A 230686-nucleotide genomic window follows, 5' to 3' on the forward strand; every position below is an offset into this window, starting at 1 on the left:
AAATCCTTTCTGTTCGTTGTGCTTATCTGAATGGTTTACTTGCTATTTGAGTGTTTCTGCCAAAAGTGGATGCTCCCGTGATATTTGATTTGAGGTTGCTAACCATGATATCGGCCACTGCCTTTTAGTTGGTTTATTAACTTCTGAATAGAATAGTTCTAATAGTTCAGGAGAGTAATAATTTTCAAATGCTTTTATAAATTCAGACCCACGCAATTTGCCGCTAGGAGAAGTTAATCCTTGACTTCCTAAAAGGAAGCGATATCGCTCATATAATAGTTGAAGATTCGCAACCAGACATTTTTGATTTAATAACCAAGCAGCATCTTCAGCTATCTTCAGTAAAATTTGATCGTGTAAGTTTGATATATTCAAGGGACGTGGGGATGTTTTCTCTATTGCTTGTTCAGCAGAGATAAATGTTTGTGGTCTTTTTCTATCTCGTGTCCTTACACTGCTTGTTTCTAGAAAAACAAGATGAGTAGGGCAAACTTCTACACCAGGTAACTGGTGAACACGATGCCAATAAAGTTCTCCAAACTTCTTGCTATCTTGATCTCCGCATAAAGGACAGAATCGCAGCCACTGTGCTGGCTTAATCTCAGCACTTAAAATACCTAAACGTCCGTGAATTGATGAGTTGTCTGAACCTGCCATATCATTGCGAATAGAATTGATCCGCTCATGTGGATAAAATGGAGTGTAAAAAGGTATCAGAGTATGGTTATCGATGAGTTGGTCAACTGTATAGCAATATTGGGGTGGTAAGTTTGCAACAAGATACCCAAGATGAGTAGGAAAATCTATAGGTGCGGTAACAATCACTCCAAAGAGTTCTCTTCCCACAGAAATTTGATTTGGATACTTTACTCGATCTTGGAAACGGGCACAGATACTATAGAGCAGTTCATCTGGATAGGGATCTGGAAATAAACCAATCATTTTTCTACTTCCTCTGGCAAGTATTCAGTAGCGGAACAAATGTAATTTTCTAGCTTGAGAGCTTCATAGGCAGCAATTCCTTGTTTCGCGCTCAAATTCACAAGCTCTACCAAGCCTTTTTTTTCTGTAGTAGTTTTATGACGTTTTATCTGCCTCTTATTAATTTCACTTTGCGAAGGAGATTGAGTCACAACATCTGTTACCTTGCTTGCTAACTCTGTCGCAGGGGAATCAAAAGTAGGATTATTAGGGCTAATTTTGGCTTCTTGTTCAACCTCTACCAAGCTTTTCTGAATTATGGGTGAAGAGCTAATCTTGCCAACAACTTTTATACTATTTTGAGCTTCTTGTATGAAAGATGTAATATCGATTGGATGAACATCCTCAAAATTTTGAAGAAATTGGATATCACCATTTTTTAAAGCTAACATAATTGGTTGTGCTAGGCGCAGGCTATCCTTAGCAACTGACCGAATGATGCTCTCAGTAACGGTTTCTTTTCCAGTTGCAATTGCCCGCACTTGCGTCAGCATATAAATTTTGACTGCAAAGTCGGTAATCCCCTGAGTTACTTCATAGAGAGCGTGGCATAGTTCTGGTTTGAGTGGGCAAAGTTTTTTGAGGTATTGATAGCGCCAAAGCGATTCGACAAAGAATTCCCAAACATCATCGTCTGCCATCCTGTCCCAAACAAGATCCCCTTGACCACTACCCCGACGGATTTGACGGAACTCACCACTTAAAATAGACATGGCTTTATAGGTTCCTACAAGAACAACAGGAATGCCAATGGTATTAATAAGCTGGACAAAAAAGTTGAGCATTTTTTTTGAGCCACCGCTTTTAGCTTCGTTCAGATGTTGAATTTCATCGATTACCAACACCCCGATGCAATGTAGCGAAGCTACACGAGCCATGTACGGAATTAACTCATCTACAGTGCGTCTACCTCCTCCTGTATAATTTTTGGAATAGTCTGTTCTCAAAAGGTCATCAACGGCTTGAAAGAAATTTATACAAAGACCTTTAATTGAACCATCATTAGGACACTCTAGTTTTAGCCACACAATTTGCATGAGTATAAAATCACGATCACAATAGTGACCGTGAACTATTACTTGAGGATAAAGATCCAATATTGCTTCTACAGATGTGGTCTTACCCACACCGCTAATGCCAATAATTGTGAAGCCTGTTGCCGTTGATCTGAATCGATGATTTTGAGTGACTGCGGTCACTTCAGAACCCAGAACATCTAATTGCTTTTGAAAATTTCTCCAAAAATCAGCTTTTACTGGATTGCGTGCTTGATACCCTGCCCGAATCATGCGTGAAAATCGCTGTTCTAAATCAATATGAATTGGAAGAGGTTCAAAAAATTGCAGTGCATTCTGCACCAAATGTAAACGCAGATGGGATGGCAGTTGGCGTTCTCCCTCATCATAATTGGGATAATTTGCCAGAAACTGCATAACTTCCTCTTCTGATAGAATTGGGGGTAAGGCCTCGATCAGTGGATTACCACGGTAGCTTGAAATTAGTGGATCGCGGTATGAGGCTGGTACAACTGCTCCCTTCCCTACTAAGAGTGATGGCGTCAAATTGGTACTAGTCATTTTTCCAGTTCCTCTCTCTTAGCTTGCGTAATTTATCAATTGACTTGGGTGGAGCTACATAACCTTCGTTCTCTTCTTCGGGTTGAGTATTTAAAGGTATTGGAATTACTTGCCCTAGCTCCTGGGAATTTTCTTTGGCTCCCAATTCCCATGCTCCTGTTTCTCGCTCACTTTCACGCTCTGATTTGCGATTTTCTCTAATATTTTTGGTACGCGATCGCTTACTTTGGCCAGTGAGCGCTTTTTCAGTCTGTTCTTTGGCTTCACCCAGAATCTGGTCTACTTGAGCTTGGAAAGTAGCTTTGGAAGACTGTTGGCGAGTCATAGCAATTTCTTTGCCTTGTTTTTGTAGCTCAAAGTAGTCAACGGTTTCATACCAATTTCGCCCTCTGAATGTTGTCTCAGTCTCAATAAGCTCGCAAGGTTCCAAGTGTCTACTGTCATCAAGGCGCAGATATATGGTATTCAATGAGCGGATATCATAGGCTATTGGAACTTTCCATCTTCCCTTGATTCTTGCCTTTACAAACCATTGCTCACGTAGAGCTAGTTGGCAGGTATATAACAATCCTTTATAATAGATACCTTGTGCAGTGACTGAAGCCTCTGCTGTTGGCAGCAGATTTAGTTTGACAATTTCAGATGCCATTTGGCGAAGATGACCAACTCGGTTTCTGATGCCCCAATTCCAAACGTCTAGTGGGTAAGGGTCAACATAATCTTGGATCATGAACTCGTCCATTCGATACCATTGCATCCTGTGGTCTTTGTTATGGTCAAGGACGCAGTAAATCATCAGCTTGCGGAATTGGTTAAGGTCTAGAACTGCATCAAGCCTATAGTCCTTGTCACCTCTTTCTCGTTTTTGGTAAACAGCTCCAGGCATCCAGTGAATCATTTTGTCATTGCTTAAGCGAAAGTTTCGCTCAACAATTGCTTTCCAATCAGCTCGGTAGGGAGGCGTGTTGGATATCCCAATGTCAAGAGCATTAACCAAATTGTCAGCGTTGTATCCTTCTAATTCACCTCGGTCTGCTAAAATTTTTTCAGGAAGGTGATGACTTGGCCAATCTGCTTCATCAATTTGAATTCCATACTCTTGGCAAAAAGCTACTTTATCCTTCGTAGCATTTTCAAGAGCTAACATTGCACCTAACCAACTTGGACCTTCTAAACTGACACTAAATCCTGTAATGAGTCGGCTAAAGGTATCGATGATAAAGTAAATTACAGGGCGACCAATAATACGATTTCGGTCTAGAGAACTAACTAGATAAATATCGCCGATAGTGGCATCAATTTGGTAGACTGACCCTGGACCATAAGCCATTTGGGTTGAATTTCCAAGTATAGCCCGATAAGATAAATTAAATCGACGCTGACCTTCACGAGAAATTTTTTCCCTACTAATATCACGCTCTTTGTCATACCAATAGCGGAACTGAGCAAATGTAGGTAGTTCGCTAGCAGGTGGTAATACAGGCACTAATACTTTATCTCGAATTTCATAACCCTTATGAAAAAACTTTTTTAAGGTCTCGTCAAAGGCATTATTCAAAGTTATTCCCTGTTGCTTTTCATAAAATAATTTGATCCCACGCTGAAAGCTGTGTCTTATTTCATCATCTACATTGATCCCTAGTGGTATATTTGTTACTTTTGAGAGCTTACTTGGGCGACCACGCTTACAATTAGAAGGTTTTTTTTCTTTCCCTTTTGCCCCACATCTATCAAACAAGGGAAGAAGGGTATTTTTTGCTTGTCCTCCCTGCCAGTAACGCCGCAAGTAATGATAAATAGTCTTTTTTATGCAACCTGTCCGTTTGACTGTATCCCTTATCAGTTGACCACGAGTACGGGCATCAAAGATTAACTCTATTTCACCCTCAACTAATGGGGCAATGACATTCCATGCATGGTCTCTACGCTGACGGTGATTCTCTGAAATAGCACTTTCGGGACGAAGTAACCCTGAATATGGATCAACTTCAAGGATACACATCTTCTTGGATATAATTGCTGTCTCCACCTCTTTGAATTTTTGCCATTTTGGGAGCGCTTTTGAGTTGTTAATCTCTATGGTCACCATGTCTTGACCAGACGGGTCAATCCACAGTACACGCTCAATTTTGTTTTCAGCCTCAGCGTTTTGCCATTCCAGCAGCATATTGACGAGAAGACTCATCCTACACCCTCTAATCCTTGATGTGATTGCTCTAACAGATTGGCCAGAAGAACTAAAGGCTCACTGGGTTGAATTGGTTTATTCATGTCAATCAACCACTTGCGGTTGGCAAGAAGATGACGAGCTACAGTAAGACAGATACCTGGTGATAGACCGAGTTTGTCATCACAATCAGCAGCTATTCTTGCTAATGATTGATTTTGTTTGACTATTCTCAGAGTTAGAGCTGTTTCAATTCGACGAATTTCAGATGCTGAAAGAGGTGATAGATTCTCAACTACCAGATAAGGGTGTAGCCACTCAACATTTTTGACTAATGCTTCAGAAATTTCATTTTCTGTGACGATTTTCCAATCGATACCTCTGGACTGCCAATATTGACGTTCAATGTCTAATTTTTGTAATGTCCTTTCTGACTGCAAATCTTGAGCATATTTGACTGTACGAATTTGCTCTACAACTCCAATTTTCTGGCGAACAGTAACACAAAAGTCAGTTGTCATTACAATTGGCTCTTGAGTTTTTGGGTGTTTCGGATGAGGAATTCCAGACTGTTCAGCGATCGCTAATGTTTCTTCTAAGGGTAGCAGGGGATACTGTTCCCGAATATCACAAACAATAGATGACCATTCCAGCACATAGAAATAGTTAAGTTCTAGGTTGCTGTGTAAATGATGAACTCTTTTGGTTTTCCAACCCTTGATTCTGGTAGCAAGACCTAGTGATGGTACATCTTGAATCAATAACCAGGGTTTGTATTCAGAAGCTATGCCTTGTCCACGACCTTCTTTGATATACCTGTTGATAACTTCTGGATTTATAACTCTCTTTCGTTTAGCCATTCAATTGCCCCCAATTAAATAAGTTGTGCTTTTCTCCAGCCTGTACGTTACATCCATTGCCTTGTCGCAGTAACGATCGCTGTACCAAAAGCATTTTGCTTACGTGCAAGTTCTGTCTGAAAAGGAAGGTTACTGAATGGCTTCTTCAAAGAGATGCTAAAAAATCTTTAATTTTTTTGAGTTGCTTTTCATCCAGAACTTGTTTGAATTTTTCCGCCACTATCTCCTTTTCTTCTGGCAAGGCAGACATAAGCAATGCTACCAGTTCGATGAAATCCTCCTCTTGAAAGGTTTTTTCAAGCTTCGTCGCTGCCCGAAGAGGATTTACAAAAACTGTTACTTGCTTGATTCTTAATCCAGCTTGAACCATAGCAGCATTAACAGTTAACTCACCAGCCAGAACTTTAGCGTGTAATTCGGGATTTTTTTTACGAAGCTGGCGAAGTCCAGCTTGTTTGCTGGTGCCAGTAGGTCTCTTTATCTTATCGTAATTGTGTATATTATCAACAATTATCTGCTCACTATCAATCCTTTGATTTTTTTCAGGTGCTCCTGCTTGTCTCAGTACAATACGGTCTAGCAAATCTAGAAGTAATGAGTCATGGGAGCACAGTCGCCAGAGTGTTTGAAGAGTTGTCCCTAGTCCTACTGGTGGGGAAGTGTGTACAAAATCAAAAAAGGAATCAAATGTTGCAACCTCCTCTGTTTCTGGAATAATTCTTTTCCGCCATAATTCTTCTTCAAGGACTTGCTCAAGCAGTTCTTGCACTTTATTAAGCTCTAAAACTTCTTCAGAAAGTGCTGAATGAAGTAATGTAATGATTTGATTCTTGTCTAAATCCTTTCTTTTGGACATTTGGAATTTTGCTATTTTTATTTTTTGAGGACGCTCTTTTTATCTTCGCAATAGCAAGAAATATATGATCGCTTTACTAGCTTCTCAATTGCTACCGAAACTACCGTTGACGGCTGAGACCAAAAATGTTTAGTGTTACATAACAAACAACAAGGATTGGAGGGATGAGCAAGTTTGGAGAAACAATCAGGCAACTTCGGGAGGCTCAAAATTTAAGTCGGGTGGTGGTTTGTCGCCAAGAACCGAAGGTCGGCAGAAATGCAGTTAGGATTCGAGATTACGACCAAGCGGCGAAGGATTTAGAAGAACTAGAAACCATCATGGAGCATATTGACTCCTGTAAGTATGGTTTGTGGACGAATGGTTTAGAGTTCTTTTACTTAGAGAAGCAAAAAACGCGGTTTGAAGACCGATTTGAGCCGATAGGAGATTGGCCCCCTGCTGATGAATCTTTGGACACACAGGAAGTAGTTTCTAGTGCGCGTACCCGCAAGGCTGATCCAGAAATGCTGCGTGTGGCTTTCCGGCGCTGCCATAATTTCATTCACGGGAATGAAGGAATGCCCAAAGATGCGGCATTTTGGCAGTTTTTATACCTGATTTTCTGCAAAATGCACGATGAGCAGAAATCGCCTCGCGGTCAACGGCGATTTTGGGCGGGGCCGAAGGAACAGTTTGACACTGAAGGACGCAAGGAAATCCGCAACCGACTTATACCGTTGTTTGAGGATGTGAAAAAAAATTACAGCAATCTTTTCAGGGGAAATGAGGAAATTACCCTTTCTGACCGCGCCCTTGCTTTTATGGTTTCTGAATTGGCAAAGTATGACTTTACACGCACAGATGTAGATGCCAAGGGGGGAGCTTACCAAGAAATAGTTGGTGCGAATTTGCGTGGCGATCGCGGACAATACTTTACACCACGGGGTATTATCAAGTTGGCGGTGGCAATGCTTGATCCGCAGGAAAATGAGCGGATTTTAGACCCAGCCTGTGGAACCGGGGGATTTTTGGTGGCAGTGCTGGCGCATCTGATGAAGAAGTTTCGGGAAGCTGCGAATGTGCAAGTAGGATTTGAGACTACAGAGGAATTTCTGTCTGTCAATGAACGCCTGCGCCAGTTTGCCGAGAAACAAGTGTTTGGTGCGGATTTTGACCCGTTTCTAATTAAAGCTTGCCAGATGAATATGGTGATGGCGGGAGATGGCAGGGGTCATCTTTATCACATCAACTCTGTAGATTTTCCCAATGGGCATTTAGACGGTTTAGAACCAGCTAAAAAAGAAATTCCTTTTGAATCAATTGATGTGTTGTTGACTAATCCGCTTTTTGGTTCTGATATTCCGATTACGGATCAAAATACACTCAAGCAGTTTGAATTAGCTTACGCTTGGGAACGCACAGAGGATGGTAGTTTTCGCAGGACTGGCAGACTTCAGGGTAGTGTTGCGCCGGAGGTGTTGTTTATTGAACGTTGTCTGAACTGGCTAAAACCAGGGGGAAGGATGGGGATTGTTTTGCCAGATGGCATTTTGGGCAATCCTGGAACTGAATATATCCGGTGGTGGATTCTGCGTCATTCTTGGGTATTAGCTAGTGTGGATATTCCAGTTGAGGCATTTATTGTAGAGGCGAATGTAAATATCCTCACAAGTTTGCTGTTCCTCAAGAAGAAAACCAAAGAGGAAATTAGGGCTGAAGATTTAGGAGGTAAGACGGACTATCCTGTATTTATGGCAGTGGCAGAGAAGGTAGGATTTGACCGTCGAGGAAATACGCTTTATAAACGGACTCCTGATGGTGAAGAAATTGTGGTGTTGAAAGAGAAAATAGAAAAAATTCGCATTGGGGAACGTATTATTGAACGTTCTTTAAAACGAAAAGAAAAGATACTTGATGATGACCTGCCTGTAATTGCCGAAAAATATCGAGAGTTCCGCCAAGAATACCCAACTCCAGGTATATGATTTCTCGAATAGAAGCTTTTAATTATCGCTGCTTTGAAAGGCTTGATATTAAACTCGGTCAATATCATGTTTTGGCTGGTGCGAATGGCACCGGTAAAAGTACGCTGCTTGATATTCCTTTATTGTTAAGCGAAATTCTATCACAGGGATTAGTATCAGCTTGTTTGGAATCTCCTTCTATTGGCGGCAGTCCGAGAGCGCAAAATTTACAAGAATTGCTGCATTATGGCAAAGGGAATTATTTTGGTTTTGCCATAGAAGCTGATTTGCCTGAAGAAATTATTGTTAAATTGCTTAAATATGCACCATCCACAGTTATAGAACATAAAAATAGACATCCTCGGAGTATTAGGTATGAAATTCGGTTTCAAATTTTTAATAAGATTGAGCTTCATGTAACTGATGAATTTTTGTATATTGTTCCGCAGAAGGTTTCTGAACCCAAAGAAGGCTGGGGAATAGGAGGTAAACGCCCTCGTTATTGGCAAACAATTATTGTGCGGGAATCCGGTTCAAGAACAATTTTTAAACAAGAAGACCGAAGCCGCTCTAGAATTAACTTGCGACTCGAACCTCAAGAATTAGCTTTAGCAAATTTACCCAATGATATTGATAAGTTTTCTGCATCTATTTGGTTCAGAAATCTTTTAGAAAAAGGCGTAATGCGTTATGAACCAAGTTGGTCAGTGCTGCGGAAAGCTTGTCCGCCTGGTCAGCCTAAAACTTTGCGTAAAGATGGTTATAATCTGCCTTGGTTAGTGCTGAATTTGCAACAAGAACAGCCAGATTTATTTAAGTCTTGGGTAGAACACGTCAAAATGGCTTTGCCTAATGTTGTGACAATAAAAGCCATTCAACGTGAAGAGGATTATCATGCTTACCTCAAATTAACGTATTGGGGTAATCATGTTGTTACTTCTTCAGGATTATCTTACGGAACCCTGCATATTTTGGCACTGACTATTTTGCCCTATCTGCCTCAACCGCATAGTCTAATTTTTTTGGAAGAACCAGAAAATGGTATTCATCCCAGAGCAATTGAGGTAGTATTACAATCTTTAAGTTCTGTGTATGATTCCCAAGTTTGGGTATCTACACATTCACCTGTAGTGTTGGCATATACTGAACTAGAATCAGTGATTGTGATGCGAAGTAGTAAAGAAAATGGTGCAGAGGCAATTCCCGGAAATAAACACCCACGTTTACAAGATTGGCAGGGAAGTATTGACCTTGGCTCCCTGTTTGCAGCAGGGGTACTGGGATGAGAGATTGTATCTTTTTGCTGGCTGATAAAAATATGGAAGCAGCTTTTACGGGTTTTTTGACAAGAAAGCAGTTCCATAGAAGTTTGGGAATTCGGCAGTTTGCATTCGACCCACAACAGGACATTATTGTTGAAGCCGGTAGTGACCCAGGTGTGTATAACCGCGCCCATGAATTAATTCGCCTTTACCAAAAAACTCATCGCTATGCTGTTGTGGTGTTAGATAATGCTTGGGATGGGTCGCCTGGGGTAGAAAGAATTTCTAATAATATTATGGAAAATCTTATTGAAACTGGTTGGGATGAAGAGAATTGTGCAGTGATTGTAATTGACCCAGAACTAGAGATTTGGATACTACAGGATAATCGCAACGTAGAAGAAGCTTTCCGATTTAAACAAGATACTTCTTTAAAAAAGTGGTTAGAACAAAAAGGTTTATGGGATGCTTCGGCGTTGAAACCTGCTGACCCGAAGAAAGCTGTTGAAGATGCTTTGAAATTCTCAAGAACTCCTCGCTCATCAGCTATTTATAAAAATATAACCAGCAAAGTCTCTGTCAAAGGATGTACAGATACAGCATTTGAAATGTTGTGCATTAAAATGCAGCAATGGTTTCCATTTGAGGAGGGTCAAGCATGAAAACTACCAAGCTAGACTTTCCAGTAATGTCCTCTTGGATGGAAAATAACGGGCGGCGTTTGGATTGTAACCCGTATCTTTCAGGGGCTTTTGAAGCAAAGGTGATACTGGAAAAGCTCTCTGCCAAGAAACAACCTTTGCATGAAGTTACAAAAGGAGGAATGAAAGGGATTTTTAATGGCCCCAGATTTGCTCGTAATTATGTTGAAGACCCAGAACACGGTATTCCTTTTCTTGGCAGTACAGATATTCTGACAGCAGATTTATCAAATCTACCTCTTTTATCTAAAAAACAAGTAGCTGCACATCCAGAATTACTAATTGATGAAGGATGGACTTTGATAACTTGCTCTGGAACTATAGGTAGAATGGTTTATTCCCGTTCTGAGATGAGAGCGATGGCGGGTTCACAGCATTTTATGCGGGTTGTTGCAGACGCTAACAAGATTTTGCCAGGTTATCTATATGCTTATCTCAGTAGTAAATTCGGAGTTCCTCTTGTTATCTCAGGAACTTATGGTTCAATAATTCAAAGTATTGAGCCTCATCATATCGCTGATTTACCAGTGCCAAGATTAGGTGCAGATATTGAAGAAATAGTACATGAATTAATTAAAGAAGCTTCTGTTAAAAGAACAAAAGCATTAAATATTTTGTATGAGTCAGATAAAATATTAGAAAATAAAATACAGCTACCTCGATTACCAGATTTACATGAAATATCTAAACCTCTAGTAGCAGGGGTTAGTTCTAGCTCTCTAAGAATGCGCTTTGATGGTGCTTTTCATTCACCTTTAGCACTAGAAGCAGAAAAGGCGATTACAAAAGCTAACTGCGATATTCTAACTCTTGCTCATAGCTCTGTTACTCAAAATCTATTTAAGCCAAATATTTTTAAAAGACAGTGGGTAGAATCAGAAAATTATGGGCCAGCTTTTGTAAGTGGAAATGATATTTATCGAATGAGTCCATCGCCAGAGAGATTTGTTAGTAAGAAATCTAAAGATATTGAAACTTACTTGCTAAAAAAAGGTTGGATCGTTTTTCAAGCAGCAGGACAACTTAATGGAATATTTGGATGGCCAATTTTAGTAAACTCACATCTTGATGGAATGTTCTGTGCTGATGATGTATTCAGATTAGTTCCACATAATGAGGTCGATGCTGGCTACATCTATGCTTATTTCAGAAGTAATTATGGTCAAAGACTTCTTAAAAGACAAGCGTATGGTTACAGTATTCCCAGAGTAGTTTCTGAACACGTAGAACAAGTTATCATCCCTTGGCCAGATGAAAAAACTCGTCAATCAATTGGGCAACCAGTCTTTAATGCCTGGGAAGATTTAGCTAAGGCTATTGAAATAGAAGCTCAGGCAGTAAAAATAGTTGAAAGTACTATTGATAAGGGAGGTGTTTGATGGTTGCTAAAGTCATTCGTATTGGTGAACCTGTCAACGACTCCGAACGCCAAGCAATTAAGTTTCTCCGCGATAACTTACCTGACACTTACACAATTATCCATAACTTTGAAATTCCCCAAGGCAAAGAAAAATATGAAATTGACCTAGCCATCATCGCCCCTCACAGCATTTTTATTGTTGATGTTAAAGGTATTCCCGGACTGATTGATATTTATAATTCAAAATGGTATCCAGAAGGACGAGGTAATATTGGTGCGCCAGTAGCAAAGTGCAGACAAAATGCTAAGGTTATCAAATCTTTAATCTGTGATGCTTTTCCCACCAAAACAGACCTCAAACAAATTCACGTCCACGCTGCAATTTTAATGACAGCCCCTAACTCTCATGTTGATGCTCATGGGAGTTCTGATGAGGATGATATCACTTACCTCAATCAAAAATGCCTGACTTATTTCAAAGGCAAAGGTCATATTCCTAGCCATCGTTCACAGGATATTCGTTCTTTTCACACCAATATTGAACAAGCAATCGTAGGGAAAGCCCGTCCCAAGTCTGCGCCTACTATTTACCGTGAATGGCAAATAGAAGAGGAACTGGGAGGAACCCCAGATAAATATACAGAATACCGCGCCAAGCATATTTTTCTCGGTAAACGCGGCGGAATAGCCCGACTGCGCGTTTATGAAGTTGACCCCTACCAAGAGCATAGCATCCGCGATCGCCAACGCAATCTGATTAGCAATGCTTATCGCTCAATGGTGCAAATGCCTGGTCATCCGAATATATTGAAATTAACAGAATTTTTTCCCACTGAAGCAGAAGATAAATTCATTTTAGTTATAGAAGATATCCCCGGAGAACCCCTCAGCCAACACATCAGAAAACCGAATTTAGCACTTACTTTTGACCAAAAAATTGGCATAATACGGGATATTCTCTCAGCCCTTGACCACGCCCATAAATACGAGGTTATTCACCGCAACCTGACTGTAGATGCTATCTTAGTTACTCCTGATGGGAATGCGCGGCTAACTGCTTTTGACTACGCGAGAGTGACAAAAAACCGCAGCAGTACAATTGCAGGAGATATTGTAGACGAGCTTGATTATAACTATCAAGCACCTGAATGTTACCGCGACCCCACCGAAGCCAGTATCGCCTCAGATTTATTCTCGGCTGGGTTGGTCTTTTACGAATTATTAACAGGACAAACGGCTTTTGAGAATATTTCACAGGTTTTTGACTGCGATGCTATTTTCCCAGAAAAACCATCCTCCTATAAACCAGACCTCCCAGCAGGTATTGATGAATGGTTGCAGAAACTTTGCGCTTTTGACGTTGAAGACCGCTTTATAAGTGCAGCAGTTACACTGGTTGAACTCAACAATATCATCACACCAAAATCACCAGTGCTACCCCCAACACCCAATACAGGGGAGAACCCTAAATCTTTAGCTGAAATAGATTTGCGAGATTTACCAGCAGAATATCTTCTTGGTAATCAATTTATTATCCAAAAGCGTCTTGGCCAGGGTGGATTTGGGGTAGCTTACAAAGTCTTTGATTCGATGGGAGATAGAGATTTAGTAATGAAACTTATCACCCGCGACAAGCAATCAATTTATCAGCGTTTAGTACGAGAATACAAAACACTCCTAAATATTCCTGAACATCCCTATATTGTCAAAGTTATTTTTGCTAGTAAATTTCCAGATGATACACCATACATCCTATTTGATTACATTGATGGTGAAGATGTAGAAAAGCTTCTAGAAACAGAAGCCCTTTCCTTGGAAGACACTGTAAAAATTGCACTACAAACCGCCGCAGGGTTGGCACATCTGCACGAAAATGGTGTTTACCATCAAGATATCAAGCCTTCTAATCTGCTGCTGACAGACAAGGGAGTTCGGATCATTGACTTTAACGTTGCTGTCTCAGAACGGGATGAAAGCATGACAGGCGGTGGAACTAGGGCGTATATCCCACCAGATTTTGACCTTACTCTAGATTTAGACCAAATTGATCAAGCCCAAAAAAGCGATCGCGACCTCTATGCACTGGGGATTACTTTCTATGAGTGTATTACAGGTAAATATCCCTTCGACGACCAAGACCCCAAACTAAGGCGAGATAAACTACCCCACGATCCACGAAATTTTACTGCGTCTAAGGATTTGAGTGACGAATTAGTACAATTCTTGATGAAGGCTATTTCTCCCTACAGGGTTGATAGATTTTCTTCTGCTAAGGAATTCGGCGAAGCATTGGATGCAATCAAACACCCAAGAAAGATTTCCCAACCCACTCTGTTAACAACTGAATCCTTACCATCGACCTTAACAGATACCTCTAAACCTAATTTCAATCCCTTTGTTAGCCATTTGCTTACCCTGTACAGCCAAAGTCAGCAAACCAATGCAGGAACCAGAGGATTAGATCAAATAGGCGAGTTAACTTATGTCCCTACACTGTTAGACCAAGCATTGCAACCTGCAATTTTAGCAGGTGAGTTTAGCCTGGTGATGATTTCTGGGAACGCAGGTGATGGTAAAACAGCCTTTATTCAGCAATTAGAAAAATATGCAAAAGATAAAGAAAATGTCCAATTAAAAAGAGGATTAAACGGTTCCGAGTTCCAAATAAGAGGACGAACTTTCTTTACCAATTATGACGGTAGCCAAGACGAAGGCGATAAAGTTAATAACGAGGTACTTTTAGAATTTTTAGCACCTTTCCAAGGGTCAAATGCACAAACTTGGCAAACCAACGAAACGCGGTTAATTGCAATTAACGAAGGTCGCCTAGTTGACTTTTTATCTGAACATGAAAGTCGATTTCCCAAACTCGCCAAAATAGTCAAAAATGGCATAAAAGGTGCAGATCCAGAAAACGGTGTTGCAGTCATCAACCTCAATATCCGGTCAGTTGTCGCCGATTTGGGGCAAGAAAATCACTCAATTTTTGATAGATTAATTCGCCGCATGACTGAACCGCGTTTCTGGGAAGCTTGCGGTAGTTGCGACCTAAAAGAAAGATGTTACATTTACCACAATGCCCGCACCTTCATGGATGGGACAGCAAGCCCGAAGGTGATTGAAAGGCTTAAAACCCTATATACTATCAGCCACCTACGCGGACGCTTGCATATTACCTTGCGGGATTTGCGTTCAGCCTTAGCCTTTATGCTGGCAGGAACAAGGGATTGCGACGGCGTTCACGAATTGTATCGCCAAAGCACCCCTGAAGCACGACAACACATCCTTGATGGATTTTACTTTAATTCTTGGATGGGAGGTATGGAAGGTTCAGGCGATCGCTTAATTTCTCTGCTACAAGAAATTGATGTTGGAGAAACCAGCAATCCTAGCCTTGACCGCAGCTTTGCCTTTTTAGAACCCGGTGCTAAAGAAATGGGGCGGTTTAATTTTTCAGACCGCAGCTGCAATGATGACCATTTGTTACAAAAGACATTTGAAGAACTACCTCGTGACTATCGAGGTAAAATTGAAGACAATCGTCAAAAAGCATACAAGAAATATATAGCTATGCTACGACGGCGGCAATACTTTGAACGCCGAGATTCAGGATGGCAGCAAATGCTACCTTATTCTTATTTTGAAGATTTTCTAAGGCTAGTAACAGCAGAGGAAGACTTAGCCAAGGAAGTGCCACCTCTCTTACGAGCTATCAACAGGGGCGAAGGGCTAAGAAATCCATCTCGTCTTAGCAATAAACTAGCCCTACGAGTTCACCAAGTCAACAACGGTACTATCCGCAGTTACCGTATATTTGATAGTAATAGTTTTGGCATTAAACTTGGTGAAGCTGGGGGAATTACTCGCTTTATAGAATTTTTGCCACAAGCATTCTATCTTCAGTATCATTTTTCAATGAGACATGATGCAGAGTTAAGTATAAACTTGGACGTATATGAGATGCTGAAAAGACTTGATGCGGGTTATCGTCCCAGTATTGAAGAACAACAGGGGCTTTACCGGAGTTTAGCTGTATTCAAAAATATCTTGGCTTCAGCCCCTTATCAAGAAGTTTTACTCACAGAAACCGGACAAGACTTTTATAGTATCAGCCGCGATGAAGTTGGTAATTTATCGCTGACACAAGTCCAAGAGGGAATTTAATGGAACTGGATAAAAAAGACAAAGCCTTTGCACTTGGCAAAATAACTTATGTTGACTACACACATATTGAAATCGACAGGGCTTTACTCAATTTCTTTCCTAGATTGAAATTTGATGGCTATCCCGGTAGAGTTAGAAGTTTCAGCACTATATTGACTATAGATAAATTTTTAGAAGATTTTATCGAAGAAGAAAATCAGGATAAGTTTGTTGGCTTTGCCGCTCATCAAGATATCGTTTATAAGTGGCTAGAAACTGATTTATTGGATTTAGTTAATCGAGGAAAATCAAACCAAGCTGTTGTATCGCCTCGACCACTACACGGTAATGCATACAAATATAGAAATACAAAACACGCTAGAGATCATGGTTCATCTGAGCAAATTTATTGGATGATTTATCATGCCCGTAATGGTTTGGGTCAAGCTGCAAGGGATGCGTTGAAGGATTTTATTTTTGCTGGGCTTGACCAACAAACTGACCGTATTTTAGTTTCAGACCAAAGAATTGATGTAGAAACTCAGGCAATTCTACATTTTGATAAGCAAGTCAAAAAAGACGCTGAAGACCGTTCCAAAGAACTTGAGAGATACTCACCCCTTTGTATTGGTCAAGCAGACTTGCTAGCAGATGATATTCTCCGTTTGCTAACCTATGAAAGTTATATGCCTCGATCAGTTCTGGTGGATTACCTGAAAACGCTGTTGTCATTCCACTTAGGGCTGTACCACCTGCGCCTGATGAAACTTTTACCAGCGTTAGTAAAGCGGCGTGGAAGTGACCCAACGTGCGATCGCTGTCCGGTAAAACCTAGAATATCTTCACCACATGGTGATTGTCCGCACCGTATTGGGCTACTGGTTGATATGGGCGACCCTACCAATTCTCACATGACAGAGTTAGGTCGTCAAAGTGCAGATACCCATTACCGTCGTATCCCAACTTATATTGAAGCTCATTTCATCACCAAAAAATTAGATGAAATGGCTGAATATTTAAGAAAAAGAAACAAGTTATCACCTGCTGGAAATTATTTCTCTGTTGGAGAAGTTTTACAACTTTTGCATTCTTCTAAGAATAAAGAACGGGAGGATTATTTTAAATCAAGATTAACGGGACTTATAGAAAGATATCAGGAAGGAGGAGCAGAATCTTCAATTCCTCCAGAAGTGCAGCGCATTATTAATATGAATTTGGGAGAATTTGATACTTTTATAGAAATAATAGTAGCTTTAAAAGGCAGGAGTCATAGGGAGGCTATTACCAAATGCTTGGATTCTTTTTTCCTAAAAAATAGTGATTTGGGCTTGCTACGTCAATCTCGTGCTAACAGCCCTCGCTGGTTTGCTTTAGGAAGTCGATTACTTGAAGTACTATTGCAAATTGCTGTTTTAGAACCCAACAGAACAAGCTTTGTGACCCGTGAAATTAGGGTTGATGAACTGCTGATATTTCTGCGCGATCGCTATGGTCTCTACATTGATCGTTTACCTCCTGCTGATGGCTTCGGACAACCCAGCATTGTAGATCAGCAGGCACTGCGGAAAAATGTTACAGCTTTCAAGACTCGTCTGCGAGAAATTGGATTTTTCCAAGATCTATCGGATGCCTATGTTACCCAAACAGTGACTCCTCGTTATACTATCAATACTGAGAATTCCAGAGGTAACAAATGAGCCAAGATTTTAAAGAGCTTCAGCATGAGGAATTAACTCAAGCTTTAGAATCATTATTGTTACCGCGCCTGAGAGATATTCTTGCTTCACGCAGTAAAGGTCATTGTATGCGAGTCGCAGATTTGGACTCACATCTGATGATAATACTGACGCGCAGCTTGCGTCGAGAAGTTCCAGAAGCGCAAGTTTTTATTTTGAATGGTAACGGACAAAATACTGACAACCCAGATTTATATATTTCGTCTACCAAGTTAATCGAACTACGTAACCCTTTACCTGATGGTTCGTTACGACCACCATTACTTATCTTTTTACCATCAAATCTGCAAACAAATGCAGAAGATTCCTTCAACGTTGCGTCGTTTGAAGAAATTTCTCTGGCTGATGTTTATCAGCAACTAGTTCAGAAACTCATTCAGCAAGTTCCGACACCTTTACAAGGTTATATTAAAGAAATTTTGAAGTATTTAACCCAAGAGAAATGGCGTTGGGCTAATGCAGTAAAGCAAGCGCGTTTTTTGCAAACCGCAGTTATAAATGGGATTGCTGGGGATACCCTTGGTGCTGCATTGTATGAATTGGGTTTGGTTCCAGATTTTCATTTGTTTGATCAACCTACAAATACCACTTTCAAAATTCGCAAGAATTTAGAATCGATGAAAAAGCTTACCTTAAATTTTGACAAATCGATTTTGGGTAGAGTTTTAGATTTAGAGTTAGCTGATAAATCAGTTCAAAATAAATTAAATAAATATTTAGTTGAAGTAGGTGTAGAAGACCCATACGTGTGGACTAAGCAAGTTATATTAAACCGCAAAAATTGGGATATATCTTTTGACAAATGGAAGTTTCAGGAATATGTTAGTCCTGATAAAATCTTAATAGAAGTTTTGGATATTGGACTAAGTTTTGTAAAAGATGATGAAACCAATCAAAGTTTACAAAGCCTAATTGGTCAACAAGTATTAGTTCCCAAAGAACAAAAAAAATTCAAAGTTGAGTTTAAGGTAGACCCCCATCCTCAGCAAATAGAGGGGTTAGACCACTTTACTGTCCAAATTATGACGCAAGATGGTTGTACTGTTGGAAGTGCTAAAAAAGTTAAAGTATGGAAAACAAGAAGCCAAAATAAAAATGTTACTTTAGATAAACTCGATAAATTTGAATTTGAAGAAGGCTGGCATTTTGTTAGGGTTTTACCTTGGACAGAGAATGATGATCCAATACCTTTAGCTGAACCAGAGAATAGTTCAACTCTTGCCCAGATAAAGCCTTATGAAAGTGAATTATTTTATGTACTTCCCAATGCTGAAATTGATGCAGAACCACCAGAAATCAAGTTTTCTGAAGAAATTAGCTTAGAACACGCAAAACTAAGACTCCAGTTTAAGGCGATCGCCGAGGGTCGTGATCCCAATGTAGTTACCCTCAAAGATGTAGTTTGGGCTGAAAAAAGTAGCAAAACTCGCAGCACAGCCCAAGAAGCTTTAGAAGTAAAATTTGGTCGTGACGGCAAATTTCGTATCCCCATAGCGCAATGCTTAAGGGATTTAGAACTTGCAATATTAACATCCCCACAGAGTCCTGTAGGTTGGAAACTACAGGTCAAAATGGGCCAAGTTGGTTCGCCCTCAACAGATATTATTGATTTTCCGAAATCAGCAGTAGCATCAAGTTTTTTATCAACCCGTGCTGATTATTTCGCCGACATTCTTTCGGGAGATAAAAACCTTATTTCTCAGGCGGTTAATTTTATTGCTTTGAAAGACGTTGCTTATGAGTACGCTGCGGCATACCGAGAACTGTTAGTTGACTTGTGCCGTAAAGTAGAAAAAAGCAATGCTTCAGACTGGCAATCTCTCCGTGACTTGAAAAATGTATTGTTGGTAGACACAGTGCGCTTGGAGATTACAGACTTCCGTGGACAAACACGGGAAGCTATATTATTAGGATCAACCCATCCGCTACGTGCCTTATGGCTGACAACATGGAGTCAAATTGCACAATCTTGGGTTGCTGCTACCTACAATGGACAAAAAAAATATGTGGTTTCCGCAAGAGATGGCATTTTACAGGGGTTTCTACCTTTAAACGTACCTCCAACTTTGCCCCTAACTGACGGCAGAGTTTTTATCACAGTTGATAATATTAATCCCTTCTGGTCGCTGTATGCTCCATCAACCGAAGAAAACACACGGGGCTTGCTAGGGGAAGTCTGTGCTGCTTTAGGACTACCAGAACCTACCATTGGTGCTGCGGTCAATGCTGATGTCTTAGCTTCTCGGATTGAAAGTTATTTAGCACAAAATCCATACATCCGCACGCTTAGTATTAATGCATTTAACTCAGGTCGTGCCACCGTTCTTGCAGATGCCCTTATTTTATTGCAAAAGCGGGAAGCATTTAGAGATTTACGGTATGACATTCGCTTATTTGTCCCTGATCCAGAAGCGCCTGGAGTTGGTGAAGCCATAGAACAACTCCTTACACCAATTTCCAGCGTAACGTCAGAGCTAGTTGATGCTTTTTCTACGTCTAGCGGAAATTACTTGTTTCCCAAATTAAATCTGGCAGTTCATTCCGTTAATGATTTTCGTAACCCAGAATCAAAAAATAAATATCAAGCTCACATCAGTATATTAGTAGATTTATTTCCTGCAAAAGAAATCGGTTCAGCACCACCCTTCCGCTCGAAAGAGATTACATCTTTACATGGTCTAGTTCAAGACTTTGTTGTCGAATTTCAAGATAATGAGAGTGGTACTTTCTGGCGGCGACAACCCCGTCATGGCCAAGCGCGTTCTGTTGTTGGTGCAGAAAACTTGATTGATTTATTGGCTGATCTGCCTAAAATAATGTCCGGCGCAACCGCTACTGTCGCTACAGGGGTACCAGCTTTTGAAAATCGTCCAGTGGTAACGTTAGGTCTAAATGCAGAACAACGGGAATTATTACACCATATTCATAATGTCTGTGATTGGGTTTTCACCATTGATCGTAATATTGGCATTGAATTTTTCGACCACGGCGGTCAGAGCGATCGCCCACCTTACTTAGTTGACTATGTTCCTAATACTACCGCTAGTCTTGGACATCGATTGGTCGTTACTTCGCGCTCTTTATCAGAACTGGAATCAGTTTTGTCGCAAGTTTTAGAGCAACATGGACTAGAAGCTGAAGGAAGTCATGCAAGGGTTATTCTTGAACAACTGCGATCGCTCTCTGGACGACTAGCATTAAAACTAATCTCATCTGCTAATCAACAAGCAGAAGCTCTTGGACTAGCTTTAGCTCGTCTATTTTTGCAGTACCAAGGAGCATTATCAAACCAAATTATACTTCCTTTGGATGCCCATATAGAATTGTTTCAAAAAGCGAAGCAGCAAGCAGATGAATTAGGTAACTCAGTCAGTTTGCAACGTACAGATTTAGCGCTTTTTGATCTCAATGCTAAAACTCGAACTATAGTTTGCAACCTAGTTGAAGTTAAATGCTATGCCCAGGTAGGAAGTATTAGCAGTTTCAATCGATTAAAAGAGCAAATAGCAGAACAAATTAATCAATCTCAAAACGTTTTGTGCCTACACTTTGAGGCACAGCCAAGACCAGACATAGTATTAAAAATTCGTGAATTTGCGACTCTACTTGAATTTTACTTAGAACGAGCTTTGCGCTATGAAGTAATTGAGAAGGATGCCGCAGAAGAAGCAAGAATTTTAATCACAACATTAGAAGATGGTTACACGCTTCAATTTACACGAAGTGCGCTAGTTTTTGATTTTGAAAAATCAGGCACGGAACCACCGGAATCTGACCAAGGAATTGAATATCATCGTATTGGTATTGATTTAATTAAAGAATTGATCGCTTTAGCAAAACCTGCCGTAAAAATCACTCAATATTCTGAGGGGAAAGATATTATAAAAGAGTCACAGCAAAGGAATATTACAGATTCAATCCCTCGTTTGATATCAGCCGCTTTTCTTGTCCCATCAAGGAAACGTTCTACAACTTGGGATGATTTGATAATGGATGATCAACAAAGTCTTCTTTTAGAAGAAGAACATCCTGAAACTTCTACTCCAGTAGTTTACTCTTCAGTAAATTCTTACGAAATCCCCTCAAGTATCAGTGGAGAGATAGAAGCTTCCGCAGTAAACAATCAAGAAATACAAGAGGTTCAGGATATCTTAAAATCTGTTGAAGTTATTAACTCACAGCCACCAGATAATTTTGCCTTACCTTTACCATTAGAGGTTGAAACTGATGAAGCACCTAAAAAGGAACTGGTTTATGACGTAATGCTTGGCGTTCAATCTTCAACCCCCCAGTATGGAATTCTAGGAGAGACATCTGGACGTAAGGTTGCTTTAGACTTGAATCAAACTCACACTATCAGCCTTTTTGGAGTTCAAGGAGCAGGAAAAAGTTATACATTAGGTAGTATTGTTGAAATGGCTTGTATGCCTATTTCAAATATCAACATTCTACCAAGCCCCTTAGCAACTGTAATTTTTCATTACAGTCCAACCCAAGATTACAAGCCTGAGTTTACTTCAATGGTTTCACCCAATTCCGAGCCTGTTCAAATAACTTTGTTGCGTGAAAGATTTGGGGCAGAACCAGCTGCACTTAAAGATGTTGTGATACTCGTTCCCGCTTCAAAAGTTGAAGAAAGAAAAGCTGAGTACCCAAATATAGAAGTTCTTCCTCTTACCTTTGCGGCATCAGAACTCAAAGCTACACACTGGAGATTTTTGATGGGTGCTGTTGGTAGTCAAAGTATGTATTTGCGCCAAGTGAACCAAATTATGAGAAGGTTGCGCGAGCAACTAACACTTCAAGAAATTATTCGAGGTGTAGAAAGCTCTTCTCTATCAGATCACCTAAAAGATTTAGCCAGAACTAGATTAGAATTTGCGGCTGAATACATTGATGATAGCCGTCGCTTGACTGATGCTGTTCGTCCTGGTCGCTTAATTATCGTGGATTTACGAGATGAGTTTATTGAAAAAGACGAAGCTTTGGGACTCTTCGTTGTTTTGTTGCAAATTCTTTCTGAGGCAACTCATAATGGAAAGCTATTCAACAAACTTGTTGTTTTTGATGAAGCGCACAAGTACATAGAAAGCCCAGACCTGGTAGCTGGACTAATCGAGGTAGTTCGAGAAATGCGGCACAAGGGAACTAGCATAATGGTTGCTTCACAAGATCCACCATCAGTCCCCACGTCCCTCATTGAATTATCCTCACACATAATAATGCATCGGTTTAATTCACCAGCTTGGCTAAAGCACATTCAAAAAGCTAATGTATCGCTTAACAGTCTGACTCCAGAAAATATGAGTAATCTAGGTGCTGGTGAAGCTTATATTTGGTCGGCTAAAGCTAGTGATGATGTATTTACCAAAGGAACCGTAAAAATCAGGTGTCGCCCCAGAGTCACTCAGCATGGTGGTAGTACAAAAACAGCAGTTAATCTTTAGTTAATAGTCATCGGTTTTTTGTCCGAATTTCAGAGTTGATATTTAATTTTTCTGTCACCATAAGCACTAGGGCAAAAGCATTTAAATTACTCTTGATCGCAACTAAGCTTAAGAACCAACGAAAAAATCAGCATTTCTCGTTTGGTTTAGTTTCCCAAACTCAAAGCGATCGCTAAAGCTATGTCAATAAGCTGCTACTAATGCGACTATTCTAAAAGTTATTGACAATAAAATCCTTTTCTTGACATAATGCGTTTGCCCTGACATAAGGATGGAAGAGTCTTATTCTCTTTTTTCGATTGGGCTATATCCATAGCCACAGTATAAGTACTAACTATAAATTTATACACTACAGCGCTTCCGGCTATTATGGAATATAGATAGTTTTTCTCCTTTCCCCTCTCCTAGCGCATACCTTTCAGCTATGAGGTACATCCTCATAGCTGCCGGAAATGCTGTAAACTAAAGAGTAAAGACAGATGTGCCAGTCGGTTTCTAACTTTATTCTCTAGTTTCCAACTTTATTCTCTTTTTACAAAACCTACAACTGATACGAAGCTGTCAAAGCTACCGCCAAAGCATCCGCAGCATCATCCGGCTTGGGAATTTCATCTAAATCTAACTCCCGCGCTACCGCCTCTTGCACATCTAACTTATCCGCGTTACCGTACCCGGTCAAAGCTTGCTTAATTTGAGCCGGAGTAAACTCTACATAAGGAAGACGACGCTGCCCCAACACCAAAATTAGTACACCCCGCGCCTGTGCAACCAGAATTGTACTTGACATTCGATAAAAGAATAGTTTCTCGATCGCAACCAAATCTGGTTGAAATTCCTCCATCACGGTATGTAAATCATCAAACAAGGTACATAGCCTCAGCCCCATTTCTACATCTGCTGACGTTTTTATTACCCCAAAATCCAGCATATTTACTGTAGTTTCTGGCATCTTCTTAGCAATTTGTGTACAGGTAATTACCCCAAACCCTAAAGTTGCCAGTCCGGGATCTAATCCTAAAATTCGTTTTTCCATTCAATTCACTTTTACAAAGCCCAGGCATTGTTTAACTAGAAATACTGGCAATCTTCACCGCTAGCTCTTAGTCTAATGGGATAGACAAATATAATAGTTTCACGCCTCATGTTTTAAACCAAGTGGTGTACATTTTCTGTAAATTATTGTTTGTAGCACTGCTGTAAATCAGGTATGTCAATTGGTTTTCTCAGACAAGCCCTCAACGCCCTGCAAAAGCAGTCGCGTTCTCGTACTTCCTATCGGGTTAACCAGTGGTTCAAATGGTTATCCCCCGGACTATCGGTAAAACGTTGGTTGTTGATTAGTATTGGAGGTGTACTGCTGGCGAGTTTGGGGTTAGCTATTTGGATTAAGCTGACCCCGATTTTTTGGATGATCGAGTTGTTTAGGGGTTTCCTGGGACTAATCACCAACCTCTTACCCAACTATATCAGCGGCCCTTTGGTACTGCTTGGCGGGTTGCTGTTGGTGCTTTGGGGGCAAACTCGGACTGTCGGCTCAATTACTAAGGTACTAAGGGCAGAAGGAGGGGAAGAACTGATCGATGTTTTGCTAGCACATCATCGATTGTACCGAGGCCCGAAAATAGTAGTAATTGGTGGCGGTACGGGGCTTTCTACGTTGTTGAGGGGACTAAAAACCTACAGCGCTAATATTACTGCTATTGTCACCGTCGCTGATGATGGTGGTTCTTCTGGGCGGTTGCGTCAAGAATTTGGAGTGTTACCACCAGGAGATATCCGCAATTGTTTGGCTGCATTAGCAGACGAAGAAAAGTTATTAACAGAATTGTTTCAATACCGTTTTCGGGCTGGAGATGGGTTAACGGGTCACAGTTTTGGCAATTTGTTTTTAACGGCAATGAGTGATATTACTGGAGATTTAGAACAAGCAGTTGCAGCCAGTTCTAAGGTGCTAGCGGTACGGGGACAAGTGCTACCAGCGACTCTCAGTGATGTTCGCCTTTGGGCAGAATTAGCCGATGGTCGTCGCATTGAGGGGGAGTCTAGCATTCCCAAAGCTGGGGGAAAAATTGTCAAAATTGGCTGCATTCCCAATAATCCACCGGCGGTACCAGCAGCAATTAAGGCAATTAAAGAAGCTGATTACATCATTATTGGCCCAGGTAGTCTTTATACAAGTCTCATTCCTAATTTATTAGTACCAGAAATTGCCGATGCGATCGCTCAAACAGATGCCCCCCGTATTTATATCTGCAATATCATGACTCAGCCAGGAGAAACCGAAGGCTACACTGTTGCCGATCATATTAGAGCAATTGATGCTGCTTGTGGGCAAAGACGGCTATTTGATGCTGTGCTAATCCACAAAAAATCTCCCTCAGAACAATCACTCATCCGCTACGCCGAACAAAACTCCTACCCCGTTTTCCTAGATAGAGAAGCCGTAACTCAGCTAGGGCGAAGGATTGTTGCAGCTAATGTTTTATATGAAGATGAAACGGGTTTTGTCCGTCACAATCCGCAGAAACTAGCACAAGTATTGTTGCGGTGGTACGGAAGAGGTCAGCCCCTTCGGGGAATTCAAAATTCAAAATGACGCTCTCTACGAGACGCTAAAAGCGTAGCTTGCAACTCTTACAGAGTACGCAGACTCGCTCTAAGCGAAGCCATGCCGTAGGCTTTACCCTGCGCTAACAAAATTCAAAATTAAGGAAGATGAAAATTTGTCATTTGTCATTAGTGAATAACCAATCCCCAATCCCCAATCCCCAATGCCCCATGCCCAATGCCCAATCCCCAATCCCTAAATTATGAAAATTTTTCTTGCAGATACAGAGGCAACACTACGCTTAGGTATTAATCTGGGTGAATCCCTGACTCCTGGCAGTGTAATTTTACTAGAAGGTGATTTAGGCGCTGGTAAAACTACCCTAGTTCAAGGTATTGGCAAGGGATTGGGAATCGTTGAACCTATTGTCAGCCCCACTTTCACCCTGATTAATGAGTACACCGAAGGACGGCTTCCCCTTTATCACCTAGATTTATATCGCTTAGAACCACAAGAAGTTGCAGCCCTAAACTTAGAAAGTTATTGGGAAGGCGTTGAAGTCATACCAGGAATTGTGGCACTTGAATGGGCGGAACGGTTGCCCTACAAGCCAGATAGTTATCTAAGTGTAAGTTTAACTTATGAGGATGGGGGCACTCGTCAAGCCGAACTCACACCATTTAATTGTGTCATTAACGAACTCAAAATGATTCGTAATGATTAATAAAACTGCTCTATATTCTTCAATTACGAATTACGAATTACGAATTAGTAACTATTTGATCGTTGCTGCGATTTAAGTCCGATAAATCTCACTTTATTGAACACCGCACAATAAAATTTCTGTAAATAGTCGAGGGAGAAATCCACACTCGTTCTATCTGCCACTACCACGCTCACCACTGTCAATCACTAACATTTTTATCTCAAGCCCAAATAAATGAAAAATTTTTCTAACAGTAGCTTTAGTGCTGCAATAATCAGTTTTTTAACTGGTTTAGATAGTGTATGAATTAATGAAATGTAAACTGTTGTTGGGTTGAATTAGAGGTTTTGCAGAACTTAGTCAGCTTGGTTTAACCTGATTAGTTCTCTATTCTCATTAAGAGAACTAATCAGGATTATTTAGCAGCCAAAGCTAGTAGAGAAAAGTTAACAACATCAATGTCTAACTTTTCCTTATATTCAATATACCCGAATTAAAGTTATAATCTATACACAATAATACTGGACTTGTGAAATGTCTAAAAACCTATTTAAGTAATTTTAGACATCTGTAATGAATATCAGTGTTAACAACTTTCAATAAAACATCTCGTATTTTTACATAATTATCGTAGAAATACGAGATGTTTTATCTTATATTTATTTGACATTAATCCGCATAAGTGAATGCACTAGTTATCTTTAATGAAAGAAGCGATCGCTTCTTTTATTGGATGGCCAGAATCGTCTCTGGTATAGTACGTAAGACCTTTATCAATGAATGCAGAGGTAGTATCTATTAACTGCTGAATAATCTCTGGACTAGTGTTATCTATTTCTTCAGTAACTTGTTTGCCTGTAAATCGGTTTTTTCGATCTTCTGGAGGTAATACAATCCGAGGATCTTTATAAGTCTCTTTTGGCTTAGGTTTAAATGTCTCATTTAAGTCAAACTGAAGGCGTAAGTAACGCTTAGATTCGTATCCACCCATAATTTGTCGGCAAATCGTGTTATCAATCTCAGATGTCGGTTCCATAAAGATATTAGTCAGATTTTGTACCCAGTCTAAGCCTCTCCATTTGCTTATTTGCTTATATTGATATGGTTCACCTGTTTGACCAGTACCAATAGAAAGGATAGAAATATCGTCTAATCGCAGATTATCCAGTTTATATTTTTGTTTAATATCTAGAGGTACTGAAGATAGTGGAGATTGACTGAGCCTCATAACTAGACTCAATGCTGCCAGACAAGGGTTGTTAGCAGAAACTCCTCCATCAATGTGAGGAAATTCCCAATCACCAAATTTATTTTTATCTAGAGGTTCTAATTTATATGGCGGGAAAAAAGTAGGGGCTGAGGCAGAAGCGGTACATATCTCCCATAAGTAACAATCATCGTACCATCTGTCTCCTAAATCGGGATGACAGTTTGTAAAAAAGGTTGTATTCCGATATAGGGTATCGTAAGCAAGAATCAAAATAATAGGTTTTTTAATATCCTTTATTTTTGTAAATTTATACGCATCTTTAAGGACGCGAATAATTCCATCATGAGAATATTTAGATTCTGAAAATACATCAATAATTGATTTGATAATAGATGGTAAGTTTTTATAGCGATCTTTTCTATTGGGCGGAAATATATCTTTACCTCTATTTGTATAGAGTTTAATAAGTTCTTCACTCTCTTTACCTACAGCAATCCCTCCTGCTAATATCGAACCAGTAGAAGTGCCAGCAATCAGGTCAAAGTATTCGTGTAAAAAGTTACCTTTCCCTTGATTTCTAATTTCTTGTTCTACTTGTTGAAGTATTTTTGCTGCAACTACTCCACGAATACCGCCACCGTCTAAAGCTAAAATTTTGAAGGACATAGCGATTCTCCTTGATTATTTCTATAGTTATTTTTTTGGGCATAGTTTCTGGGGAATACATTTACCTGAAAATAGCTGTAAATAAATAAAAATAAATAATTTTATGGCGCTTACAAATAAATTCAGGTTTCAAGTTGCAATTTCTGATACAGCGAGAAGTCAATAACCTTTAGTTATACCATTTCTTTGTGAGGCTGCGCCAAACCCTTTTAACTTCTTTCTTTGTGTCCTTTGCGTCCTTTGCGGTTCGTTTCTCTTTCTTATTTCTTGTACTTCAATATGGTTTAGCGCATCTTCATACAGAATTGGTATTAAAAGGGTAAAGAAGAAAAACAAGAATTTTTGCCTTTTATAGCAACAGTCAAAGTGGTTAGGACATCAACAGATGATGAAACTTAGACACAAAAGGACTTTTCACCCAATCCCCAGTCCCCAGTTCCCAGTCCCTTGCTATAGCTTTAAGCAAACCACATTGGTCTAGTCTTGACTATGGATAGATGAAAATCTTGCCATTTCAAGTATGACTTTGATGTATATTTCTTTAGATATACGTAATATTAAATAAATATTTGCTACAAGAAAGTTAAAGCTTGACCCCGCACTTGCGTGTTTACTTGGCCTTTATCATAAACTATCTCACCACCAACAATGGTGGTTGTAGCCCAGCCAGTCAGGTTCCAGCCTTCAAAGGGACTCCAACGGCATTTGGTTAAAAGTTCTTCACGCCGGACTGGACGATATGTGTTTAAATCTACAAGCACTAAATCGGCATCATAACCAGGTGCGATCGCTCCTTTGTTGGGAATACCATAAGCTACAGCTACATTCTTAGACATCCAGTTCACTACTTGGGCAACAGTACACTTTCCCTCCATAGCCGCAGTTAACATCAAAGCTAGGGAAGTTTCTACCCCAGGCATTCCTGAAGGACTATTGGGGTATTCTTGAGCTTTTTCTTCTAAGGTGTGGGGTGCGTGATCTGTAGCGATGAAATCAATCACGCCATCGCGCAAAGCTTGCCAAAGGACTTCGTTATCGTGGGGCGATCGCAATGGTGGATTCATCTGTGCTAAAGTACCAATCTTTTCATAAGCACTAGTGTTCAACACCAAATGCTGTGGTGTTACCTCTGCTGTCACCCAACTAGGTTTTTCTTGACGCAGCAAATCTGCTTCTTCGGCTGTTGACATGTGGAGAATATGCAGACGACGTTGATATTTCTCAGAAAGTTTTAATGCTAGTTGGGTTGCGAGCAACGCCGCTTGATTATCTTGAATTTGCGAGTGAACGGCTGGATCGTGGATATTGGCAAATTCTTGGCGGCGTTGGTTGATTCTAGCCTGGTCTTCGGCATGAACGGCAATCAAGCGATCGCCTTTAGCAAATATCGCCTCCAGTGCTGTTTCCCCATCAACCAGCAATTGACCGTGCATCGACCCCATAAAAATTTTAATTCCTGATGTTGGCTTGGCTAAAAGCAAGTCTGGGAGATTCTCTGCTGTTGCCCCAATAAAAAAGCCATAATTAACCAAGGACTTTTGTGAGGCCCGTTGTAGTTTGTCGTCTAAAGCCTGCTGTGTCGTTGTTAAGGGGCGCGTATTAGGCATTTCTAAAAAAGAAGTGACTCCGCCTTTAGCACAGGCGCAACTGGCAGTGAATAAATCTTCCTTGTGTTCTAGTCCAGGTTCGCGGAAATGTACCTGCGGATCGATAACTCCTGGCAACAAAGTTAACCCTTCTGCGTCAATTTCAGTGACTAGTGCTGTTTGGGAAATTTCTGGCGCAACTTCGACTATTTGGCGATCGCGCGTCAACACATCCCCAATCATCAATTCACCATTGGGTAGAATTATGCGAGCGCGGCGAATCAGTAAACTTTTTGAAGATGACATAGGACTAACTTTGTTCACGCAGGGAGCTATATATTACAGACAACTATGATTTTAGGTTAAACTTAGTCGCGCTCTGAGTGTTAAATTTTTTGCTGCCTGTTACAAAAAAGTTTATTTTTTAATCTATGAAGAACTTCGCCAATCAATTTTGGATCTTAAGTCGCACCTTGAATTTGGGATTGACTTTATCCTAGAAAGGATACAGCTTAGGAATTTGAAATTGGTTTCGCCCTCCAGAGGCTAGTTAAAACCCAAATAAAATATCCTCAATCCAAGTTGCGCTTCCAGCGCACCAAAGGTGCGACCTAAAATCCACAATCTAAAATTGGTAGCCAAGATGCGAACATAACTAGAAAATTAAAGTTTTCCCGTTAAGATTAACAGATAAAGTCTTACTAGGCGAGTTAATTACCTACATCTTTCCTTCAGTTCAGTAATTTCATGCAAAACCAAGTGTCTGATAACAACTCTAGTCAACAACCTGATAATTCCTGGATCGCAGAGCTAGGTAGAACAATTGTATTAAGTATCGTTCTAGCTCTGGGAATTCGTACCTTTGTTGCTGAAGCACGCTGGATTCCTTCAGGTTCGATGGAACCAACTCTGCATGGTACGCCAAACCAGTGGGAGGCAGACAAAATTATTGTCGATAAGTTGAAATATAAATTTGCCGATCCGCAACGTGGAGATATCGTAGTATTTTCACCGACGAAAGAGCTACAAAAAGAACAATATCAGGACGCTTTTATTAAACGGGTAATTGGCTTACCTGGAGAACAAGTACAACTCAGAGATGGCAAAGTTTATATTAACAACAAACAGCTACCAGAATCTAATTATCTCGCTTCTGGTCAAACCACAGTTATTGATGTTTGCCAGTCAGGGCCACAGCCACCTTTTTTGGCAAAACCCCAGACTATACCAAATGATTCATACTTAGTATTAGGTGATAATCGCACCAATAGTTATGATGGGCGTTGCTGGGGTGTTGTCCCCCGCCAGAATATTATTGGACGGGCTGTAGTTCGTTTTTGGCCTCTAAATCATATCGGGGGAATAGATAAATCGCCAGTATATCCATAAGTTAAGAAAATTAGTAACAAAAGAATTTTAGATTTTACAGGACTTACGCAAACAATGTCCGAAAATAAAGATTCTCAGATAAGGAGAATTGATGTAGGCGTAAAGCGACTTGCCGCAGGGTATTGCTCCTATCGTGTATAGTTTTGCGTAAGTCCTATTTACGATTAGGGACTGCTAAATCACTAATCTAAAATCTAAAATCCAAAATCGCTATGATGCCTTACCTAGCCAAGATTTTACTGTATCCAGTTAAATCACTGGATGGTATTGAAGTTGATGAGGCTGGAGTTCTTGCCAGTGGCGCACTACAGCATGACCGCGAGTTTGCTATTTTTGACGAACGGGGTAAATTTGTCAATGGCAAGCGTCATGCTAAAATCCATTTATTAAGGGTGAAATTTGCACTCTTGAATAGAACTATTTCACTACAAATCCCAGGCGTTGACTCACAACAAACTTTTCATCTGGATGACGAACGGCAAGCCTTAGAAGCAACTTTGAGTAATTATTTTGAGTTTGCTGTCACATTCAGGCAAAATTCTTTGATGGGGTTTCCTGATGATACACACTCACCTGGCCCAACGGTAATTAGTACAGCAACGTTGGCAGAGGTTGCTTCTTGGTTTCCTGATTTAAGTGTGGATGAAATGCGCCGTCGAATGCGTGCCAATATCGAGATTGATGGTGTACCAGCATTTTGGGAAGATCAGCTATTTAGCGAACAAGGTGATTTAGTCTCTTTTCGAGTCGGAGATGTGGATTTTTTTGGGGTTAATCCATGTCAGCGTTGTATAGTCCCAACCCGGGATTCTTACTTAGGCGAAGCTTACCCAAATTTTCAAAAAATCTTTGCAACTCAACGACAAGCAACTCTACCTAATTGGGTTGCTTCATCGCCTTTTAATCACTTTTACAGATTGAGCGTTAATACCCAATTGCCCCAATCCTCAGCTAGAAAAATTTTACGAATTGGCGATAAAGTTGACACATTTTTACAATAAAATTAACATTTATTTATAAGAAAAAACAGTAGGTAAATTTTCTTGGATTTTTTTCGTTTTTACTGTATATTTGCATGACAATTTTAGAATTCTTGTAGTTAAATATAGGTTTTTATAGAATTCCAAAAGTTTTGAGACAAAAAATCAAAACCTCCCTCAGTAATTAGAAATTAAATTTAGGATTGGGTGTTAATGGCAACCTGAATTTTTGAATGGCATACTGTACCCGATCGATTAAATTTCAATTTGATACATTGCCAGATAAAACTAAGCAAATTTAAGCTGAATTCGAAATTACTGAATTGAGGTCCTATGTGAAGAGTAGTTATCCAAAAAGTATTGAGAGAGGTCATAGTCAAAGTGATGACACACCGGAAATTTTTCTAGTATAAAATGTAGCTTATGTAGCAAAGAAGCCCCTAATATATGCTGGGGAAGAATTAAACAACAATGTTATCCAAACTTCAGCCCGTCAAATCTCTTAATTGCTTAGTTGGCAAAGTTTACGCCAAGATGCCTCTCAAGTATGTTCTGATTGTCCCGTTTATATTGCAAATTTTTGGGGCGGTGGGACTTGTGGGCTATCTTTCGTATCAAAACGGACAAAAAGCGGTGAGGGAGCTTGCTACTCAATTAGAAAATGAGATTTGCGATCGCATTGAACAACATCTTAATAACTATTTAACAACTCCGAAGCAAATAAATCAAATCAATTTAGATGCGGTTGAGCTAGGTTTGCTCAATCTTTCTGACTTTAAAACTACCGGAAATTACTTTTGGAAACAAATGCGGGTTTTCAATGTTGGCTACAACAGCTTTGCCAACCCCAAAGGTGAATTTATCGGTATTGAACGTTTAGATAATGGCAAGCTGTTAATTAATGAAGTTAGCCAAAAGCATGGTATCGGGAAACTTTATATTTATAATTCAGACTTGAAGGGCAATCGTCGCCAGCTTCAGCAAGTTAAAGATTACGATCCTCGTATTGAAGCATGGTATGCAGATGCAGTCAAGGCAGGTAAACCGGTTTGGAGTCAAATTTATCAATGGGAAGATAAACCAGAAATTTTATCGATATCTTCCAGCTATCCCGTTTACGATCAAAATAAAAAACTTGTTGGGGTAATTAGTGTTGATCTAATTTTGTCACAAATCAGCAAGTTTTTAGCCAATTTAAGTACCGAACAATCGGGTAAAACTTTTATCTTAGAGCGCTCTGGATTAATAGTAGCTTCTTCTACCGAGCCACCATATAACATCGTTAATGGTCAAATCAAACGTCGATCGGCATTAGATAGTCAAAATTCTTTAATTCGGCTCACAACCCAGTCTTTGAAGAAACGTTTTGGTAGTCTTGGGTTTGTTGTGGGAAAGCAACAGCTAACTTTTAGCGCCGATGGAATGCGTTATTTTGTACAAGTAAAAAGTTGGAAGGACAAACTAGGTTTAGATTGGCTAATTGTAGCGGTGATTCCCGAAGGCGAATTTATGCAGCAAATTAATGCTAACACCCACATCACCATTTTGCTGTGCATACTTGCTTTTTTAGTAGCTACAAGAATCGGGATTCGGACTGCTCGTTGGGTAATTAAACCGATTTTACAATTAAACGCATCGGCCAAAAAAATTGCTCAAGGTGAATGGGAGCAAGCACCAGAAATTCATCGCTCCGATGAGTTGGGGGAATTAGCCAAGTCATTTGAAACTATGGCAAAGCAATTACAGGCATCCTTCAGTGTTTTGGAGGGAAAGAATGCTCAAATGCAAGTTTTAAATGAGGCGTTATCTGCGAGTCAGAGCAGGCTAACTCAATTTTTAGAAGCTATGCCAGTGGGTGTATTTATTATAGATGCTGAAGGTGAACCTTATTATACAAATAATATTGGGCAGCAAATTCTTGGTCAAGGAGCGATCGCAGAAGTTAATCCCGAACAATTGTCAGAGGTATATCAAGCTTACCTTGCCGGGACAGATCGACTTTACCCTAGCGATCGCCTACCAATTTTGAGAGCATTGCTGGGGGAAAGCACCAGGGTTGATGATATGGAAGTTCGGCATGTTGACAAGATTATTCCCATTGAAGTTTTGGGTAAGCCCATCTATGGTGAATCAGGGAATTTGGCTTTTGCGATGGCTACCTTTTTTGATATCAGCGAACGCAAACAAGCAGAAAAATTATTAGCAGAATATAATCGCACCTTAGAAGCTCAAGTCACAAAACGTACTGAAGAGTTCCAACAAGTGATTGAGCAACTGCAAGCCACCCAAGAAAAACTGATTCAATCGCAAAAAATCGCCGCACAGGAACAACAAGCAGCCATTCGGGAAGCAGCACGAAGCGCCGCCGCCAACCTCGCCAAAAGCGAATTCCTCGCTAACATGAGCCACGAACTACGTACCCCACTCAACGCCATTCTTGGTTTCACCCAAGTCATGAGCCGAGATTATTCGCTATCTAGGGAACATCAAGAAAACTTGGCAATTATTAATCGGGCTGGCGAACATCTACTTAACTTAATTAACGACATTTTGGAAATGTCCAAAATTGAAGCTGGCAGAATCACCTTAAATCTGGGTAGCTTTGACTTAATTCATCTATTAAAGAATTTAGAAGAGATGTTGCACTTGCGGGCTGCATCAAAAAATTTAGAATTAGTGTTTGAATATCCACAAGATATTCCTCAGTACATAGAAACAGATGAAAATAAACTGTGTCAAGTCTTGCTCAACCTTTTGGGTAATGCCATCAAATTTACTGATATGGGGAGAGTGACGCTACGGGTGAGATTGGGGGCTGGGGACTGGCGACAAGAGGACAAGGGGACAAGGGGACAAGGGGACAAGGAGAATACCCAATGCCCAATGCCCAATGCCCAGTTCCCAATTTCCAATTCCCAATTTTTAATCTTCGAGGTACAAGATACTGGTTGCGGTATTACCACACAAGAAATTGACTTGCTGTTTGAAGCTTTTGAGCAAACCGAAATCGGCAGAAAATCGCAGCAAGGGACGGGGCTAGGTTTAGCCATTAGCCGTAAATACGTGCAACTTATGGGGGGAGATATTAGTGTTAACAGTACTCCTGGTATTGGTAGTACATTCACCTTTAATATTCAAGTTGTTTTAGCTTGTCCCAGAGAAATACCGACACACCAAATTAAATTTCAAACTTTAGCTCTAGCAGGGACTGAAAAAGCATACCGGATCTTAGTAGTTGACGATTCCCAAGAAAGCCGTTTATTGCTAGTTAAAATTCTCACCACTCTGGGTTTTGAAGTTAGAGAAGCAGCAAATGGGCAAGAAGCAGTTGCAAATTGGGAATCTTGGCAACCACACTTGATTTTTATGGATATGCGAATGCCTGTAATGGATGGTTATGAAGCCACAAGAATGATTAAAGGTAAACAAATCGGACATGGGGCAGGCAATAGGTTGCGGAGGTTCCCAAAATTTAAACAACTTACCTCATCGGGGAGCCAGCACCTGAGCGGAGGGTTTGATTCAAGCGAGCGTGAGATTCTATGCAAAGCCTCCTCTACATCAGAAGTAACTGGTGTTATGGAAAACGATCCTGCTGATGCATCCGCTTTGCGATCATCGCCAACAGCCTTGGCATTCTCTACCGATATTTCTGAGGTATGGCAGAATTACAACCAACACACGATCGTTATTGCCCTCACAGCTAGCGCCTTTGAAGAAGAGCGCCAGAAAATTTTGTCCATTGGCTGCGACGATTTTATTCGCAAGCCATTCACACAAGAAGTATTATTGGAAAAACTGAGCCAACATCTGGGTGTAAAGTATACCAATCAAGTAGAAAATTCAAACCTAGCAGTTACCGAGCAAGCTACACAGATATTTGTCAGTGTTGCTGAACTCCTAAGCCTTTTATCGCAAATGTCACCTGATTGGCTGCAAAAGATCCACTATGCCGCAGCTAGTTGTAGTGATGAACTAATTTTAGAGTTAATCCAGCAAATCCCCTCAGATAATGTTCAGATTGCCCAAGTTCTCAGGGATTTAGCAAATAATTACCAGTTTGAAAAAATTATGGAATTGACTAGAACAAACATAGAATGAAGTACGAGCCTTTAGACCCTAATAAAAAAGATATTTTGATCGTTGATGATATGGCGGATAACCTGCGGGTTTTATCCTCAATATTGACTAGGGAAGGGTATAACGTTCGGAAAGCTTTAAACTGGCAAATGGCGCTGACAGCCACTCAAACACTGTTGCCAGACCTGATTTTACTCGACATTATGATGCCAGAAGTAGATGGCTATGAAATTTGTCAGACCTTTAAAGCTTGGGAGCTAACAGCCGATATCCCGGTGATTTTTATTAGTGCTTTAGATGATGTTTTTGACAAAGTTAAAGCCTTTAGGGTAGGTGGTGTAGACTATATCACCAAACCTTTTGAGTTTCAAGAAGTTTTAGTACGGGTGCAAAATCAACTGGCATTGAGATCGGCGCGATTAGAAATATTAAAACTAAATATTGAACTGGAATATCGGGTAAAGGAGCGAACTGGGGAGCTAGAAAAAGCCCTACAAAAACTTCAACAAGAAATTAATTCTCGCCAGAAGTTGCAAAGTCAACTGCTAGATATAGCGTTGCATGATTCCCTGACTGGATTACCAAATCGAGTTTTGTTTATGAGGCGACTAGAGAACGCTCTCAATCGGGCCAAGCAAGAATCTAGTTATCAGTTTGCGGTACTTTTTTTAGACTGCGATCGCTTCAAAGTTATTAATGATTCCCTTGGGCATTTGGTGGGAGATGAGTTGCTCATAGCGATCGCTCGCCGCCTACAAGGGTGTCTGATACCTATTGATACTCTAGCACGATTGGGCGGTGACGAATTTGGAATTCTTCTAGAAAATATCACAGATATTAACGTTGCAATCCAAGTTGCTGAAAGGATTTTGCAACAGCTATCACTTGCTTTTAGACTTTCAAGATATGAAGTATTTATGAATGCCAGTATGGGCATAACTTGGGGAAATAAAGATTACGAGCGCCCAGAGCATTTACTACGTGATGCTGATACGGCAATGTATCGAGCCAAGGCTCAAGGAAGAGCCAAATATCATGTTTTTAATCCAGCAATGCATCAAGAAGCTATTGAGCTTTTAGAGTTAGAAAACGATCTGCGAAGGGCTGTTGAAAGACAAGAATTCGTTGTTTATTATCAGCCAATTATTTCTTTAACTACAGGCAGAATTTCTGGATTTGAAGCCTTAGTGCGCTGGCAACATCCGGTTCGCGGTTTGGTTGCTCCCACAGAATTTATTCCTGTGGCAGAAGAAACAGGCTTGATTAATGCTATAAATACTTGGGTGTTAAAGTCAGCTTGTAATCAATTAAGCATTTGGCAAAATCATCCAGTGACACCAGAACCTCTAACGATAAGTGTCAACTTGAGTGCTAGGTTATTTTTACAACCGAATTTTGTAGAACAAATCGATCGCATAATTTATGAAACTAAAATAAATCCTGAATATTTAGAATTAGAAATTACAGAAAGTGTAATTATGGAAAATACTAATGCAATTAAAATGATTTTCCAACAACTAAAAAAGCGAAAAATAAAATTGATTATGGATGACTTTGGTACAGGATATTCCTCTTTAAGCTACCTGCACAGCTTTCCTTTAAACGCACTCAAAATTGATAAATCTTTTGTCAAACGTATGCAGGATAATAAAGAGAATATGGGGTTAGTACCAGCAATGATTGGCATTGCCAACTCAATGGGCATGAGTGCGATCGCGGAAGGTGTCGAAACACAAGAACAGTTATCCCTGTTGAGAAGTTTAAACTGTAACTTTGCTCAAGGATATCTATTTTCTGAACCCCTAGAACAACAATTAGCTATTAAGTTACTTGCCGCAGCACCTCAATGGTAGCTATCAAGTAGCACTTGGCTCAAATTTCCTTATTAACGCTCGGCTATATAATCTGTAGGTGCTATCTAATATACTGTTATAACTAGCCTATCAAATTCATAACGCTTATAAATGGCTAATAGTTTTGATGGTTAGCAATACTCTCGATCCACGGTGGAGTTAGACTATAAATATAGCTATTTTAGTAAAATTAATCAATAAATCTCAGGATGATTTCAAAGAAGCATTTACTATTCTCAACAAGTAAACTTATAGCTTTTGATAATAATGCATTTTAATCAAACTACCCATCATAAAAGAAATATTTTAGTAGTCGATGATACCCCAGATAATTTAAGGCTTTTATCGGCAATGTTGACTGCACAAGGTTTTGAAGTTCGCAAAGCCTTAAACGGTAAAATGGCGCTTACTGCCTGTCAAATGGTTTTACCAGATGTGATTTTGTTAGATATAAATATGCCAGATATGGATGGCTATCAAGTTTGTCAACAACTAAAAGCTGACGATAAAACTTGCGAAGTTCCAGTAATTTTTATCAGCGCCTTAGATGATGTTGTCGATAAGGTAAAAGCCTTTGATGTTGGTGGTGTAGATTATATTGCCAAACCTTTTCATGGGGCAGAGGTTGTACTACGAATTGAAAATCAGATTAATTTACGTTTGCTCCAAGTTAAACTACAAGAAAAAAACCTTTTATTACAAGAGGCTCTTGACAACTTACAATCCGCTCAAGTTCAACAAATTCAAAACGAAAAGATGGTGGCACTGGGGCAGTTAGTGGCTGGGCTAGCTCATGAAATTAATAACCCCATTAGTTTTATTTATGGTAATCTCCAATATGCTGGTCAATATGTCCAAGACCTAGTAAATCTGATCGAAATTTATCAACAAGAATATCCAAAACCTACATCCAAAATTCAGCAAATAGCCAACGATATAGACCTGAATTTTGTGATTAACGATCTGCAAAATCTGATAGGTGCAATGTATAGAGGCTCCGATCGCATTCGAGAAATAGTTTTGGCGCTACAACACTTTTCTCGGCATGACGAAGCAGAGATGAAGCGGGTAAATATCCATGAAGACATCGAAAATACTTTGGTGATGTTACAACATCGACTTAGGGAAGCAGGAAACCGTCCAGCAATTATTGTAGTGAAAGATTATGGTAATTTACCTCTAGTCAGTTGTTATGTAAGTGAATTAAACCAAGTATTTATGCATTTGTTGAATAATGCGATTGATGCAATAGAAGAGAAATTGGAGAATCAATCTTCTAATCTTTATTCTCTAATGCCACTTGACAACGGTTACACGCCAGTTGCGGCACTTGGAGAAACATCAAAACCGCAGTGGCTCCTCCCTACTCCCCAGATTAGGATTCATACAGAGGTGACAGAGTTGAATACGATCAAAATTGCGATCGCAGATAATGGGCCTGGGATAGAAGAATCGTTGCGATCGCGTTTGTTTGACCCATTTTTTACCACAAAAGCTGTGGGTAAAGGTAGTGGGCTAGGATTATCTATCAGCTATCAGATTATCGTCCACAAGCACCGAGGAAATATTACCTGCAATTCTTCTGTTGGGCAAGGAGCAGAATTTACGATCGAAATTCCCATCGAGCAACCTGAGCGTTAACCAACAGCAAACTCAGTAAATTGCCGTTTGAAGGGGGAATGAAAAGCCAATACAATATCTTGTTTAGGTACACCTCGATTAGTAAGCTCATTACTCATTACTCATCACTCACCACTCATCACTCCTAAAGGCTTAATGGTAGTAGAACTGTGAACGTTGTCCAACCCTGAGAACAGGTAACTTCAATTTTGCCTTGAAGATATTCTACTAATTTCTTCACTAATGCTAAACCTAACCCTGTGCCGCCATATTGCCAGCGATCGCTCTGAGGAATTCGGTAAAACGGCTCAAAGATTCGAGATTGTTCTATTGTGGGAATTATCACCCCGGAATTACTAATTGTAATTTGAAAACAGGAAACTTGAAGGTTATTTAATATACCAGACTTAGTATCCTTATTGATTAGATTTTTTATACTATCGATTACCTGAACATCCACCGTAATCTGTCCTTCAGGAGGAGTATATTTACAAGCATTGTTGAGCAACTCTGAGACAATTTCGGTTAGGCTAGCCAAGTCTGAAACTAAAGGTGGTAAATTTGACCCAATATTAAGTTGTAAAGTCTGTTGCCTAGATTTAGCCCTTTCTTCAAAATATTCGGCAACATGAGGCAGCCAGTGTTGGAGTTGAATTGAAGTTAATTCCAATGGATAGACATCTGCATCAATCATGCGGATATGTAGTAAATTGTCTACTAAATCCAGTTCTTGTTCGCACTGCTCGCGCAAGATAGTTAAGTAGCGGGCTACAGATTCAGATGAAAAAAGTGGATTTGAATTTAAGCTACCCTGCCGATCGAGAATATTTTCTAGGGCGGAGATGGCCATTTTGATGTTTGACAAGGGCGTTCGCATTTCATGAGAAGTGGTTGCGAGAAAATCTTCTTTCAACTTGTTCAGGCGTTGGAGTTCTGCAACTTGAATTTCTAGTTGTTGGGCACGTTCAGTTGCGAGATTGCGTTCTTCGGTTAGCCGTCGTTGTGTGTCATCCCGAAAAACTAGTACGGCTCCTGTAATGATGCCACTGTTGTCTTTCAGGGGAGTAGCACTATCAGCTACTGGTATAGTCTTCCCATCTCTAGTAATTAGTAGAATCCGACTGTCTAGATAGATAGTAGTTTCTTCTTGGAGGGCTTTGATAATTGGATTTTGGACAGGGAGTTGAGTTTGTTCGTCAATGAGTTTGAACACCTCAGTTAACATCCGACCCTTAGCTTCATCCCATTGCCACCCTGTTAATGCTTCACCTACCCGATTTAGGTACTTGACGCGCAACTCAGGATCGACCACAACCACTCCATCGCCCATTCCCCGCAGCACAGAACTCAAAAATTGCTCGCGATCGTAGCGGTTGAGCGCTGTTTGAATGGCAACGTAAAGTTCTTGGTCTTTAACAGGCTTGAGAATATACCCAAAGGGCGATGTCAGTGTTGCCCGCTCAACAGTACTGTTATCAGAGTGCCCTGTAAGGTAGATTGCAGGAATTTGTAAATTCTGCCAAATTTGCTCAGATGCCTGAATTCCGTCCATTTCACCGCGTAACCTGATATCCATTAAAATCAAGTTTGGGCGTGAGCTAGTTGCTTTTTCAATTGCCTCTTCTGCGGAATCGGCGATGCCTGAAACAGTATATCCCAGAGACTCTAAACTTTCTTGTAAGTTGATGGCAAGAATATATTCATCTTCAACAACAAGGATTCGAACCGTCTCCTTTTTATATATGTTTGATGGGATGCCAATCATTTTTATATCCGGCTGTTTGTAAAAGTAATTTTAAACTGTGTTCCCTGCTTAGATTCAATTTCGAGTTTTCCTCTTAGCTGCTTGACTAAACCTTGGACAAGAGTTATACCAAGTGTTTGAGATTTATTACTATCAAAATTTTCAGGTAAACCAATACCATTATCTCGAATAATGAGTGCCAAAGTAGACTCTGATTCTTGATAAAACTTAACCTTAATTTCTCCTCTAATTTGATCAACAAAGGCATATTTCAAAGCATTGGAAACCAGTTCGTTGATAATCAAACCGCAAAGAATAGCGGTTTCGATATCGAGGCTAGCATCATCAACTTGAATCTTCAGTTTAATCTGGCTGGAACTGACGTTATAGGAATCGAATAAATGAGTTGTTAAATCTGGGATGTATTGAGCAAAATCAATATCAGAGAGGTCTTCAGAACGGTATAATTTTTCATGAATTAGAGCAATGGAGGCAATGCGGTTTTGGCTATCGCGTAAAATCGCTGTCACCACAGGATCTTGTGTGCGTCGGCACTGCATTTGTAACAAACTGCTGACAATTCCTAAATTATTCTTCACCCGATGGTGAATTTCTTTAAGTAATACCTCTTTTTCTTTGAGAGAAGCTTTGATTTTTTCCTCTGCTTGCTTATGCTCGGTGATATCTTGTTGGACGGCTACAAGAACGCTTCCATACTCAGGATGCTCAAAGATGGAACTAGTCGCTCGACACCAGAATGGAGCGCCATCTTTCTTAACATTATGAACTTCATAAGTAGCTTCACCGTTTTGCAAAACGGCAGTCATAATCGCCTCATGAACATTTTCACGTGCATTATATTCATCTGCACAATTGACAATGGACACATGTTGACCGATTAATTCACCCGGTTTATAGCCAAACATCTGCTCGAACTTAGCGTTAGTGTAGACAAATACGCTATCTCTAGCACGAACTAGGCAAATTCCTTCTGCCATGTTACGGGTAATTACTGCTTGCAGTTCTAACATTTGTTCAGCACGTTTGCGATCGCTGATTTCAACTACAACAATGCCCATGCTAATAGGTTCATCTGCTTCAGACTGAATCGGAAAGTAGGAAGCTAGCCAAGTTCTGATTACACCGGGTAGTTTTGGAGTTTCTCCACTGATTTCCAAATCCAGAATCGGTTCACCCGTTGTCAAGAGATGACGAAAGACTTGCTCTTGCTTTGGTGCTAAATCAGGAACAATATCCCAGGGTGTTTTGCCAATATGCGCGGCTGCGGGAATGCCATTAATTTCTGCTAATGCTTCATTAATCAATAAGAAACGCAGATCCCGATCCATAATGGTTATCCCAACGGGTGCGCTATTGATGAAGGTATCTAATAACTTTTGCTTGTGAGCCAGTTCTCGCTCTAGAATTTTGCGATCGCTAATATCAATGATAACGCCTAGCATCCGCACAGCTTTGCCTGCTTGGTTGTAAACGCCGCGCCCTTTCCCCGTGAGCCAGTGAAGACTGCCATCGGGGTAAATTACTCGATATTCATCTTCAAAATTACTATGTTCTGTCAACGCATTTGATACAGCCTGTTCAATTCGGTCAACATCCTCTAAATGAACACAATTGCGCCATAGCTGATAGCTTGCTGATGTTTCTGGCTCTAAACCTAACAAACGAAAATGGTTGTCGTTCCAGATAACTTCACCTGTTTCAACATTCCAATCCCAAATACCGATGTGGTTAAATTCCAAGGTTAGCCTTAGTTGTTCTTCACTTTTAGCTAAGGCTGCCTCGGTTTGTTTGCGTAAGCGAAGCTCTTCGTAGACATGGCTAACATCCCGATGAGTACCAGTCATCCGCAAAGGATTACCCTGTTCATCTCGGATGACAACCTTACCATAATTGGCAATCCATTTCCATTCGCCAGAATTGGTTCGGAGTCGATAGTCAAATTTGTAGGGTACTGAACTATCCTTGAGATGGGCTGCCAAGATTTGCTCAACCCAAGGTAGATCGTCTGGATGAACAAATCGCTTCCAAGTACTGAAATCTTGTGGAAGTTCATCAAAGCCGTATCCGAGCATTTCTAAAAAGCGGGGGTTGTAATATATCTCTCCAGTGAGAATATTCCAGTCCCACAAACCATCCCCAGAAGCTTCAAGTGCTAATTGTAGTCGTTCCTCACTTTGGCGCAGAGTTTCTTCTGCTTTTTGGCGATCGCGTAGGGCAGCTTGTTGTTCAGTAATATCTCGCCCTTCTGGAATCAACAAAACGACTTTACCTGTCTCATCTTCAAGGGGACGCAGTGAAAAATCGATTGTTGCTACTCGGTTATTTGCGCCTAGAACATCAACTTCATAGCGAACAAACTCCCCTTGAGATGCACGGGCGATCGCTTGTTTTAATTTTTCTTGAGTTTGTGGTGAAATTGTCCACCAGTGTGCTTCCCAAAAAGGGCGATTGATGACATCTTCAAGCTGAAGTCCGCCAAAATTTAGCGCCGTCTGGTTCGCCTCCAGTAAAATGCCAGATGGCGTTAGTAGTCCTGTGAATTGGAAAGTGTTATTAAAGATCGCGCGGAATCGGCGATCGCTTTCTTGCAATTTGGCAGTGCGTTCTTGGACTTTAGCTTCTAACTTGCTGTTGAGGATTTGGAGGTTGTGGTATTGGGCTTGTTGAATAGCGATCGCTCCTACTAGACGTTGTTGTTCCCCCTGCTGATGCTCGATAGCCCGATGAATCGTTCGGCAGAGATTTTCCTGGGTCAGTTTTCCCTTAACTAAATAATCATGGGCCCCACTCTTAATAGCTTGGACTGCGATCGTTTCATCCCCCTGTCCAGCCAGCATAATTACTGAAATCTGGTTGCTGGAAGTTTGCTTCTGTAGCTTAGTGAGAAATTCCAGCCCATCTAAATCTGGTAGTTGGTAGTCCAACAAAATCACATCCGGTATTTTCCCAAGGCATACTTGTAGTGCCTTATTTCCCAACTCAAACTCGTAAATATCATAAGTGTAGCGATCGTCCCACTCTAAGAAGCGTCGATACAACGCTCTGTTTTCCGCAGAGTCTTCTACAAAACATACAGTTATTTTATTGACTGCCATGTATCTCAACCTCCTAAGAAAGCTGCAAAAGTAGGAGAGAAGAATTAATAACCAATAATACCCAATCCCCAATGCCCCATGCCCTATGCCCCATTCCCAATCTTAAATTCAAGAAATCCGTACTTTTTCTCGATCGCAGACGACTATTTTTAGTCGCATAAACGCATAATAGAAGTGTGACCGATCTGTTCGTCCCTTTACAATCCCTCAAACAAGGTAACTGGTTCAAGCTGATCTGCGGAGCCAGCTTCCAGCATTTGCCGGCAGTTAGAAATTTGACCTTAGCCTATACCTTGGCGGGCGCTGACTGCATAGATGTTGCAGCTGATCCAGCGGTGATTGCAGCAGCGCAATCAGGGCTGCAAGTAGCTAAAACTTTAGCTAATGATGCCCAAAAGCGAGGTTTTAACTACAAAGGCAACTCACCTTTTTTGATGGTCAGCCTAAATGATGGAGAAGACCCCCATTTTCGCAAAGCAGAATTTAATCCTAATGAGTGTCCTAAAGATTGCCCTAGACCTTGTGAACGGATTTGTCCGGCACAAGCGATCGTGTTTGACAGTATCAAAGAAGATTTTTCGGGAGTAGTTTCCGAAAAGTGTTATGGCTGCGGTCGTTGCATCCCAATTTGTCCATACAGTATAATTTATACAGCTTCGTATGTGACAACGCCAGGAGCGATCGCGCCATTAGTAATGTCAACAGGAGTAGATGCCGTAGAAATCCATACACAAGTAGGGCGGTTGGCAGAATTTCAGCGATTGTGGCAAGCAATTTCACCGTGGGCCGATCAATTAAAGCTACTGGCTATCAGCTGTCCCGATGGCGAGGGGATGACTGACTACCTAAGAACAGTGTATGACCTGATTGCCCCACTCAAAAGTGCTTTAATTTGGCAAACCGACGGTCGTTCTATGAGTGGTGATATTGGCGATGGCACTACTATAGCCGCAGTAAAATTAGGGCAAAAAGTTTTGGCAGCGAAATTACCGGGATATGTGCAGTTAGCAGGCGGCACAAATAGCTATACGGTTGCTAAGTTAAAGGCAATGGGATTGTTGAAAGAGGCAGAGGGGCAGGGGGCGGGGGGCAGAGGAGAAGAAATTTTCCCCCTGCTCCCTGCTCCCTGCTCCCCTGCCTCCATCGCTGGGATTGCCTACGGTAGCTACGCCCGTGTATTGCTGTCACCAATTCTCGAAAAGTTAGAGAATAAGGAGGTAACTAACACCAGTATGAAGGCAACTAATCGCCTAGAAGAAGATGAAGTATTACTTTGGCAAGCTGTAGAACTTGCCCATTCTCTCGTTTCCCAAATTAAGTCCCATAGGGAGGGGAGAGCAAGCATTAATTAAGCATAATTACTTAGTCCAAAATAATACTGTAATTCATGTTTAATTTATGTTTGTATAGTCAAGGTAGGAGGTTTGAGCATTGAATGAGCGCTTGAGAACAGTTAGAAGCTGAAAGTATCGATTTACTGTTGTTTCCGTCACCATAGAAAGCATGACGATTACAGACGATCTCCAAAAGTTATTAGATATTTTGCCCCAAGACCTGCAACAAGTACTAGAGAATCATCCCAAACGAGATAGTTTAGTAGAAGTGGTCTTGGATTTGGGTCGTCGCCCAGAGGCTCGCTTTCCTAACCAAGCTGAGTATCTGAGCGAAATACCCGTTACTCAAGAACAGATAGATGATTGCATTGAACGAGTCGGAATTTTTGGCGGAGATAATCGGGCAGGAATTGAGCAAACTTTGCATCGGATCAGCGCCATCCGCAACCGTACTGGTAAGATTATTGGCTTGACCTGTCGCGTTGGTCGAGCCGTATTCGGAACCATTGGGATGATCCGCGATTTGGTAGAAACTGGTAAATCGATTCTGATGCTGGGTCGTCCAGGCGTAGGCAAAACTACCGCCTTACGGGAAATAGCCCGTGTATTGGCGGATGATTTGCAGAAGCGAGTGGTGATTATTGACACCTCCAACGAAATTGCTGGGGATGGTGATATTGCCCACCCCGCCATTGGTCGCGCGCGGCGGATGCAAGTGGCTCATCCAGACCAACAGCATCAGGTGATGATTGAGGCAGTGGAAAACCACATGCCAGAAGTCATCGTCATTGATGAAATTGGCACTGAACTGGAAGCTTTAGCGGCTCGGACAATTGCTGAACGGGGCGTACAGTTAGTAGGTACTGCCCACGGGAATCAGATCGAAAATCTGATTAAAAACCCCACTTTGGCTGATTTAGTTGGGGGTATCCAAGCTGTTACCCTGGGAGACGACGAGGCCAGACGGCGAGGCTCTCAAAAGACTGTTTTAGAGCGGAAAGCCCCTCCTACCTTTGAAATTGCTGTGGAAATGTTGGAACGCCAACGTTGGACAGTACACGAAAGCGTTGCTGACACAGTAGATAATCTGCTGCGGGGTCGTCAGGCTACCCCACAAACGAGAACCGTTGATGACCACGGCAAAGTTGCAATTACAAGGCAGTTAGCTGTTGTTAACGGTCGCGGTGGACAGCTAGGGACAGTGGAAGATTCTTTCCCACCAGCGCGACAGGCTAATGGCTGGCGTTCTTCTGGACAAATGGTTGCACTGCCCCAATTACCTGTAGAACGGGTAACAGGACGCAGTGAGTTTGATCGATTGCTGGATGAATCTTTCAATTATTCTGAGAGCATTGATTTAGATGCTGCTACCAGACAGCCAGGGCCAAATGGTGAAGATTTGCCATTGCACGTTTACCCTTATGGCGTTAGCCGCCACCAACTAGAACAGGTAATTAGCGTGCTAACTTTACCCGTGGTATTGACAAAAGATATAGATACTGCTGATGCAATTTTAGCACTGCGATCGCACGTCAAAAACCATGCCAAATTACGCCAAATGGCTAAAGCCCGTCATGTACCCATCCACATGATTAAGTCCAGCACCATTCCGCAAATTACCCGTGGCTTGCGGCGGTTGCTGAATATGGACGATCCAGAAATGACCGACGACCTAGAATTGCAACTGTTTTTGCACAATGGTAGCGATGATGAGATGGATGCCCTTGAAGAAGCGAGACTTGCTGTTGAGCAAATCGTGATTCCTAAAGGACAGCCAGTTGAGTTATTACCGCGCTCTTCCCAAGTCCGCAAAATGCAACATGAGTTGGTAGAACATTATCGCCTCAAGTCGCATAGTTTTGGCGAAGAACCAAATAGAAGATTGCGGATTTATCCGGCGTAATTTCGCCCCCAACCCCTCTCCGAATCGGAGAGGGGATTTTAATGGAGAGACTGATGTCTTATAAAGAGTTTTCTTTGAGAAAAGTAAAACAAGACTTTAATCTCACCCTAGTAGAGGGCGGACGGTTTTTGCCGCTGATAGAACCAATCTTGCCAAGTCCAATGCTGGCTGAATTTTTGGCAGAAAGTATCCAACTAGCAATTGCAATGGGTTCTGAGAAAGCTCGCTCGGAATTGATTATCAGCCCAATCTTGTTTGAAATCCGAAAAATTCTGAATAGACAAATCAGTTTCTTTTCTGGAGAAGAATTTAATGTTGAGCCAGAAGTGGGACTGGCGGGATTTTGCGACTTTTTGATTAGTCTTTCGCCAGAACAGTTATTTATTGAAGCCCCAGCAGTGGTGATTGTGGAAGCCAAAAAGGAAAATCTTAAAGGTGGTTTGGGGCAATGTATCGCAGAATTGATCGCCGCCCAAAGGTTTAATGCTAAATACGAAAAACCGATTGCTACTATCTACGGTAGTGTTACTAGTGGCAACCTGTGGACATTCCTCAAGTTAGAGGATACTACTGTTACTATTGATTTAACTGAGTACTTAATTCATCCAGTAGAGCAAATTTTAGGTATTTTGGTTTGGATGATTCGCTCACAGGCAACTTAAAGTTTGATTTTGCTTCTGATTGTTGTTAATTTATCTATGCCGAAAAACCCGATCGCAAAGACCAGGTTTTTTTGGGGCCATATTCCCCGAAGGCTAGTTATAGAAGTTATTTATAATTCAGTGTTCTGGTAATTACTACCAAACTTAGATTATCAATTTCGGAAAACTATCACCCAATTCTCAAAATTTTCTTGCACTTACATAAGTAATGCTTACGCTCATATCTGCTAGTAACTTGATAGCAGTATAATCGCTCCCTACTGATTGAAATTCAGATCACAACGTCGCTCTGAGAATTTTGCTATTATTTGCTACTTTAAAATATATGCAAATAATTGAGATTTCTCCATTCCAAGCATTTCGCCGCAGTGTGATAACGGTGATGCAAGTAGTTCCGAAGGAGCTACGCTATGTGGCAATATTGACATTACTGGGCGGTGCAGGCCCAGCGATCGCCATTTGGCTCAACAAGGTGATCATTGATGAAATTACCCGCTTATTGAGTACGGGAACAACGCAGAATGCGATCGCCCTGATCCTTTCTCAACCAGTGCTACTCTCCAGTATTGCAGGTTCAGTGCTGGTAAATTTGGTGAGTGATGCGATCGCTAACATCAATAGTTTTGTATATACTTCCCTGCGCGATCGCATTACAGGTTTTATTCAAGGACAAGTGATTGAAAAGGTTGCCACTTTTGAAGATATTGCCCTGTTTGAAACACCTGATTTGCTCAATTTATTGCAGTTGACCGAAAAAGGGGTACTACGACTTCCAGAGCTTTGTGTCAGGCTGGTGATGATGTTAGAGGGAATTTTTATCTTCATTCCAGCCATACTGCTTTCGGTGTCCCTTGCTTGGTGGATACCACTAATTTTGTTTAGCTGCGCTACCCCTGCTATGTATGTAGAAAGGAAATATCGTAAGCAAGTTTGGAGAGTAGAAAAAACCCAAGCAAGTGTGCTTCGGGAAATGAACTTATATAAAACGGTTTTAACTGGAGAGACATACGCCAAAGAAATACGCTTGTTTAGTTTGCAGCCTTTACTACTAGAACGTTGGCACGGACTTTATCGGACAATTTTTAGAGCAATGGAACAGATCCGTCGTCGGGGGACAACGGCGGTTATTGGTTGGTCTTTACTCAGTGGCTTAGGCTTTGCGTTGCCATATTTATATATAGTTCAGGGAGTGCTAGGTGGAACCCATACTTTAGGGGATTTGGCACTTTACACTGGGGTAATTTTAGAAGTGCGTCGGAGTTTAGAGAATTTGATGTCTGGCGGGTCAGAGTTGTATGATATTGCACTGGCAACAACGCCCATTTTCCAACTTTTGGAATTAGAGCCGCAATTATCCAGTTCTCATCCAGAGTCATGGGGAAAAATTAGGAAATCGGCTGCTAACAATCAGAACTTTCAAAGAAATGGAAATCGGCAAGGTTTATCGGGTGAAGCATTGCAGAAAGGTATTGACATCAAAAATTTATCCTTTACCTATCCAAATAGCGATCGCCCCATCCTGAAAAACATCAACCTGAGAATTCACCCCAACGAGATGATTGTATTGGTGGGTGAAAATGGTGCTGGTAAGACGACTTTAACAAAGTTATTGTGTCGCCTCTATGACCCTAGCCAAGGTGCAATTATTTGGGATGGGCAGGATTTACGATCGCTTCCCTTAGAAGAATTGCGATCGCGGATTGATGTAGTTATGCAAGATTACGCACGTTTTCCGACTACCGTGCGCGAAAATGTTGCCTTTGGGAATTTACCGAAAATGCAGGACGACGAAGCGATTACGGAAGCGATCGCTGAGGCTGGTTTGGCGAGAGTAATTGAGAAACTAGATGGTGGTTTGGAAACCATTTTAGGCAAACAGCTAGAGGGTGGTATCGATCTATCAGGGGGACAATGGCAGAGATTAGCGATCGCTCGTGCATTGCTGCGACTGTCTCCAGCCGAATTACTCATACTTGATGAGCCAACAGCAAACCTTGACCCCAAAACAGAACATGAGATTTACAACATTTTGCGTACCCTGTCCAAAGGGAGAATAGCCGTTGTAGTTAGCCATCGCCTCGCCTTAGCAAAACTAGCAGACCGAGTAGTAGTCCTAGAACACGGTCAAATAATCGAAGTAGGCACTCATGACGAACTCATAGCACTAGGCGGACAGTATCATTTGATGTTTACTCGTCAAGCTAGTAGTTACAACTAAGTGGGGCATGGGGCAGGGAGCAGGGGGCAGGGAGCAGGGGGACAAGGAGAATACCCCATTCCCAGTCCCCAGTCCCCAGTCCCCAGTCCCCAATTCCCAATTTTTATTCTGGTAACTTATACTGCTCGACAATACGCTTGGCAAACTCTGGAACGTGCGCTTCTAATTTTTCTGGATGATTTCGCTTTACATACAAATAATTTCGAGTAAAGTGAGAATCTATCGAAAACCGCGCATATTCCAAACCCTTGGGCCCGATTTTTTCGATAACTACACCCATGAGTTTCGCCGCCCACATCGGGAGAGTCACCCCTTTATCGTAAGCAGGAATACTTTGCTGTACAGCTTCCTTGCGATCGCCTTTAGATGTTACTGGTTGAGTGTCTAACTGGTCTTTCACCAAATCCAGCATTTCCTTACCTGTGTCATTTCTAACGACAATCCACTGCCAGCCGAAGGGTGCGCCCATATAGCCAACAACTAAATCGGCTAGGGAATTGACGTAATCAAAGCAACTCATACAAGATGGGGCAAAGACATCTTTGAGTTTGTTGGTCTTCAAGCCAAAGAAAGGCACTGTTTCTGATGAGCCATCCTCATGTTTGAAGTGAACCCGGAAGTCTTGCATAAATTCGTAATGCACGACTGTATCAGGCGATCGGCTAGTTGTTTCTAAGAATTTTTGCAGTCCGGCGCGGTTAACATTATCTACGCAGGGTGTACCCAAAACATATAGCTTTTCTAAACCCAGTTGTTTTTCTACGGCTCGTAATGCCTGGATTTGGCAACCAACACCAATTACCAATAGCCGCTTCATCCCCGATTTTTCTATCTGTTCTAACACGGAAAGATTCGGAGAAAGTGTTGGTTTATTTACCCGCGCTGCTAGTATTTCTTCTGGGGTACGGGCGATGACAGGCATGGGTTGAAAGCGGTCTTCTTTGGTATTTTGCACGCAGACGACACCTTCAACTAAACCGCGATTGAGCATTTCAATAGCAATGCTGCTAACAATACCCGTCCATTGTGCGCCTTCGATGGGCTGCTGTTTCCGCGCTGCCATCATATCCTGGTAAACACCAAAGTAGAGTTCATCAGGGTTATCGAGATGGCGCGATCGCGTGTGCGTTTCAACTTCTAGTTCGCCGATTTGCTGATTAATAAAAGCGCAAGCTTCCTTGACATAGTGAATATAATATGTATCGCATAATCCGCACTCGCTACAAAGTTCTTTAGCAGGGCGGCGGCTAGTAGGTTTGAGAGCTTTGGCTTTTTTGTGAGGAGAAACTGAGGTCATATAAATTTTTTGTTTTATCCAGTAATCGCTTTTATTACAATACCTTCACTGGCTATGAACTTCACTTTGGGAATTGGGAATTGGGAATTGGGAATTGGGAATTAATCAGTTATTGTTTTCCCCCTGCCCCCTGCTCCCTGCCCCCTGCCCCCTGCCCCCTGCCCCCTGCCCCCTGCCCCCTGCATTGTAATAGCCCGCTCACAGACTCTCATAGGTGAGTTCCGCATTTGCCCAGTTGGTTTGTGCCAGAAATTCCCTAAATGTGGTCAGAAGTCCAGGAAACTCCTCTTCTCGTAAATGCTGGACATCTGCTTGATAACCTTGTTTGCGATACCACTGAATCAAATCGAACAATTCTTTTTGCAGCAAGAGCAAGAAAATCCAGGCGGGTGTCTCTTTGTAGACAACTTCCGTCCCCTGCGCTTGCGAGAATGCCTCTGTCATCTGCTTTGGAGTCAGCACATCGCCAGCTAGCTCAATTTTTTGACCAATATACTTGCTGGGATGTTTAATTACGTAAGCAGCAACGCGGCCCATGTCTTTGGTTGTAATTAGATGAAGGGGCTTGTCTGGCTGAATGGAAAATGGGAAACTACCTTTGAGGATGGAAGGTCGCGTGTACTTCTTCCAAAACTCCTCCATAAACAAGCAAGCTCGCAACATGGTAGTCGGTAAGCCAGCTTCCAATAAAATTTGCTCCACTTGATACTTTTGCTCAATGCGGGGGATTTTTGAATTCCTGTCAGCCCCACCTGCGGAATTGTAGACAAAGTGCTTAATGTCGGCTTGTTTGGCAGCTTGTGCAACTCGCCTTGCTCTTTCCACCTCTAGCGGGTCAATTTTAGCAGAGTCCGCAGAAGTAGCATGGCAATAAACAGCCGAAATTCCTGTAAAAGCTGGTATGAGAGAGGTTTCATCGTCGAGGTTGGCTTTTACCAGTTCAACTCCGGCATCGTTGAGTCTTGCAAGAGTTGGACGATTAAGGTCAATTTCTCTAGTGATGACTCGCAAGTTGGTAACTCCCTGTTCGAGAAATCCCTTAACGACGTTTCCACCTGTGCCGCCAGTAACACCGATGAGTAAGACTTTATCAGTGTTTGACTCTGTGCGATCGGGGAAATTTGACATTTTCTTTTCTAAGAGGAGTTTTTCATTTAAATTAAGTTTATCTAAAGAATTGAGAAGCAGAGATGGGATTCCAATAAAAATACTCTACTGATTTATTTGCCTCAGTAGAGTATATAAATGTACATGTATTTTATGCCTCTAAGGATTATTTTATTCAACAGTAATTGTTTATACGACAGTATAAGTACTGGAAATTTTGAACGATAGAGTGCGATCGCACTCGATAACACAATACAGTTCAGTTAAGCATTCCTTCTTCTCTTTCTTCTCTTCCTTTGCGTACTTTGCGTCCTTAGCGGTTCGTTAAAAAAAATTACTTTGACAAAGCGTTAAGCTTTAACCCAAGCGTATTGTTCCATAACATCTGCAATTCAACACTTGAAGAAGAATTCAGAAGTCATAATAGGCTAAACCTTAGCTATCCGCTAACAGGAGTCAGAATAAATAAATCAGTTGAGGATTCAGACCGCGCAGGAATTTCATGATGCGGTCATTTTGCCCGAAGGGGGATAGAGATAATAAATTCAGCCCCTTGTCCTAAAACCGATACACATTTTAACTGTCCTTGATGCTTATTGGTTACAATCTGGTAACTAATAGATAGCCCTAAACCAGTTCCTTTACCGACAGGTTTTGTAGTAAAAAAGGGTGTGAAAAGTTGCTGCTGGATATTTTCAGAGATTCCAGAACCGTTGTCAGCAATGCGAATGACAGCAAAATTACCTTCAACAGCAGTACGAATTGTAATAATGCTTGGCTGACGTGTTCTATCTGCGTCAGTCCGATGTTTGTTAAATTCTTCCAAAGAATCAATGGAATTAGCGATCAGGTTCAGAAATACCTGATTCAGTTGCCCTGGGTAGCACTCTACGAGTGGCAGGTTGCCGTACTCCTGTATTACCTGAATTCCCAAAGAGCCTGGTTCGGGTTTGAGCCGATTTTGCAAAATCATTAGGGTGCTATCAATACCCTCATGGATATCAACAGCTTTGACTTCAGCCTCATCTAGGCGGGAAAAGTTTCGTAAAGATAATACAATTTGGCGAATGCGATCGGTTCCCACTTTCATTGAAGCCAACAGCTTAGGCAAATCTTCTATCAAAAAATCTAAGTCAACTGCATCTATCTCATTCTGAACGTTAGGTGGTAAATTCTGGTTTTGTTGCTGATAAAGTTGTAGTACAGTCATCAAGTCTTTGACATAATTATTAACGTAAGTCAGGTTGCCATAGATAAAGCTGACTGGGTTATTGATTTCGTGAGCAATGCCTGCCACCAACTGCCCCAAGCTAGACATTTTTTCGCTTTGCACCATCTGGGACTGTGCAAGCTTCAATTCATCAAGCGTCTGCTCTAGCTGCTTTGCTTTCTCACGCGCCTGCGTTTCCGAAATCTCTAACTCTTGGGAGTATATGTGCAAATTTGTGTAGAGCCGAGCGTTTTCTATAGAAATGGAAACTTGCGATGTCAATAAGTTCAGTACCTCTAGCCTGTCTGCGGTAAAGGCTCCGCTTGTGAGGTTATTTTCCAAGTAAAGAACTCCAGTTAGCTTACCCTGATGGGCGAAAGGCAAACACAAAACTGATTTCGGTTGATTGGCAATAATATAATTGTCATTGGCAAAACGCTCTGTATTTCTGGCATCGTCTAAAACCAAATTTTCTTTTGTTCTTTCAACATAGTTAATTAGCAAAGCTGGTAGTTTATGCTTTACTTGAAGCAGACTGGATGATTGCACTGTGACTCGATCTCTATCGGTATTTCCCTCAGCTTCGATCACCCACTGGTTCTCCTGTTTTACAAGTAGATAAACCATTTGGGCACCAGCATTCTCGATCGCAATTGTCATCATTTTCTCCAGCAGCCGATTTAGCTCCATCTCACTCGACAATGCTTGGGATGCTTTAATCGTTGTGCTTAAATCGAGAATTTGGGTTTTAGCTTCAGAAATTTCTCTGGTTGAGTTTGTAGCAGTGTCCCGAAGAGCGGCTTCTGCTGCTGTATCTGTAAAAAATTGAGAATATTCTTCGTCTAGTTGCCGGACTTTACCCATAGCTTCCCACTTCAGATAGCAATAGCGGGCTTCTATAAGATAAACTTTGGCAAGGTTTCTCCTGTCTTTCACTAAGTAAAATCGAAATGCGAGTTCATTTGCCAAGGCTTCATTTTGTAAATAACCGTTTTCGGCAGCAGAAGCGATCGCCTTGTCATACAACTCCATTGCCTGATAATCTTGTTGACAAATCCGAGCAATTTCAGCTTGAATTAGTAGGTACTTGTGTTGATAATTTGTTGGGCAGTGCATTGCCCATTGCTGAAATTTTTCTAAGTTGGCATTTAGTGTATACAGGTAAACGGCTTGAGTTTCAGTATCTGCCTCAACATAAGCCCCTGCCAAAGCAATACTTTGGTGAAAATAGAAAACAGGATTAATAAAAATTCCTCGCGCTCCCCCAACAAATTTTTCTGCATTGTCTGCATACTCAACAGCTTTGGTATATTCTCCATACCAGTTACAGAGCGCGAGTTTATAGATGTAAACTACAAATGCACTCAACATATCCGAAGATGCCAACGCAAACTCTAGCACTTGCAGTTCATCTGCCCAAGTGCCAACAAGTTGGTCAATTTTCTCTGCTGGCTTAGTCAGGTTAGCGATCGCTTCCCTAGCTAGCAGATGATAATTCAACATATTTTTGTCAATCTTGCGGAGAGTCGGAATAAAATCATCGGCTACTTCTGCGGTTTTTTCTAAAGATTCATTTCCAAATAAACACTGCCATAAAAAATTAACTGAACAATAACCAGACCATTGGTAAGAACCTGTTTCTAAACCACTATTAAATCCTTTCAACAAATAAGGTTTGCCTTGGCTAATATGGTCTTTATAATGACAAACTAAACCTCCCCACATATTCAAAATATTCGCTTCTAATTCCTTCGTTCTCATAATTTCATGGAGTCGAAGAGAAAGCTGCCCAAACTCATAACCTGAATCTACCTCACCATATTGAAATACCAAGTTGAAGGAATACAGCATATAGCCAAATACCGAAATTCGGGAGTTGCCATACTGAATTGAAATTTGCGTGATATTCATAGATGTGATATGCAACGCTTTAGATCCTAAAAAGTAGGCAATAGGCCAGACTTCTTTTAAGATGCGTTGAGCCATTAGCTTTTCTTCGTCTTGCATTGGTGGTAGTTCTGCAAGACTAAAAGTTGAGCGATCGCCAATGACTTCCTTGGTATGATTAAGTTTTTCTAATAGATATGCATCATCGGGATAAGCGGCAAACTCAAAGCCTAAAAGTTCTAATGTGTTTAAGCCAATTTGATATGCAGAGTTTAAATCATTCTCCATGCGATAACACATAATTCGATATTCATTGACTCGACACATATCAAGAGTCGTTTTAACCTGGCTGAAAGTCTGCTCAAAAATCAACAAGGCTTCTTCATATTTACCATTTAAAAATTCTGCTTCTCCAGCTTGTAAATACAATGCTAACGTGAGTGAATATTTATCTTGCCAGCTATTTTCAGGCAGATAACTCATCCCTGTTGCCAGCAATTTCAGGGCAGTTACAAACGCCGAAGATGATTTTGCTCGTTGACCTGCTTTCAGATTTAATTCTGCCAGTTCGTATCTTTCCGCTGTTTCAACAATCAATGATTCTCCAGCATTGAGATGGTTGACAATATCAAAAAGATGCTCCTCTAACTGGGCTTTATCAGTATTATGTAATAGTAATTTTCCAACTTTCAGGTGTACTTGTTGCTGCTGATTGGTTGGAATTAAAGAATAGGCAGCTTGCTGAACGCGATCGTGCAAGAACTTATAGTCAACTTTTAGTGCAGTTTCGCAATATATTGCCAATTCCGACTGGTTCAACAACTGAGGAATTTTATAAGAATCGCTCAAGGGAAGAATCAATCCTGCCCGCAAAGCTGACCATAAATCTACTGCTGTTTCTGATGGTGATTTTTCGTTTACTAGTGCTAGAATTTCTAGATTAAAACGGTTGCCCACACAAGCAGCTAATTGTAAAACTTGCTGCGTTGCTTCTGACAATCTCTGAATTTTATTCACCATTAAATCGACTACATTATCGGTTATGGCTTGTTCCTCAATTTTGTTGAGATCCCACTCCCAGAAACCTGAACGATAATCAAAGTTTAAGAGATTATCTTGATGCAATACTTTGAGTAACTGAGTCAAGAAAAAGGGATTACCTTGGGTTTTTTGAAGCAGCAAATCGGCTAAAGGTTCTGCCTGAGATAATTCGCAATTGAACGTGTCAGTAAGCAGTTGAGTAATATGAGGTGCTGCTAATGGCTTCAAAAACAACTCTTCAACAGTTGCCCCAGATGCTTGAATTGCCTCTAGCATTAGTATTAATGGATGAGTGGGATTAACTTCGTTATCTCGGTAAGCTCCAATCATCAATAAATACTGGCTTTCTGGGTCAGTCATCAAATTTTCGACCAGCTTCAGAGAGGCTGCATCTGCCCATTGCAGGTCATCTAAAAATAGTACTAAGGGATGAGCAGCAGCAGTAAAGGCATGGATAAATTGCTTAAACACCCGATTAAAACGGTTTTGGGACTCAGCAACTCCCAACTGCGGTACAGGCGGCTGCTGCCCGATAACCAGTTCTACTTCCGGGATAACATCAATAATGACTTGACCGTTAACTCCCAATGCTTGGAGCAATTTATTTTTCCAAACCTCAACTCTGGCTTGGCTTTCAGCTAACAGTTGCCGCATCAATTCTCGAAATGCCTGAATCAAAGAAGCATAGGGAATATCTCGCTTGAGTTGGTCAAATTTGCCACCGATGAAATAACCTCGTTGTCGGACAATCGGTTTATGAACTTCGTTAACCAGTGAGGATTTCCCGATACCTGAGTATCCCCCCACTAAAACTACTTCGCTCGAACCGAGGCTAACTTTATCGAAGGCAGCCATTAGAGTTGCCACTTCTGCTTCCCGTCCATAAAGTTTTTGAGCTATTTGAAATTGATGCGAAAAATCCTGCTGACCTAAGCTAAAAAGTTCAATATTTCCTTTTGTTTGCAGTTGAAGCGCTGCTTGCTCTAGGTCAGCCTTTAACCCGTAAGCACTTTGGTAGCGGTCTTCAGCAGTTTTGCTCAGGAGTTTCATAGCGATCGCAGAAATTCCCGGTGGTACATTAGGATTAATCTCGTGAGGAGCTACTGGAATTTTTGCAATGTGACAATGCACCAACTCCATTGAGTCTTGAGCATTGTGAAAGGGCAGCCGACCTGTTAGCATTTCGTAAAAACTCACGCCTAATGAGTAAAAATCTGTACGATAATCTAAGGTTCGGTTAATACGTCCGGTTTGTTCTGGGGACATATAAGCCAGCGTTCCTTCTAGCAGGTTGAGGCTACTGATTTCTGGACTTTCTTTTGACAGCAGCGAAGCAATGCTGAAGTCAATCAGTTTTATTTTTTCGGTATTGGGGTTATAAAGAATGTTTTCAGGCTTAATATCTTTATGGATAATGTGGTGATTATGTAACTCTCCTAATGTTTCAGTAATTTGACTGGCGATGTTGAGAAATTTTGTAACTTCAAATCCTGTGGTAGATATTTGATATTTTAAGGATTCTCCACCAAAATCTTCTAAAACCATTGCTAGACCATTACTATAGCCATTGTCGTAGTTGATTAATTTATGGGTTTTGATTACACCTGCAATATTCAGGTTTTGGATAATTTCGTATTCGTGCTTGATTTGAGCAATCTCTTTGACAGTCGGATAATCTGCTTTGAGCAGTTTGATTACAACTGAGTCTCCGCTAACCTTGGAGTATGCTCGATAAATTACTGTAGTAGTAGTTTCATAAATTAAACTGGTAATACTATAGTCTGGGATACGAGCAATTAATTTAAACACTATTACTTGCCTGAATGTTGTTTTATAATGGATTTTGGTGGTTCTTATAATAATTCCCAAAATTCAAGTCAAGTTAACTCTTCAAATTTTAGTGAAGCCAAGATCGGCGAAGCAAATGTTTACCGCAAGACAACGGCTATAAACCTGAAATTTATCTTTTAGAGTAGAAAATAACTTCATAAATCGCGTTTGTCAGCAAACCAATGAAAATGTTAGGGTTCGTTCTACCACTCCTGTTGCTGCTAGGCACGCCTGCCGTAGCAGTTGAGTTCAAAGGGCAGAATATCGATGGTCAAAAGTTGCCTGCTAGAGCTTACTATTATGCAACTGGCGGGGTCTACAAAGTTCAGGTAAGCTTTCATAACAAACGAGCCACAATTTACTTTGAGGATGGGAACCAAACAACCATACAGTTGAATCAGCAGGTAATCACTGACTCAAATAATATCGAAGGTTTTGGAAAACTAGGGCAATATCCTGTAAGTAATATATTTAGTGTTGGGTTAGTATATGACAATGATTGGTTTAACAGCAGTAGCGGTCAATTGCAACCATCCAATCCGCTAGATGGGTTATGGAGAATTAGTTTGGAGTGAATATCAATGTTTCCTGATTTTCTCCCATCACAAGTTAATCAGCTAACAGACCCAAAAGCGATCGCTTTCGTCCAAAGTATTGACAAAATTGCCCTTGCAACGTCCCTGAGTCAACACCCAATCCTCACAACCTATATTTGCAAAGGTAGGGGAGAAACACCAATTGTTTTGTTGCACGGCTTGGATAGTTCCATTCTAGAGTTCCGTCTTCTGTTGCCATTACTTGCCGCCCAAAATGAAACCTGGGCAGTAGATTTGTTAGGTTTTAGCTTTACACAAAGGCAGCAAGAAATAACCTACAGCCCAACTAAAATCCGAATTCATCTTTACGATTTTTGGAAAGCTTTAATCAACAGACCGATCGTACTAGTAGGTGCGTGTAGCTTTCTTCAGTTTCCTCAAACCTTAATCCATACTGAAGGCATAGTTGAGCGATTCTATCTTTCAACCTAGTAGTAGGAATCTGAACAAATTTTTGATTAGTCTTGCTGCCAAGATTTATATTTTGACGTTGACCTTCATTCCATCCAAAAACGATTGTCCCAATATGATGTTCAAGGCAGTGATTTAAAATCAGTCGAGCAGCTTTATTGACCGCATCCCTAACTTGTCTGTTGCGTTTCTCGGTGACAAAAGCTAACTGTTTACTCCAGAATCCTTGGTTGACTCGAAGTGAGTAAAGATAGTTTGAGGAAAGGAGCGCACGTAGTTTTTGATATTCATTTACACATGGTTTTTGTAACCAAGTTTCGCAGATTGGTTTTTACAGAAGCTATGCTTGCAGATATGAAGCCTATTTTTGTGCGGGTATTAATACCAATTCTGTATGAAGATGCGCCAAACTACGTCAAACTTATAGATGGGTGCATTTAGTAATTTTGTTATGAGTCGTCCATTCCAAATCGAGATTTCAGAAAGCCTAGAAGAATTGGAAAAAGCTCTCAGACATGCCACAGGGGCAAGCAGCAAGGAAAGATTGCAAATGCTCTATTGGCTCAAAAGTGGTCAAGTCAATAGCAGGCGATCGCTGGCAGAACGTTTAGGGCGTGATGAAGCAACCATAACTCGTTGGGTGAGAAAGTATAAAGATGAAGGACGAAGGGGTTTGCTTGAAGTCAAACATGCACCCGGAAAAGTTCCGATCATCAGTGGTTCAGACTTAGAACGTTTGAAAAAGCGGTTGCACGAACCATCTGGGTTTCAAAGCTATGGTCAAATTCAAGAATGGCTCAAGAGCGAATTAGGACTTTCACTTGCCTACAAAACAGTGTACGAAATCGTTCACAACCGTTTGGGTGCGAAGTTAAAAGTGCCTCGTCCTCAAAGCACCAAACAACACCCAGAAAGTCTATCTCACTTTAAAAAAAACTTCCTTTAGCATTCAAATTCTTACAGGAGGAATTTGGAGAAGGGAAACGATTGAGGTACTTGTGTCAAGATGAAACACGTTTAGGATTAAAGACAATTGCAGGACGTTTAATCACTGCTAAAGGGGTTAAACCCCTGGGCTTAAGCCAATGGCAACGTGAAAATTTTTATTTATACGGAGTTGTAGAACCCCTAAGTGGATACAGCTTTTTCTATGAGTTTCCCTACCTCAATGGTGATTGTTTCCAACACTTTTTGGAGTTACTCTCTGCTGATCTTGGCGATGATATCGCGGTTATCCAGTTCGATCAAGGGGCTTTTCACAAAGCGAAAGCTCTTGATTGTCCAGATAACATTATCCCGATTTTTCAACCTCCTCACTCTCCCGAACTTAACCCGATTGAGCGGTTTTGGGAATTTCTCAAATCTAAACTCCAATGGGAAAATTGTAAAACCCTCGCACAACTACAGCAGAAGTTAACTGATGCCCTCAAAGCAATTACGCCTGAGATGATTGCTTCTCTTACTTCTTACGACTTTATCCTTGAAGCCTTATTTAGCGCAGCTTCATAAAGAATTGGTATTACAAAGTTTCAATCCCTAATAGGGATTTAGATGAATTGCAATCCTCGATGTGCTAAGAGCGATCGCGGTTAACTGATGTTTCAATCCCTAATAGGGATTTAGATGAATTGCAATCTCTAATTCAAAATGTTGCATCACCTCTTTTTCTGTGTGTTTCAATCCCTAATAGGGATTTAGATGAATTGCAATCCTTTTTCTTGTCAACTTTACCAGTAAAGAACACGTTTCAATCCCTAATAGGGATTTAGATGAATTGCAATAAGGGAAAGATTAACCTGCATGACTTTTGCAGGCAGTTTCAATCCCTAATAGGGATTTAGATGAATTGCAATAGGCGATCGCTAGCCTAGACTAGTTTGTGATACTAGCAGTTTCAATCCCTAATAGGGATTTAGATGAATTGCAATTAACCTCTATTATCTGAACTAAGTAAACTGGATTATTGTTTCAATCCCTAATAGGGATTTAGATGAATTGCAATCTTTTTCTTCAATCAATTTATTGATACGGGTTCTGTTTCAATCCCTAATAGGGATTTAGATGAATTGCAATAGGCACACCAATCATCGATACCATGCCCAAAGGTTAGTTTCAATCCCTAATAGGGATTTAGATGAATTGCAATAAAAACCTGCTTAAGAAGCTTGATGAAGCTTACCATTGCAATTCGTTTCAATCCCTAATAGGGATTTAGATGAATTGCAATTTTGATCGTGATACAAAAGATGTTTTTGATGCTGTTTCAATCCCTAATAGGGATTTAGATGAATTGCAATTTACCTTGGCAGCATTTGCAGTTACCGCAGCCTGCGCGAGTTTCAATCCCTAATAGGGATTTAGATGAATTGCAATGAAATACTACTATTGCCGCGCAATTGAAAAAGCTAGTTTCAATCCCTAATAGGGATTTAGATGAATTGCAATTCTTTTTCTTACGATGGGGAAAAGTACATTGCTCGTTTCAATCCCTAATAGGGATTTAGATGAATTGCAATTCTTGCTATTAACTGTTCAAAGGTATGACATTGGTTTCAATCCCTAATAGGGATTTAGATGAATTGCAATCTAAATGCACACCTGAACTGGAAACTAGGAGGCGTTTCAATCCCTAATAGGGATTTAGATGAATTGCAATGTCTTGCTATTAACTGTTCAAAGGTATGACATTGGTTTCAATCCCTAATAGGGATTTAGATGAATTGCAATTTCCTATTTTGGCAACTTTGCCAGCCGTCATTTCCAGTTTCAATCCCTAATAGGGATTTAGATGAATTGCAATTTACACAAACATTTGTACTATTGACAAACAAATTGCGTTTCAATCCCTAATAGGGATTTAGATGAATTGCAATTGCCTGTAATGGTTAGGCAGTACGCTAAACAGCTGTTTCAATCCCTAATAGGGATTTAGATGAATTGCAATTAGACTATGCAGTAAAAAAAGTTTTTGAAGCTTTGTTTCAATCCCTAATAGGGATTTAGATGAATTGCAATCTTGGTTCATCCTACACGCGATCGCTAACAGATGAAGTTTCAATCCCTAATAGGGATTTAGATGAATTGCAATCGCCAACGTGGTTTAGATGGTTTTGCGGTCAAGTCTATGTTTCAATCCCTAATAGGGATTTAGATGAATTGCAATTACTGGCATGAGGAGGTGTTTGACAAGTACAATCTGGTTTCAATCCCTAATAGGGATTTAGATGAATTGCAATGAAATATGAACGTCGTGTTGTAACGTCGTTTATTACGTTTCAATCCCTAATAGGGATTTAGATGAATTGCAATTTGATTTCACTATCTAGTCGTTTCCTTGCCATATGTTTCAATCCCTAATAGGGATTTAGATGAATTGCAATCTGGATAGCACCAACAATGGCAAAATGGATAATAAGTTTCAATCCCTAATAGGGATTTAGATGAATTGCAATCAAATGGGTTTTGCTAAATCAGCAGAATTGGCTGCGTTTCAATCCCTAATAGGGATTTAGATGAATTGCAATTTCGTGCAAATACGGCATCTGCATACCAATACTCTGGTTTCAATCCCTAATAGGGATTTAGATGAATTGCAATTCCAGTTTTATGTAGAAGTGGTATATATCCTGACGTTTCAATCCCTAATAGGGATTTAGATGAATTGCAATTAGACTTGCAGCCTAGCGACTATCTGTATTCAGAAAATGTTTCAATCCCTAATAGGGATTTAGATGAATTGCAATCGCAATAGGAGCTTTTGGCTCTTTGTTGCTATGTGTTTCAATCCCTAATAGGGATTTAGATGAATTGCAATAGCAAGCTACTGGCAAGCGTTAGAGAGTACCATGTTTCAATCCCTAATAGGGATTTAGATGAATTGCAATTGAAAGCCTTGCGGGAAGCCCTCATTGTGGTTAGCGTCGTTTCAATCCCTAATAGGGATTTAGATGAATTGCAATATTGGGTTGATGGCAGTTGGGTCTGTGGGAGCCATGTTTCAATCCCTAATAGGGATTTAGATGAATTGCAATTTAGTATATGGGCGGCAGGTCAAGAAGCCTGTGGTTTCAATCCCTAATAGGGATTTAGATGAATTGCAATAAGAATCTTCCGAATCTATCTGTTTGAATCCCAGTTTCAATCCCTAATAGGGATTTAGATGAATTGCAATTTCCGACTGGACTTAAGCGATCGCTACAAAATAGTTTCAATCCCTAATAGGGATTTAGATGAATTGCAATAAAGTCACTCCCTGGATATATAGTAAAAGGTATCAGTTTCAATCCCTAATAGGGATTTAGATGAATTGCAATATATTCTCTTTGTCTAGCTAAAATTTTGTTATTGTTTGTTTCAATCCCTAATAGGGATTTAGATGAATTACAATTAAAGTTCCAGGGGATTTTTATATTTCGACAATTAAACTTTCAATCCCTAATAGGGATTTAGATGAATTGCAATCTACAGGCGGAAATAGTATGGATCTAGCTTCTGTGTTTCAATCCCTAATAGGGATTTAGATGAATTGCAATGATTGCGGCGTAACCATTGACTAAAGCCCTTATTGTTTCAATCCCTAATAGGGATTTAGATGAATTGCAATCTTGTTGGAAAGCATATTTAAGCCCGTTATAATCGTTTCAATCCCTAATAGGGATTTAGATGAATTGCAATAATGTTGTAAGTTGTTGTAATGCCTTTAGTGCCTGAGTTTCAATCCCTAATAGGGATTTAGATGAATTGCAATCCCTCAATCCATTGGTTTGATTCCTTCCCTCTTTTCAGTTTCAATCCCTAATAGGGATTTAGATGAATTGCAATCACTATGTTTCAAAACTTTTTGAACTATCTTTGATGCAGTTTCAATCCCTAATAGGGATTTAGATGAATTGCAATTTCTAGTCGTTGCAACGCTCTCTAGCACTGCCTTGTTTCAATCCCTAATAGGGATTTAGATGAATTGCAATTCTTAAGGAATGTTGGGAGGAATGTATCACGCGTTTCAATCCCTAATAGGGATTTAGATGAATTGCAATTCTGGCAATGTAGATAATGTAGAGTATTTAAATGTTTCAATCCCTAATAGGGATTTAGATGAATTGCAATCCACTAGCACGTATTCCACCATTAGGATTGATTGGTTTCAATCCCTAATAGGGATTTAGATGAATTGCAATAATATCTAGCTTTAGCTACGCTTGAATTATATAGTTTCAATCCCTAATAGGGATTTAGATGAATTGCAATAAGAATTTGACTTGAGATTGGGTGACGGATGCGATGTTTCAATCCCTAATAGGGATTTAGATGAATTGCAATAAGGCGATGGACTCCATTGCTAGCGACTTGCAAAGTTTCAATCCCTAATAGGGATTTAGATGAATTGCAATCCAAGTACTGCTACTGCTGGGCCGATGTAAGGTGGTTTCAATCCCTAATAGGGATTTAGATGAATTGCAATGAAGCTCAATTACATAACCTTTGTAGTCAATTTCTTTCTCAGTTTCAATCCCTAATAGGGATTTAGATGAATTGCAATGGCAGTCTTCTGAAAGTATTGCCTTATTTGGTTTTCAAGGTTCGGTTGCGCGAATAGAGAAAGCATAACATGAGGAGTTGTAATTTGGCTAGGGGCAAATGGCTGAAAACTAATCCCCATAAGGTGCGCGGATGTTTTATAAATGCGATCGCTCTCAAGCTCTTGCATATACGACAATTCAGCCATTTTTCTAGTCCTCCCTTATCCAACACCTACCCATCCGCGCAATTAACGAAAAAACTAATCTGAATCGGAAAGGTGTTTACTTTATAAATATCCTACTCGATTCACTAACTTTAGGGCGATGCTTGGGTTGGGCTACGTCTACCCAATACCAGCACCTCATGACCAACTTTATTTGGAAACGTCTTCAAAGTCTGTTATTGCACAAGCAAATTCCCTAAAAGCTGTTTTAATCAAAACCTCTTTCGTTCCCCTTTCTAGGGAAGAATTGCGTATGAGGTCTGTTAATTCTATGAATAACAGAGAAAACATAAAACGATCTTGGCGGTCAACTTGCTTCAAGCAAGAGGATATAAACTGATAAAGCTCTGTTTTTCTAGGTTTGGTTTGTTCTTCCCATATTTGTAACCCAAGCCGGAAGGTTCTTAAGCGAATTTCGTTGCTATTGAAGGACGCATCTTTGTAGCGGACTGATACGCGCTGGGGTATATCCATGAGTTTTAGCTATACATATTCAGTGTAAAGTAATTATTCACTTATATTTTGCCTCAACCGGAAAAATCTGATATTTTGCACTATTTCCAACAATTACCGCAGGTTAGAAACGAATGACTGGCGTGGAAGATAGACAGAATAAGAGTATCTGATTTGGTATAGTTATCCAGAATTTTCCATCTATAACCTCTTTTAGATATTAGACCGAAAATACCCGTATAAATACCCAATTTTGGTTTTAAACAGCTGACTTTAAGTATATTCCTTGGTGATATTCAAGATTTTTACAGGTAATATCCGAATCAGGAGATTATACGTAAATTTTCTACATATTACTCTATGGAAAAATGTTCAAAAAAGCTACTAGAAAGGGTAAAGAATAAAATTCGGCTTCAGCATTCTTGTTACCAAACAGAAAAAAACTACATTGACCAAAAACGCATAGACGTTACATCTGTTTTCACAATCAGCCCTATCCCAAAGATATGGTCAGCGTGCAAATAAGAGCCTTCTTAAGACATTTAGTTGTAAAAAAAACGTCCCTGCATCAACTCAAATTCAAGTATTAAAGAGTCTGGCATTATTATGAGATACAAACTCCATCAACAAAAGTTGTTGAGATGGATTGCATTATTCCTAGTTGGAACATTTCTGCAATTGTTGTTTTACATCCCAACACCAGTCTTATCAGAAAATTCCAATAGCTGTAGCAATATCACAGTCCCTCTGACACCTGAAGAACAAACTTACGCCCGTGGTGCTTGGCAGTATTTTGTCAAAAACTATCAGCCCGCAACAGGATTTACTAATTCTAGTGGCGGTTATCCTTCTGGTACTCTCTGGGATATGGGTAATTACCTGATGGCGTTGAATGCTGCACGATGGTTAAATCTGACCGATCAAGCAGACTTTGATGCTCGTATCAACAAGTTTTTGACGACTCTCAGCAGCCTGAAGTTATTTGAAGATACTCTGCCCAATAAAGTCTATAATGCAGCCGATGCACAAATGGTTGATTATGGCAACAAACCCATTGAGCGGGGTATTGGCTGGTCTGCTTTGGATGTTGGACGAATCCTTGCGGCGTTTGATGTCATTCGCACGTGTCATCCGCAATATAATGATTGGCTCAAAGGAATTGTAGCAAAGTGGCAAGTGGCGCGATCGCTCAAAGATGGTCAACTTTACGGCGCTACTGTTCTCCCAGACGACAAAACCCTATTGGTGCAAGAAGGACGACTCGGCTATGAAGAATACGGCGCTAGAGGTTATGGACTTTGGGGTTTCGCTGCACCAAAAGCGATCGCTTTAGAACCATTTAAGTTGGTCGAAATTAATGGTGTGCAAATTCCCGTTGATACCCGTGACTTTCAAAGCACCAACGCCAATAATTACGTTGTTAGTGAGTCTTATATCCTGGATGGGATTGAATTTGGCTTCCAAGGTGAGTTGGCTGATTTTGCTGCCAGGGTTTTAGATGTCCAAAAACGGCGTTACGATACTACAGGACAGTTGACTGCTGTCACAGAAGATAATATCGATCAAGCGCCTTATTTTCTCTACAACACTGTCTACGCCAACGGTGCAAACTGGGCAACAATCACGGATGCCAATCAACCTTATCCCCAATTTCGCAGCATTAGCACCAAAGCGGCTTTTGGCTGGCGCTATCTTTTTCCAGAAAATGCTTATGCTCAAAAAGTTTTTGATGCAGTCAAGGATCTCCGCAGTCCTGATGATAGTGGTTACTATGCTGGTATTTACGAAGAATCCAAGCAACCCAATAAAGCTTTGACAGGTAATACTAATGGGCTGATTTTGGAGATTTTATATTACAAAGCTAAGGGAAATCACCCTTTAATTGGTTCTAGTTCTGCGAGTGTGTCCACTGGTAAGCCCAGTGAAAATGCTTCTTCTGCAACACCCTCAAATCAAACAAATTCTACTGTTACAACTTTACCTGCAACACCCTCGAATCAAACAAGTTCTACTGTTACGACTCCTACAGCAACCCCTGCGAATACTTCTAAACCTACAGAAGTGGCTGTTGCACCTATTCCACCGGTGGATAGTCCCCAGCCATCAAACCTCAAACTAAATAGACCACTGACGATGATTGAACGGCGTTATGCAGAGGCGGCTTGGCGATACTTTCAAGCGAATTATCACTCCAAAAATGGGCTAATTGACGATCGCAGTGATTTCAAAGGTGCAACCCTCTGGGGATTAGGAGATTATCTCGCAGCGCTCCATGCAGCGCGATCGCTCGATATAATTACCCCCAAGGAATTTGACCAACGCACCCGACATCTTTTAGGAGCATTGACAAAATTACCATTATTTGCAGGAGAATTGCCGAGTCGTGGTTATGATACGCGATCGCTGCAATCAATAGATTATGGGGGAAATCCAATTGCAGAAGGGAACGGCTGGTCAGCTTTAGATTTAGGTAGAATGCTGGCAGCGCTTTATAACTTAAAAACCTGTCATCCAGAGTACACGGCTGCTGTAGATAAAATTGTACTGGATTGGTCATACTTGCGTGTGGTGCGCGAGGGTATTCTCTCCAGTGCCACCGTTACCAAAGAGCAAGAAGGGCGATCGCTTACCCGCGTTAACCCTGCAACCCGCTTGGGATACGAAGAATATGCAGCTAGGGCTTTTCAGTTATGGGGATTTAATGTTAATGGTTCTGCTGTTGGCGGTGAATATGAAACTGCCTTAGTAGAGGGAGTGAAAGTGCCAATTCAACGCCGCCGCTCAGATACCAACTCAAAAAACCAATACACAGTTAGCAATCCTTTCTTACTCTACGCGCTGGAGTTTGGACTAGATCCACAAATGCGATCGCTTTTTGAGCCAATTTTCCAGGCGCAAGCTGAACGTTACCGTCGCACCGGCACTCTCACAGCCTCAGCTACCACCTTGATCGATCGTAAACCTTACACTGTCCACACCACAATTACTGGAAAAGGTGAGTCTTGGGTAGCTTTAGGAGATGACGGGCAACCTTTACCAAAGGGGCGATTAGTAAGTACAGCAGTTGCTTTTGCCTATCATGCCCTGCTTCCAGAAAATAAGTATAGTCAAGAGTTACTACAAGGAACGACTGACTTATATAACCCATTAGCCGGATTTTACGAGGGTTTTTATGAAACCACTGGGAAAACGGCAGTTGGTTTCACCAGCAGCACCAACAGTATGATTTTGCAATCCTTGCTGTACAAGGTGATAAATCAACAACCCCTAATTCGTCCCACCAACAATATGAAATCTCCTTGGTGGCAAGAAGTTACTAAGGGAAATTCTGGGCGAGGTTTACCCAACACTGCCAGACAACAAACCAAGTTAATTTCTGATAATTCTGGAAATTACTGGGTTTCAGGGAGTAACTGACACTGAATAAGCAAACGTAGGGATGAAATACTTCCCTGCGTCCTCTTTAACTACCTCTACCAATAAGTTGTTAGTAATGAATTCAACTAGGGAATACTTATGCTGAGGGAATGCAGATGATGTGAACTGCCTCAACTTATAGATGGGGCTTCTCAATTCATCAGGAATAGCCTTCAGAACTCCGTAGTTCTATTGGTCTAATATTCTCTCCAACGGCAGGAGTTTTGGTTCATAAGACCAAAATCATTATCTTCAACAATACCTATCAGCTTGGTTTTTGCTTATGGCATTGATAGTTACTGAGCATAATCGAATTCAAAATCCAAAATCTAAAATCTAACATACTACTAAGATGAGTTCAGTTTCTATTAGCGATCATTCCTCAAACTTCTCTGGTAACAGTCGCTCATCACTCAAAAAAAGGACGCTGTTATTTCGTTACTTAGCAGAAATAAATTTAATTTTTGGAATTTGGTATTTGCAATGGCGCATCACCCATTCCATAAATTTTGATGCGCTGTGGATCTCTATTCCTTTGCTGATAGCAGAAATTTATAGTTATTTCGGCGGCGTGATGTTTGTGATTGGGTTATGGCGACCTTTAGTGCGACAGGTTAAGTCTCTCGACCAGATGATCCCACCTCTACCCAGATCCGACTGGCCAACAGTGGATGTCTTTGTGACTTGTTACAACGAACCACCCGAAATTGTAGAAGAAACTGCCAAAGCTGCTCTGGCAATGGATTATCCGCCAACAAAGTTACGTGTTTTTATCTTAGATGACGGTAATTCGGCTGATATGCGATCTATGACAGAAAGATTGTGTATTGAGGATTTGCAGTCACCACAACTACAACAAGAAGCAGGTCGGATTGATGCAGAACACTCTTATTTGTTGCAGCGCTTAAAGGAACTGGAAAATTTCACACCTAATACTCAAGCCGCAGAAAAATGGCTGCAAGCATCATCAGAACCAGTGGTTAACCAGTTTGCTAGCGAATTTGTGCAAAGTCTGCGACAGTTTATTCTTTGGCTACCTCCGGCTCATCAAAGTATTAGCGATCGCCTCACCACCGAACGAAAAGCCTTAGAAGAAAGTATTCGTAAGAAAGAACTAGAACTATTGGAACTCTCCCGATTTCGCTACATTGCGCGTCCCAAGACTCCTGGTGTAGCGCATCATGCGAAAGCTGGTAATATTAATTACGCAATTTTTTCTGGAGAAACGGCAGGAAACTTTATTGTGACTCTAGATGCCGATCACATTCCCAAGCCAATTTTTCTCAAGCGAGTTCTGCCTTATTTCTACGCCTATAATCTTTCAACCGGAAAATACGACCAGAATCAAATTGCTTTTGTCCAGACTCGTCAGGATTTTTACAATATTCCTCCAGGCGATCCTTTTGGACATCGCGCAAATTTATTTTATGGGCCACTTCAACAAGGTAAAGATGGCATGAATGCTGCGTTCTATACAGGCACAAATGCGATATTGAGGCGTGAGGCATTAGTTAGTGTAGGACTGCAAAATTTTGCTGATGAATTTGCCAAAGATGAAAAACGTTTAGATGAATTTGATTTAGTTGGTGGCGTATCGAGTAATAGCATTACAGAAGATATGAATACAGCCATGCGTCTGCATAGTGCTGGCTGGAAATCAATTTATCATAATGAACTTTTGGCAGAAGGTTTAGCGCCAGATGACCTAAGTTCCACTCTTAAGCAGCGACTACGCTGGGCCCAAGGAACTATCCAGGTACTAGTTCGGGAAAATCCACTAACCAAACCAGGGCTAACATTTTGGCAAAGGTTGCAATATTTTAAGACGATGTATAGTTATTTCTCTGGTTTTGCAACTGTGGTGTTTATTTCTTGTCCAATTATCTATTTTTTCACAGATATTGTTCCAGTTAAAACCTACGGTTCTGACTTTGCCATCCACTTTTTCCCAGCTTTCATTATCAACCGTCTCACATTCTTAGCAGCTACCTGGGGTATTCCAGCTTCCGAAGTTTGGCGTTCTGAACAATATGCGATCGCTTTATTTCCCTTGCTCATCCAAGCCGTATGGAGTGTGTTTACAGGACAAAAACTCAATTTTCAAGTCACACCTAAGCAGAGGCAATCCGGTATTTATCTCCGACTAGTTTGGCCACAGTTACTTGTTTTTATTCTCACCATTTTGGGGATATTATGGAGCCTTTATCACTTTGCAATTGGCGATTTAAAGAATCCTTGGGTTCACCTACTCAATGGTGCGTGGGCTATCTATAACTTATTACTTTTGTCGGCCATTATCCGCGCATCTGTTTGGCAGCCTCCAAAAGAAGTATAAGAGGATTTTTTATACGTATTTGGTTGGCTGTTATTTTAGGCGCTGATTGATTCCCTCTCTTAAAAAAGCAGGGTTAGGGGAAATCAAAGTCCCTCTTTTTAATGAGGATGTATGAGTAGCTAGAAGTATTTGATACATAACTAGCAACTTGTAAAACATTCTTAAACAGGGACACGGGGGAAAAAGAACAACTTTTAACTTCCTTATATAGCAACAGCCTTGGTGGTTAGGACATCAACAGATGATGAAACTTAGACACAAAAAGACTTTTCACCCAGTCCCCAGTCCCTTGCTATAAATCCAATCTCAAAAGAAAACAGCAATGAATACTGATTCAAATTCAAAAAACTTTGCAGGGCGAACTGTCTTAACGATTTATGCTCACGCTGATGATGAAGTTCTACCTGCTGCCGGCACTCTCAGTCTGATGTCCAAGGCAGGATGGAATATTCGTTGCTTAATTTTGACTGATGGTAGCCTTTCCAGTTCATCTATGAAAGGTACACGTCATCAAGAAGCAGATGCAGCAGGTAAAATCATTGGTGCAACTTACGAATTTTATGCACTTGAAGAATATAATTTTTCAACCCAAGCAGTAATTAAAGTTACTGAAGAAGCTATTAGGCGTTGGCAACCGGATCTAATTATTACTCATGCACCACAACCTGAGAAATATGGACATCGAGATCATGAAGTGTGTGCGATCGCAGTTTCTAATGTTGCTACACGCAAAAACATAACTTTGTGGTATTCAGCCCCACCTGTTTTTTTGCGTGGTTTTGAGCCAAATTTTTTTGTAGATATTACTTCTGTAATTGAGGAAAAAGTTGCAGCTATCGGTTGTTATGAATCGGAAATGAATAAAGCATTTATGCAACTCGATGCCATACTAGTTTTATCTCGTTTCTGGGCACGAGAATTAGGTCAAAAGGATGGCTATTTTGAAGCTTTTGAGATTTCACGCCAATGTGTAGATGCTAGCTTTTTTACTGCAATAGCTAATAATCACCAAGCAGTCAAACACGGCTAAGTACATAACGATCGCAACAATATTGGTATCTGTCTTGCAGTTTACCTGATGTCAGTGCCAAAATATAAATACATGTTTTTCAAGCAAAAAATAGGACAAAACAATGAGTTTAAACGTGAAAATACTAGAATTATCTGGAATTTTAGATGGTATCAGAGGTAATGAACTGCGTCGTGAAGTAAGCGACGCTATCGCAAATGGAACGGAGATTTTATTGATTGATATGAAAGGAGTAAACTTTATCGATAGCTCTGGTTTAGGTGCTTTAGTATCAGCAATGCAAATGACGCGAAATGCTAATGCTAAACTTTTTGTTTGTTCTATCAGCGCTCAAGTCAGGATGTTATTTGAACTGACTAAAATGGATAGAATTTTTCAAACCTTTGCTGACCAAGAGGAATTCAATAGCCAAATCTTGGCAGCGCAATAAGCTATTGATGATAAAAAAATTAAATGTGTATATTGGGCTATACTAACCAAACTTAACTTTTACCAAAGAGAAGTCATCATCAAGATTGCTTTGAGCATTTAAGGTGAAAATATTAGCTAATACTTGATTTAAATTACAGGTATCTTCCCAGCTATATTTAGTTAGCAAGTCAATGAAAGCATCAATACCCCAAATTTCCCCATTTGACTGATTAATTTCATAAACACCATCACTAAAAATGTATAAAGTGGTGTTCTCTTCGATCTCCAAAATAGCATCCTCAAATTGAACATCGGGTAAAAAGCCAATTGGTAAATCTAAAGAACTTAGCTGTTTAACTTGGATGTCTGTTTTAGAGGTCTTAGATAAGAGTAAAGCTGGTGGATGTCCAGCATTGGCATAAATAAGTTGACGTTTAGGGCGGTGATAAACTCCATACCAGATCGTGAAGTATTTATCACCGTGCTTCGTCATTTGGAAGACGTGATTAAGTGCTTTTAGGACTTCACTGGGTTGACAAAAGTTAGTGTTCGGGAGAGATTGCGATCGCAAAACATTCAACACGGATACAGATAAGAGGGCTGAACCCACCCCATGACCTGATACATCTAACAAATAAATTGCTAAATGATCTTCGTCGATCCAATGATGGTCGAAGCAATCACCACCTAGCTGTGCCGAGGGAATAAACAAATTTTCTGTAGTTACTGCTCCTACAAGCGGCGAAGGTAGAAGCGATCGCACGTAATCAGCAGCCTCAGCTAATTCTGCTTCCAAAATTTGCTTTTGGGTTTGTAAATCTTGATTTAGGGTCTGCAAAACTTCTTTTTGACTTTGTAAATCCTGATTTAGCTGGTGTAACCTGAGTCCTGCTCTTACCCGTGCTTTCAATTCATTCATCTCTATTGGTTTAGAGATAAACTCGTCGGCTCCAGCATCGAGTCCCCTAACTCGATCTTCTTCCTCTCCTTTAGCTGCTCCCCTAGCCGTCAATAGAATAAAAAAAGTAGTTGCCAACTCTGGATTTGTTCTAATTCGACGACAAACTTCTAGCCCATCTACCTGAGACATCATCCAGTCACAGATAATCAGAGCAGGACGTAGTAATTGTGCTTGTGCAATTCCTTCCTCTCCATTTTTGGCAATACTGGTATCATAACCCTGATTTTGGAGGGTTCTTTTCAGTACTGTTCGCACTATAGGGTCATCATCAATAACCAAAATTTTAAACATCAATTAAATACTAAGTAAAATCAAAAGGAAGTAATAGCTCTAATTCAACTTATATGCAATTTAGTTTGAAATGTATAGTGAAAATACTCAAATTAAATAAATTACTTACCGAATATGATCGTTTTAAAATATTTTCTTCGTTAACAAGTGAAAAATAAAATTTATCTAAAAGTAAACACAGACCTTACAGCGTCGCCTCAAGTGTTATCTTGGTTCGAGCAGATGAATCAACCACCTATTGCCGATCAACAAATTTGGTGGCAATGTCAAACTCTGATGATAGAAGGCTTTACTAACATTGTTGAACACGCACACAAAAATTTACCTATTGAAACTCCTATTGAGATAGAAGCTGTGCGATTAAATGAATATATAGAAATTCGCATTTGGTCTAAAGGTGAACCCTTTGACTTGGAGCAGCAATTACGGCAAATATCTGAATTTGAGGATAATGAGCAAGAGCGTGGGCGGGGTTTAAAAATTATGTCTGCTATTGCTGATAAATTGAGTTATGAGCCGACAGTAGATAATCGTTGGTGTTTATTTATTAGTAAATCTTACTAAAGTTAGGGCAGTAGTTAGGAGTAATTCAATTTTAGATTTCAGATTTAGCAGAGTTAAGAGTTATGATTAAAAATTCTTGGATGCGTTTAACAAAATCTTCTAACTCTGAAATTAAATTACTAGTACCTCGACGCTCTTGATTGTAAGCTAGTTGCTCTAACTTTTCCCCCGCCAGATGCATTGTTATAGCTCCAATATTGGCACTAGTACCTTTAATTTGATGGGCTTGTTGCCCTATTTGCCCAAAATCATGAGTTGCGATCGCTATTTTAATTACTTCTAAACGAGATTGAATATCTTCAACAAATATTTGCAATAGTTCTAATTCAAATTCTGGGTTGTTTTCCGAAAGTTGATGCAAGCGTTCCCAATCAATTGGGAGGTCAATAGAATCTCCATCTGTTGTAGAAACTGTCTCCTCTTTATCATCTATTTCTTCTACTGTGAATATCACACTTGCCCAATGCTGTAGCGCCGCAGCCAATTTTTCTTTCATTACTGGCTTGCTTAAATAATCGTCCATTCCTGCATCAAGACACATTTGTTTATCTTCTTTCATCGCATTAGCTGTCATCGCAATTATTACAGGACGACGACCACTAAGAAACCTACTTTCTTGCCAACGATGAATTTCTTTTGTGGTTTCTAAACCATCAAGGATTGGCATTTGGTAATCCATTAGAATTAAATCGTAGGGAGTTTTTTCTAGTAGTTGTAAAGCTTCTTGGCCATTATTAGCAACATCAGCGCTATAACCCAGGCTTTTGAGTTGCTTCAAGGCTATTATTTGATTCACTTGATTATCTTCAGTTAACAGAATTCTTAATTTAGGTAAATCAGAAACACGATAATCACAGTTATTTTCAGAACTTTTTACTTGTAACTCTTGAATGGGTGCAAAGACTTGCGCCTCTGTTGACTCCTGTGGAATAATAGGAGCGGCAATCGTAAAGTAAAATGTACTACCTACACTGAGTTCACTTTCAACCCAAATTCTACCACCCATTAACTCGCAAAGTTGCTTGCAAATGGCAAGACCTAAGCCAGTACCGCCATATTGTCGAGTAGTGGAGGAGTTGACTTGACTGAAGGCTTTAAATAAACGTTCAACGCGATCGCGGGGAATCCCGATACCAGTATCTTTAATACTAAACTGAATCTCATCAGTATTGACAGCAGAAGAATGATTAATATCCCTATTCTTGTGGATTATAACTGAAACTTCTATCTTTCCAGTTTCGGTAAATTTAATCGAATTACTGAGTAAATTAATTAAAATTTGGCGCAGTCGGGTAATATCTCCCACAATCGTAGTCGGAAGTTTAAGAGTATCTAAAAATGTAAGTTTTAAACCTTTTTCTCTAGCTTGAGGCGCAAGTAAATAAAAAGCCTCATCAATGCAAGTTTGCAAAATAAAAGGTTCCTCTTCTAGTTCCAAGTTACCCGATTGTATTTTAGAGAAGTCAAGAAAATCGTTAGTTATTTTAAGTAAGGAATCTCCACTGGTGTAAATGATTTCAACAAAGTTTTGCTGTTCAACAGTCAATCCACAATCTAGTAACAAACTGGCCATACCAATTACTGATGCGATCGGAGTTCGCACCTCATGGCTAATCATTGCTAAGAATTCCTGTTTAGCAAGTTCAGCTTGTTTCCGTTCAGTCATGTCTCGCAAAATGTAGACATAACCTTGGAAATGCTCAATTTCTGTCTTAACAATTGAGTATGAAAAAGCTACAGGAATTTTTTTACTACTTTTGGTATAACAAACAGTTTCTATCTCTTGGACTAAAGGATTTATATCTTGAATTTGGAAAATATTAACATTTTCAGTATTTCCTATTTCTAATTTATAGTTATTGACTTCTCTAAGAATTTTGGCAATAGGTTGACCGATGAGTTCTGTTTCCTCATATTCTAACAATACTTGTGCGGCTGGATTTAGTTTTTTTATCTTTCCTGACAGTGTTGTTACTAACAATGCATCTGGCATTGATGTCACAATTTGGTCAATATATTGTTTAGAAGCTTTTAGGTTGCGTAACAAAAGATTGGCTTCATTTGCACCTTGAAACAAAGATTGCTCAAGAACCATCCTTTCTGTTGAATCTTCTACAAGAATGATGAATGGATAGCTAGAAGAATTTTCTTGTATATTCTTAGTAATCCGAATATCAATATATAAAGGAGAAACCGGATCTAGGGAGCGCATAATTCCCTTTAATTCAAAGCAATCTTCTTCCCCTTGTCTAATTGCATCAAAAATATCTTCAAGCCCTTCTAATTCTGGAAAGGCAATCCGAACATCCTCACCTTGCTTAACTTTATCAGGAATGTTGGCAAAATGATTTAGTCCCAGAGATATCTCTACAACCTTCAAGTTTTCGTCAATTATCAAATATTCAATCCTACATATAGCTAATATCTTTGTCAACAATGAGTTCATTTTACTAAATTAAATGAGTCGCTAAAGTTTGAAATATCTCATCAACATTATTGCCAGTTTTAGCTGAGGTTATATATGTGCTTAATATATTAGTTAAATCGTTAAATTGATACATTTGGCGGATTTTTTCTAAATATTCGGCTGCAATCATATCTGATTTGTTCAGTGCGACAACAATATAGCTTTTAGGATTAACAGCTAAAAAAGTTTGAATATGCTCCCGGATATGATTGAGCGTTTCTGGTTGTGTCACATCACCAACTATCACAGCACCTTTTGAACCTTGAAAATAGTTTTGAGCAACTACCTTAAATTTATTGCTACCTTCAATATCCCAAATTAATAACTGTAAGTTTTGCCCATTATCCAGGTCTTTAGAAAAAAGATTTACTGATTTACGAGAAATTTTTACTCCGACAGTTGAAAGATATTCATCACTAAATTGGCATTCTACAAATTGGCGAATTAGACTTGTTTTGCCAACACCAAAATCACCAAATAAGCAGATTTTTTTAGATATTGTAGACATAATTTAGGAAAGATAGGTAGTTTTGTATATATAAATAAGAAACATTTTAAACTTAAAGTTGCTTGTTATATCGCTTCTATAACTACACAACGGCTTAACCATAAGGGGTGACTTGCATCAATTCCTGGTGGTAAACTTGTCTTAGCAATTACTTGTAGACGAGATGGCTCGATACCTAACTTAATAAGTGCCTGTTGTACAACTTTTGCTCGCGTCAGTGCCAATTTTTTAGATGTGTTTGTACCAGTACGGTTATAACTATAACCAATAATTTTTAAATGTTGATTTGGGTGCTGATTGAGGAAAAGTTTGACCTGTTGAACCTTGGATACTAAATTCGCTTTGATTAAATTCGCTGAGTCGGGTTGAAAGTAAAATCGAACTTCAATTTGCAGAGGTTGCACTTGTACCGCGCTAGATACAAATTTTACACCTGGAATTTGCTCAAATGCATGAGTAATAATCTGAGCATCTACAATCCGCTTTACACTCCCTTGAACAACTACTTTACCAGCAGTGTATTGAGCGGAAATAGCTGTACCATCCGTCTGATTTAAAACTGCTGTGACTCGTTTGACTTCAGCAGCAGCTAATACAGGATCTGCTGGTAGTTCTACTAATAAAATTTGATTGTCAATCAACCAATTAGGGGAGGTTATTTTAACAATTTGCTCGGCTTTCTGACGAAGGAGTTGATTAGGTAATAGTCCTGTTAGTTTTAATTTATTGTGTTCTACCTGCACGTTGAGCCGATATACGGCTAGTTCTGGAACAGAAGTTAGAGCCAATGAAGTTTTATTTTCAATAGAACGGATCGCTTCACTATGCTGTTGCCAAATACTCCAAGGAATGAAAATTGTGCTAATAACAGTTAAGCCTAATATCAGTAACGGCGATAATTGATTTTTTTTCTCGTTCTGCTGAATATCTGCACCTTTAAGTTCTTCTAAAGCTGTATGGATTTCAGCCGGAATTGTATCTGGATCTCCATCAAATTTCTCAATTAAATCACCATAATTCTTCACAATTTTTCTAAAGGTTTGCCGCATTTGCAAAATAAATTTTTTGGTCGTTTCTCCTTGCAGAACAATTGCTAAATAACAGTATCCTGCAACTTCTAAAATTATTTTTGATGTACCGTATTGAATTGTATCTAATTCTGTCACGTTTCCAGCTTGATTGATGCAATCATTGGCAAAGCTGCGAATTGCCGTCAGCATTCCTGCTACCATGTCAGCTTCTAGCTGTTGTGCATCAGAGCGTTGAATGTCTGAGATAACTAAACCAGATGTTTTATGAATCAAGAAAATGGCTTTAATTGTAAATGGTAGAGCTTCTTTAAGAATTAATTCTGCTTCGGAAACTCCCTGTAATTTGGCACGAATTTTACGTTTTATCCCTTCAACGCTAAGGGTTTCTTCAACTTGTTGGTTAATGGCACGGATTGTCTCTGCCATATATTTGGCTATGGTACTACCAATAATTGGGTAGAGTGCATCCACAACGATATTCTGTTCAATTTCAATTTGCTTTTTTATGGCTCGTCCCATAGCAGGAGCGATCGCATCTGAAACTTCCTCTGGAGCAACAATAATCTGCTGAGTAATCGCTAGGGGAATTGTCGGTGCGATCGCTTCACTGATGCTAATTTTATCTTGTTCAGCGCGACTGCGGATAGCAGAATCAATAACAGGGGCAATTATTTGTACAAATTCTTCTCTAGACTCTATAATTTTCAGTCTTAAAAGCTCAGAAATACACGGTAGTAGTAGATTTATTAGCTCTTTAGGGTCATAAATTTGATGCTCTACTTGTATTAAATTTTGTTCGAGTTTATTTACAAGATTATTTATTTGTGATATGTCATATCCAATTAATATATCTTTTAATTTTTGGAATGCATCTTCTGAATTGTCTATTTTTTCCTCAAAATTTGCAAACATTTCAATGTTATTTTCTAATTCTTTTTCGATAAAATTCGCTGAATTAGCTGCATTTTGACGAAAATTAAAAGCCGACTCTAAATAAGCTTCACATATTTCTATTGTCACTGGAGTAAGTTGCAATGTCTCAATATCTGTTGTAATATAATCGTTGCCAGGAGCGGTTTCGGATGGAAATGAGGAAGCAGATTGCTCAGGTGGTTCGATAATGTTGAGTTCGACGAGTAGATTCACTAAATTGTCAAGCTGTATAGCTTCTTCTGGCTTGAACTCAACAGATTGAGAAATAGAATTTTTCACCTGAGTCATATCAGTAATTCTTGTCTTTAAAAGTGCTGAATTAGGAGATGCGATGAATCTAGGAGACGCGATGAATCGCGTCTGTACAAGGGAGGGGAGATGAATCGCGTCTGTCTCTCTTTGCCTCTTGATTTGATTAGGAATGTAATTCTGCGGTACTATTAGAGTGAGTTAACACTTTTGACAACTTTGTAGTTTCTAGAAGCGGTACAGCACTATAGTTGTCGTTGTGTTCATCGGCGGCTTCTCGTAATTTAGGAATAAATTCAGTTTCTTTTAGGCGCATTCCCAAGGCAAATAAAGTTTCAGCCATATCGTCTTTAGAAACTTTGGTGTCTGTCAACTGCGAGAAACGTCGATCTATTTCTTCTAAAATCAGATCGCGTAACGCTGTAACATCATCTTGTAAATGGACTTTAGTTTGAAATATTTCATCTCGAATCGAGCTAGTTTGGTTATCTAATGTTTCATCAAGAGACTGAACACTGCTAGAGAACTTTTTATTAAGTCTATCAACCTGTTGCCGTAAGTCAAGAGTTTCTTCTTGAGTTGTCAGGTTGAGTGACTTCAGCTTTTTATCCAACGTCTCAAATCCTGATTTTAGTTCAGCCGAAAAGTTGGACTTGAGTTGTTCGATATGCGATCGCATTTGTTGTTGCAACAGAGATATGTCTGACTCCAGCTTGTTAAATCGATTTTCGTACTCTCTTAGCTGTGTTCCCAAAATAATATCGCGGATCTGATCGATATTACCAAGACGTTCTCGTACATCATCTTTACTCATCTGACTCATCAGAAAAACCTCACTTTTCGGGAATTGATTGGGATAGGAAGTATGGATTTAACTGGCATTTAGGCTAAATATTCTCAGCATCAGATGCAGCTAACTCACAGAACCTACTTTTAGTACATCAAAGTTATTATTCCCAATTATTCAGAATTTCTATCTTAAAAAGAGTAAATGGTAATGCAATACTGCTCGGGTAAAGCATTTTTAACTCGGAATTGGATTTGGGTAAAGGTGTAAGAATTCAGCACCCAGGAGTCAGAAGTCAGAGTTTATAATAATTCTGGTATCAAGTAAGATACTTATATGTCAAATCTCCACCTGATTCTTAAACTATTCTGACTCCTGAATTCTGACTCCTGAATTCTTACGAAAAGGTTAAAGGTTTTTTCTTCCCCTTTTCCCCTTAACCCGACAAGTATTGAATGGTAATGATAAATATAGAATAAGTATTTTTCATGCTTAGTCTTAAAAAGTTATCATTTGTGATTTATTAATAAATATTATTGATTTTTCAAATTTTGGCATTATTATCTTTACGTTCCAAAAATTCTTGGATACGTTTCACAAACTCTTCTAATTCTAAGATTAAGTTACCAGTACCTCGACGTTCTTGGTTATATGCTAGTTGTTCTAGTTTTTCTGCTGCCAGATGCATGACTGTAGCTCCAATATTGGCACTAGCACCTTTAATTTGATGGGCTTCTTGACTTATTTTACCAAAATCATGAGTTGCGATCGCTATTTTAATTACCTCTAAACGAGGTTGCATATCTTCAACAAATATTTGCAGTAATTCCAATTCAAATTCTAGGTTATTTTCTGAGAGTCGATGCAAGCGCTCCCAATCAATTGGTAGGTCAATCGAATCTCCATCTGTTGTAGAAACAGTCTGCTCCAAGATATCTGCTTCTTTTACCATAAATATCATACTTCCCCAACGCTCTAGTACCGCAGCTAATTTTTCTTTGATTACTGGCTTGCTCAGATAGTCGTCCATTCCTGCATCTAAACACATTTGTTGGTCTTCTTTCATTGCATTAGCTGTCATCGCAATTACTACAGGACGATGACCAGTGACAAAGTTGCTTTCTTGCCAACGATGAATTTCTTTTGTAGTTTCTAAACCGTCAAGAACTGGCATTTGGCAATCCATCAGAATTAAATCGTAGGGAATTTTTTCTAATAACAGCAAAACTTCTTTCCCATTACCAGCTACATCAGCGCTATAACCCAGACTTTGTAGTTGCTTCAAAGCAACTTTCTGATTCACCAGATTATCTTCAGCTAAGAGAATTCTTAATTTATGGGATTCATCAACCGAGAGATGGGAGTCAGGAAAATTATATTTGCTGTTTTCATTATTTTTCAGTTTTAAATCCAGACTCCTGTTAGCAAAGTGGGGCGTAGCCCATTCTGAATTCTGAATGGCTCCTGTTTCCTCTTGTATCTGCGCCCCTAAAATAGTCATGATGGTATCGAGGAGTCTGGATGGCTTAACAGGTTTGACCAAATAAGCCACAAATCCTATTTTTAGCGCTTGTTGGATTTCATCGCGTTGATTAGTAGAGGTAAGCATAATTAAAGGTAGACTAGTGATCGCTGAATTTGCTTTAATTTGTTCTCCCAAAGTCAGTCCATCTATTTCCGGCATCTGCATATCAATCACAGCAACATCATAGAGATTTTTTTGCTTGGCAGCCTCCTGAATAGCTTGGAGGGCAGTCGCAGCCGAAGCAGCCTGATCTACTAGCATTCCCCAACGAGTAGCTTGATGATGGATGATTTTACGATTAGTGGTATTATCATCCACTACTAACAAGCGGCGATTAGTCAAAAGTTCGTGATCGCTCTTGGCGTTGGGTGTCGCAGACAAGCGATCGTCTTCTGAAGAAATCGGGTGAAGTTGCTGGGTAAAAGTTACTTCAAACCAAAATTTAGATCCTTTCCCCAACTGACTTTCTACGCCAATTTCTCCTCCCATCAAACTGATGAGTTGCTTGCAAATGGCTAATCCTAAACCTGTACCGCCATACTTACGGGTAATGGAAGCATCTACTTGGGTAAATGGAGTAAAGAGTTTGGATTGGTCTTCAGGGGTAATGCCAAGACCGGTATCTGTGATGGAAAAATAAATGGTGGCTGTAGTAGAGGAAAGCGAACGCAATTCTGCTCGTAATATTACCTCTCCATTGCTGGTGAACTTGATTGCATTGCTGATCAGGTTCATCAAAATTTGCCGGAGGCGGCCAGCATCGCCTTGGAGTTGGGTGGGAACGTTGGGATAGATTAACGCGGCAATTTCTAATCCCTTATTATGGGCTGGGGGAGCCAATAATTCCAATACCTCTTCTACACAGGTAGATAAGTCAAAATCTAGACTTTCTAGTGCCATTTCCCCAGCTTCAAGTTTAGAAAGATCCAAAATTTCGTTGATGAGGCTTAAAAGAGCATCTCCACTAACGCGAATGGTTTCCATAAAATCCCGTTGCTCGAAGTTTAGCGGAGTTTCTAACATTAAGCCTGTCATGCCCAACACAGCATTCATCGGAGTCCGAATTTCATGACTCATATTTGCTAAAAAGGCACTTTTGGTTTTAGAAGCTAATTCAGCTTGATGACGAGCAGTTTCCAGTTCTCTTCGCTGTTGAGTTTCTGCGTATAACATTTGGGCTTGGGCTAAGGCAATCCCTACTTGATCGGCTATTTGCCGTAAAAGATGAGTTTCAAAGCTAGACCATTGGCGGGAACTGCCACACTGATGGACAATCAGCAAACCGCAGAGTTCTTCTTTAACAAGAATGGGTATGACCAAATTGGATTTGACCCCAAATTGTTCTAGTAACTCTATATGTCTTTTTTGGATTTCCACTATATCTAAGTCAGGAAGCTCTAGATTCCGTTTTTGACGATATTGCTGTAAATAATATTGTTGTGCATATTCTGCTTGAAAGTAAGCATCGGTGAGCTTTTTCTCTTTAATTGCTAGCCAGTCAGAAATTACTGCCTCAACCACAGTGCTTTCACCATCTGTCAAGGGTTGATAAATCAAAACTCGATCGCTATGGAGAATTTTTTGGACTTCCGTAACGCTGATTTGGAGAATTTCTTTGATTTGCAAAGACTGACGAATCTTGAGGGTGATTTCAGTAAATAGTTGCGATCGCAAATTTTGGCGTTGGAGTTCTTCTTCTGCCTGCTTGCGCTCAATAAACTGCCCTACTTGCTCACCAATAGAATTCATAACTTCTGCTAAATCTGGGTCAGGTTGCTGGATTTCATGGCTAAAGCAAGTAATGACACCAAGAATATTTTTACCACTATGGATCGGAAAACCAAAAGCTCCGTGCAATTCTGCTTGAGCAGCCATTTCAGACCGAATGAAATCGTTATCTTTAACTACATCAACGATCCAAACAGGTTCAGCATTAGCCCAAACACGACCAGGTAAGCCAATTCCTCGTTCAAAGGTGGTTTGCTGACTGAGGATTTCAAACTCTTGCATTTTAAAAGATATTTTATACCAACATTTAAATAAATACAGTATATTTACTCGTTTGTCTACCATCCAAATTTCACTTAAATCCCATCCCAAACTCTCGCAGATTCCTTGCAAGATTTGGGGCATGGCTTCGCTGATTGTAGTGGACTCTGCTAAGACGCGGGTTGTAGAATACTGAGCTTTGAGATGCTGTTCTGCTCGTTTGCGTAAACGAAGCTCGTCGGAGACATCGCTAATATCAATACCAGTACCAACAATATATTCAATGCTACCCTCATCGTCTCGCAAAATAGTGTTAGCCCATGAAATCAGCCGCCTACTGCCATCCTTTGCTACCCAATAATTTTCATATTCTTTGGGCGCTTTACCTGTCTGCAACTGCTTAAAAACTGCTTTAACCGGTTCTACCTCTTCAGGAATTAGAAACAAGTTCCAGAAATGTCTTCCTCTGACTTCATCAAAAGAGTAACCAGTTATTTGTTCACAAGCTTGATTGAAGCGAACAATTTGCCCTTGTGTGTCCAGAACTATTACCAAAGCGCTAGCTGTCTCAAGGACTGCTGAGATAAAGTTACGTTCTGTGTTTAGTGTTTCCTCTGTTAGTTTACGCTCTCTTACCTCACGATAAATGAAGTAGTAGACTATAGCTAGAATGACAAAACTTAGACAAATAGCGAAGGCAAGTGTCAAAACCGTGTTTTTAGCACTGGCTTTTGCAGCTTGCGACTGCTGTTTAAGCAACCTTTTATCCTGATTCTCTATCTCATAAACGATCTTGCGGATCTCATCCATAAGATGTTTTCCCTGATTTGTTTGGATTACCTGCAACGCCGCCTCAAATCCCTGATTTTGACGCAGATATATAGTCTGTTTGAGTATGGCAAGTTTTGCAGTTATTAAAGATTCAAGGGTTGCAAAGTGCTTTTGTTGGCTAGGTTGATCTGTAGTTAAATCCTTCAGTCCCGCAATTTTTGGCTTGATGTTTGCAAGTACTGCTTGATAAGGTTCTAGATAACTTTCTTGTCCAGTAAGGATATAACCCCGTTGTCCAGTCTCAGCATCCTTCATCTCGGACAGTAGTTCTTCTAGTCTATTGATTTTCTCTTGAGTTTTTTGTACCTGATTACTAGCATTAATCAATACACGTGTGTTTTGATAAGAAATCATGCCAATCAAAATTAAAATTGCCGATGCTACCCCAAACCCTCCGGCTATTCTTTTAAAAAATTGTTTGCGTCCCTTCTGTGCCAGTTTGCGTGTATCACTCGCCAATACTAAACTTGCTAAAGTGCGCCGCATCTCTAGTTGCTTGATTACCTGGCGACCTAGAATTCGTAATGCTTCAACTTGTTCTGGAGACAGGTTTCTTGGTACACGGTCAATTACACAAAGGGTTCCGATTGCATATCCTTCGGGGTTAGTTAGCGGTACACCAGCATAAAACTGAACATTCGGGTCAGAGGTGACTAGCGGGTTTGTCGCAAACCTTTCATCAAGTGTTGCATCCGGCACGACAAAAACTTCTGGTTGCAGAATCGCATGGGCGCAGAATGCCAAATCTCGCGGTGTTTCTAAGGCATCTATACCAACTTTTGACTTGAACCACTGGCGATCGCTATCAACTAAACTAATTAAGGCAATAGGAGTTCCACAAATATATGAGGCTAGATGGGTGAGATCGTCAAAGGCAGCTTCCGAAGGAGTATCAAGAACCTTATACTCCAAAAGAGATTCGATTCGCTGTCTTTCATTATCAGGTAATGGTGCTTTCATTCTTAAGCCTTATCCCATTTTGGATTTTAGATTTTAGATTTTGGATTTTAGATTATTTATAGGGTTTACTCTCCTGCCCCCTGCCCCCTAAAATTTCACCCGCAACTGTCCTGCCAAAGAATTACCACCGTAGGTACTTCCCCCAGTTTCTTGATTGCGGACATTACTAAAGCTATAGCCAATATCTGCCTCTACATCAGGTGAAAACTTTACCGTACAGCGCGTTTGATAGGTATTGGCATTGTCAAATTCTCCGTTAAGTCGCTGCTGTCCTAAGTTGGCAGCAAAGCGACAGCGTAAAAAATTAGCAATATCTCCTTCCCAACCCACCTCAGCGTTGTAAACTAGAAAATCTGATGGGGAAAAATAGCCACTTGTGCGTTCTAAATTGCGATCGAAACTCCAAGTGAATAAGTTAGCTGCCAGAGAAAACTGTCCAAACTTGCGCTCTAGCCTACTAAATGATTGCACCTCGAAATTACCATCGTTGTAACTACCCAAACGCAATGATGAAAACAAGCTGGTTTTACGATCAATCTGCCAGTATAAATCAGGCCCAAATCGCCAAGCAGTAATTTGATTTTCTAAAGTTCGAGCATTAGATTTATAAGGCCCTTGTTCTAAATTACCTGATAGTACTACTGCCGATAGCAATTGACCTGATGACGAAACTCGCGGCGGCGCAATGGGAACCTCCACCTTAGCATTGAGATTAATAGCTGTAGGTAAACGATTGAAGATATCGACTCCGGCTGCTGTTTGCAGAGTTGCTTTCCCAACTTTTCCTTGCCATCCAACTTGCAAGGGAAAATTCGTAATTGATTCAACACCACGTTGCTCAAAGAAGTTAAAACCTGTCTTGAAAAATATTTTATTGCCATTCCTCAATCGAAACTGAGCCGTTGGTTCAAAAAAGAAATTGGTTTGGCCAAAGTTATCTGTGTCATAGCGATAGTCTGTATCAATGCTTTCCAAAACTGCATCTGGCGTTTTGGGTTCGGTAGAAGTTGTTGGTGGACTAGAATTCTGCGGTGGTTTGGGTATGACTTGTGGTTTAGGTATGACTGGCGGTACTTGCAAATCAGGATTGAAGTTTTCGGGTGCTGCCATCAAAATAGGTGTTGGCGCGGGATTTATTTTGATGGCTCCCTCGGTGAATCCTGAAGGTGATTTCCAAGTCTGATATGCTTGGGCAGCTTGTAACTTAGCTTCTGAGAATGTCCAAATACCGATGCTACAGATTACTCCTAATTGAATCTGTAGGCATCCCCAAATTAACCTAGTGTACGAACTGTGTCGAGAAGAAATAAAGAGATATGGTATAAAACTATTTACCATCGGTCACTACTATAGTTATAAATAAAAACTCGCTACCAAAAAGTTTCTGGCAGCTAGCTGATGTATTCGGCTTGGGATTATGATGCCCAAAATATATGCTTGTTAAGACATAGCAAAGGAAAAAGGCTTACTTTTATAGGTATAGGGCTGTCCCCTGAATGCGTAATTAGTATTGTTTGCGAGTAAGGAAGTCGGCACAAAAAATTTAATGTATAGGATTACTATTTGATTTTTGAACGAAATTAGATATTGTAGAGTGTGTGAGAACGGAGTTCGTAACGCACTATTATCAAGGGTTTAATGCCGTACTCTTTGCGCTCACATCCTACGTATATTTTCAGAAATCAAGCCGGATTTTTATAAGAAGAATTCAGAACTCAGGAGCGGAGCCGGAGACGCTCCGCCTCCGGTCAGAAAACAGGTATGAATTCTGTACAAGTGGGTGACGAATATTGGTTTTAACCTGGCAACTCTACAAGACGCTACCGCGAACGCCCCACTACACGCTTTCGCCCAAAATCAAGCGAAAAAAATTAAAATATTCTCGCCTTAAAACTCTATCCCTTTATGGGTAGAGTATTCACCAATTCTGTATTCTGTATTCTGACTCCTAATTTTATATATAAATAAATATAAATTTGAAGTCGAAGTAGGGCGTATTTTGTTGTATGATAACGCACCTTGAATTAAAAATCGAGGTTTTTTGCCCGCGCTAGCTCAAGAGAGCGATTTCGGAAAAGTAAAAGGGAAAAGTGTAGGGGTTTAAATTCATCCCTTACTCTTTTCCCTTTAAGCGAGAAGTATTGCTTTTAGTCTTATCGGTAAGTCAAGATAGCAGATTTATGAGATTTAGTAGTATATTCTGGTGAATAGTTACTGTGATTGTGACGAACTGCCAACTGTTATTCTTGGGTCTGCTGTTCCCTTGTCAGAGTTTTCAGAATTGTCAACCTCAAGAGTTCGGAGCAATTCTCGAATTACATCTGTTGCTGGTCTTCCTGTCAAAGCACAGTACTGTTCAAGTTTTTTCATTTCCTCGGTTGTGAGATTTACTGTTAGTCGTTTAACAGCCCATTTTTTATTCATAATCGTCTTTTGTCTTTAAAGTGTTGCTTTATGCCGAAATCACCAAGTCATTACAATTACTCCCGCAGTGCATAACCTACACCACGGATTGTATGAATCACACGCTTTTCATTATTCTCTTCCAATTTGAGTCGGAGATAACGAATATATACTTCAATGATATTAGAATCACCCATAAAATCGTAACCCCAAACTTTCTCTAAAATTTGATCTCTAGTAAACACCTGACGGGGATGTGAAAGAAGGTATTCTAATAAGTCAAACTCTTTTGCTGTTAACTCAATGCTTCGTTTTTCCCGAAAAACTTCACGAGTACGGCGATTTAAGCTTAAATCTTCAAATTGCAATAAATCTTCTTCTGTTTCTTGCGTGCGGCGCAGATGAGCGCGAATTCTAGCTAGTAGTTCTTCTATACTGAAGGGCTTAATTACATAATCATCGGCTCCTGCATCTAAACCTGCGACGCGATCGCTCACTTCATCTTTTGCTGTCAGTAAAATTACTGGTACTGTACTACCTGTTGTTCGCAAACGGCGACAAATTTCCAAACCTGTTAAACCTGGTAGCATCCAATCCACGATCGCTAAATCTGGTGATGAATCTCGCGCCAGGGTTAAACCAGCGATCCCATCATGGGCTACACTTACTTTGTATCCTTCACTACTAAGCTCTAATTCGATAAATCGCGCCAGTTTGACTTCATCTTCTACCAAAAGGATATGTGTTGCCATAAGTTTGCTCCTAAAGCAGGTAATGTAAAAATAAAAGTGCTACACCCGGTGGAAGGATAGCAACTTTGCTTCTCATACCTTCGGGTAAATACTTGATCAGATGACTTACGCAAAACTAAGCTAAGTAATTTTAAGAATCAAACCGGCCTATAGAACTGCTATGTGTATGTAAACTTATTGTAAATGTACTCCCTTCCCCTAACTTTGACTGCACACTTACACTACCTCCCATACCTTCTATAAGTGTCTTGACAATAGATAAACCTAAACCACAACCCCCAGTGCTATGAGAGCGGGATTCATCTACACGGTAAAATCTCTCAAATATCCGTGCTTGCTGTTGTAAAGGAATTCCATAACCTTTGTCACAAACTTCAAGAATTGCCCGCTCTTGAATTTGATTTAATTTCAAAACTATGGGTGTATCAGCTTCAGAATATTTAATGGCATTATCAATCAAATTCAATAATACTTGTTTTAGACGGCTGTAGTCTGCCTTCACCTCAATTCGATCGAGTTTTGACTCAATTTTAATTGTGCGATCGCTATATTTTTTTGCCATCATGACTACTTCTTCAACCAAATCATTCAGCACATAAGATTTCATTTGAAAATATAAGTAACCATTATCCGCTCGTGCTAAATCAAGTAAATCTTGTAGCAGACGGATAGTGCGTTCAGCTTCCGATGCAGCAGTTTCTAAAGCTTCTTGTTGGGTTGGAGTTAAATTATTTTGCCTTCGCAAGATACTTTGTAAGTAACCATGTACTATGGTTAAGGGTGTACGTAATTCGTGAGAAACATTACTCACAAATTCTTGTTCTTTCTGCCAAGATTGCGATAAGTGAGATAAAAGCATAGTTAAAGTTTGAGCTAATTCTTTAACTTCGCTGGGTGCATTATCAACATATAGCTGTGATTTTCCTAAATCTTCAGCCGAAATCACAGCAGCCATTTGATTTAGCTGACGAAGAGGTTTTAGGGAATGTTTGATATAAAACGCGATCGCAGCAGTTAAAATAATAATTGCTAAAATAGTAGTAATACCTAAATTCTGCAACATTGCCACAAACATTCTCTGTTCGCGCGTAATATCCTTGACTAAAAATAACTCACCGAGTACCTTACCTTTAACTTGCACAGAAGTACTACATAAAACAAAATAGCTTTGGTTTATTTTATAAACTTGTGGTTGAATCGGCATCTTAGTCCGGGACATCAATTCAGCGACAGTCGGCTCAGATAATAAATCTAAAGTGGTAGATTTTACTATAATTTTATTATCAGGACTTTTTAACCATAACAATATGTTAGTATTTGCCAAATTATTAACAGCCTTTTGTAACCCAGTTTCAGGTTGCATCATTTCACTATAAATTTGCACATCTTGCGGCAAACGCTTGGCAATTTGTTCTATATTATATTTTTGACTATCAACTAAGATTTGCTGCATTTTCCAACTAATCCATGTAGCAAGGCTACCTAATATCAAAGCCGAAAATGTAGCAATGCCAATCGTGAGGTGTGACTGTAATGAAAATGGGTCTATATTTATCCAATTTCTTTTGATTTGATTCACTTTGATGGTGAGATTTTAGGTGTTGAATAAGGTTATCTCAATAAAAATAGACTGTTAAATGTAAAGTTATCGAACAGAATTCAGGAGTCAGGAGTCAGGAATCAGGAGTCAGCATGAATTCTGTATGAATAGCGGATAGCGACGCGGAAAGCGAGTCTGCGAGTGTCTGAATAATCGGCGTTTTTGCACCCCCACCAAATTGGAAATCTGGTGGTCTTCAATCAGTCGGGGATTCAGACCCGCGACTGATTTATTCTGACTCCTGAATTCTGACTCCTGAATTCTTCTTCAATATCAACCGCTAAATCCTTAGTTATACCTGATTTAAACTTACCTTTCTTGTATACCCACAGTGAAAAGTGCAGCCATTTCAAAAACTTCATGAAAGATTTTTATTTCATGTACCTTGAAACTTTGTAAATTATTTTCTCAGCATAAGTTAATTTACTAGTAGTTAAATTAATTTCAGATAAGAATTATTTTATAACAGCAGCCGTCAAGTACAAAACTCGCCTACTGTCTCAAATGGGTATGGGTTGGGCAAACCTGCAACTATCCCATTCGGTGGACTTGACTAAAAGAGTGGCTAATACCATTTCACTTTAAGGTTGATACAAATAGGGAGCAGGGGAGTAGGGGAGCAGGGGGAAAGAATTAGAGATAAATTATTTGTATCAGGTATTTCGTGAAATCGTATAACTCGGCAGGGGCGACTGTTCACCTAAGAAGCACGTGAGCTTTGCTTGCCCTAGCCAACGAGTGTACTGCTGGCACACCAGGAACAGATAAGCTGTCGCGCCTACAAGTTGCCTCATAATCTTTTAGGTAAAACCTGTAAACCCTCTCCTCTGCACCTCTGCTCCCCTGCTGTCTCAATGTGCAAATTAAAAACACAACAGCTTAGTACTCGTTGGTAGAGGAGGAACGCCGCTCCGTGATTGGGGACTCAATACTTGGGACTGGGAAAACATTTCAAAATTTGGGAGAGGTTAGAGCCAGGAACATCATTAATCGAAGTGAGAACCCAATTCTCAATAAAGAGTCCCTTTTTTGTACGCAGCTAATACCGCGAAATTCTACGGCGCAGAACTCGAAACTCTCGCATTTGAAGGCGGAATAATCGCCTTCAAATGCCAACTTTGCATCATTACAGAATTATTACTTAATTTCAAATGATTTAATCATTTCCTCTGCTGTTGGTAAGAAGCGATCGTAATCCTCTGTTGCTGCTGAATAGGTAATAATGTATGCTTGATTACCTTTTAAAGTCCAAACTTGTAAATTTTTTAAACTTTTTTTGCCATCTTTGCCGATGTAAATCAATTGATTAGCTCGTTTGTTCGCTAAAGTTGTTTCACTAGTATTTACAATAGTTGCATCAGAGAAAGTGGCTTTGACTTCTTTAATAAATAAATCTTGTGATTCAGTTAATGTACCAGAAAAATCTTCAACAGTTATAGTCAAAAGGTCTTGAAAATTATCTGTATCACTTTGCTTAGGTGATAAAAATGTCACTAATTCTTTAGTTATCAGGTTTGGTGCTTCTTGGATTTTCCAACTTTCTGGATATTTTATCTTTATGCCATTACTAGAATCTTCATAAGTCAAAAAGTTTAGTGTAGAAGTTTGTAATTGTAATAACCATAGACTTATAGTAGCAACTACTGCGGTTATTGCTACACTGATAAAAACTTTCTTAGGTTGTGTAGATAGCAGGGGTTTATGAATTGTAGTATCTGGTACTTTCTCCAACATTTCTAAAGCTTGCAATGCCGATGCTGCTGTCGAATAGCGCTGACGAAAATCATAACGCACCATTGTGTCTAAAATTTGTGCTAACTGCTGACTTACTTGTATTTGGTTGCGCCAATCAATTTCGCCAGTATCAGCGTTTCTTGGTAGTCCTTGACCGCCAAAGTCAGCAGGATTAATCCCTGTCAAAGCTTGAATACCAATAATTCCCACTGCATAAATATCGCTGCTCAATTGTGGAGTACGATTAGCTTGTTCGCTCGGCATATACCCATGAGTACCAATGGCTACAGTCAAAGTTGTTTGCCCTTGAGAATTAGCCATCTGAGTACTAATTTGTTTGACAGCCCCAAAGTCAATTAGTACTATCTTGTTATCTGATGTTCTCCGTCGAATATTAGCAGGCTTGATATCCCGGTGAATCACATTATGCTGATGGACAAATGCTAAAACTGACAAAATATCTTTTAGGAGTTTAATTACCTCCGATTCACTCAATTGGTTGTATACAGGAGGTATTTCTTTGGTAAGATCGTGACCTGGAATAAATTCCTGAACTAAATAAAATTCTTGATTCTCTTCAAAGTGAGCCAATAGTTGAGGAATTTGGTCATGCTTTCCTAATGTTTCCAGGGTTAATGCTTCCTGATTAAATAAACGTTTAGCTTCTCGTAAAGTGTATGCATCGGTAGAGAGTGGTTTAAAATGCTTAACAACACATTGTGGATTCCCTGGCCTTTGCATATCTTGAGCTAAGAAAGTCGTACCAAACCCCCCTTGTCCCAGTTGGGTGAGAATTTGGTAGCGTCCACCGATGGTTTGACCCTGTATTAAATTCACCCCTTCTCCCAGATTGACTCACTGACTGATTTTGTTAATCTTGATTTTTGCACAAAATTTAAGTTGGGAATGGGGAATAGGGCAAGGGGCAGGGAGATTAGTTTCCCCCTCTGTCTCTTTCCAATTCCCAATCCCCAATCCCCAATCCCCAATCCCCATTCCCCATTGCCAATTTTTAAATTATGACTTTGAGCCTGTGCATGATTGTGAAAAATGAAGCCGCAACACTGCCTAAATGTCTGAACAGTGTAAGAATTGTAGTGGATGAAATGGTAGTCTTGGATACAGGCTCAATTGATCGCACTCCCAATATTGCCCAACAACTTGGTGCAAAAGTCCATCATTTTAAATGGTGTAATGACTTCAGCGCTGCCCGTAATGCAGCTTTAAAATATGTCACTGGTGACTGGATTTTGGTATTAGATGCTGATGAAACCCTGACTCCAGCAATTGTACCGCAGTTGCGAGAAGCGATCGCAACAGACGAATATCTGCTTATCAATCTCGTCCGTCAAGAAGTTGGTGCAGAACAATCTCCCTATTCTCTAGTTTCTAGATTATTCCGCAATCATCCAGATATTCGTTTTGACCGTCCTTACCATGCCTTAGTGGATGATAGCGTCTCAGCAATTTTAACCAAAGAACCTCATTGGCAAATAGGTTATTTACCAGGGGTTGCACTTGTACACACAGGATATCAAAAAAGTGCGATCGCTCAAAATAACAAATATGACAAAGCAGCTACAGCGATGGAAGGGTTTCTTGCAACTCATCCCGATGACCCTTATGTTTGCAGTAAATTAGGGGCATTGTATGTGGAAACGGGGAAAATTGCCCAAGGTATGGAGTTGTTGAGACGGGGAATTAGCTCGGCTGAAGACAACTACGATATTTTATATGAACTCCACTATCATTTAGGCATTGCCTACAGTCGCTTGCAAAAATTCCCACAGGCGATTTCTCACTATAAAACTGCCATCAAATTGCCTATTTACCCCATGCTCAAATTAGGAGCATACAACAACTTGGGTAACTTACTCAAAGCAGCCGGAGATTTCAACGGTGCGAAAACTGCTTACGCTACAACTTTAAAAATTGACCCGACTTTTGTTTTTGGTCATTATAATTTGGCGATGACATTTAAAGCTTTGGGCTTATTGACAGATGCGATCGCATATTATCGAAATGCGATCGCCCTAAATCCCAACTATGCCGAAGCCTATCAAAATTTAGGAGTAGTGTTGCTAAAAGCTGGCAATCATCAAGATAGTTTAACAGCTTTTAAGAAAGCGATCGCTCTTCATGAAAGATACAATCCTGAAGAAGCGAAGAGACTACGCCAGGGATTGCGGGAGATGGAGTTAATGTAGAACTGAGGGCATTGGGCATTGGGCATTGGGCATGACAAATGACATTATTATTAATATTTAAGGGGTTCAGATGAGCCAAGTCATTGATGAATGGGTACGTTGGACAAGTGCAGACTTAGAGTTATTGCCAGATAACGGTAATCGCTATGAAATTATCGATGGGGAATTATTTGTGACTAGGGCACCACATTGGGGACATCAAAAAGCTACTGGTAATATTTATGCAGAATTAAGAGGTTGGTCACTCTCAACAGGTCTTGGTGAAGCTGTGCCAACACCAGGAATTATTTTTACTGACGCAGATAATGTTATTCCTGATGTGGTTTGGGTAAGTAAAGAACGCCTCGCCATTCTACTTGATAACGAAGGACATTTAACGGGAGCGCCTGAACTGGTTGTAGAAGTACTTTCGCCTGGAGTCCAAAACGAGCGACGCGATCGCGAAGTTAAGTTAAAATTATATGCTTCTAGAGGAGTTCAAGAATATTGGATTTTGAACTGGCAATTACAACAAGTTGAAGTGTATCGCCGAGAAAAAGCAGTTCTAAAATTAGTGGCAACATTATTTGCAACGGATGACTTATCCTCGCCTCTATTACCAAATTTTGTTTGCACTGTAGCGCGGTTGTTTGTGTGAAGCAACAAGTATTTGAGGCAGTAAATCATTGATTCAACCATACCCTTTAATGCAAAATTCAGCTTAATGGTGATTTAACCTTGCATCAAAATTCCCACTAAAATCTGCATCAAAATTTCTAAATCAGTTGGCACTCGATACAACATTAAATCTTGACTCACTTTCCTATCTTGGCGAGAGAAACTACCAAACTGCAAAATATCTCCAGTAGTTACAGCACCATACAAAATTGGCTCATCTGATTCTACCCATGTATCCAAGGCAATCAACTCTGTGGCTAACTGGGTAAATCCCCGTGTTAAGTCTGCCTGTTTTGCTTCTACCACTAAAACATTGTGTTTTGATTCCAGATAGTAGTCTAAGTCACCTCTGAGGTACTGGTTAACTTCAATAGGGTACTCAATATTAACTGTTGCTTGTGTGATGTGGGCTACTTCTAATAAGATGGGTGCGATTAGTACTTCGCGTCTCGCCGCTTCACTAGTTAGACTAACACGAGCGATCGCATCTTCCAAGCGTTGGTATAAGTCTGGTAATCGAAGCAGCAATAGATAAATTGATTGAAGATTTAGTTAAAGTTACTCCTAATTCCCGCAAAATATCGGCGGGAGCAAATTTCATTTAAAAATAGCTGCGGAATGTGTAGAATTCATTTGGTTTAAGTATCGGGGGACGGTGACGTTCAGCCATGATCAAACCCGCAGTTATAATATCGAAATTATTTTTATTCGTTTTATTGGAAAGTATCAAGAATACGATAACGTAATACCATTTCACGAAAATAATAAAACAGATGCAAACCCTGAAACCCTGACTAGGTAGGACTTTCTGAATTATGAATTGGTATAACTTGAGATCACAACTCGAAACTTCAGTTTTTAATATAAACTCCACCTGTTCTGAGTCGAAAAGGTGGAGTCAAGAAGTTGAAGAGTTAATAAATTCTCTTCACAAATGACAAATGACAAAGAACTAAATACGCGACTTGACAAATTTCTCCAATCTATCCATTCCTTTTTCAATAGTTGCCATATCTGTGGCGTAAGAAAGGCGAATATTGTCATCAGCGCCAAAAGCAATTCCAGGAATGACTGCAACTTGATGTTTTTCCAGCAAAGCGTCACAAAACTCTAAGGATTTTAGACCGGTTTTGCTGATATCAGGGAACAGATAAAACGCACCATCTGGTTTTGCAGTACTCAATCCAGGAATGGCGTTGAGTCTCTCTAGCATTACCTGTCGGCGTTTGGCGAAGGCTTGGCGCATTTCTTCAACGCAATCTTGAGGACTTTGTAGCGCTGCGATCGCACCATATTGGGCAAAGGTACACACGTTAGATGTACTATGCCCTTGGATGGTACTCGCTGCTTTAATAATTTCCACTGGCCCCGCTAAATAGCCGAGTCTCCAACCAGTCATAGAATAAGCTTTCGCAAACCCATTACTAATCAAAGTCCGGTCAAAAATTTCCTTCCCAAGAGAACCGATGCTGATATGTTCTGCACCGTCGTAGAGAATCTTTTCGTAAATCTCATCAGAGACGACAAAGATATCTGCATCAACTACTACCTGCGCCAATGCTTTAATTTCATCTGGCGTGTAAACCATCCCTGTAGGATTAGATGGAGAGTTGAGGATAAATAACTTCGTCTTCGGCGTGATGGCTTTACGGAGTTGTTCGGGAGTAATTTTATAACCCGTCGTTGCATCTGTGGGCACAATTACCGAAACCCCACCGACTAAAGTCACCATTTCGGGATAACTTAACCAGTAGGGTGCAGGAATAATTACCTCATCACCTGGATCGATCAATGCCACTATCAGGTTGTACAGAGAATGTTTACCGCCATTGGTGACGATGACATTCTCTGACTTGTAATCAAGACCGTTATCAATTTTAAGCTTTTGGGCGATCGCTTCCCTTAACTTTGGTTCTCCGGCTACTGCACCATACTTGGTTTTGCCTTCTTCCAAAGCTTTGACTGCTGCGGCTTTAATATGCGCTGGGGTATCAAAATCTGGTTCTCCAGCGCTAAAACTACAAACATCTATTCCTTCCGCCTTCAGTGCCTTAGCCTTGGCTGCGATCGCTAAGGTTAATGAAGGTGTTACCTGACTTACTCTTGCTGCCAGCTTCATTCTTACTATTATTTGGCAAATCTTTCACTTATCTAAGGATATCTCAGAATCTCTACCAAGATTTGCCTTTTTTGAATTTGTTGCCGATTGCGGGGTCAGAACATCTCAATTAAGCTTGACACAAGGACTCAGAAGAATTTAATGTATACCCAGAACTAAGAAATAGATTTAAACTTACTTGCACTGTTATAAACCTTAATATTACGAGGTTTTGAGAAATTTATGGATGAATACACTATATGAGCGATCGCTAAAAAGTAAGAAATATTTAAAGGTAGGGTATAGAAAATCAGCATTGGTTAAAATTGAGTTAGATAACAAAATTGAGAGTAAAACCATGTACACAAAATCAAAAAACACTCTTCAAAATAAAAAGCTTAACGCCAATTCGTACATTACAATCGATGATGATAAATTCCCGCAAGGTAATGTAAGAATGTACGCAATTTCTTTTGATATGGATATTGAAACTTTGAGACAGTCCTATAGCGACCCTTACAACAATGCCTATGGTGAAATTAAAAAAGTACTTTCTTCACACGGTTTTACTAGACAGCAAGGAAGTGTTTATTTTGGTAATGAAAGTGTTAACGCCGTTACTTGTGTTTTAGCTGCTCAAGATTTATCTAGAAGATTACCTTGGTTTCCAGTATCAGTAAGAGATATAAGAATGTTAAGAATAGAGGAAAATAACGATCTCTTACCAGCCGTTCAAGCAAATTTACCTAATCCATAGTTTTTGCATCATTGTTAGAAGCGATTAAATCTGATGACTAAGCACACCGTGGTTAATACCTACGGTGTGAAAATGTTTTTACATAAAGAAAGGTTTTAGAGTATTTGGTAGATTATATACAGCAACCAATTTACAAACATAAGTGTCTATGAATGATGAGAATAATCAAGGGTTAGTCAAAGCTGTAGACAGATTGACACAACAAATTAAAAAGTCAACTCAAATAATAACGGGAGTTGTTGTTTTCTTTACGGGTGTATATCTTTCTAAAATCACCCCGCCTTCTGATATATTAGGAATTGCTCAAAATATTACATTTTTAATTGGAGGTTTTATTTTATTTATTACGAGTATTTATTAAATAAAATATTTCAATTAAACCTATTCACACAAACATCTATTTTCAATTAGCCAAAAATATTATGTAGCTAGAATTTTAAGAAACGCTCGTTGATTTAAACAGGGTTTAGATAAGTCTGAAACTTTCGGAAGTGCTTGCCATAGTTAGGGATTCAGTCATTCGAAATTATGAATAATTACCGATTATTGACAAGTGATTATTAAGAATGTACTTTATCTAGTATTTTAATTTTTAGAGAAAACTAATTTTATGCAATTCAAGAAATTTTTCATCGCATCTTCTCTGTTAATTACTAGTCTTTTTATACCTAATGCTGCCATTGCTCAAAATCGCGGTACTCCGGGTAAATTTGATTTTTATGTACTGACACTCTCTTGGTCGCCGGATTATTGTGCGACAAATGGCACTCGCGATCCACAGCAGTGCAGTTCTGGTAAGAAACTTGGTTTTGTATTACATGGTTTGTGGCCACAATACCAAAAAGGTTATCCTGCTAATTGTTCCACGCAAAAATTACCATCGGAAGTAAAGCGGCAGTTTCCCAATTTATACCCTAGTAATAAACTTTACGATCATGAATGGGAAAAACATGGTACTTGTTCGGGGAAAACTCCTGCGGAATATTTGGGATTGAGTAAAAAGTTAAAAGATGCGATCGCTATTCCCGCAGCTTATAATCGTCCGGCGAAACCATTGCGTACCACAATTACGAATTTTAAAAATTCCTTTGTGAGTGCAAATAATCAAATTACTGCTGATGGTGTAGCACCCTTTTGTTCTGGTTCGGGAAGATTTTTGCAAGAAGTCTTCTTTTGTTACTCCAAAAACGGTCAACCTGGTATTTGTAGTGCCGAGATTTTGAAGCGATCGCAAAAAAGTTGTGGTCAGCCAGATTTTTTATTGAGAAATGTTAGATGAAATGGGCATGGGGCATTGGGCATGGAGCATTGGGCAGAGGGGACTTACTGTAACTTCCCCCCTGCTCCCTGCTCCTCTGCCTCTTCCTCCATTCCCTAAGCTATCGTCACATCTGGCGACAAGTAAACATCCTGAATAGTGTGAAATAACTTCACGCCTTCTTCAAAAGGACGCTGAAAGGTCTTTCGCCCAGAAATTAATCCTGAACCACCAGCGCGTTTGTTAATTACAGCCGTGCGAATTGCTTCGGCGAAGTCATTTTTACCAGTCGCGCCACCAGAATTAATCAGCCCTACACGCCCAGAGTAACAATTCAGTACTTGGTAACGAGTTAAATCAATTGGGTGGTCGGTTGTTAATTCTGTATAAACGCGCTCGTCGGTTTTGCCATAACTCTTACCACTGGCTTTGGCAATTGCGCCGTAACCATTGTTATTTTCGGGTAACTTTTGTTTGATAATATCAGCTTCAATCGTCACGCCCAAATGATTCGCCTGTCCGGTGAGGTCAGCCGCAAGGTGGTAATCTTTATCTTGTTTAAAAGCGTTGTTCCGCAGATAACACCAGAGAATTGTTGCCAAACCTAATTCATGGGCGCGTTTAAAAGCCTTGCTAATCTCTTGGATTTGTCTGGTAGAATGCTCTGAACCAAAATAAATTGTCGCACCTACCGCCGCCGCCCCTAAATTCCAAGCTTGTTCGACATCAGCAAACAATACTTGGTCAAATTGATTGGGGAAAGTCAGCAATTCGTTGTGATTGATTTTGGCAATAAAGGGAATTTTGTGGGCATACTTGCGCGAAACTATACCTAATGTCCCCAAAGTGGTAGCAACAGCATTGCAATCTGCGGCGATCGCTAGCTTAACAATATTTTCCGGGTCAAAGTAAATCGGATTGGGCGCAAAAGACGCACCTGCTGAGTGTTCAATCCCTTGGTCTACTGGTAAAATCGAGAGATAACCTGTGTTTGCCAGACGACCGGTAGAGTAAAGTAAATGGATATTACGCAATACTTGAGGATTGCGATCGCTGTTGAGCCAGATTCTATCTACAAAATCTGGCCCAGGCAAATGTATTAAATCTTGAGAAACCTTTGCTTTGTAGGTAAGCAGGTCTTCAGCCTCTTTACCTAGCAATGACTCAATAGAATTAACCTCTTTGAGCGTTGTAGTCATAGCGTTTTCCTGAAAAATTGAGCAAATGACCTTTGCCTTTAAGATAGCATTTTTAACACTCCTAACCTGCTTAGGCTTGTATTAACTAGATATATATTCCTTTTGATATAAAAGCCTTAAATTATTCTTTAAAAATGGCTAAAATTAATGATTGTCTGAGATATAACCATTATTTGAGCCAAGATGCACAAAGAAAGAATCGTGCTTTTGAGGATTTTGGTGGATTGCAGACTGATAATTTGATATATTTCAATTCTGATACTCATCATCTGACAACAAAAATGTCGAGAAGTAATCTTCGCAGATTCCCATTGTGGCAATAATTGTTAAAAGAACAAATACAATTCTATGAGTAAATTTCAAATTGATCTCGACTTCAGCAAAATAGATTTCGCTTCCCTTGAAACAGAAGAAGATTTTCAAAGAGAGGCAAAAACATTACTACCCAAGGCACTGGTAAAACTAGGTGAAAGTGTAGGTGAGAAGACTTGGGAAGAATTACAGCAAAAACTGCAAGCATCGGGAAGTAAGCTCAAATCTTCTCCTAGTGAGAAACGTAGGTTTATGCAAGAAACAGGCAGAACTTATCAACGAAATGCCAGTAATAGAGAAAAACAAGAACTAGAAGAATATATAGTAGAGCAATTACGCCAGCATAAATAGTAAAAATCAACCTAAGCTTGATGTACTCGTATTCCAACTTCTATTTTTAGCAGTAGTTTTAGTAGGGTGTGTTAGCCCTTGGCGTAACACACCACTTTACTAACTTGTAGTATTCAAAATCATTGTAGACCTTACGTTTTTGATACTCGTGAACGAGCCTTTGAACTCCATCAGCGAGTTTTTGATAAGTAGTCGGACAAAAATAATTACAGTCATTGCGAGCAGAGCGAAGCAATCCCAGCCCTGTAGAAATTAGTAAGGAGTTAGGAATAAATCACTCCTAACTCCTAACTCTTGTACAGACGCGATTAATCGCGTCTGTAGTTTTTACACCGCACAACTCAACTCGCCGGCTTTTTGGCTAAAACGATGATTTTCCCGATAGTCCACAGGACAATCTATCACCGCAGGTACATCTTGAGCGAGGGCTTCTTTGAGTGTGGGAATCAAATCTAAAGCTGATTCAACTCGGTAGCCTTTTAAACCCATGCTTTCAGCCAATTTGACAAAATCAGGATTGCTAAAATGCACAAAAGATGAGTTTCCTTTGCCAAATTGATTTTCTTGCTTCCACTCAATTAACCCATAGCCACCATCATTAAAAATTATGGTGACAAAGGGCGTACCGACACGCAAGGCTGTTTCTAATTCTTGAGAATTCATCATAAAGCCACCATCGCCTGTGACTGCAACAACTTTGCGCTTGGGATGAACGAGTTTTGCTGCTAAAGCGCCAGGAATGGCAATACCCATAGCTGCGAAGCCATTGGAAATTATGCAAGTATTGGGGCTATGGCAATGATAATGACGCGCCATCCACATCTTATGTGCGCCAACATCAGAGATGACGATATCATCTGGGCCCATCACTTGGCGTAAGTCATAAATTAACTTTTGCGGCTTAATGGGAAATCCATCATCATGGGCATACTGTTCGTAATCAGCCCGAATCTCTGTCCTTAAACTAATGGCAAAGGGATCGGGTTTACCTTGTCTGTCTGCTAATTTTAAAATTTCATAGAGGGAATCTGAAATATCTCCCACAACTTCGGCATTAGGAATATAACTACTATCAATTTCTGCCGGATTTACCCCAATATGCACAATCGGAATTTCACCATTCCGATTCCATTTTTTGGGGGAAAACTCAATCAAATCATAGCCGATCGCAATTACTAAATCTGTGTTATCAAAAGCACAGGTAATAAAGTCTCTTTGCTGTAATCCTACTGACCACAAAGCTAGTTGATGTGTGTAGGGGATAACGCCTTTACCCATGAAGGTATTGGCAACAGGTATATTCAGCAAGGTAGCAAATTGCGTTACGGCATCACTGGCTTGAGCGCGAATTGCCCCATTTCCTACTAAGATTAATGGGTTAACTGCTTGGCAAATTGCGGCGGCGGCGGCCCGAATGCTAGCAAAAGATGCATAAGTTTTTTCGCTATTATCCTTACGCAAAGGTTTGCCTTCGACGGGCATGGCAGCAATATTTTCTGGCAAATCGATGTGAACTGCACCAGGTTTTTCTGATTGCGATCGCTTAAATGCTTTTCGCACTACTTCTGGTGTAATACTCGGTCGCACAATCTGCTTATTCCACTTGGTAACAGGTGCAAACATTGCCACCAAATCTAAATATTGATGGGATTCAATATGCATTCTATCTGTTCCCACTTGACCGGTAATCGCCACTAAAGGCGCACCATCGAGGTTAGCATCTGCTACCCCAGTCATCAAGTTGGTCGCCCCAGGGCCAAGAGTAGAAAGACACACTCCGGCTTTTCCTGTTAAGCGTCCGTAGACATCGGCCATGAATGCTGCACCCTGTTCATGACGAGTCGTAATAAATTTAATCGAAGAATGTTTTAACGCTTCCAAAACGTGCAGATTTTCTTCGCCAGGGAGTCCAAAAATATATTCCACTCCTTCATTTTCTAGGCACTGCACTAATAATTCTGCTGTATTCATTTTATTTCCTAACTATTTTTTATTTAGTCCTTTGTCATTTGTCATTTGTCATTTGTCATTTGTTCTTTGACTAATGACCAATGACCAATGACTAATGACTAATCATTTCACCCACACGGTTTTAACATTGACAAACTCATGTATACCTTGGATACTCAATTCTCTGCCATATCCAGAACGCTTGATGCCACCAAAGGGCAACCGAGGATCGGATTTGACCATACTGTTGATAAACACGGCACCGGCTTCGATTTCTTCAACTAAGCGATCGCTCTCTTGGTCGTTGGTTGTCCAAGCGCTTGCACCTAAGCCAAAAGGTGAGTCATTAGCGAGTTTAATAGCAGCATCGATATCTGGAACCCGAAATAACAAGGCTACCGGGCCAAAAAATTCTTCTTTGGCAATTGGTGAGTCAGGCGGGATATCTATGATAATCGTTGGCGGATAAAAGTTCCCTGGACGATCTGATAAAGGATGTCCGCCGATGAGGACTTTACCGCCGCTTTTAGTAGCAGCTTGAACTTGTTGATCTAAATCCTGGAGAATACCAGGTGTAGCCAGGGGGCCTAAATCGGTGTCTGGTTGCATGGGATCGCCTACTTTTAGCGCCTCAAATTTTTCTAAAAGCAATTTTTCAAATTTATCTGCGATCGCTTCTGCGACAATAAAACGTTTCGCTGCAATACATGATTGCCCGTTATTTAACATCCGCGCTGTAGTAGCTGTGACAACTGCTGTCTCTAAGTCAGCGCTTTCTAACACAATAAAAGGGTCACTTCCTCCTAATTCCAAAACGGTTTTTTTAATTTGTTTACTGGCGGCGACGGCGAGGGATATGCCTGCTGGTTCGCTTCCGGTTAAGGTAGCAGCTTTTACGCGGTCATCAGCCATTAAATCGGCGACTTTGGCAGCGCCGATTAATAGAGTTTGAAACGCACCTTCAGGAAAACCCGCGCGACGGATAATATCTTCGATTGCCAAGGCGCACTGCGGCACATTGGAAGCATGTTTGAGTAAGCCGACATTTCCCGCCATTAATGCTGGTGCAGCAAAGCGGAAAACTTGCCAAAAGGGGAAATTCCACGGCATCACTGCGAGAATTACACCCATTGGTTGATAACGTACAAAACTCTGGCTGGCATCAGTTTTTATACTGACATCAGCTAAAAAAGCAGGAGCGTGTTCGGCATAGTAGCGACAGACGACGGCGCATTTTTCGACTTCCGCGATCGCAGCTTTAAATGGCTTACCCATTTCTAGAGTCATTAACTTAGCAAATTCTGCTTTATCTTGCTCTAAAATCTCAGCAGCTTTTTCTAGCCATTGCGATCGCTCAGAAAAACTAGTCTGACGATACTGTTCAAAAGTCTGATGAGCTAAATCGAGTTTAGCGATAATTTCTGTATCATTGAGCGCCTCAAAGGTTTTGAGCGTCTCCCCAGTGGCGGGATTAATGGTGGCGATCGCCATTACCTAACCTCCCGTTAAAAAATAGCTTGACTATTGGCTTCCTAGTGTTACACAGATCAATTTTGGAAGCTACACCCAAATTTTAATCTTTTCACCAATAATTAGTTGCCTAATATTACAATTTCGCAATTATCCTTGAAATAAAATATACAACTTAACTATGTATTTATCTTGATAAATGAGTCATTTGTCATTTGTCATTTGCTTTCCCAATTCCCAATTCCCAATTCCCAATTCCCAATACTTAATGAATAATTGTTGCTACTTGCTGCAAATTTGTCTGATAAACCTTTACCAATCGATCAATACCTTTAAAACGATAATCTCCCATTTCCTGGAAGTCTTCAGGTAGTGAAAGCATTTTATGAGTGGCTTGACTAATGACGCATTCACTGGGGGGGCAAACTGCTTCCATCCGAGCAGCAAGATTAATCGTTGCGCCTAATGCCGTATAATCTACCCTTTGGGAACTACCGACATCTCCCACAACAGCCTTACCGCTATTAATCGCAATCCGTAATTGCAGGGGTTCGTGCCAAAAACCATTGGCATTAAGATGTTCTAGACGAGTGAGCATTCCTTTAGCAGCAGCAACAGCGCGATCGGCGTGATCTGCTTGCGGTTCTGGAGCGCCAAAAAATGCCATTATACAGTCGCCAATATATTTATCTAAAGTGCCGCCGTAAGTAAACACCTCTTTTAGCATTTCTTCAAATAAATTATTTAATAGTTTAGCGATCGCAGTTGGTGTTAACCGTTCCGAAATTGCCGTAAAGCCCACCAAATCGGCAAACAAAATACTAATTTCGCTCTCTGCTGGCGCTAAACGACCACCCGGTAATCCACCGACAGAAATCAACTGCTGCACAACTGCTGGAGAATGATAGCGTTCTAGTCGGTGACGAATCATCTCTTCAGTTTTAAGTTTCTCTACCAGTAGCCAACGCTGCACACTCGAAGCCACAAGGTTTGCTAAAGCTGAAAAGAAACTGAGTTCTTCCTCGCCCTCATTTGCCCAATGATAAGAAGAAAGATTGGCATCGGCATAGAGTACGCCCACAACCTTATTTTCATCCCATAAAGGCACTGCCATCGCGCTCCGAATGCCTTTAACTAAAATACTCTGTTCGCTAGCAAACCGTTCATCTTGATGGGTATCGGCGGTTTGAATCACAACTTTTTCGTCAAATACCTTTTGACAGATACTCCGACTAATCCAACTTCCATCTGAGGGGAGATGTTTTTGTTGGGAAATATTTCTAGTGGCAGCGTTTACTAACTCTAATTGACCGCAACCATTAACATCAATTAATAATGCCAAGCGATCGATACTATCAAGGTAACGAAAAACGACTTGCTGCACCTGAGAAAAAATCTCTTCTATAGATGCCGCAGCACAGAGATTTTTAGCTATATCCACTAAGTCTTTAAGACGGGCAATGGTTTGCTCCTTATTGTTGATGCTGCCATCCTTACTATCAGATGCGATCCATTGCTGTTGTAACTGTTCAACATTGTGCAGGATTGTTCTCTGGTCATTATTTTCCGAGCTTACGGGATATTGAGGTATCGATTGGGCAACAGGGTTTGTGAGCAGGACTACCAGACTAACATTGCCCAGCCAAATGATATCGCCGTGATATAACTCTTGCGGGGAATTAACAAGATATTTATTGACTTGCGTCCCATTTTTGCTGCCTAGATCCTCAATAATCCACACACCAGCAGCCGTTTTTACTAGGCGTGCATGGTTGCGCGATACTCCAGCAAAAGGTAAGTACAGGTTACATTCCGGCAAACGGCCAATTGTGAATATATCTCGATCGACTGCGATCGTTGTCTCCGTATCTCCCTCTTGTAGGCGTAGCGTGAGTTCAGTCATGAGTGTGATCCATCAAAGCTAGAGGTGCAAGCAACTCTCAGGTAAGTTATACCCTACAGGTTAACCTTCACCTTTTGTTTATGACACTGTTAACTGCATTCCGACAACTGTACGTGACAGATATTACACTAATAATTCGTAATTCATAATTCGTAATGACGATCTCTAAAGGTCGCCCCGTTAGGGTTGGGGTCTAAATCTCTATCTCTAAAGTAATTACGAATTATGTTAAGCCCTATTTTTGGCAATAATTCCAAACTAGTGTTTACTTGTCTAGTTTAGACAACGCTTTTAAGTATATCTTTTGATTTTACCACTCACTTGCTACTCAATAGAGACTCGTTGTTAGTGATCGCAAGCAGTAACCGCGCTACTCACACAATAGTCTAGTAATAGTCAATTTTTTTACTAACAAACTGCCATGCCCAAACACATATCTGCAATTGGAGTTGTCTTAATTTTAATTCTGGGGTTTGCATCTTCAGTTCAAGGTGCAACTCCCCGTTCAACTTGGATAGAGAATGAAATTTACCAATATAACCATTCCTTTGCTTCTCAATTGCCTCAAGAACTGGCAACAAAGATGCAAAAGATGACAGCTAGCCCTTTCGCCTTTTATCGGGGAACAGATCACATTTTTTATCGTGATATGCAAACCTTACCAAGCTCAGGTTTTGTAAATTCTTCAACCTCAGCCATCTGGTTAGAAGGAGATATGCATCTGCAAAATCTTGGGGGGATGCGAGATAGCAATGATAATAACGTTTTTGACACCACTGATTTTGATGAAGGCTATCTTGGCCCCTACGTTTGGGACTTACGACGGATGGCAGTCTCCATTCTGTTGGCGGCTAAAGAGAATGGTCTTAGTTCAAGTGATGCTCAAGATATTGTGCGGAATTTCTTGGATGCTTACCTGAACAAGATGAGCGACTTTAAGGGAACCAATGATGAACTGTCATATCGTTTGGAATCCAGCAATACGAACGGTGTAGTCAAAGATTTGATTCAAAGTGCATCAGATAAGAGCCGTTCTAGCTTGCTAACTAAGTATACACAGTTAAATAACGTTAGCAATCGAGTCTTCCAGACAACCCCGGAACTCCAGCCTGTATCCAGCAGCACTTATTCAGATATTGCTGGAGGTATAAGCAGCTACATCGCCTCAATTCCTAGCAGTAAGCGCTACAACAATAGTTATTACACGCTCAAGGATATTCGCCTCAAATTAGGTTCAGGTACTGGTAGTCTTGGTAAGTACCGATATTACTTGCTGATTGAAGGGCCAAGTTCAGCAACCGACGACGATCGCATTTTGGAGATGAAGCAGGAAGGTAGTAGCGCAGTTGCGATGGCAGTTCCAGGTTTGCTGCCAACTTCAATTTACGGAAACCAAGAAGGAGCGAGGGTGACAATCGCCATGAAAGCAATGCTCTCTAATACCGATCCCTTAGTTGGGTACACTACGGTCAATAGCATCCCCTTTATGCTGCACGAAAAATCACCCTACCAAGTGGACTTTGACTATACATTGCTAACCACTAAGTCCAAATTCATGGATGCAATGGGGTATGTGGGGAAGGTCGTTGCCAAAAATCATGCAATCTCTGATAAAGACTACGATCCTGCGATCGTTTCTGTAAGTGTTGACAAAGAAGTTACTGATGTTGTGAGCGGTAACAAGTCTATATTCAAAGACGAAATTGTTAATTTTGCGGTAGACTATGCAATTCAAGTCGAGTACGACTACAAGAGTTTTGTTAATGCTTATAAACAAGGAGTGACACTTTACTAGAATACGGTCAAAGCATTTTTAACTCGGAATTTGATTTGGGGAAAAGGTTAAAGGGTAAAGGTTAAAGGTTTTTTCTTCCCATTTTCCCCAAAATCCGGCAAGTATTGTCCCTTGTACTACCTCCAATCAGACATTGAAATTTTAGAAAATATCGATCCAATGAATTCACCTGCTGCACATCCGCTAATTGATGAGGTGACATTAACGCCCGTTGTCCGTCGTATACTCGACAGTAAAACTGCTACTGTGGGCGAATGGCACGCTGAAGCGATCGCTCACCATATTATTAATCACGTTACAGCAGGTTTACAGCGCATCACTGGTATTGCTAGCGATCGCAGCAAACAATTCTCTTGGTCAGTTATTCTGAAAATTTTGCATATACAACCAGAGAATACTGGCTCTATTTTCAATTCCTCGCAAGACTCCACACACTGGAATTACTGGCAGCGCGAAGCATTAATATATACATCAGGAATCCTCAATAATTTAACTGATGACTTAGTAGCCCCCCGTTGTTTCGCTATTACAGAGCCGTCTGCTAATGTCGTCTGGCTGTGGCTGGAGGATATTCAAGGCAACCACGGCAGCACTTGGACTCTGGAACGTTTCGGTATAGCCGCCCGTCACCTTGGCTATTTGCAAGGAAGCTATGTAATGGCGCAATCATTGCCTTCTGAGCCTTGGTTCAGTCGTGACTGGCATCGAGCATGGGTATCCAATATCGATAGTACGGCTTTAGAAGCATGGCGAGAACCGACTGTATGGCAGCACCCACTTCTAAAAGAGATATTTTCCCCAGATGTAGGCGATCGCCTGATGGACTTGTGGAGCGATCGCCACATCCTCCTTGACGCTGTGAACAAAGCACCCCATACACTCTGCCACTTTGATATTTCGCCCAACAACTTATTTTCTCGGCATAACGCGCATGGCAATGACCAAACTGTTCTCATCGATTGGTCTTTTGTTGGGCATGGCGTTCTGGGAGAAGACATTGTAAATTTGGTGCTGGACAGCATTTTCTTACTATTCGTTGATGGCTCATCACTAATACCCCTAGAAAAACTTGTGCTTGAGGGTTACTTAGCGGGGTTGCGTTCTGCTGGCTGGAATGGGAATGAGTGTGTGGTGCGCTTTACTTATGCTGCGGTAGCGGCACTTCATTTTGGTCTAATAGCAGGGAGGTTATTAAAGTTAGTACACAACGAATCTCGCCACAGTTGGCTAGAGCAACGCTTTGGGCGAACCTTTGAAGAGATTATCACATCAAGAGCGATCGCCATTGCTCATGGATTAGAACTGGCAGACGAAGCCCGATTATTGCTTCGCTATTTGTAATTATTTAATCTGCTTTCTCAATAATTCTGGAATCTGAGAAGGGCGTTCGGCTACTGGAACTTCTGCTTCTTTTAAAGCAGCTAATTTACTTTGGGCTGTGCCAAAGTTAGGATCGCGTCCGATAACGGTTGCTAAAGTCCCAGTTTGCTGCCAACTCTTTCCGGGTGGCGCAAGTCTTCCTGCAATGTAGGCTATTACTGGTTTATCAATTGCCTCAGCAATATACCGGGCTGCTGCTTCTTCACTACCACCACCAGGTTGACCAACTAAAACGATCGCCTCTGTAGTTTCATCCTCATCCAAAATTTGCAACCATTGGAGAAATGAGGAACCGACGATCGCATCACTACCAATACTGACACTAATTGACTGACCCAAATCGGCTTTTGTTAATTCGGAAGCAACTTCGTAGGTGAGAGTGCTGCTACGACTAACTATCCCTACCGGCCCAGGAGTATAAAACTCGCTAGGTTGAGTGCCTAAAAGAATTTTTCCCGGGACAATGATCCCCGGACTATTGGGCCCGATTATCAAAGTTTCACAGGCTTCGGCTTTGCGGAGTAATTGCACCATATCTAAAGGTGGCACGCCAGCAGTGATAATAATAATCTGGCTAATATGAGATGCGATCGCTTCTAATGCCGCATCTAGCACATCGTAAGGATCTACACAGATAATTGTTGTGTCAATTACTCCAAATTTTTCTATTACTTCCTCTACTAAGTCAAATACAGGCAATCCATGCAGTTCCTGTCCGCCACATCCCGGATTGACACCAGCTACCAAATTCGTTCCATAAGCTTGCATTTGAGCAACATGAGTGCCTGATATAAATTCACAAAAGCCTTGAATTAATACTTTACTTTCTGGCGTTAGGTTCATAAAAAATTACCGTAAGTTTGACAACCAGTAGAGACGCGATTAATCACGTCTGTACAAGAGAGACACGAAAAATCTTTGTCTGTACAGGAGTTTGGAGTTATAACAATTCTTCCCCCATGCCCCATGCCCAATTAACAATCACTACTTTTTATTAACAGTTGGTTTAGCAAGACGAACTGCTGCCGCCACTGCTTCATCTAAATTTTCTACCACGAGTAGGGCATCGGTGTAGGTTTTTAGTGTTGCTAAATATTTTCTAGCAGCATTAAATTCAGAACCAGCAAGACGGACAACTAAGGGTGTAAAATTTCGCTCTTGCCGACTTTTGTTGCCATTAGAACGTACAACCTGTGGTTCAGGTTCACTGTCATCTTGCTGTACAACTCTGGCTATAGCTTCAATCACTTCCTCGCTTTGAGGAATGTTACCCAAAAAGTTAATTAGGATTACTTGAATACTTTTGTCAGCCTCCAGAATTTTCAGACCTGTTTCTAGGCGATCGCGGAAGGTAGTTGGTGTAGTATCTGTGAGAAAAGCATGACGTAGATTTAAACAAACACCTGGATTGCCGCCAGCATTGGCAACTAAATCTAAAGTTGCCATTACTGAACCAGTACCATTACCTAAAATACCAATTTTCCCATGCATTTTTACACCGTCCCAGTCACCTAAAATCCCGTTGATTTCAGTACTGGTATGACGACTGATAATTTTTGCCGCGATCTCGGCCAGATCGGGATGACGCTTAATCGCCCGTTCGTTGATCCTGACTTTACCATTGAGAGCCATAACTTGGCCATTAGCACTGACTGCCAAGGGATTTATTTCGACTAAATCCAGGTCTTTTTGCACAAATAAATGATACATCTTTTCCAAAACGCCGCTTACCGACTGCATCAGCGTCCCCTGTAAACCCATTTTCAAAGCCAGTCTTCTGGCATAAAATGGTGAAAATTCCTGTTCCACCACAACATGGTGCATTTTTTCCCCAGCCGATTCCCAATCGATGTTTGCTTCTTTGCAACCTAAAAGTACTGGTCGGCAAACAGCAGTATCTAAAACCACCGCGAGATAAAATTCCTGGTTTGCGTCGTATTGGGATTCTGCCAGCACAACTTCTGGCAATTCGCCCCATATTGGTAGACTAAAGATATTTTGCGCTGCTGCGATCGCATCAATTGTTGTTTCGGCAAACCTGACTCCACCAGCTTTTGCCCGTTCCGCTCCATGTACTTGAGATTTCAGTACAATTGGAAAGCGAATTTTTAAACGTTTCAAATCTGTAGGATGGTCAATCCGTTGAGAGGGCAATACCGGAATGCCTATTTTCCCAAACCATTCTTTAACTTGATACTCTAATAAATCCATTGATACACCTTATATTGACTATTGACATTTTCCAAGCTTTTGGTGAGTCCTGTCTTAATATTTTGCAGCACTTTTATTTCAAAGTTAAGCTTTCGACAGCTATAAAAATTTATTTTTCACGGATAGATTTTATCGAATTCAGCAAATAAGACATATTAATTTTGATAGCCAACCCGTTTGGGACAGAGCCACAAGACGTAATTATTTTCTTCAGTAAGTTTCCCAGCATAGAAGATAACTACCATTTCTGTCAAAACCCTCTGACCTAGTATAGTTTTCTTAACCTGTGGATAATTTTTTCACAACTGCTCTGCAACTATAAATGTTGCAGAACAGTAGTTACTGTGAATTTAATTGTTGCAAAATAATGCCGTGAAAATACCCAAAAAGTCTATTATTCCCATTTTTATTTGTAATTTATATCTGAAGACAGATAATTTAATTTTGTATATAGCGCTGTGAAAATGTAGCGTTACGAACAATAACTGCTTTTCTAATTTTTGGTTAAAAGTCAGAATTTGTGTTAGAAAGTTGGTCGTTCAGATTTTCAGGCTGTGGTTGGTTAAACTGTGCATTTGCATTCAACAAAACTAAAAAGTTCATTTCATCCTCTTAAAAATAATCAAAACTATATAGAAGTTGAGCGGAAAAGCTCTATGAAAGTAGCAGTCCAGCAGGAAGATTTACAGCTTTTAGCTAAAACTTTGCAGGAACAATTGCTTGTAGAAGTTTCATCAGCTGAAGTTTTCGAAGTTAAGTGCGCCCTCACTAAAGACGGATTAATGATTTTAACGCAACATGAATCAGATGTAAAAGTTGACACTCAGATAATTTTTGCCGTAATTGAGGAAGTACTTCAGTCTCTAACACCCCATAGAGAACAGCAAGTGCAATGTTTCCTGAGAATTTTTGGTGAACAACTCCCTTATGCCAAATGTTTTTTGGCTCTGAAGCAAACGGAGGTATTTAAGGATGAGGAAGTAGGGGAACCAGAGGAGGAATATTTTTCTCCCATTTCTTCATCGGATTTGACTTATTCTCCATCACTTGATGAGGCTGAGGAAGAGGAACCATTTGACCCCTTTGCAGATGCGCCGAATTTTCCGACTGCAAAGCGAACATTTCAAATCAAACCCATATTTCTGGGTGCAGCTTTAATGGGGATTATAGTTTTAAGTGGTGGTGCTTACTTATTGACTCGCCCTTGTGTGATGTCTGAGTGTAAAGAAATACAAAATGCCCAGCAATTAAAAACAAAATCTCCGCAATTGATGCGTCGCGCCAAGTCTGAAAAAGAATTAGTTGATATACAACAGCAACTTGTAACAGCTAGTGCAGCCCTGAATGTAATTCCTAGTTGGTCGCCCCGTTACAAAGAGTCGGAAGAACTAAAAGCAAGTTTGTCTGGACGCTCAGAAAAAATCAATCAGGTAGTTAAGGCTTTGCAGACGGCATCTTTGGCGACACAAAAAGTTCAAACTCCTGCATCTAGTCTAGAAGAATTACAAGCTAGACAACACTTATGGCGACAGGCTATAGCGCCACTAGAAACTATAAGTCCCGATAGTGAACTGTATGGGCTAGTGCAAGGTAAATTACTTAATTATCGTGTCCGTTTGCACGCCGTAAATCAGCAGATATTTACTGAGGAAAAATGGCTAAAAAAACTCACAGCAGCAAAAGCTGTAGCTAGTTCAGCCGAGAAGCAGGAAGCTACTGCTAAATCTTTGAATGACTGGCAAAAGGTTCGGTCTACTTGGTTGGTGGCGATTAATGCTTTGAATAGCATTCCTCTAACTAGCACTCGATATCAAGAAGCCCAAAAGCTGTTGATAGATTATAGACCTAAGTTAGTATTAGCACGCGATCGCGCCACTAAAGAACAATTAGCCGCTAAAACCTACCAACAAGCCCGTATCACCGCTAACCAAGCCAAAGTATATGAGCAACAAAATCAATGGCAAGCAGCAGCGACATACTGGGATCAGGCTTTGCAAACTGCTAAAAAAGTTCCCCAAGATAGCTTGTACTACACTCAGGCTCAGTCTCTCATCGAACCCTATTCAGCAGCCTTAAAACAAGCACAAGAAAAAGTACAAGTTGTTAGTAGTTTCGAGCAAACCCGCACTGACTTAGATAAAACCTGTATTAATGGAATTCGGATTTGCACTTTTAGCATAGACAATGCAGGAATTATTGTCCGGCTAACCCCTGAGTATGACCAAGTAAGGCAAAATAACTTGGCTAATCCTTATTCTGAGAACTCTGAGACTGCTATTGATGTTACCAATCACTTGCAAATCTTACGGGAAGCCTTAGCTGTAATCGCTGAAAATGCCAATTTGCCCCTTTTCCTCTACGATTCTAAAAACCAGGTAATTTATACGCGGACTTTGGGTGGGTAAGTCTAAAAGTAGAAAATAAAAAGAGAATACCTTTTATTTAGACGATTCAAAGTCTTTCAACAAGAGCCATGAGGTATTAGCTCTTGTTGAAATTTGCTCGTCAGCCTTAATAATCAAAACCTTAAAACAATGTAGTAGAACAATATAAAGTTTTGTTACACAATGCGTAATTCTCACAAATCACCCTGAAAGACTCATTGATAGTAACTTTTTTAACTTAGGGGAAAAGTCATGAATGGAAATACCAATCTTAATCTTATTAAGGCAAAACAATCTTCTCTCCAAACAGAACCTAATGATAGTGAAACCACCAATAGTACTACCCTTCTTGAGTCAGAAAATGATCTCACGCAGGAAGAGAGGACAGTACTAATTGCTGAAGGTCCAGGGATGAATCCTCCGCCTATTGGACACGATGTATCTGCTGAACCTGAAGTAACTGTCTAGTTTTGGGCATGGCTTTTGCTGAACATCAAGACAAGACTATTACTACTGACTTTCCATCTCCTCAATGTTTCATGTTCCAGTTGACTCGAAATTTTTTCGTAATTTGTTTATGAAACAGCGGTTTTATATGTTGTGGAGTGCTTGCGGTATCTCCCTGTGTTTAGTAACTGCAACAAGTACCGTTCAAGCCCAATCTATCAAGATAGATGGAACTACCCCAACCACACCAGCCACATGTTCTGGAACTTGTAATATTGAGGGTGGGCTTCAACGTGGGAACAATCTTTTTCACAGTTTTTCTCAATTTAATGTGGAGGAAGGAGCAAGAGTTATATTCATTGATCCGGGAGTCACAAACATTCTGACTCGCGTAACAGGGAATGAAGGCTCTAACATTCGTGGGACATTAGGCGTTTCAGGAGGTCAAGCCAACCTATTTTTGATCAATCCTAATGGAATTATCTTTGGAGAGAACGCCAAGCTTGAAGTTGGGGGGTCATTTGTAGGGAGTACAGCTAGTGCTATTCGATTTGGCAATCAGGGCTTTTTTAGGGCTTCTGCTTCTGAGATTCCATTATTGACAGTCAATCCTTCAGCTTTGTTCTATCAAAGTGCTAACGGACCAATCGAAAACAGATCAAGTTTAAATGGACTGAGTGTTCCTGATGGAAAGAGTTTGCTACTAGTTGGTGGGGAGGTGAACTTAAATGGAGGAAAATTAAACGCTTTTGGCGGTCGAATAGAATTGGGAGGATTAGCTGAGAGAGGAGAAATTGGGTTAGATGTTGATAATAACAATTTACGCTTAAGTTTTCCTGAAAATACTGCATTAGCAGATGTATCATTTAGTAATGGAGCTATCGCTGATGTAACTAATGGTGGCGGTAGTATTACACTTAATGCAGGGAATATAGGCATTTCAGGAAAGGAAACTAGCCTTTTGAGCGGGATAGGGCGAGGGATAATTGGCGGTCAAGCTGGAGATATTACGCTCAATGCCACGGGATCAGTAACAGTTACAAACGGAAGTATAATTTTCAATAGAGTGCGAACTGGAGCGCAGGGCAATAGTGGCAACATCAATATTAAGGCTGGATCTCTCTCATTAAGTAATGGTGGTCAAGTGCTAGCCGCTACTTTAGGTACAGGAAATGCTGGAAACTTAAACATTGATGTCCGTGATGGAACTGTTGCAGTGATTGGCAACAATTCTAGTCTATACAGTAGTGTAGAACCGAAAGGAATAGGTAATGCTGGCAACATCAAAATCACGGCGAAGGAACTTTCTTTAAAGGATGGGGGTTTTGTGAATGCTGGAACCTATGGACATGGAAATGCCGGAAACATATTCATACAGGTTTCGGATCTTGTCTCTCTTGAATCTAAATCTGTAATAAACACCGGCATTTTTAGCAATGTGGCAGTAGGAGCAGTAGGTAATGCTGGTGAAATTAATATTAAAACTTCCTCACTCTCGTTAAGTGGCGGTGTTCAAATAGGTGCTTCCGTTTACGGTAAAACCCAAGAAAATCCCGGAGTTATAGGTAGTCGGGGAAATATTCTAGTCAATGCTGATTCTGTAACTATCTCAGGAGCAAGTTTGGATACAGGTTATTCTAGTGGTTTATTTACACTTACTGACGAAGGTGCAGTGGGAGCAGCAGGAAATATTACAGTCAATACCAGAGATTTTCGGTTAACAGATGGTGCTACTGTAAATGCCCAAACTCGCAATTCTGGAGCCGGGGGTAATATTACTATTAACACGACTACCTTTGAAGCTATTAATGGCGGACAAGTTTTCACCACCGCCAGCAATTCTGGAAATGCAGGCAATATTAGTGTCAATGCTGACAGCATTACACTTTCTGGAAAAGACCCCACCTTCAATGAGCGAAGCAAGCAATTTCCAAATAGAGTTCAAAATGAAGGAGATGCTAGTGGGCTGTTTGCTAGCACCAGACCCGACTCTACAGGTTCAGGAGGGGACATTGCGATCGCAACTCAAAAATTGACTATCCAAGATGAAGCTCAAATAAGCGTCAGTAGCAAAGGAAAAGGAGATGCAGGCAATATTGATATAAATGCACATAACATCAGTTTATACAACCAAGGAAAACTCACTTCTGAAACCGCATCAGGTCAAGGTGGAGATATTACTCTACAAGTACGAGACTTATTACTCATGCGTCGCAAGAGCCAAATATCCACTGATGCCGCGAATGATGGAGATGGCGGAAAGATCACCATCAATGCACCTAATGGCTTCATTGTCGCCCCTCTCTTCGGAAATAGCGATATTACCGCCAATGCCAACTTTGGCTCTGGTGGGACAATTAAAATTACTACTAAAAATATCTTTGGATTTGTGCGGCGCAAGGGTGCAGATATAGCGAAGCTCGATCCAACAGGCGAAAACAAACCGAGTAATTTGCTAACAAATGACATTACGGCGTTTTCTCAACAGAACCCTTCATTAGATGGCAATGTCCAAATCAACTCGCCAGATGCCGATCCCAGTAAAGGATTAGCGGAATTGCCCGTAAATCTGGTTGATACTTCCCAGCAAATTGTTGCTGATTGTAATTCTAGTGGAAAAACAGGAAGGAGTTCGTTTATTGCTACAGGGCGTGGAGGACTTGTAGACGATCCTACGCAGCCATTGATAGCTGATGATGCGGTGCTGGTAGATTGGATTGCGCTCTCTTCAGAAAGTAAGAATCGTGCTGAAGGTACTCAGAAAAGAGCGGTTGTTCACAAGCAGCGAAACACAGAAGAAAAATTACAGAAGGTTAATTCTGTCAACGAACCTACTCAAATTGTGGAAGCCCAAGGTTGGGTAATCGATGCCGATGGTAACGTGGTTTTGGTTGCTCAAGTACCCACTGCAACGCCCCATAACTTATCACTCACCTCTAAATCTTGCCCTGCTAATTAGAATTTAAGATATGGCGGTTTTTACGGCATTTACGGGGAAGGCTTCTGAAGAAGCGATCGCTATTGATTGCTCTTAATCTACATCCAAGATGATAAAATCTTCTCGGATGTAGATTAATTTTCTTAACTTATTAACTGCGCGGCGGAATTAAAAAACTGACGACACAACCCCCTTGTCAGCAAAATTGTTGTCAGTAGGTTAGCGAAAGCAACCATGAAAATAATCAAGATTTCGTAAGATACAGCATCCAAGGGTTTCACACCAGCTAATAATTGTCCGGTGGTAATGCCTGGTATTGCCACCATCCCGATAAGAATCATTTGATTGAGAGTCGGAATTAAGCCGGCTCTGATGGCATCTTTGCGATACAGGCTAACTGCTTGCTGGGGCGTTGCACCTAAACTCAAGTGGGTTTCTATTTCCAGATGGCTAGAATTAATTGTACTGACAAGACGTTCGCCTGCGATCGCAGCTGCATTGGTAGCATTACCCAAGACTATCCCTACTAAGGGAATTATATATTGTGGTTCATACCATCTTTCTGGTTGAATAATCAAGAAGTTGGTGTAAAACACTGTCAGGGCGGTACTAATTAAAATTGCACCCCACACCAAAGGCAATACATAAGGAATTTTTGGAGTAATGCGATTTCGTGCGACAATCGCCGTAATTGTCAGCATTATTGCTAATAGCGCCAAAACTGCCCAAGCATTGTCTAAAGCCAAGATGAAATCTAAAATGTATCCCAATACAAGAAGTTGTAAGATGGTTCTCCCAGTCGCAAGGGCTAGGTTCAACTCTAATCCTAATTTTTCCCAGGCAGATAAACCAATGGCGATCGCCATCAATCCCACAGCAATAGCTAAATCCACGAAATCCAGCTTGATCATATCTTGTATGGGTTCTCCATCTCCTAGTACTTTCTTCTCAAAGCAGCCTACACACCTGGAACTTTGATCCGATGTGTTGGATCTTGGTTGATATATATCACTTTCATCAATTGAAAATTCAAAAATGCTACAACCTTAACATGACAAACTCCTAGTATGTCTAGTATCTGTAAATTAAATGTGCGGTAGTCTACCGCCCCACAATTTAAGTAAAAACCCTAATAGATGCGTATCTTGGGCGATAGTCTTTTAGTAGCTCCTTTTTGATTAACAATTCAATCAGCAAAAATTGACTCTCGAAGTGCATCCTTTGTATCTTCCGATAAAATTAGAACTCATGATCCAAAGTGTAAATCCCATCCCTGCTTTTGATATCAAGCAGCAATACACCACCATCGAAGCAGAAGTAAGTGCAGCCGTCTTAGAAGTTCTGGCTTCTGGGCGCTATATCGGCGGCCCCTTAGTGGAAGGCTTTGAGCAACAATTTGCTGCTTATAATACTGTTACTCAATGTGTAGCTTGTAATTCTGGTACTGATGCGCTCTACTTAGCGTTACGAGTCTTAGAAATTGGTGCAGGCGATGAAGTGATTACAACGCCTTTCACTTTTATTGCGACATCTGAAGTAATTAGCGCCGTGGGTGCAAAGCCTGTTTTCGTTGACATTGACGCTACTACGTTTAATTTGGATGTGGAGCAAGTAGCGGCGGCGATTACACCCAAAACTAAAGCCATTATCCCGGTTCACCTATTTGGACAACCTGTGGATATGACATCATTAATGGCGATCGCTCAGTCTCACAATTTGTCAATCATTGAAGATTGCGCTCAGTCTACAGGTGCAAAGTGGGCCGATCAAATAGTAGGAAGTATTGGACATATTGGTTGTTTTAGTTTCTACCCTACCAAAAATCTTGGCGGTTGTGGCGATGGCGGGGCAATCACGACTAACGATCCTGCGATCGCTACTAAGCTGCGAATACTACGGGATCATGGTAGTAAAGTTCGATATTTACACGAGGAAATCGGTGTAAATAGCCGCTTAGATGCTCTCCAAGCAGCCATCTTGCAGATTAAGCTGCGTTATTTAGATACTTGGAACGATCGCCGCCGAGATATCGCCAACTATTACTATCAATTCCTGAGCCAAATTCCGGGAATCGTCCCACCTCAAGAATTACCTGGGGGTATTGGGGTATGGAATCAATACACTATTCGCATCTCAGGCGAAGGGCGAAATGGTTCTACCGCCAAATATCGAGATTGGGTGCGTAATCAATTGCAAGAGCAGGGTGTAAGTTCAATGATTTACTACCCATACCCTTTACATTTGCAGCCAGTTTATCAAAATCTGGGTTATCAAATTGGGGATTTACCAATAGCAGAACAAGCTTGCCATGAAGTGATATCTTTGCCCATGTTCCCAGAATTGACACAAAACCAGCAAGATCAGGTGATTTATGCGTTGAAAGAAGTTATGAGTTAGAGGTTAGAGGTTAGGAGTTAGAAGTTAGAAGTTTTGAATAAATAAGTTTCTTCAACTCATTACTCATTACTCCTAACTCCTAACTCCTAACTCATTTCATGACTGCATTTGCAGTCGCCAAAGCTTCGACCAAGCCACGTACAGCCGCAATCATGGCTATTTCGCTATTGAGTTGGTTGATGGCAGAACCAACACCAACACCGGCTGCACCAGCTGCGATCGCCAATGGTGCTGTAACGTTAGAAATGCCGGAAGCACACAATACTGGCACTGATACCACACGCGATATTTCAAAAGCTGCTGCCAAGGTGGGAGCAGCTTTTTCAATTAATCCTAGAGTTCCAGGGTGGACTGGGCTGCTGCTAGTACCGCCTTCGGTTTGGATAATATCTGCTCCAGCTTTCACCAATTCTTCGGCTAACTGTACCTGTTGATCTAGTTCCAAAATGTGAGGAACGGTGACAGATAAGGTGATTTCCGGCAAGAGAGCGCGGGTTTGCTTGGTCAGCGCTAGCACTTCTGGAGCCTCAAAGCGGCGACCTTGAGCATAGAAGGAATCGAAATTCCCGATTTCAATTAAATCAGCACCAGCTTCTACAGCTTGTACAAATTTCTCTGGTTCTACGGCTGATACACAAATTGGCAATTTTGTCAAACTTTTAGCTAATTTTACTAAAGCGCGATCGGCGGCAATATCGACAAAAGTAGCACCGCCAAATTCAGCAGCTTTGACAGTAGCAGCAACGCTAGCAGCGTCAAAATTATTCAAGCCGCTAATTACTTTCAGAACGCGGCGGTTAGTAAATGCACGTTGGAGTGTAGGATGCATCGTCATGGTTAGGCTTTTGAAGCTATGAGAATTATAAATTAGGTATATTCTACCGTCACTCAGTTGATGAGGAACTAAATAACTATGGCAGTTACCATTTTTCTGCAAGCTGGACTCAGAGCGATCGCATAAACTTAGGGTGAACTCGATTAAAAATTTACCAGTCTTCTAGTCAAACTCTAGAGGCCACAAATCTGCAATTGGTACTTCCCATCCTGGGAGCAAATCGGGAACCTAATTATCACACGCCCTGTATCTATATTATGGAGACAACAGACCTCTCCAGGTGCGATCGCCCCATGATTTCCCCAGCACAGCACGGCGGAAATAACCCAACCATCTAAAATCAGGGAAAAGCCTACAAACAGTAAACTTTTTATGCTTTACCTTGACTTTTTTAGTAAGTTTCTATAAAGTAATCATAAATTTTCCTGAACCATGAAAAATTAATAAACTAAAATCAAAAGTAAGCGTTTCTGACTACTCTCAATTATTTGATAAAGTTATAAATTTTTCATTGATTGATAAACATCTGAGGGGGTCAAACAACGGCTGAAACCCTTATTCTTTCGTTGACCCCCTCAGATAGCTTACTGAGTAAGCATTTGAGGTGCGTCAGGATTGAGCTTATTGAGAAGATTTATCAATTATTCCTATGAAAAAATGACCCCCTCAGATTGACCCCTCTCAAGCTCAATCGTCATAAGGCTTCTGAAAGAGTAGGGTTTAAATTCCTTTACCCCTCACGGGGATGGAAACTTCAATTTGTGCTTCATCACCCAAAGTTAAAGTAGCTTGTTTAAATTCCTTTACCCCTCACGGGGATGGAAACCAGAACTTATCAAAAGTGCGTAACCCCTTTGAGACAAGAGTTTAAATTCCTTTACCCCTCACGGGGATGGAAACAAAATCGTCTGATTTTTCTGTTAAAATACTATTTCGTTTAAATTCCTTTACCCCTCACGGGGATGGAAACTTTTCATGAAGCACATCAAAATTGTACGCAAGATCAGGTTTAAATTTCTTTACCCCTCACGGGGATGGAAACTCGATTGACCTTGATACCCCCTGACGTTTTGATTTGGTTTAAATTCCTTTACCCCTTACGGGGATGAAAAAGTTGAAAATAGGTTGCGATCGCATTTGCCAATAGCGATCAACTCAAATGCAGCAAACGGACGTACGATCAATTTTAGATTTTAGACTTTTTTTTCAAAATCTAAAATTGATTGACTTCTTCATTTACCGTAGTAAACCCTAGCATTCCGGTAGCCTATATTTCGCAGATACTTATTCCATTCCTCAGCTTGGAATCGATTAGCGAAAGGCCCTACTGCTACATGTGGCCCTCGTGGTTGCGTCCTTTCGAGAACTCCGCCAGATCGTCCTAAATCCTGACTAAATCGGGCTAGATTCTGCCTAACTTGTGAACCGATGGCAGATAATTGCCCTTGAGTGGTGGGAATAGCGACATAATATCTAGAGACTTGCTTGGGAGGATTTATGTTATTGCGATCGCCTACAAAGCCTCTATTTCCTGCCTCTATTTCCTGTCCGTTAGCAAAGCTGAGAATCCGGGCGTTATATATGCCCCGTGACTGTAACTCATTTACCCGTTGTTGGGCGTTAGATACTCTGTTAAAAACACCTGACTGGATTACATTCCTTCCCTGATACTGGCGAATGTAAGCACTGGGTTCAATCTGACGGATTGCTTGTAGTGTCTGGAAATCACTAGCATCTACGTAAACTAAGTACCGCTCAAAGTTCTGGTTATATTGACTAAACTGTGAAGGTTGAGAGGGCTGAAAATTCTGCTCAAACTGATTGTTTTGTAATGGTTGGGAGGGCTGAAAATCCTGCTCAAACTGATTATTTTGTAATGGTTGAGAAGGCTGAAAATCCTGCTCAAACTGACTTTCCTGTACTGGTTGTAATTGCGGTGATGGCTGTTGACCAAAGGGAATTATTGGCGGTGACGGTAAAATTTCACCTGTTTGAGCCAATAGGGGGTTGTTGGGGATTTGTATTTGTGCTGGGCTAGAGTCGGGAATCAGTGCTAACCATCCTCCTACTAGCAGGGGGAGAAATCTGATAGTGGGCTTCCAACCTTTAGAACTTCGGCGCAGCATCTCAAATGGGGTAAATTTACTTGATATTCCTCTCAACATAGTACTTAGAAAGTAGTCAAAGTATTTTTAGGTAATTTCCATCAGTAACTAATTAGTTTACCGTTGTAGCAACTATATATCGTTAACGTAAAATTAGCTCATCTGCGGGGCAAAAAGTTCATCTGTTCAGAGAGAACAGTAAACAGGGGAAACCCACGGCTTAAAAACCGAAGTGCTTTGGTAGCAAGGCTTTCAAGAGTGTGTGCTACAATTGGACAACCACGCAGCTATCGTGTCGTGTTTTGTATGAAAAAAGTCGTCGTTGGTCTTTCTGGTGGCGTTGACAGTTCCACCGCCGCAGCTATCCTGCACCATCAGGGCTATGAAGTGATTGGTTTGACTCTTTGGCTAATGAAAGGCAAAGGTCAATGTTGCTCTGAAGGTATGATCGACGCGGCTGATCTGTGTGAACAATTGGGCGTTCCCCATCAAATTGTAGATATTCGGGATGTCTTTCAAACCCATATTATCGATTATCTAGTAACTGGATACAGTGCTGGAATCACACCTTTGCCTTGCTCACAGTGCAATAAAACTGTGAAGTTTGGGCCAATGGTGCAGTATGCTCGTGAAGAATTGGGATGCGATCGCATTGCCACTGGTCATTATGCCCGAATTAGCTATGACGAAGCAACTGGACGTTACCAATTATTAAGGGCTGTTGACCGCAACAAAGACCAGTCATACTTTCTCTATGATTTGTCTCAAGATTTACTTGCAGCAACTATATTTCCTTTGGGCGAACTAGAAAAAACTGATACGCGCCGGATTGCGGCTGAATACGGACTGAAAACTGCTGACAAACCAGAAAGTCAAGACTTATGCTTAGTGGAAAGCAACGGTTCCATGCGGGCATTTTTGGATAAATATTTAGCTCCCAAAACAGGCGATATTGTAGATACCACAGGCAAAGTATTGGGACAGCATGATGGTGTCCATCACTACACTATTGGTCAGCGCAAAGGCTTGGGGATTGCTGCTGCCGAACCGTTGTATGTGATTGAATTAGATGCGGCAAATAATAAAGTAGTAGTAGGCGATCGCACTAAGGTAACTCAACCAGAATGCACTGTCGGACGGGTAAACTGGGTTTCTATTGCTGAACCATCTACCCCCATTCATGCCGAAGTGCAAATTCGCTATCGTTCAACCGCTACACCAGTGACGGTGATTCCGTTAGAAAACTCCCGTGTGCGTTTAGTGTTTGATGAACCCCAATTCAGCATCACCCCCGGACAAGCAGCGGTATGGTACGACGGGGAAAAAGTGTTAGGTGGCGGAATTATTGAACAATTTAGTTAATTAATCGCTGATATAGAGACGTTGCAATGCAATGTCTCTTTAATTATGTCGAAGAATCATCTTTGGTATTGGGATTTTGCAAGATATCCAAAATGCGATGATTTTCTGTTTATAATCCGCGAACTTCTGCCTGCATTTGCAAACCTTTTTCTTTATATAAGATCACATAGCGTCAGGTATAAATATTATATTGATGCTTTTCACTAGTATTACTTTTGTAATTGTTACTAAAGCATATCATGGCAATTTTTGCCATTTATTGACATATCAGTATTAAATTGCAGCTAGCAACGAATTTTAGCAAGCGATCGCACGCAGCCAGTAATTGTACAATCAACTCTTAAGCATGAGTACCTATACTTCTAAGGGGTCGATAGTTTGGATATTTTTTACTGAATTCTATTTGAAGCATCAGGATCTCGTTTTTAATTTGTTTTGATTGGTTATCGTATAACCAAGGTAGCCAATACAGCGTTTTATATACAGACAATGGAGCAATGTCTATATGAGCTTTGATAATCTCAAGTACTCGTCTCTGACCTAAACCGGGTAAAACTGCTTTAATCCACCACTCTACTGAACTTGCATCACCGTAAACAAGTCCTTTTTCGAGAATCACTTCTAAAAAAATGGGCTTGAGTTGCGATCGCTTGGCTAATTCGCATCCTTTCCAAGCATTTGCACTTAGCACGCGCCAAACAAAGCTAAATTTCTGCTCGTCATCAAGTTGACGAAGCCACTTCAGTAACTCATTTTCCTGTTTTGAGTCCATTCGTTCATCAGCGTACTCTATTGGGTCAAACATACTTGATGCAATATTAGAAATTAATCAAGAAATACTTTTGTTAATTGCCTCTTCAAACTCCTCCAAAGCCTGTACTATTCCTATTTGCCAAGCTCGTTGAACTGTAGCGGCAATAATTTGAGTTAAAGGGATATTTGGAAAGTTAGGACTGCGATCAGATTCGATGTAATTTCCATCCCTGAGTAAATAAATCCTCAGCTTTTTACTATCGTAAATCCATAGTTCTGGAACTGCGATCGCTTATCCTAAGACTGACATAGTAAAATACTCGTAATTATTATTCCAAGTCATTCTCTCCTAAATTTTCATCCAAGATTGTTTCAATATCTCGTCCACCATAAATGACTCTAAGAATCTCTACACCGGAATCCGAAGGAAGATAAAAAACAAGATAATTTTTAAATCCTTTTATTGCTTGCTGTCGAACACTAGCTAAATTAGGATGAGAGAATTGACAAAATTTTCCCATTCCTGGCATTTTACCCAATTGTTTGAAAGTTGTTTCTGCTGCTGCAAGAAACCTATCTGAAGCTTCCAAGTTATCTTCTGCAATATAAGTCGCTAATTCTATCAAGTCGCGGATGACTTGCGGCCGTTTGCTTACGTCGCTCATTAATCTTAGTTTGACTTTTTATGCTTGGCGATTCTTTCGCGCACAGCTTGGCGAATATCTTCCCAATCATTAGGAGTCATCTCGGTTGCATTTCCAGAATTTAAACCTTCTAAAAGCATCGTTTCCAAACTTTCAGCCGCTTGACGCTTTTGATCTTGGCGCACTAACTCACGAAAATATTCGCTGACGCTGCTGTAACCACCAGTCGCCACTTTCTCTTCTATATAAGTCCGCATCGCGTCAGGGAGAGATATATTTATACTTTTCACTGGCACTACTTCCCTAATTTTTCCTTCATAATATTATTTTATGGCAATTTATGCCATTTATTGCCATCATAAGCTCAATGACCAAAAGCGATACCTGCGGCGAACTAAATCTACGTACTGGACTGACACAGCTAAAATAGTGCAATAGATATGCCAAGGTGAGGACTCGAAAGTGGGAAGAGGTCGCCGAGATAAAGTCCATTTGACGGTAGAACAGAGAGAAAAACTGGAACAAATCAGCCGAAATGGCTATTCACCCGCCAAAAAAATCCTACACGCCAGAATTCTGCTTATGTGCGATGAAGGAGAACAAGGAACAAGAAAATGGACGGACGAAGAAATAGCACAAGCTTTACAGGTACATAGGAACACAGTTGGAAGAATTCGCCAAAGATTTCTGCTCAAAGGGGAAAAACCTGCCCTGGAGCGATCGCAAAGAAAGACTCCTCCCACCGCGCCAAAAGTAGATGGAGCAACCGAAGCACATATCATTGCCCTTTGTTGTTCTGACCCACCATCTGGGAGAGCAGACTGGACAATTAGACTGTTAACTTCAGAACTCAAAAAACGGACAATTGTCACAGAAATCTCTCGTGAAAGCGTACGACGCACTTTAAAAAAAACCAATTACGCCCTTGGAAAACGCAAAGATTCTGTATTCCAGAACGGGATTTAGCGAGATTTGTGTCCCAAATGGAAGTTGTTTTAGACCTTTATAGCCAGGTACATAGTGAAGATGAACCCTTAATTAATATGGATGAAGCCTCTGTCCAGCTCACTGGGCATGTCTACGAACCCCTAGAAATGGAACCCAATCAAGACAAAAAGGAGGATTATCACTATACCCGTGAAGGAGTGCAAGCTTTGTTTATGTTTTTTGACTCCTTACGGGGATGGCGCAGAGTTAGCAACCGAGACCATCGCACTCGTGTTGATTGGGCAGAAGAAGTCCGTCAACTTTTGGATGTAGATTATCCTCAAGCGCGAAAAGTAAAATTAGTCTGTGATAATCTCAACACTCACAACATCGCCTCACTTTATGAAGCATTTCCCGCCCCAGAAGCCCATCGATTAGCCAGACGGCTAGAAATTTATCATACTCCCCGAAATGGCAGTTGGTTAAACGTAGCTGAAATTGAACTGAGTATTTTATCAAAGCAATGTTTAGCCAGAAGGATTCCTACCTCTGAACAACTCAAACTTGAACTCTTAAACTGGCAACAGGAACGCAATCATAGTGCTTCTAAAGTTATATGGCGATTTTCTACTGAGGATGCCAGGGTAAAACTGCAACATCTTTATCCAGTTTTTGAGGAGGAGGAATCTGTTAGTTCTAATGCAACATTTTAGCTGTGTCAGTCCAGTAGAGTGTGTTAGAACGGAGTTCGTAACGCACTATTATCAAGGGTTTGATGCCGTACTCTCCGCGCTCACATCCTCCGGATATTTTCTCCAAATCAAACCGGATTACTGTATAAAACCTCACCCTAGCTCCGGCTTCCCTCTTCTTATTAAGGAGAAGGATTGAGAGTGAGGTTTTATCTTATATTTAATTACGCCTACCTACTTACATATTTAGTCTTAATAAAATATTCAAGAATTAAAAAAGCTAATTGAATATTTTACTAAAAGCTTACCTTTTCTTAAACTTACGCAATTAAAGTAATAGATAAACAACTCAAAAGTTTATTACTTTATCTCATTGTCATTGATAAACACCTAAAATCAAAACGTTGTTACAATCAGCCATTTTTGAGCTAGTCGCTAGCTCTGATTGAGAAGAATATACCTTCAAACATACAGGTAATTTTTGATACAAATTATTAGAGTTTCTTAATCATTGTAAATAGCGAGATTCCCTGATAATTATGTAGTTACGATTAATGATGTATTCCACAAGTCCTACTTCAAACTCTTCTGCCGTGTTAAATACCTCTGCTCTCAGTAGGGAATTACCCCAGCAGATATTTTCTCGTCGGGAAGTAATTCCACATTACAATGATGTACTCTGGCGTATTGAACACGGTGCAGTTCGTACTTTAACGTGGGGTGAAGATGGAACATTCATCACTCTTGGTTATTGGGGACTAGGGGATCTGATTGGTTATCCTTTGTCTAAAGTCAAGCCCTACCAAATTGAATGTCTCACAGGTGTAGAAGTGAGCATTGTACCACCTCATTTGTGGCATCAAGATATTAATGCTTTGTTGTCTCATATTCAACAAGCAGAGGATCTACTAAGTATTGTGCATCAAAAACCAATTTCGCTCCGCTTATGGCAGTTTTTAGTATGGTTAAGCGAAAAATTTGGACGTGATGTAGATAAGGGCAAGCTAATTGATTTAAATGTTACCCATCAAGATATTGCTGAAGTCTTAAATACCACACGAGTAACAGTTACTCGGCTCCTACAGCAGTTGGAAGAAGAAGGAACAGTGTTACGTCACAAACGCCGCATTATTTTGCGTTTACCAAATCAATTAATACAACATTATGGTTCAGCAATATCTAACTGAACTTGCTTGTAATAATCACAGGATATAAGGTATAATCATCGCTGTGATTGTGTGTAAAATCCCCGAAAATAAAGTGCTATAAGCATTTTATTATTACTGGATTATGTAGGTGTGAGTGAGAGTAAAAACATGACAAAACGATTCTGGAATCTTATTAAGATTAGTCCGGTTGTTTTAACTGCGACCTTTTTAGCTGCAAATAGTGCCTTAGCTGCTGAAGTAAATGAACAGATAACAAATGTTGCCCAGTTATCAGAAGCTCAAGACTCTAACAGTATGAGTCAGGTAACATCAGTTTCGCAATTTTCGGATGTGCAACCCACAGATTGGGCATTCCAAGCTTTACAATCTCTAGTTGAGCGCTACGGCTGTATTGCAGGTTATCCCAACAGTACCTATCGTGGGAACCGTGCTTTGACCCGTTATGAATTTGCCGCAGGTTTGAATGCCTGTTTAGATCGGGTTAACGAACTAATTGCTACAGCTACTGCCGATTTGGTTAGCAAACAAGATTTAGCTACTTTACAGCGCTTACAAGAAGAATATTCTGCTGAACTGGCAACTCTGCGCGGTCGTGTAGATGGATTAGAAGCCCGCACTTCTGAACTAGAAGCTAATCAGTTCTCCACTACTACCAAGCTAGTTGGGGAAGCAATTTTCGCTGTGTCTGATGTTTTTGGTGACAATAGGGCTGATACTACTCCTTCTACCGCCGATAACGCCGACTTAGACAGCAATACCACTTTTTCAGACCGCGTTCGTTTGAACTTGTTTAGCAGTTTTACTGGTACAGACCAGTTGCAAATCCGTCTGAATGCTAACAACACCATCTCTAACGCTGCTGTGAGCGGTACCAACATGACCCGCTTGGCTTTTGATGGAAATAACAACAACTCTGTTGTAATCGATAAAATCAACTATGCTTTCAACTTCACTGACGCAGTGCGTGTCAAAATTGATGCTAGTGGCGGTGAATTATACGAAAACGTAAACACCTTCAACCCTGATTTTGCAAGCTCTGCTAGAGGTGCGCTCTCTCGATATGGACGTTTTAGCCCCATCTACCGTCAGGGCCAGAATGGTGCTGGTTTGACTGTGACTTTCAATCCTAATGCAGCTATCAGCTTGACTGGTGCTTATTTAGCGCCTTCTAGTGGTACTAATGGTGTCTTTGGTGCTAATAATCCAGACCTTAATAACGGGCTGTTTGATGGTGATAATGCCATCTTTGGTCAATTAACTTTCAAACCCAACAAAGCCTTCAATATTGGTCTGACTTACGCCCGTAGTTACTTCGCTGGCAATGCTGCCAACAGCCTCTTCCAGGGTACAGGTAGTGCTTTTGCCAATAATCCTTTTGGTGCTGGTACTCGTACCGAATCTAACAACTACGGTATAGAAGCTACCTTCCAACTTGGCTCTAAGTTGGCTATTAGTGGTTGGGGAGGTTACACAACTGCTGATGCTAAAGGTGGTGGTAATGCTGGCGCAGACGCTGATATTTGGTACTGGGCTGGAGCGCTTGCTTTGAAAGACTTTGGTGGAGAAGGTAACGTTTTAGGTGTGATCTTTGGTCAACCACCTAAAGTTACTGGTGGTAGCATCAAAAATGTTGCCGCCAATGTTAACTTAGATGACGATACATCTTATCACTTAGAAGGTCTTTACAAGTTCAAGCTTTCCGATAATATTCAGATTACACCTGGCTTGCTGGTAATCTTCAATCCTGAGCATAACGATGCTAATAGTACTGAATACGTAGGTACTCTACGTACTACCTTCACCTTCTAAAATTGGTGATGACAAATAAAGTTCAAAATTAGATAAACAAAAGCCCACCTCAAGGTGGGCTTTTGTTCAGGAAAAAAATTAACTATGTGGGATTATAATCTGGCTGATTGGATATATCTTTTGGGGGGCGATCGCTACTCCAAGCCCACCACACAGTACCACAGTGGCAATAATAAAACTCTTGCCATTTCCGACGACGGTCTTCTGTAAGTACAGGCGATCGCCGATTTAGCCAAACTTTTTCAGCTTCTCGGCTAGTCGAGTGGCAGTTAGGACAGCAAAATTCGTAGGCATGTATTGCCTTATTTGTCCATTCAGGCGGGAGGGTAGAAAAAGCGTCCATGTCGTTACAAATGTAGTATCAATGGTTATCCAAAACTTTGAGGTTTTGAACTTGGAGGCAAACGGATACTATAAAATCCCGCCACACTATCGAACTGCTTAATCAATATTCTTATGGCTTTGTCTGAATTATTTACAAATCACCATTTAAAGAGGTTTTCATTAGTAGAATAATCATTTATCAAGATTGCAAAAGCATCTCACAAATCAAAGGTTAACACGAATGGTAACTAAAATAATTACTATGCACATTATGGCTAATAATTATATTTATGGAGCCAAATCTTGAAATTCGCCGTTTATTAGATGTAATGCCTGCTTCTGGTCGAATGACAACAAAAATTGTTAGTAAGCCGGAACAGGCAAAAGTGATTAACGCCTCCTTTCCCCAACCCTGGAATCAGGCGCGACCGATATATATTAATTTCGATTTATGGCCTCGCTTGACAAAGCCGCAACGAGACTTGCTACTGTTGCAGATGGTTAGCTGGTTGACGGGGGTGAAGTGGTTTAAACCCGACATTTATCAAGGTGTGGTAGTAGTGGGGCTGTTAGGCGGCTTCTTAGAAGCATCACAATCAGATGTAGTGGGTGTAGCTGTAGCTGGGGGATTAAGTGCGATCGCAGCTTTTCGGATCTGGCGGACTAATAAATCTCAAGAGTCAGAGTTAAATGCCGATGCAGCAGCAATTCGCATCGCACAACGGCGTGGTTATTCAGAAACTGAAGCAGCGCAACACCTGTTATCTGCAATTGAAGCGGTAGCTAAAATTGAAGGGCGTTCTGGGTTAAATTTTACTGAGTTGATTCGTTGCCAAAACTTAAGAGCGATCGCAGGCTTATCACCAGTGGGTATGCCAGAAAGTTATGATATTTAGCTCAAAGCTTCTAACGGATTGTAAGAGATGAGTCTCCAAGTAGCTGCAATGCTTGGGGCTATTCTACACTGGAATAAGAGAATGTGTGTTTAACTGACTTAGATGTAAAAACTGGGGAGTTTTATCATACCTTCTCAGTGTTGCTTCTGAAATACTTACCTCGTGTGGTAAAACTTAATTTAAATTCTGTCAGTTACTAACGGAGTTGATAGGAATGGGTAACTTTATTATTTTTGTCTTGATAGTGGCTTACGGAGGCGGCGTTTGGAAGTTTTGGAATGGCTTTGGACGGACTAATTTCAATCCGAGTTTGACCAATCGCATTGGTTTATCTTTGCTATGGCCGGCCTTGTTTATTACAAATCAATCCTATCGTCGAAACTTTAAAAAGGCATTGAAAGGTTAGAGTTTAGTTTTAATTCTAATGTCATCTGAGGGTAAGGTTAGCATATATTTCAATATAAACCTAACCCATCAACGCCCTTTCCCTAGTAGGGAAAGGGCGTTGTATTTGCTCATCCTAACAAGGAGAGAAATTATGGCAAGGATAAGTTCGCAATGTTAACAATTGTAACTTGTTAACTATTGGAAAGTAATTTCGCCGATCAATTTACAAATTATTTACCATTGGTCAGCAGATGGATTGCTGCGCCGACAGCTGCACCATCAACAGCATTCCCAAGAGTATCTCTCTTATCGCCAGTAACTACGCCAGTCACTGCGCTAGCACCTGCACCGACTCCTACATCTTGACCAATATTCCGGTGACGACGATTGCGAGTGTTCCTCAGACCATTTGCACCATTGACGGCTGCACCAGTGACACCACCTTTAACAGCGTTGCCTAGTACACTACCATTTCCTCTAACGGCTCCGGTGACGACATTGGTAACAGCCCCAATACCTGCATCTCTTAGTACTTGGTCATCAGCAGCAGCCGGTTTAGCGGGAACCAAGGTTACACCAGCTAAACTTGCAGCCATGAGGCTGGGTAGGAGTGTGCGTTTTAGGATATTATTCATTGTGTTACCTTCTCAAAACATCAAACAATTAGCTAAAAACCAAAAGTTACTGGAATCGGACAAAATCTGAATTTTTTATCGGAACAACAGTAACTATATTATTGTTTGAGAACACATACATAATCGCATTTATCAAGTCATAACTCCATCCCCTGAAAGCATGAATATCAATTAAGCCTTGAGAAGGTCTTCTTGATTTCTTAGGTAATACTGGAGATTACACATTGACAAAAACAATTAAATGTGAATAAATACTGGTCGGTGCGAAACCTTGATTTTTTCATTACTAGCAGCTATTTATGACGAGTAGCCGTATTGTGTCTACTCTCAATACTGCTCGGGTAAAGCATTTTTAACTTGGAATTGGATTTGGGGAAAAGGTTGAAGGGTAAAGGTTAAAGGTTTTTTCTTTCCCTTTTCCCCCGCCCCTTATCCCCAGAGGGGGCCCCACCTTCCCCTTTTCCCTAAAACCCGACAAGTATTGTGTCTAGTCTATACTTAGCCGTTCAAGTTGAGATTCAATGGCTGTTAAAAGCTGGTGTTGCTGCCAATCTTGGCTCAAATGGGCGGCTATACAAGCGGCTCCAGCACCCATACCTTCTTTCACAAAGCCCTGTTCATAGGCTCTCAATTGGGGATAACGAGAATCAGCAAAGCTCAAATTCGTTGCTAATAGGGTAGGGGTTCCTCCACTCTGAGCTAAGTTGCCTTTCCCTAAGTTGAGTGCTAGGTCAACTGTCGCGCCAGTAGGATCTTCTGCCACCCAACGGGTTGTGCCTACAACTACTGCTTCCGGTTGCCATGATAAAGCATAAGTTTGAGCGATCGCATTAATCAGAGCATAAACCGCCAGCATTTGCGTTCCACCAGCCAGCATTACACCACAACTACGACTAGCTGCGATCGCCATCCCAGCTACCACCACCTGCATTGGATCGCCCACGGCGGCAACGAGTTGCAAGGGGTTAACAGGGGAAGATGAGGAGGACAAAGTAAAATTTTCTCCCCCTGCTCCCTGCTCCCTGCTCCCCTTTATCTTCTCCAGTCCAGCTTGTACTAGTGCCCACTTTTGGTCGTGGTTACAAATAGGATGGCTACTGTTAACTTTTCCAGCAGCATCTATACCTAAACCAGTTAAGATTGCTAAAGCAGTTGTAGTACCTCCGACGACGCACTCACCGAGAATTACATACCCCTCTTGCATATTGGCAGCAAGGCGTTCTCCCCAAAGTAATCCTTGTTCAAACAAGTGGTGTACTACAGTAATTTCCATAGCAGCACCTCCACTTAAGCACTTGGCAGGAGCGCCACCCAAATCAATTAAAGGCACAGCAGGAGGCTGGGGTAAGCCAGCATTAAACAAATGAACTGGTATATTTAGTGACTCAAATACAGCGCGAGAAATCAGCACAGGTGAAGCCCCGGCTGCTAATGGTGGTAGAGGATATTGAGCTTTATGTTCTGGGCCGTAATACAAAAACTCGGCATCAGCACAGGCGGTATATTTCCGATCTTCTGGAGTGCGGCCAGCCGCTGAAATCCCTGGAATTAAACCAGTTTCGGTAAATCCTAAAACACAGGCAAATAGGGGTAGACAACCACGATAACGTCGAAGCCATTCTTCACCCTGTTTTTTTTGGGTATAAATACGAATTTGGGAATTGGGAATTGGGAATTGGGCATTGGGCATTGGGAATTGGGAATGACTAATGACTAATGACTAATGACTATCATTCATAATCCATCAGGACTTGTACCCAGTGTGGTGGACGGGGAATGGGGTTGCCTAGACGCTCAAAAAGCAACCATGCTGCGAGGTGTACCACAAAAAGGTAGATAAAATTGTTGAGTAAAATTAAAGCGATCGCTCCCACTTGAATCAAAAACACACTAGGACTCGCCAACAAACTTAGCTTCAAAAATATCCACTCAATGAACTCAGTCACTTGAGTAATCACATAAATCCATAAGTCTTCACCCGACAAAACAGACAGCAACCACAGCCGAAAAAAAACTCCCAAAGTACCCAACAGTGTACCCAAGGTGATAGAAACAATCCAGGGAACACGACGACGATACCATGCCGCTCCCAGAAGCACGCCCATAAAGCCGTAGGGCATGACAAACAGCAAACTGCGGGCTGGCCCCATTAGTACCGTCAGCAGTAACCCAGAGGTGAGTGCTGCCATCCATGCTGCACGCTTACCCCAACGCAGATAAACTAGAGCGATCGGCACCGGAAAAAATATCCGTAAAACTGGGCCCAAAGGAAAGTAGAAATTAATAAACCAAATTAAGCTAGCAGTACTGGCTAAAAATGCCGTTTCTACCATCCTTAAGGGCGCTTCAGCCTTGAGTTGAGGAGGCATTAACTGCTGTTCTTTGTCTAACCAATGATTGTGGGGAGTTGGAGATTCGGGCGATGGATCTTCCTCCGGCTCATCTGGCAGAGAATCTAAAATACTCATATTTGACAAGTTCTTAAACGATCATTCTTTCCAAGGCTGACAAGTCGGGAATACAAATAGTGTCTTGATCCCGTTTAATCAAGCCTTTTTTTTCTAGCCTTGTCAACACTCGTGTTACAGTTTCCCGTGCCAGTCCGCTCAAACTACTCAATTCCCGATGAGGTAGATTGGGGATTTCGGTTCCTGTTTGCCCTTTTTTTCCCTGTCCTTCTGCTAAAAATAGCAATGTATCTGCAACCCGTGACTGGCTATCAGATTCTCGTAACCGCAATCGACGATTTACTTGCCGCAAACGTCGTGCCATTAGTTGTGCCAATCGAACTCCCGCCAAGGGTTCTATATGAAGTAACTTGACGAAATCCTGAGCAGGCATACTTCCAATTACCGTTGGGGCCAAGGTAATCACATCTGTGGAACGAGGGACTTCATCTAGCGCCGCCATTTCACCAAATAATTCCCCTTTTCCAAGAATATTCAGTGTTACCTCTTTTCCTTCCAGATTGTAGGTACGAATTTTTACCCATCCGTCCAGAATAAAATACACAGAACCACCCCAGTCATTTTCTAGCAAAATCACCTGATTGGCTGGGTGAGTGCGGGTGACAAGATGAATGAGGGCTGATTCCACAGCAGGTTCTGGCAACCCTTGAAAAAAGGGAGCCGAGGCGATCATCCAGGGATTAGCCTGTGCTTGCAAGCTATATCGGTCTTCCATTAGGACATTTTTATTCAAGCTGCTATATACACACAATAAACAAGAGCGCCTTTTTCAGCCTAAACCATGAAGGCACAGTTCCCTTTCAAAGAGAAAACTAAACTATGCTACATAAGAAAGCGACAAGAACGTTTTTCTGAACAATTTTTACCTATAAGTGAAAACGGGGTAAAAGTTTTGCAAAAAGTAGTTTATAGCCGGCGGTTGTATTGCTTAGGGGCTAGCTGCACTGCAAACTTGATTAGTTAAAAATATAGGCAAACAACATCAATGATACTAAAGGCAGTAAATTATTGCTCAGGTATTTTACCGATTTTCAAAAATAAGCAACCAATAAGGGGAAAAACCCGCATTTCTCACAAGCTTCAGGCGTTTGACAGAGCAGAGGAGCAGAGGGGCAGAGGGGAAAGAACTTAGTATTTATTTGAACTTGAACTCTCCCCTGCACCCCTGCTCCCCTGCCTCTTTTATTAACTAAATGCTGACTGAAGATTGCCACGACTCGCAGTAATCCATAACATAATGACAGTCACAAGTCCAACCAGTGGCTCTTGCCACTCAAAACCTTGGTGATTGTAAAGTAATTGTCACATTAGTGAACATACGTTTTTAGGTAAGGTAATAAAAGTGACTTCCAGTGCAGATGAAATTCAAAAGCTGATCGCAGACATTGACAACTTACTTGCTAGTGGTGGCAAGGGTTTGTCTAGATTTCTGCCTGGTCAGGCGCAGGAGCCGAAAGAGGTTTTAGAACGAATTCGCAACTTCTTAGTGAGGCTCCAAGAAAAAGAAGCATTAGACAAGGGCATCCCAAATCAGCCTTCTGAAGAACCGCGATCGCCTTTATTAACAAAATTTATTGCTCGAGATTATAATCAGTATCCACTACCGCCCCTCGAACTTAATCGGGAAGAGAGTTCTGTTGTTAGCGGACAATTAAAAAATGAATTTTCGAATTTAATCCAGCCATTGCGATCAGAATTAGAAGGGCTGTTGCAAGAACGAGCCACCCTCGTACAGGAAATTCGGCAGCTAGAGCAAAAGCGATTGCAAAACTACTCCTTAGCGCAGCAGTTGACAAACCAGGATCAAATGATTACCGAGTTTTTACAGGTACTCATGAGTCGCCTTGTGCCAACTTTAACGCCACTAGTAGCACAAACGGGGGAAAATTCTGCCATTTCTTCAGGAGTAATTAATCAGGTAAACTCAGAATCAGCAAGCTCTGTAACTCAACCTTTATTAGAATCAGCAGACCGTGTAGAGCAGTTAACCCAGCTAGCTAGAGAGTTGGATCAACGCTTATTATCACTAGATGGGACTGTGAATGTAGTCTTTGAGGCATTACAGCGCAATATTAATACTTATTACGAATCACTGTCGCAAGCACTAGCAAGGATGCATAGCAAGGGAATGCAAGGCGAACAGTTGATGTCTAGCTTTGTCAATAATTTGACCCAGCATTTACAGCAACAATCCCCTACTTCTCCATTATCTTTCCCAGTAGTAAAATCTGATACACCACCATCATTGCCCGATCCATCTGAGATCGCTGTGGAAGTTGCGCTTCAACCTTTGGAGCAAATCTCGCTAGAAACTTCATCTTTGCCAACGATTAATTCTGAGGAACAGGATACAAACCTCACAGAGGATTTAGATGCAGTGCTGTTGCAGCTTGGTATAGACTCGTCTCAATCTTCTGAAACCCCAACTGAATTAACACAAAATATTTCTGCATTAGTTGGTGATGAAGTAGACCAACTTTACGCCAGTTTGTTTGGTACTGGTGATGTTAATAATCTCAGTTTTGATGTAGCCGCAAATGACTTATCTGCTTCCACAGCCTCCCAATCAACGTTGAACATCGCTGAGAGTCCATCTGTTCCTCCAACTGGGGATTCTGCGGTTGTGATAACAGATACAGATATTTCAGCCGAAGAAACTTTAGTAGAAACCACAGATTTATTATCACAGCCACAGGAAGAACTATTTTTTGAAGAGGATAGTGACCTAGATTCGCCTTTTAGCTTTGCTACACCACAAACAGACAGTTCCCCGACGCAACTCGACCCTCAGCCAACTAGTTTTTTTGAAGAAGATACTGACTTCGATTCGCCTTTTAGCTTTTCTACTCCACAAACAGACAGTTCCTCAACGCAACTCAACCCTCAGCCAGCTAGTGTTGATACAATTAATACTCTAACTGAGCTATTGACTGATGAAGGTAGTGAGCAGCAGATGCTGGAAATATCCTCTATGGATAATGCTAAAACTACAGCACCAGTCAATCCAGAAGTAGCAGAAATTGCGTTGGCAAAGCCTACCATTGGCGTAGTGTCTGACAAAGAAGCGATCGCTCCCCCAGAAATATTGATTGACAACGATCGGCCAGAACCGTTTGTAGATAACTACATTGCTGCTTCGCCCCAAGAAAATTTGCTCTATGTTGAGTCAAACCAGTCTCCAGCCGTACCTGATATTTCTTTAGATGAAGAACAGTTGCAGCAATTAGATCGGGATTTAGCTAATTTTGATCGGCAGCTAAATTCTGAGTCGCAGCCAGCTACCAACTTCGATATTTCCTCCGAACTGATTGATAAAACTCAAGACACAATTCCCACAACTCCCCCTGAGTCGCAAACAGAAAATACCTCAACTGCGGCTTTATCCAGTTTTGCTGTTCCCCAAGTAGAAATTGAAGAAAAAAAGCAAGTTACAACTCCTATTCAAGACAGTTCTTTACCTTCAATTTCTAACTTCATCAACAATCCAGAAATTTCGCTCGATATTCAAGAATCAGTTTGGTATTTAGGGATAGATTTAGGTACAACAGGAATTTCTGCTACATTATTAAATCGCTCTACTTTTGTTGTACATCCTATATACTGGTCAGCAGAAAATCCCTCAGAAACAAGTTCATTCCAGCAATCATTTCGTTTACCAACAGAGGTTTATCTTCCTACAGCTTCTATACCTCAAGGAGAAAATGAAAGTATTGAAGTCCATGAGCAGACAGCACCTGCGGCTGTTGCTCAAGATAAAACGCCTGACCACTCGGCTACTCCTGCAACACCTAGAGCAAGAACAGATTCGACAACAAACAATCTTTACTCGGCGCAGTTAAAGCCCTATTTACAAGTAGCTATTCCTTACAAAAGGGAACGGCAAAAATGGGAACCTGTTTTGCAATTAAATGAATTTTCGGCAGGGCCTTTAATTTGGATTGTGCGATCGCTCTCTAAACTACTGTTAACCCTGAAATCCGAAAAAACTTGTACTACGCCGAGTTTAATGGCTGCTGCTGTTGGGATCAGCGAACAAGATTTTCCGCAGATTATCAATAATATTGCTGGTGTAATTTGTACCTGTCCATCTAGTTGGTCGGAACAATACCGCTTTAACGTGCGGGAAGCTTTACTCACTAGCAAACTTATCCAACATCCGCAACAAGTCTTTTTTGTAGAAGAAGCGATCGCTAGTTTACTCCCAGAACTTGATGCTGCTAACGGTGAGCAAGTAAAATTAAGCCAATCTCAAGGTTCTCAGCCTGCAAAAACCAATGAACATCCGATTGTGGGTAATACCCTGGTAATTAATATTGGGACAACTGCCACAGAAATGTTGTTGGTAGATGTTCCAGAAAGCTTGCTGCAACTGACATACAATGATTTTATGCTCCATAGTTTTGCTTATGCTGGCAAGGGAATTGAGCAAGATATTATTTGCCAGTTGTTATTGCCACCCAAATCTCGGCAATCACGCACAGAAACACAAAGCGATGGCAAAACTATCAGCAGTAATCCTTGGCAATGGCAACCATCAATTCCCGGTTTAGACCAAATGCATTGGCAGAGTTTAGGGTTAGAAGAATTACAACTACCCAGAGTCGGAGAACCAGATATTACCGCTCGGATTCGCCTCCAGCAGCGTCTAGAAAGTTCTCTACTGGGACAGGCGGTATTAGATGCGGCACTAGCGCTGAAGCTGATTTTGCAACACCAAGATTCTTTTACCTTAGAATTAGCCGATCAGCAATGGATTTTGCAGCGACGAGATTTAGAAAGCCAGGTATTTATCCCCTTTGTGCGCCGCCTCAACCGAGAACTTAACAAAATATTGGTAGCTCGTGGTGTCCCCACAGAATCTATTAATCAAGCTATCTTGACTGGTGGGGTGGCTTGTATTGGGACAGTCAACCGTTGGTTAAGGCAAAAACTCCCCAGCGCCAAGATTATTCAAGATTTATATCTCGGCGAAAATGGCGCTCCTAATTGCAGTCGGGTTGCTTATGGTTTGGCGATGCTGCCTTTGCATCCTCAGATATTAGATATACCCAGGCAACAGTACACTGATTATTTCTTATTTACCGAATTGCTGCGACTGCTACCAGATCGACCCTTATCTTTCGGTGAAGTTATCCAGTTATTTGAGGGTCGCGGAATTAATACTCGCACTTGTCAGCAACGCCTCCTGGCTTTTTTGGAAGGTGAACTGCCTTCGGGATTGATACCTTCAGTTACAGATTCGACTTGGCTAACCCAGAATTCCCAAGAAAATCCTGACTATCAGGCGATCGCCACAACACCACTTTTTGAAAAACAAGGGAGTCTCACTTATCGTCCCAATTCCCAACAACTGTTATCTTTACGTCGCTATCTAGATGCGATCAAGGCTAGTAACCAACAATCACTGGAGGAAGCATATACAGTGAATTTTGCTTTAGAGGTTCATCATTGAGATTAGTGCATAACGTTGGAAATAAGGATACTATTCAAAATTCAAAATGCTTACGTTATAAGCATTTTGAATTTTGTAAAGCACCACAAGTACTTCCTTTTTAAAAGTTTAGCTGTAACACTATCTTTTTTATTTGATGGGAAAAATATTGTAAATTTACAATATCTTGGTTTAGTTGAAAGATTTTGTAAAGTTTGGATTTTAAGTGTTTATTTTCTTTAAATTTTGTGTACATTCATACTCAGTAGTAAAGGCAAAAGCAGTAAAAACCCCCTAAAAATTGTCTCTATATCTAAACTACTAATGCAAAAATCCCTGGTAAAAGATAAGTTAGTCCTTGTGAATAATCTTTCTCTTTATTCAATTAATTGTTCTCAACAGCCTTTACACCCGTCAATTTTAAGCGTAAGAAAACGGTTAATTGACATTGTTGGAGCTATTGTAGGGCTGATTATTACATTGATGGTAGCAATTCCTGTAGCGATCGCTACTTTTATTCATGAGCCAAGTCCAATATTTTATTCTCAAATTCGCTGTGGTTTGAACGGAAAAACTTTCCGCATCTGGAAATTCCGTTCCATGATCGTCGATGCCGATAAATTCAAGCATTTGGTTGAAAACCAAGCTAAAGGTCACATCTTTAAATCTGTTGACGATCCTCGTATTACTCCTGTAGGTAAATTTTTGCGGCGTACCAGTTTAGACGAATTTCCCCAATTTTGGAATGTTTTGGTAGGAGACATGAGTTTAGTTGGTACTCGTCCACCCACTCCTGATGAAGTCAGCAATTACGATCCGCACCACTGGGAGAGATTACGAGTCAAGCCAGGTATTACCGGAGAATGGCAGGCTAATGGTCGTTCGAGTATTACAGATTTTGAAACCATTGTCAAAATGGATATAGATTATCAACGCAAATGGTCTGTAACTTACGATCTAAGTCTAATTATTAAAACTATCTGGGTGGTATTGAAAAAAACTGGTGCTTATTGAATTTGTCATTTGTCATTTGTTTTTCTTCATCTTCAGTTTTTGATTCAACCTTTGACACCGCTACCAGTTTCAGTGGGAACAATGTAACGTTGCAGAAATAAAAATAATAATAATACTGGGGCGATCGCAATTAGAGAACCCGCGGCTACCAACCTCCAGTCAAGAGAAAATGTCCCTGCTAGCTTGGCGACTCCTAAAGGAAGAGTATATAAGTTTTCGTCTTGGATGACAATTAAAGGCCACAAAAAGTCACTCCAAGCACCAATGAATACAAAAATAGCTAAAGTTACCAATGCTGGGCGAACTGCGGGTAACATTATATGCCACCACAATCCTAACTCTGAACTGCCATCCATTCGAGCGGCTTCTTCTATTTCTTTCGGGACACTCATAAAAGCTTGGCGCAAGAGAAAAATGCCAAAGGCAGAAGCTAAACTCGGAAAAATCATCCCTAAATAACTATTTGTCAAACCCAACTGGACTGTCAAAATATAAAGGGGAATCATCACGATTTGGAAGGGAATCATAATCGTCGAGACAATCGCTACAAAAATCCAGTCTCGCCCTACAAATGACAATCTTGCCAAGGGATAAGCAGCTAAAGCGCAAAACAGTAGATTTAAGCCAACCGTCAGCACTGACACCAAAGTGCTGTTATACAGGTATTGCCCAAAGGGTAGAGAGTTCCACACACTAACAAAATTATCTAGTGTCGGTTGACTAGGTAATAACTGTGGCGGCGACTGTAAGATATTTTCCGTAGGCGATTTCAAGGCTGTGCTAACTAGCCACAGTAAAGGAAAGAGCATCACCAGTGCGATCGCTCCCAATAGCGCATACATTAGCAGATTTTGCGATCGTGATTTTTTCCAGTTCAGCATTTGATTAATAATTTTCTGAGTTTTGTAAATATTTCTTACAATTTTGTTGGTAACGTTACAACTTGCTTTTTGGATTTCAATTAAGGTTCAAAGCGCTACTTGTACAAAATCGTGGGTTTTGAGACGCGATAAATCGCCGTCTCTACAAGTATTTTGGTCTTATCTGAACTGTATTGTTCTATATTTTTCACTTGCTCAAATATTTGGTGGATGTTCACCCATTCTCACCCACATTTTCCGCACACGAGTTAATTGCAGACGATTCATTTTTAAAGTAGAAATTGTTGCTCTCCCAATGGTTGTAAGCCCTAAAATTTCTGTAGTATCTTCACTCCAGGTAAAATGGTCTGCCCACAATTGCTGTTGTGGATTAAATAATTTAACCTCATTCTGAGTATTAGGATCAATTGCGGTTTGACGAGTTGCTTTATAACGATTACAAGATGGGCAAGCCAAGCAAAGATTTTCAAACACAGTTTTCCCACCAGATGATAAAGGAATGATATGCTCAAATTCAAAAGTAGTGACTGTTAAAGCTTCATCGGTATGACAGTAGGCGCACAAATTATTAAAATGACTGCAAATTTTATTTTTTAATTCAACAAAAATATAAATACTTACGTTGCATCAGATTCTTTTACATCACTCCATGTTTGACTATTGTGAATCATATCTTGTGCATCACAATAAGAAATACTCAAAGCCTTTTTTAAAATTCCAATTGATTTGGCTTTTGAATAATTACTCAATCTCAAGAACTTAATAATAGATTCTTTATCTGCGGATTCAATCAACATATTATTCAGCTTTTCAGTTAGTTCACTATCTTCATTCATGGTTTGTCTTCAATTCTTAAAAACTAGATTCCTGACTTCTTAGAGAAGTCGGGAATCTGGGGCTTTCAAATTTCAATAATCAGATATAATTGCTAGAAACTGAGATGCTGTACACACAGATGTCAAAGATTTATCTTGCAGTCTGAAGCTAATTTACAGAGGTTAATCTGCAATCGCCACATAAGGTTGTGGTTCCCGCAAGCGTTGGGCAATTTGTTCTCGTCTATACTTTGCAAGTTCGCTATAAAGCCTCTTACGAGAGAGATTTACACTTCCAACAGGCTCATGATCTAACAGTGTATGCCAAGGAGAAAACAACAAACCCTCGTCTAAACGTTTGCGTTCTTCAAAATCAAATTTCTGACTGAAAATGCGGACAGTTGCAACTTTAATAAATGGTGAATCTGCTTCTTGCCATTCTTTAACATGGTCTTCAATTGGCGTTTTTTCGTCATCTACATAAAACTGAATGAAGAAGTCAAAAAATGCTTCTTTACTTTCTTCAGTCAAATATTTGACTATTGCTTCCCGGAGGTAATTTTCTGATTCGGGAAGTGTTTCGGGTGGTTGTTCAGGCTGTTGAGATTTGACGGATAATTTGACAATGCGATTCCCAAACTTAAAGGGAGCCATACTCCAATATTGAATTAAAAGCGGATTTCCTACTTGATTGCTACCAATTTTTTGCAAGATTGCAAAGGCATAACCAAGTTCCTGCAAGCGCTCTGGGCTAAGTTGTCCACTCCCGGCTCTGGAAAGATCGGCGTAATCACGAACATCTTTGGTCAAGAAAATCGGATAATTGTTGAGGATAAAATCTTGAGTTTTTTCTTCATCATCCAGTACTTTTTGCCCGTCCACATTCATCACCTTGATGGCGATACCGCGAACATCCGGCTGGCTGTCGGAGTTGAATTCACCACGCTTTTTAGGCGAACCACCACTAGAGAAACGAATCCATGCAGGATAGGTTTGTGGTGTTTTAAACAAACCTACTCTCAAATCTTCAGGAAGATTGGGTTCAATAATAAACTCTCCTGCAAGAAGTCCATGACTTTTGCTGTGAATTTGGCGCAGGTCTGGGCCTGTTTTTTGTTGAGCTTGCAGGCTAGTTGCTATAATCTCATCGATTATTGCTTCCTGCTCAGTGGTAGATGATGTTGGGTTAGTCATAAATATTTGATGATGTGTCTTCATCATCCTGAACCCTTAGTCTTTCCGAGTCAATCCGGTTTCCGTAGAAACAGCTTGTAGTGGTTTATCCCAGGATTCGATAGGTATTTGGGATAAATAGGCGAAATCAAAGACAATTCCGATAGTCGGCTTTGTCTGCCACTGCGGTAAACTAAGCAAGCGATCATAATATCCGCCGCCATAACCCAAGCGATATCCTTGATAATCGCAAGCTACACTAGGGACGAGAATCAAATCTACTTCAACAGCATCTAAGATTGGAGTGTCGGAGTGTGGTTCAGTAATGCCATAAGCGCCACTTTGAAGAGAATCGCCAGGTGTCCAAATATGCCAACACAAGGATTTATCAACGCAGCGAGGAAATCCCCAACGATATTTGGTGTTTGCAAATAGTGGACTGAGGTCAGGTTCTTGGCGAAAGCTAAAATACGCAAGTATTGTTTTTGCTTGGGTGAATAAAGTAGAGTTTTGTAAATGAGAGCATAAGCGATCGCTTTTTTCTCTCCATTCTCCAACGGACATTGATTGACGTGTTTTAAGCAGAGTTCGGCGTAGTTCTGTTTTATTTAGTTGATGACTAACTTTGTCCATGAGAATTTATCACATCAAACAAATAAGCTGGGCATCGCCCAGCTTATAACATCCCAGATTAATTAACTAATACATCGCTATGCAGCGTTTTGACGATACCACTCAATGGTATTCTTTAATCCTTCCTCAAAGCCCACTTGAGCAGTGAAGTTAAAGGCAAGCTTTGCCCGTTCAGTATCCAAACAACGGCGGGGTTGACCATTAGGCTTGTCAGTTTGCCAAACAATCTCACCCTTAAACTCCATCAATTTACAAATTAGAGTTATTAAATCAAGGATAGAGATTTCATAACCCGTTCCCAAGTTAACTGGTTCCGATTCGTTATAAAATTGAGTCCCCATAACAATCCCTCGTGCTGCATCTTCTGAATACAGAAACTCGCGGGTGGGACTGCCATCACCCCAAACTGGGAGTTGCTTTTCTCCCTTAATTTGGGCTTCGTGAACTTTGCGAATTAAGGCTGGAATAACGTGGGAACTTCCAGGGTCAAAGTTATCTTCTGGGCCATATAAATTCACTGGCAGTAGGTAAATTCCATTAAAACCGTACTGCTGGCGATAAGATTGCAATTGGACTAAAAGCGCTTTTTTTGCAATTCCGTAGGGGGCGTTGGTTTCCTCTGGGTAGCCATTCCAAAGATCGTCTTCTTTAAATGGTACTGGGGTAAATTTAGGATAGGCGCAGATAGTACCGACACAAACAAATTTTTCTACTCCAGCTTGATAGGCAGCGTGAATCAGGTGCGTACCCATGATCAAGTTATCGTAAAATAACTCTGCGGGTTTTTCGCGGTTCAAACCGATGCCACCCACATGAGCCGCTAAGTGGATAATTATGTCTTGCTGGTCAACTGCCCGTTGGCTATTTTCCCATACACGTAGATCGCAATCGCGCGATCGCACTATCGTAATTTTCTCACGATCAGCCCCTGCTTTACACAGTTGATCTATCACCTGACGACCTAGAAATCCCGACCCACCAGTGACGAGAATTCGTTGATTTTTTAGTTCTAAGGCGGTCATATTTTTATCCTCTGTGGTGCAAATCAGAAGTGCAAAGCGCCCAGTTCTTGACGAACAGTAGCAATATCTAATGGAAATTGCGAACCATTTCCATTGGGTGAAGTGTGGCCCAATGCTTGTAAGTCTGCTTCTACCATTAAGGAAACTAATTGTTCAAAGGTTACTGATGGTGTCCAACCTAGCTTCTGACGCGCTTTGGTAGAATCGCCAATCAATAATTCTACCTCAGATGGACGGAGGTAACGCTCATCAAACTCTACGTAATCTTGCCAATTGAGATTTACGTAACTAAATGCCAGTTCCAAAAACTCTCGCACTGAATGGGTTTCACCAGTAGCAATTACGTAATCGTCTGGCTGATCTTTCTGCAACATCAACCACATTGCTTTCACGTAATCTTTTGCATAGCCCCAATCTCGTTTTGCGTCTAAATTACCCATATAAATCTTTTTCTGCTTACCAGCAACGATACCAGCTACGGCTCTAGTAATTTTGCGGGTTACAAAGGTTTCGCCTCGTCGTGGTGACTCGTGGTTAAAAAGTATGCCGTTACAAGCAAACAAATCGTAAGACTCACGATAATTTACAGTTTGCCAGTGGGCGTAAACTTTCGCACAAGCATAGGGACTGCGGGGATAAAAGGGTGTTGTTTCAGTTTGAGGTATTGCTTGTACTAAACCGTACATTTCTGAGGAACCCGCTTGGTAAAATCGCACCTGAATTCCAGTCCGGTGTTGGTAATCTCGAATTGCTTCCAACAGACGTAGCGTACCCATTCCTACGGCATCCACCGTATATTCTGGGGAATCAAAGCTGACTCTGACATGGGATTGAGCGCCGAGGTTGTAAATCTCTACAGGCTTGACTTCTTCTAAAATGCGTCGCAGCGTTGTACCATCTGTCAAGTCACCGTAGTGAAGAAACAACCGCACCCCATCTTTGTGGGGGTCTTCGTAAATGTGGTCGATGCGGTCTGTGTTGAAGGTAGAAGTCCGGCGAATGATGCCATGAACCTCATAACCTTGTTCCAGCAAAAACTCACTCAGATATGAACCATCTTGACCAGTGATACCAGTAATCAACGCTCGCTTCTGTTGCGTCATGCTCAATTATCCCTTATTCTCTTTGATTAAAAAGTTACAGCCAATCTGATACAACCTAGCAGCTACTCGCTCAATTTCCTAATGGGAAACCTACGAGTTCTTGTTGTTATGAGACTGTTTAGCGTAAATAAATATACTTAATAAAAAATAATTTAACATCTAAGCTTAACCTTAGATAGACAAACATTGTTTAAGTATGTATATTTTCTTTTACCAGATAGATGAAGATTATTTTTATGTCCGTTGTTTTTTTAGTCAAAATTTCATATATATCTGGTTTTGTGAAGACTGAATAAAATCTAGATTATCTAGATATTTATGGTTTTTAGGGGCATTAACTGCCCCACAAAATCGGATATCAGTATTTACTCAGTATGCACCGTTGTTTTTGGGCAGAATAACTACATTAACAGTTTTCAAGATGATCCATAAATCAAGCCAGAAGTTCCTAAATTTGACATAATGCAGGTCTATTTGGACTCGGCGGGGGTAAGGAATATCATTACGCCCGGATACCTGCCACAAACCAGTAATTCCTGGACGGATTGTTAAAATCTCATCGATGTAACAACCATATTTTGGCAGTTCTTCTGCTACTAAGGGTCGAGGGCCGACTACACTCATGTCCCCTTTTAAGACGTTCCAGAACTGGGGAAATTCATCTAAGCTAGTAATTCGCAAAAATTGACCAATTTTGGTAATCCGGGGGTCTTGTTTTAGCTTAAAACTGCTTTCAAATTCTTGTCGCAATTCGGGCGATGTTTCCATCATTTGCATGAGGATTTCGTCTGCATTGCTTACCATTGTTCGGAATTTAATACAATTAAACGCTTTGTAATTTTTTCCTACCCGTTCCTGGACATAAAAAATCGGGCCTTCTGAGCTAAGAGCAATCAGCAAGGACAAGATTAAGTAGACGGGGAAAAACAAAATTAACACCGACAGCGAAAATACTATGTCAAACAGTCGTTTGGCAAACTCTCCGTTTAAACCCTGAAAAGATAAACCTTTGGGTTTAACTTTTGGCGTCTTTGTTTTTTGACCGCGTTTTAAGAAAGTACGCGTAGACGCTCTAGTGTCTTGCCGTACGCCTCGCTTGCCGGAGAGGAGTGAGCTCTGGGCAGTCATCATACTCCTTAATAATCCACACCACACATAGTCCCAATATTAAAGCCAAAATGATGTGCTTCTGGGGGGAAATTGCCAAAAGCCTAAAAAAATCAGACGTTAACCAAGACCATCATTCCGAAAACGGCCTTTTTCGTTGCATTTGTTTACAAAATCTAGATAACGATCTGCAAAGATTTGCGGTGAAAACTGCGCGGCGTGCGATCGCATATACTCGGAACTGAACGAACCCTCATACACTTCAAACTTTTCTACTGCCTCCACTAAAGCCGCCTCTGTTTGCGTCTTGAAAAATATACCTGTCCCTGTTTCTACACAAGAGCGGATATCTCGCACTGTTTCGAGAGCCCCTCCTGCACCGTAGGCAATTACTGGTGTACCGCAGGCTTGCGCCTCCACTAGGGCAATCCCAAAATCTTCACAAGCTGCATATACAAACGCCTTAGCCCTAGACATATATTTTTTTACCACATTATCGGGTTGCCATCCCAGTATTTGGATATTAGAGTTTGCCATTTCGCGGATCTTATTCATTTCATCTCCTGTACCAATGACCACTAATGGCCGTTTGAGTTGATTAAAAGCCTTGACAATCAACGATATTTGTTTGTAACTCACTAATCGGGAAACTGTCAGGTAGAAATCCTCTTTCTGAGACAGAAATGGAAATTCCGCGATATTCACTGGTGGGTAAATGACTGTTGCTTCTCGCCGATAGCAACGCCAAATCCGCCGAGCCGTATGTTGTGAGTTAGCAATGAAGTAATCAACGCGATTGGCACTCAATACATCCCACTGGCGCAAACGATGTAATAAATATCGTGTCACCCACCCAGGTAAACCACTACCCAGTTTGCTGTAGCGCAGATAATCAAAAGTCAAGTCCCAGGCATAGCGCATAGGGCTGTGACAGTAGCAAATATGCATCTGTTCGGGAGTGGTAAGGATTCCTTTGGCAACAGCATGAGATGAAGACAGAATTACGTCATAATGCCGCAAATCAAGTTGTTCAATTGCCAAGGGCCACAAAGGCAAGTATTTTTGTATACCGTTGCGAGCATAAGGAAAGTTTTGGAGAAACGTCTTGCCAATCTGACGCTTATATAAATAACTTTCTCTATTGCTGGATTCAAAATCGATCAGAGCATACAAATCAGCATCAATGTGATTCAAAATTTCTCGGACAACGAGTTCGGAACCACCGGTGGCTTTGGGTGTTAGCCACTCATGAACCAGAGCATATTTCAAGGGCACAGCTAAACAATTCAAAATTCAAAATTCAAAATTCAAAATTGAAGATAGTTTTTTTAGACTCCGACTGAAAAGTTTCCCCTTGTGATTAATTAACGGGAAGCGCCCCAGATTAGCACACAAGACGCAATCTTTCTTTCAGAGGTTCCAGATGGATGATAACCTCAGATTGGGGATGGGGCATTGGGCATAGGGTATGGGGCATTATCTCCTCCATCTACCCCACTCCCTACTCTTGTAATAACAACTGATATAGAAAGGGTGAATTTATGCGAATTCTGATTATGGGTGGTACTCGGTTCATTGGTGTCTATTTGACTCAATTACTAGTGGAACAAGGACATGAGGTGGTGCTGTTCAATCGTGGAAATCGGCCAGCACCTTCTTTAGAGGGAGTAGGACAAATTATAGGCGATCGCACTGACTCTACCCAATTAAAAGCAAAGTTATCACAAGAAAGCTTTGATGTCATTTTTGACAATAATGGTCGAGAACTTACTGATACTCAACCACTAGCAGAAATTTTTCAAGACCGAGTGCAACATTTTGTGTATATGAGTTCTGCGGGAGTGTATCTCAAATCCGACCAATTGCCCCATATAGAAGGCGATCCGGTAGATTCTAAAAGTCGGCACAAGGGTAAGCATGAAACAGAAGCTTATCTGACTCAATTGGGATTACCTTTTACTTCCATTCGTCCTACTTATATTTACGGCCCTCGTAATTATAATGAGTTAGAAGGCTGGTTTTTTGACAGGATTGTGCGCGATCGCCCCATTCCCATCCCCGGAAATGGTTTGCATATCACTCAACTAGGTCATGTCAAAGACTTAGCTAAGGCTTTGACTCAGGTTTTGGGCAATGAACAAGCCGTAGGACAGATTTATAATATATCTGGCGATCGCTTTGTTACTTTTGATGGTTTAGCTCGTGCTAGTGCTGTGGCGGCTGGTAAATCACCTGATGATGTTAAAATCGTCCATTACGACCCGAAAAAGTTTGATTTCGGCAAACGCAAAGCTTTTCCGATGCGGGTACAGCATTTCTTTGCTTCGGTGAATAAAGCGCAAACAGAATTAAACTGGCATCCTGAATACGATTTGATTTCTGGGTTACAAGACTCCTTGGAAAATGATTATTTGGCTAATGCAAAAGACAAAGCCGAAGTAGATTTTTCTGTCGATGAGGAGATTTTACAGGCGCTTTAGCAACAAGATTCCCGATTTAGTAGCGAAGTCGGGAATCTCAGCCTTAGCCAAAAGGAAGAGTTTTTTCTTTTACCTGGGGAAGATACAATCCATCGCGTCTTAAGTTTTTACTTAAATTTGAATAAAAATTTTTCCTGTTTTTATTGGTAAGGCAGACGTTTTTAACGTATTGCATCAATGCCACTGAAATCACCTTCCGTAAATGGTGCTGTTGATTGATAAAATGAACGAGTTGCAATATCCACTCCACAATGTTCTAGAAGCCCGTGCCCGCTTGGGTGAAGGCCCCATCTGGGACTCTAGCCGGAAACTACTATACTGGGTTGATATTTATAACCATCGGGTGCATCAGTTCAACCCTGCTACGGGGGAAAACGGCTTTTTTGATGTGGGAGATGTCGTAGGTGCGATCGCAACAGCAGGTGCGGATAGATTAATTATGTTGCTGCGTCATCACCTAGCATTCCTCAACACCCAGACAGGTGTAGTTACCCCCATTTTAGAAATTGAAGCCAATCTTCCAGATAACCGTCTCAATGATGGTAAATGTGACCCTCAAGGACGTTTCTGGTTTGGTTCAATGTGTTCTCTGGAAAAACCTCAAGCTAGCCTCTATCGCTATGACACTGATGGTTCATTGCATTTAATGGAAACGGGATTGACTATTTCTAATGGTTTGGGGTGGAGTCCCGATCAAAAGACATTTTACTTAACAGATTCTCCTCACCAAAAAATATATGCTTACGACTTTGATTCAGTAACAGGAAATATTAGTAATCGCCGGATTTTTGCTGATTTAACTCATGAATCCTTCCATCCAGATGGATTGACAATAGACAGCGAAGGATTTATTTGGTCAGCTATGTGGAATGGATGGTGTGTAATTCGTTTCAACCCTAACGGTGAAGAGATATTGCGGATAAAGCTACCTGTACAATTGCCAACTAGCTGTACTTTTGGAGGCGAGGACTTGCGAACACTTTATATTACAACTGCTTCAGTTGGACTTAGCCAAACAGAAATCGAAAAAAGTTTCAATTCTGGTGATTTATTTGCTCTCCAAACTGATGTTACTGGATTACCTACTTACTCTTTTTAAGAGTGATAATAACAGTTATAAATCATTCGTATTAACCTCTTTTAATTCCCTTCTCTGTGCCCTCTGCGTCTCTGCGGTTCGTTAAAAAAATAATTTATATCGACAGCAGACCATAACAACACAGCTAATTTAAGATTGCTATAGCAATTTTCAAGTAATTAAAACATTCTACTATTGCCTATTGTCTCCACAGTGCCACTTGCTGTTTTAATTCTCTCATATCTAAATAATCGCTAGCAAAAGCTTTTCGTAAAAGTGGATGAGGAATAAATCGATCGTACTTTTGAATTTCCGGTGCTTCTGAAGTACTGATTAAATCTTCTGAGGTAATTCTTTGTTCACAAAATGAAGCAATTTCATGATAAAGAGATTTAACTTTATTTTTACCTAATTTAATTGTAAAATAATAAGGATTTATTCCCCCAATACTTGTAATTTCTAACGATTCTCGACAGTAAGAATTTAATAATCTTTCTAAAGTGCGATAAGGAACCGTACCCATCCAGGGGAAAATACAGCATTTACCTTTTTCTAATTGCAAGATATTATGTTTATCTAATTCAACCTGCTGCACTAATTGGCGAACTTCACGTAAACGTTGTAAAGCATTTTTTTGCAAATAGCTATATTCAATATTTTCAAAGAGAACCTTTTGCATTCGTTGTAAAACTTTGGTATGAATAGTGCCACCACTCCCACGCCAATAAATACTAGCTTTACCCTCGGCTTGTTTAACAAAAATAGCTTTCTTTTTAAAGTCAACTTCTATTACTTCCCAAGTTCTCCCAGCTAAAGCAAATTGATTTCCTACAGCAGGTGGGGTGACGATACTGCCAATTTGGGTTGCACCTTGCTTAACAATATATTCTTGCTGTTCAGCAAAAACAGCATAAAACTGAAATTTTCTCACAATCTTTTCTCCTGCCAAACCCAGGATTAATTTATTTTGTTCAGTATGCTGAATATGACCAATATCAATTAAATAGCGGAGTAATAATTGAAAATCTTCTTTGGAAATAGCAGCAAAGGGCGGTAAGCTAAAAATTTGTTTAGCTAAGGCATTAGGCGAAAGTTCCCCCGTTGCTGTTAGAATACTCATTGTTTGGTGGTAAAGCAAACTTAAAGGATATTTAATCGGTCTGATTGGTTCAATCCATTGTTCTTCTAAATAAAGTTGAATAATCGCAATAGATTGCAACAGTTCCCAGGGTATTTGTTCAGGTAGCAAAGCTTCTGATAATGGTTTTTCTTCAGCACAAATAAAACGCATATCGGCAGCTTCGCCTCTTCTGCCACTACGTCCTAAGCGTTGTAAAAAGCTAGCTACAGATAAGGGTGATTCTAATTGAATAACTCGCTCTAAATAACCGATATCTATGCCTAATTCTAAAGTTAAAGTAGCGGCAGTAACGGCTGGATTATTGGGTTCGCGCATCGCATCTTCAGCAGCTTGCCGCAAGCTAGCAGATATGCTCCCATGATGCACATGATATATATCTGGTAGTCCTTGTTTTGTAGCAATTTGTCGCAAAGATGCAATTACAGATTCAGTGCGGGTGCGATTATTAGCAAATATTAGGCATTTCCGAAATTTGCTGAGGTTGAAAATATATTGTTCATAATCTGTCGCTTCTGATTCATCTACTTCATCAGTAATATAAAAATGTTCTACAGCTAGTTTTATTTGGCGTTTTATTCCGTCAGTTTGCGGTGTAATTACTGGCTTATCTGTCCCTGAACGCAACCAGTCTTCAGCTATTGAGTAATCACCAAGAGTTGCAGATAAACCAATACGACGCGGTTGCTTTTGCGTTAGCTTTGCTAAACGTTGTAATTGGCAAATAATTTGACAACCGCGATCGCTTCCCATAAAAGCGTGAATTTCATCAATGATGACAAATCTTAAGTCACCAAATAAACGAATGAGGTCGTTATTTTTGTTTATTAATAAACTTTCTAGAGACTCTGGTGTAATTTGTAGAATGCCTTGAGGATTCTTTAAGAGTTTGTTTTTCCGATTTTGAGAAACATCTCCGTGCCAATGCCAAACGGGAATATCTGCTTCTTTGAGTAAGTCGTTGAGGCGTTCAAATTGATCGTTAATTAAAGCTTTAATTGGACTAATATATAATGCCCCTACACTTGCAGCAGGGTTGGTATGTAGTAAAGTCAAAATTGGCAGAAAGGCTGCTTCTGTTTTACCCGCAGCAGTTGCAGCTGTAACTAGTAAGTGAGCATCGGTGTCAAATATAACTTGACAAGCGGCAATTTGAACTGGTCGTAATTCAGTCCACTGATGATGATATATATATTCTCGGATGAAGGGTGCAAGTCGGCTAAAGGCATCGCTCATATTTTTTATAGACAAAATTTTAGCAAAACTACTCCTTAGTATTTCAGAACCCTCCAATCATGGATCAACTAGTAGTCTGCCAACCCAAAAATGCTAAGTAAGGGCTGGGGAAAGGGGAAAGGGGAAAGGGTAAAGGGTAAAGGATTTAAACCCTTTCCCCCTTACCCCTTACCCCTTACCCTTTACCCCGCCAAGTTCACTTGGCGAACTACTAGTTCCATGTTTGGAATTAGCGATCGCAAAACTTGCAAAAAAGCTTTGACGTGGCTCCAATACAAAAAATTGACCCCCTCCACACTTATTACAGCTTAGTGCATCAGTTATATTTATACTTGCAATCACTTTTTTCAATACTTTAGAAAACTTTGTCGATTTTTACTCCTATTGACTCAATGCAGATTAACATCCCTCAGTCAAACTGAAGTAATAGGGGCAAGTATGTAATGAGGCAAAACCATGAAGAAGTATAAGGAAATATTACGTGTCATCCTTGCTATATCGATCATTGTGGTTGGAGTGACACACTTTATTGTTCCCGGAGAATATGTCAAAATTGTGCCGCCGCAACTACCTTACCCTCTAGGATTGGTTTATCTGAGTGGTTTTTATGAAATCTTAGGTGGTATCGGCTTATTAGTCCCACCTGTAAGTCAAGCTGCTGCTTGGGGACTTCTTGCTCTTTTTATTGCTGTTTATCCTGCCAATATTAATATGGCGGTTAATCTTATTAAGATTGAACATATACCAAATTCACCTTGGGTACACGTAATCAGACTTCCATTGCAAGCAGTTTTAATTGCTTGGGCTTGGTGGTATACGAAATCTTCTGATGGAGAAAAACAAGTTTCTATTATTCCTAAATCACTCATTCCCAAAGAATTAGAATTGGAATAAGTGCGTTTTTCTATATCTGAATCATGCGTGTTGCAACTTTGTTTGGAATAACCCTCTCGTTAGCAATCGGTGTTGGAGGATTAAACCTTCCGGTGACTGAAGCGGTGCAGCTTAGAGATGGTACAGTGTACTTTGTCCAACCACCGACACTTGTGAATGCGACGACTACTTATAAAGATGTGAATGTTTGGGGCGGAACTTACTATTTCACTATCAATCTGCCTGAAAATGCTGGAGAATCCCTTCAGAAGGTAACGATCGCACAAAGGGAGGGAACAGAAAATATCCGCTATCATCTTGATGATACCCGCGCCTTTGTCGGAACCCGCGATCGCAAAGAATCTCGGCTAACACTAGGCGCAGTTACAAACGAACGCGACACACGAACCGTTACTGTGAACTTTGAACCGCCTGTAACTCCGGGACAGACGGTGACAATCGCCCTCCGCCCTGTGAGTAATCCCAGCTTTTCTGGTGTCTACTTAATGGGTGTGACAGCATTCCCACAGGGTGAGAAATCCCACGGACAATTTCTCGGCTTTGGACGGTTTCAGTTTTACAGCAATAGAAGTAACTGGTGGTTTCCATAAGCAGCGCGATCGCTTGCAAAAATTTGATAAATAGTAGAATTAGTGAGCGTATAAGGTAAGTGTTTTTATGAGCATCCCACTAGTAGAACAGCCCACAGAAGAAAAACTGGTAACTCTTAAGGATGTTTCTTGGGAGCAATTTAAAGGTCAGGAGTGGGTTTTTTCCAGATTTTGATCCAGCTTTGCTGCTCAATTATATCGCCATGCCTGACCAATACGACGCTGTTGTTGAATTTGAGCAGGTAATCCGAAATCAATAAATTTTTATCCCCAAATTATTTGTAGATTTAAAATAAATCCTGGTAAAATATCTTCTCCTGATAATTCTTGGGGGGATGCTAATATTTCTCCTGGTTGACCAAGACGATAAATTTCTACCTGATGCATTTTCGGATTAATTAACCAGCCTAATTTAACTCCGTTGTCAATATATTCCTGCATTTTGGCTTGCGTTTCTCGCAAACTATCGCTTGGTGACATTAACTCTAAAACAAAATCTGGTGCGATCGCCGGAAACTTTTCTTTTTGCTCAGGTGTGAGTGTATTCCATCTCTCTTTTCTTATCCAAGCGACATCAGGAGAACGGTTTGCACCATTGGGAAGTTTAAAGCAAGTGGAAGAATCAAAGCAAATTCCTAGTTTAGTTTGGCGATTCCAAATCACAAAATCTGCTGAGATTTCCGAGTTACGATTTCCAGTTTCTCCGCCTGTAGGTGGCATAATTAGTAATTTTCCCTCTGCATTCCGTTCAAATTTGACTTCAGGGTTTTCCCGACAGAGTTGATAAAACTGGTTATCGGTGAGTTGGATAATAGGGTTTAAGTTGACTGTGATAGCTGTCATGGGGGTTATCTTGAGGATGACATCAACTTTAGCTAAATTGTAAGCAATCATGAGTCAGAATATTGACGCAGCTAGAATTTCTATTATTATTCCGACTCTGAATGAAGCAGGGAATATCAAAGAAACAATTGCAACGACTCAACCTAATACAAATATAGAAGTAATCATAGTAGATGGTGGTTCTGAAGATAACACCATAGAAATAGCTCAGTCTTTAAATGTCAAAGTTATCTCATCATCTCCCGGTCGTGCTGTACAAATGAATACGGGTGCTGTAGCGGCTAGCGGTGAGATTCTTTTATTTCTCCATGCAGATACCCGTTTACCAACTGGGTTTGATGAGATGGTTCGCACAGCGCTACAACAACCTGGAATTGTGGCTGGTGCATTTAAGTTGCGGATTGATGCATCACTTTTGAGTTTAAGATGGGTGGAGTTGGGTGTAAATTTGCGATCGCATTTTTGCCAAATGCCCTACGGCGACCAAGCAATTTTTTTAACCAAAGAAGTATTTCAGCAAATTGGTGGTTTTCCTGAATTGCCTATCATGGAAGACTTTGAACTCATACGTCGATTAAAACGCATCGGAAGTATTGTAATTATTCCTACACCTGTTCTTACTTCAGCGCGTAGATGGTTGCAAAAGGGAGTACTCAAAACCACGCTACTTAATCAATTTATAATTATTGCTTATTTACTCGGCGTTTCACCTGAACGAATTCGTCACTGGTATCACCGAGAAAAATTTAAAAGAATTTAAGCTGTTTTTCATCTGGGTAATATATCTTAGGAGCAGTGAATTTAAGGTGTAGGTTTCAAACTTGAGCCTCAGAAGGTCAACGTCGAGCCTCAGAAGGTCAACGTCGAGCCTCAGAAGGTCAACATAGAGCCTCAAAAGGTCAACGTTGAGCCTCAGAAGGTCAACGTCGAGCCTCAAAAGGTCAACATTGAGCCTCAGAAGGTCAACATAGAGCCTCAGAAGGTCAACATTATAAAAATGAAAAAGCCTTTATCAAGTTCTAAACTCAAACTACTACTCCTAAGTTGTCTAATTTTCACCCTAATAATTGCTGCTAAACAGTTAAACTTTCAAGGACTTTTACAAACATCAATCATTTGGGTTCACAGTCTTGGCGTTTTTGGGCCTATCGCCTACATAGCCATTTACAACTTGGCAACATTACTGTTTATACCGGGTTCCCTCCTAACCCTCAAAGGTGGTTGTCTGTTTGGAGTATTTTGGGGTTCGATATATGTGCTAATTGCTGCAACAATCGGAGCAACCTTGGCTTTTCTTATTGGACGCTACCTGTCGCGGGATTGGGTTTCTCGACAAATGGACAAACATCCTAAATTTAAAGCGATTGATTTAGCAGTTGCTAAAGATGGATGGAAAATTGTCTTACTAACTCGTCTTTGTCCCGTTTTTCCCTTCAATTTATTAAATTATGCTTTTGGAGTAACACAGGTTTCTCTCAAAGACTATATATTAGGTTCCTTTGGTATTATCCCCGGTACTGTGATGTACGTTTATATTGGTTCTTTAGCTGGGAATCTTGCCATGATAAGCACATCTCATCAACCAACTACTCCAGAAACTCAAGTTTGGCAATGGATAATGCAAGTAGTTGGGTTAATTGCTACCGTTGCGGTGACTGTTTATATCACAAAAGTTGCTCAAAAAGCATTAGCTCAAAATGTGGCAATAGAAAAAATAACAATTCATGATCAAACTAACGATTCTTCAGATATTTAAAAGTATCAATTTGATAAATTTGCAGAAATTTTTCAGTCTAGGTGGATTAATATTAGTGATATTAATGAGTGCTTTTTCATTAAATACAGACTCGGCTTTCGCACAAGAATCTGTAAATCCAAATTCTTTTAATCCCCAAGCTATTTTACGCGAAGCCTTGCAGTGGATCGATAGCCTTGGTACTGTAGGAGCGATCGCTTTTATTGCACTTTACATTATCGCTACCATCGCTTTTTTCCCTGGTTCAATTCTCACCTTGGGAGCGGGTGTAATTTTTGGCGTAGTTTTGGGTTCTCTCTACGTGTTTATCGGTGCAACACTCGGCGCTACTGCTGCCTTCTTGGTTGGACGTTATTTAGTAAGGGACTGGGTTGCTCGTAAAATTGCAGATAATAAAAAATTTACCGCCATTGACCAAGCAGTTGGTAGAGAAGGATTAAAAATTGTCTTGCTAACGCGACTGTCACCTATATTTCCTTTCAACTTGTTAAATTATGCCTTTGGTATCACGGGAGTTTCACTGAAAGATTACTTCATTGGCTCTGTAGGCATGATTCCCGGAACCATTATGTACGTTTATATTGGTTCCCTTGCAGGTAATTTAGCCATGATTGGGACTGAAACTCAACCTAACAACCCGACTTTACAATGGGCAATTCGGATTTTGGGTTTGATTGCGACAATCGCCGTTACAGTGTATGTAACCCGGATTGCACGCAAAGCTTTAGAAGAGGAATTGTAGATACTCTAGTAGTGTCGTTTATTCAACCCCAAATTTCTGTAAATTCTCGATTGTTAAAACGTTTATACAGGAAAACTTTAATCGTATCTGTCAATTCCCAAACGGATAAAACAATTCAAAGGCTGTATTTATTATTAAACAAACATAAAAAACAAGAGACTGAGCAACCTAAATCTCTCAGGATTCTTAATTTTTAATCCTCCAAAAGGTAGTTGAGTTTAGTATTTTCAATTCTTAAAAGAGGTTTCGCCAATGACTAATTCAGATTTAGAGAGAGTCACAGTTCGCCCAACAGATGAGTATAACCAAAAGTTGGTATCTTACGTCCATCCGCCAAACTGGGTTAATCCTCAACCCGCAGATGTTTACGATTTGGTTGTAATTGGGGCTGGTACGGCGGGATTAGTTGTGGCTGCGGGGGCGGCGGGTCTAGATGTAGGCTTAAAAGTGGCGTTAATTGAAAAGCATCTCATGGGTGGAGATTGCTTAAATGTTGGTTGCGTACCATCTAAAACTATTATTCGTTCTGCCCGCACCATTGGCGAAATCTGGGATGCTAAAGACTTGGGAGTTAATATTCCCCAACATAATATAGATGTTGATTTTCCCAAAGTCATGGCAAGGATGCGACGAATCAGGGCTGATATCAGCCCTAACGACTCGGCGGAGCGGTTTCAAAAGTTGGGTGTCGATGTCTTTTTGGGTAGCGGTCGATTTGCAAGTAAAAATACTGTGGAAGTTGGCGACAAAACCCTAAAGTTTAAAAAAGCTGTAATTGCTACTGGCGCAAGAGCCGCACAACTGTCGATTCCAGGAATTGAAAAGGCGGGTTATCTAACTAATGAGACGGTTTTTTCCCTAATTCAGCGACCGGAACGTTTAGCGGTGATTGGTGGCGGCCCCATTGGTTGCGAATTGGCGCAAGCTTTCCGGCGTTTGGGTTCTGAGGTGGTACTTTTCCATAGCGGTTCGCATCTTTTGAATAAAGAAGATGCTGAAGCTGCTGAAATTCTCCAAAAGGTTTTGATTAGGGAAGGAATTCGCGTAGTGTTGAATTCCAAAGTAGAAGAAGTGGTAACTGTGACTGAAGGGAAACGGCTTTACTTTTCTTCTAATGGTCATCGAGATTCGGTGACAGTAGATGAAATTTTAGTTGGTGCGGGGCGATCGCCAAATGTAGAAAATTTAAATTTAGAATCAGTGGGTGTAGAATACGACAAGCGCCAAGGTGTGAAGGTAAATGATTACCTCCAAACGACCAATCCCAAAATTTATGCAGCTGGCGATATCTGCATGAACTGGAAATTTACCCATGCTGCTGATGCTGCGGCGCGAATTGTAATTAAAAATACGCTATTTTCTCCCTTTGGCTTAGGACGCTCGAAACTCAGCAGCCTGGTGATGCCTTGGGTAACTTATACTGACCCAGAAATTGCCCATGTTGGGATGTACGAACACGAAGCGCAGAAATCAGGTATTGAAGTGACAACAATCAAAATACCTTTTAGTAGTGTAGACCGCGCGATCGCAGATGGTGAAGAGTCAGGATTTCTCAAAATCCACCATAAAAAGGGGTCTGATGAAATAATTGGTGCAACTATTGTCGCTAGTCACGCGGGTGAGATGATTTCAGAAGTGACTACAGCAATGGTGAATAAGCTCGGTTTGAGTAAGTTAAGCAGTGTAATTCATCCTTATCCCACTCAAGCCGAAGCGATTAAAAAAGCAGCTGATGCTTATCGTCGAACACTCCTAACATCAAATACCAAAAAGTTGTTGGGATTCTTGACAAAGTTATCTTGATCAAAATCAGTGAACAGTTGTCTGACTGTTCACTGATAACTAATAACTGTTATGTCACACGATCTCTAAACAGGTCGGAAGCGTTTGATTGCGCCTCCTGTCAAGTCTGCATAGTACAGATAACCATCGTCTTCAGTGGTAATTTGTACAGGCACTCCTAGATTAGGTGTGTCTTCTGTAGAAGCAAACCGATTAACAGAGATAAGTGTGTAGTTACTATCGAATTTTAAAGCGTCGACAACTCCCCTACTGAAATCACCCACAAATAAGGCATTATCATAAATTGCAGGGTAAGCATCGCCTGTGTAAAAGTCACCCATCGTAATCGAAGCAGGCCCATTATGCTTGTAAGTGTAAACTGGTTTTGTAACAGTTTGTCCACTATTATAAAAGTCCTGCGCTGCTTGTAGGGTAGCGTATTTTGGTTGTTGCAGATTGACGATATTACCATTGCTATCAAGACCACCTTCATAGAATGGCCAGCCAAAGTTCGCTCCTGGTTTTCCGATATTCACCTCTTCATAACTCTCGAAGCCAACATCACCAATAATAGGGGTATTGGTTTTCTGATCGATTGTTAAGCGGAAAGGGTTACGCAGACCCAAATTATAGACCTTGGAAATGTTGCTATTGGGATTGCCATTATAGAAAGGATTAGTTGATAAGCCTTGACCAGTAATGGCATCAATATGCAGAACCTTACCGGACAGATTATTTTTATCCTGGACGCGGATTGCTCGCGGATCTATCCCATTGTAAGAAGTGCCATCTCCTAAACTTACAAACAAATTACCATCGGTACCAAAGCGCACAGTACCAACTGAGTGAGATTCGCTATCATTAGCGATAAAATTGTCGATATTTTGGACTTTATCGAGATTATTGAGATAATCCTGCAAGCTGGTAAACCGCTTACCAGTATCTTTGTTGATAATTCCTGATGGTGCATAACCAAGTGTGACATCTGTGCTATTTCCATCTGGGTGGCTGATATTATCCCAATTGCCATTAGTACCTAGCAGCACAAATTCGCTGCCAGCAATAGCAGTAGTGTAATTAGTGTTGGGATCGGCTGTCACGCGAGTTAGCCGTGCTGTCCTATTGCCGAAGGCATCGCGATCGTCCAATGTGGTATTGGGATTGTTTTTAGGATTGTTTGGATCGGTTTCTGGTGGATCGTAGGTATATAAGAGATATACGTAGTTATTACCGTTGGGGTTTTTACCAAAATCTGGATGCACAGCAATGCTTAATAAGCCGCGATCGCGCGTACCATTTACCTGTGCAGAAATATCGATAAATGGTGTTGCTAATAAGGTATTGTTGCTCAAGACTCGCACTACCCCATTTTTCTGGGCAACGAACATAGTCTTACCGTCAGATGTCGTGTCAAAAGCTGTGGGTTCAGTCAAACCAGAAGCTATTGTATCTATAGTAAATTGACCAGAGTCATTATCGTAAATAGTGATGGTTGTCTGTTGAGTATTTAGTGCCACTCCCACTGGGTTATTGAAATTCAAAGTAAAGGTTTCATTTTCTTCCCCAACATTGTTATCAAGAATGGGGATAACAACAGTCTTAGTGGTTTGTCCTGCTGCAAAATTCAAGGTTCCAGATACAGCCTGGTAGTCAGATCCCGCTTTAGCAGTCCCATCCACGGTTACGTAGTCCACACTCGCAGCGCCTGTACTGTTACCCCGTGTAACTGTCACTGTAGCAGTACCGTTATCCTCATTCACTGCTGGCTGAGTGAAAGTCAGACCAGAGCGATCGTTATCTTGAATCGTAACTCCCAGAGTTCTTTGCAGTCCTATTGTTGCCCCTATTGCCTGATCGATGACAAAACCAAAGGTTTCATCTGTTTCTCCGATTGAATCGTCATTGATCAAAATAGATACCTGCTTGCTGGTTTCTCCTGGTGCAAAAGTAACTGTTCCAGCGCTTTCACGGCCTTCACTTCCGTAGTCAAACCCTGCTGTAGCAGTACCAGCTATGGTTGCATACTTAATTGTCGATGTATTGGTTAAATCACCACTTCTGAGCAAAGTGATACTTGCACTACCAGCCCCTTCATTTACAGTTATGGCAGACGATCCCAGGGTGATAGTGGCTTGAAGTGCTGATGAATAAAGTTGAGACTGAGGAATAATTTCCTTGGTCTGAGAGTCACTTGACCAAGACAGTTTGGAAACGGCAGTGTAGCCATTTTCATAATATTCCAGTTTAATATCGTACTTCTGACCCGCAACTAGCGCGATCGAGCCACTGTACTCCGTGCGAGATTGATCGACAAATTTATTGATGATTTGTTGACCATTTACCCACAACCGCACACCATCATCAGCAGTGGTGTAGAACTTGTAAGTCTCGCTGTACTTAGCTTCTACCTGACCCGTCCAACGCGCTGAGAAGGTATCCCCACCGATGGTAGGATCTGGAGAACCATTATCCCAGTCGAAGTTTACTGTTGCATCTGTGCGAGTTACCTTCAGGTTGGTAAAGTCGATGTTGTCGTAATATTCTGCTTTTAGTCCATTGCCATTACTAGCAACTGTATTCGTCGGACTATAAAGTTGAGACTGAGGAATAATTTCCTTGGTTTGAGAGTTACTTGACCAAGACAGTTTGGAAACAGCAGTGTACGTATTTTCATAATATTCCAGTTTAATATCGTACTTCTGACCCGCAACTAGTGCGATCGAGCCACTGTACTCCGTGCGAGATTGATCGACAAATTTATTGATGATTTGTTGACCATTCACCCACAACCGCACACCATCATCAGCAGTGGTGTAGAAATTGTAAGTCTCGCTGTACTTAGCTTCTACTTGACCTGTCCAACGTGCTGAGAAGGTATCCCCACCGATGGTAGGGTCTGGAGAACCATAATCCCAGTCAAAGTTTACTGTTGCATCTGTGCGAGTTGCCTTTAGGTTGGTAAAGTCGATGTTGTCGTAATATTCTGCTTTTAGTCCATTTCCCACAGAGGCTGCGACTGCGTTGGCGCTAACTGCGCTGGCGCTAGCCCGAGCAGTATTAGATGGTAGTGAGTCAATGCTTTGCAGAGATGATGGAGTTGTTATACTTGCTGATGCTGATGACTGTTGATTAAGATCCTGTGAATCATTCATTGAGATATATGCCTCGCAATAGTCTAAAACTAATTCATCATTAATTCTTATGAATTAGTTTGATGTGAATGTTTTCAAAAAAATTGAGATGATTTTAGCTTAAATATATTGATAAAAAATCATTGTTTGCTTATCAATATATTTAAAATTTATTAATGCCTATACTATTTCACTCAATTGCCGATACAAATTATTTGTTGGTATCTATGCTCCTTTACTGTTTATTTGTATCAACCTTAAAATAAAGCAGCATGAAATTATATACCTCGCTGCATCTTTATTAAAAGCAGGTAAATAGAAAAACGTGTATAAAAAACGCTAGAGACTACCTTAAGGGCTTATTAGTCCTTATGAATCTTTGCCTTATTTCGACAAAATTCTGAGTTTCTGATGCATGTAATTTCGGTTTGGTGAATTTAAAAAAATAAATCACCTTTCTTGAAAGCTTCTAATCTTACTGTTATGTAGGTACATAAAGTTAAGGTGAAGCAACACCCAATTGCAGAACATATACTTAACCATTAAAAGGTGTAACTTTACACAGTTTTTTTTGCATGTTTGCTTTAGGGTTAATCAATTAAATATTGGACACCATAACACCGTGTTATGTCTATCTATTTTGTGAAACCTTGTTCAAATATTTACATTGCTTTATAATTTCATAAAGCAAAACTAAAGTTTTAATTATTTTTTGTTAACTTATAAAAGTCTAGGACTTACGTACTGGACAAAATAATCATGTTGTGGATCAAGATAAAGTCGTCACCGCCTAGAACAACAGAGTCGAACAGAACCCCAAGCTACAGCCTAACTATTAGATTATAAAGCTGATCCAGACTAGAGAGAAGTTGCCAGTTAATCCAAAGATATAATTTTCTGGCTGTGCCTGTGGTCGCTCGAGCATAGCCTTGAGCAAGTATTATCACTGTCCATGATGTCATTTATATTCTGCAATAGGAAACCACGGAAGATATAGATATCTTCCGTGGTGGTGTGCAATCACCTTATGACACATATTTTCAGATAAATTTACTGGAAATTGCTCGAAAGCTGCTTGTGTGGTTACTGGTTTTACTTATAACCGATACCATTACAGGAATGATTATTAAGGTCGCAAGAGGATCGCTACTACCTGGGCTTACTTGCTACAAGGACGATTAAAAGTTGCGATTGCTATAGGCACTAGTTTAGTAGCCATTTCTATGTTTAGCGCCTATCTTTGCTTCAGCACTGCCGTTTCTATTCCGCTACCTCTGTTTATCAGCCCTTAATCTCTGCACCATTCATAATCACAGCAGTTGATGTAGTAGCGTTTTGATTTACTTCAATTTAGCGCGGGTAATTTTAAAGTTATGAAAAGAGTCATTGATTAATAAGAAACGTAAGAATTCAGGAGTCAGAATTCAGAATAGTTAAAGAATCAGGAGAACATTTGATGACTAAATATACCAATCATTCTAGATTCCTGATAAATTCTGGCTCCTGACTCTTGGGTGCTGAATCCTTACTAAGAAACTACAAATGACTAACTTTTACAATTCTGATTCCGTTAGGGGAGCAACAATTTCGCCAGTGCCTAATTCCAGTATCAAGTCTTGGTCAGTAATTAATCCACTGAGTTCTTTCACTTGTAAGTTCATATCTTCACAAGCCTGTCTAAGTTCTCGGGCAAATTTGTTGAGGTCTTGACCATAGCCACATTGATAAGCAGCAGTTTCAATTCCTTGCTTGGCATTTGCTCTAGCACAATCTACTAGTTCTGTGCCCTGAAGTGGTGTAGGAGATGCCATAGACTTAGTTATTGTTTCTTAAATGTACGCTATTTAGTTAGATTATCAATATTTACATTTTGAATCATCCCTCCAACGGAAGACCATGAGGGTAGAGTTAGGAATTGAGAGTTAGGAGTTAGGAGTTATAAATTAAGAATATATCGTTTATAACTCCTAACTTAGAACTTTTTCACCTACCCATTAACAACTTCTCCGCCATTAATATGTAAGACTTGTCCAGAAACATAAGAAGCATCATCAGAAGCTAAAAATACATAGCTAGGTGCAACTTCTTCTGGTTGTCCGGCTCGTTGCATTGGTACTTGTTTACCAAAAGTTTCAACTTTTTCTTCAGGAAAAGTTGATGGAATTAAAGGTGTCCAGATTGGCCCAGGCGCGACAGCATTAACGCGAATTCCTTTTGATACTAAATTTTGTGATAGGGAACGAGTAAAGGCAACAATAGCACCCTTTGTCGAGGAATAATCTAGGAGTTGGGGGCTACCTTTATAAGCTGTTACCGATGTGGTATTAATAATAGAACTGCCTGCTTGTAAATGCTTCAGTGCAGCTTTAGTCATGAAAAACATCGAGAATATATTAGTGCGGAAAGTTCGCTCTAATTGTTCTTTAGTAATTTCCTCAATGCTTTCTTTGGGATGTTGTTCGGCGGCATTATTGATGAGAATATCAAGTTTGCCAAACTCACCAACTGTTTGTTGTATAGCTTGCTGGCAAAAAGTTTCATCGCCAATATCACCTGCAATGGTTACTGCACGACGACCTTGTTTTTCTACCAAATGTTTTGTTTCTTTGGCATCATCATGTTCATTGAGGTAAAGGATGGCCACATCTGCACCTTCTTTAGCAAATGCGATCGCTACAGCACGACCAATACCACTATCAGCACCAGTAATCAATGCTACTTTATCTTTTAACTTGTCACTACCTTGATACCGGGCATCATCTGCTTTCGGTTTAGGTGTCATTTCTGATTCAACACCTGGTACTTCTTGCTGCTGTGGCGGTTGTAATTTTTCCTCTTTTTTATCTTTTGATTTAGCCATAGTTCTCCCTTTAGTAATTGGATTGGGCATTGAAAATTTGGCATTGAGATTGCTTACAGTTCATCTCCTCCAAATCCCTATTTTAAAAAGTAAACCTTGGATCAAAAATTCAACCCAAGGTTTATTTTTTGCTTTGGCTTTTTATAGCAATTTGCAATCTTAGGTACTGATACCCCGAATGCTATTGCCTAACCTTTTGCTAGCAAGTTTATGTGGCTTATCTTGCATAAGTCGGGAAAAGGGTAAGGTCGGGGCCCCTCTGGGGATAAGGGGAAAAAGTTCTGTATCGTCACCTGACCCTTTAACCTTTACCCTTTCCCTAAGAGTGCAAAAAGCACTTTTGCAAGAGGTCTATTCTTTATCCTCACACCTGGCCACGAAAAACAAATACACAACTTTGATCTGATGAATAATTTATCTTTTCTATCTGCTTTTAAGTTAACTATTACCTTGCTGTACTTTATCGCTCCACAGAGGTAAAGTAAGCTGAAATCTGCTCAACCTTAAGACGTAAAAAAATTAAATAAATCATTATATGTAAGATAAAGAATTCAGATATTTTCAGTACAGGGATATACTTACTCAATTTTTAATTGCAAAGTACTTACATTTATGATACACATTTTTAATATTAATATTTATTTAGAATAATATCTGTATAACTACCTTCTGATAAACTAAATTACTTACAAAAGAACTTGAAAACTAGTCCCGAAACTAATAGACCAAAAGCCTACATGGTGCGCTACATTGGGATCATTAGAGAGCAGGGGTTATGGCAATACTAAATATTTCAGAGTTAGAACAGGCTGACAAGTTTCGCCACTTACAATTAACTCTAAGCGATCGCTGGAAAACGAGCGAGTCATTTGACAATAGTGAAGCGGATATTTTAATTATTCCCTCTTTAAGTCTCGACCAGCGCGAACTCCAAAAGATCGAAGGCTGCGAGCATTATGAAGAAAGATTACTATTTTCCTTAATTCGGTTGCAGAATCCCCAAACTCGGCTGGTTTATGTAACATCAGTACCGTTGCATCCTAGTATCATTGATTATTATCTGCAACTTTTGCCAGGAATTCCCTTTTCTCATGCCCGCAATCGCTTGCTGCTACTTTCTACTTACGATTCCTCCCTTAAGCCTCTGAGCCAAAAGATTTTAGAACGCCCCCGCCTGCTAAAGCGGATTCATCAAGCTTTGAGGCTAGACAAATCGTTTATGATCTGCTACAACTCTTCGCAGTGGGAAGGCGAATTATCTGTAAAATTAGGTGTCCCACTGTATGCTGCTGCACCAGATTTACAGATTTGGGGAACAAAAAGTGGCAGTCGGCAAATCTTTGCCGAAAGCAGTGTACCGCATCCAGATGGTAGCGAAAAGATTTGGAACCACACAGATTTGGCAGAAGCAGCCAGTGATTTGTGGGAACGACAACCGACATTAAAACGGATAGTAGTGAAACTCAACGAAGGCATTTCGGGAGAGGGGAATGCATTGTTGGATCTTAGACCGATTGAGAATTTAGCACCGGGAAAAGATACTCACGCTCAAAGGGTAGCAGCAATTAGCGATCGCTTCTTAACAATGCGCTTTCAAGCAAAACAAGAGACTTGGGATAATTTTTCAGGAAGAATCCCGGAATTAGGGGCAATTGTCGAAGCATTTGTGGAAGGGGAAATTAAGCGATCGCCCAGCGTCCAAGGAAGGATCACACCCACCGGCGAAGTGGAAATCCTTTCAACTCACGACCAAATTCTTGGAGGCCCAGATGGTCAAATTTATCTCGGTTGTCGCTTTCCCGCCGATGAAAGCTATCGATTGCAATTGCAGCAATTGGGGCTACAAGTTGGCAGAAAGCTGGCAGAGAAAGGTACTTTAGAGCGATTTGGCGTAGATTTTATCGCCGTTGACAAGGGTAACGGTGACTGGGATATTCAGGCGATCGAAATTAACCTGCGTAAAGGCGGTACAACTCATCCATTCATGACCCTGAAATTATTAACAAACGGTCGCTATGACCTTTCCACAGGCTTATTTTATAGTCAGCAAGGTCGTCCTAAATATTACATTGCCACCGATAATCTCCAAAAAGAGCGCTATCAGGGATTATTGCCTAATGATTTGATGGATATCATTGCTCATCATAGACTGCACTTTGACAGTGGTACAGAAACAGGCACAGTGTTTCATCTAATGGGTTGTCTTTCGCAGTTTGGCAAGTTGGGATTAACCAGTATCGGTGATTCTCCACAACAAGCACAAGATATTTATAACAAAGTTGTCAAAGTTCTGGATGAAGAAACCCGCAGCGAAAATCATGATTTATCGGCATTTTCTTCAGATTATTCCTTTCCCGTCGCTTGGGATGAATATAGTTAAAGGATATGCTTAAGGACTTCCAGTAAAAACATTCCTTCGTAGGGGCGCATAGCTAGCTGTTCGCCCCTTACAAATTTACAAATAATTTGGGATGATTTATTTTGTGCAAATCCTTAATATAGCAACAGTCAAGGTGGTTAGGACATCAACAGATGATGAAACTTAGACACAAAAAGACTTTTCACCCAGTCCCCAGTCCCCAGTCCCCAGTCCCTTGCTATACTATTGGTTAGCCTATTCATGTAGCCTACAGCCTGTAGTTTTTAATCAGTTTTATAAGCGCATCTTCACACAGAAATGGTATGAGTTCTAAGTCAATACAGTTCAGATAAGACCAAAGCACTTGTAGAGACGGCGATTTATCGCGTCTCAAAAACCAAAAATTTTTTACCAATAGCCCTTAACTGAACCGTATTGAGTTCTAAGTAATTACGAGTTACAGATTTTTAAATATCGGTGTCTGTAACGGACTATGGATAGTAGAACGATTAACAATATAAGCCCTTTGATCATTGATGGCTCTACTACCTTCTTTACTTCTGTAGGAGGTTTAGGAGTGACATTACATGGAACCTCAATGATCTGTGTGTGATTGGAACCATTACCACCAGAATTTAAATCACATTCGCCTTTATTGGTAAGAGACAAAGGTGTAGTTCCTGGAGCAATAGATGGTTGAGGTGAAGAAACAGATGCCTGAGCAGAAGAATTATCGCCATCAAGTAATAGAAGCAGAATTGCAATAAGACCCCCAGCCCCGATTATTGGCCACAGTGGAAAAGAATCAGGACTGTCTGGTACAACGACCTCTCCCTCAGTACCAGGGATATCAAGAGCTATTGTTTCTCCATCCAATGGTGCTGGACTATCACTCACCAAGATATCTCCTGGTATATCTTCTCCCAAAAGCTGATTAAATTCCTGTGGAATCCCGTTGTTAGGTCGTCCGAGTTCCCCACCATCTTCAGAGTATGGATAGGATAGTAGTTCAAAAATCCTCTTTTCGAGTTGGTTCTGATCTCCAGAATTCAATGCATTCAAGCCTGTAGAGATTTTATCTACATAAAAATTCGTCATCTCTGGTGACAGACCTAAAGATTGAATCTGTTCTTGAATATTGGAAATTTTTGAGGCTTCTTCAAACAACAATCGTCCGTATGAGAACTTTAAGTCTAGTAATCCATCACGAAGGCTGACCGAGTTATTGACTCCTGAGTATGGTGTCCAGTAGAACTGGTTGGTTGCAAGTCCGAGTCCTTGTACTGGATTGCGACCAATATTTTGCCCAAGAAGGTATTGAGAGCTATCCATGATAGCGGGAGACTCATTTTTCCAAAAAGAGGCGTAAGGAACCGCAGAGAGATTCGGATTGTTACCGTAAAAGCTAGCGAAATTCTGGAAGTTTTTTTCCCCACCGGCTGCTCGGATCAGGAGGTTTTCATAGCTACTCCCGCCGTTCAACTCTACTAACCGTTGGATTACCGCTCCAGTTTTATTACAGGTCAGACCAAATCCCACATCACATCCAGGAATGACTCGCATCTGGCTCAAATTCTGGTTATTGATTTGGTACTGAAGATACTCAGACTCCAGTCCTGGTTGGATACCATAGCGTCCAATATTAAGCTGTGCAAAAGCAGACTGACATGTAGTAACTACCACCGCTATAGATGAAAATGCGATGGTTGCAAAACGAACTGCCTTCAACATCGCAATCCTTTGAAAAATTGATTTAGGCAAAATGCACCTCCCTTGAACGACAACAATTTAATTGAGTATTGGGGATTGGTTTCGGTTTTTCTCCCCAATCTCCAATTCAACTCTTAGGTAAATAAATATTGATCGTGATTCCTGTACCTTTGAGGTTTCCTGATGAGAGTGTGTGATACAAGACTAATGCTCGGTTTGGTTGATCAAAAAGAAACGCACGACGTGTAGGTTTGATCTTTCCTTCCTTTACTAAGGAAACGAAGGCTTCTAGATATCGACGTATACCTTGACGGTTCTCCTGATTAGTATTCAGATGATGCTCAATTAGCATCATGAAGAAGTCCAAGCTCCGATTTTCCTGACCCTCAATTAGACTGCCTTCATCTAGAAAAGAACTAGCGATGAGCCTGTTATCAACTTGTTTAACCTTGAACAGAGTAAAGTAACGCCCTTCTTTTTTTGGATCGTTCGCATAACAGACCCAAGAACCCTCTTGATTTTGTGTGAAACCCTGTTCTGCAAGGTAAGACAGCAAAGGATCTTTAGCCTTAGTCTGTATTGGAGGTAATAAATCTTCAATGGGATCTAAAGAGCAAATCTTCTGTGTTGTTTTCTGTGGAGAAACAGCAGGAGTCTCTTGGATACGGAGGCGCAAGGGCTTGTCATCAGACATGGCCATGCCAGACATTGCAACTAATGCAGATACTTGGAGAGCGATCGCACCAAACAAACGAACAATAATATTCATGTTTTTCCTGTTACTTTTGCTTATGTTGTCAATAATCAAATCGTTACTAAATTAGGATTGGTTAGGAGTGCTAAATCATTTGTTCAAAGTCTGCTTAAGTTTTGATCAATGAAATAGGTTTTACAGCAGATTGGAACTTGGTGAGGTAGAGGTGATCTTCAGGGCACAGCACTGCTGTGCCCCTACCTGTGTACTTCATTTACCTGAAGAACGCTGTGTATATAGGTGACTAAGTACAAGAGAATAAATATCTAAAGTAAATACACAGTTTGAGTGTTTTACAGACAATACAAATTGGGCTTTTTGATACTTTTACATATACAAAAAACGATTGATATTGCATCAACACTTTTCTATTTACTCTTGCTTAATTTTTGACCATAAATAAGACATATAAATGTCTGATCTACGGCTGTTATAATTCCTAAAAAAGGGCTTTGTTAGCTCTTTTTTATCTTAATAGCAGCAGAATTACAAAAGCTCTATGCGTTGCATAGTATAGCTTTTGGTGATTTTACCAGTGGGTTGAATATTTTTTTGTTTTTGGAGGTAGCACACCTAACTAGCTCTTTCAGCATGGTTGAAATTTAATGTATAAAATAATATCTCATGACAGTAAAATAATATTACCATGAGCTTGAGACATGCAACACTATTGTGGACAGTTGTCAAAGTTGTACACAGGAAATTGTAACTACCTCTTCTTCAAATTTTATGGCAAATAGCTGAGAGTCGAACTCAATTTACTTGTATATATAGTTAGTATTTTTAAGGTTAGTACTTTTGTTCTAAGATAATTTATTTTTAGTCTTAAATATTACTCATATGTAATATACTTACGTAGGGTAAATATTACATGACTTACAGAAGCAATAGTCAACACCCTGATTTTCTTTTTAAAGCGATTAATGAATTTCCTCTACCATGCATAGTTTTGCGTAAGTCCTATATTCTGAGTGCTGGATAAGCTTGATTGTCTTAGCTTTAAGCTACAAGCGATCGCATCAAACTAAGTTTAATCAGATTACTAGTATAAAATTTACTATTTAAGAAGCTATTGTTGAGCTTTTATCAGCTTTCAAGGATCGTATTTCTTAATATAGGAATCCGGTTTGATTTGGAGAAAATATACGTTTGATGTGTTAGCGCAAAGAGTACGGCATCAAACCCTTGGTAATAGTGCGTTACGAATTCCGTTCTAACACACTCTACAATCTACAATAAATATCTAATTTCGTTCAAAAATCAAATAGTAATCCTATATATAGAAATAGTATTACTTAAATTTACGCTATAGATAGAGAAATTTATTGGTAAAAATTAGTAGAGTTTAAAATTTTATGAAAAATATTATTTGACTATAATTAAGATATTAACCTGGTGTTTTTATAAGCTTTGATAAGATGAATGTGGAATTTTTTAGTAGGATTCCTTTAATGCCTTTAGTATTACTATGGGTGGCTTACACTCTCCTGGGATGGTATCTTGCTGCTCATCATATTGTTTGGTTGGTAGGAGCTTTTGTAGCTACTATGGTTATAGCTGTAGTGCGGAAAAGTATTTCTTGGTTAGAGCGCTTAGTTGAATTTGGCTCTAAAGCCTTAGTTGTTATATTATTTTTAAGTATATCAATTGCTTTAGTTGCAACTTGGTCGTTATTATTAAGACTTTTTATTATACCTTTAGCAACAACGCTTTTAGCTGATTTGGAAATGCGATTTTCTGGTTTCACTAAGCTAGGTTCATTTTGGATATTAACAATTTTAGCAGTCTTGGGTTTGGTTGTGGGCGAATTAATAGATATTCTACTTTTTCCTAGTAGTAGGTACTAAAGAATTGAGGATAAAACAAAATTAGATTTTTATAAAAAGAATTCAGAAATCATGAGTCAGAAAAAAGCCGTGAATTCTGTACGAGGGGTTGATAGCTTGCGGAGTGCGAGTTCACGAGCGTCTGAATATTGCTTTAAAACCGATCTTTTTTACGAGACGCTACCGCGAACGCCCCGTAAATAAAATTTGCATATTACTGGTAATAATTCGCACTTTCTTCTACTACGAGAAGATAAAAATACTGCCTTAACTTTGAACACTAACAAAATAAGAAACCCGTGCGATCGATACCAAATTTGTCATTGTAGACTACCGTAAGCCAGTACCAGATATGACCAAAGACTTTAATGCTGTTGAGAATGCAAAGAATATTTGCATTTAATCGGATAAAAAATTGGCCATTAATACAGTTCGCTACAATAAATACAGTTTTTGTTTTAATTGTCGAAGGAGTCTAATATTTAATCATGATTATGCGAAATTCCATCATTGTAGCTACATTCATGGCTACTAGTATTAGTATAGGTACCCTCTTGAGTGTTGCAACTCCTGCTTCAGCTGAGGAAATAATAACCTGTTCAAGCCAAAGCAATCGGACGAATACTTGTTCAATACCAGGTAGAGGCAGAGTCAGGCTTGTTAGGCAATTGTCTAACGCCAGTTGTAGAGGAAATTGGGGTTATAGAAGAAATCGTGTTTGGGTGAGAAATGGCTGCCGAGCCGAGTTCTCTGTTGGTGAACGCAGAAACGGCAGAAACGGCAGATATGACAGAGATGGTAGATATGACAGAAACGACAGATATGACAGAAACGACAGAAACGACAGATATGACAGAGATGGTGGATATGACAGAAACGACAGATATGACAGAGACAGATAGTAAATAGAAGTTAAGAAACACCGGAGTTCTACTACGTAAAACTTAGGAGCAGATAAGCACAACAGCAGTGCGAAAGCTTCCTTTGTCTGTTGCCTAGTGGGGGATTGCGATCGTGTTGGAGACATCAATGAATCGAGAAGACTTTGATACTCTTATTACAAGTTCTAGTCTTAACTTAGACAGCATCTCACTTTCGTAAAAACACGTTTCCCTGGCGAATGGAATTCACGGCTATACGAGACTTTACCCACCTCCTCTGGTTTCAAATTATTAGAGTCCGCGTAGGCGGACTTTGTTTGTGTAGCCGCGATTTCTAATCGCCTGATATATTTACTTTTTATTATCAACTTAATGCACCTGCATCATCAAAGAGGATGTTTGAAAAGTCTAAATTGTTACTCATCTGGGCAACTTCTAGTCGCCCAAAACTTTTCAAACATCCTCTAAAGGCGATCGCACCTGCGGGTTAATATGAGCCTGAAAGACAGAACTAGGACATAATTCTCTGCTTCAGATTAAGTTGCCATTGTTCTGAAAAATATAAATATTGTTCAGCAAAAGAATTTAAAGCATCGCGTAGAGAGACTGAATCTAAATACGGATGGCGAGATCAATAAATAGAACAGATTTCCTTCTGCCTCCTATCTCCTGCCTCCTGCCTGAACCTGATTATAAATATTCACACCGACTTACTTATTACCCTTTGAAGATATATCACTGATGATTGTCATTTTTGAGTCACATTTGTTTTTAACCATAGAGATATAGGTAAAACAGTGCAAAAAAAGATGAAACAAAGCAGAGAGTCCCTACTCAATACTAGTAAGGAAGTAACGTGAGTAGACGTAAAGACTATAGTTTGCTTCAGCAGACAGCAACAACTGAAGTAGCAGCACCTAAACCATCGCTGACATTACCAGACGCAGTGGCTCTGATTGTGGGTATTGTGATTGGGGCGGGGATTTTTGAAACCCCGGCTCTAGTGGCAAATCAAGCAGGTAGTAATATTGCTGTACTGCTTTTTTGGCTAATTGGTGGTGTGGTATCTTTGGTAGGAGCGCTGTGCTATGCAGAGTTGGCAACTGTCTATCCCGATGTTGGTGGTACTTACTATTATTTGAAACGTGCATTCGGGCGGGGAGTCGCCTTTTTATTTGCCTGGGCACGGATGACGGTGATTCAAACTGGTTCCATTGCTCTGTTAGCATTTGTTTTTGGCGATTACGTTTCTCAGATATGGCGGCTAGGAACGTTTTCGTCTTCTATTTATGCAGCCATAGCGATCGCACTTTTAACTGCTTTGAATATCATTGGTTTGCAGCAGGGGAAGTGGACACAAAACTTGCTAAGTGCAGCAAAAGTTCTGGGTTTGTTGCTGGTAGTGATTCTTGGGCTTACCGCCATTCCTAATTCTGCCACCCCTATAGAATCTGCATCATCAGGAACCTGGGGACTGGCGATGGTGTTTGTGTTGTTGTCTTACGGTGGTTGGAATGAAGCGGCTTACATTTCCGCAGAAATTCAAGACGGACGACGCAACATTGTGCGATCGCTAATGTGGAGTATTGGGATCATCACTGCCATTTATCTGCTAATCAATCTGGCTTATCTGCGGGGGCTAGGATTAGCAAACATGGCCCAGTCGGAAGCAGTAGCCGCAGATTTGATGCGCTCTCTTTGGGGCGCACCGGGAGCCTTATTCATTAGTGTATTGATTGCGATCGCTACTTTAGGAGCAACCAACGCCACAATCTTTACCGGAGCGCGTACTAATTTCGCATTGGGACAAGATTTTTCGCTATTTGGTTTTATGGGACGCTGGAAACAACGCCCAAGTAGTCCTACCTATGCTTTATTTTTGCAAGCAGCGATCGCCTTAGCACTAGTTTTTTTAGGCACGCTCACCCGTAAAGGCTTTCAAACAATGGTGGATTACACCGCCCCTATATTTTGGTTCTTCTTCTTGCTTTCCGGCATATCACTGCTGGTATTGCGAATCCGTGAACCCCATATAGTGCGGCCATTCCGTGTGCCATTTTACCCTTTGACACCATTACTCTTTTGTGCAGTCTGCGGTTACTTGCTTTATTCCAGCTTGGTTTATACAGGCGTGGGAGCAATTGCAGGTGTTTTAGTTGTTGCAGCAGGTATCCCTCTGTTGTTCTGGAATAACTATCGCCAAAGTAGGACTTAGTACAATTTTGGATTTTGGATTTTGGATTGTGCAGACTAAATCTCACATCAGTTCTTTTACTAACTACTGAATGAAGGAGAAAATTCATGAACTTCAAGAAAATTCTGTTTTTACTGGTTACAGGAATTAGTATCAGCAGCTTGGGAATTGCTGGGTGTACGCCAACACAGCAAAATTCGGAAGCAGAGACACAAACTTCTACTTTGACCGGTCAGACTGAAACTGAAACACCAGTTGCGACAACTCCCACAACTCAAGCACAAGAACGTCCTGGTGATGTTCCTTATGTACCTACACCCCAGCCAGTGGTAGATGCAATGTTGAAAGTGGCAAAAGTGGGTAAGAATGATGTGCTTTACGACCTTGGTAGTGGTGACGGAAGAATTGTCAATACTGCGGCACAAAAGTTTGGTACGCGCGGTGTCGGCATAGATATTAATCCTGAACGCATTAAAGAAGCTAATGAGAATGCTCAGAAGGCAGGAGTAACCGATCGTGTTAAGTTTGTCCAACAAGACTTGTTCAACACTGATTTTAGTGAAGCAACAGTAGTCACACTTTATTTACTACCAGAGGTGAATGCTAAACTCCGTCCGAAGCTATTGAGTGAACTCAAACCTGGTAGTCGCATTGTTTCCCACGCCTTCGATATGGGTGATTGGAAACCACAGCAAACTCTCAATGTAGAAGGCAAAACTATTTACTATTGGGTAGTTCCTGAAAAAGCATCAGCGAATTAGCGATAAAGACTAACTAATTCGTAATAACGCTCTCTACGAAACGCTGTGCGTAGCTTGTTTCTTTGTAGGAGTATGCGGACTCACTACTCTTACCCTCTAAACAAAGCTATGCCGCAGGTTTTACGTAATTCATAATTAAAAGGCATCAGATTCAGGTTGAGCTTCCATCTCTTGGATCTGTTGCCTATTTTTGAGAATTGATTTTAGAAATTCACATTTTTTAAATTTTAAATTATCTCCATTAGGGGTTGACAGTAATAATTTTAGATGTATCGAATAACCTAAAATTCAAAATTGTTTAACTGAGTTCAAATTCAAGCAAGGTTAGAAAATATGATAGGGTTAAAGGGAAAGAACGCTTTAGTTACAGGTGCAACTTCAGGTATCGGTCAGGCGATCGCTATTAGACTTGCTCAACAAGGGTGCAACATCGCCATCAATTACCGCAAAAACCCGGAAGCGGCGGCAGACACAGAACAGATGGCATTGCAAAAAGCCTGCGAAAATATCGAAAATTGTGGTGTGAGGTCGTTGCTGGTTCAAGGAGATGTCTCCCAAGAATCAGACATTGTTGAGATGGTCAACACTGTAGTAAAGGAATTTGGCAGTTTAGATATTCTAGTTAACAATGCTGGCATTCAAATAGAAAGCCCATCCCACGAAGTTACTACAGCAGACTTTGATCGGGTAATTGCAGTCAATCTCCGGGGTGCTTATCTTTGCGCCCGTGAAACTATTAAACACCTCCTATCTCTAAAACGTTCGGGAGTGATTATTAATATTTCCAGCGTTCACGAAATTATTCCTCGACCGATGTATATTAGCTATTCCATTAGCAAAGGCGGTATGGAAAACCTCACCAAAACTTTAGCGCTGGAATATGCAAGCCAAGGTATTCGTGTCAACGCCATTGCGCCCGGAGCAACAATTACACCAATAAATCAAGACTGGATAGATAACCCTGAAAAAAAGGCCATCGTGGAAAGTCACATCCCGATGAGACGGGCTGGTTCCTCTGAGGAGATGGCAGCCGTAGTAGCTTTTTTAGCTTCAGATGAAGCCGCCTACATCACCGGACAAACCCTATTTGTAGATGGTGGATTGAGTCTGTATGCTGACTTCCGGGAAACCTGGTCAGCTTGATAAAGAGGCAAGGGGGCAGGGAGCAGGGAGCAAGGGGGACAGAATAGAAAGGGGATTCGACAGTTTACCCAACTCTTAAAGAGGCTGCGCCCTAAGTGTAGCCTTGCCGTAGGCTTTATGGCAGAGCTACGGGCAACGCAAAGCTATATCGCCTGTTTCGTTAGCTTCTCGTAGGGTACGAACCACGCTTGTAGAAATGGCGGACTCAGACGTTCTGCTCTGCTCCACAGCAGTTACTGATGAGATCATTTCCCCCTGCCTCTTTGTTAAGGTAAGGCTAGCGTACTTTCCACAGAGCCGATACATAACTATTAGTGGAATTAAACGCCCATGACTAGCGCGATCGATAAGAACAGTGAACTGGAAGCACAAGCTTGGGAATTGCTTGAAAAATCTATAATCTACTACCAGGGAAAACCCATTGGGACTGTAGCTGCCCAGGATGCAGAGTTAGATGCACTCAATTATGACCAGTGCTTTCTCCGTGATTTTGTGCCTTCTGCCTTAGTGTTTCTGATGCATGGCAAAGCAGAAATTGTCCGCAACTTCTTGGTAGAAACACTTAAATTACAAAGTCACGACAAGCAGATTGATTGCTTTGAACCGGGAGCGGGATTAATGCCTGCCAGCTTCAAAGTACATTCTAATGGGAATGAGGAATTTTTGGTCGCTGACTTTGGTGAACTAGCGATCGCTCGTGTTCCTCCGGTTGATTCCTCTATGTGGTGGATTCTCCTACTACGGGCTTATGAAAAAGCTACAGGCGATTTGTCCCTAGCGCGTCAGCCAGATTTTCAAGCCGGAATCAAACTAATTTTGGATCTTTGCCTAGTACATCGGTTTTCCATGTACCCAACAATGTTAGTTCCCGATGGCGCGTTTATGATTGACCGTCGCATGGGAGTCTACGAACATCCCCTCGAAATTCAAGTGTTATTTTATGCATCTTTGAGAGCAACTAGTGAATTGCTCTTACCAGATGGGGATGGCGATAGTTACCTCAGCAAAGTCAATAGGCGATTGGGAACTTTGAAATATCATATCCGCAACTATTATTGGCTCGACCTGAAGCGATTGGGGGAAATCTACCGTTACAAAGGTAACGAATTTGGTAAAGAAATTGTTAATAAATTCAATATCCACTCAGAATCAATCCCCAGTTGGTTGACTGATTGGTTGCCCCAAACTGGAGGATATTTAGCCGGAAATCTGGGGCCGGGACGGATCGATTTTCGCTTTTTTGCTCTGGGAAATTTAATGGCAATCTTAGCTTCCTTAGCAAGTGAAGGTGAATCTCAAAGCATTATGAATTTATTTTCCCAACGCTGGCAGGACTTAATTGGCTATATGCCCCTTAAAATCTGCTTTCCCGCTTTAGAAGGTTTAGAGTGGAGAATTGTTACAGGATGCGACTCTAAAAATAGTGCTTGGTCTTATCACAACGGCGGTAACTGGCCCGTTTTGCTGTGGTTCTTTGCGGCGGCGGCACAGAAAGCAGGTAGAACAGAACTTGCTCAAGCAGCGATCGCTATTGCCGAAAGGCGTTTAGTTAAGGATAAATTTCCTGAATACTACGATGGTAACAATGGTCGTTTAATTGGTAAAGAAGCCAGAATTTATCAAACTTGGAGCATTGCTGGATTGCTGGCTGCTAAAAAGTTCGTGGAAAATCCAGAGTATTTAGAGTTAATCAGTTTTGCAGAGGGTCTTGAAGGCCCTGGCTGTAGCTTGTAGATACTGAATAACACCAAAAATAATTTAGCAGTGTAATTATCAGGGTGTCTCTGCTAACTATTTTCTCAGTCTCCAGTCCCCAGTTGAGCGGAAATTAGCCTTCTTGTTTGTTTGTAAGAACAGAAAAGTAAACTCAAATTCTCAAATACTCAATAACTGATACACTATATTGTAAGAGGTATCTGAAGTGTCATTATTAGTAATATCATCAGATAATCTTTGCATCTTTAACACGTTTTAACGTGTATAACACATGAAAACCACCTCAGATTTAATTCTAGAATTTGAAAAACTATTCAGACAAAAGCTACAACTAAATAATTGTAAACTCAGAAAGAAAAGACAAGAGAATAATTATGAAATTATTACTCCAGCTAAAGACATTTTTTTGATGTATTGGTCTGAATTTCCAGAAATTAACTTAACATATCAGGCTGTAGGGGTACGCACTCAGCAGACTAGTGTGTATGAGCGAGCTATCCGTTCGCACATTAGTTCTTGTTTGAGTAGCATTCAGGATAATCCTACCTCTGAATCACCATTATTGGTGAAATAACTAATACTTAGATAATTCACATAATATTTACTAAGCTCTCGCTAGTTTTATGAAATAACTGGCGAGAGTTTCTATCTAAAATCTGTTGACCGAGAGATAAAAATGCAATCCGAAGAAAATCACGATCGACTAGATTATAAGCTAAAGATTCCTTTAAGCCAATGGTTGCAAGGATGATAGGAGCTTCAATACTCTACGGGATAGTATTAAAAGTAATACCAATTGGAAAAAGGAATGCGACAAATAGACCATTTGTAGAGACGCGATTCATCGTGTCTTGACCCAAGTATGTGTTGCAATCATTAATTGAATTGGTATAAAATTCAGATTCAAGACGGTGAAGTGAGAATCGTTGCTCCAAATGGTACTCCTAAGTTCACATTCACAGGTAGTATGATGACTTTGAGAGATTTTATTCAATCCCTCAAACAAGACCCAATCTTGGGAAAGTTTTTTACAACTCAAGAGCCAAATTAATGAAAGACTTTGGCTAGAAATAGAAAGCTATTCATCTTCATCTCCTGGTGGTCTTTCGCTCTCGCTTTGTTGGGCGTTCCACTCTAAAATAATGCGTTCTAACATCTCCGACTGCGTGCAGTTATTAACATAGGCGTACATTTTAATCAACTGCCTCACTTCAGGACTAAGGTGGCGGATCTCTAGTTGGTTATTTTGTAGCATGTCGATTAACTTTTAGTGTCTATTACATTATGTTGAACCATTAAACTATGTCTGCTGCAATAAATTTTGTTAATGGCAATCGCTCCTTGTCGCTTGCTATGTATTTTAGAATCCCTTAACCAGGCGGGGTAACTTCTTCAAAGGGACGGATAATTGCAGGGGTTGGTGTAACTTCTGGTTTAAAAATTGCCTGCAATGCTTGTTCTAAGGTTTGGGTCATAACAATCCGGTTTTCGTAAGCCACAACTACCCGCACTAAGGTTGGTAAGCTATTCTGTGTGGCTTCTATATAAATTGGCTCGACATATAGCAGTGATTCTTCGATGGGAATTACTAGTAGATTGCCCTGAATGGCTCTCGAACCCTGGCGATTCCAGAGAGAAATTTGCTGAGAAATTACTGGGTCTTGGTTAATTCGTGCCTCAATTTGCTCTGGCCCGTAAACCAGTCTTTCTTTAGGAAAAGTATATAACAATAACTTCCCGTAATTAACACCATCGGATCGCGCCGCTAACCAAGCGATTAAATTAGTCCGTTGTTTGGGAGTATAGGGTAGAAGCAGAATAAATTCTTCTCTAGGAGATGCTGCGCCAACAACAGGCGCAGTGGGTAGACTAGTAATCAAATAGTACGGCTCTACAGGACGGGGTTCACTGCCATAGATTTCATTAGGAATCTGCCACTGGTCTTCCCGATTGTAAAATACTTGGGGATCGGTCATGTGGTAGGTCATCAACCGCTCAGATTGAATTTTAAAAAAGTCCACCGGATATCGGGTATGACTGCGGAGATTGACTGGCATTGTACTAAGCGGTTGAAACATTTGGGGAAATATCTCTGACCAAGTGATAATTATCGGATCTTTTGGATCGGCAATATAAAAGTTAACACTACCGTTATAGGCATCAACCACTACTTTGACAGAATTGCGAATGTAGTTGATATCATCCCTACCAGTGTCAGAATAAGGATAGCGATCGCTCGTCGTATAGGCATCAACAATCCAATAAAGATAACTGGGATTATTGGGAAAATCTTGATTAGCAGCAGCAGCGACTAAATAAGGATCGCTGTCAAATTTCAAAAAAGGTGCGATCGCTTGAATTCTTTGCTTAACATTTCGCCGCAGTAGCAATTTTGTCTCTGGCAAAAAATCCTGCGTCAGCACCATCTGCCAATCTTTCAAATGCATGGCAAATAACCAGCGTCGCCATGCTGAAGCGATTTCAACGCCACCTAGACCATCATAAGAGTTGTAAACATTGTCGCTACCACTGGGGTAATCTAGCTCCCTCGCTTTTGTGCCAGTCATTACATAAGTATTAGTAATTTCCCCGTAATAAATTCGAGGTTGCCCAATAGGAATGCTTTCACGAATGGCTGCACTAGAAGTTGTGAGGGCGCTACTATCACCGCTAATATCTTTAACAAAATATTCTGGTAGTCCACCCGGCCCAACTGTATTAACTGGGCTAACAGTAAACCCGAAACCGTGAGTATAAATTAAATGGCGGTTAACCCATGTTTGAGCTTCTTGTGGTACAGCATTGTAGTCTAATTCTCGCGCGGCAATTAGTACCTGCTGTCGTTCTGTTGATTCAATTGCTTTTTGCTTCGGTTCAGATGGTTTTTGGGGCGCTGATGGTTGGCGTGAACTTACATCTGTTTTCAGAGTATATCGATCGATATCGGCATCGGGAAACCGATAATACGGTCGAATTTGTTGCAGTTGACGGTTAGTTTCTAACAGTGGTCGCTGATCCCAAAGGCGAATATTGCGAATTGTCAAGTCATTCTTTTGAATATCAGCTTCAGTCAGGGTTCCTTGAGGGTTGAAGCCTCTGGAATCGATCGCTTCTAAATCGAATGCTTGACGAGTTGAGGCGATAGTACGCTGAATGTAGGGTTGCTCTCGCTGCAACTCATTAGGTTGGACAATTAAATATTGCACTACTCTAGGTAAAACAACGTCAGTCACTACAACTAATATTAAATAAATCCCTAATCCGTAAAATACCAAGGGGCGATATCGAGATTTGGGTTTCCAGAAAAACGTTCGCCAAAGTAGGTAAAAGGCGATCGCCACAGCCACAATGCACAAGAAAGTGTAAGCTGGCAACTGGGTTGTCACATCTGTATAGCTAGCACCATAACTAACACCACGGCTAGAATACACAAGTTCATAGCGACTTTGCCAATAGCTCAAAGCCACCACCAGCATCAACAAGCCACCCATACCGAATAAATGACGCTGCTGCTGGGGCGAAAAACCAGGAAAAATCCCCTCACTCAAACTGTCTGCGGACAAAAGATAAGTAAGGGTAACGGCAACGAAGCCATACAAACATAATCCCATCAGCCAGAGTTCTAGCAGTTCCCGAACTGGTAAGGAAAATATGTAAAAGCTGATATCTCGACTAAATAAGGGGTCAGTGCTGTTGAAAAGGGTGGGGTGGAAATATTGCAGTACCTTTGGCCAGTGTCGGAATATGATAAAAGCAAAAATAAAACTGAAAAAAACCGCGATCGCAGTTAATAAAACTTGGTGATAGATTAAGATGGCGATCGCTACTCCCCCAATTAAGCCAAGCTGCCAAACATGAGAGAAAATCTGCCTCAAGAGTTGCCAGATTGTCTCCGGTCGAAATAGGGCGGGAATGGGTAAAATACCCTGATTAACTGGAGAATTCCAGTATAAAAGAGCAATTTGACCATAGTGAGCCAGCATTAACCCGATTAACAAACTCAGTATTAGAGTTAGGGGTAATAACCAGTGCAATCTCATTTTTTGTAAGCGTTGCGGCGCAAGTGTCGGGCTTTGGTTGCGTCTTGGATAATTAGGACTGAGAAAATTTGTTAATTCACTGCTCAGTTCTACTGACTCACGCCTGACTTCTTCAATTTTTAGAGACTGGGGATATTTTAGCCGTTGCGCTAAAGCCAGATTTAGCAGTAGATAGGCAGCAGTTATCCCACCTACCACTACCCACAAAGCACCACGAGTCACTACCCTCAACAAAAATACCTGGAGGTAGCCGACTTCCTGGAACCAAAAAATCTCTGTTCCCACGCGGGAACCTAGATCCAAGAATAGCGACAGCCCAAATAATACAATTAATAGTCTAAAGCCCCATTTCCGATACATTCTGTGGCAGCCAAACTATCTGCAAAATTAACTTTACTGCATCAAGAAAAGTATTTGATATTTTCCTAAAAATTATTACCGAAGAAGAATTCAGAATTCAGGAGCCAGAATCCAGAATGGATTCTGTACGACTGGATGGAGAATCGAGGTTTAAAGCCCTCGATTTTAAACGCGCGTGAAGAAAAAATTCTTTCCGTGACCGTTACCCCTGACTTCAGGCATGGGGTATTCTGAATTCTGAATTACTCTACCCATAAAGGGATAGAGTATTAATAAGGAATAATTTTTAAAATTTGTTTCGCTTGACTTCGGGCAAGGTTTTAAAGCAATATTCAGACGTTCGCAAACTCGCTAAGGCTATGCTATCACGCAGTTGTACAGAATTCATACTGGATTCTGAGTTCTGAATTCCTCTTGATAAATTAAGATTGCGATCGCTACTCCTGCAATGAATTAGATTAGATACTTTTCACAATATAGGATTCCTACTTGATTTTTGAACAAAACTCAGTACAACTTTATTCTTTCTTCCCCATTACCCATTACCCATTCCCCATTCCCCATTCCCCATTCCCCGTCTCCACGAGTGATTCAGTAATCAAATCGGATTCCTATAGTTGAATTCAGTAACGTCTTAAAGTCTGTATCCTAAACTAAAATAAAAACCATGATCCTGAGCGTTTTCACCACGATCGTCCAACTCAATTAAAGGAAGACCATAGTCTAGCCGCATATTTAGATGTGGTAAAGGTTCCCATAAAATTCCTAGCCCCACACCTGCTAAAAATTGCTGTTTCTGTAATTGGTTGGGATTATCATTCACATTCCAGATAACTCCTGCATCGAAAAATGGAGCAACTTGGAGTATAGAGTTTCCAGATTCATCTTTTTGAAGTGTGATGCGGTCTTCTAGAGAAAATCGTGCCCCATTATCGCCAGCACGAGCATTTTGTCGATAACCACGCAAAGATTGACCACCACCAATCACAAACTGCTGAGAGGGTAATAAACCATTGGGTGAGAGTTGTAACTCAGCTTGAGCAATTAAAAAATTAATATCATTTAACCGTTGTACCCGTTGGAATTGTGCTAGCCAACTGAAAAAGCGACCATCGGGAACAGGGTCAGAGTTGATGGTGGCATCAAAGCTACCAAGACCTAAACTAAATAGCGATCGCAATGCCCATGCACCGCTTACATCTCGTAGTACATAATCTTGACCAAACTTAATCACACGGGTACGGCTATTACCTTCTGTGTCGGGGCCAAAGCCAAAGGCTGTTGGGCCTGCAAAAGTAAATGTCTGACCATTTTGGACGCTAAAGCCTAACGATAAAGCCAATTCTTCACGGGGCGATCGCACCAAAGGCTGACGATAACTGATTTCATATAGCTGGGATTCTCCCCGAATATCAAAACTCTTAAAAGGTTCTTGGATGACTTCGTTATTGCTAATAGTAGTATGTAGTTGTAAAGTACCATTCATTGCATTCAGAGGTAGTAAGTAGCTCAAATCATAAATACTTGAGCCTCCCCCAGTTGTGCGGTAAAACGCTGCTCTAAGTTCATCACCAATACCTGTGAGGTTTCGATAACTACCACTAACGCCCAATCTTTCAGAACCAACGCTAGGCGGAGAATAATTATCAACGCTTAATCTTGCATTAAAAGCTTCAGCTTCAGTAACTCTGACTATCAAAATACTTTGACCAACTTCTTTACCTGTGCGTAAGCTAGCTTCTACATTTGACAGTAAAGGGTCAGTTCGCAATAATCTTAACTGGTCTTCTAAATTAGCTGTGGAAAGAGGTTTGCTAACACCTAGAGAGAGACGCGATCGCACATAATTAGGATTGAGGCGTTTTGTTCCTTGGATTTCAATTTTTTCTAGACCACCTTCAATTACCTGAATTTGTACTACACCAGCAGTAATGGCTTGGTCTACCAAAATCGCTCTTGAGGTGATATAGCCGCGTTCAAGGTAGAGTTGGGTAATAGCATCAGCAACTTCTCTGAGTTCTTCTAAACCCACCGAACGTCCTTCCACTGCTCTAGTGATGGAATTCAGTTGCTCTGACTTCAAAATTGTACTGCCCGTAACCCTAATTTTTTTAACCTGAATACTTTCAACAACAGGCACAGACGAGGGTTTTGGGGTAGGAATCGGCTGCACAGGTTTTTTAGTTTCTGGTGGTAGCGGTTCTGGGATTGGTGCAGATTGCGGAAACCTTTGCCGATTTGGATCGCCTTCTGGATTTGGTGCTTGCGCCAATATCTGTGGTGATTCTAAAAATATAAATGAACTACCATAACTTGGCGATATGGATGCCAGCAATAATACACCAGGAACTAAAAATACACACTGCACCCTAAACTTCAAATACCAGCGCATACAATTACTACTCTCTTTTTGATTTGTCTACGTAGATAACTAGGAGGTTTCCAAGTTAACACACGACTTTCACTCTGATGTAGTGTTGGCTGAACTTTATGGGCTTTTACTCTAATTAACCAAAATAATTATCATCTGCTTAAGTAACATATAGCACCTAAGATTTACATATATGACCTGAGAAGCTGCCACTTATTAGTAAAAAAATCAACATCTTGCTGAAAAATTATCAAGTGCGTACTTAGGTAATACCTCTATACTCAGTTAGATTTATTACAGGCTAAGGTGGACGAGAAATAGAAACAATATTTCTTAGGAGACAGTTTGATGTTGAGACAATCTTTAGCTATTCTGAGTGGAGTTGCACTTTTAAGTGGTTTAGGAGCAGTTTTCAATACACCCAGCTACGCAGGAGGGCCCATTCAGTTTTCTTGCGATACTAGCAAAGCATTACCTGCGACGAAGGCCACCAACACTGTTACAGGTGCAACATTGTCAGTAGTAAACTGGTACTCACAGTATTTTAGTGGTTCTGGATATGACCCCGTGACCCGTTGCCAGCAAGTATCTGCAAGATTTCAGCAAGCTCACAACAATGGTTCTTTAGATTACATCACCGCAGGCGTAGTTAACGGACTGCCTGTAGTTTGTGCGGCGACTCCAGGGGGCAGTTGTAATAGCAGCAACCTGCTATTCACCCTCAAGCGTGGTGTGAATGCGGCAGAAACCTTGCAGAGACTCTTTGATGTACGTGATAGTGCTGGCCCTGCTTTGTATGAATCAAAAGGTCGGACTTATATTAACTTGACAAAAAAATTGGCTCCTCTGAACGCATCGGGAGGAGAAGCTCGATCTAATGGTGCAGCAGCTACATCAAGCAAGCCTGGTCGCGCATTCTAAAGAATTTTTATTCAGTACAAAATGAAATTTCCTATTTTTTGTATGTTTGCTTGTGTTGCTGGTTCAGCGCTTACACTATCAACACAAGCATTTTCTTCAGAAGTAGCTTCCCAGCCGAGCGTTTTGAGTACTAATTTAACTCTTCAAGCAAAAGCGCAATTGTCATTAAAGCAATTACGCGATAAGGGCCGTGCAATTACCGTCAAAGTGCTTGCAGGACAAGGTTGGGGTTCAGGAATTTTAATTAAAAAACAAGGTCGAGTTTACACAGTTATAACTAACGCCCACGTCCTAAGAATTGGTAAGAGTTATCAAATCCAAACTACCGATGGGAAAATTTACACTGCACAACCCGTTAAATCTACTCAATTTCCAGATGATGATTTAGCATTACTAAGTTTTAGGAGTACTAATAATTATGCGATCGCTGCGATCGCTAGTTCATCTCTATCCATCGGCGATGAAACCTTTGCAACTGGTTATCCTGATGAACAACAAGGCTTAGTTTTCACAACCGGTAAAGTTGAATATTTATTACCAAAAGCTTTTCGGGGTGGATATCAAGTTGGTTATAGCAACGACATTTTTAAAGGGATGAGTGGTGGCCCATTACTAAATCGTCGTGGTGAACTTGTAGGAATCAACGGCAAACATAAGTACCCTCTCTGGGGCAATACTTATATCTTTAAAGATGGTTCCACCCCTGTTTTGCAAGTCCGACAAAAATTTGATGCATCTAGTTGGGCTGTTCCAATCCAAACATTTTTACAACTTGCTCCCCAATTTGCTACTGAGGTAACATCTCCACCTCAAGTACAATCTTCCTTTTCCATTGTTCCTGAAGTTCCTCAATACCCATTATATCCAGAGGAATTACCAAGTTTTCCAATCCCAGCAACCAATCAAACCTCTCCCAGTTCGTTTTGGTAAAGAAGTCAAGAGTCATTAAGGAATCAGCACCATGTTAAATCGATATCTCTTACCAGGTTGCATTGTTGGTGTAGCAATGGTCATGCTAGCCAGTCCAGCGACGGCTAAACAAGCCTTACTACCGACTGATGTCGCTCATATTGCGAAATCAACCGTAGTGCGGATTGAACCTACAGTTAATTCTCCAGGTTCAGGCGTGATTATCGGGCGATACAAGGAAGGAGGAACAAACGTTTACGTGGTACTGACAGCGACTCACGTTGTGCAATACGACGATGATGAATATGCCGTTGTTACACCTCTGCCTGAAGGAGGTAGAAAACGCCAAAAAATTGCAATTTCTACTCAGAAAGACATTCAGAAATTGCCTGGTGTAGATTTAGCGGTTGTAAGGTTTCGGAGCGATCGCACTTATGAAACAGCTGCTCTTGGTGATTCTAAGTATACGACTGAAGGCGCTGGTGTTTATATTGCTGGATTCCCTAACCCTGGTGCAGCGATTAAAAAGCGTGTGTTTCAGTTCACCTCTTCTTTGGTTTCTAGTCGCTTAGATGAGAGTTCAGTTGAGGGCGAACAAGAACCAACAGACGTAGAAAATGGATATGCGATAGTTTATACAAGTGTTACCAGAGTTGGGATGAGTGGCGGCCCTGTATTTGATGTGTCAGGAAGGCTTGTAGGTATTCACGGCAAAGGCGACAGAGAGGAAACCAGTAGTCGCCCAGCATTACCTGGAGAAAATCAAGAAAGTGGCGCTCAAAGCATTACCGATAAAACTGGATTTAACTTGGGTATTCCCATTCAGACTTTTCTGAAATTAGTACCGAATGCTGTTCAAGAATTGGGTGTAAAATTTGATAACTCGGAACCAGGGTTATTCAGTAACCTGATTGCTTTGAGAGGTGGTAGTAATAATTCCTCAAAAATCCCACCTAGTACAAATATTAGCGAAGAAGAAGATGGAACTACTGAGGTTGTAAAGAACCAATCGGAGAATAACACACCATCACCATCTCGCCCAGCTTCCATTCAGCCTGTACCTACCCAAAATATTCAGCCAGCGCCCACCCAAAATACTGCTCCTAGTTCCTCCGGTTCTCGTGCGTGGTGATTCGCGGCTATACACCCTTTTAGCGGACTAAGAGGGTGTGTAATACAGAACTTGTCGGTTAAAGGGAAAAGGGGAAGGGGAAAAGGGAAATAAAAAACCTTTAACCTTTTCCCCAAATCCAATTCCGAGTTAAAAATGCTTTACCCGAGCAGTATTGAGATCGGTGGGTATTTGGTTTTTGAACGCCTTTCTTGAACGCACATAAAACCTCAAATCAAGATTGGTAAGACTATTGAAGGTATTTGTTGTTTCTTGAATAGAAAGGTTTTATAAGTATTATACCGTAGATTTTATCTTATCTTTGAGGAAACTTCCATACTTGTACTGATGTCGCTTATGTTGTTGCATAGGCGACATTGTAATGAAATGGGAATTTTATTTATACAAGGATTGAGATGAATTCTGTAGCTCAAAAAATTGGTTTATATTTGCTAACTCAAGCGATCGCCCTGGTTGCTGTTTTCCAGGCGATCGTTCTCGTGAAAGCACAATCTATTACACCAGCTACTGACGGTACAGGTTCTCTTGTCATCCCCAACGGCAACCAATTAGATATCAGTGGTGGTAGTCTTTCTAGAGATGGCGCGAATCTCTTTCACAGCTTCCAAAAATTTGGACTAGACTCCAACCAAATAGCAAATTTTCTTTCTAACCCGAATATTCAAAACATTTTAGGGCGTGTGGTTGGTGGCGATCCTTCAGTAATTAACGGACTATTACAAGTTACTGGTGGGAATTCTAACCTCTTCTTAATGAACCCAGTCGGTATTATTTTTGGTGCCAACGCCAGCTTAAATGTACCTGCTGATTTCACCGCCACCACCGCCAACAGTATCGGTTTTGGGTCAAATTCCTTTAATGCAGTTGGTAACAACAACTACACCAGTTTTGTCGGAACCCCCAATACCTTTGCTTTCACAACCTCTCAACCAGGGAGTATTGTTAATTCTGGCAATTTAGCAGTTAGTACTGGCAAAAACTTAAATTTACTTGGTGGCACTGTCATCAGTAGCGGACAGCTATCAGCACCAGGAGGTAATATTACCGTCGCCGCCGTTCCAGGTGAAAACCTATTACGCATCAGCCAACCTGGACATCTGCTAAGTTTAGAAATTCAACCCCCGTCAGCTACATCCGTTAACCCCGCAAGTCTACCGCAGTTGTTAACCGGTGCTGGTGTGGGTAACGCCAATCAATTGAAAGTTAATAGTAATGGACAAGTAGAACTCTTAGGTTCTGGAATTAGGGTGAATTCTGGGGATGTGGTAGTCAAAAACGTCACATCTGGGACAGCAACTTTATCAGCTGCACATAATTTGACACTACCAGAGAGTCAACTGACGACAACAGGAGATTTAAACCTGTTAGCTAAAGACACAGTACGGGTACGCGATAGTGTAGCAAATTCCTTTTCGGCACAAGCTGGCGGGAATCTGAAGATTCAAGGGAATCAGAATATTGATATCCTGGCGCTAAATCATCCGCAGACACCGTTTGTCAGTGGTGGAAATCTGAGTTTAGTTAGCGATGGTAATGTTTCTGGAGATGCTCACTTTTTCAGTGGTGGGCAATTTTCAATTCAGAATTTGGCGGGAGGCGCGGGTAATTTTGTTAGTTTATACGACCCGATTATTCGGGCTAATGGCGATGTAGAGTTTGGGAATTACACAGGTGCAGCGCTAAAAGTTGAAGCGACAGGAAGTATTAAGGGTGGCGATATTACAATTAATTCGCCCGATATAAGTGGGAGTATTCCGGTTTCCGATCCAGATTTTACAACCTTAACTACCAGCCGTGCTTTAATTTTGCGGGCAGGTTTGGCTTCAGTTATACCTGAGAATTTTCCTTCATCTCAAGGTTCGCCAGCAACTACTTTCCAATCGCCAATAAGTGCGTTGGGTTTACCATCTGGAAGTATTCAGGTGGGGAATATTCAGACAGATAACTCAAATGGTGGTGCTGGCCCCATTAGCTTAACTGCTACAGGGGATATCATTACAGGAAGCCTTCGTGCAACAAATACCTTTACCGATCCGGGTAAGGGTGGGGCGATCGCACTTAATGCAGGTGGTAAAATTTCTGTCACAGGTAGCATCGCCTCTTTCTCAAATGATGGCGGTAGCCCAATTTCTCTGACAGCAAACGGCGATATCTCCCTGAATTGCACTTTAGCCAGTTACTGTGTAGAAAGTTTTGCTGGAGGGGTTCCCAATGTTATATCTACTGCTAATAGTGGCAATATTACCTTTATTAGCAATAACGGCAATATAAATACTAACTTAGGCAATTTTTCATACATCAATGCGTTTGCTCCAAAGGGCAATAGCGGCAACATTACTATTACTGCTAATAACGGTACTATTGACATTGGGAATTTATCAGCCAGTTCCCTATCAAGTAATGGTGGAACTGTTAATATATCTGCCCTTGGAAATGTAAAAACAGGATATATTAATTCATCAGCAGATAATGGTTCCAACCCTATTCCTGCAAATGGCAATGGTGGCAACATTACAATTACTAGCAATAGCGGTACTATTCAGACTGGCTTTATAGCCGCCGACTCCGATTTAGGTAATGGTGGAACTGTTAATATATCTGCCCCTGGAGATATTAAAACAGGATTTATTACTTCATTCTCAGATCCTTACCCTATAAATGTTTTAGGAATAGGTAACGGTGGTAATATCTCTGTTAGCAGCAGTGGTGGTTCTATAACTACAGATGAACTCAAATCTTATAGTGTAGGTGTTGGGAGTACAGCAGGTAATGTTAGTTTAAATGCTGCTAACTCTATAACTGCGGGTTTTGTTCGCGCTCAAGCCAATGATAATGGTGGAATAGGTGGTACTGTTACTTTCACAGCTGGCAGTAACATCAATACTGGTGCAATTCGTAGCTTTGCTGGGGCTAATGCTGGTAATATTTCCATCACCAGCACTAATGGTTTTGTATCAGTTAATGATTTTACTTCTGCTAGTGGTGAAACTTTTACCCCCCATTTAAATGCTGTCTCAGGTAGTGGCACTGCTGCTAATATCAATGTCACCAGTGCTGGTGATATTACGATCGCAGATTATGTGGCATCTCAATCTAGTTCTGGGGCTAGTGGGGCAATTAACCTAACTAGTAAAAATGGTACGATTGGTGTTAAAAACGAAATTACTAGTGGTCAAGTAGCCGTATATGCCCCTAATGCTCCAACAGGTAACACAGTAACTCTGCGTGCAGCAGGAAATATTAACACTGGCGCAATACATGCAGGCGGAACTAACAGTAGTGGTAATATCGATGCTCAAACCACTGGTGGTTCAATTAATATCAGCAATCTGACAACTAGTTCCACTTCCGGCAATGGTGGGTTTGTTACTCTTAAAGCTATAAGCGATATTATTACAGGCTCCATAGATGCTAATTCTACCAATGGAACTGGCGGAGCGATCGCACTTACTGCTCCTAATCGCATTACTACTGGCAATTTAACCACCAAGGGCAACGACATTAACTTGAATGGTAAAGTTATCCTTGGCAGTGATGTCACTTTTAGCACTGGTAGCAATAGCCCAGGAAATATTAACTTTACTGATACAGTTAATGGAGATAACAGTGGATATAACGATTTAATCCTAACTGCCGGGACAGGTAACATTAACTTTGGTGGCATTATTGGTGGGATAACTCCACTCACTAGCCTTACTATCACCAGTGCTGCTAACACAAACGTCTCTGGCAACATCACCACAAATAGTAATATCAGTATTACCAGTCCACTGAATCTTAACAATGATGCCATTTTCAACGCAGGTTCAGGTAATGCGATCGCGTTAAATGGTACGGTTAATGGTTCTCATAACTTGAAACTTACCACCGGTGCAGGTGTCGGCGACGTTGTACTTAAAGGTGATATTGGCAACACACAGCCATTGAATAGTTTTATAGTTGAGTCAGCAAATATTACCGCCCCCAATAATATCACCACCGCTAACGGGGATATCGACCTAAGTGGCATTATTACTTTAACTGGTAATACTATCTTCAATGCCGGAACAGGTAAGATTGCATTTGGTGGTAAGCTAGACGCTGGCAGCAATAATCTCACTCTAACGGCAAATGAGATTAATCCCAATTCATCATCATTGGGAAATCCAATTATTGGCACTGGTAATTTACTACTGCAACCCTTCACGCCTAGTCAAAATATTATCCTTGGCGGAACTAGCGATAGTGGTACTGGAACATTAGACCTCACTACATCTGAACTAGCCGTCTTACAAAATGGTTTCAATTCCATCACCATCGGCAGTAATAATGGTAGTGGTGCAATTACAATCAACCCCGTCACATTCAACAACCCTTTCACAATTACTTCTCTCAGTAATATTTTTGTTAACGGTGCAATTACAGGTACAAATAACGCTTCAGTTACTCTCAATGCTCCCACAACCACCCTGAACGCAGGTATCACTAACAATAATCAACCCATCAACTTCCTGAATAAAGTCTTAATTGGCAATGGGGCTAATGTTGCGCTTAACTCTGGTAATGCTAACATCAGCTTCGCTAATACAATAGATGGGGCTGGTAATTTGAGTCTTGCTGCTGGTACAGGCAATATTAGCTTTGGTAATAACGTTGGTAGTACAAATCCTCTAGCTAGCCTCAATATTACTGGCATAAACACAACCGTCCCAGGTAACATTACCACCACTGGCAATATCAACTTTAACAGTCCACTAACCTTGACTGGAGTAGGTACTACAACCATCAATGCGGGTAACGGTTCAGTCACATCAGGTCAGATTACATCAGCAGGGAAAAACATCTCTATTCTAGGAAGTAGTTTATCTCTGGGTAATATTTTTAGCAATCTAGGTTCCAGCAATAGTGGCAAAATCGGCTTGACTTCCAGTACAGGCAATATCGTTGCTAGTGGTTTATTCTCTAATGTTTCTTATAACAGTGGGAATGGCGGCGACATCAACGTTCAATCTGCTGGCAACATTAATATTGGCGATGGGATCAATACTGATAGCAATAACACCAGTGGAAATGTAACACTCCAGGCAAATAATGGTATAGATGTCGCAACGAGTATTAGTGCAGGTTCTCCCACTGCTACAAAAGGAGGGAATATTACTCTCAATACTACTAGCGGTAATATTACAGTTGGGGGACAACTGGATGCGATCGCTAATACTCCTGGTAATGTTTTGGTAAATAGCGGTGGTGGAATAAATATCGGCATAGCAGCAGCACCATTCCCATCAATAGATGTCTATTCACCAAACGGTTTTGGTGGCAGTGTCAATCTTAATGCTCAAGATGATATCAACACTCAGGGTATTCGCACTGATGGGACTACAGGTGGTGGTAACATTACTATTAGCAGCAACAATGGCAGCATTAATTTTACCAGTGGAGGTTCAGTTCTCGCTGGCTCTGGAAACATTACCCTAACTGCTAATGAGATTAACCTCCTGGGAGGGGCGAATTCTTTCAACGGAAGCGGTAATTTTTTACTTCAACCCTTCACGCCTAGTCAAAATATTAGCCTTAGCGATTCCTCTGACACTGGTACAAATATCTTAAATCTGACTACAACTGACTTAGCTGCCCTACAGAATGGCTTCAGTTCCATCACCATCGGACATAATGATGGTAGCGGTGCAGTTACAATTAACAATACCACATTCAACGACCCCGTAAAAATTCAAACTCCAACTGGAGCAGGTTCAATAATAGCAACTGGGTCAATTACAGGTACAGATAATGCCTCAATTAATCTGTTAGCAAATCAAAAAATTACCACTGACAGCATCACGACCGATGGCAAAAATATTGATATTACCAGCAACAACGGCGGTATTGAAACTACAAATTCTATCCGTTCCTATTCTGACTATAGTAGTACTTCTGGCAACATCACCCTCAAAGCAGGCAGCGATATTAACTTATCTGATGATTTCAGAACAGGCGAACAGTTAAGCGAAGTAGCAACAGCAGGAGATATTAATATTACCGCCACTGGTAATATTAATACTGGTAGTATGTCTGCAACTGGTAATACCAAAAGTGGTAATATAACTCTCAATGCTGTAGGCGACATTATTACAGGCAGTGATTCAATAAACGCCAGTAGCGAAAGTGGCCAAGGTGGTAACATTTCCCTCACTAGCACCAACGGTAATATTTTTAGTGGGGTGGGTTTATTCACTCAAAGTAATGTTGGCTCTAATAACGGTGGCAATATCACCCTCCAAGCTGCTGGTAACATTACTACTGGTGATATCAACGCTAGTGGTGACAAAGGCAAAGGCGGCGAAATTCAAATAGTCAGTAGTAATGGTGGAATCAACACTATTGGCGGTTTAGTGTGTGGAAGTTATAGTTCCTGCGAAATAGATTCATCAGGAGGGACTGGTGGTAAAATCACGCTCAACGCTTTTAGCAACATTACTGCTGGTGGCATAGTCTCTGATGGTTCAACTGGTGGAGATGTTTCCCTAACTAGCACCAACGGTAATATTGACATCAGTAATCTCGTTTATAATGGCGCAGAATCAAAGGGTGGTTTAGATGCTTCTAGTATCGGTGATACTGGAGGTGCAATTAAGCTAGTTGCTATAAATGGTACTATCACCACCAGCGACCTCAGCAGCCATTCTTCTAGTAGTAGTAACGGCACTTCTGGTAATGGTGGCGCAATCACCTTAACTGCCAAGAATGATATTAAGATAAAGTCCGCGACTACCTCTTCTTATGGTAGTTCGTCTTATGGCGCTGGTTCAGCTGGTAATGGTGGTGTAATAAACATCTTTAGTACTGATGGTGGCATTAATACACTTGACCTCGCATCAGATACAGCAGCAAATGGGGGTAAAGTAGGTAATGCTGGCAACATTACGCTGAATGCTAAAAATGATATTGTTACAGGGTATGTATTTTCTGGCACTGAGGGTAGTACAACAGGTAATGGTGGAGCAATAAATTTTACTAGCACAGATGGTAGTATCACTAACGATTACATAGAGACATTATCTTATTCCAGTAACGGTTTGGCTGGTAATGGTGGTGCAGTTAGCTTGAATGCAAATAACAGCATTACAACTTTTAATATCAATACTAAAGGCGGAACTAGTGGTGGAAATATTGATATAACTTCTACCAACGGCTCTATCCTCACCTATTCGTTATTTTCAGACGCTACTAACGGAAAAGGTGGAATAGTCAACCTCATTGCACCTTTGGGAGTTACTACTAATAATATTGTCACTAATGATAATAATGTCACCCTCCAAAGCTTAAGCGGAGTGGTTACAACTCAAGATATTACAACAAATGGTGGAGGAATTAATTTTGAGGCCAAAGACAGTATTAAAGCTGGAGTATTAAATTCCAGTTCTAGTACTGGTAATGGCGGTAATATTACCCTAGATCCAGAGAATGATATTGAGGTTACTTCTATCAATGCCCAAGGTGGAATTAATGGTACTGGCGGTAATGTAGATATTACAACAAATAGCTTTTTCCGAGCTATTGGGACATTTAGCGATCGCAATGGCATCAATGCTAGTATTTCTACATCTGGTGGAACTAGTAGCGGTGCAGTTACTATCCGCCACGGGGGTAATGGTACTACACCCTTTGTAGTCGGTAACGCCGACACCAATGGCACTGCTGGAGCCATAACTACTGACTCAAACAATGCTATTTTGCCTAACAAATTTTATACTGGTAATTACACACAAGGTAATATTCAAATAATTACCTCATCATCTGTAAACACCGATCCTCAACCACCCGTACTGCCGCCTCTACCTAGCCCACCACCAATAGCTAATAACAATTCTTTAGCTTTAATTGACACAGCGTTTGCAGAAGTAGATGAACAAGCCACACGCCAGTTTGACCAATATCTAGGACAATCAAGGGGAAGTTCTCTCAAATCTTTGGCAGATGCACGCGCCACCCTAGCCGAAATTCAGGCAAAAACAGGTGTCAAACCAGCAATTATTTATGCCCAGTTTACTCCTAGCAGCAAGATATCGGCAAAAGATAAAGACATTCTCGATTTAGTTATTGTCACTGCTGAGGGTAAACCTATCCGTAAGCGGCTTCCTGGTGTGACTAGAGCAAAGGTTTTACGAGTGGCTCAGAAATTTTACAATGAAATTTCAGATGTTAACAAAGCTGCTACTACCAGCTATTTAATTTCAGCACAGCAATTATATAAATGGCTCATTCTGCCCCAAGAAGCAGAGTTGCAAAAGCAAGGCATTAAAAATCTGGCTTTTGTAATGGATGCAGGTTTACGTTCCATTCCCTTAGCTGCACTTCACGATGGTAAACAGTTTCTGATTGAAAAATACAGTTTGGGAATGTTACCCAGTCTCAGCCTGACTGATACTAGTTACGTTGATATCAAAAACTCCCAACTCTTGGCAATGGGAGCTAGTGAATTTACCAAAGACCAAAACCAAAATCCATTACAGGCTGTGCCTCTGGAAGTTTCTACCATTATTCAAAAACTGTGGCGCGGTAAATTCCTGCTCAATAAAGACTTTACCCTAAAGAATCTTAAGGGACAACGCCAGCAAAACCCCTATGGGATGATTCACTTAGCAACTCACGTAGACTTTGTATCTGGAGACTCAAGTAAATCATATATTCAGTTATATGATACCAAACTGCGCTTAGATCAAGTACGCCAGTTGGGATGGAATAAACCACCCGTGGAATTACTGGTTTTAAGTGCTTGTAAATCAGCTTTTGGGGATGAACAGGCGGAGTTAGGTTTTGCGGGGTTAGCAATACAGACGGGTGTGAAGTCAGCTATTGCCAGTTTGTGGTATGTATCAGATGCAGGAACTCTAGGGCTAATGACGGAGTTTTACAACGAGTTAAAGACTGCACCAATTAAAGCAGAAGCACTACGACAAGCACAGTTAGCAATGATTCAAGGGAAAGTGCGAATTGAAGGTAATCAATTAACTGGCGTAAAACAAGGTATATCTTTGCCACCGCAAATGGCAACCTACTTAAAGCAGAATATCGTTGGCAATCTCTCCCATCCGTTTTACTGGGCACCATTTACCATGATTGGTAGCCCGTGGTAAGTAGTCAGACAGAATTAATTACACATAGGATTTACGCACTGTCCAATATGACTATTATGTGCATAACGATTGATTCAGAACACAAGTCTGTTGGTTCAGAATACAAGTCCGTTGGTTCAGAATACAAGTCCGTTGGTTCAGAATACAAGTCCGTTGGTTCAGAACACAAGTCCGTTGGTTCAGAACACAAGTCCGTTGGTTCAGAACACAAGTCTGTTGGTTCAGAATACAAGTCCGTTGGTTCAGAATACAAGTCCGTTGGTTCAGAATACAAGTCCGTTGGTTCAGAACACAAGTCTGTTGGTTCAGAACACAAGTCCGTTGAGCCTGAAATAACTTATTCTCGTAAATTCATACCATGATTAATTTGTACAGTGCGTAAGTCCTAACATAATGTCATTGTGAATGAAGCGTTCGCAATGACTGTAAATATTTTTGTCCGACTACTTAAGGATTTAAGGAGGCAGGGGGCAGGAGGGCAGTTTTTCTCATTCCTTCTGCATTTATTGATAAATGATTTGATATCGCTGCGCCCCTTGAGAAAAATCACACATCGCGCTAGTCTTCATTGACGTAACTGCACGCTGTAACATTAGGCGATGACAAATCAACTTTCTCCGAAAATTCCCTCTTGCACTTGGAGCCGTCCTATCGGTTTAGGCTGGGACAAACCTTATACTGTTCGCTACGCAAGTAATATTGATGATGGCCCTTGGCATGGTATGCCTCTAGGTGGCTTTGGTGCAGGTTGCATCGGTCGTTCTTCACGGGGAGATTTTAACCTGTGGCACATAGACGGCGGTGAACATACCTTCAAAAACGTTCCCGCTTGTCAATTCAGTGTATTTGAATCCAATGGCACATCTTCTCAAGCCTACGCTTTATCTACTCAAGCGCCCGATGATGGCACTCTCAAAGCTTGGCAATGGTATCCAACACTTTCAGAAGGGACAGGTAATTATCACGCGCTATACCCACGTAGCTGGTTTGTGTATGAAAATGTATTTCAAGCACAGTTGACTTGTGAGCAATTTTCCCCTATTTGGGCAGGTAATTATCAAGAAACTAGCTATCCTGTGGCAACGTTCCTCTGGAATGCCCATAACCCGACAAATACACCGATTACTCTCAGCATCATGCTCACTTGGCAAAATATGGTGGGCTGGTTTACAAACGCTCTCAAATCTCCCGAAGTGCGGGTGCGCGATGATGGTAGTCCGGTTTACGAATACCAACCACGCTGGGGCGAAAGTCAAGGGAACTATAACCAGATAGTTGAAAATACAGAACAGTTTGCCTGTGTTTTAGGTCGGGTTGGTAATGATAAACCTTTACAAGAAGGTGACGGAACTTGGTGTATTGCGACGCTGAAGCATCCTCAAGTGGAAGTATTTCACCACACTCGCTGGAATCCGGAAGGAACGGGTGATGAGGTGTGGCAAAGCTTTGCGAAAGATGGTTCTTTAACCAATTATATAGATACAAATCCAGTCGCAGAAGGTGAACAATTAGGGGCTGCGATGGCTACGCCGGCCGCAGGCATCGCACTTCGTTTCACTCTCCAACCAGGTGAAACTCTTGAAATCCCCTTTGTCTTAGCTTGGGATTTACCAGTAACAGAATTTGCCGCCGGAGTCAACTATTATCGCAGATATACAGATTTTTTTGATAGAAGTGGTAAAAATGCTTGGGCGATCGCATCTACTGCACTACAAGAATACCAAACCTGGCGATCGCAAATTCAAAGTTGGCAAAAACCCATTCTCGACCGGGAAGATTTACCCAACTGGTTTAAAATGGCTCTATTTAATGAGCTTTACGACCTCACTAGCGGCGGTACTCTCTGGAGTGCTGCATCAGAACTTGACCCCATCGGTCAGTTTGCGGTGCTGGAGTGTCTAGATTATCGGTGGTATGAAAGTCTAGATGTGCGGTTATATGGTTCTTTTGCCCTGCTGATGCTGTTTCCAGAATTAGAAAAATCAGTGATTCGGGCATTTGCACGGGCAATTCCTCAAGGTGATGATACACCTCGGATAATTGGCTATTACATGACAATCAAAGCTGAAAGCCCGATCGCAGTTCGCAAAGTCGCAGGTGCAACACCCCACGATTTAGGCGCACCCAATGAACACGTTTGGGAGAAAACCAACTATACCAGTTATCAAGACTGCAATTTATGGAAAGATTTAGGTAGCGATTTTGTCTTGCAAGTATACCGTGATTTTCTGCTCACGGGTGCTGACGATGTAGAATTCTTAGCAGATTGCTGGCCTGCGATCGTTCAAACCCTTGACTATCTGAAAACTTTTGACCTTGATGGTGATGGGATTCCCGAAAATTCTGGTGCGCCCGATCAAACCTTTGATGATTGGCGGTTGCAGGGTGTTAGCGCCTATTGTGGGGGTTTGTGGTTAGCGGCGTTAGAGGCTGCGATCGCAATTAGCGATATTTTATTAACTCACAAACTTGGCGACCTTGGCGGCTTCTCCCAAGGGGAGACGCTAAAAGCGATGGCGGTTCAAAAATCCATCTATGAAACTTGGTTACAACAATCTCTTCCTATTTACCAAGAAAAACTCTGGAATGGCCAATATTACAAACTTGATAGTGAAAGTGGTTCCGATGTGGTAATGGCAGATCAGTTGTGCGGACAGTTCTACGCGCGTCTTTTAGACTTACCAGATATTGTACCGAGCGATCGCGCCCTTTCTGCCCTGAAAACTGTTTATGATGCCTGCTTTTTAAAATTCTGCAATGCAGAGTTTGGTGCTGCTAATGGTGTTCGTCCTGACGGTTCACCAGAAAACCCTAAAGCTACTCATCCCCTAGAAGTTTGGACAGGGATAAACTTTGGGCTAGCGGCTTTTCTTGTGCAAATGGGAATGAAGGATGAAGCCTTGAGATTAACACAAGCTGTAGTCCAGCAAATTTATGACAATGGTTTGCAATTTCGCACCCCTGAAGCTATCACCGCAGCTGGTACTTTCCGCGCTAGCACTTACTTACGGGCAATGGCAATCTGGGGAATTTACTTAGTTATTAATTGATTCGCTACAAAACGGTTCTCAATTGTATGAAATACACTTTGACCTCCCTTCAAACCCTTTTCTTAAAAAGAGAGAAGCTTTAAATCTTACTCCCCTTTCCTGCAAGGGAATGGCTGGGGGTTTGGTATGTATTTCATACAATTGAGAACCGCTATAATATGCGTTACCAAAATTAGCCTATCTTTATCTGAGAGAGCAAACTTAAATTTGTGATTTGATTTTCCGAGTGTTTCCGGAAGCGAAGGAAAATTTCAGTAATGGTAAGAGTTGAAGCATTGAGAATTCCAGACTACTTTATGCCAACTATATCTTTGTTTTAGACCGAGGTATTCTCGTTGAGCAAGGCACTCATCACAAACTCATAGCAATTGGTAGTTTTTTCTAGAATTTACCCCAACTGCCACAGCATTTGTAATCTCAGCTTGAGAAATGTTTTAAATATTAAGACACACATAAGTGAATCATAAATAAAATTAACGATATTATGTGTTAATTTTATCTGTCTATATTACTAAAGTTTCTAATATTTTATGAACTTAAACTACTATTTTTTAGTAAAAGCATCCTGACCAAATTATTATTTATTTTATTAATAAAAATTTTAGCTTACCATATATCTTATCACTAACTAGAAATTTTTTACACCTAAGCTAGCTGTAATTACTAGCTGATAATCATGAAATATTCATGAGCAGTTTGCAGTGAATTTATTTAGATAGGCTAAAGCTGTAGTTCTTGTAAATTAAGAAACATCAGGATAATCAATATCATTATCTTATTGAACCTATTATAAAATATGTTCAATGCTATAGCTACGGACGTTTTGAGTCTTTAAATTTACGATTTTTATAAGTTGTTTTACATCATAGTTAATGGTAATATTTTCTAGCGACTCGACAATAATAAAGTGTTTAAATTGAGATTGTATGGGGGGTCATACCCCTCATAAATTAGTAAAAGAGGACAAAATTCAAAGTTGCACAATACGCAAGTACATATCGAAATAAATTCAGTAAATTTGACTTACAAATCTACTAATATAGTGGATGACATTAACGACGAAAAATAGTATATATACGAATGGCGTTGTTAAAGCTCAAAGATAAATAAATTTTCTTAACTGCTAAAAAAATATGGAAACTTGCCGGAAATTGCTTAATGAAGCAGTAATAAGAAATACAGGCGTTTTAACACAGAAAATTTATTGAATTAGGAGTCGATAAACTTTCAAAGAACAAAACTGCATCTATCGAGAGCTACGCCGAGACTTTTGTCCTACCATTCAAATGAGAAGACAAAAGATAAATTTTACCTTTAACCTACTAACAGGATTGAGCAGCCAATAAAGTTGGTTAAAAACTCGATTGTTTTTAATCAAACGTTAGTTTATCAGAAAAATCATCAGGTCAAATGCAGTCGAAACCTCAAGCCAAGGGGACAGTTCAGCAATGAATCTATATAATTTATATCCCTACTACAAGCTAGCTCTTGTCAAAACTAGTTTACTAGGGGAGTTATCAGCCAAAATTACCAAAACTCTGCTCAACAGCGCCAAGGTAAAGCTTAAACAGCAGGGAAGTTACAGCCTTTATCTTTACCACTCAAAGCTGTGGGAGCAAATCAAAGTTTGGGAAAGTTATGTACGCATCTGTTGATTGATGGATTTGTAGCCATCATCAACATCCTACACTGCCAAATTGCTGATAATTTCCCGAAAGCGATTCAATGAACTGCAAAAAAGTTAATGCAGTTTGTAAACCTCAATTTAAACGTTAATAATCGCAGAAACTGAACTAGTTTACTTCATCCAAGATAACTAAACACTATGATGAATCAAGAAATGGCTGGTATTAGTAGTAACATAGATACAACAGTGAAGGCTCAACAATTTGACAAAGTAGTTGAAGCAATTCTTGCTGGAAAGTACTCCTGGGCATGTGTTTTAATGCTACGTTTTACTGGTTATAATCCTCTCCATTACATTCCGTATCGTACCTACAACCGATTGCTCAAAGAAAACTCTCAAACCAACAGAACAAAACAACAGCAAAGTGAGAATCTAAAAATGCTGAAACATGCTAATGATTCCAGACCTGCTTATCTTGAAGTTGTTGGAAAGCAAAAAACAGAAATCCGTGGTGGTAGTTTAGACCAGAGATTGGGATAACTAAATTAACCAACATCAATCAAGGAAATCGCTATATCCTTGAAATACTGTGGAGTCAATTAAAAACAATTTGGAATCAATAGGTTCTGCCCTAAACTTGATTGAATATCTGAAAGCCTGCCATGCTAATTTAAAATTTATAGCATGGTAGGTTTTCTATAGGAGTCATTAATTTTATATTTAAAAAAATCTGGCAAAATGGCAAATAAATACTGACGAAATTGGTAAACTAATAACAACTACAACATTAACTTAAATAGAGGTGATTACCGACAAGTAAGTTAATTAAAAAACTAAAATCAATGATTAGTTCTGACTATGAAATAAATCAAAATGATTACAAAACTAGTCAGGATTTCATGGAGTAAATAACTCCTATACCAAGACCAACTAAGCAACCGTTACTATCGGTGGTTCTTTTTCTGAGGAAGTCTGAGCAAAGTAAATTTGGGGAGGTGGATTCCCCCAATCCAGATTTTACACACCTTTCATCGACTGCAGACGATGTAAGTAAAGCTTATAAAACTTTCTATCCTGTGGTTGGTGTTGCTTTATTAACTAAAGCAAACGCTTAACACCAATAATAGGAGCGGAAACAGAAAAGTTACGGTTAAATCGTTGTCGTGGCTGGTAGAACTAATAGGTAATACGCTTCTCTTTCGATTATTGTAATCCTAGTCCTCCCAACTTGGATTACCTCTGCTTTCTAAATTTTTAATTTATTTAGTAAAAACTGGAAGTTCTTTAAGTTTTGAATTTCCAGTTTTTTTATATGCAAATAAAAATAGGGTGCGCTAATTGCTCACCCTATTTTTTAAAATGGTTAATCTAAAAATGAATTAAACTTTTGCTAATTCTGGGGCGGGACGCTTGCTGTTGCGAATTGATGTAATAGCCTCAGCATAATCCTTAGCGTTAAATACAGCTGAACCAGCGACAATTGCATTAGCTCCCGCTTCTAAAACTTGCCAGGTATTATTTGCCTTCAGTCCTCCATCCACTTCAATCCAAGGGTCAAGACCGCGTTCGTCACACATTTGACGCAGCTTGCGGATTTTGGGTAACACACCAGGGATAAAGCTTTGACCACCAAAACCAGGGTTGACGCTCATAATTAGTACTAAATCGCATAAATCTAGAACGTATTCAATTAGCTCTAGAGGGCTACCAGGATTAAGTACAACTCCAGCTTTCTTACCAAGCTCTTTAATTTGCCCCAAGGTACGGTGTAGATGCGGAGAAGCATTATGTTCGCAGTGTACGGAGATAATATCAGCACCCGCCTTAGCAAATCCTTCTACATACTTTTCTGGTTCCACAATCATCAAGTGGACATCCAGAGGCTTGGTTGTAACCGGACGAATCGCCTCCACAATCAGAGGGCCTATCGTAATATTAGGTACAAAACGACCATCCATTACATCAACATGAATCCAATCTGCTCCGGCCGCGTCTACAGCGCGAATTTCATCACCCAGACGGCTAAAATCGGCTGATAGGATAGATGGAGAAATTACAATGGGCTTTTGAGATAGGTTTTGGGTCATGGCTAGTGGGTTTTTAAGCGTCCTCGTCTGTAAGCATTGTAACAAAACATTGAGCAAGACTCATAACTTTGATCCCAGTCTTTTTGCACGAGTAGAGAGCAGAGAGAGAATAATAACTCTTGACCAATGACAAATGACAAATGACAAATAACAAATGACTAAAAAACTAACCTGGATAATTTGGGGATTAAGTGCTTCTTGTCTGAGTGCGCCGGTAATTGCTTCGGCTTTAGAATCTGCTTTGGGAACTAACGGTATTGATGCTCTGAAGCTACACCAAGCTCCTTATAATTTAATCGGTCGTAAGATTGCTATTGGTCAAGTGGAAATTGGTCGTCCGGGAATGTTTGGGTGGGATAAAGCGGTGTCTAAAAATCGCGCCATATCTTTAGCGGGAGTATTCTTACGCAATGGGCCAGCTAAGTCTAATAGCGGTGTTGACCCTCACGCCTACAATGTTGCTGGTGTGATGGTAAGTCAAGACAAAGCTTTGCCAGGAATTGCTCCAGGAGCAAGATTGTATTCGTCTGCCGTGGGTTCTACTAAAAGCATGGGTCAGCCAGAAGAGTGTTTATCCGCCCAGCACATAGCGCTACAAAATGGTGGCGATGTCCGTGCGATTAATTTTAGTTTTGGTGAACCTCTGAGCCGCGACCCTAGACCAGAGGCTATTTTAGACGGCAATGCTTTACTAACTTTATGTGTTGACTGGTCTAGCCGGGTTCATGATGTTTTGTATGCGATCGCAGGCAATCAAGGTAAAGGCGGTATTCCTATTCCTACAGATAATTTTAACGGAGTGAACGTGGCTTTTTCATCCCGCCGAGGGGGAGTTTTTAACAAAGTAGATGTGGCTAATCTGGCGGGTGCTAACCAAGGAGTGAGTGGAAGACTAGCTGGGAGGGAATTTGATATTGGTGGCCGTCGCGCTATCAATTTAGTCGCTCCTGGGAATAATATTCCTTTGCTCAATCCAGATGGCAAATTGAACAAGGTTACAGGTACTAGTTTTGCTGCGCCTCAAGTTACGGCTACTGTCGCTCTATTACAAGAATTTTCTGACCGACAAATACGGACAAAACAACCCAACTGGAGCATCGATTCTCGGCATCATGAAGTAATGAAAGCCATATTGCTGAATTCAGCAGACAAAATCCAAGATAGCGGTGATGGCTTACGCTTGGGAATGAGCCGGACGCTAATTGATAAACAAAATCAAAGCTGGCTAGATTCTGATGCTTATAAAGATCCAAAAATTCCTTTGGATGCTCAAATGGGAGCGGGTCATTTAAATGCATTTCGCGCTTATCAGCAATTTAGTGCTGGTCAATGGCAGCCATCAGCTACGGTTCCGGCTATTGGTTGGGATTATCGCCAAGTTAATGTGGGAGCGTCTATTGACTATGCATTAGCTAAACCTTTAAAACAGGGAAGTTTTGTTGCTGTCACCCTGAGTTGGGATCGATTAGTGGAACTCAACGATAAAAATAAAAACCAGCAATATGATGTGGGCGAAAATTTCCGCGATCGCGGTTTAAATAATCTCGACCTATACTTAGTAAAAGCTGATGCTCAAAATTCAAATGCTGGTGCTGTTTGCTCCTCAATTAGCCAAATTGATAGTATAGAACATATTTTCTGCCCCGTTCCTGCTAATGGCAATTACAAAATCCGTGTCCAGTTTCGTCAAAAGATAAATGAAGCGACTCAACCCTACAGTTTAGCTTGGTGGAGTGTACCTATAAATTAAAATAGGGGCGCACAATTTTTATCTGTGTCAACTTACAGCGTTTTTAATCTATGTTAAACAACGCATAGGTGTGCGCCCCAAAAAACTTTGGTATTTTGTGACCTGAGAAATGTGATTTTATCTTTAAAAAGTAAGAATAGTGGCTATTTTGTGATTAGGTAGTCTACAATACTGTTATTGATAAATAGAAAATTTCCGTCAAAATCGAAATTTTCCATAATTTTTCTGCATAGCCGCCTCAATTAAGAATTAGCAGCTTCAATAAGTCGTGTTTAATTCCTCTGAGCCATTAACTGGCTGTTACAAAAACTGTAACAGTCTAATTTTCTATTGGAGTAAATGCAATAGTTAATCATTGACACAGCGCCTGCGTCAATCATCAGCACAGATCGGGAATCTTTGGCAAGTGAGGTAGCAGAATGAATCGGCAAAAATTTAGTGATGCGAAAGAGTATTTTCTGCAAAGACGTTATGGTGTGAGTCTAGGCAGACGTTATGCTCTGGCAGCTGCAAGTGTTGTTCTATTCAGTGTATTAGGGTGTTCTCAAGTTGAGAGTAACAAAAGCGCCCTTGCCCAATCTAGTTTACCTCAACCAGAAACTCCATTGCAAAAAAAAACACTCAACCCTGATACAAGAATAGTTGAGTCTAGCAATAAGTTTGGCTTTAAACTGTTTTCAGAAGTTCTGAAAGATGATAAAGGTGAGAATAATATTTTTATCTCACCTTCAAGTATAGCGATCGCTCTCGCCATGACCTACAACGGCGCTAGCGGCTCAACTCAACAAGCAATGGCAAAAACCCTGGAATTACAGGGAATGAATCTACCAGAAATTAATTCTGCTTACGCGGCGGCATTGAAGCAGCTTTTAGACAATCAGGATGCAAAAGTACAACTGAGTATTGCTAATTCGCTTTGGGCAAATCAAGATGTTAGCTTTGTACCAGATTTCCTCAAGAGAACCCAGGATTTCTATCAAGCTAAGGTCAGCAATTTAAACTTTAAAGATGCCGTCGCATCTAGTATTATAAATAACTGGGTAACAGAAAATACTAAAGGTAAAATTAATAAAATCGTTGAAAAAATTGAACCAGATCAAGTGTTGTTTCTAATTAATGCCATATATTTTAAAGGAAATTGGAGTAACGAATTTGACAAAAAACAAACTGCTCAATACCCTTTTTACATCACACCTAGTAGACGAAAGCAACACCTGATGATGTCACAAGAAGGTGACTATAGATATTATGAAAATGAACAATTTCAGGCGGTTAGTTTACCTTACGGTAAAGATGGGAAAACCAGTTTTTATATATTCCTTCCCAAACAGAACTCTAATCTGAAAGCCTTATATCAAAACCTGAGTTTTGAAAACTGGGAAAAATGGATGACTCAGTTCAACAAACAAAAAGGGTTTATTAGGCTACCCCGCTTCAAAACAGATTACGAAGTTACACTCAATGATGCCTTGAAAAGTTTAGGCATGGGAGAGGCTTTCAGCAGCAAAGCTAATTTTTCTGGTATGGGTAAAAATTTTGCCATTAGCCAAGTTAAGCATAAAACTTTTGTTGAAGTAAATGAAGAAGGGACTGAAGCGGCTGCGGCTACTTCGGTGGGAATAGTCGCAACATCTTTAAGAGACGAACTAGAACCATTCCGAATGATTGTTGATCGTCCCTTCTTCTGTGCGATTAGAAATAATCAAACGGGAAACGTTTTGTTTATGGGTTCGATTATTGAACCACAATAAGGAGGCAGGAAACCTCCAGCCTCCTTAAGGTAATGTTGCTTCCGAAATACTCAGAGTGTTTTTAGGGTCAGTTTTTGGAGATTCGTTGGCTGCAACGGGTGCAGTTATTTCCCCCGTGCCGCTATCGTTTGGACGCAAGGCACTTAAAGCGGTTTTAATCACAACAGCTGTGGGTACTGCCACAATTACACCCAATAGTCCGCCAATTCTTGCCCCTGTTAAAACTGAAATTAAAATCCAAACTGGATTTAAACCTGTAAAACTGCCTAAAATTCGGGGGGCAATTAAGTTTTCGAGAATTTGCTGTACGATTACTGCTGCTATTAAAACTCTCACACCCATTGAGAAATCTTGCAGTGCTACCAATAATGTAGTCAGAGCGATGCCCACAGAACCACCAAAGGGGACGAGAGCCATCAAACCAATAGTTAAGCCGAATAGCAACCCAAATGGCACTTTCAGCCACAAAAAGGTAGGAATGAGGGCTGAAGCCATGCAGGTGGATAAAATCAATTGGGTGATGAAGAAATTTTGAAAGCTGAGACGGACTGTTTTAGAGAAAGGATCGCGGAATTTAGAGGGTAGCCATTCCACTAAACTTTCCCAGAGTTCGCTCCCATGCTGTAAAAGGTAGAAAGTCAAAACCATCGTCAAGAGGATATCTAGAAGACTTGTGACTGTAACTACCGCCAGATTTAAAACTTGTCCAGCGATCGCTTGCAGTTGTCCCTTGACGCGATCGTTGATTTGTACAACCAAAGCATCGAGGTTAATGGGTAAGCCAAAAGTCTCCGCTTTTTCGTTTAATATCATTAGCTGAGAGCGTCCAGAGTCGATCAACTCTGGCAACCGAGCCACCAGTTGTTGAGCTTGGGTAAGGGCTAAGGGAACCAGCGTCACACCCAATGCTAATAAAATCGATAAAGCCAAGAGAAATACTAAGATAGCGACTTGCTCTCGCCTAGCACCTTGATGTTCCATCCAACTCACAGGGTAGTTGAGCAGAAATGCTAAGACTGAGGCTCCCACTAAAATGACTATGAGAGAATGGAAATAATTGAAAAATACCGAAAGTGCCCAACCATTTAGAACTAGCAGCGGAACGAATAACGCGATCGCCACGATTCGCGCTATTGGTGTGAATGTTTGCCACCAGTCGAGTAGCTTGCGTGTCTGCATTTTGAGCTAATTGCGGGATAGAACTAGGTTAAATCTTTCTTTACAGCTTATTATCGCTAACTATATGAGTCTTATTCATCTTTCTAGCTATAGGAGTTAAACTAACCCCAATGAATAATTTTGAACCAAAGGCGACTGGGGAGCAGGGGAGCAGGGGAGCAGGGGAAGAAGAACTATTGATTATTACGCCATGCCCAATGCCCAATGCCCAATGCCCAATTCCCAAAACTCAGTTGCTTTTATATTTGATTCCGATCGTCGGCTTTTTTCCATCTTTGTGGACTCTCTATCGGGGACAGGGCAGGCGGGAACAAGTTGCTGTTAGCCGTCTGTCTATCACTTTGGCATTTACTTGGCTGTTGGGATATTTATTATTAAGTACCGGAGCCACAACTTCAGATTTTTTTTCGCTACGTTTATTTATCCTGAATAGTTTTCTCACGTCGGGTTACTTTATAGTGAGTGTCTGGTTGATTCTGCGCTTGATGCAGGGCAAATCTGGACGTTTACCAGGCTTTAGTACAATAGCCGAACGAGTGTTTGGAAAGTACTTATCTTAATTTTTTAGGATGATAATTTTTCAGTAATTTTACTTATTTCCTAAAAAATTATAGTTGATTTATCTATATATCTAGTCAAATCCAGTTTATTATTGCCATACTTCAGTAAAACATCTCTAAGTTGGCCCAAAAGAAGGAAAAATGCTGCTATAAGTGTTGTGGTTGACACTACATGAAAAAAGTTAGCACTGATAATTAAGAGTTAGTTATTATGGGTTGATTTGTTTGGATGTTTTTAGTTTACAAATTTACCGAATTTGATTATTGAGTAAGTGTGAGGAAGTCTGTGACCATTCAAAGAAGTTCGGCGGAAGAAAACCAGTCGGGAAAAGCCTCAAAGTCCAATAAAAAAATTTCTCAGAATTCTAAATCTGGACGTTGGTTGTGGTTTTGGGTAGGGATGAGTGGGATTGCAATGGTGTCAGCAACAGCAGGGGCACTTTTGGCGGTGTCTTTAACCAGTACGCCTTTGCAGCAAGCCCAGCTAAGTCCACAGGAGGAGGCAGCTTTTGATGGCGATCGCATTTCTGGAGGTGTAATGCGATTTTCAGAATTAACTCGCCCAGTCAATCTCTTGGTTATGGGGATGAGCGTACTTCCCCCAGATATCCAAAACCCTCCTGAAGACACGAAGAACCTGAGATATCTGCCCCAGGTAAACTCCTTTGATGGTCTTTCTGATGTCATGCTCTTGGTCAAATTCGATCCAGAGACAAAAAAAATAATTATGCTCTCCATTCCCAGAGATACCCGCACAGAAATAGAGGGGCATGGAGTGAAAAAAATTAATGCTGCCAATATGGAGGGTGGGCCAGCTTTAACTGCCAGAACCGTCAGTAATCTCTTAGGAGGGGCGGGAATCGATCGCTATATCCGAATTAACGTTTTGGGAGTTGCCAAGCTAATCGATGCTTTAGGAGGCGTAACAGTCTACGTCCCCAAAAATATGAAGTATCAAGATGATTCTCAGCATTTGTACATCAATTTGAAGGCGGGTAAGCAGCATCTCGGTGGTGAACAGGCACTGCAATTGCTGCGGTTTCGCCATGACGAACTCGGAGATATTGGTCGGATTCAACGGCAACAAATGGTTATTCGTGCTTTGATGGATCAAACACTCAACCCAGCTACCGTTGCTCAATTACCTAAAGTTCTGGATGTAGTTAAAGACCACATCGATACCAATTTAACGGTTGAAGAGTTAGTAGCGCTAATGGGTTTTGGGGTACGGACAAATCGCTCTAATATGCAAATGTTAATGCTGCCAGGTCGCTTTAGTGAGAAAGGCGAGTTTGATGCTAGCTATTGGTTGCCCAATAAAAATGGCATTGCTAAACTGATGGCTCAACACTTTGGTTTGGAGTCAGAACAGGAACAGCAGGCGACCGCGACTGACCCAGGCTCTTTGCGTGTAGCAATTCAAGATAGTACAGGTGGCGATCGCTCTAATCTCCAACCATTAATTAGAGCATTGGAAAAATCTGGATATCGCAACATCTATGTAGCTAAGGCGTGGGGTGAACCTTTAGATGTGACTCATATTGTCGCCCAGCAAGGAGATGGTAACAGTGCCGAATCAATTCGTGAGACTTTGGGATTTGGTGAAGTACGTGTGGAAAGTACTGGCAATCTTGGCTCAGATGTCAGTATTCAAGTCGGTCAAGATTGGTTGCAACAAAAATCTATTTTGGAGAAGGGGCTGAGTAAATAATTCGTAATTCGTAATTCGTAATTAATTGCGAATTATCTTAGCACTCTGAAGTCCCGAAGTGTTTATACTGACATAAATGCTGCTGAAAGGGAATTTACTGAGCAAAAATGCAAAGGATACAGAGCAACTGAATTTATTTATGGGGATTGTTATTTTGAATTTTGAATTTTGTTAGCGCAGCGTAAAATCTACGGCATGGCTTGCTTAGAGCGAGTCCGCGTTCGCGCAGCGTCTCGTAGAGAGCGTCATTTTGAATTCCTCAAAGGGGTTGACTGGCTGAGTTCTTTGAGTTTAGCTGCTACTGCGCCATTGGTGAATAATTCTTTTGCTTTCGCTAAACCCTCTGGCATATTTGAACAAATACCACTCCGCCATAAGTAGAATCCGCCATTCCACAAGGCTGTTTGCATTAGTTCGCCTGGTTTACCTGCTAAAACATCCTGAATATCTGCCACCAATTCTTCAGTAGTTCCAAGGGGTACGTTTTTGGTAGTAAAGCCATAATCTCGTGGTGCGAGGTGCAATCTTTCTACCTCTTGGGATGCTACAGATGGAGATAAGCTGATAATTGCAGTGCGATCGCGCGGTAAGTCGCAACTACCTTCCAATCCTTTCACTAATGTAAATTTGGTCACTCCCCGCAACCCTAGAGCTATCTTAAACATCCCTTCTGTCGGCGGATGAACAAACCCGGCAATTACATGAGCATCCCCAGCATAAGGACACCAAATTAGCTCCATTGTTGCGAATGGCGGACGTTTGCCAAGTTGGTCGCGGTACTCCCAAATACTTATAGTTAAGGGAAAATGCTGAGGTAAATAAATAAAGCCGATTCCTGTTTGCTCAAAAACTTGCTGGGTTTTTGCTAGTGGTAGAGTAGTCCAATCGACTCCTAAACCTTGCCAAATATCTATTAGGGGTAAGCCATACTTTGTTGGAAGGCGATCGCCACCGTGCATTATTACTGGTTGTCCAACTGCGGCGAGTAGTAAAGCTGTTACCAGGCTAATTGGTGCTGTGCGGGTTCTGCCATCATAAGGAATGCCAAGAGCGATCGCTGGTTGTCCAGAGTCGAATGGTTGCAGCTTTGGCCCCAATTCATCATAAGCATCCAACATTCCTGCTAACTCTTCCCCCGTAGGGCGTTTGATTCGATGAGCAATCAAAAACGCTCCGATTTGGGCTGGTGTCGCTTCACCCAGCAACATCATTTTAGTAGCGCTGGCTGCTTCAGCACGAGTTAAATTTTCGCCTGTGTGGTTTCCGCTACCTACTTTTTTCAGTAATTCCCTAAATACATTGCTCATTTGTCCTTTGTCCTTTGTCATTTGTCATTTGTTCATTGTCCTTTGTAAAAATGACTAATTACCAATGACTAATAACTAATGACGGTTCATGAAGCCGATCGCTGCTGGTCAATTTGTAATGGGATATTTTCGCACACGAGTTGCCAAAAGTGCTTGATGGGGGGAATTTGCAATCGGTCTTGAGTTGTTACCATAACTACCCGCCGAGTCAAACTGGAACCATCCACTAAACCACTAATATTATTATTTTCTAAGGAACGAATCGCTAGGGTAGGGTCAAAACGCGCTTCCAGTAATGCTGACTGAGGTAGCAAAGCGATTAGTTCTCCTTGGCGCACCACTCCCCGGAAGGCATCTAGGGTATTTACCTCTAAAGCCGCTTGGAGTGTAGCTTCCATTCGCTCAAATCTATCTTGGATTAAGCGCTGCATCCCATAACCATCTTTAAAAACCACCTGGGGATAACGAATTAGCTCCGACCAAGGGACGCATTCATATTGTGCCAGGGGATGATTGGCTGCGGTTAAAATTTCTATTGGTTCATCATAAAGTACTTCTACCACCATTTCTCTACCGGTGGTTAAAAAGCGATTATTCATCACAATTGCTAAATCCACCAATCCATCTTTAAGGACTTTCAAGGCGCGATCGCTTCCCAATGAAGTCACCCGCAATTGCACATCTGGATAAGCATGACAAAATTTTTGCAACACTGGAGGCAAGTAAGATCCACATAAGGAGTGAATCACCGCAATGCAAAGTTCTGGTTGCTTTCCGGCGATTAAATCAGCTAATTCTTGTGTAGCTGTCTCCCATTCTTGGCAAATTTTGCGGACACGGGGTAATAAACATTCACCTCCCAGCGTTAATTTTGCATGAGTTGTTCTGTGAAAAAGTTCTACACCCAAATCTGCTTCTAATGCCTGGATTTGGCGACTAATTGTAGATTGGGTAACACCAGATGTTCGCGCTGCTTGTTGAAAGCTGCCGGTTTGTGCGATCGCTAGAAAGGCTTGCAACTGCTCTAGGCGCATTTTATGTAGCCTGAATTACATTTATCGGTTTCATTAAGTTAACGGATTTTTAACCGCAATTTAGTAGGGTTTGTTACAAGTATTCTCCTCTAATTTAAATTTGTGTAAATCAGATTTTACAGAGTTTATCGTTAATTATCCGCTTTTTATGTAATTTATTGGCATTTTTCGCGGAAAATTACTTGACTATTTCCCTCTTAAATGGATCAATTTTTAGATAAAATTTTTAATTCATCACATTATAGAGTTTGAGCAACAGTTTTCTGTGCAAACTCAAGTGAATCTGTACAACGACTAAGTACAGCATTTCATTGATTCGTAGCCAATTATCTTGCGTAAAACTCTGCGTACCTTTGCGTTTACTTCGCGTGCCTCTGCGTTTAAAAACGCTACGAACTTATGCAAAGCTGTACTAAGATTTCTCCAAACCTAAATACAGCAATGGAACGATCGCAATCAGCTAAGGTTACAGAATTCAAATAAGAATCGCTATAGTTTTAAGGATGAATTTCTATTCTTTTCGCTCTAGGAAGTTTTTAGGAAAGGGGATAGTATCAATTTGCAAGCTTCCTTCTGATATTTTATCAACAAACTGTCCCACGATTTCGCGTATATCCTTAAACGACTTACAAAACATCAACTCTTTGTCCATTTGAATTAGTAAACTACGAATACTATCTTTATCGTCTGTTTTCTCATCTTTTAGTTTTTTTTCCAGTTCTTCTCTCAAAACATAATGAAGGTCTTTATGGTTAGAATCAATATGGATAGACTTAAATCCAGTTAAGTGATGTCCTGCTAAATGGTCAATCTCTTTGATCCAAAATTCTAGTTCTGGATTTTCCAATGCAGGACGAAGAAATTTATCTTCAATGTTTTTCCTATCTTTCTGTTTTAAAAAAGACAATGAACATAATTGATAATATTCTTTCTTTTTTACTTCCAAATTTTTGTCAGATTCAGAGGAATTTTTTATATACTGTTTTTTGATATTCTCCGTCACTTGATTGTGGAGGTATGCCCGAAGTTGATAGACTGCTTCTTTTGCTTCTCGTCGTGTTTCTGCTTCTGTGATATTTTTTTGGGTATTAAGGCGTTTGTATTTGGCGATTTGGGCGTAACTCATCCTGCCGTTCATCACCATATCCAGAACTTCGTAATAGGATGGTGAAAATTGTTGCAATAGATCTAGTGCAGCTTGAATTTCAACTAAGTCGTTTTCGATTTGCTTCTCTGTAATAGTGAACGTAGGCTCATCAGTTTTTTGTACAGAAATACTTTCTCCTTGTTCTGCCTTGTGTTGTAGTATTTTGAAGCTCATCCAACGCAGAAGAGGTGTCATGCTATTAATGCCAAGTTCGGGAATGCCATAGTTAATTACGGCAAGTGTAAGCATGGCACGCCAAAGACAATCTCCAACTATTTCTTTTTGCTGCTTCAGCCGTTCATCGACTATGTAATCTTTGAGTCCTTCTTCGCTTTCTTGTCTATGGCTTTCCACTAGCCCCAATTGTAATGCATAACGCCTTGTAGCCTCAGACCAGCACCACCACATAGAAATAGGCGCTTCTAAGAATGCTTTAAGACGGGAATTAATTGGGGTTTCCAACACGGATGCATCACGTCCAATCCGTTCAAGGAACTCAGAAGCAGATATACCTTCCCTTTATGTGACCAAGGTTATTATCTGCAAAATGCCAAATTGTTCCAAGATATTGCTAATATTGCAGATATAAATATCAGAATTAATGGTAAAATATTTAAACCAAATGATATAGCTATGGATGAATTGCCGGATATTGTGAAAAAACTTTTCCGTAGCAAGTACATGAATAACGGTGAGTTATTTATTTCTTTAGAATTAATCCAATAAAATGCGGTATATCCGATAATAAGTGGTTGCTTGACCAAATAATTCGTAATTTGTAATTAAAAGTTACAAGCCCCCACTGATTGTAACTACCAATTACGAATTATTTTGAAATCTATGTGCTTAAATTTGCCATAAAGTGTTTACAAACTGTTAGAGCTTCGCTCAACAATTCCCACTAATATCTTCATTAAAGCTTCTAAATCATCAGGTAATGAATAAATTTTTATATCTTCTATAATTTGTTGTGCTTTAACATCAAGCTTGCCAAATCGCCAGACATCACCAATGGTAACTGCTCCATATTGAAAAGACTGTTCTTCAATTTGGGATAAAGCAATTAATTCAGCAGCTAGTTGTGTAAATCCTCTGGTGATATCATCATTTTTTGCTTCCACAACTAAAAGATTCTGGTCTGCACGAAGAAGATAATCAAGATTTCCTTTAAGCCATTTAGTTACCGCCAATGGGTACTCAATTCTTAACTGACAATCACAATAGTATGTAGCAACTTCCAATAAAATTGGTGCGACCAAAGTTTCTCGACGTGCTGTTTCACTAGTTAAACTAACCCGTGGAAGCGTCCGTTCGATACGGTCTCTTAATTCTTCTAATCGGTCTAGAGGCTTTTGTGTTGTTGGTAGCGATAACCTTGACCGTACCAAAGCATAACCAAGCTCTGCTAAGATTTCTTCTGGCTCATAAGTCATTTCAAAATACGATCTGAAGGTATATTCACGATCTTCTTGAAGGATTTTAGGTTTTGCCATAATTCACTACAATCCCGCATTATTACTTCTTATTCTGATTGTGGCTTACCCACAATGAATTAACCAATTAACTGCTAATTGGATACAAATACATACAAATTACCACTCAGCTAAAGCGATCGCTATTCCTTGTTGCAAATCTGGTGTGAGTGCAGCATTATTGGCTAACTGCTGCAATTTTTGATGTGCAACTTCCCCATCCAAATTTTTGAGTGCAGCGATCGCGTGTAGTCTCACCGATGCATTAGAATCAGCTAGCAGCGAAATTAATGGTTCAATAGCTTGGATTTCGCCTAACTGTCCTAAAGATAAGGCGATCGCACTTTTGACACTAACAATTTCTGTGGCTGGATGCTGCGATGGCAATATTTGCAATAATATTTCTGCGGCTTGTGTAGTTTGGGGCTTTTGTACTCGCCCCAAAACTGTGACAATTTCTTGCCAAAGTGTCTCTGAAGTAATTTGATTAAATACTATTTGCAAATATTCCAAACTAGATAATGTCCCCATCCAACTTAAAGCGCGGATAGTTTCTAATTGCAACTTTGTCGGTGTTTGGGGTGAAATCAGCAAATCAAATAAATGTTTTACAGCGTTATCACTACCCATCCGAGAAAGGGAAACTGCGGCTGCACAACAAACATCAAGATTAAAGTCGTAAAGCTTGGGTTGCAACCTTGTCACCAAATCCAAGGTTTCGCGTAAGTCGGGGCGAAAACCTAAACCAAGCACTGCTGCACGCCTAACTGTAGCAGCGATATCATCCAAAGCATTTAACAAGATTGGCGGTACACGTTCGTCATGAAAACTGCTGAGGGCTTCAATTGCAGCAGTACGGATTGTTGCTTGTGGATCTTGCACTACACTCAACAGTGGTGTGATGGTTTCTGTTTGAGGGATGCAGGAAAGCGATCGCACTGCTAAAAGTCGTGTATCTTCATTTAATAAAAGTTCAGAGAGGGCAGCGATCGCAACAGTACCCATTTGTCCTAGTGCTGTAGCTGCGATCGCTTTAAGTTCTTCATCTTCATCGCTTTTCAACAATTCAACCAAGGGTGCGATCGCTTCTGGCTGCTGAAATTCGCCCAAAGTTCGCGCTGCGTACCAGCGTAATTCTTCTTCTGCATCTTCATCTTTTAAGATGTCAATGAGTGGTGGAATAGCAACATTTCCCAAGTGAGTTAACACCTTGGTGATTTCCCAACGTTGCTGAAAATCTCCCACCTCTAAAATTGAAAGTGCTAATGTCAGCAGATATTCTCGATTTTTAACTATCTCTGGATGTTTCGAGTCTGCCCCTAAAATTAATTGTTGTAAATATTGAATCAATGATGACCAATCAGCTGCATTGTATGCTGTCTGGGCTTGCACCAAAAGCTGGTTGATATTACTCACGATACCCTGAATTATATTGTTTAAGTTGGCTTGACTTGAACTGAATTACTCTCAATTTTGGCCGTGTAAGTTTTAAGCGCTTCTGTCGCTGGGCCTTTTAGCACTTTACCATCAACACCATATTCTGAACCATGACAGGGACAAGCGAATTTTTTGGCTTCGGCTTTCCATGCTACGGTGCAACCTGCGTGAGTACAGGTAGGGTTGACAGCTGTCAGACTGGCACTTTTAGATGTGCCCACTACCAACACAGGCCCAGCAGGTGAGTTTTTAGCCAGCAATTGACCAGTTTTATCTAAATCTGCCGAAGTCCCTACTGTTTGCCAATCGCCAGTCGCGGAAGTTGTTTGAGAAGAACAAGCTGCGATCGCTACAGGTAGAGAACTCGCTATCAAACCTAAACCTACCCAATTAATAAAATCACGACGTTTCATAAGTGCCACTCAATTTTGGATTTTAGATTTTGGATTTTGGATTAATCTATGGCAATCCAAAACCGCTTGGATCGTTTTAAACACTCTTCGTCAAGCGCTTTAAGTGGCTAATTAGCCAACCTTGATGCAAAAAATGCATATTACACATCCATTTTCAGCAATATTACCAAAAAATCGTAACAATTTATACGATTTTAACAGAAATTTCGTCTTAAGTTATGAGTATCGAAATTGTTACATGAACATTATCTAAACCTGCTTGACAGATTTCCAGGATGTATATGACTACAAGTTTCCCTTAACTAACCACGGGTTTTAAGTTTCATGTTGGAATGCTTTTGAGTAACAATAATCAGCCGTAATCGAATATTAAGTTTTTATTCCCGAAACCTCGTAGATACACCACTAATGGAACTACGGGTTGATTGATATTGGGCAATTAGCAGCAAAAATCTCACGAGAGTCAGACTCATGACAGACACAACAACTACGACTACCAGCCTCAATAAATTCGAGAAATTCAAGGCGCAAAAAGATGGACTCGCCATCAAGGATGAGATAGAGAAACTTGCCGCCTTGGGCTGGGAAGCAATGGACGAAACAGATCGCGATCATCGGCTCAAGTGGGTAGGCGTGTTTTTTCGCCCAGTTACCCCAGGCAAGTTTATGATGCGGTTACGGATGCCTAATGGTATTCTCACCAGCAGTCAGATGAGTGTTTTAGCCCAAGTGGTGCAGCGTTACGGTGATGATGGGTGCGCCGATATTACCACCAGACAGAATATTCAATTACGGGGGATCAGAATTGAAGATTTACCAGATATCTTTAATAGATTTCACGCAGTTGGTTTAACCAGTATCCAGTCAGGGATGGATAACATCCGCAATATCACAGGCGATCCAGTGGCGGGGTTGGATGCAGATGAGTTGTACGACACACGAGAGTTGATACAGCAAATTCAAGATATGCTCACCAACAAAGGTGAAGGAAACCCAGAGTTTAGCAACTTACCACGGAAATTTAATATTGCGATCGCAGGTGGAAGAGACAATTCAGTTCACGCCGAAATCAACGATTTAGCTTTTGTTCCAGCATTTAAGGAAGGGAATGGGGACTGGGTACTGGGTACTGGGCAAGACTTTTCCCAGCCCCCAATATTCGGCTTCAACATCCTCGTAGGTGGCTTTTTCTCAGCTAAACGTTGTGAAGCCGCGATTCCTCTAAATGCTTGGGTACTTCCAGAAGATGTGGTAAGTGTATGTAGAGCGGTTTTAGAAGTATTTCGTGACCACGGGCCGCGTGCTAATCGGCAAAAATCCCGCTTGATGTGGCTAATTGATGAATGGGGTTTAGAAAAGTTTCGAGCAGAAGTAGAAAGCCGTTTGGGTAAATCATTATTACCCGCAGCCGCAAAAGATGAGATCGACTGGGAAAAACGCGACCATGTTGGAGTATATAAACAGAAGCAAGCGGGATTAAATTACGTAGGTTTAAATATTCCCGTCGGGCGCTTGTATGCCGAAGATATGTTTGAAATTGCTCGTTTAGCTGAAGTTTACGGCAGTGGTGAGATTCGTTTCACAGTTGAGCAAAATATTGTTATCCCCAACATTTCTGATTCGCGGTTAGCAACATTTTTAACAGAACCGTTGCTAGAAAGATTTTCGGTTAATCCAGGTTTACTGGCGCGATCGCTAGTATCTTGCACAGGCGCACAATTTTGCAACTTTGCCCTCATCGAAACCAAAAACCGCGCCCTGGCAATGATTAAAGCTTTAGAAGAAGACTTAATCTTCATCAATCCAGTCCGAATTCACTGGACAGGTTGCCCCAACTCTTGCGGCCAGCCCCAAGTTGCAGACATCGGTTTGATGGGAACCAAAACTCGCAAAAATGGCAAAACCTTGGAAGGCGTTGATATATATATGGGCGGTAAAGTTGGCAAAGACGCTCATTTAGGAACTTGCGTTATCAAAGGCGTACCCTGCGAAGACTTGCAACCACTACTGCAAAATTTACTAATCGAAAACTTTGGGGCAAAACTCAAACAAGAAGCCTTACTAGTTAGTAACTGCTAGTACTTATCGGGGGTATTCAACATTGGGTAAAACTCATACTTCAAACTTTAAGGCTTAAGGTTCGACCTTAAAGACTTAACCTTCAAACTTAAAGACTTAAGCTTCGACCTTTAAGGCTCATCTTCTCGTACCTCTTCACCGTAGTTTATTCAATTAGAAAGATTGGAATGCTTAAAAACTTATTTTCATTTAGCGATCGCTACCGGATTTTACATCAAACTTGGTTTGCTTTCTTTCTCACCTTTGTTTGTTGGTTTAACTTTGCCCCCTTCGCTACAACCATTGGCAAAGAACTACATTTAGCACCTGAGCAAATCAAAACTTTGGGCATCTGTAACCTTGCCCTGACAATCCCTGCCCGATTAATCATTGGGATGCTTCTGGATCGTTTTGGCCCCAGAATCACCTACTCAATCTTGCTGATGTTTGCGGTTGTCCCTTGTTTAGCAACAGCCCTAGCCCAAGACTTTAATCAATTAGTTATCAGTCGTTTGCTGATGGGGATTGTTGGATCTGGGTTTGTTGTAGGTATCCGCATGGTGGCAGAATGGTTCCAGCCGAAGGAGATGGGAATTGCCCAGGGCATTTATGGCGGTTGGGGTAACTTTGGGGCTTTCGGTGCGGAGTTTGCCTTGCCGATACTTGCAGTTTCTACAAGCTTTTTCGCTGGTGGCGCTTCTAACTGGCGATTTGCGATCGCACTCACAGGTATCATAACTGCTATTTATGGCGTAATTTATTACAATACTGTCCAAGATACACCCACAGGCAAAGTCTACAAGAAACCTAAGAAAAATGGTTCTCTGGAAGTGACCAGCATCAAAAGCTTTTGGGCGCTGATTGTCTCGAATTTTGGTTTAATTTTCGCTTTGGGTTTATTAGCTTGGCGCTTGGAACAAAAGAACATTCACTTCCTAACCCTGAGCCAAATGTATTTGACTTGGTTGCTATTAGCAGGATTGTTTGCTTACCAAAGTTATAGAGCTTGGGAAGTAAACCGAGAACTTCTCATTGGCAAGAAAACTTACCCTGCATCTGAACGCTTTCAATTTGGACAAGTAGCTTTACTCGAATTCACTTACATAACGAGCTTTGGTAGCGAACTGGCAGCCGTTTCTATGCTCCCGGCGTTTTTTGAAAAAACCTTTGGTTTAGAGCATGTTATCGCTGGGATGATTGCCGCCACCTATCCTTTTTTAAATTTGGTTTCTCGTCCCAGTGGTGGCTTAATTTCTGATAAATTTGGTTCCCGAAAATGGACAATGACCATTATCAGCGTTGGTATCGGTGTTAGTTATTTAATGGCACATTTTATTAATGGTAACTGGCCGATTCCGGTAGCGATCGCAGTTACAATGTTTGCCGCTTACTTTGCCCAAGCCGGCTGCGGTGCAACCTACAGCATCGTACCCATGATTAAGAAAGAAGCCACCGGACAAATTGCTGGCAATGTGGGAGCTTACGGTAATTTTGGCGGCGTAGTTTACCTAACAATTTTTAGCTTAACCGACGCTCCAACGCTATTTAGCACAATGGGTATAGCTGCACTAATCTGTGCTTTTATGTGTGCCTTCTTCCTCAAAGAACCAAAAGGTTCCTTCGCTCCAGCCTACGAAGGTGAATCACCAGAAACTGCAAATCAAAACTCTATTTTCGTAACTGAAGAATAATCAACTAAAGGATGAAGTAGTAATAATCAGAATTTAAATTAGCGAACTCTACACTTCATCCTTCCATAGCAGTTTTTCTTCTCTCTGCGCTCTTGGCGTTCTTGGCGGTTCGATAATTATGAAAAACGAACCGCCAAGACGCAAAGAGCGCCAAGAAATAAGAGTTTCAAAGAGTTTTTGTGTAACAGATAAATTTCTCAAACTGCCGCTACATCTGAGGTTGCACAATCAAAATACCAAAATGGTACAACTGCCATGAGTGAATTTACCAAAACCCTCTGCCCTTACTGTGGTGTTGGCTGTGGACTAGAAGTTTCACCCCCAGCCCAACTAGGCAAAGCAACTAATCGAGATACTCAAGGAAATCCCACTTGGCGGGTGCGGGGTGACAAAGCCCATCCATCGAGTCAGGGAATGGTTTGTGTCAAAGGCGCAACGATCGCAGAATCTTTAGATAAAAATAGATTACATTACCCAATGGTGCGAGACTCTTTAGATCAAGAGTTTCGCCGCGTTAGTTGGGATGAAGCTTTTAATCTCATTACGCAACGTATTCAAACAGTCCGCTTTACCCAAGGGCCAGAAGCCTTATGTATGTATGGTTCCGGTCAGTTTCAAACTGAGGACTACTACATAGTCCAAAAGCTGATGAAAGGCTGTCTGGGTACTAATAATTTTGATGCCAACTCGCGTTTATGTATGTCTAGTGCCGTGGCTGGCTACATTCAAAGCTTTGGCGCAGATGGCCCGCCCTGTTGTTACGAAGACCTAGAGTTAACTGACTGTGCATTTTTAATTGGCACTAATACAGCCGAATGTCACCCCATCGTTTTTAACCGACTGGAGAAATACCACAAAAAGAACCGCAAGGTGAAAATGATTGTGGTAGACCCCCGTACCACGCCAACCGCAGAAGCCGCCGACTTGCATTTAGCCATTCGTCCCGGCACAGATATCGATTTGTTGAACGGCATCGCCCACTTATTGATGCGCTGGAACTACATCGATACCATGTTCATGGACGACTGCACCAGCAACTTTCCCGCTTATGCTGAAGTGATTCGCCATTATCCCCCGGAAGTCGTGGCTCGTCAATGTGGAATTAGCATTGAAGATTTAGAAACAGCAGCCCGTTATTGGGGTCAATCTAAGCGCGTACTTTCTTTGTGGTCGATGGGTGTAAATCAATCGTCAGAAGGGACAGCCAAGGTAAGAACTATCATTAATCTGCACCTGATGACTGGACAAATTGGTAAACCTGGGGCAGGCCCTTTTTCCCTCACTGGTCAGCCGAACGCAATGGGGGGAAGGGAAGCCGGAGGTTTAGCGCATTTATTACCTGGTTATCGGCTGGTGAAAAATCCCCAGCATCGTGCAGAAGTTGAGGAGTTTTGGGGACTCAAGCCAGGACAGATTTCACCTAATCCCGGTTTGACTGCTTGGGACATGATTACTGGCTTGGAAAATGATGCTGTCGGATTACTGTGGATTGCGGCGACTAATCCAGCTGTAAGTATGCCAGATTTGGAACGAACAAAAAAGGCATTGTTGCGATCGCCTTTCACTATTTACCAAGACGCATATTATCCCACAGAAACCTCCGCCTACGCTCATGTTCTCTTACCAGCAGCCCAGTGGGGTGAAAAAACCGGTGTGATGACAAACTCCGAACGGATGGTAACTCTGTGTCAAGCATTCCGCCAACCGCCAAGAGAAGCTAAAGCCGATTGGGAAATTTTCGCTGAAGTTGGACGGAGATTAGGTTTTGAGAAAGAATTTGCCTTTGCTAACTCTGCTGAAGTTTATGCTGAATTCGTCCAATTAACTCAAAATCGCCCCTGCGATATGACGGGTATCAGTCATCAACAATTGACAGAAGGCCCGACTCAATGGCCTTATCCAGCCAAGAAAGTAGAGTCACTATTTATCGATACTGAAACAGGAGTTTTAAGTTCTCAGCCAGAAGAAGAAACTTTTTTTGACAGAGAAGCCGAGAAAAAGCGTGATTACCATACACTCAGAAGGGGAAAACGCCTCTACACCGATTTACGCTTCCACACCCCTGATGGACGCGCTCGATTTGGGGCATATTACTCAAAGGGATTGGCAGAACCACCAGACCCCGATTATCCTTTTGTGCTAACTAATGGCCGACTTTACGGACATTGGCACACTCAGACACGCACCGGTCGCATTGACAAAATTCGCAAAATGCATCCCGAACCGTTTCTCGAAATTCATCCCCGTGATGCTGCGAAGTTAGGTATTTTAGATAATCAATGTGTGGAAGTGCGATCGCGTCGGGGTAAAGCTCAGTTTCCTGCTAAAGTGACAAAAGCGATCGCGCCTGGTACAGTTTTTGTCCCTATGCACTGGGGTTCACTGTGGGCAGATAATGCCGAAGCTAACGCCCTCACCCATCCAGAATCTTGCCCCGATTCGTTGCAACCAGAATTAAAAGCCTGTGCAGTGCAGTTGATCCCAATTTCTATAGAAGTTACAGCCAAAGATTATCAACTCCAGTCCTCACAATGGTAAGCTGCAAATTGTCCCTCTAAAAAGGTAATTAACAATCATTAATAGGTAATTTAGTCAATATTGAATAGTCAATAGTTATTATCATTTTTTATGACTCTCTAATTTTGACTGTTACGAATTACCATATTCAAAGAGGCAAAATATTTAGTAACAATAGATTTTACTAGCATTGATTTTATTTATGGATAAAAAATAAAAAACAGCTAGAAAACTTACCAATTATCAGCAAGTCATGTTTTTTAACAACTTTGGGTGTTTAATAAATAAGCTTTCTTAATTAGTAAGTTTTTTGTCAAACTTAGGATTTACAAAACTCAATTACGTTAGCGTAGCGGTAGCGAGTCCGCGAGCGTCATTACGAATTACCTTAATCCTCTAGATTTATGATCTATGGGATTTTATTTTATTTAGAAATAGGGTGCAGAAAATGAAAAAGTTAATGAGGCGAATTATAGGAGCTACTAAAGATGAGAGCTTTATGCACATCATCGAAAACGTAGAAGTGCTAGTTTCTAAAGTTCTTTCTATTTTTATGGTAGTTGTAATTTTGGTAGCGATCGGGGACTTAGCAGTTTTTATTTTTAAAGAGTTATTTACAGTCCCTTACGCTAAGTTTAACACAACCTTATATAAGATTTTTGGCATGTTTTTGAATATTTTAATTGCTTTAGAAATCTTAGAAAATATCACAGCTTATTTGCGAAGACACGTTTTTCAGGTTGAATTAGTTATTGTGACTTCTTTAATTGCTGTTGCCAGAAAAATTATTATTCTTGACTTAGAAAAAGTCCCCGGTATTGATATAATAGGTTTAGGAATTGCTATTCTTGCTCTCTCAATTAGTTATTTGATAATTCGTCTAAGTAATGACAGAAAATGATAGAGTATGATTCAGATGTTTTCCTGTAGAATGCTTAGAAATATATCGTTTAGTCTGAATCTACCCACTAATAATAGAGTATACTTGATAATTAAGAGCAGCCAAAACTGTATTCTGGACAAATTATTAATCTGCGATCGCTACTTAAGTAAGTGGGTCGAATTAAATATAAAACCTCACCCTGCCTCCGGCTTCCCTCTCCGATACTTTGGAGAGGGATTGAGGGTGAGGTTTGCTCTTATATTTAATTACGCCTACCTACTACCCACTTAGCTATTGTTTTTAACTTACTAAGTTGTGTAACTTAGTAAGTTAGAAAATTATCAATATTTAAAGAATCGTTACGTTAATTTTAAACAATCGAATTTTGAATACTTTACTATGACAGATTTTTTTCAATTTGAAGCAGATTTTGTTGATTCCTTGCGTTGTATCCCCATGAAGGTGCGTTGCAATTTAGATACTTGTGGCATCAAGCTAAAATTGTCTGATTGGAATCAAATGACTACAGATGAGCGTCAAGCTTTAGTCGAATTACCTTGCACTACAGAAACGGAAATTCAGTCTTACCGCGAACACATCCAACAATTAATTGTACAACGCACGGGTATACCAGCGACGAAATTACCCATAGAGCCACATCCTGCATGGCTAGATAGCACTGTACCACCTAGCATCCAGGAAAAAGCTCAAGAAATAGGTGTAACCCTGACACAGCAACATTGGGCAGCTTTAACGCCCCTACAGCGCTTTGCCTTAATTAAACTCAGCCGCCCAGGACATGAGAGCAAAAACTTTAACAGAGCGATCGCCGAATTTAATCTGCTTTAATTACATAACAAATCAAAACTTACGCACAACTTTAGCCGAAACCCTAATTTTCTTCTTAGACCAATTCATGAATTGCCTCTACAGCCTACAGTTTTGCCTAAGTTCTATAAATGTGTAGAATGCATTACATTTTATTAAGTTACAGCCTAAAAATGATACATTACCGCAGAGTTAGTGCTGTGATGTGTCAAAAATTTGTGCAGATGCTCATGCCTAATGCACCAAACTCTAAATTAATATTTATTTTATAAACAACTGATAAATATTGACTCTAGACTATTGACTATTAATTAATAGATGGAGGTAAAAATATGGCTGCCAAGAAACTTTTGATGCTTGTTGGGGACTATGTAGAAGACTATGAAGTAATGGTTCCTTTCCAGGCGTTGCAAATGGTGGGACACACTGTACATGCAGTTTGCCCAGATAAAAAAGCTGGCGACAAGGTGCGGACAGCAGTTCACGACTTTGAAGGAGATCAAACTTACAGCGAAAAACCCGGTCACAATTTTACCTTAAATGCTACCTTCGCAGAAGTAGAAACTGCAACCTATGATGCCTTAGTGATTCCCGGAGGACGGGCACCAGAATATATCCGCCTGAATCAGCAGGTGCTAGAAATCACCCGTCACTTCGCCCACACGAATAAACCTATTGCTGCCATCTGCCACGGCTTACAATTATTAGCAACTGCTGATGTACTCCAAGGGAAGAGATGTACTGGATACCCTGCTTGTAGCCCAGATGTCAAAAGTGCTGGAGGGTTTTATATCGATATCGCTGTTGATGAGGCAATAGTTGATGGTAATTTGGTGACAGCCCCAGCTTGGCCTGCTCACCCTCGTTGGCTGGCAGAATTCCTTATAGTACTTGGAACTAAGATTGAACACCCAGAACTGGCTACAGCTGTTTGAAGCAAGACACCGCAAATCTTTCTATAGTAGTTTTTTCTCTACTCCTACTTTAAATAGACTGTGGCAAAAACAACTGATAACAGACCAGCAGAAATTATATATTTTCTGAATGAAACTAAATGCAGTAAAAATTACTGTTTTTTAATAAATTGCCGTGGGTTAAATTTGCAGCTAGGATGTCAAAAGCAGACAAACCATACAGTCTGATTCATCCGCTTGACAAGCCCATTTAGGACAAACTCTCAGTACATGGAATACTTATTAACATTAGGTGAAACAATTTAAAATTTCCCATCTATAATTTTAAATTTCTTAGCAGGAAGTGAAGCTATAGTGGATTTAGCAATGCTGCTGTTAATGTGGCTAAGGTTAATCCTGCTGCCAACTTATATGAAGAAGAATTAGTTTAGAAACGCACACTAACTCGATGACAGGCAAAAACGCAAGACATAATGCATTTCTGCGGCTAGTGTCTGGTAATGGGACGGCTTCTGGATCTGAATCTCGCTATTCGCTGCCCCCCAGTAAAGAGATGGTAATTGGACGCGACCCTAGCTGCCAAATTGTCTTGGATGCCATGATGTACCGAATGGTATCTCGTCGTCATGCGGTGGTTCGTCCCCTCTCTTTATCCCCAGATAGCAAATTCAGCTGGGTGCTTTGTGATTTAAATAGTGCGAATGGCACTTATTTGAATGGACAACGCTTATATGAATGTCAGGAATTGCACCCAGGCGATCGCATTTCTCTAGGCGCTGATGGCCCACAATACGTTTTTGAGTACGAGTTTACTTACCAAACCCCGGCCACAACAGTTAACCAAATTACACCATTACCTTCGGCGACAAATTACCACAGCCACACGCAATTAAAGCAGCCAGATTCTGTTAGCTTTACCCAGCTTTTCCCCATTATTTCCACTGGTAAAGATTTAACTCGCAAAGCTTACCTCGTACCGGGAATACTGACTGTAATTTTTGTAGTGTTGATGTTTGCTACAGTCGGTCAGCCCCAAGCTAATCAAGTTATTGTTGCAACGTACATCGCTTTTGCTGCCTACTATTTTGTTTACCAACTTTGCGGTAAAGAGAAGCCTTGGTGGGTGCTAATGGCTTCAGCATTGGGTACAACGTTGATTTTACTCAGTCCCCTATTGGATGTATTTATTTTCGTGTTTCGTGGCATCCTTCCTGGAAACTTACCCTCACCCCAGGAATCTACCACTTTCACAGAGTTACTGGTACGAATGTTTTTTGGTGCTGGGTTAATGGAGGAGTTACTCAAGGCATTACCTGTATTAGGAGCCTTTGCCATCGGCAGAATGTTGTCTTCACCTTGGCGGGAAAAGATCGGTGTCTGGGAACCTCTAGATGGTATTCTTCTGGGAACGGCTTCTGCTGTAGGCTTCACTCTGTTGGAAACTCTTGGACAGTATGTGCCAGATATCACTCAAAATGTCACGCAACAGGTAGGTATAGGCGCTGCTGGTCAATTAGCGGGTTTACAACTGCTAATTCCGCGAATTTTAGGATCTGTAGCTGGACACATGGCTTATAGTGGCTACCTGGGCTATTTTATCGGGTTGGCTGTTCTCAAGCCTAGTAGAAGTTGGCAAATTCTTTC

The 230686-nt window shown here is 40.7% G+C and carries 154 protein-coding genes, 7 pseudogenes and 2 CRISPR repeat arrays (1 of these 163 cut by a window edge); of the genes and pseudogenes, 86 read left to right on the forward strand and 75 right to left on the reverse strand.

Going from position 1 to position 230686, the window contains the following annotated elements; all coding sequences use genetic code 11:
* Positions 1 to 42 precede the first annotated feature (42 nt).
* From RMZ41_RS04115 to RMZ41_RS04135, 5 genes are all read right to left on the reverse strand, one after another.
* On the reverse strand, positions 43 to 942 hold the full coding sequence (locus tag RMZ41_RS04115) for a TnsD family Tn7-like transposition protein (RefSeq protein WP_322645254.1): 900 nt from the start codon (positions 940 to 942) through the stop codon (positions 43 to 45).
* Complete coding sequence (locus RMZ41_RS04120) at positions 939 to 2558, reverse strand: ATP-binding protein (RefSeq protein WP_322645253.1); 1620 nt, start codon at positions 2556 to 2558, stop codon at positions 939 to 941. The genes RMZ41_RS04115 and RMZ41_RS04120 overlap by 4 nt, the downstream gene beginning before the upstream one ends.
* A complete protein-coding gene (locus RMZ41_RS04125; protein WP_322645252.1) occupies positions 2551 to 4743 on the reverse strand; it encodes a Mu transposase C-terminal domain-containing protein in 2193 nt (730 codons plus the stop codon). Before RMZ41_RS04125 ends, RMZ41_RS04120 begins: the two co-directional genes overlap by 8 nt.
* Positions 4740 to 5585 carry a TnsA endonuclease N-terminal domain-containing protein gene (locus RMZ41_RS04130; RefSeq protein WP_322645251.1) on the reverse strand — a complete coding sequence of 282 codons (846 nt, stop codon included), beginning with the start codon at positions 5583 to 5585 and terminating at the stop codon, positions 4740 to 4742. The genes RMZ41_RS04125 and RMZ41_RS04130 overlap by 4 nt, the downstream gene beginning before the upstream one ends.
* A 145-nt stretch (positions 5586 to 5730) precedes the next feature.
* Positions 5731 to 6441: a hypothetical protein gene (locus RMZ41_RS04135; RefSeq protein WP_322645250.1), complete on the reverse strand. Its 711-nt coding sequence runs from the start codon at positions 6439 to 6441 to the stop codon at positions 5731 to 5733.
* A 164-nt stretch (positions 6442 to 6605) separates the two neighbouring features.
* On the opposite strand from RMZ41_RS04135, the gene mads2 reads away from it, so the two are divergent.
* From mads2 to mads8, 7 genes are read left to right on the forward strand one after another with little or no spacing between them, the layout of a single operon-like run.
* A complete protein-coding gene (gene mads2 / locus RMZ41_RS04140; protein ID WP_322645249.1) occupies positions 6606 to 8408 on the forward strand; it encodes a methylation-associated defense system DNA methyltransferase MAD2 in 1803 nt (600 codons plus the stop codon).
* Positions 8405 to 9673 (forward strand): methylation-associated defense system AAA family ATPase MAD3, encoded by a 1269-nt coding sequence (mads3, locus tag RMZ41_RS04145; RefSeq protein WP_322645248.1) that lies wholly within the window; start codon positions 8405 to 8407, stop codon positions 9671 to 9673. The genes mads2 and mads3 overlap by 4 nt, the downstream gene beginning before the upstream one ends.
* Entirely contained in the window at positions 9670 to 10311 is a 642-nt protein-coding gene (gene mads4 / locus RMZ41_RS04150) for a methylation-associated defense system protein MAD4 (protein WP_322645247.1), read from the forward strand. Before mads3 ends, mads4 begins: the two co-directional genes overlap by 4 nt.
* Positions 10308 to 11729, forward strand: a complete 1422-nt coding sequence (gene mads5, locus RMZ41_RS04155; RefSeq protein WP_322645246.1) for a methylation-associated defense system restriction endonuclease subunit S MAD5 — start codon at positions 10308 to 10310, stop codon at positions 11727 to 11729. Before mads4 ends, mads5 begins: the two co-directional genes overlap by 4 nt.
* Entirely contained in the window at positions 11729 to 15874 is a 4146-nt protein-coding gene (gene mads6, locus RMZ41_RS04160) for a methylation-associated defense system protein kinase MAD6 (protein WP_322645245.1), read from the forward strand. Before mads5 ends, mads6 begins: the two co-directional genes overlap by 1 nt.
* Positions 15874 to 17550: a methylation-associated defense system protein MAD7 gene (mads7, locus tag RMZ41_RS04165; RefSeq protein WP_322645244.1), complete on the forward strand. Its 1677-nt coding sequence runs from the start codon at positions 15874 to 15876 to the stop codon at positions 17548 to 17550. Before mads6 ends, mads7 begins: the two co-directional genes overlap by 1 nt.
* Positions 17547 to 23036: a methylation-associated defense system ATP-binding protein MAD8 gene (gene mads8, locus RMZ41_RS04170; protein ID WP_322645243.1), complete on the forward strand. Its 5490-nt coding sequence runs from the start codon at positions 17547 to 17549 to the stop codon at positions 23034 to 23036. The genes mads7 and mads8 overlap by 4 nt, the downstream gene beginning before the upstream one ends.
* Positions 23037 to 23577: 541 nt before the next feature.
* On the opposite strand, the gene ruvC is transcribed toward mads8, so the two are convergent.
* A complete protein-coding gene (gene ruvC / locus RMZ41_RS04175; protein ID WP_322645242.1) occupies positions 23578 to 24069 on the reverse strand; it encodes a crossover junction endodeoxyribonuclease RuvC in 492 nt (163 codons plus the stop codon).
* Positions 24070 to 24243: 174 nt separating this feature from the next.
* On the opposite strand from ruvC, the gene RMZ41_RS04180 reads away from it, so the two are divergent.
* Both RMZ41_RS04180 and tsaE read left to right on the forward strand, forming a co-directional pair.
* Positions 24244 to 25632, forward strand: a complete 1389-nt coding sequence (locus RMZ41_RS04180; RefSeq protein ID WP_322645241.1) for a gluconeogenesis factor YvcK family protein — start codon at positions 24244 to 24246, stop codon at positions 25630 to 25632.
* Positions 25633 to 25846: 214 nt separating this feature from the next.
* Complete coding sequence (gene tsaE, locus RMZ41_RS04185; RefSeq protein ID WP_322645240.1) at positions 25847 to 26308, forward strand: tRNA (adenosine(37)-N6)-threonylcarbamoyltransferase complex ATPase subunit type 1 TsaE; 462 nt, start codon at positions 25847 to 25849, stop codon at positions 26306 to 26308.
* A gap of 673 nt (positions 26309 to 26981) precedes the next feature.
* Here the strand turns inward: tsaE and RMZ41_RS04190 are convergent.
* Complete coding sequence (locus RMZ41_RS04190; RefSeq protein WP_322645239.1) at positions 26982 to 28166, reverse strand: patatin-like phospholipase family protein; 1185 nt, start codon at positions 28164 to 28166, stop codon at positions 26982 to 26984.
* A 572-nt stretch (positions 28167 to 28738) separates the two neighbouring features.
* Complete coding sequence (locus tag RMZ41_RS04195; RefSeq protein ID WP_322645238.1) at positions 28739 to 30058, reverse strand: dihydroorotase; 1320 nt, start codon at positions 30056 to 30058, stop codon at positions 28739 to 28741.
* A 441-nt stretch (positions 30059 to 30499) separates the two neighbouring features.
* On the opposite strand from RMZ41_RS04195, the gene lepB reads away from it, so the two are divergent.
* From lepB to RMZ41_RS04220, 5 genes are all read left to right on the forward strand, one after another.
* Positions 30500 to 31141: a signal peptidase I gene (gene lepB / locus RMZ41_RS04200; protein WP_322645237.1), complete on the forward strand. Its 642-nt coding sequence runs from the start codon at positions 30500 to 30502 to the stop codon at positions 31139 to 31141.
* Positions 31142 to 31356: 215 nt separating this feature from the next.
* Entirely contained in the window at positions 31357 to 32142 is a 786-nt protein-coding gene (locus RMZ41_RS04205) for an MOSC domain-containing protein (RefSeq protein WP_322645256.1), read from the forward strand.
* A gap of 450 nt (positions 32143 to 32592) precedes the next feature.
* Positions 32593 to 36222 (forward strand): ATP-binding protein, encoded by a 3630-nt coding sequence (locus RMZ41_RS04210; protein ID WP_322645236.1) that lies wholly within the window; start codon positions 32593 to 32595, stop codon positions 36220 to 36222.
* Complete coding sequence (locus tag RMZ41_RS04215) at positions 36219 to 38054, forward strand: EAL domain-containing protein (RefSeq protein ID WP_322645235.1); 1836 nt, start codon at positions 36219 to 36221, stop codon at positions 38052 to 38054. Before RMZ41_RS04210 ends, RMZ41_RS04215 begins: the two co-directional genes overlap by 4 nt.
* A gap of 267 nt (positions 38055 to 38321) precedes the next feature.
* A complete protein-coding gene (locus RMZ41_RS04220) occupies positions 38322 to 39695 on the forward strand; it encodes a response regulator (RefSeq protein ID WP_322645234.1) in 1374 nt (457 codons plus the stop codon).
* Here RMZ41_RS04220 and RMZ41_RS04225 read toward each other — a convergent pair.
* From RMZ41_RS04225 to RMZ41_RS04235, 3 genes and pseudogenes are all read right to left on the reverse strand, one after another.
* Positions 39692 to 39793: pseudogene (locus RMZ41_RS04225) on the reverse strand (element excision factor XisI family protein); the annotation flags it as partial. The gene RMZ41_RS04220 and the pseudogene RMZ41_RS04225 sit on opposite strands and share 4 nt — an antisense overlap.
* Before the next feature lie 26 nt (positions 39794 to 39819).
* Entirely contained in the window at positions 39820 to 41439 is a 1620-nt protein-coding gene (locus RMZ41_RS04230; RefSeq protein WP_322645233.1) for an ATP-binding protein, read from the reverse strand.
* A gap of 2 nt (positions 41440 to 41441) precedes the next feature.
* Positions 41442 to 44534 (reverse strand): PAS domain S-box protein, encoded by a 3093-nt coding sequence (locus RMZ41_RS04235; RefSeq protein WP_322645232.1) that lies wholly within the window; start codon positions 44532 to 44534, stop codon positions 41442 to 41444.
* Positions 44535 to 44710: 176 nt separating this feature from the next.
* On the opposite strand from RMZ41_RS04235, the gene ldpA reads away from it, so the two are divergent.
* The 4 genes from ldpA (at position 44711) to RMZ41_RS04255 (ending at position 50651) form a co-directional block, all read left to right on the forward strand.
* Entirely contained in the window at positions 44711 to 45886 is a 1176-nt protein-coding gene (ldpA, locus tag RMZ41_RS04240; RefSeq protein WP_322645231.1) for a circadian clock protein LdpA, read from the forward strand.
* Positions 45887 to 46037: 151 nt separating this feature from the next.
* Complete coding sequence (locus tag RMZ41_RS04245) at positions 46038 to 47771, forward strand: R3H domain-containing nucleic acid-binding protein (RefSeq protein ID WP_322645230.1); 1734 nt, start codon at positions 46038 to 46040, stop codon at positions 47769 to 47771.
* A 53-nt stretch (positions 47772 to 47824) separates the two neighbouring features.
* Positions 47825 to 48433 (forward strand): hypothetical protein, encoded by a 609-nt coding sequence (locus tag RMZ41_RS04250; RefSeq protein WP_322645255.1) that lies wholly within the window; start codon positions 47825 to 47827, stop codon positions 48431 to 48433.
* A gap of 325 nt (positions 48434 to 48758) precedes the next feature.
* Positions 48759 to 50651 carry an ABC transporter ATP-binding protein gene (locus tag RMZ41_RS04255; protein ID WP_322645229.1) on the forward strand — a complete coding sequence of 631 codons (1893 nt, stop codon included), beginning with the start codon at positions 48759 to 48761 and terminating at the stop codon, positions 50649 to 50651.
* A gap of 103 nt (positions 50652 to 50754) precedes the next feature.
* On the opposite strand, the gene RMZ41_RS04260 is transcribed toward RMZ41_RS04255, so the two are convergent.
* From RMZ41_RS04260 to RMZ41_RS04270, 3 genes are all read right to left on the reverse strand, one after another.
* The gene (locus RMZ41_RS04260; RefSeq protein WP_322645228.1) at positions 50755 to 51948 is read right to left on the reverse strand and encodes a Coenzyme F420 hydrogenase/dehydrogenase, beta subunit C-terminal domain; all 1194 of its coding nucleotides are present in this window, start codon (positions 51946 to 51948) and stop codon (positions 50755 to 50757) included.
* A 198-nt stretch (positions 51949 to 52146) separates the two neighbouring features.
* A complete protein-coding gene (locus tag RMZ41_RS04265; RefSeq protein WP_322645227.1) occupies positions 52147 to 53076 on the reverse strand; it encodes an NmrA family NAD(P)-binding protein in 930 nt (309 codons plus the stop codon).
* Between the two features lie 490 nt (positions 53077 to 53566).
* Entirely contained in the window at positions 53567 to 59002 is a 5436-nt protein-coding gene (locus RMZ41_RS04270; protein ID WP_322645226.1) for an AAA family ATPase, read from the reverse strand.
* Between the two features lie 209 nt (positions 59003 to 59211).
* On the opposite strand from RMZ41_RS04270, the gene RMZ41_RS04275 reads away from it, so the two are divergent.
* Both RMZ41_RS04275 and RMZ41_RS04280 read left to right on the forward strand, forming a co-directional pair.
* Complete coding sequence (locus RMZ41_RS04275; RefSeq protein ID WP_322645225.1) at positions 59212 to 59598, forward strand: hypothetical protein; 387 nt, start codon at positions 59212 to 59214, stop codon at positions 59596 to 59598.
* Between the two features lie 6 nt (positions 59599 to 59604).
* Complete coding sequence (locus RMZ41_RS04280; protein ID WP_322645224.1) at positions 59605 to 60051, forward strand: hypothetical protein; 447 nt, start codon at positions 59605 to 59607, stop codon at positions 60049 to 60051.
* On the opposite strand, the pseudogene RMZ41_RS04285 reads toward RMZ41_RS04280, so the two are convergent.
* Positions 59975 to 60262 (reverse strand): annotated as a pseudogene (locus RMZ41_RS04285) (IS200/IS605 family accessory protein TnpB-related protein); the annotation flags it as partial. The gene RMZ41_RS04280 and the pseudogene RMZ41_RS04285 sit on opposite strands and share 77 nt — an antisense overlap.
* Positions 60263 to 60481: 219 nt before the next feature.
* On the opposite strand from RMZ41_RS04285, the gene RMZ41_RS04290 reads away from it, so the two are divergent.
* Positions 60482 to 60976, forward strand: coding sequence for a helix-turn-helix domain-containing protein (locus RMZ41_RS04290; protein WP_322642487.1), 495 nt, complete (start codon positions 60482 to 60484; stop codon positions 60974 to 60976).
* Positions 60977 to 61017: 41 nt separating this feature from the next.
* Positions 61018 to 61539 (forward strand): IS630 family transposase, encoded by a 522-nt coding sequence (locus RMZ41_RS04295; RefSeq protein ID WP_322642486.1) that lies wholly within the window; start codon positions 61018 to 61020, stop codon positions 61537 to 61539.
* Between the two features lie 17 nt (positions 61540 to 61556).
* A CRISPR array of direct repeats spans positions 61557 to 65569; the repeat unit is 37 nt; unit sequence GTTTCAATCCCTAATAGGGATTTAGATGAATTGCAAT.
* Positions 65570 to 65923: 354 nt separating this feature from the next.
* Here RMZ41_RS04295 and RMZ41_RS04300 read toward each other — a convergent pair.
* Entirely contained in the window at positions 65924 to 66247 is a 324-nt protein-coding gene (locus RMZ41_RS04300) for a hypothetical protein (protein WP_322640764.1), read from the reverse strand.
* 585 nt (positions 66248 to 66832) lie between these two features.
* On the opposite strand from RMZ41_RS04300, the gene RMZ41_RS04305 reads away from it, so the two are divergent.
* From RMZ41_RS04305 to RMZ41_RS04320, 4 genes are all read left to right on the forward strand, one after another.
* The gene (locus tag RMZ41_RS04305) at positions 66833 to 69643 is read left to right on the forward strand and encodes a DUF3131 domain-containing protein (RefSeq protein ID WP_322640763.1); all 2811 of its coding nucleotides are present in this window, start codon (positions 66833 to 66835) and stop codon (positions 69641 to 69643) included.
* A 352-nt stretch (positions 69644 to 69995) separates the two neighbouring features.
* Positions 69996 to 71978, forward strand: coding sequence for a glycosyltransferase (locus RMZ41_RS04310; RefSeq protein WP_322640762.1), 1983 nt, complete (start codon positions 69996 to 69998; stop codon positions 71976 to 71978).
* Positions 71979 to 72300: 322 nt separating this feature from the next.
* Positions 72301 to 73008: a PIG-L deacetylase family protein gene (locus RMZ41_RS04315; RefSeq protein WP_322640761.1), complete on the forward strand. Its 708-nt coding sequence runs from the start codon at positions 72301 to 72303 to the stop codon at positions 73006 to 73008.
* Positions 73009 to 73111: 103 nt separating this feature from the next.
* Positions 73112 to 73438, forward strand: coding sequence for an STAS domain-containing protein (locus tag RMZ41_RS04320; protein WP_322640760.1), 327 nt, complete (start codon positions 73112 to 73114; stop codon positions 73436 to 73438).
* 42 nt (positions 73439 to 73480) lie between these two features.
* Here the strand turns inward: RMZ41_RS04320 and RMZ41_RS04325 are convergent, their stop codons facing one another.
* Positions 73481 to 74671, reverse strand: coding sequence for a SpoIIE family protein phosphatase (locus tag RMZ41_RS04325; protein ID WP_322640759.1), 1191 nt, complete (start codon positions 74669 to 74671; stop codon positions 73481 to 73483).
* A gap of 147 nt (positions 74672 to 74818) precedes the next feature.
* Between RMZ41_RS04325 and RMZ41_RS04330 the strand changes: the two genes are divergently transcribed.
* Complete coding sequence (locus RMZ41_RS04330; protein ID WP_322640758.1) at positions 74819 to 75235, forward strand: anti-sigma regulatory factor; 417 nt, start codon at positions 74819 to 74821, stop codon at positions 75233 to 75235.
* Positions 75236 to 75266: 31 nt separating this feature from the next.
* Here the strand turns inward: RMZ41_RS04330 and RMZ41_RS04335 are convergent.
* The 11 genes and pseudogenes from RMZ41_RS04335 to RMZ41_RS04385 form a co-directional block, all read right to left on the reverse strand.
* Positions 75267 to 76556: pseudogene (locus RMZ41_RS04335) on the reverse strand (ATP-binding protein); the annotation flags it as partial.
* A 132-nt stretch (positions 76557 to 76688) separates the two neighbouring features.
* A pseudogene (locus tag RMZ41_RS04340) lies at positions 76689 to 77681 on the reverse strand (histidine kinase dimerization/phospho-acceptor domain-containing protein); the annotation flags it as partial.
* A gap of 4 nt (positions 77682 to 77685) precedes the next feature.
* Positions 77686 to 78210: a Rab family GTPase gene (locus tag RMZ41_RS04345; protein ID WP_322640756.1), complete on the reverse strand. Its 525-nt coding sequence runs from the start codon at positions 78208 to 78210 to the stop codon at positions 77686 to 77688.
* Positions 78211 to 78275: 65 nt separating this feature from the next.
* The gene (locus tag RMZ41_RS04350) at positions 78276 to 80462 is read right to left on the reverse strand and encodes an OmpA family protein (protein ID WP_322640755.1); all 2187 of its coding nucleotides are present in this window, start codon (positions 80460 to 80462) and stop codon (positions 78276 to 78278) included.
* A 127-nt stretch (positions 80463 to 80589) separates the two neighbouring features.
* The gene (locus RMZ41_RS04355) at positions 80590 to 81246 is read right to left on the reverse strand and encodes a hypothetical protein (RefSeq protein ID WP_322640754.1); all 657 of its coding nucleotides are present in this window, start codon (positions 81244 to 81246) and stop codon (positions 80590 to 80592) included.
* A gap of 508 nt (positions 81247 to 81754) precedes the next feature.
* Positions 81755 to 86515: a response regulator gene (locus RMZ41_RS04360; protein WP_322640753.1), complete on the reverse strand. Its 4761-nt coding sequence runs from the start codon at positions 86513 to 86515 to the stop codon at positions 81755 to 81757.
* Positions 86516 to 86602: 87 nt separating this feature from the next.
* Positions 86603 to 87853, reverse strand: a complete 1251-nt coding sequence (locus RMZ41_RS04365; RefSeq protein ID WP_322640752.1) for a hypothetical protein — start codon at positions 87851 to 87853, stop codon at positions 86603 to 86605.
* Positions 87854 to 88726: 873 nt separating this feature from the next.
* Entirely contained in the window at positions 88727 to 88939 is a 213-nt protein-coding gene (locus RMZ41_RS04370) for a CopG family transcriptional regulator (protein WP_322640751.1), read from the reverse strand.
* Positions 88940 to 88995: 56 nt separating this feature from the next.
* Positions 88996 to 89670 carry a response regulator transcription factor gene (locus RMZ41_RS04375; RefSeq protein WP_322640750.1) on the reverse strand — a complete coding sequence of 225 codons (675 nt, stop codon included), beginning with the start codon at positions 89668 to 89670 and terminating at the stop codon, positions 88996 to 88998.
* 130 nt (positions 89671 to 89800) lie between these two features.
* Complete coding sequence (locus RMZ41_RS04380) at positions 89801 to 91249, reverse strand: HAMP domain-containing sensor histidine kinase (protein ID WP_322640749.1); 1449 nt, start codon at positions 91247 to 91249, stop codon at positions 89801 to 89803.
* Between the two features lie 1158 nt (positions 91250 to 92407).
* Positions 92408 to 93841 (reverse strand): protein kinase domain-containing protein, encoded by a 1434-nt coding sequence (locus tag RMZ41_RS04385; protein WP_322640748.1) that lies wholly within the window; start codon positions 93839 to 93841, stop codon positions 92408 to 92410.
* Between the two features lie 182 nt (positions 93842 to 94023).
* Between RMZ41_RS04385 and RMZ41_RS04390 the strand changes: the two genes are divergently transcribed.
* Together RMZ41_RS04390 and RMZ41_RS04395 are read left to right on the forward strand one after the other, a co-directional pair.
* Entirely contained in the window at positions 94024 to 95211 is a 1188-nt protein-coding gene (locus RMZ41_RS04390) for a tetratricopeptide repeat protein (protein ID WP_322640747.1), read from the forward strand.
* Positions 95212 to 95281: 70 nt separating this feature from the next.
* Positions 95282 to 95848, forward strand: a complete 567-nt coding sequence (locus tag RMZ41_RS04395) for a Uma2 family endonuclease (RefSeq protein ID WP_322640746.1) — start codon at positions 95282 to 95284, stop codon at positions 95846 to 95848.
* Positions 95849 to 95922: 74 nt separating this feature from the next.
* Here the strand turns inward: RMZ41_RS04395 and RMZ41_RS04400 are convergent, their stop codons facing one another.
* The gene (locus tag RMZ41_RS04400) at positions 95923 to 96396 is read right to left on the reverse strand and encodes a hypothetical protein (RefSeq protein WP_322640745.1); all 474 of its coding nucleotides are present in this window, start codon (positions 96394 to 96396) and stop codon (positions 95923 to 95925) included.
* A gap of 424 nt (positions 96397 to 96820) precedes the next feature.
* Positions 96821 to 97987, reverse strand: a complete 1167-nt coding sequence (locus tag RMZ41_RS04405; RefSeq protein WP_322640744.1) for a pyridoxal phosphate-dependent aminotransferase — start codon at positions 97985 to 97987, stop codon at positions 96821 to 96823.
* 226 nt (positions 97988 to 98213) lie between these two features.
* Here RMZ41_RS04405 and RMZ41_RS04410 point away from each other — a divergent pair, with 226 nt between their 5' ends.
* From RMZ41_RS04410 to RMZ41_RS04420, 3 genes are all read left to right on the forward strand, one after another.
* Positions 98214 to 98723, forward strand: coding sequence for a hypothetical protein (locus RMZ41_RS04410; RefSeq protein ID WP_322640743.1), 510 nt, complete (start codon positions 98214 to 98216; stop codon positions 98721 to 98723).
* Positions 98724 to 98871: 148 nt separating this feature from the next.
* The gene (locus RMZ41_RS04415; RefSeq protein ID WP_322640742.1) at positions 98872 to 99084 is read left to right on the forward strand and encodes a hypothetical protein; all 213 of its coding nucleotides are present in this window, start codon (positions 98872 to 98874) and stop codon (positions 99082 to 99084) included.
* 249 nt (positions 99085 to 99333) lie between these two features.
* Positions 99334 to 100002, forward strand: a complete 669-nt coding sequence (locus RMZ41_RS04420; RefSeq protein ID WP_322640741.1) for a ribonuclease T2 family protein — start codon at positions 99334 to 99336, stop codon at positions 100000 to 100002.
* Positions 100003 to 100097: 95 nt separating this feature from the next.
* Here the strand turns inward: RMZ41_RS04420 and RMZ41_RS04425 are convergent, their stop codons facing one another.
* Positions 100098 to 101180: a class I fructose-bisphosphate aldolase gene (locus RMZ41_RS04425; protein ID WP_322640740.1), complete on the reverse strand. Its 1083-nt coding sequence runs from the start codon at positions 101178 to 101180 to the stop codon at positions 100098 to 100100.
* Positions 101181 to 101528: 348 nt separating this feature from the next.
* On the opposite strand from RMZ41_RS04425, the gene RMZ41_RS04430 reads away from it, so the two are divergent.
* The gene (locus RMZ41_RS04430; protein ID WP_322640739.1) at positions 101529 to 101843 is read left to right on the forward strand and encodes a hypothetical protein; all 315 of its coding nucleotides are present in this window, start codon (positions 101529 to 101531) and stop codon (positions 101841 to 101843) included.
* Positions 101844 to 102170: 327 nt separating this feature from the next.
* Here RMZ41_RS04430 and RMZ41_RS04435 read toward each other — a convergent pair whose 3' ends face one another.
* The 3 genes from RMZ41_RS04435 to RMZ41_RS04445 all read right to left on the reverse strand — a co-directional run bounded on the left by RMZ41_RS04435 (position 102171) and on the right by RMZ41_RS04445 (position 107166).
* A complete protein-coding gene (locus RMZ41_RS04435; protein ID WP_322640738.1) occupies positions 102171 to 103814 on the reverse strand; it encodes an acetolactate synthase large subunit in 1644 nt (547 codons plus the stop codon).
* A gap of 102 nt (positions 103815 to 103916) precedes the next feature.
* Positions 103917 to 105284, reverse strand: a complete 1368-nt coding sequence (locus RMZ41_RS04440; protein WP_322640737.1) for an NAD-dependent succinate-semialdehyde dehydrogenase — start codon at positions 105282 to 105284, stop codon at positions 103917 to 103919.
* A gap of 244 nt (positions 105285 to 105528) precedes the next feature.
* Positions 105529 to 107166 carry an adenylate/guanylate cyclase domain-containing protein gene (locus tag RMZ41_RS04445; RefSeq protein WP_322640736.1) on the reverse strand — a complete coding sequence of 546 codons (1638 nt, stop codon included), beginning with the start codon at positions 107164 to 107166 and terminating at the stop codon, positions 105529 to 105531.
* 421 nt (positions 107167 to 107587) lie between these two features.
* Between RMZ41_RS04445 and RMZ41_RS04450 the strand changes: the two genes are divergently transcribed.
* Together RMZ41_RS04450 and RMZ41_RS04455 are read left to right on the forward strand one after the other, a co-directional pair.
* Positions 107588 to 108961 (forward strand): DUF2252 domain-containing protein, encoded by a 1374-nt coding sequence (locus tag RMZ41_RS04450; protein WP_322640735.1) that lies wholly within the window; start codon positions 107588 to 107590, stop codon positions 108959 to 108961.
* A gap of 159 nt (positions 108962 to 109120) precedes the next feature.
* A complete protein-coding gene (locus RMZ41_RS04455) occupies positions 109121 to 110302 on the forward strand; it encodes a phosphotransferase (protein WP_322734502.1) in 1182 nt (393 codons plus the stop codon).
* Here RMZ41_RS04455 and RMZ41_RS04460 read toward each other — a convergent pair whose 3' ends face one another.
* Entirely contained in the window at positions 110303 to 111184 is an 882-nt protein-coding gene (locus RMZ41_RS04460; RefSeq protein ID WP_322640733.1) for a CoA-binding protein, read from the reverse strand.
* A gap of 141 nt (positions 111185 to 111325) precedes the next feature.
* Complete coding sequence (locus RMZ41_RS04465) at positions 111326 to 112552, reverse strand: succinate--CoA ligase subunit beta (protein ID WP_322640732.1); 1227 nt, start codon at positions 112550 to 112552, stop codon at positions 111326 to 111328.
* Between the two features lie 656 nt (positions 112553 to 113208).
* Here RMZ41_RS04465 and RMZ41_RS04470 point away from each other — a divergent pair.
* The 3 genes from RMZ41_RS04470 (at position 113209) to RMZ41_RS04480 (ending at position 118342) form a co-directional block, all read left to right on the forward strand.
* The gene (locus RMZ41_RS04470; protein ID WP_322640731.1) at positions 113209 to 114957 is read left to right on the forward strand and encodes a hypothetical protein; all 1749 of its coding nucleotides are present in this window, start codon (positions 113209 to 113211) and stop codon (positions 114955 to 114957) included.
* 231 nt (positions 114958 to 115188) lie between these two features.
* Positions 115189 to 115404, forward strand: coding sequence for a hypothetical protein (locus tag RMZ41_RS04475; RefSeq protein WP_322640730.1), 216 nt, complete (start codon positions 115189 to 115191; stop codon positions 115402 to 115404).
* A 109-nt stretch (positions 115405 to 115513) separates the two neighbouring features.
* A complete protein-coding gene (locus tag RMZ41_RS04480) occupies positions 115514 to 118342 on the forward strand; it encodes a filamentous hemagglutinin N-terminal domain-containing protein (RefSeq protein WP_322640729.1) in 2829 nt (942 codons plus the stop codon).
* Between the two features lie 122 nt (positions 118343 to 118464).
* Here RMZ41_RS04480 and RMZ41_RS04485 read toward each other — a convergent pair whose 3' ends face one another.
* On the reverse strand, positions 118465 to 119241 hold the full coding sequence (locus tag RMZ41_RS04485; protein ID WP_322640767.1) for an ABC transporter permease: 777 nt from the start codon (positions 119239 to 119241) through the stop codon (positions 118465 to 118467).
* 328 nt (positions 119242 to 119569) lie between these two features.
* Between RMZ41_RS04485 and RMZ41_RS04490 the strand changes: the two genes are divergently transcribed.
* Positions 119570 to 120718 (forward strand): DegT/DnrJ/EryC1/StrS family aminotransferase, encoded by a 1149-nt coding sequence (locus RMZ41_RS04490; protein WP_322640728.1) that lies wholly within the window; start codon positions 119570 to 119572, stop codon positions 120716 to 120718.
* Between the two features lie 91 nt (positions 120719 to 120809).
* Here RMZ41_RS04490 and RMZ41_RS04495 read toward each other — a convergent pair whose 3' ends face one another.
* Entirely contained in the window at positions 120810 to 121553 is a 744-nt protein-coding gene (locus RMZ41_RS04495) for a DUF561 domain-containing protein (RefSeq protein WP_322640727.1), read from the reverse strand.
* 194 nt (positions 121554 to 121747) lie between these two features.
* On the opposite strand from RMZ41_RS04495, the gene RMZ41_RS04500 reads away from it, so the two are divergent.
* Complete coding sequence (locus tag RMZ41_RS04500; RefSeq protein ID WP_322640726.1) at positions 121748 to 121891, forward strand: hypothetical protein; 144 nt, start codon at positions 121748 to 121750, stop codon at positions 121889 to 121891.
* 380 nt (positions 121892 to 122271) lie between these two features.
* Positions 122272 to 122666: a CRISPR direct-repeat array (repeat unit 35 nt; unit sequence GTTTAAATTCCTTTACCCCTCACGGGGATGGAAAC).
* A gap of 119 nt (positions 122667 to 122785) precedes the next feature.
* Here RMZ41_RS04500 and RMZ41_RS04505 read toward each other — a convergent pair.
* Positions 122786 to 123679, reverse strand: coding sequence for a hypothetical protein (locus RMZ41_RS04505; protein ID WP_322734503.1), 894 nt, complete (start codon positions 123677 to 123679; stop codon positions 122786 to 122788).
* A gap of 285 nt (positions 123680 to 123964) precedes the next feature.
* Here RMZ41_RS04505 and mnmA point away from each other — a divergent pair, with 285 nt between their 5' ends.
* Positions 123965 to 125020 carry a tRNA 2-thiouridine(34) synthase MnmA gene (gene mnmA / locus RMZ41_RS04510; protein WP_322640724.1) on the forward strand — a complete coding sequence of 352 codons (1056 nt, stop codon included), beginning with the start codon at positions 123965 to 123967 and terminating at the stop codon, positions 125018 to 125020.
* A gap of 340 nt (positions 125021 to 125360) precedes the next feature.
* Here mnmA and RMZ41_RS04515 read toward each other — a convergent pair whose 3' ends face one another.
* The 3 genes from RMZ41_RS04515 to RMZ41_RS04525 form a co-directional block, all read right to left on the reverse strand.
* Positions 125361 to 125825, reverse strand: coding sequence for a hypothetical protein (locus RMZ41_RS04515; RefSeq protein ID WP_322640723.1), 465 nt, complete (start codon positions 125823 to 125825; stop codon positions 125361 to 125363).
* A 277-nt stretch (positions 125826 to 126102) separates the two neighbouring features.
* Positions 126103 to 126438, reverse strand: coding sequence for a type II toxin-antitoxin system RelE/ParE family toxin (locus RMZ41_RS04520; RefSeq protein WP_322640722.1), 336 nt, complete (start codon positions 126436 to 126438; stop codon positions 126103 to 126105).
* Positions 126439 to 126443: 5 nt separating this feature from the next.
* Positions 126444 to 126707 (reverse strand): type II toxin-antitoxin system ParD family antitoxin, encoded by a 264-nt coding sequence (locus RMZ41_RS04525; protein WP_322640721.1) that lies wholly within the window; start codon positions 126705 to 126707, stop codon positions 126444 to 126446.
* A 172-nt stretch (positions 126708 to 126879) separates the two neighbouring features.
* Here RMZ41_RS04525 and RMZ41_RS04530 point away from each other — a divergent pair.
* From RMZ41_RS04530 to RMZ41_RS04540, 3 genes are all read left to right on the forward strand, one after another.
* Positions 126880 to 128057, forward strand: a protein-coding gene (locus RMZ41_RS04530; protein WP_409874718.1) for an IS630 family transposase whose coding sequence is annotated in 2 segments (ribosomal slippage) — positions 126880 to 127321 and positions 127321 to 128057 — 1179 coding nt in all. Because the reading frame shifts where the segments join, the coding sequence is not laid out codon by codon here.
* 533 nt (positions 128058 to 128590) lie between these two features.
* Entirely contained in the window at positions 128591 to 129223 is a 633-nt protein-coding gene (locus RMZ41_RS04535) for a Crp/Fnr family transcriptional regulator (protein ID WP_322640719.1), read from the forward strand.
* A gap of 129 nt (positions 129224 to 129352) precedes the next feature.
* Positions 129353 to 131014 (forward strand): iron uptake porin, encoded by a 1662-nt coding sequence (locus RMZ41_RS04540; protein WP_322640718.1) that lies wholly within the window; start codon positions 129353 to 129355, stop codon positions 131012 to 131014.
* An 82-nt stretch (positions 131015 to 131096) separates the two neighbouring features.
* Here RMZ41_RS04540 and RMZ41_RS04545 read toward each other — a convergent pair whose 3' ends face one another.
* Positions 131097 to 131357 carry a hypothetical protein gene (locus tag RMZ41_RS04545; protein WP_322640717.1) on the reverse strand — a complete coding sequence of 87 codons (261 nt, stop codon included), beginning with the start codon at positions 131355 to 131357 and terminating at the stop codon, positions 131097 to 131099.
* Between the two features lie 271 nt (positions 131358 to 131628).
* On the opposite strand from RMZ41_RS04545, the gene RMZ41_RS04550 reads away from it, so the two are divergent.
* Positions 131629 to 132234, forward strand: coding sequence for a DUF3318 domain-containing protein (locus tag RMZ41_RS04550; protein WP_322640716.1), 606 nt, complete (start codon positions 131629 to 131631; stop codon positions 132232 to 132234).
* Between the two features lie 214 nt (positions 132235 to 132448).
* Positions 132449 to 132640 (forward strand): hypothetical protein, encoded by a 192-nt coding sequence (locus RMZ41_RS04555; protein WP_322640715.1) that lies wholly within the window; start codon positions 132449 to 132451, stop codon positions 132638 to 132640.
* 211 nt (positions 132641 to 132851) lie between these two features.
* Here the strand turns inward: RMZ41_RS04555 and RMZ41_RS04560 are convergent, their stop codons facing one another.
* The 4 genes from RMZ41_RS04560 to RMZ41_RS04575 form a co-directional block, all read right to left on the reverse strand.
* Positions 132852 to 133256: a hypothetical protein gene (locus RMZ41_RS04560; protein WP_322640714.1), complete on the reverse strand. Its 405-nt coding sequence runs from the start codon at positions 133254 to 133256 to the stop codon at positions 132852 to 132854.
* A gap of 487 nt (positions 133257 to 133743) precedes the next feature.
* Positions 133744 to 134946: a nicotinate mononucleotide-dependent phosphoribosyltransferase CobT gene (gene cobT / locus RMZ41_RS04565; protein WP_322640713.1), complete on the reverse strand. Its 1203-nt coding sequence runs from the start codon at positions 134944 to 134946 to the stop codon at positions 133744 to 133746.
* 40 nt (positions 134947 to 134986) lie between these two features.
* Positions 134987 to 135724, reverse strand: coding sequence for a DUF2232 domain-containing protein (locus RMZ41_RS04570; protein WP_322640712.1), 738 nt, complete (start codon positions 135722 to 135724; stop codon positions 134987 to 134989).
* A gap of 13 nt (positions 135725 to 135737) precedes the next feature.
* Complete coding sequence (locus tag RMZ41_RS04575) at positions 135738 to 136439, reverse strand: Crp/Fnr family transcriptional regulator (RefSeq protein WP_322640711.1); 702 nt, start codon at positions 136437 to 136439, stop codon at positions 135738 to 135740.
* A 627-nt stretch (positions 136440 to 137066) separates the two neighbouring features.
* Here RMZ41_RS04575 and RMZ41_RS04580 point away from each other — a divergent pair.
* Positions 137067 to 141176, forward strand: a complete 4110-nt coding sequence (locus tag RMZ41_RS04580; RefSeq protein WP_322734504.1) for a hypothetical protein — start codon at positions 137067 to 137069, stop codon at positions 141174 to 141176.
* Positions 141177 to 141479: 303 nt separating this feature from the next.
* Entirely contained in the window at positions 141480 to 142169 is a 690-nt protein-coding gene (locus RMZ41_RS04585; RefSeq protein WP_322640709.1) for a sugar transferase, read from the forward strand.
* A gap of 44 nt (positions 142170 to 142213) precedes the next feature.
* Here the strand turns inward: RMZ41_RS04585 and RMZ41_RS04590 are convergent, their stop codons facing one another.
* The 9 genes from RMZ41_RS04590 to RMZ41_RS04630 form a co-directional block, all read right to left on the reverse strand.
* On the reverse strand, positions 142214 to 143050 hold the full coding sequence (locus RMZ41_RS04590) for a carbohydrate ABC transporter permease (protein ID WP_322640708.1): 837 nt from the start codon (positions 143048 to 143050) through the stop codon (positions 142214 to 142216).
* Between the two features lie 195 nt (positions 143051 to 143245).
* Positions 143246 to 143614 (reverse strand): HNH endonuclease signature motif containing protein, encoded by a 369-nt coding sequence (locus tag RMZ41_RS04595; protein WP_322640707.1) that lies wholly within the window; start codon positions 143612 to 143614, stop codon positions 143246 to 143248.
* 53 nt (positions 143615 to 143667) lie between these two features.
* Positions 143668 to 143886 carry a hypothetical protein gene (locus RMZ41_RS04600; protein WP_322640706.1) on the reverse strand — a complete coding sequence of 73 codons (219 nt, stop codon included), beginning with the start codon at positions 143884 to 143886 and terminating at the stop codon, positions 143668 to 143670.
* A gap of 162 nt (positions 143887 to 144048) precedes the next feature.
* Entirely contained in the window at positions 144049 to 145059 is a 1011-nt protein-coding gene (locus tag RMZ41_RS04605) for a catalase family protein (RefSeq protein WP_322734505.1), read from the reverse strand.
* Positions 145060 to 145095: 36 nt separating this feature from the next.
* Entirely contained in the window at positions 145096 to 145671 is a 576-nt protein-coding gene (locus tag RMZ41_RS04610; protein WP_322640704.1) for a 5-formyltetrahydrofolate cyclo-ligase, read from the reverse strand.
* Positions 145672 to 145748: 77 nt separating this feature from the next.
* Entirely contained in the window at positions 145749 to 146693 is a 945-nt protein-coding gene (locus tag RMZ41_RS04615) for a GDP-L-fucose synthase (protein ID WP_322640703.1), read from the reverse strand.
* A 23-nt stretch (positions 146694 to 146716) separates the two neighbouring features.
* Positions 146717 to 147796 carry a GDP-mannose 4,6-dehydratase gene (gene gmd / locus RMZ41_RS04620; protein WP_322734506.1) on the reverse strand — a complete coding sequence of 360 codons (1080 nt, stop codon included), beginning with the start codon at positions 147794 to 147796 and terminating at the stop codon, positions 146717 to 146719.
* Between the two features lie 369 nt (positions 147797 to 148165).
* Positions 148166 to 148924: a sugar transferase gene (locus RMZ41_RS04625; protein WP_322640766.1), complete on the reverse strand. Its 759-nt coding sequence runs from the start codon at positions 148922 to 148924 to the stop codon at positions 148166 to 148168.
* A gap of 99 nt (positions 148925 to 149023) precedes the next feature.
* A complete protein-coding gene (locus tag RMZ41_RS04630; RefSeq protein WP_322640701.1) occupies positions 149024 to 150178 on the reverse strand; it encodes a glycosyltransferase in 1155 nt (384 codons plus the stop codon).
* 266 nt (positions 150179 to 150444) lie between these two features.
* On the opposite strand from RMZ41_RS04630, the gene RMZ41_RS04635 reads away from it, so the two are divergent.
* On the forward strand, positions 150445 to 151383 hold the full coding sequence (locus tag RMZ41_RS04635) for an NAD-dependent epimerase/dehydratase family protein (RefSeq protein WP_322640700.1): 939 nt from the start codon (positions 150445 to 150447) through the stop codon (positions 151381 to 151383).
* Positions 151384 to 151606: 223 nt separating this feature from the next.
* Positions 151607 to 152482 carry an SMP-30/gluconolactonase/LRE family protein gene (locus RMZ41_RS04640; RefSeq protein ID WP_322640699.1) on the forward strand — a complete coding sequence of 292 codons (876 nt, stop codon included), beginning with the start codon at positions 151607 to 151609 and terminating at the stop codon, positions 152480 to 152482.
* Positions 152483 to 152660: 178 nt separating this feature from the next.
* Here RMZ41_RS04640 and RMZ41_RS04645 read toward each other — a convergent pair whose 3' ends face one another.
* Positions 152661 to 154835, reverse strand: coding sequence for a DEAD/DEAH box helicase (locus tag RMZ41_RS04645; protein ID WP_322640698.1), 2175 nt, complete (start codon positions 154833 to 154835; stop codon positions 152661 to 152663).
* 456 nt (positions 154836 to 155291) lie between these two features.
* On the opposite strand from RMZ41_RS04645, the gene RMZ41_RS04650 reads away from it, so the two are divergent.
* Together RMZ41_RS04650 and RMZ41_RS04655 are read left to right on the forward strand one after the other, a co-directional pair.
* A complete protein-coding gene (locus RMZ41_RS04650; protein ID WP_322640697.1) occupies positions 155292 to 155729 on the forward strand; it encodes a DoxX family protein in 438 nt (145 codons plus the stop codon).
* Positions 155730 to 155752: 23 nt separating this feature from the next.
* The gene (locus RMZ41_RS04655; RefSeq protein WP_322640696.1) at positions 155753 to 156319 is read left to right on the forward strand and encodes a DUF2808 domain-containing protein; all 567 of its coding nucleotides are present in this window, start codon (positions 155753 to 155755) and stop codon (positions 156317 to 156319) included.
* A 264-nt stretch (positions 156320 to 156583) separates the two neighbouring features.
* On the opposite strand, the gene RMZ41_RS04660 is transcribed toward RMZ41_RS04655, so the two are convergent.
* Positions 156584 to 157162, reverse strand: coding sequence for a Uma2 family endonuclease (locus tag RMZ41_RS04660; protein WP_322640765.1), 579 nt, complete (start codon positions 157160 to 157162; stop codon positions 156584 to 156586).
* 49 nt (positions 157163 to 157211) lie between these two features.
* Here RMZ41_RS04660 and RMZ41_RS04665 point away from each other — a divergent pair, with 49 nt between their 5' ends.
* The 4 genes from RMZ41_RS04665 (at position 157212) to RMZ41_RS04680 (ending at position 161463) form a co-directional block, all read left to right on the forward strand.
* Positions 157212 to 157922 (forward strand): TIGR04283 family arsenosugar biosynthesis glycosyltransferase, encoded by a 711-nt coding sequence (locus RMZ41_RS04665; RefSeq protein WP_322640695.1) that lies wholly within the window; start codon positions 157212 to 157214, stop codon positions 157920 to 157922.
* 237 nt (positions 157923 to 158159) lie between these two features.
* Positions 158160 to 158918 carry a TVP38/TMEM64 family protein gene (locus tag RMZ41_RS04670; protein ID WP_322640694.1) on the forward strand — a complete coding sequence of 253 codons (759 nt, stop codon included), beginning with the start codon at positions 158160 to 158162 and terminating at the stop codon, positions 158916 to 158918.
* Between the two features lie 64 nt (positions 158919 to 158982).
* The gene (locus tag RMZ41_RS04675; RefSeq protein WP_322640693.1) at positions 158983 to 159660 is read left to right on the forward strand and encodes a TVP38/TMEM64 family protein; all 678 of its coding nucleotides are present in this window, start codon (positions 158983 to 158985) and stop codon (positions 159658 to 159660) included.
* Between the two features lie 252 nt (positions 159661 to 159912).
* Positions 159913 to 161463 (forward strand): mercuric reductase, encoded by a 1551-nt coding sequence (locus RMZ41_RS04680; protein WP_322640692.1) that lies wholly within the window; start codon positions 159913 to 159915, stop codon positions 161461 to 161463.
* Between the two features lie 65 nt (positions 161464 to 161528).
* Here the strand turns inward: RMZ41_RS04680 and RMZ41_RS04685 are convergent, their stop codons facing one another.
* Complete coding sequence (locus RMZ41_RS04685; RefSeq protein WP_322734507.1) at positions 161529 to 164594, reverse strand: PA14 domain-containing protein; 3066 nt, start codon at positions 164592 to 164594, stop codon at positions 161529 to 161531.
* 840 nt (positions 164595 to 165434) lie between these two features.
* Between RMZ41_RS04685 and RMZ41_RS04690 the strand changes: the two are divergent.
* Positions 165435 to 165950 (forward strand): annotated as a pseudogene (locus tag RMZ41_RS04690) (magnesium transporter); the annotation flags it as partial.
* 176 nt (positions 165951 to 166126) lie between these two features.
* On the opposite strand, the gene RMZ41_RS04695 reads toward RMZ41_RS04690, so the two are convergent.
* Entirely contained in the window at positions 166127 to 166384 is a 258-nt protein-coding gene (locus RMZ41_RS04695; RefSeq protein ID WP_322640457.1) for a hypothetical protein, read from the reverse strand.
* 176 nt (positions 166385 to 166560) lie between these two features.
* Positions 166561 to 167433: an SDR family oxidoreductase gene (locus tag RMZ41_RS04700; protein WP_322640458.1), complete on the reverse strand. Its 873-nt coding sequence runs from the start codon at positions 167431 to 167433 to the stop codon at positions 166561 to 166563.
* Between the two features lie 775 nt (positions 167434 to 168208).
* Here RMZ41_RS04700 and RMZ41_RS04705 point away from each other — a divergent pair.
* Positions 168209 to 169813, forward strand: a complete 1605-nt coding sequence (locus RMZ41_RS04705; RefSeq protein WP_322640459.1) for a peptide ligase PGM1-related protein — start codon at positions 168209 to 168211, stop codon at positions 169811 to 169813.
* 429 nt (positions 169814 to 170242) lie between these two features.
* Here RMZ41_RS04705 and RMZ41_RS04710 read toward each other — a convergent pair whose 3' ends face one another.
* Positions 170243 to 171553 (reverse strand): hypothetical protein, encoded by a 1311-nt coding sequence (locus RMZ41_RS04710; RefSeq protein WP_322640460.1) that lies wholly within the window; start codon positions 171551 to 171553, stop codon positions 170243 to 170245.
* Positions 171554 to 171629: 76 nt separating this feature from the next.
* Complete coding sequence (locus RMZ41_RS04715) at positions 171630 to 172271, reverse strand: hypothetical protein (RefSeq protein ID WP_322640461.1); 642 nt, start codon at positions 172269 to 172271, stop codon at positions 171630 to 171632.
* A gap of 1403 nt (positions 172272 to 173674) precedes the next feature.
* On the opposite strand from RMZ41_RS04715, the gene RMZ41_RS04720 reads away from it, so the two are divergent.
* The 6 genes and pseudogenes from RMZ41_RS04720 to RMZ41_RS04745 all read left to right on the forward strand — a co-directional run bounded on the left by RMZ41_RS04720 (position 173675) and on the right by RMZ41_RS04745 (position 179061).
* A complete protein-coding gene (locus RMZ41_RS04720; protein WP_322640462.1) occupies positions 173675 to 174103 on the forward strand; it encodes a hypothetical protein in 429 nt (142 codons plus the stop codon).
* A 503-nt stretch (positions 174104 to 174606) separates the two neighbouring features.
* Positions 174607 to 174801: pseudogene (locus RMZ41_RS04725) on the forward strand (DUF3011 domain-containing protein); the annotation flags it as partial.
* A 10-nt stretch (positions 174802 to 174811) separates the two neighbouring features.
* On the forward strand, positions 174812 to 174991 hold the full coding sequence (locus tag RMZ41_RS04730; RefSeq protein WP_322640463.1) for a hypothetical protein: 180 nt from the start codon (positions 174812 to 174814) through the stop codon (positions 174989 to 174991).
* 828 nt (positions 174992 to 175819) lie between these two features.
* Positions 175820 to 177178, forward strand: a complete 1359-nt coding sequence (locus RMZ41_RS04735; protein WP_322640464.1) for an APC family permease — start codon at positions 175820 to 175822, stop codon at positions 177176 to 177178.
* Between the two features lie 86 nt (positions 177179 to 177264).
* On the forward strand, positions 177265 to 177918 hold the full coding sequence (locus RMZ41_RS04740) for a class I SAM-dependent methyltransferase (protein ID WP_322640465.1): 654 nt from the start codon (positions 177265 to 177267) through the stop codon (positions 177916 to 177918).
* Positions 177919 to 178251: 333 nt separating this feature from the next.
* Positions 178252 to 179061 (forward strand): SDR family oxidoreductase, encoded by an 810-nt coding sequence (locus RMZ41_RS04745; RefSeq protein ID WP_322640466.1) that lies wholly within the window; start codon positions 178252 to 178254, stop codon positions 179059 to 179061.
* A gap of 126 nt (positions 179062 to 179187) precedes the next feature.
* Here RMZ41_RS04745 and RMZ41_RS04750 read toward each other — a convergent pair whose 3' ends face one another.
* Positions 179188 to 179310 carry a hypothetical protein gene (locus RMZ41_RS04750; RefSeq protein ID WP_322640467.1) on the reverse strand — a complete coding sequence of 41 codons (123 nt, stop codon included), beginning with the start codon at positions 179308 to 179310 and terminating at the stop codon, positions 179188 to 179190.
* A gap of 81 nt (positions 179311 to 179391) precedes the next feature.
* On the opposite strand from RMZ41_RS04750, the gene RMZ41_RS04755 reads away from it, so the two are divergent.
* Both RMZ41_RS04755 and RMZ41_RS04760 read left to right on the forward strand, forming a co-directional pair.
* A complete protein-coding gene (locus RMZ41_RS04755; RefSeq protein ID WP_322640468.1) occupies positions 179392 to 180795 on the forward strand; it encodes a glycoside hydrolase 100 family protein in 1404 nt (467 codons plus the stop codon).
* A gap of 253 nt (positions 180796 to 181048) precedes the next feature.
* Positions 181049 to 181351 (forward strand): hypothetical protein, encoded by a 303-nt coding sequence (locus RMZ41_RS04760; RefSeq protein ID WP_322640469.1) that lies wholly within the window; start codon positions 181049 to 181051, stop codon positions 181349 to 181351.
* A 504-nt stretch (positions 181352 to 181855) separates the two neighbouring features.
* Here the strand turns inward: RMZ41_RS04760 and RMZ41_RS04765 are convergent.
* From RMZ41_RS04765 to RMZ41_RS04775, 3 genes are all read right to left on the reverse strand, one after another.
* Entirely contained in the window at positions 181856 to 182032 is a 177-nt protein-coding gene (locus tag RMZ41_RS04765) for a hypothetical protein (protein ID WP_409874719.1), read from the reverse strand.
* Positions 182033 to 182147: 115 nt separating this feature from the next.
* Positions 182148 to 185177, reverse strand: coding sequence for a UPF0182 family protein (locus RMZ41_RS04770; RefSeq protein ID WP_322640470.1), 3030 nt, complete (start codon positions 185175 to 185177; stop codon positions 182148 to 182150).
* Positions 185178 to 185811: 634 nt separating this feature from the next.
* Positions 185812 to 187545 carry a ShlB/FhaC/HecB family hemolysin secretion/activation protein gene (locus RMZ41_RS04775; RefSeq protein ID WP_322734508.1) on the reverse strand — a complete coding sequence of 578 codons (1734 nt, stop codon included), beginning with the start codon at positions 187543 to 187545 and terminating at the stop codon, positions 185812 to 185814.
* A 351-nt stretch (positions 187546 to 187896) separates the two neighbouring features.
* Between RMZ41_RS04775 and RMZ41_RS04780 the strand changes: the two genes are divergently transcribed.
* From RMZ41_RS04780 to RMZ41_RS04815, 8 genes and pseudogenes are all read left to right on the forward strand, one after another.
* Positions 187897 to 188469 (forward strand): COP23 domain-containing protein, encoded by a 573-nt coding sequence (locus RMZ41_RS04780; RefSeq protein ID WP_322640472.1) that lies wholly within the window; start codon positions 187897 to 187899, stop codon positions 188467 to 188469.
* Positions 188470 to 188490: 21 nt separating this feature from the next.
* Complete coding sequence (locus RMZ41_RS04785) at positions 188491 to 189399, forward strand: serine protease (RefSeq protein ID WP_322640473.1); 909 nt, start codon at positions 188491 to 188493, stop codon at positions 189397 to 189399.
* Positions 189400 to 189430: 31 nt separating this feature from the next.
* Positions 189431 to 190510 (forward strand): serine protease, encoded by a 1080-nt coding sequence (locus RMZ41_RS04790; protein WP_322640474.1) that lies wholly within the window; start codon positions 189431 to 189433, stop codon positions 190508 to 190510.
* Positions 190511 to 190905: 395 nt separating this feature from the next.
* Positions 190906 to 199626, forward strand: coding sequence for a CHAT domain-containing protein (locus RMZ41_RS04795; protein WP_322640475.1), 8721 nt, complete (start codon positions 190906 to 190908; stop codon positions 199624 to 199626).
* A 56-nt stretch (positions 199627 to 199682) separates the two neighbouring features.
* Positions 199683 to 199988: a hypothetical protein gene (locus RMZ41_RS04800; protein ID WP_322640476.1), complete on the forward strand. Its 306-nt coding sequence runs from the start codon at positions 199683 to 199685 to the stop codon at positions 199986 to 199988.
* A gap of 237 nt (positions 199989 to 200225) precedes the next feature.
* Positions 200226 to 202676, forward strand: coding sequence for a GH116 family glycosyl hydrolase (locus tag RMZ41_RS04805; protein WP_322640477.1), 2451 nt, complete (start codon positions 200226 to 200228; stop codon positions 202674 to 202676).
* Between the two features lie 1448 nt (positions 202677 to 204124).
* Positions 204125 to 204331, forward strand: coding sequence for a hypothetical protein (locus RMZ41_RS04810; RefSeq protein WP_322640478.1), 207 nt, complete (start codon positions 204125 to 204127; stop codon positions 204329 to 204331).
* Positions 204332 to 204504: 173 nt separating this feature from the next.
* A pseudogene (locus RMZ41_RS04815) lies at positions 204505 to 204837 on the forward strand (HetP family heterocyst commitment protein); the annotation flags it as partial.
* Positions 204838 to 205682: 845 nt separating this feature from the next.
* On the opposite strand, the gene rpe reads toward RMZ41_RS04815, so the two are convergent.
* Positions 205683 to 206390, reverse strand: coding sequence for a ribulose-phosphate 3-epimerase (rpe, locus tag RMZ41_RS04820; RefSeq protein WP_322640479.1), 708 nt, complete (start codon positions 206388 to 206390; stop codon positions 205683 to 205685).
* A 154-nt stretch (positions 206391 to 206544) separates the two neighbouring features.
* Between rpe and RMZ41_RS04825 the strand changes: the two genes are divergently transcribed.
* The gene (locus RMZ41_RS04825) at positions 206545 to 208140 is read left to right on the forward strand and encodes a S8 family serine peptidase (RefSeq protein WP_322640480.1); all 1596 of its coding nucleotides are present in this window, start codon (positions 206545 to 206547) and stop codon (positions 208138 to 208140) included.
* 419 nt (positions 208141 to 208559) lie between these two features.
* Positions 208560 to 209891, forward strand: a complete 1332-nt coding sequence (locus RMZ41_RS04830) for a serpin family protein (protein ID WP_322640481.1) — start codon at positions 208560 to 208562, stop codon at positions 209889 to 209891.
* A 24-nt stretch (positions 209892 to 209915) separates the two neighbouring features.
* On the opposite strand, the gene RMZ41_RS04835 is transcribed toward RMZ41_RS04830, so the two are convergent.
* The gene (locus tag RMZ41_RS04835; protein WP_322640482.1) at positions 209916 to 211070 is read right to left on the reverse strand and encodes an AI-2E family transporter; all 1155 of its coding nucleotides are present in this window, start codon (positions 211068 to 211070) and stop codon (positions 209916 to 209918) included.
* Between the two features lie 197 nt (positions 211071 to 211267).
* Here RMZ41_RS04835 and RMZ41_RS04840 point away from each other — a divergent pair, with 197 nt between their 5' ends.
* Together RMZ41_RS04840 and RMZ41_RS04845 are read left to right on the forward strand one after the other, a co-directional pair.
* A complete protein-coding gene (locus tag RMZ41_RS04840) occupies positions 211268 to 211630 on the forward strand; it encodes a hypothetical protein (protein ID WP_322640644.1) in 363 nt (120 codons plus the stop codon).
* A 286-nt stretch (positions 211631 to 211916) separates the two neighbouring features.
* The gene (locus RMZ41_RS04845; protein WP_322640483.1) at positions 211917 to 213341 is read left to right on the forward strand and encodes an LCP family protein; all 1425 of its coding nucleotides are present in this window, start codon (positions 211917 to 211919) and stop codon (positions 213339 to 213341) included.
* A 245-nt stretch (positions 213342 to 213586) separates the two neighbouring features.
* Here the strand turns inward: RMZ41_RS04845 and RMZ41_RS04850 are convergent, their stop codons facing one another.
* The 3 genes from RMZ41_RS04850 to RMZ41_RS04860 all read right to left on the reverse strand — a co-directional run bounded on the left by RMZ41_RS04850 (position 213587) and on the right by RMZ41_RS04860 (position 217294).
* On the reverse strand, positions 213587 to 214648 hold the full coding sequence (locus RMZ41_RS04850; RefSeq protein ID WP_322640645.1) for an anthranilate phosphoribosyltransferase family protein: 1062 nt from the start codon (positions 214646 to 214648) through the stop codon (positions 213587 to 213589).
* A gap of 86 nt (positions 214649 to 214734) precedes the next feature.
* A complete protein-coding gene (locus tag RMZ41_RS04855) occupies positions 214735 to 215682 on the reverse strand; it encodes a LysR family transcriptional regulator (protein ID WP_322640484.1) in 948 nt (315 codons plus the stop codon).
* Between the two features lie 511 nt (positions 215683 to 216193).
* On the reverse strand, positions 216194 to 217294 hold the full coding sequence (locus RMZ41_RS04860) for a hypothetical protein (RefSeq protein ID WP_322640485.1): 1101 nt from the start codon (positions 217292 to 217294) through the stop codon (positions 216194 to 216196).
* Positions 217295 to 217384: 90 nt separating this feature from the next.
* On the opposite strand from RMZ41_RS04860, the gene RMZ41_RS04865 reads away from it, so the two are divergent.
* Positions 217385 to 217555, forward strand: a complete 171-nt coding sequence (locus RMZ41_RS04865; protein WP_322640486.1) for a hypothetical protein — start codon at positions 217385 to 217387, stop codon at positions 217553 to 217555.
* A 140-nt stretch (positions 217556 to 217695) separates the two neighbouring features.
* Here RMZ41_RS04865 and RMZ41_RS04870 read toward each other — a convergent pair whose 3' ends face one another.
* From RMZ41_RS04870 to RMZ41_RS04880, 3 genes are all read right to left on the reverse strand, one after another.
* Positions 217696 to 218322, reverse strand: coding sequence for a hypothetical protein (locus RMZ41_RS04870; RefSeq protein ID WP_322640487.1), 627 nt, complete (start codon positions 218320 to 218322; stop codon positions 217696 to 217698).
* Between the two features lie 99 nt (positions 218323 to 218421).
* Positions 218422 to 219720 (reverse strand): HEAT repeat domain-containing protein, encoded by a 1299-nt coding sequence (locus RMZ41_RS04875; protein ID WP_322640646.1) that lies wholly within the window; start codon positions 219718 to 219720, stop codon positions 218422 to 218424.
* A gap of 17 nt (positions 219721 to 219737) precedes the next feature.
* Entirely contained in the window at positions 219738 to 220151 is a 414-nt protein-coding gene (locus RMZ41_RS04880; protein WP_322640488.1) for a ubiquinol-cytochrome c reductase iron-sulfur subunit, read from the reverse strand.
* A 471-nt stretch (positions 220152 to 220622) separates the two neighbouring features.
* On the opposite strand from RMZ41_RS04880, the gene RMZ41_RS04885 reads away from it, so the two are divergent.
* From RMZ41_RS04885 to RMZ41_RS04915, 7 genes are all read left to right on the forward strand, one after another.
* Positions 220623 to 222230: a ferredoxin--nitrite reductase gene (locus tag RMZ41_RS04885; protein ID WP_322640489.1), complete on the forward strand. Its 1608-nt coding sequence runs from the start codon at positions 220623 to 220625 to the stop codon at positions 222228 to 222230.
* A gap of 167 nt (positions 222231 to 222397) precedes the next feature.
* Entirely contained in the window at positions 222398 to 223900 is a 1503-nt protein-coding gene (locus tag RMZ41_RS04890; RefSeq protein WP_322640490.1) for a NarK family nitrate/nitrite MFS transporter, read from the forward strand.
* Positions 223901 to 224155: 255 nt separating this feature from the next.
* Positions 224156 to 226438, forward strand: a complete 2283-nt coding sequence (locus RMZ41_RS04895; protein ID WP_322640491.1) for a nitrate reductase — start codon at positions 224156 to 224158, stop codon at positions 226436 to 226438.
* A gap of 427 nt (positions 226439 to 226865) precedes the next feature.
* Positions 226866 to 227318 carry a phosphate-starvation-inducible PsiE family protein gene (locus tag RMZ41_RS04900; RefSeq protein ID WP_322640492.1) on the forward strand — a complete coding sequence of 151 codons (453 nt, stop codon included), beginning with the start codon at positions 226866 to 226868 and terminating at the stop codon, positions 227316 to 227318.
* Positions 227319 to 227699: 381 nt separating this feature from the next.
* Positions 227700 to 228149 (forward strand): nitrate reductase associated protein, encoded by a 450-nt coding sequence (locus RMZ41_RS04905; protein ID WP_322640493.1) that lies wholly within the window; start codon positions 227700 to 227702, stop codon positions 228147 to 228149.
* A gap of 311 nt (positions 228150 to 228460) precedes the next feature.
* The gene (locus tag RMZ41_RS04910) at positions 228461 to 229063 is read left to right on the forward strand and encodes a DJ-1/PfpI family protein (RefSeq protein WP_322640494.1); all 603 of its coding nucleotides are present in this window, start codon (positions 228461 to 228463) and stop codon (positions 229061 to 229063) included.
* 427 nt (positions 229064 to 229490) lie between these two features.
* Positions 229491 to 230686, forward strand: the 5' portion of a protein-coding gene (locus RMZ41_RS04915; protein ID WP_322640495.1) for a PrsW family glutamic-type intramembrane protease. It continues 187 nt past the right edge of the window; only the first 1196 of its 1383 coding nucleotides appear in the window; it begins with the start codon at positions 229491 to 229493; its stop codon lies beyond the right edge, outside the window.

It is taken from the genome of Nostoc sp. DedVER02 (genome assembly GCF_034530675.2).
Classification (GTDB): Bacteria; Cyanobacteriota; Cyanobacteriia; order Cyanobacteriales; family Nostocaceae; genus Nostoc.

What these genes read in the sequence shown, in the direction of transcription:
- RMZ41_RS04115 (WP_322645254.1), bottom strand. Translation starts at nt 942, where the DNA reads ATGATTGGTTTATTTCCAGATCCCTATCCAGATGAACTGCTCTATAGT.
- RMZ41_RS04120 (WP_322645253.1), bottom strand. Translation starts at nt 2,558, where the DNA reads ATGACTAGTACCAATTTGACGCCATCACTCTTAGTAGGGAAGGGAGCA.
- RMZ41_RS04125 (WP_322645252.1), bottom strand. Translation starts at nt 4,743, where the DNA reads ATGAGTCTTCTCGTCAATATGCTGCTGGAATGGCAAAACGCTGAGGCT.
- RMZ41_RS04130 (WP_322645251.1), bottom strand. Translation starts at nt 5,585, where the DNA reads ATGGCTAAACGAAAGAGAGTTATAAATCCAGAAGTTATCAACAGGTAT.
- RMZ41_RS04135 (WP_322645250.1), bottom strand. Translation starts at nt 6,441, where the DNA reads ATGTCCAAAAGAAAGGATTTAGACAAGAATCAAATCATTACATTACTT.
- mads2 (WP_322645249.1), top strand. Translation starts at nt 6,606, where the DNA reads ATGAGCAAGTTTGGAGAAACAATCAGGCAACTTCGGGAGGCTCAAAAT.
- mads3 (WP_322645248.1), top strand. Translation starts at nt 8,405, where the DNA reads ATGATTTCTCGAATAGAAGCTTTTAATTATCGCTGCTTTGAAAGGCTT.
- mads4 (WP_322645247.1), top strand. Translation starts at nt 9,670, where the DNA reads ATGAGAGATTGTATCTTTTTGCTGGCTGATAAAAATATGGAAGCAGCT.
- mads5 (WP_322645246.1), top strand. Translation starts at nt 10,308, where the DNA reads ATGAAAACTACCAAGCTAGACTTTCCAGTAATGTCCTCTTGGATGGAA.
- mads6 (WP_322645245.1), top strand. Translation starts at nt 11,729, where the DNA reads ATGGTTGCTAAAGTCATTCGTATTGGTGAACCTGTCAACGACTCCGAA.
- mads7 (WP_322645244.1), top strand. Translation starts at nt 15,874, where the DNA reads ATGGAACTGGATAAAAAAGACAAAGCCTTTGCACTTGGCAAAATAACT.
- mads8 (WP_322645243.1), top strand. Translation starts at nt 17,547, where the DNA reads ATGAGCCAAGATTTTAAAGAGCTTCAGCATGAGGAATTAACTCAAGCT.
- ruvC (WP_322645242.1), bottom strand. Translation starts at nt 24,069, where the DNA reads ATGGAAAAACGAATTTTAGGATTAGATCCCGGACTGGCAACTTTAGGG.
- RMZ41_RS04180 (WP_322645241.1), top strand. Translation starts at nt 24,244, where the DNA reads ATGTCAATTGGTTTTCTCAGACAAGCCCTCAACGCCCTGCAAAAGCAG.
- tsaE (WP_322645240.1), top strand. Translation starts at nt 25,847, where the DNA reads ATGAAAATTTTTCTTGCAGATACAGAGGCAACACTACGCTTAGGTATT.
- RMZ41_RS04190 (WP_322645239.1), bottom strand. Translation starts at nt 28,166, where the DNA reads ATGTCCTTCAAAATTTTAGCTTTAGACGGTGGCGGTATTCGTGGAGTA.
- RMZ41_RS04195 (WP_322645238.1), bottom strand. Translation starts at nt 30,058, where the DNA reads ATGTCATCTTCAAAAAGTTTACTGATTCGCCGCGCTCGCATAATTCTA.
- lepB (WP_322645237.1), top strand. Translation starts at nt 30,500, where the DNA reads ATGCAAAACCAAGTGTCTGATAACAACTCTAGTCAACAACCTGATAAT.
- RMZ41_RS04205 (WP_322645256.1), top strand. Translation starts at nt 31,357, where the DNA reads ATGCCTTACCTAGCCAAGATTTTACTGTATCCAGTTAAATCACTGGAT.
- RMZ41_RS04210 (WP_322645236.1), top strand. Translation starts at nt 32,593, where the DNA reads ATGTTATCCAAACTTCAGCCCGTCAAATCTCTTAATTGCTTAGTTGGC.
- RMZ41_RS04215 (WP_322645235.1), top strand. Translation starts at nt 36,219, where the DNA reads ATGAAGTACGAGCCTTTAGACCCTAATAAAAAAGATATTTTGATCGTT.
- RMZ41_RS04220 (WP_322645234.1), top strand. Translation starts at nt 38,322, where the DNA reads ATGCATTTTAATCAAACTACCCATCATAAAAGAAATATTTTAGTAGTC.
- RMZ41_RS04230 (WP_322645233.1), bottom strand. Translation starts at nt 41,439, where the DNA reads ATGATTGGCATCCCATCAAACATATATAAAAAGGAGACGGTTCGAATC.
- RMZ41_RS04235 (WP_322645232.1), bottom strand. Translation starts at nt 44,534, where the DNA reads ATGGCAGTCAATAAAATAACTGTATGTTTTGTAGAAGACTCTGCGGAA.
- RMZ41_RS04245 (WP_322645230.1), top strand. Translation starts at nt 46,038, where the DNA reads ATGACGATTACAGACGATCTCCAAAAGTTATTAGATATTTTGCCCCAA.
- RMZ41_RS04250 (WP_322645255.1), top strand. Translation starts at nt 47,825, where the DNA reads ATGTCTTATAAAGAGTTTTCTTTGAGAAAAGTAAAACAAGACTTTAAT.
- RMZ41_RS04255 (WP_322645229.1), top strand. Translation starts at nt 48,759, where the DNA reads ATGCAAATAATTGAGATTTCTCCATTCCAAGCATTTCGCCGCAGTGTG.
- RMZ41_RS04260 (WP_322645228.1), bottom strand. Translation starts at nt 51,948, where the DNA reads ATGACCTCAGTTTCTCCTCACAAAAAAGCCAAAGCTCTCAAACCTACT.
- RMZ41_RS04265 (WP_322645227.1), bottom strand. Translation starts at nt 53,076, where the DNA reads ATGTCAAATTTCCCCGATCGCACAGAGTCAAACACTGATAAAGTCTTA.
- RMZ41_RS04275 (WP_322645225.1), top strand. Translation starts at nt 59,212, where the DNA reads ATGTTAGGGTTCGTTCTACCACTCCTGTTGCTGCTAGGCACGCCTGCC.
- RMZ41_RS04280 (WP_322645224.1), top strand. Translation starts at nt 59,605, where the DNA reads ATGTTTCCTGATTTTCTCCCATCACAAGTTAATCAGCTAACAGACCCA.
- RMZ41_RS04290 (WP_322642487.1), top strand. Translation starts at nt 60,482, where the DNA reads ATGAGTCGTCCATTCCAAATCGAGATTTCAGAAAGCCTAGAAGAATTG.
- RMZ41_RS04300 (WP_322640764.1), bottom strand. Translation starts at nt 66,247, where the DNA reads ATGGATATACCCCAGCGCGTATCAGTCCGCTACAAAGATGCGTCCTTC.
- RMZ41_RS04305 (WP_322640763.1), top strand. Translation starts at nt 66,833, where the DNA reads ATGAGATACAAACTCCATCAACAAAAGTTGTTGAGATGGATTGCATTA.
- RMZ41_RS04310 (WP_322640762.1), top strand. Translation starts at nt 69,996, where the DNA reads ATGAGTTCAGTTTCTATTAGCGATCATTCCTCAAACTTCTCTGGTAAC.
- RMZ41_RS04315 (WP_322640761.1), top strand. Translation starts at nt 72,301, where the DNA reads ATGAATACTGATTCAAATTCAAAAAACTTTGCAGGGCGAACTGTCTTA.
- RMZ41_RS04320 (WP_322640760.1), top strand. Translation starts at nt 73,112, where the DNA reads ATGAGTTTAAACGTGAAAATACTAGAATTATCTGGAATTTTAGATGGT.
- RMZ41_RS04325 (WP_322640759.1), bottom strand. Translation starts at nt 74,671, where the DNA reads ATGTTTAAAATTTTGGTTATTGATGATGACCCTATAGTGCGAACAGTA.
- RMZ41_RS04345 (WP_322640756.1), bottom strand. Translation starts at nt 78,210, where the DNA reads ATGTCTACAATATCTAAAAAAATCTGCTTATTTGGTGATTTTGGTGTT.
- RMZ41_RS04350 (WP_322640755.1), bottom strand. Translation starts at nt 80,462, where the DNA reads ATGACTCAGGTGAAAAATTCTATTTCTCAATCTGTTGAGTTCAAGCCA.
- RMZ41_RS04355 (WP_322640754.1), bottom strand. Translation starts at nt 81,246, where the DNA reads ATGAGTCAGATGAGTAAAGATGATGTACGAGAACGTCTTGGTAATATC.
- RMZ41_RS04360 (WP_322640753.1), bottom strand. Translation starts at nt 86,515, where the DNA reads ATGAAAGCACCATTACCTGATAATGAAAGACAGCGAATCGAATCTCTT.
- RMZ41_RS04365 (WP_322640752.1), bottom strand. Translation starts at nt 87,853, where the DNA reads ATGGTAAATAGTTTTATACCATATCTCTTTATTTCTTCTCGACACAGT.
- RMZ41_RS04370 (WP_322640751.1), bottom strand. Translation starts at nt 88,939, where the DNA reads ATGAATAAAAAATGGGCTGTTAAACGACTAACAGTAAATCTCACAACC.
- RMZ41_RS04375 (WP_322640750.1), bottom strand. Translation starts at nt 89,670, where the DNA reads ATGGCAACACATATCCTTTTGGTAGAAGATGAAGTCAAACTGGCGCGA.
- RMZ41_RS04390 (WP_322640747.1), top strand. Translation starts at nt 94,024, where the DNA reads ATGACTTTGAGCCTGTGCATGATTGTGAAAAATGAAGCCGCAACACTG.
- RMZ41_RS04395 (WP_322640746.1), top strand. Translation starts at nt 95,282, where the DNA reads ATGAGCCAAGTCATTGATGAATGGGTACGTTGGACAAGTGCAGACTTA.
- RMZ41_RS04405 (WP_322640744.1), bottom strand. Translation starts at nt 97,987, where the DNA reads ATGAAGCTGGCAGCAAGAGTAAGTCAGGTAACACCTTCATTAACCTTA.
- RMZ41_RS04410 (WP_322640743.1), top strand. Translation starts at nt 98,214, where the DNA reads ATGAATACACTATATGAGCGATCGCTAAAAAGTAAGAAATATTTAAAG.
- RMZ41_RS04415 (WP_322640742.1), top strand. Translation starts at nt 98,872, where the DNA reads ATGAATGATGAGAATAATCAAGGGTTAGTCAAAGCTGTAGACAGATTG.
- RMZ41_RS04420 (WP_322640741.1), top strand. Translation starts at nt 99,334, where the DNA reads ATGCAATTCAAGAAATTTTTCATCGCATCTTCTCTGTTAATTACTAGT.
- RMZ41_RS04425 (WP_322640740.1), bottom strand. Translation starts at nt 101,180, where the DNA reads ATGACTACAACGCTCAAAGAGGTTAATTCTATTGAGTCATTGCTAGGT.
- RMZ41_RS04430 (WP_322640739.1), top strand. Translation starts at nt 101,529, where the DNA reads ATGAGTAAATTTCAAATTGATCTCGACTTCAGCAAAATAGATTTCGCT.
- RMZ41_RS04435 (WP_322640738.1), bottom strand. Translation starts at nt 103,814, where the DNA reads ATGAATACAGCAGAATTATTAGTGCAGTGCCTAGAAAATGAAGGAGTG.
- RMZ41_RS04440 (WP_322640737.1), bottom strand. Translation starts at nt 105,284, where the DNA reads ATGGCGATCGCCACCATTAATCCCGCCACTGGGGAGACGCTCAAAACC.
- RMZ41_RS04445 (WP_322640736.1), bottom strand. Translation starts at nt 107,166, where the DNA reads ATGACTGAACTCACGCTACGCCTACAAGAGGGAGATACGGAGACAACG.
- RMZ41_RS04450 (WP_322640735.1), top strand. Translation starts at nt 107,588, where the DNA reads ATGCCCAAACACATATCTGCAATTGGAGTTGTCTTAATTTTAATTCTG.
- RMZ41_RS04455 (WP_322734502.1), top strand. Translation starts at nt 109,121, where the DNA reads ATGAATTCACCTGCTGCACATCCGCTAATTGATGAGGTGACATTAACG.
- RMZ41_RS04460 (WP_322640733.1), bottom strand. Translation starts at nt 111,184, where the DNA reads ATGAACCTAACGCCAGAAAGTAAAGTATTAATTCAAGGCTTTTGTGAA.
- RMZ41_RS04465 (WP_322640732.1), bottom strand. Translation starts at nt 112,552, where the DNA reads ATGGATTTATTAGAGTATCAAGTTAAAGAATGGTTTGGGAAAATAGGC.
- RMZ41_RS04470 (WP_322640731.1), top strand. Translation starts at nt 113,209, where the DNA reads ATGAAAGTAGCAGTCCAGCAGGAAGATTTACAGCTTTTAGCTAAAACT.
- RMZ41_RS04475 (WP_322640730.1), top strand. Translation starts at nt 115,189, where the DNA reads ATGAATGGAAATACCAATCTTAATCTTATTAAGGCAAAACAATCTTCT.
- RMZ41_RS04480 (WP_322640729.1), top strand. Translation starts at nt 115,514, where the DNA reads ATGAAACAGCGGTTTTATATGTTGTGGAGTGCTTGCGGTATCTCCCTG.
- RMZ41_RS04490 (WP_322640728.1), top strand. Translation starts at nt 119,570, where the DNA reads ATGATCCAAAGTGTAAATCCCATCCCTGCTTTTGATATCAAGCAGCAA.
- RMZ41_RS04495 (WP_322640727.1), bottom strand. Translation starts at nt 121,553, where the DNA reads ATGACGATGCATCCTACACTCCAACGTGCATTTACTAACCGCCGCGTT.
- RMZ41_RS04505 (WP_322734503.1), bottom strand. Translation starts at nt 123,679, where the DNA reads ATGCTGCGCCGAAGTTCTAAAGGTTGGAAGCCCACTATCAGATTTCTC.
- mnmA (WP_322640724.1), top strand. Translation starts at nt 123,965, where the DNA reads ATGAAAAAAGTCGTCGTTGGTCTTTCTGGTGGCGTTGACAGTTCCACC.
- RMZ41_RS04515 (WP_322640723.1), bottom strand. Translation starts at nt 125,825, where the DNA reads ATGTTTGACCCAATAGAGTACGCTGATGAACGAATGGACTCAAAACAG.
- RMZ41_RS04520 (WP_322640722.1), bottom strand. Translation starts at nt 126,438, where the DNA reads ATGAGCGACGTAAGCAAACGGCCGCAAGTCATCCGCGACTTGATAGAA.
- RMZ41_RS04535 (WP_322640719.1), top strand. Translation starts at nt 128,591, where the DNA reads ATGATGTATTCCACAAGTCCTACTTCAAACTCTTCTGCCGTGTTAAAT.
- RMZ41_RS04540 (WP_322640718.1), top strand. Translation starts at nt 129,353, where the DNA reads ATGACAAAACGATTCTGGAATCTTATTAAGATTAGTCCGGTTGTTTTA.
- RMZ41_RS04545 (WP_322640717.1), bottom strand. Translation starts at nt 131,357, where the DNA reads ATGGACGCTTTTTCTACCCTCCCGCCTGAATGGACAAATAAGGCAATA.
- RMZ41_RS04550 (WP_322640716.1), top strand. Translation starts at nt 131,629, where the DNA reads ATGGAGCCAAATCTTGAAATTCGCCGTTTATTAGATGTAATGCCTGCT.
- RMZ41_RS04555 (WP_322640715.1), top strand. Translation starts at nt 132,449, where the DNA reads ATGGGTAACTTTATTATTTTTGTCTTGATAGTGGCTTACGGAGGCGGC.
- RMZ41_RS04560 (WP_322640714.1), bottom strand. Translation starts at nt 133,256, where the DNA reads ATGAATAATATCCTAAAACGCACACTCCTACCCAGCCTCATGGCTGCA.
- cobT (WP_322640713.1), bottom strand. Translation starts at nt 134,946, where the DNA reads ATGCCCAATGCCCAATTCCCAATTCCCAATTCCCAAATTCGTATTTAT.
- RMZ41_RS04570 (WP_322640712.1), bottom strand. Translation starts at nt 135,724, where the DNA reads ATGAGTATTTTAGATTCTCTGCCAGATGAGCCGGAGGAAGATCCATCG.
- RMZ41_RS04575 (WP_322640711.1), bottom strand. Translation starts at nt 136,439, where the DNA reads ATGGAAGACCGATATAGCTTGCAAGCACAGGCTAATCCCTGGATGATC.
- RMZ41_RS04585 (WP_322640709.1), top strand. Translation starts at nt 141,480, where the DNA reads ATGCAAAAATCCCTGGTAAAAGATAAGTTAGTCCTTGTGAATAATCTT.
- RMZ41_RS04590 (WP_322640708.1), bottom strand. Translation starts at nt 143,050, where the DNA reads ATGCTGAACTGGAAAAAATCACGATCGCAAAATCTGCTAATGTATGCG.
- RMZ41_RS04600 (WP_322640706.1), bottom strand. Translation starts at nt 143,886, where the DNA reads ATGAATGAAGATAGTGAACTAACTGAAAAGCTGAATAATATGTTGATT.
- RMZ41_RS04605 (WP_322734505.1), bottom strand. Translation starts at nt 145,059, where the DNA reads ATGACTAACCCAACATCATCTACCACTGAGCAGGAAGCAATAATCGAT.
- RMZ41_RS04610 (WP_322640704.1), bottom strand. Translation starts at nt 145,671, where the DNA reads ATGGACAAAGTTAGTCATCAACTAAATAAAACAGAACTACGCCGAACT.
- RMZ41_RS04615 (WP_322640703.1), bottom strand. Translation starts at nt 146,693, where the DNA reads ATGACCGCCTTAGAACTAAAAAATCAACGAATTCTCGTCACTGGTGGG.
- gmd (WP_322734506.1), bottom strand. Translation starts at nt 147,796, where the DNA reads ATGACGCAACAGAAGCGAGCGTTGATTACTGGTATCACTGGTCAAGAT.
- RMZ41_RS04625 (WP_322640766.1), bottom strand. Translation starts at nt 148,924, where the DNA reads ATGACTGCCCAGAGCTCACTCCTCTCCGGCAAGCGAGGCGTACGGCAA.
- RMZ41_RS04635 (WP_322640700.1), top strand. Translation starts at nt 150,445, where the DNA reads ATGCGAATTCTGATTATGGGTGGTACTCGGTTCATTGGTGTCTATTTG.
- RMZ41_RS04640 (WP_322640699.1), top strand. Translation starts at nt 151,607, where the DNA reads ATGAACGAGTTGCAATATCCACTCCACAATGTTCTAGAAGCCCGTGCC.
- RMZ41_RS04645 (WP_322640698.1), bottom strand. Translation starts at nt 154,835, where the DNA reads ATGAGCGATGCCTTTAGCCGACTTGCACCCTTCATCCGAGAATATATA.
- RMZ41_RS04650 (WP_322640697.1), top strand. Translation starts at nt 155,292, where the DNA reads ATGAAGAAGTATAAGGAAATATTACGTGTCATCCTTGCTATATCGATC.
- RMZ41_RS04655 (WP_322640696.1), top strand. Translation starts at nt 155,753, where the DNA reads ATGCGTGTTGCAACTTTGTTTGGAATAACCCTCTCGTTAGCAATCGGT.
- RMZ41_RS04660 (WP_322640765.1), bottom strand. Translation starts at nt 157,162, where the DNA reads ATGACAGCTATCACAGTCAACTTAAACCCTATTATCCAACTCACCGAT.
- RMZ41_RS04665 (WP_322640695.1), top strand. Translation starts at nt 157,212, where the DNA reads ATGAGTCAGAATATTGACGCAGCTAGAATTTCTATTATTATTCCGACT.
- RMZ41_RS04670 (WP_322640694.1), top strand. Translation starts at nt 158,160, where the DNA reads ATGAAAAAGCCTTTATCAAGTTCTAAACTCAAACTACTACTCCTAAGT.
- RMZ41_RS04675 (WP_322640693.1), top strand. Translation starts at nt 158,983, where the DNA reads ATGAGTGCTTTTTCATTAAATACAGACTCGGCTTTCGCACAAGAATCT.
- RMZ41_RS04680 (WP_322640692.1), top strand. Translation starts at nt 159,913, where the DNA reads ATGACTAATTCAGATTTAGAGAGAGTCACAGTTCGCCCAACAGATGAG.
- RMZ41_RS04685 (WP_322734507.1), bottom strand. Translation starts at nt 164,594, where the DNA reads ATGAATGATTCACAGGATCTTAATCAACAGTCATCAGCATCAGCAAGT.
- RMZ41_RS04695 (WP_322640457.1), bottom strand. Translation starts at nt 166,384, where the DNA reads ATGGCATCTCCTACACCACTTCAGGGCACAGAACTAGTAGATTGTGCT.
- RMZ41_RS04700 (WP_322640458.1), bottom strand. Translation starts at nt 167,433, where the DNA reads ATGGCTAAATCAAAAGATAAAAAAGAGGAAAAATTACAACCGCCACAG.
- RMZ41_RS04705 (WP_322640459.1), top strand. Translation starts at nt 168,209, where the DNA reads ATGGCAATACTAAATATTTCAGAGTTAGAACAGGCTGACAAGTTTCGC.
- RMZ41_RS04715 (WP_322640461.1), bottom strand. Translation starts at nt 172,271, where the DNA reads ATGAATATTATTGTTCGTTTGTTTGGTGCGATCGCTCTCCAAGTATCT.
- RMZ41_RS04720 (WP_322640462.1), top strand. Translation starts at nt 173,675, where the DNA reads ATGAATGTGGAATTTTTTAGTAGGATTCCTTTAATGCCTTTAGTATTA.
- RMZ41_RS04730 (WP_322640463.1), top strand. Translation starts at nt 174,812, where the DNA reads ATGGCTGCCGAGCCGAGTTCTCTGTTGGTGAACGCAGAAACGGCAGAA.
- RMZ41_RS04740 (WP_322640465.1), top strand. Translation starts at nt 177,265, where the DNA reads ATGAACTTCAAGAAAATTCTGTTTTTACTGGTTACAGGAATTAGTATC.
- RMZ41_RS04745 (WP_322640466.1), top strand. Translation starts at nt 178,252, where the DNA reads ATGATAGGGTTAAAGGGAAAGAACGCTTTAGTTACAGGTGCAACTTCA.
- RMZ41_RS04750 (WP_322640467.1), bottom strand. Translation starts at nt 179,310, where the DNA reads ATGATCTCATCAGTAACTGCTGTGGAGCAGAGCAGAACGTCTGAGTCC.
- RMZ41_RS04755 (WP_322640468.1), top strand. Translation starts at nt 179,392, where the DNA reads ATGACTAGCGCGATCGATAAGAACAGTGAACTGGAAGCACAAGCTTGG.
- RMZ41_RS04760 (WP_322640469.1), top strand. Translation starts at nt 181,049, where the DNA reads ATGAAAACCACCTCAGATTTAATTCTAGAATTTGAAAAACTATTCAGA.
- RMZ41_RS04765 (WP_409874719.1), bottom strand. Translation starts at nt 182,032, where the DNA reads ATGCTACAAAATAACCAACTAGAGATCCGCCACCTTAGTCCTGAAGTG.
- RMZ41_RS04770 (WP_322640470.1), bottom strand. Translation starts at nt 185,177, where the DNA reads ATGTATCGGAAATGGGGCTTTAGACTATTAATTGTATTATTTGGGCTG.
- RMZ41_RS04780 (WP_322640472.1), top strand. Translation starts at nt 187,897, where the DNA reads ATGTTGAGACAATCTTTAGCTATTCTGAGTGGAGTTGCACTTTTAAGT.
- RMZ41_RS04785 (WP_322640473.1), top strand. Translation starts at nt 188,491, where the DNA reads ATGAAATTTCCTATTTTTTGTATGTTTGCTTGTGTTGCTGGTTCAGCG.
- RMZ41_RS04790 (WP_322640474.1), top strand. Translation starts at nt 189,431, where the DNA reads ATGTTAAATCGATATCTCTTACCAGGTTGCATTGTTGGTGTAGCAATG.
- RMZ41_RS04795 (WP_322640475.1), top strand. Translation starts at nt 190,906, where the DNA reads ATGAATTCTGTAGCTCAAAAAATTGGTTTATATTTGCTAACTCAAGCG.
- RMZ41_RS04800 (WP_322640476.1), top strand. Translation starts at nt 199,683, where the DNA reads ATGTGCATAACGATTGATTCAGAACACAAGTCTGTTGGTTCAGAATAC.
- RMZ41_RS04805 (WP_322640477.1), top strand. Translation starts at nt 200,226, where the DNA reads ATGACAAATCAACTTTCTCCGAAAATTCCCTCTTGCACTTGGAGCCGT.
- RMZ41_RS04810 (WP_322640478.1), top strand. Translation starts at nt 204,125, where the DNA reads ATGAATCTATATAATTTATATCCCTACTACAAGCTAGCTCTTGTCAAA.
- rpe (WP_322640479.1), bottom strand. Translation starts at nt 206,390, where the DNA reads ATGACCCAAAACCTATCTCAAAAGCCCATTGTAATTTCTCCATCTATC.
- RMZ41_RS04825 (WP_322640480.1), top strand. Translation starts at nt 206,545, where the DNA reads ATGACTAAAAAACTAACCTGGATAATTTGGGGATTAAGTGCTTCTTGT.
- RMZ41_RS04830 (WP_322640481.1), top strand. Translation starts at nt 208,560, where the DNA reads ATGAATCGGCAAAAATTTAGTGATGCGAAAGAGTATTTTCTGCAAAGA.
- RMZ41_RS04835 (WP_322640482.1), bottom strand. Translation starts at nt 211,070, where the DNA reads ATGCAGACACGCAAGCTACTCGACTGGTGGCAAACATTCACACCAATA.
- RMZ41_RS04840 (WP_322640644.1), top strand. Translation starts at nt 211,268, where the DNA reads ATGCCCAATGCCCAATGCCCAATTCCCAAAACTCAGTTGCTTTTATAT.
- RMZ41_RS04850 (WP_322640645.1), bottom strand. Translation starts at nt 214,648, where the DNA reads ATGAGCAATGTATTTAGGGAATTACTGAAAAAAGTAGGTAGCGGAAAC.
- RMZ41_RS04855 (WP_322640484.1), bottom strand. Translation starts at nt 215,682, where the DNA reads ATGCGCCTAGAGCAGTTGCAAGCCTTTCTAGCGATCGCACAAACCGGC.
- RMZ41_RS04870 (WP_322640487.1), bottom strand. Translation starts at nt 218,322, where the DNA reads ATGGCAAAACCTAAAATCCTTCAAGAAGATCGTGAATATACCTTCAGA.
- RMZ41_RS04880 (WP_322640488.1), bottom strand. Translation starts at nt 220,151, where the DNA reads ATGAAACGTCGTGATTTTATTAATTGGGTAGGTTTAGGTTTGATAGCG.
- RMZ41_RS04885 (WP_322640489.1), top strand. Translation starts at nt 220,623, where the DNA reads ATGACAGACACAACAACTACGACTACCAGCCTCAATAAATTCGAGAAA.
- RMZ41_RS04890 (WP_322640490.1), top strand. Translation starts at nt 222,398, where the DNA reads ATGCTTAAAAACTTATTTTCATTTAGCGATCGCTACCGGATTTTACAT.
- RMZ41_RS04895 (WP_322640491.1), top strand. Translation starts at nt 224,156, where the DNA reads ATGAGTGAATTTACCAAAACCCTCTGCCCTTACTGTGGTGTTGGCTGT.
- RMZ41_RS04900 (WP_322640492.1), top strand. Translation starts at nt 226,866, where the DNA reads ATGAAAAAGTTAATGAGGCGAATTATAGGAGCTACTAAAGATGAGAGC.
- RMZ41_RS04905 (WP_322640493.1), top strand. Translation starts at nt 227,700, where the DNA reads ATGACAGATTTTTTTCAATTTGAAGCAGATTTTGTTGATTCCTTGCGT.
- RMZ41_RS04910 (WP_322640494.1), top strand. Translation starts at nt 228,461, where the DNA reads ATGGCTGCCAAGAAACTTTTGATGCTTGTTGGGGACTATGTAGAAGAC.